The sequence below is a fragment of the Pseudomonas sp. H1_A03 genome (assembly GCF_054685145.1).
This window is the reverse complement of record NZ_CP162829.1, coordinates 1,427,671-1,658,356: the sequence shown is the minus strand read 5'-3', so window position 1 is coordinate 1,658,356 and position 230,686 is coordinate 1,427,671. Positions and strand designations below refer to the sequence as shown.

Sequence of the window (230,686 nt, the reverse complement as noted above, 5' to 3'; positions counted from 1 at the left end):
CCGGGTCCAGATCGCGGAGCACGGCACGGATGTTCTTGGCCAATTGACGGATGAAACGCATCCGTACCGGTCGGCTCTTGATGGTGATTTCGGGGAAGACTTTAACGATTAATTTCATGGAAACAGCGCGCGCCGGGCCTGCTGAAAAAGGGGGGCGCGGATTATAGCGGAAATCGCTCACGGTTTAACCAGTTAATATGCATAGCACACGCAACGCACTAAATGGGTGCGCTTTCGTTCCATTGCGCCACATTGCGGTGCGAAGATTTTACGCTTTTGTCGCAATGCACCTTTATAGGGGCGTTTTTGGATCAAAAAACCCATGTTGGCGCACTGGCATGCAATTTGCTCTCTTGTGAGGCAGGTTGCCATGGCGGAGTATCCGCGCCGGCATCACCCAAATTCTAAGGGCTACTCCACTACCCAGCCCGAAGCCACCCGGAGGACACTATGTCGAAGTCGGTTCAACTCATCAAAGATCATGACGTTAAATGGATTGATCTGCGCTTCACGGACACCAAAGGCACTCAGCACCACGTGACCATGCCGGCTCGCGATGCGCTGGATGATGCTTTCTTTGAAGAAGGCAAAATGTTCGACGGTTCCTCCATCGCTGGCTGGAAAGGCATCGAAGCCTCCGACATGATCCTGATGCCGGACGACAGCACTGCCGTGCTGGACCCGTTCACCGAAGAGCCAACCCTGATCCTGGTTTGCGACGTGATCGAGCCTTCGACCATGCAAGGCTACGACCGCGACCCACGTGCGATCGCCAAGCGTGCCGAGGAATACCTGAAGTCGACCGGCATCGGCGACACTGTATTCGTAGGCCCGGAGCCAGAATTCTTCATCTTCGACCAGGTCAAGTTCAAGTCCGACATCTCCGGTTCGATGTTCAAGATCTACTCCGAACAAGGCTCCTGGATGTCCGACCAGGACGTGGAAGGCGGCAACCATGGCCACCGTCCAGGTATCAAAGGTGGCTACTTCCCGGTTCCGCCGTTCGACCATGACCACGAAATCCGTACCTCCATGTGCAACGCCATGGAAGACATGGGCCTGGTCATCGAAGTGCACCACCACGAAGTGGCGACTGCCGGCCAGAACGAAATCGGTGTGAAGTTCAACACCCTGGTGGCCAAGGCTGACGAAGTTCAAACCCTGAAGTATTGCGTACACAACACTGCCGTTGCCTACGGCCGTACCGCTACCTTCATGCCTAAGCCGCTGTACGGCGATAACGGCTCGGGTATGCACGTTCACTTGTCCATCGCCAAAGATGGCAAGAACACCTTCGCTGGCGAAGGTTATGCCGGCCTGTCCGACACCGCCCTGTACTTCATCGGCGGTATCATCAAGCACGGTAAGGCCCTGAACGGCTTCACCAACCCGTCGACCAACTCCTACAAGCGTCTGGTCCCAGGTTTCGAAGCACCGGTAATGCTGGCTTACTCGGCACGTAACCGTTCCGCGTCGATCCGTATTCCTTACGTGTCCAGCCCTCGTGCTCGCCGTATCGAAGCGCGCTTCCCGGATCCAGCAGCCAACCCATACCTGGCCTTCGCTGCCCTGGTCATGGCCGGCCTGGACGGTATCCAGAACAAGATCCACCCTGGCGACGCCGCCGACAAAAACTTGTACGACCTGCCGCCTGAAGAGGCCAAAGAGATCCCACAAGTGTGTGGCAGCCTGAAAGAAGCCCTGGAAGAGCTGGACAAGGGCCGTGCGTTCCTGACCAAAGGCGGCGTGTTCAGCGACGACTTCATCGACGCTTACATCGAGCTGAAAAGCGCGGAAGAAATCAAGGTTCGCACCTTCGTACACCCGCTGGAATACGAGCTGTACTACAGCTGCTGATCCGGTAGCGCCGCTTAACGTGGCGTGCTGAAAAAAGACCTCCTTCAGGAGGTCTTTTTTTGCCCGCGATTTGTGAAGAATGCGGGAGCAGGCTGGCCCGCGATAGCGTACTGCCCGCCACCTGATGTATGACTGACCCACCGCCATCGCGGGCAAGCCCGCTCCCACAGGAGATCACCTTTGAAATACCGATTTGTGTTCGCTCTGTTATTTGTCAGTACCGGTGCGAGCGCCGCGCCACCTACCCTTGAGCCGCTGCTCAACAGCATCGCCGAGCGCCTGGAAATTGCCGACCAGGTAGCCCTGAGCAAATGGGACAGCAAAAAACCCGTAGAAGATAAGAAACGCGAACAAGAGGTGATCGCCAGCGTTGTCGCCCAGGCGCCAAGCTACAAGCTGGACCCTGCCGCCGCCGAGCAGTTTTTCTCGGCGCAGATCGAAGCGAACAAACTGGTGCAGTACACGCACCTGTCCGACTGGCAGTTCCAGGGAAAGGCGCCCGATGATCCGCGCCCGGACCTGGTCAAGCAGATTCGCCCGCAGCTGGATGAACTGCAAAAGCGCCTGCTGCAGCAACTGGCCGACTTCAGCCCGCAGCGCACCGACCCGCAGTGCCCGCAATGGCTCGCCACGGCCGTGCATGAGCCGCTGAACGATCCTTTGCGGCAACTGGCAATGATTCGCGCCACGGCCGAGCTGTGCATCCAGAAGAACTGAGGCTGTAACCCCGATCACAATGTGGGAGCTGGCTTGCCTGCGATAAGCGCGGTACATCCAAAACCGCTATCGCAGGCAAGCCAGCTCCCACACCCACCGCAACCTTCCAGGCGATTCACCGTAATTTCCTAGTTCCTGAACAACCTTCACAAAATCGCACTATATTGGTGCGACCCACTGCACCCTTCCCACCTGGCCAACCCATTTTGGTTCGAATCTTCCCGATGAAGCTGGCAGAACGCCACAGATTCGAGCCTTAAACGCCTATTTCAGGCGATTAACGCTTCTTTTCGGAGCCTTGGTTTGGTTTTTGCATTTTCCTTGTATCAGCGTGTGCCTCAAGCACGCGCCTTGCTCCAAAAGAGGTCCCGATGACCATCAGTGATGCACTGCACCGTTTGTTACTCGACAACCTGACCACCGCGACCATCCTGCTCAACGCCGATCTGCGTCTTGAGTACATGAACCCGGCAGCAGAGATGCTCCTGGCCATCAGCGGCCAGCGCAGCCATGGGCAGTTCATCAGCGAGCTGTTCACCGAGTCGGCCGAAGCCTTGAGCTCATTGCGCCAGGCGGTGGAGCAGGCACACCCGTTTACCAAACGCGAAGCGATGCTCACCGCCCTCACCGGCCAGACGCTGACGGTCGACTACGCCGTCACCCCGATCCTGAGCAATGGCGCGACCCTGCTGCTGCTCGAAGTGCACCCTCGCGACCGCCTGCTGCGCATTACCAAGGAAGAAGCGCAGCTGTCCAAGCAGGAAACCAGCAAGATGCTGGTGCGCGGCCTGGCCCATGAGATCAAGAACCCCCTCGGCGGGATTCGCGGCGCGGCGCAACTGCTGGCCCGCGAGCTGCCGGAGGAACACCTCAAGGACTACACCAACGTCATCATCGAAGAAGCCGACCGCCTGCGTAACCTGGTGGACCGCATGCTCGGCTCCAACAAACTGCCGTCGCTGGCGATGACCAACGTGCACGAAGTGCTGGAGCGCGTCTGCCACCTGGTCGAGGCCGAAAGCCAGGGCTGCATTACCTTGGTGCGCGACTATGATCCGAGCATTCCGGACGTATTGATCGACCGCGAACAGATGATCCAGGCAGTGCTCAATATCGTGCGCAACGCCATGCAAGCCATCAGCAGCCAGAACGAACTGCGCCTGGGCCGCATCAGCCTGCGCACCCGTGCCCTGCGCCAGTTCACCATCGGCCATGTGCGCCATCGCCTGGTGACCAAGGTCGAGATCATCGACAACGGCCCGGGCATTCCTGCGGAACTGCAGGAAACCATTTTCTTTCCCATGGTCAGCGGCCGCCCGGACGGTACCGGGCTGGGCCTGGCCATTACCCAGAACATCATCAGCCAGCACCAGGGTCTGATCGAATGTGAGAGCCATCCTGGCCACACCACGTTCTCGATCTTTCTGCCACTGGAACAAGGAGCCCCATCGACATGAGCCGTAGTGAAACTGTCTGGATCGTCGATGACGACCGTTCTATCCGCTGGGTCCTCGAGAAAGCCTTGCAACAGGAAGGCATGACCACCCAGAGCTTCGACAGCGCCGACGGGGTGATGAGCCGCCTGGCTCGCCAGCAGCCCGACGTGATCATTTCCGACATCCGCATGCCCGGCGCCAGTGGCCTGGACCTGTTGGCACGGATTCGCGAGCAGCATCCGCGTTTGCCGGTGATCATCATGACCGCGCACTCGGACCTGGACAGCGCTGTCGCGTCCTACCAGGGCGGCGCCTTTGAATACCTGCCCAAGCCATTCGACGTGGACGAGGCGGTGGCGCTGGTCAAACGCGCCAACCAGCACGCCCAGGAACAGCAGAACCAAGAAGCCCCACCCGCCCTGACCCGCACCCCGGAAATCATCGGCGAAGCGCCGGCGATGCAGGAAGTGTTTCGCGCCATCGGGCGTTTGAGCCACTCCAACATCACCGTACTGATCAATGGCGAATCGGGGACCGGTAAAGAACTGGTGGCCCACGCCCTGCACCGTCACAGCCCACGAGCGGCTTCGCCATTTATTGCGTTGAACATGGCGGCTATCCCGAAGGACTTGATGGAGTCCGAGTTGTTCGGCCATGAAAAAGGCGCGTTTACCGGCGCCGCCAACCTGCGTCGCGGGCGTTTTGAACAGGCGGACGGCGGCACGCTGTTCCTCGATGAAATCGGTGATATGCCGGCCGATACCCAGACCCGCCTGCTGCGCGTGCTGGCGGACGGCGAGTTCTACCGGGTTGGCGGGCACACGCCGGTCAAGGTCGACGTGCGTATCATCGCCGCGACCCACCAGAACCTGGAAACCCTGGTGCATGCGGGCAAATTCCGTGAGGACTTGTTCCACCGCCTCAATGTGATCCGTATCCACATTCCGCGGATGTCGGACCGTCGCGAAGACATCCCGACGCTCGCCCGCCACTTCCTTGCCCGCGCCGCGCAAGAGCTGGCGGTTGAGCCGAAGCTGCTCAAAAGCGAGACCGAGGAATACCTGAAGAACCTGCCGTGGCCAGGCAACGTGCGCCAGCTGGAGAACACTTGCCGCTGGATCACGGTGATGGCGTCCGGGCGCGAAGTGCATATCAGCGACCTGCCACCGGAACTGCTCAGCCTGCCGCAGGACTCTGCGCCGGTGACCAACTGGGAGCAGGCGCTGCGCCAATGGGCGGATCAGGCCCTGGCTCGCGGCCAGTCGAGCCTGCTGGACAGCGCCGTACCAGCGTTTGAGCGGATCATGATCGAAACCGCCCTGAAGCACACCGCAGGTCGCCGTCGCGATGCCGCCGTGCTGCTGGGCTGGGGCCGCAACACCCTGACGCGCAAGATCAAGGAGCTGGGGATGAAGGTCGATGGTGGTGACGACGATGAGGGCGACGACGCCTGACTTACAGGCTCACTGAAGATCTAATGTGGGAGCGGGCTTGCTCGCGAAGGCGGTGTCATTCAGCACATCAGTGACTGAAACACCGCCTTCGCGAGCAAGCCCGCTCCCACATTTGGATCTCCATAAGGGTCCAGGCGCGTGCACCGCTTCAATGCACCCTGTACCAGCATCGCGCACGCCTTCCAAGCCTCAAGCAAGCATCGTAGTAAGAACATAGAGAATCCCGAAAACAACGAAGCCCCGTATTCCGGGGCTTTGCGCTTTCTAGAAGTTTTTTTTGGCACACCTTGGCCACTCTGGCACGCGCCCTGCAATAACCCCTGTACTACCCAGTTTCGGGGACCTTGGTACAGGCAGGCCGAGACTCCCCTCTTTACACCCGGGGTGCTTGATGCGAACCGCATCGCGCTCCACACCGCTTTGGGGAACCTTGGTACAGGCAGGCCGGGGATTCCCTCTTTAACACCGAAGCCTCTGGCTTCACCCCGTTTTGGGAGCCCTGGTACAGGCAGGCCGGGAACTCCCTCTTTTATTGCTCTTGGAGATGGATCTCCAGCCGCCAGCGGCCATCAACTTCTTCCCCCTCCAATCCCCGCGCAACGGCCGAGCCGCCACCAGGTTCAGCAGCAAGCCGCCGTCGGTCTTGCGCACGCGCCAGTTCACGTCCTTTTCATTGATCTTGAGTTGCCCACTGGTGCCCTTGCCTTGGGCGTCAAACAACAGCGCCACGGTGCCGTCGATATGCTCGCCGTGCAGCTTGGGTTCGCTGTTGAACCACACCACCACGCCATCCGCCGCGGTCTCAACCTGCTGCAGTTCGACCGGGTCCGGGGTGGTCAGGCGGCCAATCATCAAGCCGATCATCAAGCCGACAATCGCCAACGAGCCCATGACCCTGGGCAATAGCTTCGGCCTTGGGTCCTCTTCGGGGGTAGAATGCAGCGCATCTTTGCCTTCGGAGCCGTGCATGTTTCACGTCATCCTTTTTCAACCAGAAATTCCGCCGAATACCGGCAACGTTATCAGGCTGTGCGCCAACAGTGGCTGCCACCTGCATTTGATCGAGCCCCTGGGCTTTGACATGGACGACAAGCGCCTGCGCCGCGCCGGGCTGGACTACCACGAGTACGCCACCCTCAAGCGCCATGCCGACCTGGCGAGTTGCCTGGAAAGCCTGGGGCACCCGCGACTGTTCGCGTTCACCACCAAGGGTTCGCGACCGTTCCACGATGCCAGCTTTGCCGAGGGCGACGCGTTCCTGTTCGGCCCGGAGAGCCGGGGCCTGCCGCCGGAGGTGCTGGACGCACTGCCAGACGGTCATCGTCTGCGTTTGCCGATGCGCGAGGGGTGCCGCAGCTTGAACCTGTCCAACACCGTGGCCGTCGCTGTCTACGAAGGCTGGCGCCAACTCGGCTTTAAATAACACCCCTAACGAATGTGGGAGCGGGCTTGCTCGCGAAAGCAGTGTGCCAGTCAATGAAGGTATCGACTGAAGTACCGCCTTCGCGAGCAAGCCCGCTCCCACATTTTTTACATCCGCAGCTTATTGAACGGTCGACGAACCTTCACTTTGCATGCGCTGCAGCTCTTGCGCATACAGGGCATCGAAGTTCACCGGTGCCAGCATCAGCGCCGGGAACGAGCCACGGGTGACCAGGCTGTCCAGGGTCTCGCGGGCATACGGGAACAGGATGTTCGGGCAGAACGCACCCAGGGTGTGGCTCATGGACGCTTCGTCCAGGCCTTGGATCAGGAAGATACCGGCCTGTTGCACTTCAGCGATGAAGGCCACTTCTTCGCCGTTCTTGACGGTGACCGACAGGGTCAGCACGACTTCATGGAAATCGCCTTCCAGTGCTTTTTGACGGGTATTCAGGTCCAGCGCAACGCTTGGGGTCCATTCCTGGCGGAAGATCGCCGGGCTTTTCGGCGCTTCGAACGACAGGTCACGCACGTAGATCCGCTGCAGCGAGAACTGTGGGCCTTGGGCTTCTGCTGCTTCGGTGTTCTGTTGATCAGTCATCGCAGATCCTTCTCTATCTTGGGGTCTTTTAGGGTTTAGAAGTCAGACGAGCAGCAGCGCATCGAGTTTACCGGCGCGCTCCAGGGCGAACAGGTCATCGCAGCCACCGATGTGCCTGGCGCCGATCCAGATTTGCGGCACGGACGTGCGCCCCGCCTTCTGGGCCATTTCGGCACGCACCTGGGGTTTGCCGTCGACCTTGATCTCTTCGAAGGCAACGCCCTTTTTCTCCAGCAAGGCCTTGGCCCGCATGCAGTAAGGGCACCAATCGCTGGAATACACGACAACCTGGCTCATATCACTTCACCAGTGGCAGGTTATCGGCCTTCCAGCTGCCAATACCGCCGGACAGTTTGGCGGCGGTGAAACCGGACTTGAGCATCTCACGGGCGTGGGTGCCGGAGTGCTGGCCTTGGGCGTCGACCAGGATGATGGTCTTGGCCTTGTGCTTTTCCAGCTCGGCCAGGCGCGCGATCAGCTTGTCCTGAGGAATGTTCAGGGCGCCGACGATATGGCCAGCGGCGAAATCCTTGGCCGGGCGGATATCCACGACAACGGCCTCATCCTTGTTGACCAGCGCGGTCAGCTCCGCCGTGCTCAGGCTGCGGCCACCGCGGCTCAATTCGTGAGCGATCAGCAGCGCCAGCAGGATGACGAAGGCACCCACAAGCAGGTAGTGGGCAGTGGCAAATGCAATCAGGTGATCAACCATCAAGGAGGTTCCAGGGCGTTAAAATGGCGGTAAGTATACACAGCCGTCAGGGGGGGCCAACCCCCGTAAAGCGGTGACGTGGTCGGAACTTCGCTTTAAACTGCCACTCCCTTTTCAATTGTCTTCCTTTATTACCGCCGCGAGAGGATCTATGACTACCACGCCTAAACCTTTGGTCCTGATAATTCTCGATGGCTTCGGACACAGTGAAAGCCACCACGACAACGCGGTGTACGCGGCCAAGAAGCCGGTACTCGATCGTTTGACCGCCACCGTGCCGAACGGCCTGATCTCCGGCTCGGGCATGGACGTGGGCCTGCCGGACGGCCAGATGGGCAACTCGGAAGTCGGCCATATGAATCTCGGCGCCGGACGAGTGGTCTATCAAGACTTCACACGTGTGACCAAAGCGATCCGCGATGGCGAGTTCTTCGAGAACCCGACCATCTGCGCGGCGGTCGATAAAGCAGTGGCTGCCGGTAAAGCTGTGCATTTCATGGGCTTGTTGTCGGATGGTGGCGTCCACAGCCACCAGGACCACTTGGTCGCCATGGCCGAACTGGCGTTCAAGCGCGGCGCTGACAAGATCTACCTGCACGCCTTCCTCGACGGCCGTGACACCCCGCCGAAAAGCGCGCAATCGTCGATCGAACTGCTCGACACCACCTTCGCCGCCTTGGGCAAAGGCCGTATCGCCAGCCTGGTCGGCCGTTACTTCGCCATGGACCGCGACAACCGCTGGGACCGCGTAGCCCAGGCCTACAACCTGATCGTCGACGGCCAGGCCGAATTCCACGCCGCCACCGCCCAGGAAGGCCTCGAAGCCGCCTACGCCCGTGGCGAGAGCGATGAATTTGTCAAAGCCACCACCATCGGTGAGCCGGTGAAAGTCGAAGACGGCGACGCCGTGGTGTTCATGAACTTCCGCGCCGACCGCGCCCGCGAGCTGAGCCGCGTGTTTGTCGAAGACGGCTTCAAAGAGTTCGAGCGCGCGCGCCAGCCGAAGGTGCAGTACGTGGGCCTGACCCAATACGCCGCGAGCATCCCGGCTCCCGCCGCTTTTGCAGCAGGCACCTTGGATAACGTGCTGGGCGACTACCTGGCAAAAAACGGCAAGACCCAGCTGCGCATCGCCGAAACCGAAAAATACGCCCACGTGACGTTTTTCTTCTCCGGTGGCCGTGAAGAGCCGTTCCCGGGCGAAGAGCGCATCCTGATCCCGTCGCCAAAAGTCGCCACTTACGACCTGCAGCCGGAAATGAGCGCGCCGGAAGTCACCGACAAGATCGTCGACGCCATCGAACACCAGCGTTACGACGTGATCGTGGTCAACTACGCCAACGGCGACATGGTCGGCCACAGCGGCAACCTGGAAGCCGCCACCAAAGCCGTGGAATGCCTGGACCTGTGCGTCGGCCGCATCGTCGATGCCCTGGAAAAAGTCGGCGGCGAAGCGCTGATCACTGCCGACCACGGCAACTGCGAGCAAATGTCCGACGAATCCACCGGCCAGGCCCACACCGCCCACACTACCGAGCCGGTACCGTTCATCTACGTCGGCAAGCGCGACTTCAAAGTGCGTGAAGGCGGCGTGCTGGCGGATGTGGCGCCGACTATGTTGATGTTGATGGGGCTGGAGAAGCCGCAAGAAATGACCGGGACCTCGATCCTGGTCTGATTCTCAGCCTCACCCAAAAACCCGTGTGGGAGCGGGCTTGCTCGCGAATGCGGCCGTTCAGTCGACATTTTCAACGACTGACGCACCGCATTCGCGAGCAAGCCCGCTCCCACATTGGTTTTGCGCTGTTTGGAAGATATCTTTTCGCCATACCTGTGCCACTCGGCACCTATCTTGCCTTCCAGCCCCAATTGGGCGTTTTTTTTGCCGCGCTTGGCGGGCATACTAGGCCGTCCATTTCCCTGGTGTCGCCCGCCTCTATGCTTCGCGCCTTGATTACCCTTGCTCTTGTCTGCCTGCTCCAACCGGCGTTTGCCGATGAGCGCGCACAAACCCAACAACAGTTGGACGCTACGCGTCAGGACATTACCGAGCTGAAAAAGCTGCTCGGCAAGCTCCAGGAAGAAAAGTCCGGGGTGCAGAAAGACCTACGCGGCACGGAAACCGAGATGGGCAAGCTGGAGAAGCAGGTCCAGGAGCTACAAAAAGAATTAAAGAAGAGCGAGTCGGAACTGGAGCGACTCGACGCTGAGAAAAAAAACTCCAGAGCGCACGCGTTGAACAGCAACGCCTGATCGCAATCCAGGCCCGCGCCGCCTACCAGAACGGCCGCCAGGAGTACCTCAAGCTGCTGCTCAACCAGCAGAACCCTGAGAAATTTGCGCGCACCCTCACCTACTACGACTACCTGAGCAAAGCCCGCATGGAGCAATTGAAAAGCTTCAACGAGACTCTGCGCCAGTTGGTCAATGTGGAACAGGAAATCGCCAACCAGCAATCGCAATTGCAGGACCAGAAAAGCGCCCTCGACACCCAGCGCAACGAGCTGGACAAGGTCCGCAAGGAGCGCCAGCTGGCCCTGGCCAAGCTCAATGACGACGTAAAGGCGCGCGACGCCAAGCTGCAAGCCCGCGAGCAGGACCAGGCCGACTTGGCCAAAGTGCTCAAGACCATCGAAGAAACCCTGGCTCGCCAGGCACGTGAGGCCGAAGAAGCGCGGCAGAAAGCGCTGATCGCCCAGCAGGAAGCCGAAAAAAAGCGCCAGCGTGAGGCCGAACTGGCTGCCACCTCGGACGCCCCGGCACCGCGCAAACCGGCGCATGCAGCCCCTGGCCCGCTGGTTTCCAGCGCCGGCGAGTCGTTCGGCGGCCCTTTTGCTTCAGCTCGCGGCAAACTTCCATGGCCGGTTGATGGTCGATTACTGGCACGCTTCGGTGAAACCCGTGGCGATGACACCCGCGCCAAGTGGGACGGGGTGATGATCAGCGCCTCTGCCGGCAGCCAGGTCCACGCTGTTCACGGTGGGCGCGTGGTATTTGCCGATTGGCTGCGCGGCGCCGGTTTGTTGGTGATTCTCGACCACGGTAATGGCTATTTGAGCCTTTACGGCCACAATCAGACTTTACTCAAGTCGGCAGGTGATGTTGTAAAAGCCGGTGAATCCATCTCCACTGTGGGTAACAGTGGTGGCCAGGACACTCCGGCGCTGTACTTCGCTATTCGTCAGCAGGGTCGCCCGAGCGATCCTGCACAATGGTGCAGAACCCAAGGATAAGGGTCGCATCTACATTAGGAGTTCGTTCGACATGCTGCATTTGTCCCGCCTCACTTCGCTGGCCCTGACGATCGCCCTGGTGATCGGCGCGCCCCTGGCTTTCGCCGACCAGGCCGCCCCGGCTGCACCTGCTGCCACCGCCGCGACCACCAAGGCGCCGTTGCCGCTGGACGAGCTGCGCACCTTTGCCGAGGTCATGGACCGGATCAAGGCAGCCTATGTCGAACCCGTAGATGACAAGACCCTGCTGGAGAATGCCATCAAGGGCATGCTCAGCAACCTCGACCCGCACTCCGCCTACCTGGGCCCGGAAGATTTTGCCGAGCTGCAGGAAAGCACCAGCGGTGAGTTCGGCGGCCTGGGCATTGAAGTTGGCGCCGAAGACGGCAACATCAAGGTGGTCTCGCCGATCGATGACACCCCCGCGTCGAAGGCCGGCATCCAGGCCGGCGACTTCATCGTCAAGATCAACGGCCAGCCGACCCGTGGCCAGACCATGACCGAAGCCGTCGACAAGATGCGCGGCAAGATCGGCCAGAAAATCACCCTGACCCTGGTACGCGACGGCGGCAACCCGTTCGATGTAACGCTGACCCGCGCGACCATTGTGGTCAAGAGCGTGAAGAGCCAGCTGCTGGAGTCGGGCTACGGTTACATCCGTATCACCCAGTTCCAGGTCAAGACCGGTGACGAAGTGGCCAAGGCCCTGGCCAAGCTGCGCAAGGACAACGGCAAGAAACTCAGCGGCATCGTGCTCGACCTGCGCAACAACCCAGGCGGCGTGCTGCAATCGGCGGTGGAAGTGGTTGATCACTTCATCACCAAGGGCCTGATCGTCTACACCAAGGGCCGTATTGCCAACTCCGAACTGCGCTTCTCGGCCACCGGCAACGACCTCAGCGAAAACGTGCCGCTGGCCGTGCTGATCAACGGAGGCAGCGCCTCGGCGTCGGAAATCGTCGCCGGCGCCCTGCAAGACCAGAAACGCGGCGTGCTGATGGGCACCACCAGCTTCGGCAAAGGCTCGGTACAAACCGTGTTGCCGCTGAACAACGAGCGTGCGCTGAAGATCACCACTGCTTTGTACTACACGCCGAACGGCCGCTCGATCCAGGCCCAGGGCATCGTGCCGGACATTGAGGTGCGCAAGGCCAAGATCACCAACGAGATCGACAGCGAGTACTACAAAGAAGCGGACCTGCAAGGTCATTTGGGCAATGGCAACGGCGGCGCCGACCAACCGACCGGCAGCGGCAAGAAAGCCAAGCCGATGCCGCAGGACGACGACTACCAGCTGGCTCAGGCACTCAGCCTGCTCAAAGGCCTGAGCATCACGCGCAGCCGTTGATATGCGTTTTGCCCTGATCATCGCGGTGCTGTGCAGCCTGGCAGGCGTCGCCCATGCGACGCCTGCCGGCGAGCCGCACAAAGCCTACCTGACCCTCATCATCGACGACCTCGGGCAGAACCTGCCCCGGGATCGTCGCGTGCTGGCCCTGCCTGGGCCGGTCACCACGGCGGTCATGCCCGACACACCCCACGCCGCCGAATTTGCCCGCGAGGCACACAAAGCCGGCAAGATCGTGATCCTGCATATGCCCATGGACCCGGCGACCGGCCCCTTCGCCTGGCACCCTGAGCTGCCCATCGAAGAACTCGCCAAGCGCCTGGACGCTGCGTTCAAGGCGGTGCCCTACACCGCAGGCATCAACAACCACATGGGCAGCCGCATGACCGCGCAACCGGTCGCCATGGCCTGGTTGATGGCCGAGCTGCAACGGCGCAACAAGTTCTTCGTCGACAGCCGCACCAGCGCGCAGACCGTCGCGGCAGCCGAGGCGCAGAAGATTGGATTGGCCCATGTCTCGCGGGATGTATTCCTCGATGACGAGCGCACTGAAGCAGCGATCACCACGCAATTGCAGACCGCAATCAAGCTGGCCCACAAGCAGGGTTCGGTCGTGATGATCGGTCACCCTTACCCGCAAACCCTGGCGGTGCTGGAGCGCGAGCTGCCCAAACTTAAGGCTCAGGGCGTCGATTGGATCGATATCAAGTTGATGATCAGCGTGCGCAGTAACCAAGCGATGGCGGGTCACGGCAAAAACGGCACCTACCTTCCTGCGCGTAGATAGATACAGCCCGGCAATGCGCTGACTGCTCGATAGTTGATGCTCCCATCAACTGGAGAGCCCATCATGAAGCCTCTGCAATTCAACGACCTGCTCATCAGCTTTACCAGCGAATTCCTGCCCCTGTGGAACGACAAGGGGTCCAGCGCGCACGAAGCCGTCGGCCTCTGGCGGCCCAGCATGACATCCGATGCGCTGAACCCGTTTTACGCCCTGGGTGATATTGCGGTGGGTCACTATCGCAATATCAACCACAGCAAGATCGTCGCCGTCGTGAGCGACGCGAATAAGGTCGACGGCACGGCCCTGCGTGCGCCCGTTGACTATCAATTGGTGTGGCACGATGAAGGGACTGGCGCTCACGCCAATTTTTCAATCTGGCGCCCGCTGCCCCCGGAGGGTTACGTCACGATGGGACTGGTGTGCGGTGTCGGCTACGACAAGCCTTCGCGCCATGCCGTACGCTGTGTACGAGCAGACCTGGTCGTCACGGCTCAAGTGGGCGAACTGATCTGGAATGATAAAGGCAGCGGCTCCGCCAACGATTTCAGCGCCTGGTCGGTCATCCCTCCCGGTGCATCTCCCGGCGAAGCCTACCTGGCACCTGGCACCTTCCTTGGCAGTGACAGTTATGCCAGGCCAAGCGTAGAGACCTACGCGCTGCGGCTGGCGCTGACCGCGCAACTCAGCGACCTGCCGGCACCTCCCGCCCTCATCGGGCATGAAAGCCCTGCTGCGGATGACACCACCTCAACGCTTCAGGTGTGCGAGCTGCCGTGGTTCTGTGTAAAAGACCCGGAGCTGACTGCAGTCGAACAGTCTCAGTCGTCGCCCACCTATCGCCTGGAGCGCACGGACCGCCACCTTATCGCCGGCTTCGGGCACAACACTGAGGCGACCAGTCAGCCGTTCATGTGGACGGCCACCAAGGGCGAACTGGGAGGAAATGCCAAGGCCCTGGCAGCCAACACCAGCATCGACCTGAGCAACGAGTGGCCCGTGTACCCACATGCCTTTGAGTTGAATTTTTCGGCGCATCTGGACCGAGACTTCACGCACACCCAACGCTCGGCGAAAGGCTGGAGCCACGCCTCGCCGCTGGAAATCATCACTTACGTCCCGCCAAACAAAGCCGTCGCGGCTTACCTTGTGCGCAGTGAGTATTGCCTGCTGCGTCAGGACGGCAGCCAGGTTTCAGGTACCGTCAGCTACACCAATGGTGATCACATTTATATGAGCGAGTCTTCCGAGGCCGCGCCATTGCCGGATGAAGCGCCTCCAGCATCAGAAGCCCCTCAAGCAGAGCCGAACCTAGAGGTAACGGGCCATGATTTGATCGATAACGCCCTCATCCCTTAACTGATCAAGCGCCGCCTGCAGCTTGCTCACCACTTCATCCGGCACGTCTTTATTCAACGCCAGGTAAAGCTGGGCACTGTTGAAGCGCAAGACGGTTTTAAGCTGGGTCACCCCGACCTGGCGGGCTAGGTAACGACCCGCCGGGTCACCGGTCGCCCACAGATCAATCTGGCCTTCCACCAGCTTTTGCGCATTGTCTTGGTCACGCAGTGCAACGACCGGGTTAAGGCCCTGCTTTTCCAGCGTTTCAGCAATGGCGTCGCCCTTGTAGGCGCCGATCTTGTAGCGGCGCGCGTGCTCAAGGTCGGTCAGTTGGATCTTGCTGTCGGCCTTGGCCAGTAGCACCCAATCGTCCGGACCGATAGGGCCGACCCATTTGAATAACGCCTCGCGATCCGGCAAACGGGCCATCACGAATACGCCATAGCCAGGTTTTTCCAGGGCGAGCTTGTAGATGCGCTCCCAAGGAAAACGCAGGGTGAGGTTGTAGGAAATGCCGGCACGCTTGAAGGTCTCGCGCACGATGTCCACGGCGATGCCTTCGATGTTCTCGTCCTTGGCGAAGTTCTTGCCGTTTTTCGCCATGTTGTAGGGCGGGAAGTTTTCCGTCAGCAACACCAGGGAGGCGTCAGACGGTTCTTCGGCGTTGGCCGAACCTGCCAGCAGGAGGGAAGTACTGGCGAGGGCGAGCAGCAGGGTCTTGAACATGAAGGCTACCGGAATCCATGGCAAGCGCAGAGAGTGCCGCGCACTTGCCATGGTGTCCAGCAGCGTTTAGCGAACGACGATACCGCGCGCCGCCATGTAGGCCTTGGCCTCGGGAACGGTGTACTCGCCAAAGTGGAAAATACTCGCCGCCAGCACCGCGCTGGCGTGGCCTTCGATCACACCATCGGCTAAATGCTGCAGGTTGCCGACGCCGCCGGAAGCGATCACTGGAATGCCCAGCGCATCGCTGATGGCGCGGGTCACGCCCAGGTCGAAGCCGTTTTTCATGCCGTCCTGGTCCATGCTGGTCAGCAGGATTTCACCGGCGCCGAGGGCTTCCATCTTCATTGCCCACTCCACCGCGTCCAGGCCGGTCGGCTTGCGACCGCCGTGGGTGAAGATCTCCCAGCGCGGGGTTTCGCCCGGGCCGGAGACTTTTTTGGCGTCGATGGCAACGACGATGCATTGCGAGCCGAAGTGCTGCGCTGCTTCGCCGACGAACTCCGGGTTGAACACCGCTGCCGTGTTGATCGACACCTTGTCCGCGCCGGCATTGAGCAAGTTGCGGATGTCCTGCACGGTGCGCACACCACCGCCCACGGTCAGCGGGATGAATACCTGGCTGGCCATGCGTTCGACGGTATGCAATGTGGTGTCGCGGCCGTCGACGCTGGCAGTGATGTCGAGAAAGGTAATCTCGTCGGCACCTTGCTCATCATAGCGACGCGCGATTTCCACCGGGTCGCCGGCATCACGGATGTTCTCGAACTTGACGCCCTTGACCACGCGACCGTTGTCGACGTCCAGGCAAGGGATGATGCGTTTGGCCAGCGCCATGGTCAGTCCTCAGCCGTTGTAGGCGTCGCAGTAAGCCTGGGCTTCGGCGACGTCCAGGGTACCTTCGTAGATCGCGCGGCCGGTGATGGCGCCGATGATGCCGGGGGCCTTGGCGTCCAGCAGCGACTTGATGTCGCCCAGGTTGTGAATGCCGCCGGAGGCGATCACCGGAATCTTTGTCGCAGCGGCCAGCGCAGCGGTGAACGGCACGTTGCAGCCCTGCATCATGCCGTCTTTGGCGATGTCGGTATAAACGATGGCGGACACGCCGTCGGCTTCGAACTGCTTGGCCAGGTCAATCACTTGGATGGTGCTGATTTCAGCCCAGCCGTCGGTGGCGACGAAACCATCCTTGGCGTCCAGGCCCACGATGACTTTGCCTGGGAATGCGCGGCAGGCTTCGGCGACGAAGGCTGGGTCTTTCACGGCCTTGGTGCCAATGATCACGTAGCTCACGCCAGCCTTGACGTAGTGCTCGATGGTTTCCAGGGAGCGGATACCGCCGCCGATCTGAATCGGCAGGTTCGGGTAGCGTTTGGCGATCGCAGTGACCACCTCGCCGTTGACCGGTTGGCCTTCGAAGGCGCCGTTCAGGTCCACCAGATGCAGACGACGGCAGCCCCCTTCCACCCATTTGGCAGCCATGCTCACCGGGTCATCGGAGAATACGGTGGAGTCTTCCATGCGGCCTTGGCGCAGACGGACGCAGGCGCCGTCCTTGAGATCGATAGCGGGGATAATCAGCATCTGGCAAACCTTATTCGATATTCAGCAATGCTTGGGAAATCAGGGTTTCTCAAGCGACCACAGGTCGCTTTCGATGCTTTCGAACCTTTCTTTAAGGAGCGTCTGCGTATCGAAAATCGCTCTGTTGTAATAATGCGGAGCCACTTCGGTGGTGAACAGCTCAAGAATCTCGGCGACCTCGAACGAGCCCAGCTTGAGCTCGAAGCGGTCTTCCATGAAGCGCTTGATCTTGAGGGTAGCCTCACTTTCCTGCTCGGGCGTGAGGTTCAAGATCGGCTGCTTCGGCTTCCTGGCCATTACCAGCGCCCATCCCAGGCGGCGAAGTTCTGCAGCAATTGCAGGCCATGGGTATGGCTCTTCTCCGGGTGGAACTGCACGGCAAAGCGCGAACCTTCAGCCAGCGCGGCGGCGAAGTCGACGCCGTAGTGCCCGCCACCCACCACCTGGCCCGGTTGACCGGCGGCGATGTAGTAGCTGTGCACGAAGTAGAAGCGCGCCATGTCCGGCACTTCGTGCCACAGCGGGTGATCCACGGTCTGGCGGACTTCGTTCCAGCCCATGTGCGGGACTTTCAGGTGTTCGCCGTCTTCATGCAGGTCTTTGCCGAAGAACTTAACCTGGCCTGGGAACAAACCGATGCAGTCGACGCCATCGTTCTCTTCACTGCTGTCGAGCAAGGCTTGCATGCCCACGCAGATGCCAAGGAACGGACGGTCCTGGCTGACTTCGCGCACCAGGCTGTCAAAGCCCAGGCGGCGGATCTCGGCCATGCAATCGCGAATCGCGCCAACACCCGGGAACACCACGCGGTCGGCTTCGCGAATCACATTGGCATCGCTGGTGATCAGCACCTTGCCGGCACCGACGTGCTCGAGGGCCTTGGCCACCGAGTGCAGGTTACCCATGCCGTAATCGATAACCGCGACCGTCTGCATTACAGGACGCCCTTGGTCGAAGGCATCTGCCCGGCCATGCGCTCATCCAGCTCGACGGCCATGCGCAGCGCGCGGCCGAATGCCTTGAACACGGTTTCGATCTGGTGGTGGGTGTTGGTGCCGCGCAGGTTGTCGATGTGCAGGCTGACAAGTGCGTGGTTGACGAAACCCTGGAAGAATTCCTGGAACAGGTCGACGTCAAAGCCGCCCACGGTGGCGCGGGTGTAGGGCACGTGCATCTGCAGGCCTGGGCGGCCGGAGAAGTCGATGACCACACGCGACAGCGCTTCGTCCAGCGGGACATAGGCGTGACCGTAGCGACGGATGCCTTTTTTGTCGCCGATAGCCTTGGCAAACGCCTGGCCGAGGGTGATGCCAACGTCTTCCACCGTGTGGTGGTCGTCGATATGCAGGTCGCCCTTGCTGACGATATCCAGGTCGATCAGCCCGTGACGGGCGATCTGGTCCAGCATGTGCTCAAGAAAAGGGACACCGATATCAAATCGGGCCTTTCCGGTGCCATCCAGGTTGATCGAGGCTTTGATCTGGGTTTCCAGAGTGTCGCGCTCGACGGACGCCTTACGTTCGGCCATCACCAGCTCCGCAAAATCATTGGGCGAAAAAGGCAGCCATTATAGGGGCGCGGGCGCTAAACAGAAACATCGGAGGGGATAAGACTGACGAGTTGAAGCGAGAGATGTCGGGGATAGACATGTGCATACATGTGAGAGCCAGTCGTGTAGTGAGCGGGCTTGCCCCGCGCTGGGTGGCGCAGCCGCCCCAACCCAGGCACCGAATTCTCCAGTTAAAACGCGGTGTCCGGTTTTGGGGGCGGCTGCGCCACCCAGCGCGGGGCAAGCCCGCTCACTACAGGTTTGGTGCTAGCGGAACAGTACCGCCGTCTTCTGCAGGGTCACCCACACACCCCACGCCAACGGAATACCCACCACCAGCCAGGCGGCAATCGCCAATGGCACAGTGCCGGAAGCCGCTTTCCACTCCAGGGAAGTGGTCGCATCCGCGCCTTTGTCATGGCCAAGCGCCTGTTCGGCGGCCAATTCGGCATCGGTCATGAAGTACTTGTCGGCCACCGGACGCACCAGCAGGTTGCAGATGAAACCCAGCACCAGCAGGCCGGCGAGGATGTACAAGGTGATGTCGTAGGCCGCCGCGCGTTCAACGCCAATGCTCAGCTGATACTCACGCAGGTAGTTCACCAACACCGGGCCCAATACGCCCGCAGCGGCCCAGGCAGTCAGCAGGCGACCGTGGATCGCGCCGACCATTTGCGTGCCGAACAGGTCAGCCAGGTAGGCCGGAACGGTCGCAAAACCACCGCCGTACATCGACAGGATGATGCAGAACGCCGCCACAAACAGCGCCACGTTGCCCAAATGCCCCAGGTTCGGGATCAACGCGTACAGGGCAAAGCCCAGGGCGAAGAACACGAAGTAGGTATTTTTACGCCCCAGGTAGTCGGAGAACGACGCCCAGAAGAACCGGCCACCGATGTTGAACAGGCTCAACAGCCCCGTAAAACCTGCGGCGATGGCTGCGATGGAAGCCAGTTGACCGGCATCCAGCTGACCAAACGGTACATCCACACCCAGCAGCTTGCCGCCGAACACTTCCTGCAGCAGTGGCGACGCCATGCCGAGGATGCCGATACCGGCGGATACGTTCAGGCACAGCACCAGCCAGACCAGGCGGAATTGCGGGGTTTTCCACGCCACGTTCACGTGCACGTGACGGTGAGTGATCATCGCGTTGCTAGCTTTTTTCGCCGGCGCGGTCCAGCCCTCAGGTTTCCAGCCGGTTGGCGGAACGCGGTAGGACAAGGCGCCACCGATCATGAACACGAAATAGATCGCGGCCATCACCAGGAAGCTCTGCCATACGCCCACGCTGTCTGGCGTTGCGAAGTGACCCATCAATGCGGCTGCCAACGGGGCGCCAACCATCGCACCACCGCCGAAGCCCATGATCGCCATACCAGTGGCCATGCCACGCTTGTCCGGGAACCACTTGATCAGGGTCGATACGGGCGAGATATAGCCCAGGCCCAGGCCGATACCGCCGATGACCCCGGAGCCGATCCACATCAGCCAGATCTGGTGGGTATAGATACCCAACGCCGAGATCAGCAGGCCACCACACCAGCACAACGCCGACACAACACCGGCCTTGCGTGGCCCGGCATGTTCCAGCCAGCCGCCCCAGATGGCTGCCGAGCAGCCCAGGAAGATGAAGAACAGGGTGTAGATCCAGCCCAGCATGGAGATGGGCCAGTCGCATTGGGACGAGAAGACTTGGGCGATGAAGCTCATGTCCGGCGCACAAGCAACCGGCTTGGTGATACCCAGCGCCTTGGACAATGGCAGCCAGAACACCGAGAACCCGTAGGCCATGCCGATGCAAAGGTGGATAGCCAGGGCGGCCGGTGGAACCAGCCAGCGGTTGAAGCCGGGCTTGGCGATGATGCGTTCCTTGGACAGGAACGCTGGCTTTGCAGCAGATGAACCTGCCGCAGTGCTAGTGCTCATTGGTGTTTCCCCCAGTTGTTAGTATGTGTCCGTCAGGCGCTCTCTCCCTCGGCCTTGCACGCAAAGCGTGGCCGTTTTGTTGAGTGAAGCTCCATTTTAGGCGCGACCTTAGGTCGCAGAAGGCGGACGAACGTGCAGAGATTAGCACCTGTCGATGACAGAAAAACCAAAGTGACATCACCTTTTTCAGGAAATTTGTTTATTTGACGCCAAAAACCCGTTCCCCCACCGCTGGATACAATGTAACGATCGGAGCACTGACGCAGGCCGTCGGGCGTTATACTCTGCGGCTAAATTTTGAAATCGACATACAAGGACTCGCCCATGAAAGCGTTCGGCAAAATCCTGGGTCTGGTACTTCTCGGGCTGTTGCTGATCATTGTGGCTCTAGGCTTTGCCCTGACCCATCTCTTCGATCCCAACGACTATAAAGACGAGATTCGCCAGATTGCCCGCGACAAGGCCCACATCGAGCTGACGCTCAATGGCGACATCGGCTGGAGCCTGTTCCCCTGGCTTGGCCTGGAACTGCACGAAGCCAGCGTGGCAACCCTGACCGCACCGACCCAGCCCTTCGCCGACCTGCAGATGCTCGGCCTGTCGGTACGCGTGCTGCCGCTGCTGCGCCGCGAAGTGCAGATGAGTGACGTGCGTGTCGAAGGTCTCAACCTGCGCCTCAACCGCAACAAGGAAGGGCACGGCAACTGGGAAGACATCGGCAAGAACGTGACAGAGACGAGCGTCGGCAGCCCTGGCTCGGTTGAACAACCGGCCGAACCCGAATCGGACAAGCCGGCAAAACCCATCCGCCTGGATATCGACAGCCTGACGGTCAACAACGCCCGCATCGAATACAACGATGAGCAGACCGGCAAGCAGTTCAGCGCCGAAAGCATCCAATTGAGCGCTGGCGCCGTGCATGAAGGCGCCAGCATCCCGGTGAAACTCACCGCCTTCTTCGGCAGCAATCAGCCGGTGATGCGCGTCAAGACCGAACTCAACGGCAACCTGCGCATCCAGCGTGCGCTCAAGCGCTACCAGCTTGAAGACATGAAGATCACCGGCGAAGCCACGGGCGAGCCACTGCAAGGCAAGACCGTGACCTTCTCGACCCAGGGCCAACTGTTGGTGGACCAGGCGGCGAATATCGCCGAATGGACCAACATGAAGCTCTCGGCCAACCAACTGCGCGCGTTGGGCGAGCTGAAGGTCAACGACCTCGACAAGACCCCGCAGCTCAGCGGCGCCCTGTCCATCGCCCAATTCGACCTGGCCAAGTTCCTCGACAGCGTCGGCCACCCGCTGCCGCCAATGGCCGAGGGCAGCCTGAGCAAGGTCGAACTGGTCAGCCGCCTCAAGGGCACGCCAAGCAGCATCGCCCTGGAAGACCTGAACCTGAAACTCGACGGCAGCACCTTCACCGGTCGCGTCGCCGTGGAGGATTTCGCCAAGCAATCCCTGCGCGTTCAGCTCAAGGCCGACACGTTCAATGCCGACAACTATCTGCCGGCCAAGTCCGAATCCGCCAAGGGCGCAGCCGCTGCCCGCCAGGCCGAAGTGCAGAACAGCGAAGCCGGTGCCATGGCTGCCGGCGGCACCACACCGCTGCCCGAAGCGCCGACCAAAGGCGCCTGGAGCACCGACAAACTGTTGCCATTGACCCGCCTGCGCACGCTGGATGTGGACGCCGACCTCGCGTTTGGCCAACTGACCCTGAGCAAGTTGCCGATCCAGAATGCCGTGCTCAAAGCGTCCGGCATCGATGGCCAACTCAAGCTCGACACCCTGAGCGGCGGTCTCTACAACGGCACCTTCCAGGCCAACGGCAACCTCGATGTGCGCCAGGATATCCCGGTGCTCGCGCTGCAAAGCCGGATCAAGCAGGTACCGGTCGAACGCATCCTGCAAGCCCAGGGGCAAACCCCGCCGGTGAAGGGCCAGATCACCCTCGACAGCAACCTCACTGGCCGCGGCAATAGCCAGAAAGCGCTGATCGACAGCCTCAACGGCACCGCCAGTTTCGTGATCAACAACGGCGTGCTGCTCAACGCCAACCTTGAACAGCAACTGTGCACCGGCATCGCCCTGCTCAACCGCAAAACCTTGAGCAGCACACCGCAAGGCAAGGACACGCCGTTCCAGGAACTGAAGGGCAACCTGACCTTCCGTAACGGTGTCGCCAGCAACCCGGACCTGAAAGTGCGCATCCCGGGCCTGACGGTCAACGGTAATGGCGATGTCGATCTGCGCGTCCTGGGCATGGACTACCGCGTCGGCATCATTGTCGAAGGTGATCAGCGCGAAACGCCGGACCCGGCCTGCCAGGTGGGCTCCAACTTCCAGGGCATCGAAGTGCCGCTGCGCTGCCGTGGCCCGCTGGAGCTGGGCGCCAAGGCGTGCCGCCTGGACAAGGACGGCCTTGGCCAAGTCGCGATCAAGGCGGCGGGCAACCGCCTCAACGAGAAGCTTGAAGAGAAGCTCGACAAGGTTAACCCGAAGCTCAAAGACGCACTGAAAGGCCTGTTCAATCGATGAGAAACGAGCAATTTTCAGAGGCGGTGCTGAACTGGTACGACCGCCACGGTCGCCACGACCTGCCCTGGCAACAGGGCATAACGCCTTATCGGGTGTGGGTCTCGGAGATCATGCTGCAGCAGACCCAGGTGAGCACCGTGCTCAATTATTTCGACCGCTTCATGGCGTCGCTGCCAACGGTCGAGGCCCTGGCGGCTGCGCCGGAAGATGAAGTGCTGCACTTGTGGACCGGGCTGGGGTACTACACCCGGGCGCGCAACCTGCAAAAGACGGCGAAGATTATCGTGGCCGAATACGGCGGCGAATTTCCCAAGGATGTCGAGAAGCTCACCGAGTTGCCCGGCATAGGCTTGTCCACCGCCGGAGCGATCGCCAGCCTGAGCATGGGCCTGCGTGCGCCGATCCTCGACGGCAACGTCAAACGCGTGCTGGCACGTTTCACCGCGCAGGAGGGCTACCCGGGCGAACCCAAGGTGGCCAAGCAACTGTGGGCCACCGCAGAACGCTTCACGCCGCATGATCGCGTCAACGCCTACACCCAGGCGATGATGGATATGGGCGCCACCCTCTGCACCCGCAGCAAACCCAGCTGCCTGTTGTGCCCGCTGGAAAAAGGCTGCGAAGCGCACATGCTCGGCCTGGAGACGCGCTACCCGATCCCCAAGCCGCGCAAGACCATCCCGCAGAAGCGCACGCTGATGCCGCTGCTGGCAAATGCCGAAGGCGCGATCCTGCTTTACCGTCGCCCCTCGACGGGTCTGTGGGGCGGCCTGTGGAGCTTGCCGGAGCTGGATGACCTGCAAGACCTGGAGCACCTGGCCAACCAGCACGCGCTGGCACTGGGCAAGCAACAGGAACTGCCGAGCCTGATTCACACCTTCAGCCACTTTCAGTTGGCTATCGAACCCTGGCTGGTCCAGGTCGAGGAATCCGCCCATCACGTGGCCGAGGCCGACTGGCTCTGGTATAACCTCGCCACCCCGCCGCGCCTGGGCCTTGCCGCCCCGGTGAAAAAACTGCTGAAGCGCGCGGCCGACGTATTGAATGCAGGAGTTTCGTCATGACCCGCACCATCATGTGCCGCAAGTACAAAGAAGAATTGCCAGGCCTCGAACGCCCTCCGTACCCAGGTGCCAAGGGCCAGGACATTTTCGAGCACGTCTCCGCCAAAGCCTGGGCCGACTGGCTGAAACACCAGACTCTACTGATCAACGAAAAACGCCTGAACATGATGAACGCCGAAGACCGTAAATACCTGGCGGGCGAGATGGACAAGTTCTTTTCCGGCGAGGAATACGCCAAGGCCGACGGCTACGTGCCGCCTGCTCAATAATTGATCAAAAACCGGGGTCGGCACGTAAGCGACGGTAATAATTAAATATTTTTTGAAAACTTGCTTGACGACCCCCTGAAAAACCCGTTTAATGCGCCCCGTTGCCCAGATAGCTCAGTCGGTAGAGCAGGGGATTGAAAATCCCCGTGTCGGCGGTTCGATTCCGTCTCTGGGCACCACTAATTAGTTTCAGGTGGTGCTAACGTCATCTGAAACACACAAGAAACCCGCCTAGTGCGGGTTTTTTGTTGCCTGGAATTTGACTTAACCCAGTGGCGATTTTGATTGGGTGCTTCGCTCACTTCAGCAAAAACACCATCAGCGGATTATCGTTCAACCGCCCTTCAAAACTTGGAGCGACGTCCTCCAGGGATGTCCCTTGCAGCAACGCCACTTCGTTGCGCGCCACAATCACCCACGCCGGCCGTGGCAAAGTACCTAATCGGTCAAGCTCATGAGCCCCCACAAACACCGGCCGCTCATCGTGATCCAGGTTCATCATGTAGCGCACTGCCCAGGTATCCCGGCCAAGGTTGATAAACACCAAAGGCCCCGGCTGCGTAACGCGCAGTGCTTCCACCTGGCCGACAAACTGCCGCGTATCGAACTGCAGGTCCTTGGCCGGTTCTACCACCATCACCAACAACAACCATTGCGCCAACAAAGCGATCAGGCTGAGCCACACCAACCGCCCCACCCGCCGCCAGGCGATCAACGTCGCCACCTGTAGCAGCGCCAACGCGCTGATCAGCAGCGGCAGCGAAACATCTGGCCAGTCACCATGCTTCTGCCAGCCATGCCGACAGACAAACACTGCCACCACGCACAACGCCGGTAGCGCCGCGACAAGCCCTTCGTAACATCGGCGCACGCCAGCGAGCCAACCTTGCGACTGAAGCAGCCCATAGGCCGCGACAGCCGCAAACATCGGCACCATGGGCAGGATGTAGTAAGCGCGCTTGAAGTGCGGCACCGATAGCCCGAGCAAGATCATCATGCCGCAGGCACCGAGCCGCACCACCAATTGCATATCGCCCTCGAACCGCTCGGCCCAGCGATGACGCAGCGCAATCATGGTGGCCAGCGCCAACGGCACCACCGGGAAGTAGCGATACAAGCTCAGCTGGAAGTAAAAATAGAACGGCTCACCGGTTTCATCGAGGCGTCCGCCCACCTGCATTTTGAACACTTCATCGGCAAATGCGTCACCACCGCTGAGGCGCGCCAGTTTCACCAACAGCCACCAACAGGCTGCCAACAACACCAGGCCGACGAGGCCATGCATGAGCACTTGCTTCACGCGCTCGCCAGGCTTGCCCAGCGCCCAATACACGCACACCACGCCACAGACTTCGATCAACCCCAGCGGCCCGCGCATGGCAAAGCCCAGAATGAACAACGCAAACACCGCCAGCCGCCTCCAGCGCCCACCACTGTGAAGCAGGTAAAAACTGCCTACACAGAGCAACGCTACCATCTGGTCCAGGCAGACCGAGCGGGATTTTTCGAGCAGTTGGGTGGTGAGCAACGTCAGCAGCACGGTGAGCAGCGCCCACTGGCGATTCGCCGGGACGAGCAAGCGATAGATCAAGGCAACCACCCCAGCGGACGCCAGGGCGGTGGGCAGCACATTCGCCAGATGGTTGGGCGCACCAAACAGCCGTGCGAACACGAAGCTGAAAAAGGTCGCGGTGCCGGGGTAATCCGCGTAGGGCTGGCCATAGGTAGTCGGGAAAAGGCTCGCGCCATGGCGAAACATTTCTTGTAGGAACAGCGCCCAGCGTCCGTCAAACCCTTGGGGTTGCTGATCCCATATACCCAAGGTGAACAGCAACAGGGCAAACAGGAAAATGCCCAGGGATTCCAGGCGAAAACGGTTGCGGTGATCCATCGGTTGACCTGTCAGGTAAGGGGCGCCGACTTATGGTGCCGACTGCCCTGCTGAATAACGCCTGAACAGACCTGAACATTCCCGCGCTTACCGACCTGCGGGCCACGCCCACTTAGGGATCAACCGAACGTAAATCAACTCGCCCACCAGCTCGATCAGGGTTTGCAGGATCACCGCCGTCGCCGCCAACCCGCGCACATCCTCGGGCAAGGCCAGCGCCAGAGGCAATACCACCAGCGAGTTGCGTGTCGACGCGCTGAATGTCACCGCCCTGGCCGTCGCCGCCGGGAGTGCAAACAACCGCGAGGCCAACACGCCCATCAGCGGCGCCAGCACCAGAAAACCGACATACACCGGGATCACCGGCAGCAACAGGTTGATATCCCGTACCACCGATGTGATTTGCGAGCCGATCACCACAAACAACACCACCGCCATCGCCGGCACCGGCAACCACGCCCAGCCACTGTTCCAAACACTGACGACCGACGATCGCCGTGCCAGGGAAGTCGTCACCACCGCCAGAATCATCGGCACCACGATCAACAAGAGAAACGCCTCGAAAAACGGCCTTGCCTCCACCACCACCTCGGATTGGGCGCCGAGCATCACACTCAGATAGATCGGTAACAGCACCAATTGCAGCAGCAACAGCACCGGCGTAGCCGCCAGCATCAACCGCGAATCGCCCTTGCCGATATGGGTAAACACCACCACGTAGTCGATGCACGGGGTCAGCAACACCAGCAACGCCCCTATCAGCAATGCCGGACGCCCGACCAGACTCTGGGTCAATGCCCACACCAGCAGGGGCACCAGGATGAAGTTGGCGAGCAGTAGTGCCGACAGGAAACGCTTGTTACTCAAGCTCTGGCGCAGATCCAAAAAAGGAATTTGGAGGAACATTGCGTACATCAGCACCGCAATGGCGGGCGTGACCAGCGCGCTGAGGCAGTGGGCAAGTGAGGGTGCGAGCAGGCCAAAAGCGGCGGCCAGCAGCACAGCTACAAAGTAGACCGGGATCTGGTTGTGTTCGAGGGTGTCGCGGGTCATGGCCTGACTCAGATCGATCGAAAGTTCGTCAGCCTATGCACCCAAACGGATCACGTCGAGCATCGCGACAGTCTCCGCGCCCAGGGGAGCGAAATTTGTTAGTTTCAATTCTTTATAAAAAGCGCGTGAGCTACCAAGCCCTCATAGAAAAGCGCAAGGAAAGAGTCGCCCTATGCACCTGCCAACCCGTCCCGCCCCCGAAGCGTTCCGTGAGCCCGCCGCTGACGGCTACCCCATCGGCGGCTTCACCTGGCGCCACCTGCGCACCGCCCTCAAACGCCCCGTCGTCGTCATCAACGCCGCCACCTCCGTACGCTGCCGCCACTACGCCCGCTTCGCCGACTACCTGTTCACCAACGGCCTTGACGTCATCACCTACGACTACCGTGGCATCGGCGAATCCCGCAGCGGCTCACTGCGTGGCTTCAAAGCCTCATGGTCGGATTGGGGCGTGCTGGATTTCGAGGCGATGCTGCAGCGAGCGCAACGGGAATTTCCAGGGCAGCCGATTGATGTCGTCGGCCACAGCTTCGGTGGCTGTGCAGCCGGGCTCGGGGCGTCGGGCGCGATCATCCGGCGGGTCGTGACCGTAGGGGCGCAGTTTGCGTACTGGCGCGATTACGCAGCAAATGAGCGTTGGCGGATGTTTGCCAAATGGCATGTAGTGATGCCGCTGGCGACGGCGCTATGCGGGTACTTCCCCGGCAAACGCTTGGGCTGGCTGGAGGACACGCCAGCGGGCGTGGTGCGGGACTGGAGCACGCTAACGCCCAGGTTTGAAACGCGACCCAGCGGGCGAACCTTGGGTGAGTTGCCATTCAGTCGCGTGAAGGCGCAGATACTGGCCATCAGCATCACCGATGATCCATTCGGGACCGTCGCAGCCATCGAGCGACTACTGGGTTACTTCGACGGCAGTGAGCGCACTCATCTGCGGATCGCGCCTGCAGATATTGGCGAAAAGGCAGTCGGACATTTCGCATTTTTTCGCAGCGAGCATCAGGAGAGGCTGTGGCCGATTGCATTGGTGTGGCTGCAAAACGGCCAATTAGCTTCGGACCCCCTTGGGATTTCCCCCAACCTGCGCTTCAATACTCCCCCAGTTTCAGAACCCTAGGACGCTAAGCCCATGGCCTCGCCAGACAAGCAGCAAAAACGTGCCCAACGGGCAAAGGCCAAGGCCAAGCAAAACCGTACCCAGCGCGCTGTCGCGACCAAGCCGGATGCGTTTGCCGGTGATGACAGCCGCATTGACCTTGAGTCAGTGGATTTGACCGAGCTGTTCGTAGAAATGCGCGCTGCAGGCGAAACCAGCCAGCAAGCCCTCTGCGCCGTGTTCCTGGCCCACCCGTTGCTGGCGCTGGTGCTTGAGCAGGAAGGCGAAGAAGAAGCCACCGACTTTATCCTGGCGGCGCTGATCGAGTATCGGCAGTGGGCCACGGACACTGATGATGAAGCAGCAGCACTGGCGTGGATTGAGTCGCCAGAGTTCCAGGCGGATTACGTGGCGGCGTCCCAGGCGCTGACCAGCTCGCAAGACTGACACCGGACAAAATGTGGGAGCCGGGCTTGCCCGCGATGGCGGTGTGTCAGCCGACGAAGATATCGACTATCAGTCCGTCATCGCGGGCAAGCCCGACTCCCACAATGTTTAGTTCAGCACCGCAGCACCCGCTCTCTGCGCCTTGCGCCGGCTGGATACAAACAGCCCTGCAGCCACCACCAGCAAACTCAGCACCCCAGTCGCGATAATCTCGACCCGATGCGCTTCCTGGAACAGCATGATGGTCAGCGTGCCCACGATGAACACCATCACCGCGTAGGTCAGGCCCGGGAACAGCCACATCTTGAAGACGATCTTCTCACCCGCCGCGGCGCGTTTCTGGCGCATGCGCAGTTGCGACACCGCGATCACCAGATAGACCAGCAATGCAATGGCGCCCGAGCTGGCGAGCAGGAATTCGAACACTGCCGCCGGGGCCACGTAGTTGGCGAACACTGCCAGGAACGCTGCGCCAGTAGACAGCAGAACAGCCCAGTAAGGCGTGCCACTCTTGTTGGTGCGCTTGGCCACGGCCGGTGCATCACCGCGACGGCCCAGGGAGAACAGCATGCGTGAGGCGGTGTAAAGCGCCGAGTTCAGGCAGCTGGTCACGGCGACCAGTACCACCAGGTCGACAATCAGCTTGGCATTCGGGATGCCCATGCGTTCCAGCACGGTCTGATACGAACCCACCGCTGCCAGGGTCGGATCGTTCCATGGCACCAGGGACACCACGATGAAGATCGACAGCAGGTAGAACAGACCAATCCGCCAGATCACCGAGTTGGTGGCCTTGGTGATTTGCTGGCCTGGGTTCTTCGATTCAGCCGCCGCGATGGTGACGATCTCGGTGCCCATGAAGGAGAACATGGTGGTCAAGATCGCCGCCAATACCGCGCCCATGCCGTTCGGCATGAAGCCTTGGGTGTCGAACAAGTGCGAAACGCCGCTGACCTGGCTGGTTGGCAGGAAACCGAAAATCGCCGCCAGGCCGAGGATCACGAAGCCCACAATCGCCACGACCTTGATCAGCGCAAACCAGAACTCGAACTCGCCGTAGTTCTTCACGCTGAACAGGTTGGTCGCGGTCAGCAGCAAGGTGATGATCAGCGTAAAGGCCCAGATGGCCACATCCGGGAACCAGGCATGCAGGATGGTCGCGGCGGCGTTGGCCTCCAACGGAATCACTAGCACCCAGAACCACCAGTAGAGCCAGCCGATGGTAAAACCGGCCCAGTGGCCGATCGCCCGGTCGGCATAGGTGGAGAACGAACCGGTGTCCGGCGACGCGACGGCCATTTCGGCCAGCATGCGCATCACCAACACCACCAGCGTACCCGCAGCGGCGTAAGCCAACAGTACGGCCGGGCCAGCGGCAGCAATCGCGTGGCCGGAGCCAACAAACAAACCGGCACCGATGACGCCGGCAATCGACAGCATGGTGACGTGACGCGGTTTGAGCCCCTGTTCGAGGTCATTGGAGCTTTGCGTACTACTCATTGACACACCTTTACGAGGAATTGCGAAAACGGTCCGCCCGGCCTGCGATCTTTCTCGTGAAAAGAAACCAACAGGGCGTTCTTTATTTTTTACGCAAGATTTGCGCCAAAATGTTACGGCGTCGCGATTGACGCGGGTTGTAGGAAGATTGAGCAGTCATCGCAAGTCATTGAGAACAATGGCATTCCGCTATACCGTTACCGTGCGACTCACTTTCAAGACGAATAAACGCACCATAAACACACACAAAAAGTACGTGACGCCCTACAAAAGGGCTGATAAGCACCGTTTGCCCGGTTAACCCTTCCAACCCCCGGCCAAAGCTGGCACCATCGCGCCCTTTTTTACGCGAAGCCTGCGGCTTTTCGGGTTCAAACGGTTGTTCGGTTGTTGATGGCGCGACACGCTGCTGTGCCGATGCGACACCCTGCCGCACACCACCTGTTTACCGCCGGCCGCGCTGTTGGCTGCCATCAAGACGCTATGCTAGCTTGGCGCCTCGCCAGGAAGGCGGACCAACAGCGAAGATCGCAACGAACACAACGAGGACCGCACATGGCCGAGGCCACGCCCGCGCTTGAAATCCGCAACTTGCATAAACGCTATGGTGAGCTGGAGGTACTTAAAGGTATTTCGCTGACCGCTCGCGACGGCGATGTGATCTCGATCCTGGGTTCCTCCGGTTCCGGCAAGTCCACCTTCCTGCGCTGCATCAACCTGCTGGAAAACCCGCACCAGGGCCAGATCCTGGTGGCCGGCGAAGAACTCAAGCTCAAGGCCGCGAAAAACGGCGAGCTGATGGCCGCCGACGGCAAGCAGATCAACCGCCTGCGCAGCGAAATCGGTTTTGTGTTTCAAAACTTTAACCTGTGGCCGCACATGAGCATCCTCGACAACATCATCGAGGCCCCCCGCCGTGTGCTCGGCCAAAGTAAAGCCGAAGCCATTGAAGTGGCTGAAGCCCTGCTGGCCAAGGTCGGGATTGCCGACAAGCGCCACGCCTACCCCGCGCAATTGTCCGGCGGCCAGCAACAACGGGCGGCCATCGCGCGCACCCTGGCGATGCAACCCAAGGTCATCCTGTTCGACGAGCCCACTTCGGCGCTTGACCCGGAAATGGTTCAGGAAGTACTTAATGTGATCCGCGCGCTGGCCGAAGAAGGCCGCACCATGCTGCTGGTCACCCATGAAATGGGCTTCGCCCGCCAAGTGTCCAGTGAAGTGGTGTTCCTCCACCAGGGCCTGGTCGAAGAGCAAGGATCGCCACAGCAGGTGTTTGAAAACCCGCTTTCGGCGCGCTGCAAACAATTCATGTCCAGCAACCGCTAACGGAGCAACATGCATGCAGAACTATAAAAAATTCCTTCTGGCCGCGGCCGTCTCGATGGCGTTCAGCGCCACGGCCATGGCAGAAACCTTGAAAATGGGGATCGAAGCGGCCTATCCGCCGTTCAACAACAAGGACGCCAGCGGCAACGTCGTCGGCTTCGACAAAGACATCGGTGACGCCCTGTGCGCCAAGATGAAAGTCGAGAAGTGCGAAGTGTATGTGTCCGACTGGGACGGCATCATCCCGGCCCTGAACGCCAAGAAGTTCGACTTCCTGGTGTCCTCGCTGTCCATCACCGATGAACGCAAGCAGGCCGTCGACTTCACCGACCCGTACTACTCCAACAAATTGCAGTTCATCGCACCTAAAGCCACCGCCGACTTCAAGACCGACGCCGCTTACCTGAAAGGAAAAGTCATCGGTGCACAACGCGCGACGTTGGCCGGTACTTACCTGGAAGACAAGCTGCCTGATACCGAAGCCAAGCTCTACGACACCCAGGAAAACGCCTACCTCGACCTGACGTCCGGTCGCCTGGACGGCATCCTGGCCGACAAGTACGTGCAGTACGAATGGCTCAAGAGCAAAGACGGTTCCGCCTACGAGTTCAAAGGCGACCCGGTGGTAGAAAGCGACAAGATCGGTATCGCCGTACGTAAAGGCGACCCGCTGCGCGAACGCCTGAACAAAGCCCTGGCGGAGATCAAGGCAGACGGCACCTACAAGAAGATCAACGACAAGTACTTCCCTTTCAGCATCGAATGATCTGAACGGTATGCCCGACGCGCTCATGTGAGCGCGTCGGCTTTTTGCAATGCCTGCCGCGATATGAAAACACCATGAATTTCGATCTCTACGGATTCGGCCCGGCGCTTGCCGCTGGCGCGCTGATGACCGTCAAACTGGCGCTCACGGCTTTGTGCCTGGGGCTGGTGCTCGGCCTTGCCGGGGCCTTGGCCAAGACTTCACCGTACAAGCCGCTGCAATGGGTGGGTGGCGCGTATTCGACCATCGTGCGCGGCGTGCCGGAACTGTTGTGGGTGCTGCTCATTTACTTCGGCACGATCAATCTGATGCGTGAACTGGGCGAGGTGTTCGGCATTCCCGACCTGTCACTCAGTGCCTTCGCCGCCGGGGTCATCGCCTTGGGCTTGTGCTATGGCGCCTACGCCACGGAAGTCCTGCGCGGCGCAATCATCGCCATCCCCAAGGGCCACCGCGAAGCCGGTTTGGCGCTGGGGCTGTCGAAAACCCGCATCTTCACGCGCCTGATCATGCCGCAGATGTGGCGCATCGCCCTACCGGGCCTGGGCAACCTGTTCATGATCCTGATGAAGGATACCGCGCTGGTCACCGTCATCGGCCTTGAAGAAATCATGCGTCACGCGCAGATCGCGGTCACCGTCACCCGGCAGCCCTTCACCTTTTATCTGGTGGCGGCCTTCATCTATCTGGGCCTTACTTCGCTGTCGATGATCGGCATGCACTTGCTGGAACAACGCGCCGCGCGCGGCTTCGTGAGGACGACGTAATGGAATGGGAAGTCATCCTCAAGTGGCTGCCGAAATTTATCCAGGGCGCCATCCTGACCCTGGAGCTGGTGGGCATTGCCGTGATTCTCGGGTTGCTACTCGCGATTCCCCTAGGCGTCGCCCGGGCGTCCAAGCGTTGGTATGTGCGCTCGCTGCCCTACGCCTACATCTTCTTTTTCCGTGGCACACCGCTGCTGGTGCAATTGTTCCTGGTGTACTACGGCCTGGCTCAATTCGATGCGGTGAAAACCAGCTTCATGTGGCCGTATTTGCGTGATCCGTTCTGGTGCGCCACGGCCACCATGACCCTGCACACCGCCGCCTACATCGCCGAGATCCTGCGCGGCGCGATCCAGGCGATTCCACCGGGTGAAATCGAAGCGGCCCGGGCACTGGGCATGTCCAGGCCCAAGACGTTGTTCTACATCATCCTGCCCCGTGCCGCGCGCATCGGCCTGCCCGCCTACAGCAACGAAGTGATCCTGATGCTCAAGGCCAGTTCGCTGGCGAGCACGGTGACACTGCTGGAGCTGACCGGCATGGCCAGGACGATCATCGCGCGCAACTATCTGACGGTGGATATGTTCTTCACCGCCGGCGTGTTCTACCTGCTGATGTCGTACCTGCTGGTACGCGGCTTCAAACTGCTGGAACGCTGGCTGCGCGTCGATGAATGCCAGGGACGTTGAGGCACGCTTCCAGGCGCTGGATGCGTTTCTGATCGAGCACCAAGGGCTGTGGAAACCACGGCCCTTTACGCATCGGCATCTACCCTGGGAAACCGAACATCCCGACCTCGCCGCCTGGCTGCGTCAACGTTCGTTGGCCGATGCGGAAACCAGTCACAACCAGCCGCATGATCTGGCGGCACCTGCTCCGTTTCCACAACTTGCCGCGCAAGCCCGACACCTCAGCGCTGTGGATCAATTACCAACGCAGCCGCTGGCACCCGCTCGCCATCGCCTGAACGTCGACGTCCCCGGCCGCAAATGGCAGCAAATCGAAGCGTTCGGCGCTGCCCTGCAGTTTGCGCAAACACCCACGCACTGGCTCGACTGGTGTGCGGGCAAGGGCTACCTTGGCCGTCGCCTGTTGCAAGCCGATCAAGCGCTGACCTGCCTGGAATATGATCCGGCGTTGATCGCCGCAGGCCAGGCGTTGAGCGATCACCATGGCCTGCCCGTTATCCATCGCCTGCAAGATGTGATGGCCGATGTGGCGCTCAGCCGTGAACACACGCCCGTCGCCCTGCACGCCTGTGGCGACCTGCACGTGCGCCTGCTAAAACTGGCCAGCGCGGTCGGTTGCCAACAGCTCGCGCTGGCGCCCTGCTGCTATAACCGCATCACCGCCGACACCTACCAGGCACTGTCCAACGCAGGCCGCGCCTCAACCTTGCAACTGTCGATCGATGACCTTGGCCTGCCCCTGAGCGAAACCGTCACCGCCGGCAAGCGGGTGCGCTTGCAGCGCGACACATCCATGGCGCGGCGCCTGGGTTTCGATCAACTGCAACGCGAGCTGCGTGGCTGCGACGAATACCTGCCCGCGCCTTCGCTGCCCACAAGTTGGCTGGACAAGCCTTTCGCCGACTACTGCCGGGAACTGGCACGCCTTAAAGGGTTATCCACAGGTGAACAGGAGTGGGCGACATTAGAGGCGTACGGCTGGAGCCGCTTGGCCGAGGTCAGAAACCTGGAATTGGTGCGTGGCCTATTTCGGCGCCCGCTGGAGTTATGGCTGGTACTGGATCGGGCATTGTTTCTAAGCGAAACCGGCTACAAGGTCGAAGTGGGCAGCTTCTGCGAACCCGCATTGACGCCGCGCAACTTGATGGTGCTTGCCGAGCGCGATTAAGGGGCAGAATTGTCGCACCACAGCCTGTGGATAACTCTGTTGATGGATTCTTTACAGAGCCTGTAGCCATCTGCGCTACAGGTCAAAAACCAAGCTGATCATTTTTTGTTCACAAAATAAAACACCCGCAAAACAGGCAGTTGCGGCGGGATGAGAACCGCTCCACAAAATGGCTGTTACGTGACCCCCTCAACCAACCGATTGTGCATAAGCATCTGGCGTTAAGCGTATAAACCGCGACTTATAGCGATTTTTTGCGCGCAATCAATAACCGGCAAAGCTCGTCGATATCGTCTCCGGCCAAGGTCAATGCCTGGCTGTCCAAGGGGTCGATACCAAACGCCAGCGCTTCACTGATTGCCTTGTCGCGGTGCACCTCCAACGGCGGCATTCCACCCAGGCGCTGCTTGAACGCCTCAAGCATGTCCAGGGTGAAGGCATCATCCTCATCCAGTTGGTTAAGCACATAGCGAACCTGCGGCGGGCCCTCGCGCGCAAGATGTGGCGCCAGCAGCCTATCGAGTTGGTCCAGGGTGCCCAAGGACGCGGCGTCAGCCTTGGCAATCACCAACACCACATCGGCCACGCTCAAGGCTTGATGAAAGTAGACATTATTACCGGCGGGGGTATCGATGATCACCGTTTGCCGCGCGCTCAGGTGCAACCCCGACAACTGCTGCGCCAGCCAACCCGGTTCGCGCTTGAGCCAACCGTGAAGGTTTTCCTGCTGCTGGGCATCGATATCGCCAAAGGGGATGACCCGGCACCCGGCGAAGCCCGGTTGCTGGATCTGAACCCAGGGCGTATTCAACAAGCTGGTGCGACCGATGCCAGGCAAGCTCGCGCTGACGCCGAAGTGATGACGCAATGCGTTCTGCGGGTCCAAGTCCAAGGCCACCACCGACTCACCCAACCGCTGCATGCCGCTGCTCAAGGCAGTGACCAGCGTGCTGCGGCCCACGCCTCCATTGGCCGATACCAACGCGACTACAGTTGGCCGTGCCACGGCAACATCTTCCTGTTGAGGTGGTTCATTGGCGCTCGGGCCTGAAGAAGGAAAGGGGGCGCCATCGTCGACCGGAACACTGCCGAAGAAATGCAACCGCGCGCTCAGCCCGCGCACATCTCGAGTGACATGTTTGCCGAGCAACACAAAAATCTCGTCAGTAAGGCTCATGACCAAACTCCCACACGACGCTGCCTAAAGACGTGAAGGGTCGGCAAGAAGAAGGCTTACCGCAGGTCTTTTTATATAGGCGGCTCTGCTACCGCATTCTCTGACACCGACAACAAAGTGTCATTATTTTGATGAAGTTAACGCTGAATTTTTAGACCGGCGGCAAGTAGTCAAATTAATGACCACGCCAGCATTGGCCCCAAAGTATTTGTACACATGAACGAACCGGGCACCCGACTGCCCGGTTCTGGCACACCAATCGACTTAAGGGCGAATGCGGCGCTCGGTGAACTCGTAATCACCCTGGCAATCACTGGAAGGATCCGCCGCCACACTTACGTAATGCACGGTATCCGGGCCCACCAGTTTATACGTGTAGATATCCGGCGAAGGCACGCCATCCGTGCGCAATTCATTCTTGCCATTGGCCGCTGCCCACGTGCCCTGCTCGGTCTGAATCACCTGAGTCTGCTGCGCATCACGGAAGAAGGTAATAGTGAAACGGCCGTCCGGCTTGAGGTTATTGGTCCACGACAGGAACTGGCACTTGCTGGTCTCCGTGCGCAAACCCTTCCAGGTGCCGACCAAAGCTGGATCGTTGCCAGGCTTATGGGTGGAACACGCGCTGAGGGCCGTGACGAGAAGGATGAGGGACAGTGAAAGAGTCCGTTTCATGTAGGGCTTCCTTTGGTAGAAATGGTGCGGAGGCTGCCTCGATCAAGGCCGAGTAGACCGCTAGATGACGAGGGATGAATCCTACCTCGTTGCGAGGAAAAAGGGATCATTGCGAGAAAACCTTGGCTTCTGCAAAAATAGTCAGAATTCAGGGGTTTACAGAAGCTTGGCAATCGCTATAATCGTCGCCCTAACACGCCGGTATAGCTCAGTTGGTAGAGCAACTGACTTGTAATCAGTAGGTCCCGGGTTCGACTCCTGGTGCCGGCACCAAACAAAACGAAGGCTCGCAGAAATGCGGGCCTTTGTTGTTTCTACACTTTGGTGTTATTGCGAGTTGCCTCGCCCCGTTTGAGCTTGCGCCGCGGCTTCTCAAAGTCCTCGCGAAATGAGCCTCCCTCCCCCTCGCGGCGTAAGTTAGACGCATAAAAAGCTTCTGCTCTACAAACAAACAGCGACTTGATTCTCCCGCTCGAGCAAAAAACTACGACTGACCTACACTCAGCGCGGCAGTATCCTTTTGCCGTCATTCAGGGATAGGGATCATGTTAAGAGCGTACGTAAAAACAGTCCTGAAGGTGCTGGAGTCTCCTTGAAACACCGGGCAATAACCCGCCGTCAGCAACAAAAAAGGCACTTGCCGCTAACCGACAAGTGCCTTTTTTATTCGCCAGCCACCGCGATCAGCGCGACAACATAAACGTCTCGTACTCCAGATCCTCCAGCGCCGACGACAACCGCGCCAGCCCCAGCAGTACACACGCCAGCAGCGACAGGGTAAACCCATACCCGAAGAAGCTCGGGCCCAGGTGCATGCTGAGCAGTGTCAGGCCGGCGTTTAGGACGGCGAACAGGACGCACAGTTCCAGCACCACGCGGCGTTTGTCGAGGTAGAAGAATACGTTGAGCAGCGCCATGAAGACGACCTGGATGCTCACGCCGATCAGGTCGATGTAGAACAGTGGCAGGTAGTAACTGGAGATGCCCAGCCAGTCCAGCAGGCGTGGTGCGAAGAGGAACAGCAGCACCACGGTGAGGCCTTGGACTTTGCAGATTTCGAGCAGACCCTGGCGGATGGACAGGGTCATTTCGGTCTTCAGGGAGCCGATATGCTGCAGGGTTTCGCCGTCGCGGATGGCCCGGAACAGGCGGTCGTACCATTCGGCAAAGTCGGTTTCGATGCGCACTAGGAACACGGCCATGCCGGGGATGATCGCGAGGTAGGCGATGAAGATCGGCATGTCGTAGAGGATCGAGGCGCGCAGCGGGCCGATGACGGTGTTGGAGGTGGCCGGGTTGAACCAGAACATGATCTTGTCCACCCAGATGCCGAAGTTGTAGAAGAACCCGGTCACCAGCAGGCTGAGGAACACGTTGCGGCGATCGAGGAAGTCGAAGGCGATGAGCTTCTCAGCCCGGTATTCGCGCAGGATGTCGTAGAGGTACAGGAACAGCAACGTGCTGTGCCCGATCAACAGCGCCAGCAGCAAGCCTGGCATCTGCAGGAAGCTCAGCAGGTAGGCGCTCGCAACCATCAGCGAGTAGCCCACCAGCATCACCAGCAGGATGCGGTTATATTTTTTCATCCCCGACAGGAAAATGATCACCAGCCACAGGTTGCACAGCACCACGAAGTTCGAGAGCACCAGCACGCGGTAGATCAGCGGCTGATCGAACAGCACCGCCAGCAGGATGATGCCGAGTACGCCAGCGCCCACGGTAACTATCAGCAATATGCCCAGCAGGTTGGGCAGGATTTGCTCGTAGTTGCGCTGGAACAGTTGGTCGGACACAAACCGGGTAAAGAACAGTTGCAGGCCGCCCGTCAGGATCAACGAGCTGGCCATCAGGTACGTCACCGTCACCAGAAACTGCCCGACCAGCGAGTTGGGCAACATCAAGCCCAGGCTAATGATGCCCACCAGCATCACGCTGATGATCGACAACACCCACGGCCCGGAGCTGATCAGCCCGGCATAGACGTAGGCATGCAGGGTGGCGGTGTAAGAGTCGCGCGAGAGGATCTTGCGCAGTTCAAAGCCAATACCGGCCATTTAGCTGTTCTCCATGGCTGCCTGGTACAGGTCGCGGTAGCGCTGCAACATCAAGGCTTCGGTGTAATAACGGTTGACCCGCGCCAGGCCGCTGGCCTGTGCGGCTTGCCAGCGTTCCGGGCTGCGCAGCAGTTCCAGGATGGCGACGGAGGTGGCCTGTGGGTCGGCGATCGCGACAACCTTGCCCGCAATGCCAAGGTCACGGTCTTCGGCGCTGCCGCCTTCGATCAGTTCGCGGCACGAGCCCACGTCGCTGCTGACCACCGGCGTGCCGGCGGCCCAGGCTTCGAGGATCACCAGGGGTTGCGCCTCACTGATCGAGGTCAACACCATCAGGCCGAGCTGCGGCAGGATGTCCTGGATGCGCTGGAAGCCGAGGAAGTGCACCTTGCCCTCCAGGCCCAAGCTGGCCATCAGGCTGCGGCATTCGCTGACGTACTCCGGGTCTTCCTCTTCCGGCCCGACGATCCAGCCTTCAACCTCAGGCATGGCACTGATCACACCGCGCATGGCCCGCAGGAAGGTTTTCACGTCCTTGATCGGCACCACACGCCCGATCAGGCCCACCCGCGGGGCAATGCCCGGCGCGCGTGTTTCAAGCACACGATTCCACTGCGACAGGTCGATGCCGTTGGCAATCAATTGCGTGCGCGCAGGCTCGGCGCCGTCCTTGATCTGGCGCTGACGGTTACCGTCATACAAGGCGATGATGTTGTCGGCGCTGTTGTAGGCCAATTGGCCGATCCGCTCGAAGTAGCGCACCCACAGTGTACGGATGTAACCCGAGCCGCCGTCGAGGCTGCGGTTCAGCGCCTGGCCGGAGGTCTCGGCGATCCACGAGGCCTGGGCCAGGTCGATCTTGCGTTCTTTGGTGTAAATGCCGTGCTCGCTGAGCAAGTAGGCGCAGTTCCAGCGTTGCTTGAGAATGCAGCCCAAAAGCCCGGCGTAACCGGTGGAAATCGAATGCAGCATGCGCGCCCGCGGCATTTTGCGCGAGGCTTCGGCCAGCATCAGCAAAGGCGACTGCAGCGAGCGCAGGGTCCAGAAATAATTCACGAAGGACGGGTCGGCGCAATGCAGGCGATAACCTTCGCTGAGCGTCTCCCAACTGGCGCGGCTGCGCAGGACGTCGTCGAGGGTCATGTCGCCGTTGGCGATGCAGTCGAGCAGCTTCTCACCCAGCTCACGTTCAGGCTGATCCGGGTGATGCAAAAAGCGATACAGGTCGGCTAGGTGCTGTGGGTCGGCTTCGCGCGGTGTGCCGCGCAGATGGGTGGGATGGGTCGCGTCCTCGAGAAACATCTCTTCGATGTGCAGCACGTTGGCCGGCACTTCGTAACGGCGTTTCTCATACGCTGAGCGCTGGCCGCCGATGAACATCACCGAAAAGGTCAACTCCGGCAGGCCGAGGATCATCTGGTGAATCCAGCTCGACACGCCGCCGCGCACGTAAGGCCAGGTGCCTTCGAGCAGCAGGCAGATGTCTGCAATCGGTGCCTCTTGCTTGTTACTCATTCCAGCTCCTCACCAACTCAGCGAACGGTGGCCGCTGGCGGGTTTTCTCGGGAAGGCTGGCGAGCAACCCGGGAATTTCGTGATAACGACCGGCCTCGAACGCCAGCTCTGCGCGAAACGGCAAGACCTGGGCCGAACCCATGCCGTTTTCTTCCGCCAGGCGCAGCAGGACTTCGGCGCGCTCGTTCTCGCCGCGCTCAAGGGCGATACGGCCAGCCAGCAGGAACAGCTCACCGCCCTCGCCCGCCGCCAAGCCCTGCTCGGCATGCTCGCTGGCCTGGTTGAGTACGTGCTCCAGCACGCTGCCTTGCGCCAGGCCGAGGTAGGCCAGTTCCCAGTACCAGCGCGCCAGCATGCTGTGGACCGGGCCTGCGGTGCGCGTACTGACATCCACCAGTTGCTCGAGGGCCATCTGGATATGCAGGTTGATATCGCTTTCCTGCTTGTCGAGCATCGAGTAGGCGAGCAGGCGCACGTCGTCGCTGGGGTCTGCCAGCGCCAACTTGAGAATGGGCACCGCTTCCTTGCCGGGCATCCGTCGCGTGGCCAACAAGGCCGACAAACGCTGGTCCGGATCGGGCGCGTGACGCAGCACATCTTGTAAGCCGCCATCGGCGAAAACCGGCTTGTGCAATTGCGCCTGCGCGCGGTACGGCAAGCTTGGAATACCAACGGCCTGCCAGGCTTGTTTGTCGCGTTTGCGCGGCAAGTACAGCGCCGGGAAGATCGCAGCCACCACACCCAAGGTGCCGATGACCGGCACAAAGAACGCCAGGCTGAAGATGAACAGCGGGCTCCACGGCAACGGCTTGCGGTAGCGCGCCGGCAGCAACAGCCACACGGCCGCGCACAGCATCAGGCAGGCGAGCCCGTGGCTGAAGGAGAAGACCAGCAATTGGTGCAATTGAGGCGCATCGAGCCACAAACTGGCCCAACTGCCCGCCTCTAACAACAAGGCTCCGCTAAACAGCCACTTGCTGATCATTCAAGCCACACTCGTTGTAAAGGAAGTTACGCAGCCCGTTGCGATCACAGCCAGGCTCCAGGTTGAAAGGCATCACCCGTACGCCCAGGCTTTCGAAGTCGCTGTCGATACCAAAGTGCTCATGCAACAGCAGACTGATACGGGCCAGGTAGCCCTCGGTGCCTTGCGGGCTGGTCAACGGCAACAACACCAACAGCAGCGCGTGGTCGCGGTTGTTGCGCACCGGCAAGTGCAGGTCCAGGCCGCGCTGGCTGCGCTCCATCAGGCGCGTCAGCTCGTCGTTGGGGCGCGTCATCTCAAACGCGAACAACCCGGCCGGCAAGGTGTGCTGCTCGATGTCCACCAGCGAGCGCTTGAGTTGCAACGTGAACTGCTGGGCGTCGGCGTCCGGCAGTTGCAGCACTTGCGGGTCGCGACGCAGCAGGTCGGCGATGTGACCGGCCAGCAGCGACAACAGGCTCAAGGTGCGGTCCTGGAACGCAAAGAACGGCATTTGCCGAACCGCCAGGATGGCCATCAGGTTGCCTTCGGCGTCGATCAGCGGGATGCACGCTTGCAGCGACGAAAACTGCGAGGAGTTGCCGGAATCAATCAATTCCTGGCGCACGCTGACCAGTTCACCGCGCTCAAGGCACAGCTTGATCAGGTCATCACCCGCGTCCAACGGGCCCATCACACCGATCATCGCCAGGGCTTGCGGCAGTATGTTTTTTTCGCTGTCGTCGACGCGGTACAACCCAGCCACGCGCAAGGCGCCGTACTGGCCGAGCATCGCTACGATGGGCTCAGCCAGCGCGATCAGGGCATCGCCTTCGACCGGCATGCCGCGCAGCTTTTCCCGCAAGCCCAGCAAGGAACTGCGCAGGCTCTGGTCGCTGCCCGCCACACGCTGCTCGAGCAGGTCATGGGAGACCCGCAGAATCTGGTGGGCGCGGGTGAATTCGTCGAGACGGTACTGACGGTATTCGTTGGCCATCTGCAGACGCTCAAGGCGACGCACCCACAGGTCCCGCACTTCACCGACGAGCATCCCGCACACCAGCACGCCGACGATAAACGACGGATCAAGCTGGGTGTAACCTTCGTGCCCGCTGCTGCGCAGCGCAAACAGCGCCGCCACCACCAGAACCGCGCTGAACAAGCCGCGCACGAAGCCATAACGTACACCTAACAGCAGCGGTGCCAGGATCGGCCAGGGGAAACCGGCATGCATCTGCAACGGGTCTTCAGGCGTGAGCCAGAAGCCGAGGCCGATCGCCAGGCCCGTCACCAGTATCGTTTCCAGCCAAGACACCGGCCCGCTGGCGCGAGGCGCCAGGCTGTAATCCATGTGTGGAGAATTCATTGCGTTCACTCGAACCGAAGGGCGCCAACAAGTTTGTCGATGACTGTTTGAGCATTGCCCGCCAGGCTTTCACGGGACCAGCCGGCGCGGGCGCCACTTTTGCTCCACAGCACACGGCCGCTGCTGGCTTCCAGCACGCGCAGGCTGATGCCGACCGCCGGCTCGCCGTCCAGGCCGTTCTTGTACTGCCACTCTTCCACGCTGCCCGCGACCACGTAATCGAGTTTCTGCTCACGGGCCCAATCGAGGGCACCGGCCAGACGCTCATTGTCGTCCATCAAGGCTTGTTCGCCCTGGGTGGTGACAGGGTAAACCCGTGGTTGCAGACCATGGCTGCTGAGCACACTGAGCAGGATCTGCTCGCTGCGCTCACCGGCTTGCGGGGTCTGCGAATAGTTGACCATCGGCACGATGCCCCACTGCGCATTGCGCGGCAGGTTCGGGCTGGTCTCACTGGTGAAGCTTGAGCAGCCGGCAACGAACAGGACTGTCAGCGCCAGGCTCAGTTTACGAATTACTTGCATAGGTTTTCTCCCGTAGAGATTCTGTAATCAGCGCCCGAAACGCACGCCGTAGCTCATGCCCAGTGTTCCGCCGGATTTACCATCCCCGCCTTGTGGCGCAGATTGGTAACCGACGGTCAGGGCCAGTTCGTCGTCACCCAGCACTTCAAAGCCGATGCCGGTGTTCATGCCGTAGTTGAAGGTTTGGTCTGTCCACTGCCAGCCTGCCGTCACGTCCACCAACCAGGTGTATTGCGGCTTGGTGCGCACCAGCGCGCCAGGGATGCCGCGACGCCAGGTGGTACCGACGTAGAGTTGGCCGTAGCGGCTTTGCAGCAGGTTGTCGGCGGTGACCGGGTCTACATCGAGAGGATCAGGCAGACCCGTGTCGGTATCTATCGACTGAGGCGTCACCTTGACGGCGCCGCCGTTGCGGCTCGACAGGTAGTCAAGCTCCCGGTCCTTCACGCTGTTCTTCTGATAATCCGCACCGCCGCGCACCGTCCAGTTAGGCCCGGCAAATTCCAGCGTGTGGTTAAGCTCAACCTTCAGCGCATGCCCGGTACCCAGCGAGTCGCCGGCACGGGTAGAGAACGAACGCTGCGCCACTTCCCAGCTCAACTGGTCCCGGGCGGTCAGGCCATGACGCCCACCGACCCAGGCTCGGTCCTGCTGGCCGAAGGCGCGCATCAAGCCGCTGTCGTCACTCTTGCGATGCCAGTCCAGGCCGGTCTCGAGTTGGTGGCTGGAACCCAGCTGCCACATGCGCGACAGGCCCAGGCCGTTGCGATCGTCGTCCTTGCGCTGGCTGGTGTCAGCGAACACCTTCCAGCTGCCGTTTTCCACCGAACGAATCAAGGTCAGGGCCGCGTTGCTTTCGTCACCGATCCTCGATGAGATGATGTCGTCGCCCTTGTAGTTGCCGTGCTCCATCTCGAGGTCGGCGTACCAGTTGTCACCCAGGTTGTGGGCGATTTCCAGGCGCGGCGCATCAAACGAGAGGCCACCGAAGTCTTGCTTCTGGTAGGACAGTAGCGCGCCTTGCGGGGTGCTTTCGTGGATCTCCACGGCTTGACGGCGCAGTTGCTCGCGCACCGACTCCGGCTGGTCGTCACCCAGTGCGGTCAAGCTGACGTCCAGCGCTTCGTTGGTGCGACCCAGGCGGCTGAGTGCCTGCGCACGTTGCGCCGGGTTCAGGTCGCTGCTGGCCAACAGGGTTTCAACCTGGGCCTTGTTGCGACTGCGCAGCGCTTCCTGAATCTGCTCGTAACGGTCGACCTTGAGGCCTTGGCTACGTGCCCATTCCAGCCATTGGTCTTTCTGCGACTCCTGATTGGTCGCATCCAGCCGTGCCAGCAAGCGCTCGAACCACATCTGCTTCATCGACGGCGAACCGTCTTTCCACTTCAACAGTTCCTGCTGCGCCTTGCGTGGCGAGTAGCTGCTGGACATCAGCCGCAACCAGATTGCGTAGCGCTGGGACGAAGGTTGCAGCCCTTCAGCCTCGGGATTGCGCAGCAGTTTCAAACGCAGCCGCTGCGCCGCATCCTGGTAGCCGGCGGTGTCCAGTGCGTCGGCGTATGCCGCCTGCACCAGCCAGTCGTTCGGGGTGAGCTTGAGGTACATGCGGTACCAGGCCAAGGCGTCGGTATCACGATTCAACAACTGACTGGCGCTGGCAAATGGCAGCCAGAGCAGACGGTCTTCACGCGCATAGGCACGCCATTTGGCCAGCAATGGCTTGAGTTTCTCGGTGTTGCCCTGGTCGACATACATCCAGATCATGCGTTCGCGGAACAGGTTGTCGTTGGGATAACGTGACAGGCCCAGCAGGTACAAACGCTCGGCTTCGGCGCTGTCGCCCTGCTCAATCGCCAATGCACCCCGCACGGCCAGGACCTGGGCTTGCTCGTAGGCCTCCGGGTACTGTTTAGCGTCTTCGAGCAACGCGACCACTTGGTCCCACTCCTGCAATTCCTGGGCGAGCTGCAAGGCCTCGACCAAGCGTTGCGGGTCTTGGGCGCGTTTCCAACTGGCGACCATCAGGGCCAGGGCGCGCTGTGGGTCTCGGGTGCGATAAAGGGTGATGAGCTGGCTCTCGTCGCCGCTGACCAGCTTGCCGTTGATCGCCAGCAGGCGTTCCAACGAAACGCGCAGGTCTTCATCACGCTCCAGATCCCACGCCAGGCTAGCGCGGGCGTGCCAATACTCAGGATCCTCGATCGAAGGGTCATCCAACTTCACGACGTCCCATGCAGCCTGCTCGTCAAACAGCTTCATCTCGGTGCCGACCCAGTCCACTCGCTCGGCCGGGGTCAGCGTGAAACGTTTGGCGTAGTCGTTGTAGACCTTGCTGCGCGCGGCGAACTGCCCTGTGTTGTCCAGGTTTTGCAGCAAGCGTGTCCACGCCAGGCGGTGCCCTGGGTATTTGCGCAGATAGGTGCGCAACCAGGCTTCGGCCTCGGCGGGCGTGCCGCGCGATTCGTGGCCGTAGACCAAGGCGTCCAGCTCGATATCGGTGAGCGCGCGCTGCTGCATGATTTCGGCGAGCAATGGGATCGAACGGTCGAAATCGAACAGTTGGCTCGCTAGGCGCCAAGCGTGCTCGCGGGTTTTCGGGTCTTCCTTGAGTTTGAGCAAGCGAATCCAATAACCCACGGCCGCTGCGTTATCGCCGCGCCATTCGCCCAGGAGCGCCATTTGCTCGAGCAATACGGGGTCATCAGGGTAGTCGACCGTCAATTGTTGGCCGGTTTCCCACGCACCGGCCAGGTCGTTGATGGCCAGGCGCACGTGGAATTCTTTCAGGGCAATTTTCGGGTTGTCCGGCTGCACCTCGCGCCACTGCTTGAGCACGCGCTGCGCCAGGTCAAAGCGCTTGGTCGCCACGGCCACATCGACGCCCTGCTCCAACCACGCCACATCGGCCGAGGACTGGGTGAGCTGGGGCAATTCGTCGGACAGCACCTGCGCGGCCTGTTCGTCGTGGCCCGCCGACAGCAAGCTGTTGAACGCCAACTGCGCATAATCACGGCGCTCGGCCGGTAGCTGGGCGTCGCGACGCAGTTGCAAGTAGATGTCCGCGGCATGCTGCGGTTGGCCGGCGGCCATGTACCACTGCGCGGCGGCTTTGAGCGAGTCGGCACGTTGCGCCGGATCGCGCGCGGCGATTTCTTCATACACGTTGGCCGCGAACTCCGGCGCCTGCAACGTCAACGCGCGCTTGGCCAGGTTTTGCAACTGCGGCATCGGCAACTTGCGGTAGTCGAAGCTACCCAGGCGCTCGGCCAGGGCCCGTTGCGCGATCAGGTCGTTGCTGCTGTCGGCGACCAGGGCATCCAGTTCCAGGCGGTAATAAGCCTGGGTTTCCGGCTGTGGCTTGGGCCACGCTTCCAGGTGCTGGCGCGCTTTGGTGTAGTCACCGAGGCGAATCAACAAATCGACCAGTTGCAGACGCAGGTGATCGTCGTCCGGGTGCGCCGTCAGCAGCAGCTCGGCATAGTTGGCCGAGACCGCATCCGGCTGGCGACCGTCAGGCTGGAACACTTCTTCACGCTGGAAGGTCGCCCACAACAGGCCACCTACGGCAACCGCCACCACCGCCAATGCCCAAGGATTGAGCAGGCGGCTGTTTTTAGTTGCAGAGGAGCTGACCATTACTCACCTGCTTCATAGGTAATTGAAAAGTCCACAGGCCGGCGGAAGCCTTGCCCGCAAATCGTTGACCATCCACTTCCACGCGGCAGGCAGTAGCCGAACGTACGGAGAAGGTCAGGTCGAATTGGCCGGCGAACGCAAAGCTCACGCGGCGCTCATCCAGGTAACGCCAGTCCAGCAGAGGCAAATTGGCTTCTTCCAGCGCCGGTCTCGGGTCTCGATCCGGGCGCAGCACCAGCAACGCCTTGTCGCTGCTCAGGGCCACGTAGCGCCCTTGCGGCAAATCGCGCACGCCGGCGATGCCCTGCGATTGCAACAGGTCCGGCCAGCCCATTTGCGCGTCCAGGCGCACGGTACGCAGTGCGTCCATCCCGCGAATCTGCCAGGCGCCATCCGCGGTGCGTGCCAGGCTCGCCTGATACAAACCGTGCAGACGGTCGAGGTAGTCGCTCATCCACAACGACATCGGCTGCTGCTCGCGCATGTAGCCATAGATCTCGTGCATGGCCTTGATCGACGCCTGCTTGGTGCTGGAATAGAAGTGGTAATAGAGGTGCAGGCCACGCAGACGGCGTGGGCTGTCGGTGAGCTGGAAGGTCTCGATCAACTCGCGGAAACCGTAATACGGGCCCTTCCACAAGTTGGTGTAGAGGTTCTCGTTGATGATCGGCGCGTAGTACTGCAAGCCGCCTGCGGTAGGGCGCAGCAGCGGGTTAAGGCCGGTCAGCGACGGATTGGCCTTGGTCATGATGGTTTCGGCACCGTTGACGTTTTTCAGGCCAGCGTCATACGCCAATTGGATGGTGCTCGCCGATGGCAGTGCATCACCTGGCCAGAACACCAATTTCACCGGCTTCTGCGGGGTGGTCAGGTTCTGGTTGATGTAGTCGCGCGAGCCAAAGATTTCGCGGCGAAAATCAATTTTGTCGTAGCCAGGCACCTTCATGTTCATGCCGTATTCCGGATTGAAGTTCTCGCGTTTCTTGGCTTTATCCGGCTGCATGAAAAATGGGTGGCTGTAGGTATGCGTGGCCACTTCAACTTTAGGGTTGGCAAAGATCTCGCGTGCAATCGGCTCCAGCTCACGGGCCAGGAAGGGGAACGCGCCGCGCGGCGAAATCTCGGCTTCGATGATCGACACCGACGTCAGGAACGGGTTGGGCTTGATGTAGTCGTCCAGCGTGTGGCGACCCGCGTAAGGCGTGCCACGCACTTCGGCGCGGGAAGGGAAGCCATCGCCATCGATGTGCACGGTCGCAATGCGCCGGCCATTTTCGGTAGTGCTGTCCGGGCGCGGCTGGCTTGGCAGGTGCAGGCTGGCCTGGAGAAACGCAAAGGGATCGAGGATCCAGCGGCTGCGCTCGTTGTTGGTTTCAAGCAGATAGGGCGCAAGTGCCAAGCCACCCCATTTGCCGACCACCACCGGCGTGAACACGTCACCGCCGGGCCCCTTCAACGACAGCGCCGCTGTCGGGCCATTGGGCATCACGGAAACGGCGGCGAGGTCACGCGAGCGCGGCACCACCGGCGCTTCAAATGCGCCCACCAGGGCTTTGTCCTGGTGAGTAACGGTCAGCACCTGCGTGGCGGGCGGCGCATCACGCTTGAGGCCAAGGCGCTTGAGCAGCAGCTTGTCTTCAATCGGCAAACCACTGAAAAACGCCACAGGCACCTGTTCGTCCAGGCGCGCATTGATGAAGCGATTAAACGCAGCCGGGTCCTGGGGCGGGCCGCTGGTCATCCATGTGACAACGCCGGCGTACAGGCCACTGAAGCTGTACAGCGGAAGCTTGCTGTCGGCCGGAAAATAATCGACGCGATAGCCCAGGTACTCCAGCAAGCCGCCGAGGTCGCTATGACCGGCAGCATCTTCCAGCGCACCTTCGCGCGGGTCGAAGATCAGCGCGATACGGCGTGGCTGAACCTCGATGCTGCTGATGCCCAGGGTGTTGAGGTCAGGCGTGCTGATATACGGGATGTAGCCTTCTTCGCGCAGGCGCTTTGCGAGCTTGCGCGCTTCTTCACGGCGCTCAGGCGGCAAGTAATCGATCGCTACCAGCGGGATGCCTTTGGCACGCAGCGGTTTCAAATGCGTTTCAAGCCATTCGCGGTCGGACTCCGAGACCGGGCGATAACGCTTGGCGGAGGCGTCCCAGCCCGCGTGAATCGACTCGACTGCCACGGCGGCGGCAACGCCATCCAGCTCGGGCAATACTTCGAAACCGCGATTGAAGAACAACTTCAATGTTGGCTGACGCTTGTGCATTTCACGCAGCAGGTTGGCTAGGCCCACGCGCTGAGCTTCACGCTGGGCTTGAGGCAGCAACTGGAAACTGTCGAGGGTGTCCAGAAATACACCGCCATAACCTTGGGCTTGCAAGGCTTTGGCGCGAGCAAATAAATGCTCACGCCAGGCTTGCGAAGTGAGGTCCATGACCTGGCTGTCCCAGGCATCGTTACGCACCGGGGAAACCGCTTTGCTCAAGCCGGCTTTGTCGAGCTCCGCCTTATTACCGTCGAATTCGCCCACGGACAAATAAGCAAAGGGTTCGCTGCCCAGCGTGCGCAAGGTTTTGACGTCGGCGGGCGTCATGTGGCCGGGCTCGACCACAGCCCAGTCGAACTGCGCCAACTCCGCCAGGGGCGGCTGATCGGCATACCAAAAGGCCACGCTGGCCGGCTGCGGCACAGTAGCGGCCTGCACAGGGGCCCCGCCAACGAACAACGCAAACGCGGCCAGCAGCCGCTCGGCTATTGCGCGGACACGCGTCCTGCGAAAAACGATTTCCATAATGCACTCTTGAAATGATTGAAACTGGGACGGCGCTAAGGTCAAACAGGTGACCGGAGGGTTACAAACTGCGAAGCAGCTGTGCCAACCCCTGGCCCACGGACGTCGGTTCCGAGAGCACGTAGCGTTGCAGCAAGCGCGTGTTATCCGCGCGGGAATGACGAATATCGCCTTGGCGTTGCGCCTGATGCGTCACCGTCAGCGCCGTACCGGTCGCACCACCCAGCTCGCTGATCAGGTCGTTCAAACTGGTCGCGCGGCTGAACCCGACATTGACCGCACCAGAGGCTGCCTCGCGGGCCTCCACGGCCTGCACGAGAATGCTCACCAGATCTTGCACGTAGACAAAATCGCGCGTTTGCCCACCGTCACCGAATACGGTAATCGGCTGCTTGGCGATTGCCCGCTGGCTGAAGATACTGATCACACCCGAGTACGGAGAGGACGGGTCCTGGCGTGGGCCAAAGATATTGAAGAAGCGAAAGATCACCGGCTCCAGGCCATGTTCACGACGATAGAAGTCCAGGTAATACTCACTGGCCAGCTTGTCGCACGCGTAAGGCGTCAGGGGAGACTTGGGGGTGTCTTCTTCAATGGCCGTGCCTTCGCCGTTGTTGCCATAGACTGCAGCGCTGGAAGCGAATACCACACGCTTCACACCCGCCTTCAGCATGGCTTGGCACACATTGAGCGTGCCGACGAAATTGCTCTGGTGGGTAGCGACAGGATCGTCCACCGACGCCTGCACCGATGCCACTGCTGCCAGGTGAACCACAGCATGGCATCCCTGCATGGCTTGCTCGACCACCGCCGTGTCTGCAACGTCACCCACGACGACATCCAAATGCGGATTCCCGATAGGCAAATTGCTCGTCTTGCCGGTCGACAGGTTATCCAGCACACGAATGCTGTAACCCTTGCCCAGCAAGGCCTCTACCAAATGCGAGCCAATAAAGCCTGCACCACCGGTAATCAAAACTCGCTTAACATCCATGGAGGTTCTTCCTGACGACTCAAGCGGAGATTTCATATAGGCAGTCCGCTAACGGTGGCACGATTAAGGCCCAGCACAGACTGACAAATCCCTCAGCCCGCTTGGTGCAATGATGTCAGTTTAATGGCTTGAAGCCATCAAAACGCCGCCGATCATGTTAGATCCGGGAGAAACTGTCAACATATCGTCTTTTATGCCGCCAGACGGTAGGCGACTTTAAATCACCGTCATTTAATTGACTCATATTCGGGTGTTTAAACGCGGTTAACGTCGATTGGGTTAGGCGAAATTTTTGCCACTTACCTGCTATCCGTTTTTTCAGACGTCCCGCCTTGTCAGTGCTTTTAAAAAATGGTGTACAGCGCTCCTGAAAAGGGATCTGCGCAACGTTTGTGGGCATAAAGCTTGTGCCTGAGGCGCAAAAGGACTGCCGGGCGCACATAAAAAAACCCCGAACAGGTCGGGGCTTTTTATCGCCTGGCATCAGGCGCGACGCCGGATCAATTAGAAAACGTTGATCGGGTAGTCGGCGAACAGACGGATTTCGTTACCGCCTACGTTGTACTGGTCAACGTTGTTGGAAACGCGCAGCCACGAGGCGCGAGCACGCAGGCTCAGGTCTTTGGCTGGACCGCTCTGGACCACGTACTTGAACTGGTTCCAGATTTCGCGCTCAGTGCCATCGCCACGGTTGGTGCCGTCGTCGATATTGGTACCGCGCACGTAGGCCACGTTGTAGGTCAGGCCCGGTACGCCGAAGGTGGCGAAGTCGATGCCGTAGCCAAGTTGCCACGAACGCTCATCCTTGCCATTGAAGTCAGACCAGTAGGAGTTGGCCAGCAGGATGGTGTTGCCACCGTCGCCGATGCCGCCAGCGTTGCGGTAGCCGCCATACAGGTAGCCGGTGTCGCCGGTGCTGCGCTGGTGAGCGACGGTGAAGCTGTGCGGGCCAACAGCCCACGTGGCGCCCAGGCTCCAGATTTTGTTGTCGCGGGCGTCAGCATCTTTCTGGTTTTCCAGGGCGAAGCTGCGGTCCAGCTTGGTTTTGTAGCCGTTGAAGTCAAATGTCAGCGACTGCTTCTCTGGCAGGGCCAGCACGTAGTTGACGTTGACGTATTGCTTCTTCAGCACGTCCTGCATGTCGGAGGCATACAGCGCGGCCGACAGGCTTTCGGTGAATTTGTAGCTACCACCGATATAGTCGATGCTTTTCAGGCGACCGCTGTCGGTGCCTTCCATGCTCTTGCGCGCTTCTTTGGTGAAGTGACCCGCGTCCAGTTGCAGACCGGCGATCTCTTTGGAGACGATCGAAGTACCGGTGTAGGTTTCCGACAACAGACGGGAGTTGTCGTACTGAAGCACAGGCACAGCCGGGAACTGATCACCGTACTTGAGCACCGTGTTGGAAACGCGGAACTTCACGGCAGCGCCGCCCTTGGCCAGGTCGTGGGGTGCCGAGCCAGGGTTGTTCGAGCCATCAGGGTTGGTAGTGCCGTTGCCCTGTTTGAAGAAGTCGATGCCGCCCGCGCCAGCGCGACCTTGACCACCGTCCAGACGGATAGCGTATTGGCCGATCACGTCCACACCCACACCCACGGTGCCTTGGGTGAAACCGGACTCGAACTTACCGATGAAGCCTTGGCCCCATTCGGCTTTGTCTTGCTTGCCGTTTTTGTAGTCACGGCTGATGTAGGCATTACGTGCGGCGATATTCAGGTGGCTGTCTTCAACAAAACCCTTGGATTGGTCCTGGTCGTTGGCCATTGCTGTCGATGCGCTCAAAATCCCCAGAGCGATCAGACTCATCCGTTGCTTCAACATTTTTTTGTATTCCTTATTTCTGGTTGAGTACGCGCTATGACACCAGGCCCCATGTCGCTTTCTGGTATCGACTGCGTCCTGAAAAAAGAAGGCCCGCGGACGCCTTAACAGGCCGCGAGCCTTTTTTTATTGGATGAGTCATGGCGGTGAGCCACAGGCGTTGGGCGCAATCCTAGTCGCGCGTTGAACTATGTGTCAATTTCGTGAATCGTCTGTATTTAGGCGAAATAATTCTAAGCAAAGGCCTATTGCTGTTCTGAAAACGACAAAAAAACACCTTCAAATGCCCTTGAAACACATCTCGTAACATATTTAGAAGTCGATACGTTTGGTAATAGATAACGCGCGCAAATGCAAAGCATTACCATTAACGTGCAGTTTTCCTCCCAAACAATTCGGATACATGCCTTCATGCCTGCCCTTCGCCTGACGCCCATCACCCTTGGGCTTTCCGTTCTGCTGTCTGCCGGTTTTGCCTGTGCGGCCACCACCTTGCCTGAAACCTCGATCAGTGCCGAAGCTGACGAAGACGACCCCCGGGTCAAGGAAACCAGCACGGCCACCCGCACCGCCACACCCGTGCGTTACGTGCCTCAGGCGATCGATTCAGTGAAGACCGAAAGCTTGCGCGCCTACGGCACCAACGACCTGGGCCAGGCGTTGAGCGGCATCCCGAACGTCAGCAGCGGCGCCGACACGCGTTTCGACAGCCTGCGCATCCGCGGTTTCGACGCGAGCAATGACTTCTACCTGGATGGCATTCGTGACGACAGCCAATACATTCGCGACCTGCATAACATCGAGCGCATCGAAGTGCTCAAGGGGCCGGCGGCAGTACTTTACGGGCGAGGCGGTCAGGGAGGGATCGTCAACCGCGTGAGCAAGCTGCCGGTTGCCGGACACAAGTCGAGCATTGAGGCCCAAGGCGGCAGCAATGATTTGCGCAGCTTGTACGCCGACCTCAGCACCGACCCCACCGATAACATCAGCCTGCGCCTGAACATGGGTAACCAGGACAACAACAGCTTTCGCGACGGTGTGAGCGGCAACCGCCAGCTCTTCGCGCCGTCCATGAGCTGGCAACTGACGCCAGACCTGAACTGGCTGGTGCAATACGAATACAGTCGCTACAACCGCACGCCCGACCGTGGCATTCCCGGAGTCAACGGGCGCCCGGCTGACGTGAGCCGCAGCACCACCTACGGCGACAGCCGCGACTACATCGACGACAAAACCCAGTCGCTGCGCTCCAAGCTGGCCTATGAGCTCAACGACAACTGGCAACTGCGCCAGACCCTGGGTGTGTTCAAGCTCGACAGCGATTTCGACAACACCTACCTCACCGCCTATACCCCGTCGACCAACCGTGTCACGCGCCAGCGCTGGCAGCAGGACCTGACCACCCTCAACATCTTCAACAACGTCGAGCTGGAAGGCGGCTTCAGCACCTTCGGCCTGGAGCACCGCTTGCTCACCGGCCTTGAACTGGGCAGCCAGCGCCGCGACCCGAAGCTGTATACCGCCACGGCCGTCGCACAAGGCGGCCGCGTCGTGCCGCCCCTGGATCTCAACCAGCCCAACCGCAACCTCAGCCACACCGGACGGATGAGCCTGCAAAGCAACAACCACACCGAAGTCGACAGTCGCGCCATTTATGTACAGGATCAACTGCGCCTGAATGACCAGTGGCAAATCCTGGCCGGCCTGCGTTATGACCGCTTCGAGGTAGACACCAAGAACAAGCTGCTCAACACCCAGCAGGCCGTCAAAAGCCACAGCACCAGCCCGCGTTTTGGCCTGGTGTGGACGCCGTTGGAACATCACTCGTTCTATGCCTCATGGAGCAAGACGTTCTCCCCTGCGGGCGGCGGCTTGATCGGCATCACCCCGAACGCCGCCGGCAGCGTCAACGACCTGAGCCCTGAGCTGACCAAGCAGAAGGAAATCGGGGTCAAGAGCGACTGGCTCGACGACCGCCTGAGCACCACCCTCGCCGTGTACGAGCTGGAACTCTACAACCGCCGCACCAGCGACCCGCTGGACCGCACCATCACCCTGCTCAGCGGCTTGCAGCGCTCTCGCGGCGTGGAGTTGACCGCCACCGGCAAGATCGTCGGAAACTGGTATGTACGCGGTGGTGTGGGCTTGCAGAATGCCACGGTCGAGAAGGACAACAACGGCTTCGAAGGCAAGCGCGTCAGCGATGTGGCCAAGCGTAACGGCAGCCTGTTCATTACCTGGAAACCGGAGATGGGCTGGTACGCGGAAACCGGCCTGACGCTGGTCGGCGACCGTTATGCCGACAGCCTCAACACCGTGGTGCTACCGGGTTATGGCCGCTGGGATGCGTTGGCGGGGTTCCGTCAGAAGGAGTGGGATGTAAGGGCGGCGCTGAACAACATCGCGGATAAAACCTACTATGCGTCGGCGACCAGTGTGGCGCAGATCCAGCCAGGGGAGCCGCGTAGCGTGGTGGTTACAGGCACCTACAGTTTCTGAGGAAAACGCGGTCAGTGTGGGAGCTGGCTTGCCTGCGAAAGCGGTGGGCCAGCCAGCGAATAGTTGGCTGATACACCGCTATCGCAGGCAAGCCAGCTACCACATTTGATTTCGGTGGTGCTTCAGCTATTCAACACGTCACACAACGCATGCACTTCGTCCTCACTGAACAACCCCGCCGGGTAGCGTTCACGCATCACACTGTGCAAGTCAGGCTGTTGCCTGATCTGTCGCGAACCGTTTTCCTTCAACCAGAGCCCCAGCGCATGGATCGCGTCACCATTGACCCTCAAGGGGTGGAACGTGCGCGTGTACATCGAGTTGATATCGGCGTTCATTTCAGCGCTCTCTCCTACTGCGTGAGCGGCTAACTTACTCAAGGTTTATGACAGAACTGCGCAGTCATCACCTTGGGCCACTGTGACAACAGCGATACAAGACCTATGCCAATGTTTCGTGTTTATAGGTATGCCGATACAAAAAAGCCCGCGACCTTGCGGGGCCGCGGGCTTGCTGTTAGCGCTGAAACCGGGAAGCACCCGGCTAGCGCCAAGACACTGTTACAAGTGCACTCAATTTTTGTGCGGGGCTGGCTGTTGTTGGGTCAGGCAATGGATATTACCGCCACCCAGTAACAGTTCGCGGCCCGGCACCATCACCACTTCGTGATGCGGGAACAGGTCCTGCAGGATTGTCTTGGCCACGCTGTCCAGCGGGTCATCGAAGCTCGGCGCAATGATGCCGCCATTGACGATCAGGAAGTTGACGTAGGAACCGGCCAACCGCACGGTCGGATTACGCTCCTGGGTCCCGTCAACCGGATCAACACCGGCGCATTCTTCCTCGGTCGCGTAAAGCGGTCCAGGGATCGGCATTTTATGCACTGTGAACGAGCGACCCTGGGCATCGGTGCTGCTTTGCAGCACGTCCATGGCGGCATGGCAGCGTGCGTAGTTCGGGTCTTGCGGGTCATCGGTCCAGGCCAGCAGCACTTCGCCCGGGCGCACGTAGCAGCAGAAGTTATCCACATGGCCGTCGGTTTCGTCGTTGAACAGGCCGTCTGGCAACCAGATAATTTTATCCACAGCCAGGTTGGCACTCAGCACCGCTTCAATCTCGGCACGGCCCAAGTGCGGGTTGCGATTGCGGTTGAGCAGGCATTCTTCGGTAGTGATCAGGGTGCCTTCGCCGTCAACATGGATCGAACCGCCCTCCAGCACAAAGCCTTCGGTGCGATAGCGCGGGGCCCGTTCGATCTCGAGGATCTTGCCGCCGACCTGCGAATCGCGGTTCCACGGCGAATACAGGCCGCCATCAAAACCGCCCCAGGCGTTGAAGTCCCAGTTCACACCGCGCACTTCGCCGCTGTTGTTGATCACGAAGGTCGGCCCGGTGTCGCGCACCCAGGCGTCATCGCTGGACATCTCCAGCACCCGGATATTCGGCACATCCAGGCGCGCGCGAGCATTTTCGTACTGGCCGGCGGAAACCGCTACGGTCACCGGCTCAAAACGTGCGATGGCCTTGGCCACCGCCACGTGAGCGGCCTGCGCTGGCTTGCCGCCCAGGCGCCAGTTGTCCGGGCGCTCTGGCCAGATCATCCAGGTTTGAGTCTGTGGCGCCCATTCGGCAGGCATGTGGAAGCCATCGGCGCGAGGGGTGCTGTGCAGGGTGGTCATGGCGATCAGGACTCCGAATGGGGGTAAAGGCCGACTTTATAACGGATATAAATCGGCTTTAAAAGCAACATAAGTTCATAGCAGATGAAGATGACAGAAAATAACCGATAACAATCGATTATTACGCGTGTTCGTCCAGCACCTTCGACAGCATGTCGACAAAGAAATCCACGCTGCGTTTGGACGTGACCATCGGCGGCTTGATCTTGAGGATGTTCAAATAATCCCCCGTGGGTTGCATAAAGATCCCCAGCTCCCGCAGGCGGTCGCATAGCAAGGCGGTCTCCTCAGTGGCCGGCTCCAGGGTGTGCCGGTCGCGCACCAATTCCAGGCCGAGATAAAACCCGGAGCCGTGGACAGCCCCCACTAATGGATGACGATCGATCAATTCTTCCAGCCGCGCCTTGAAATGCCCACCAACCACTTGGGCGTTTTCCCACAGCTTTTCTTCCTCCATCACATCCAAGACGGCCATGCCGATCCGGCAACTGACCGGGCTACCCCCCGACGATGAGAAGAAGTACCCCTCAGCCTCCAGCGCCTCGGCGATTTCGCGACGGGTGATCACCGCCCCCAACGGCTGGCCGTTGCCCATTCCCTTGGCCATGGTGATGATATCGGGCACTACGCCCTGCTCTTCAAACCCCCAGAAGAAATGCCCCATACGGCCGTAACCCACTTGCACTTCATCGGCGATGCACACGCCGCCCCTGGCGCGGATAAGTGCATACACCTGCTGCAAATAGCCCGGCGGCAGGGAGATGCCGCCGGCATTGCCGTACACCGGCTCGCAGATGAACCCTGCCAGTTGGCGTTTGCTCGCGGCGATTTTCGCCAGGTTGTGTTCCACGCTTCGTACGTAATCAGGCGCACTGTCCTGCCCGCGGAACTCACCTCGATAAGTATTGGGCGCGGTCACCGGGTGCACCCAGTCCGGGCGACTGCTCAGCGCCTGGGGGTTGTCGGCAATCGAGGTGGACACCGCATCTGCCGCCACCGACCAGCCGTGGTACGCCTCGAGCACGCTGAGCATGTCGCGGCCACCACTGTAGGCCCAGGCGAGGCGGATCGCCAGGTCATTGGCCTCGGTGCCGCTGTTGACCAGGAACACGCGGTCCATGCCTTCCGGCGCCAGCGCCAGCAAGCGCTCGGAGAACTCGGCAATCGCCGCATAGTGAAAACGTGAGTTGGTATTGAGCAGCGACCACTGGCGCGCCGCCACCGCCGCCATGCGCGGGTGGCCATGGCCCAGCACTGCCACGTTGTTGAGCATGTCGAGGTACGAACGGCCCTGCATGTCGATCAGGTGGTTGCGCCAGCCGCGTTCGATGCGCGGCGGGTCGACGTAATAGTGCTTTTGCGAACGGGCGAAACTGGCGTCGCGGCGAGCGAGCAAGGCCTCGGAGTCCAACTCGGGCTCTGCGTCGCAAGCCAGGCCCAGCAGCGCCGCCGGCGAGGGACACAGCGCCTGCCACGCCTGCGCCCGGGACGGCGTGCAGAACAGCGGCGCCGGCAAGCCAGTACGGCACAGTTGCACGGTCAGCGGGCCTTCGACCTCACCGATCACCTGCCCCTTGAGTACAGCGGCGCCAGGCTGCAACAGCGCTTTGGCACCCCACAACCGCACATTGGCTTCGCTGCTGTGCACACGCAGTTCGCCATTCACGCCGGGGCGGACGATGCCCGCAAACGGAGCCTCGATGGAGGTGCCCCGGGGCACGTGCAGCTCGACGTGCAGCGCGAACGTCTCAGGTTCATAAGCACTGTCGGGCTGCGTACGCGACAAGCGGTACTGCCCGTAGCGACTGGCCGCCAGGCCGTGCACGGCAGCTGCATCCTGCAACAAGCGCTGATCGATACCCGCCTGCTCCCAGTTGCCTGCCTCGAAATGCGGGCTGAGCACGCCCAGGTCGATCAACGCAAACTCACGTCCCACCAGGCCCGGTAGCAAGGGCGCGAAGCCTTGGCCGGCAATCGGTGCCAACGCCTGCCCGACACAGCCCAGGATCGCCGCCTCCATCAACTCAAACGGCACTGACGTCGCCACGTGGAAAATTTCCCACTCATGTGCGGCGTTTTTCAGAAGGTAGCTGTTATCCGGATCCAGGCGTTGCTGCTGCTCGCTGCTCAACACCAGCACCGCCGCCCGTGCAACGATCAGCGACCACAGCGCCTGCAATTCTTCGTGTTGCAACGGTGTCACCGCATGACAGGCCTGTATCGCCGGCAAGATGGCAAAGGGATCACCTTCGGCATGGTGCAGCAACGCGGCGCAGGTCACTGACAGATCGGCGATGCGCCAGGTGTGCACCAGATCGCCGAAATCGATCACGCCCTGAAGTTGCCAGTGACGTTGCGCATCACGCTGCCACACCACGTTGTCATCGGTGATGTCCATGTGCACTGCTTGCCACGGTAGATGATCAGCCAAGGGACGGAGGTGGTCTTCGACCTGCCCGATCACGTGCTCCAGTGCTTCGCGGTGGGGCAGGTTTTCCAGGGTTGCCAGCAGATGGGTGATCAGCTCCCGGGCATGGCGCGGGTCCCATTGCAGCGTGCGCTCCAGGCCCGGGTGTTCGAACGGCGCCAGCGCTTGGCTCATCCGCCCACACAGATCACCAAAACCTGCAATTACCTCGCGGCCCAGATGAGGCTGATGGGTCAACAGCTGGCCATCGATATAGTCCAGCACCCGCACGTGCAGGGTTTGGCTGTCGAGGGTCAGGGTCAGCAACTCTTCACCGCTCACGGCCTTGATGACCTTGGGCACGTGCACATCGGCTTGGGCCTGCAGGGCATTGAGCGCCGCGTGCTGGGCCTGCAGCTCAACGGCAGCGTAGTCACCGCGGCAGATTTTCAGAACAAACCGGCCGCGGGGGCTGTCGACTCTGTAGTTGAGGTCCTGCTGGCTCCCCAACGAGTGCAGCGTGCCCATCAGGCCGTAATGCTCCTCGAGCAGCCGAGCCGCCTGATCGGGGCCAACTTGCGGGCAGGGTAGACTGGCGCGATGGATCAGGGTGGCGAGCAACATGGAGGGTAGCCTCGGTTTTTTAGGGGTGTATATCGCCATTGTTCAGGGGGGTTAGGCAACCCCCGAAGCATGCCGCGCTTGCACCACCCCACCGCACAACTCAAGCTATGCTCCATTCGTTTACTGTCTGTCTAAGGAAAAGGCCCTCCGACATGCGCATTCTCATCACCGGTGGTGCTGGTTTTATCGGCTCCGCCCTGATTCGCCACCTGATTCAACACACCGAGCACGAAGTGCTCAATCTGGACAAGCTCACTTATGCAGGCAACCTGGAATCGCTGAGCAGCATCGCGGGCAATAGCCGTTATGAGTTTGTTCAGGCCGACATTATCGACCAGGCCACCGTCAGCGCCGTACTGACGCGTTTCGAGCCCCAAGCTATCATGCACCTGGCGGCCGAATCCCATGTTGACCGTTCGATTGACGGGCCCTCGGACTTTATCCAGACCAATATCGTCGGCACCTACAGCCTGTTGGAAGCTGCTCGTGCTTATTGGCACACGTTGGCAGAACCCGCCAAGGGCGCCTTCCGCTTCCATCACATATCTACTGACGAAGTGTATGGCGACTTGCATGGCGTAGACGATCTGTTCACCGAGACTACGCCGTACGCGCCCAGCTCACCCTATTCGGCCAGCAAAGCTGCGTCCGACCACTTGGTGCGCGCATGGCAGCGCACCTACGGCCTGCCAGTATTGCTGACCAACTGTTCAAACAACTACGGGCCATTCCACTTCCCCGAGAAGCTGATTCCACTGGTGATACTGAATGCACTCGCGGGCAAGCCGCTACCGGTCTATGGTAATGGTTTACAGGTACGCGACTGGCTGTTCGTCGAAGACCACGCCCGCGCCCTGCTCAAAGTGGTGACAGAGGGCATGGTAGGCGAGACCTACAATATCGGCGGCCATAACGAGCAGAAGAACATTGATGTGGTGCGTGGTATCTGCGACCTGCTGGAAGAGCTGGCACCGCAACGCCCGACAGGTGTAGGGAAATTTACCGACCTGATCACCTTCGTGAAGGATCGACCGGGTCACGATCAGCGTTACGCAATTGACGCCAGCAAGATCGAACGTGAGCTAGGCTGGGTTCCTGAGGAAACCTTTGAGAGCGGCTTGCGCAAGACTGTGCAGTGGTACCTCGAAAATCTGGAGTGGTGCCGCAGGGTCCAAGACGGCAGTTATCAGGGTGAACGATTGGGCAATACCGACATGAAGGATCTGATTGCATGATGAAGGGAATCGTATTGGCGGGGGGCTCAGGTACCCGTTTGCACCCCATTACCTTGGGCGTGTCCAAACAACTGCTGCCGGTGTATGACAAACCGATGATCTATTACCCGATCTCGGTGCTGATGCTGGCGGGAATCAAGGACATCCTGGTGATTTCCACCCCGGCGGATTTGCCGCAGTACCGCAATCTGCTCGGGGATGGCAGTCAGTTTGGCGTACGGTTCAGCTATGCAGAACAGCCATCTCCCGATGGCCTGGCGCAGGCCTTTATTATTGGCGAAGAGTTCATCGGGGATGATCCGGTTTGCCTGATCTTGGGCGACAACATTTTCCATGGTTCGTATTTCGGCGACCAACTACGTGCAGCAGCTAAAAGGCCCTCCGGTGCCACGGTATTCGGTTACTGGGTCAAGGACCCGGAGCGTTTTGGCGTGATTGATTTCGACAAGGAAGGCCGGGCCCTCTCCATCGAAGAAAAGCCTCTCAAGCCAAAGTCACCCTATGCCGTGACCGGTCTTTACTTCTACGACAACGACGTGATCGAAATCGCCAAAGCGGTCAAACCCTCACACCGGGGTGAGCTTGAGATTACGGATGTTAATAACGCCTACCTCAAGCGCGGCGACCTTCATGTGGAACGATTCGGCCGAGGCTTCGCCTGGCTCGATACAGGAACTCACGACAGCCTTCTAGAGGCCTCACTTTATGTACAGACGATTGAACATCGTCAGGGCCTGAAAGTGGCATGCCTGGAAGAAATCGCTTATCAGAATCGCTGGATTAATCGTGAGTATTTGCTGGAGCGGGCCAAATATTTTGGCAAGACCGGCTATGGTAAATACTTGCTCACCCTTGCAGGGGATAATCCATATGAATGTATCCGCCACTGAGTTGCCCGGTGTATTAATCATCGAGCCGAAGGTATTTGGCGATGAACGCGGTTTTTTCTATGAAAGTTTCAATGCCCGGGACTTCGCGAAAGCTACCGGGTTACAACAGCAGTTCGTGCAGGACAACCACTCACGCTCGCAGCAAGGAGTCCTGCGCGGACTCCATTACCAAGTGGAGCATCCCCAAGGCAAATTGGTGCGCGTGACCGCAGGTGAAGTGTTGGACGTGGCGGTGGACATACGTCAAAGCTCACCAGCTTTTGGCAAATGGGCAGGCGTGCGGTTGTCGGCCAATAATAGCCGCCAGCTATGGATTCCACCGGGATTTGCTCATGGTTTTGTAGTGCTCAGCGATTACGCTGAATTCCTCTACAAGACGACTGATTACTATACCCCCTCTTCAGAGCGATGCATTCGCTGGGACGATGCTGATCTCAACATTGATTGGCAACTCAACGGCCCGCCGATCTTGTCCGTCAAGGATCAAAACGGCAAAAGCCTGAGAGATGCGGACCTGTTCGCATGACCTCCGCTCTAAAGATCCTGATCACCGGCCAACACGGCCAAGTCTCCCGCGAACTGCAACTTCGGCTCCAGGACCTCGGCGATCTCATCGTTCTCGGCCGCGACCAACTCGACCTGGCCAACCCCGACCAGATCCGCCAGCAAATCCGCGCCCATCGCCCTGACCTGATCATCAACGCCGCCGCCCACACCGCTGTCGATCAAGCTGAAAGCGAGCCGGACGTAGCGTTCGCGATCAACGCCATCGCCCCCGGCGTTCTCGCGGAGGAAGCCAAAGCCCTGGGCATCCCGTTGATCCACTACTCCACCGACTACGTGTTCGACGGCAGCAAATCCGACCCCTACACCGAAGCCGACACGCCGAACCCGCTGGGCGTCTATGGCCAGAGCAAACTGGCGGGCGAGCAGGCGATTACGGCCGTTGGCGGCAAATACTTGATCCTGCGCACCAGCTGGGTCTACTCCAGCCACGGCAAGAACTTCCTGCTGACCATGCAGCGCCTGTTAAAGGAAAAGCCGCAGATGCGCATCGTCGCCGACCAAATCGGCGCGCCAACCTGGGCCGGCAGCATCGCCCACAGCACGCGTGGGTTGATCGAGCGCTGGCAGGCGGGCGAGCCGGGGGAATGGGGTGTCTATCACTTGACCGCCAGAGGCGAAACGTCGTGGTTCGGGTTTGCCGAGGCGATTGGCGAGCATCTGCGCAAGCAAGGCAACGCCTGCGCTGAACTGGAGCCGATCCCTGCCAGCGCCTACCCGACGCCAGCCAGGCGCCCATTGAACTCGCGTCTCGATTGCAGTCGCCTGCAGCAGCAATGGCACATCAGCCAACCGCCGTGGCAAGACGCATTGCGCGAGTGTCTTGCAGAGCAGCACTAGGCATAATGCGCCTGTACCCACAGGCGCACGAATCCCATGACTCCACCCCTCCCGCGTAGACCCCGCTGGCGCAGCCTCGCCCTGTTGGCGTTGTGCCTGGCACCGCTGCTGTGGCCGCTGGAGCACCTGGCCGAGCGTTATTACCGCAGTGAGCTGGCCGGCCAGAATCGCCAGACCCTCGACCTGTACGTGGCCAACCTGCTGGGCACCCTGCACCGCTACGAAGTACTGCCACAAATTCTTGGCGACCTGCCGGCGTTGCGCACGGCACTTGGCGCGCCCCAGGTCAGCACCAACCTGGTCAACGCCAACCTGCTGCTCAAGGACGTCGCCGCCCAGGCCGGGGTGGAGGTGATGTACCTGATGGACACCTCCGGCAAGACCCTCGCCGCCTCCAATTGGGATAAACAAGACAGCTTTGTCGGGCGCAATTTTTCGTTCCGCCCCTACTTCAGCGAAGCCATGGCCGGGCGCCTGGGGCGGTTTTTCGGGTTGGGCACCACGTCGGCCAAGCGCGGCTATTTCTTCGCCGCCGCCGTGCGCGATGGCGATAAAATCATCGGCGTGCTGGTGGTCAAGGTCGACCTGGACCACACCGAAAGCCTGTGGGGCAACACCCCGGAACAACTGCTGGTCACCGACCATAACGGCGTGGTAATTCTCACGTCGCGGCCACAGTGGCGATTCCGTGCCACCCGGCCGCTGACGGCTGAAGAACGCCAGGCCATCATCGCCATCCAGCCCTACCCCACCCGCGATCCCCAGCCGCTGAGCCTGAGCAGCACCGCCTGGCTTCGCCAATCTACGGCCATCGCCGAGACCGGCTGGAACGTGGAAATCCTCGCGCCACGTTCGTTGATCAACCGCCCGGTACGCACGGTCGTTGCCGTGGGTGGCGCCACGCTGTTGGTGTTGATGCTGTTACTGGGCTTGATGATGCAACGCCGCCGCCATTACTTGGAACGCATCGCCTTTGAAGCCAAGGCCCGGCGCGAGCTGGAAGCGCGAGTGGTCGAACGGACCAGTGACCTTGAAGGCCTCAACCGGCGCCTGAAACAGGAAGTGCTGGAACGCGAGCACGCTCAGCAGGAGCTGGTGCGTGCCCAGGACGACCTGGTACAGGCCGGCAAACTGTCGGCGCTGGGCACCATGTCGGCGAGCATCAGCCACGAACTCAACCAGCCTTTGGCAGCGATTCGCAGCTATGCGGAAAACGCCGAAATCCTGCTCGACCACGAGCGCACCAGCGACGCGCGGGGCAACCTCAAGCTGATCAGCGAACTGACCGGGCGCATGGCCTCGATCATTGCCCACTTGCGCGCCTTTGCCCGTCGCGACCGGCATGCGCCCGAAAGCGTAGCCCTGCAACCGGCACTGGACGATGCGCTGGCCTTGCTGGCCAAGCGGCGTCGGTCGATGGAAGTGGAGCTGATCCGCGATCTGCCGGAGGCAACATTGTGGGTACAGGCCGGCGAAACCCGGTTACGCCAGGTGCTCGGCAACCTGCTGGCCAACGCCCTCGACGCCCTCACCGAAAAAGGCCCGCCGCGCAAACTCTGGCTGAGTGCCGAAACCACCGAGCAGGGCGTCAACCTGTACATTCGCGACAACGGACCGGGCTTTTGCATGGAGGCCCTGGGCCGCGCCAGCGAGCCGTTCTATACCACCAAGACCCGCACCCAGGGCCTGGGGTTGGGGCTGGCGATCTGTGAAACCCTGATGCGCGCCTTTGGCGGTGAACTGCTGTTTGCCAACCACAAGGAAGGCGGCGCGCTGTTAACCTTGAAATTGCGTGCCGGCTCGCCGGGCGTCAGTCTGCAACCGTCCGAGGACCGCAGTGTATGAGTATCGATAACCAGATTCAGGTGGTGTTGATCGACGACGATCCACACCTGCGTCAGGCCCTGTGCCAGACCCTGGACCTGGCCGGGCTGAAAGTCCTGACCCTGGGCGAAGCCACCGGCCTTACCGCGCGCCTGTCGCGGGATTGGCCGGGCGTGGTGGTCAGCGACATCCGCATGCCCGGCATGGACGGCCTGGAGCTGCTCGCCGAACTGCACGGCCAGGACCCGGACCTGCCGGTGCTGCTGATCACCGGCCACGGCGATGTACCGCTGGCGGTGCAAGCCATGCGCGCCGGGGCGTATGACTTCCTCGAAAAGCCCTTCGCCAGCGATGCCTTGCTCGACAGCGTGCGCCGCGCCCTGGCCTTGCGCCGCCTGGTGCTGGACAACCGCAGCCTGCGCCTGGCCCTCAGCGACCGCCAGCAATTGAGCACACGCCTGGTGGGGCACTCGCCACAAATGCTGCGCCTGCGCGAACAGATCGGTGCACTGGCGGCGACCAGAGCCGATGTGCTGATCCTCGGCGAAACCGGCGCCGGCAAAGAAGTGGTGGCGCGCGCGCTGCATGACCTGTCGAGCCGCCGCAGCGGTCCGTTTGTGGCGATCAACGCAGGCGCTTTGGCCGAATCCGTGGTGGAAAGCGAGCTGTTCGGCCATGAACCCGGCGCGTTTACCGGCGCACAGAAACGCCGGATCGGTAAATTCGAATTTGCCAACGGCGGTACTTTATTCCTCGATGAAATCGAAAGCATGAGCCTGGATGTACAGGTCAAACTCTTGCGCCTGTTGCAGGAGCGCGTCGTCGAGCGCTTGGGCGGCAATCAGCTGATACCGCTGGATATCCGCATCATCGCCGCGACCAAGGAAGACCTGCGCCAGTCCGCCGACCAGGGCCGTTTCCGTGCCGACTTGTATTACCGCCTCAACGTCGCGCCGCTGCGTATTCCACCGCTGCGTGAGCGCGGTGAAGATGCGCTGATGCTGTTCCAGCATTTTGCCGATGAAGCCAGCAGCCGCCACGGCCTGCCGCTGCACGAGCTGCAACCGGGCCAGCGCGCGCTGCTGCTGCGTCATAGCTGGCCGGGCAACGTGCGCGAGCTACAAAACGCTGCCGAACGCTTCGCCCTGGGCCTGGAACTGGCGCTGGATAACACACCGGACAATCCATCGGCCGGTGTCCTGACCTCCACGCCAGGCGGCCTCAGCGAGCAAGTCGAGCAGTTCGAAAAAAGCCTGATCGCCGCCGAACTGACCCGCCCGCACAGCTCTATGCGTAGCCTGGCCGAAGCCTTGGGCGTACCGCGCAAAACCTTGCACGACAAACTGCGCAAGCACGGCCTGAACTTCGCCAACCAAAGTGGCGACGACGAATGACCGCTCCCACCCGCCAAGAGGCCCCCATGAGCCGCGACAGCCGTTACCTGGAATCCATCCTTCACCACGACATCCCCCTCACCCGGGAAATGGGTCTCAAGGTGCTCGATTGGCAGCACGGGCAGCTGGAATTGCACCTGCCCTTGCAAGCCAATATCAACCATAAGAGCACCATGTTCGGCGGCAGCCTGTATTGCGGCGCAGTCCTGGCGGGCTGGGGTTGGCTGCACTTGCAGCTGCGTGAAGAAGGGATTGAAGACGGGCATATCGTGATTCAGGAGGGGCAGATCAGCTATCCGCTGCCGGTCACGCGGGATGCGACGGCTGTTTGCGCGGCGCCGGAGGAGAAGGTGTGGAAACGCTTTGTGGCGACGTATAAGCGTCATGGCCGTGCGCGGTTGGCGTTGGAGACGTGGATTGTGAATGAAGGCAGTGAGGAAAGAGCGGTGGCTTTCACCGGTCAATACGTCCTGCACCGCTAAAAGCAATCATGCAAAACCAACTGTGGGAGCTGGCTTGCCTGCGATAGCGGTCTGACAGTCACCGTTTCAGTGACTGAACCACCGCCATCGCAGGCAATCCAGCTCCCACATTGAATGTATGGTGGCCTTAGGACCGGGCCAGGGTCAGCAACCGCTCACGCCAGGCCGCCTTCGCCGGCAACGCCAAAAAGAACGGGTTCAGCAACGATGCCCGCGCCGGATAACTGAACGGCGCGCCGTTCAACTCCAACACCTCGCCCCCAGCCCCTTCCAGCACGCCCTGAGCCGCCGCAGTGTCCCACTGTGAAGTGGGTGCCAAACGCGGATAACAGTCGGCGCTGCCTTCGGCCAACAGGCAAAACTTCAACGAACTGCCGATATTCGCCAGTTTCAGCTCACCCAAGCCTTCGCTCAAACCGTCCAGCAAACGTTCCTGCTCAGGGCTTGTATGGCGACGGCTGGCGACCACAGTAAATGACTCACCCGCCGCCGGCGCGGCGCGCACCTGAATCTGTTTGGGCGCTTCATTGACGTCCGAACGCCAAGCGCCCAGGCCCGCGCCACCGAAGTAACAACGCCCGTTGGTGGGCATCGACACCACGCCAAACACCACGCGGCCTCGTTCAATCAGGGCGATATTGACGGTGAACTCTTCGGTGCCGGCGATAAACTCCTTGGTGCCGTCCAACGGGTCAACCAACCACCAGCGCTGCCAGCCGGCACGCACGCTCTGGTCGATGTCGGCGTCTTCCTCGGACAGCACCGGAATGCTCGGGTCCAGCGCGGTCAGGCCTGCCAGGATCAGATGATGCGCGGCCAGGTCCGCCGCCGTCACCGGCGATTCGTCGGCCTTGGAAGTCACCGCCACATCGGCGCGCCAGTACGGCATTATCACTTCACCCGCCTGGCGTGCCAGTTCGATCACAGGGGCAATAAACGCGTGGCCTAAAAACAGTTCGCTCATGCAGTAAACGCTCCACGCTGGGTCAACAGGTCTCGTACCAGGTACAGCGCGGCCAGGGCACGGCCTTCGCTGAATTGCTCGTTTTGCGCAAGCATCGACAGCTCGCGCAGGTTCACCCGGTCCACACGCATCGGCTCAGGTTCATCGCCTTCAAGGCGTTCTTCGTAGAGGTCGGTGGCCAGCACCACCTGGATTTTCTGACTCATGTAACCGGGCGACAATGACAACTCGGTAATGTGTTCCAACTGCCGCGCGCCGTAGCCGGCTTCCTCCTTGAGTTCGCGATCGGCTGCCGCCAGCACATCTTCACCGGGTTCGATCAAGCCCTTGGGCAAGGACAGCTCATACTCGTCGGTGCCACCGCAGTATTCTTCAATCAGCAATGCATGATCCTCATCGATCATCGCCACGATCATCACCGCGCCGTAGCCGGCACCGCGGCCCACAAGGCGTTCGTAGGTCCGTTCAACGCCATTGGAAAAGCGCAATTGCACTTCCTCCACGCGGAACAAACGGCTACTGGCGACTATTTCGCGGGCGAGGACGGTGGGTTTCTGGCGCATAAACGGCTCCTTGGCGTGATCGGGTTACTATACCGTGGCTTTTCCGATTGTCTGTGTCGGATATCTTTACTTACATGAGAACGCCCCATGCCCGCTTTGCCCTGGCACGCCATCGACACCGTCCTGCTGGACATGGACGGCACCCTGCTCGACCTGCATTACGACAACCATTTCTGGATGGACCACCTGCCCCAGCGGTACGCCGAGCTGCACGGGGTGAGCCGCGCCATGGCCGAGATGGAGTTGCAGCCCCTGTTCGAGCGTAACGCTGGACAGTTGCAATGGTATTGCCTGGATTTCTGGAGCGCGGAGCTGAAGATCCCGGTGCGCGAACTCAAGCTGGAGACCGCCCACTTGATCGCCCTGCGCCCCGATGCCGACACGTTCCTGGCGGCCATCAAAAGGGCCGGCAAGCGTGTGATCCTGATCACCAACGCGCATCGTGATTCACTGTCATTGAAGCTGGAACGCATTGAACTGGCGCCGTATTTCGAACGGTTGATCAGCTCCCACGATTACGGTTTCGCCAAGGAAAACCCGCAATTCTGGGATGCCCTGCAAGCCGACATCAACTTCGACCCCGCCCGCAGCCTGTTTATCGACGACACGTTGCCGATCCTGCGCAGCGCCCAGGCGTTTGGCGTGGGGCATTTGCTGGCAGTGAAAGAGCCGGACAGTAAGAAGGGGCCCAAGGACACAGCTGAATTCGCAGCGGTGGGTGATTACCGAGATCTCATTGTCGGACTCTGACCCCCAAGTGGGAGAAGATCCATGTGGGAGCCGGGCTTGCCCGCGATGCAGGCACCGCGGTGTTTAGCTCAAACCGAGGCGATGCTATCGCGGGCAAGCCCGGCTCCCACACAAGCCCGCTCCCACATTTAGGCCTTCGTATTACTTGGGAATACGCAGTGTCTGGCCTGGATAGATCTTGTCCGGATGGGACAACAGCGGCTTGTTCGCCTCGAAAATCTTGTTATACAGATTGGCGTTACCGTACACCGAGAGAGAAATAGCACTCAGCGTGTCGCCCTTTTTCACGACTACAAAAGTGGCAGCCTCGACAGCCGGCCCCGTTACAGTGATCTGGTCATCCACACTGGCCACACCGGCAATATTGCCCAGCGCCAGCAGAATCTTCTCTTTCTCTTCCTGGGTGGCGACTTCACCGGTCACCGTCACCTTGTCGCCATCTACCGTGGTCTGCACGTTCGGATTACCCAGACCCACTTTGGACACGTGGTCCTTCAACTGCTCACTGGCGTTTGCATTGCCCGGCGTCAACAGGTCGACAATCTTTTCGCCAGCTTCCTTGATAAAGCTAAAAATGCTCATAGTGCGCTCTCCTTGGTTTTTGATTTCCAGATGCCCAAGACTAGACCAGTCCTGTGGATTTGGGTTCCAGCCCGACCCAAGACCCAAACGCGCTAGAATCCCCCCGCCATTGGAATAAGCCCTGGAGCGAAGATGGACATCAAACAGCTGAAATTCCTCATCGCCCTCGACGAAACCCGTCACTTCGGCCAGGCGGCGGCGCGCTGCCACATCACCCAACCGACTCTGTCGATGCGCTTGCGCAACCTGGAAGAAGAGCTTGATCTATCGCTGGTCAACCGTGGCCAGCGCTTCGAAGGTTTTACCGCCCCCGGTGAACGGGTGTTGGCATGGGCTCGCACGGTGCTGGCGGCATATGACGGCTTGCAGGCCGAAGCGGCAGCCTGTCGCGGTAACCTGGTGGGTACGTTGCGCCTGGGCGTGGTGCCGTTGTCGAGCTTCGATCCCTTGGCGTTGATGCAGCAACTGCATAAAGAACACCCGAGCCTGCGCTTCGAGCTGTCGGCGCTCAGCTCTGAACAGATCCTTGAACAATTGGCGAGCAATCGGCTGGACCTGGGTGTGTCTTACCTCGAACGCCTGGACAACGAACGCTTCGACTCGCTGGCGTTGGGCGAAACCCGTATGGGCCTGCTTTACGACCAGCGCTTCTTCAGCTTTGGAGATACGCCGTTGAGCTGGGAAGCGCTGATCGAACTGCCCCTGGGCATGCTGACCAGTGGCATGCACTTTCGCCAGTCCATCGACCACAACTTCCACAGCCGTGGGCTCAACCCGCAGCCGTTGCTGCAAACCGATGCCGTCCATCAGTTGTTACAAGCTGTGCATGGCGGCCTCTGCTGTGCGGTGATGCCGCTGGATGGGGGCTTGGACGCGCTCACCGAACATCTGCGCCTGCAGCCGATCGAAGACGCCCATACACTGGCCCGCCTGGGGTTGATCATGCGCCGCAGCGCGCCGCGTTCAGCGTTGGCGGAGGCGTGTTTCGCGCTGTATCAGAAATCGCAAATCGAATCTTGATCGACGTCATCTATCAGCGGATCAGTACTGGCAATTAGACGTGACGCTTTGTCGCGCCTAGTCTGAGCACTGATCAATCCGTCGGTGGTACTGCCCCATGAACGCCAAGCGTCCAGTCTGCGCGGCGCCCGCTGTTGAAGCGCCTGCGCCCGCCGCCAGCCAGAGCTACCAGTTTTGCAACCTCGAACACACAGAAGTCGCCAGTACTGCATTGGCGGAAGAAGTGGCGTTGGCGATTGCCTATAACGACATCAGCCAGGCGGTCATGCTGGTAACGCCCACCGACCTGGAAGACTTCATCGTCGGCTTCAGCCTCGGAAGCGGCATTATCGACGACGTTAGCGACATATATGATCTTAAACTCAGCGGTTCGGGCTCGGCCCAATACGCTCAGGTGCAGATCTCCAGCCGTGCCTTCTGGAACCTCAAGCAGCAGCGCCGCCAGTTGGCCGGCACCAGCGGCTGTGGCCTGTGCGGCGTGGAAGCGGTGGAGCAAGCCTTGCCAGACCTGCAAGTGCTGCCCGGCGCACCCTTGCCGCCTGCCGAATGGCTCGACGGCCTGCGCCAGCGCATCAGCGCGTTCCAGCCCTTGGGCCAATACAGTGGCGCGGTGCATGCGGCGGTGTTTATGAACGGCCAGGGCGAATTGCTGCTGGGCCGTGAAGACATCGGCCGGCATAACGCCCTGGACAAGTTGATTGGCGCACTCATCCGTCAAAAGATCCCGACTGACGGCGGTCTGGCGATTGTCACCAGCCGTTGCAGCCTCGAATTGATACAGAAAGTCCTGCGCGCGGGCATCCAGACCCTGGTAAGCCTGTCGTCACCCACCGGCCTGGCCCTGCAATGGGCGCGCCGACACAACCTCAATCTCATCCACCTGCCGCAGAAAAGCGCGCCGCGGGTCTACAGCCCTGCGATGGAGTACCAGCCATGAGCAATCATCACCAAGCCGACCAAACCCCGACCCCACGCTACAAGCCCTATAAAGGCCCGGCGGGCGGCTGGGGCGCACTGATCAGCGTGGCCCAGGCGTGGCTGACCAGCGACAACGCGCTGAAAAACCTGCGCATGATGCTCAAGACCAACCAGAACGGCGGTTTCGACTGCCCGGGCTGCGCCTGGGGCGACTCGCCGGAAAGCGGCATGGTCAAGTTCTGCGAAAACGGCGCCAAGGCGGTGAACTGGGAAGCCACCAAACGTCGCGTGGATGCAGCGTTCTTCGCTAAGCACAGCGTCAGTGCCTTGATTGAACAGAGCGACTATTGGCTGGAATACCAGGGCCGCCTGACCGAGCCGATGCGCTATGACGCCGAAACCGACCGCTACCTGCCCATCAGTTGGGAAGCGGCCTTCGACTTGGTCGGCAAACACCTCAACGCCCTGCCTAGCCCGGACATGGCCGAGTTTTACACCTCGGGCCGCGCCAGCAATGAAGCCGCGTACCTGTACCAGTTGTTTGTACGCGCCTACGGCACCAACAATTTCCCGGATTGCTCGAACATGTGCCACGAGGCCAGCGGCGTGGCCCTGGCGCAGAGCGTGGGCGTGGGCAAAGGCACCGTGACCTTTGATGACTTCGAACATGCCGACGCGATTTTTGTCTGGGGCCAGAACCCCGGCACCAACCACCCGCGCATGCTCGAGCCGCTGCGCGAAGCGGTTAAACGCGGCGCCCAAGTGGTGTGCATCAACCCGCTGAAAGAGCGCGGCCTGGAACGCTTCCAACACCCGCAACACCCGCTGGAAATGCTCACCAACGGCGACAAACCGACTAATACCGCGTACTTCCGCCCGGCGCTGGGTGGCGACATGGCAATTCTGCGCGGCATGGCCAAGTTCCTGCTGCTGTGGGAACGCCAGGCCCAGGCCGAAGGCAAGGAAGCGGTGTTCGACCACGACTTCCTCAACGAACACACCGCTAATGTGCTGGATTACCTGGGCAAGATCGACGACACCTCTTGGGATGAAATCGTCGAGCAGTCCGGCCTGACCCTGGTCGAGATCGAGCAAGCGGCGCGCATGTACGCCAAAGGCAAGAACGTGATCATGTGCTGGGCGATGGGCATCACCCAGCACCGCCACTCGGTGCCGACCATCCAGGAAATCGCCAACCTGATGCTGCTGCGCGGCAACATTGGCCGCCCTGGCGCCGGCCTGTGCCCGGTGCGCGGTCACAGTAACGTGCAAGGCGACCGCACCATGGGCATCAACGAGCGCCCACCGGTGGCGTTTCTCGATTCTCTGGAGCGACGTTTCCAGTTCCAGGTGCCGCGTGACAACGGCCACAACGTGGTCGAGGCGATTCACGCCATGCTCGAAGGCCGCTCCAAGGTGTTTATCGGCCTGGGCGGCAACTTCGCCCAAGCTACACCGGACAGCCCACGCACCTTCGAAGCCTTGCGCAATTGCGACCTGACCGTACAGATCAGCACCAAGCTCAACCGCAGCCATCTGATGCACGGCAAAGACGCACTGATCCTGCCGTGCTTGGGCCGTACCGACATTGATATGCAGGCCGATGGCCCGCAAGCGGTAACGGTAGAGGACTCGTTCAGCATGGTGCACGGCTCCAACGGCCAACTGCAGCCGCTGTCGAAGCTGATGAAATCGGAGCCGGCAATCCTCGCGGGCATTGCGGCCGCCACCCTGGGTAGCAAACCCGTTGATTGGAATTGGCTTGTGGCGGACTACGGGCGTATCCGCGACCTGATCGCCGACACCATTCCTGGCTTCAAGGACTTCAACGAGAAGATCAAAAATCCGGGCGGTTTCTACTTGGGTAATTCCGCAGGTGCGCGCCGCTGGAACACGCCGTCGGGCCGCGCCAACTTCCGCCCGAACATCCTGCCCAAAGACCTGATCCACGAGCGCACCCACGCCACCGGCCGGATACCGGACCTGATCATGCAGTCGATGCGCTCCCACGATCAGTACAACACCACTATTTATGGCCTGGACGATCGCTACCGTGGGGTCAAAGGCCAGCGCGACGTGCTGTTCGTCAACGAAGCCGACATCATCCGCCTGGGCTTTAAGCCGGGGCAGAAGGCTGACATCGTATCGCTGTGGGAAGATGGGCGTGAACGCCGCGTGAAAGGCTTTACCTTGCTGGCGTTTGATATTCCGGCGGGCCAGGCTGCGGCTTACTACCCGGAAGTTAATCCACTGGTGCCGCTGGAAAGCACCGGGGATGGCAGCCATACGCCGACGTCGAAGTTCGTGGCGATCCGCTTGGAATCGGCAAGTGACAATGGCTTGATCATGGCCCGCTCGGCGTAATGCCCGCTCATTACAACCATGAATTCCGGGCACAAAAAAGGCCGCTTTTGCATAAAAGCGGCCATTCCCAAGTAGCTAAAGACTCACTAATTCGACTTAAGTTCCCCAGCTAAAACAGTAACTTAGCGAATTGTGTACAACTCGTGTTACTGGTCGGATTTCTATTGTCACAATGTCGACACAGCCTCAGGATCGCGCCGTCATCCTCTTGAGGTCTCTCTATGAAGTTCTCCTCGATTCTCTTGTTGTCCCTTGGCCTGGTCAGTGGCGCAGCCATGGCTGGTGGCACCACCGAAGCCGGTGTGGGCGGCGCATTGGGCGGGGTACTCGGTTCGGTTGTTGGCCAGTCGATCGGCGGCAACACGGGCTCGGCCATCGGCGCAGCCCTGGGCGGCGCGGGCGGCAGTGCGGTGGGTGCCGACAAACGCAGCCGTGGCGAAGCAGCCATCGGTGGCGCCTTGGGCGCAGCGGGCGGCAACGTGGTTGGCCGCAGCATGGGCGGCAACACCGGTAGCCTGATCGGCGCAGCCGCCGGCGGCGGTGCGGGTGGCGCACTGGGTAACTACATGGGTAACAAGAGCGATGACGACGACCGTCGTTCGCGTAGCCGTGATAACCGTCGGTATGACCGCGACGATCACCGTGGACGCGGGCATGCCTATGGGCATCGCAAGAACAAGCATCACTACCGTCACCGGTAAGTCAGCGGTCTGAACACCACTGCAAAAACCATGTGGGAGCGGGCTTGCCCGCGATAGCGTAGTGTCAGGCGACACTTTTTAACCTGAACTACCGCTGTCGCAGGCAAGCCAGCTCCCACAGTTGGCCTTCATTGTTTGCATGATCGTGGGTCAGGCCACCAACCGCTGCAACGCCTCGCGCAGCGAACCCGGAATCGTCACCGGCTGGTTCGACCCGCGATCCACAAACACATGCACAAAGCGCCCCGCCGCACAGGCTTCTTCCTCGCCTGCCTTGAACACCGCCAATTCGTACTGGACTGAGCTGTTACCCAACTTGCCCACCCGCAGGCCGATTTCGATGCGCTCGGGAAAAGCGATCGACGCAAAATAATCACACGCCGAACTCACCACAAACCCCACTACTTCACCGTCATGAATATCCAGGCCACCTTGTTCGATCAGGTAGGTATTCACCGCTGTGTCGAAGAAGCTGTAGTAAGTCACGTTGTTCACATGGCCATACACATCGTTGTCGTGCCAGCGCGTGATGATCGGCTGGAAGTGAGGATAATCGGCACGTCGTGGCACTGAGTCAGGCATCGGTAAGTCTCGCGGAGGTGGGTTTACAGGTCATTCAAATGGGCCTGCGCCCACTCGCGTACTTCAGCGTAAGGGTAATCTTCCAACGCAGCGAAACCGGGAATACCCCGCGCCTTCAACTTGGTAAACAACGGCACACTGATCCCGCCGAGGAAACGTGTCAGTCGTTCCGCGCCCGGCAGTTCTCCGGTGTGCTCATGATGCCTGTGGATAAAATCACCGCACAGCCCCATGAAGTTTTTATCCACAAGCGGCGGCAAGCCTGGCGGTGGCGGCAGGTGCGCGACGTGACCGTGGCACACCGAGCAATGCCCACAACGCTGCGGTGCATTTTCATCGCCGAAATACTGCGCCAGGCGCTGCCCCAGGCAGCGCTCGGTGGCGAACAGATCGAGCATCGCATGAATTCGTGCGACCTCGCCCACCTCATGCTGCTTGAAGCCTGTGTACAACTCAGTGCTCAAGACCTGTGGATCAAAATCGGTATCCAGCAGGCTGTAGACCTCCGTCATCTGCTTGCTTTCCAGCTCGATCAGGCCCTGCTCCTGGAAGTAATCCAGCGCCTTCACCACCCGGCTGCGTTCGGCATTGTGCTGTTGATAAAGTGCGTCGAAATCCACCGTCGCCCAGGTTTTCGCTCGTTTACATACCTGGATGATCGCCGCCACGAACTGCTGCCGCTCGCCGGAGAATCGCGCCAGCAAAGCCTCTGGCTCGATCAGGTACTTGAAGCGGTACTCGGCATAAAACGCGTAGCGCGGCGCAACCACGCCCTTTAGCTCCAGCTGCACCAGCAGGGTCTTCAACGGCAGTTCGCGGATATTGCTGTGGTCCGACAAAGACCGGAGCAAAAACTCCCACTGCCCATCGCCGCGCGCGGCCTGCAATTCTTCCAGCACCCGATGGATACCGTCCTGCTCCGGCGTATCGCCGTAGACGAAGTTTTCCAGCACATTGAGACTGTCGCGGTTGGCCAACACCAGGCAGTCAGACGGCTGCCCATCACGCCCCGCGCGACCGATTTCCTGGCTGTAGTTCTCGATGGACTTGGGCAGGTCAAAGTGCACCACGTTGCGGATGTCACTCTTGTCGATGCCCATGCCAAACGCGATGGTGGCGACGATGCAATTGGAGCGCCCGTCCATGAAGCGCTGCTGGATGCCCTCGCGCTTATCGTGGGGCAGACCGGCGTGATAGGCCTCGGCCTGGATACCGTTGCGGTTCAGATGCTCGGCAATCTGCTCGGCGGTTTTCTGCAGTGTGACGTAGACGATGCTGGGTTGATTGGCGCGCTCACTCATCCACTGGACCAAACGACGACGCTTGTCCGCACCGCTGACGGGTTCCACCAACAGATTGAGGTTGGGCCGGTAGAAGCCCGTGGTGACTACATCGTCCGGTGCAATGGCGAACTTCGCCTGCATGTCGGCAATCACCTTGGGCGTCGCTGTAGCTGTCAGCAACAGCGCTTGTGGGATATTGAACTGGCGCTGGTAGTCCGGCAGCTTCAGATAGTCCGGGCGGAAGTTGTGGCCCCACTCGGAAATACAGTGCGCCTCGTCCACCACCAGCAGCGAGATTTGCACGCTTTGCAGGAAGTTACGGAAGCGCTCGTTCTTCAAGCGCTCCACCGAAACCATCAGGATTTTCAACTCACCCGAGCGCGCACGGGCCATCACGTCATTGGCCTCATCGCGGCTCTGGGCCGAATCAATACTGCCTGCCGAAATACCGTGACGCTGCAAAAAACCAAGCTGGTCCTGCATCAACGCCAACAGCGGCGACACCACCAGCGTCAGGTGCGGCAGCAACACCGCCGACAGCTGGTAACACAAGGACTTGCCCGACCCGGTAGGAAAAATTGCCGCTGCAGAACGACCGGCCAGTACGGCGTTGACCGTTTGCTCCTGGCCCAAACGAAACTGTGGATAACCAAAGACCTGCTGGAGGGTGTCGTGCATAGGCTGTCACTCCATTGACCGCTGAGTTGGCTTAAAAACATAGCCTGGGAATCTCAGCGAATCGAGAAAGGTCGCAAGGAAAAAAGAGACAGGATGATACACAGGGTGCGGCGATGGCCTTGGGCCAAATCAGACAGATTCGATAGCGATTGTAGGAACACCTCAAACCAAATGTGGGAGCGTTTTCTGTTAAATCACTTTCAAGCTACAAATGCCGGAAACCGCTGTAAGAAACCTCTAACCCTCGCGCCGTACTTTTCCCAAACTGCTTCAAACAGTCGCTCGCCCCTCTGTAGATGTTACCCACCGCTGACGGAAAATAGCGTCCTCTCAACCGTTTCGGCTAAGACCCGTGAATATGGAAAGGACTCAACCCATAGTTCACTGCGGCGTCATCTTGACGGTGATTCGCCTTGTCCTCTTGGCTGCCAATCGCCAGGGTGGCTAATACAATGACCGACTACCTCGACTGGATCAGCCTGACCCTACTCTTTGCCGTTGCCGCCTTAGTTGAAAAAACACTCAAGCGCCCTGCCCTTAGAAAATGGTGTGGGCTGATCCTTGTGGTAATCGGTCCTACACTTCTATTCTGCGCGACCTCTTGGATAAGGGCGTCACAGATCGAGAGCCTGCTTGTCATCGCTTTTGTTACGGGCATTGCTTTGCTGATCCGCCAAACTAAATACCGCCACCCACACAACCATCCCCCTCACCCACTCCTGCGTGCCCCCACCATGAACCTGGCCCCTGACCTCCCCGAAGACCCCGTGATGCAGCAACTCCTGCAACTGCTGCACGAAGAAATCGGCCTGCCGAAACACAAGACGATCCGCCTGCAAACCTCACTCAACTTCGACCTGGGCTGTGACGGCAGTGAGGCCAAGCAACTCATGGAAGCACTGGAGCAGGAATTCGCGCTCGACCTCGGCGACTACGACACTTATCGTTACTTCAACCCACCGGTGTTTGATGTGTTTCTCAAGCGCCGGGCCAAAGGGCGAGGCGAAAAGGTGCCGTTGACCATCGGCATGCTCTACCTGGCTATCAAGACCCATAGCTGGGATACGCAGACGCTGGAGAATCTGAGCTGAGAGAATACAGATTTCGAACACACTGAAAGTCAAATGTGGGAGCGGGCTTGCTCGCGAAAGCGGAGGGTCAGTCGCCGAATATGTTGACTGATACATCGCTTTCGCGAGCAAGCCCGCTCCCACACTGGATCTGCACTAATCTGCTCAACCGCGCACTGAACAACAAGGACCTTACATGGACGTAATAATGGGCCTGCTGGCCGCCGTGCTCTGGGGTGGCACGGACTTTCTCGTGGGCCTCAACGCCAGAGCCGTGGGCGTTAAACGCGCGGTCTATTTCGGCCAAGCGCTCGGTTTCCTGATCATGACGCTGCTGCTGGTCATCTTCCCCACCTTCCTGTTCAAATCTCTCGATGCGCCGCTGAGCGTCTGGCTGCTGGGCATCGCTGCTGCACTGCTTACCGTCTTCGGCGCCCTTGCGCTGTCCAAGGCTTTTGCCCTGGGTAAAGCGGCCATCGTCGCGCCACTGGTGACGTCCTACGGCGTGGTCACCACATTGCTGTCCTGGGCCAGCGGTGAGCACATCAGCCTGATCCAGCTGGGCTGCATCGCCCTGTGCGTGATCGGCGTGATCCTCTCCAGCATCCACAAGGACAACGGTGTACCCCACAACAACCCACGCCTGTCCATTGCCTACGCCATGCTTGCCGCGTTGCTGTACGGCACCAGTTTCTGGCTGCAAGGCCGGTACACCTTACCGGCGCTGGGGCCGGTCTCGATGTTGTGGCTGGGTTACCTGGTAGGCCTGTGCGTGCTGGTGGTGATGGTGCTGAAGATCAAGGACGGCCTGAAAATCCCGCCGCTGAAAAACTGCGTGACCTTGACCGGGGCTAGCCTGATGAACCTCGGTGGGTTCTCGGCGTTTTCGTGGGGGGCGATGGCGGGGTCGGTTTCGGTGGTGACGGTGATCAGTACGTTGTCGGGCGGGATTGCGGCGATGCTTGGGTTTGTGTTTTTCAAGGAGCGGTTGTCGGCGGTGCAGGTGCTGGGGGTTGTGCTGGTACTGGTCGGCGCTGTGGTTCTGCACATCGCCGATTAAACTCTCGCACACAAAAAAGCCGCCTACGAGAGGCGGCTTTTTCACACCGATCGAATCTTACAACTTAGGACCCGCAGCCTTGATCGCATCGCTCACTTCAAACTTCTTGAAGTTCTCGATGAACAACGCAGCCAGCGCCTTCGCCGCGTCGTCATAAGCAGCCTTGTCAGCCCAGGTGTTACGTGGGTTCAACAGGCCAGTCTCAACGCCCGGTACGGCCAATGGCACGTCGAGGTTGATGGTGTCCAGGTGTTCGGTTTCAGCACCGATCAACGCGCCGCTCTGGATCGCTGCGATGACGCCGCGAGTAGTCGGGATGTTGAAGCGGTTGCCGACGCCGTAGCCGCCGCCGGTCCAGCCGGTGTTGACCAGGTAGACCTTGGAGCCGAAGCCACGGATGCGTTTGATCAGCAGCTCAGCATATTCGCCGGCCGGACGCGGGAAGAACGGCGCGCCGAAGCAGGTGGAGAAGGTCGACTTGATGCCGCTGCCGGAACCCATTTCGGTCGAGCCCACCAGTGCGGTGTAGCCGGACAGGAAGTGGTAAGCCGCTTGTTCTTCGCTGAGAATCGACACGGGCGGCAGCACGCCGGTCAGGTCGCAGGTCAGGAAGATCACCGCGTTTGGCTCGCCGCCCAGGTTCTTTTCGGAACGCTTGGCAACGTGCTCCAGCGGGTAAGCGGCGCGGCTGTTCTGGGTCAGGCTGACGTTGGTGTAGTCGGCGTGCTTGGCATCGTCGATAACCACGTTTTCCAGCACGGCGCCGTGCTTGATGGCTTTCCAGATGACCGGCTCGTTCTTCTCGGACAGGTCGATGCACTTGGCATAGCAACCGCCTTCGATGTTGAAGACCACACCTTCGCCCCAACCGTGTTCGTCGTCACCGATCAGGTAACGGCTTTCGTCGGCCGACAAGGTGGTTTTGCCGGTGCCCGACAGGCCGAAGAACAGGGTCACGTCGCCTGCTTCGCCAATGTTGGCGGCGCAGTGCATCGGCAGGACGTCGGAAGCCGGCAGCAGGAAGTTCTGTACCGAGAACATGGCTTTCTTCATTTCACCGGCGTAACGCATGCCGGCGATCAGCACTTTCTTCTGGGCGAAGTTGAGGATCACGCAACCGTCGGAGTTCGTGCCGTCACGCTCAGGCACGCATTCAAAGTTGGCCACGTTGAGCACTTGCCACTCTTCACGACCGGCCGGGTTGTACTGGGCCGGGTTGATGAACAGGCAGCGACCGAACAGGTTCTGCCAGGCAGTCTGGGTGGTCATCTTCACGGCCAGGTAGTGGTCTTCGGAAGCACCTACATGGACGTGGGAAACGAAATGCTCTTGCGCGTTGTTGAACGCCTCGACGCGAGCCCACAGGGCATCGAACTTGTCGGCCGGGAACTTGCGGTTGATTGGGCCCCAGGCAATGGCGTCCTGGGTGGAAGGCTCTTCAACGATGAAACGGTCGACCGGCGAACGACCGGTACGGTGACCCGTTTCTACGACCAGTGCGCCAGTATCGGCAAGCACGCCTTCACCGCGCTGCAGGGCTTCTTTAACCAGATCATCAACACTCAGATCGGTGTATACGGCGTTGTTGGCTTGCGTCATGAGGTTCCCCGTCGGCCTATGGCCGAGTGCTCCAAACGTTTTGTAGTAGAAAGTTGCGCACTACTACCGCGAAAAAAGTGGGCCGGATTATGCCAGAAAAGCCCAAAAAAAGTAGGGCCCTCCCGTCAGAACAGCGCTAAACCGGCAATTGTCAGGTGATTCACCTGTGCTTAAACGTTTTAGTGGCGGGTGTCGGAAGGGGTATCGATGCCTGCGCCGGCGAACAATTGGGCGACATCGGCCGCATCGAACAGGTAGCGCTGGTTGCAGAACTGGCAGTCGATCTCGATATTGCCGCCGTGCTCGACCACCAGATCCTGTGCATCTTCCAGGCCCAGGCTGACCAAGGCATTGGCTGAGCGCTCACGAGAGCAGCTGCAACGGAAGCGCAGGCCTTGTGCGTCAAACAAGCGCACGGCTTCTTCGTGGTACAGGCGATGCAGGATGGTTTCGTTGTCCAGGCCCAGCAGCTCTTCCGCCGTCAGCGTACCGGCAAGGGCGGTCAGCTTGCGCCAGCTATCGGTGCGCTCATCGTCGTCCTTGATGCGGTCAGCCGGCAATTGTTGCAACAACAGGCCGCGGGCACGCTTGCCGTCGGCGTTGAGCCAGAACTTGGTGCCGACTTGTTGGGACATCACGAAGTAGTTGGTGAAGCAGTCCGACAGCGTTTCGCCGTCGAGGTCGACGATGCCTTGGTAGCGTTGGCCTTCGGTCGGGTCGACGGTGATCGCCAGCACGCCGTTGGCCATCAGGTCGGACAAGGTGGCGTCCGGGGCAATCTGGCCGGCGTCGTAACGGGCCAGGCCACGGATTTCGCGTTCGCTGGAACACTCGATCATCAGCATCGGGACCGGACCTTCAGACCGCGCCTGCAAAATAAGCAGACCGTCGAATTTCATCGTGCCCACCAGCAACGAGGCGGCCGCCATCAGCTCGCCGAGCAGTTGCGCAACCGGCTCCGGATAGGGGTGCTTGGCAAGGACTTCGGCATAGCTGCGCTCCAGCGAGACCAGTTCGCCGCGGGCGTCGTTCTCGTCGAAGATGAAGCGTTGGGTGAAGTCGGTATCCGGTAGATCAGTCATAGGTCTGGGTATCTGAATTGATGACAAATTGATTACAAGGTTTATAGAATTAAACGCTTTAGCACCGTTTTGGTGCGGTTTTCTAGAGCCGTGGGGGACAGTTTATGAACAATCCGGGTTTGTTCCAAGCCAAGTGGAACCTCGGGGGATGGGCCTGGTGCAATCTACTCGCGACCGGGCTGCTGTGTTTTTGGCTGTGGCCCACGGGCCAGATGCTGTGTGTGGTTTTCGACGAGTGGCTGTTTCATCTGCTCAATGATCCGCTGGCGAGCAACTCCACATGGCTGCACGTGTGGGCCGTGGCCAGTTTGCGACCGTTTGATGCAGTGGTCGGCGTAATTCTGCTGCTGCTGTTGATTCGCGGTGATTGGGTATTCAAGGCCGTGCAGGTGCGCCAGGCATTGTTAGGTTTTGTCGGAATTCTGCTGCTGTTGCTGTTTATCCGCATGCTGTTTTCCAAAATCGCGGCACACATGGGCTGGCAACACAGTAGCCCGTCGATGGTAATCAGCGGGGCGATCCAGATGAGCGACTACTTCCCGGGGCTGGAAAAGACGTGGGAACTGAAGGACCGTTCGAGCCAGAGTTTCCCGGGGGATCACGCGTCGGTGCTGTTGATCTGGGGGATGTTCATGACGGTGTTCGCCAAGCGCATCGGCCAGGTGCTGGTGATTTGGGGCCTGGCAATGTTGTTCATGATGCCGCGCCTGGTGGCGGGAGCACATTGGGGGCAGGACGACTACATCGGTGGTGTGTTGCTGGCACTGTTGGCGCTGGGGTGGGGGTATTACACACCGTTTGCGGCGAAGGTGTCGGGTGGGTTGTTGCGGGTGACAGCGCCCGTCTTCCGGCTGTTTCAACGCGTGCCACTGATTAGTCGGCTAAGCGTCATACGCTTGTAGTGAGCGGGCTTGCCCCGCGCTGGGTCGCGAAGCGGCCCTAAAACCTGTCAATGCGTTCTGATGGTGAATCCACGGTGGCTGTATTCGATTGGGGCCGCTTCGCAGCCCAGCGCGGGGCAAGCCCGCTCACTACAGAAACGCGCTCGGTCAGTCGTCATTGCCACTGCCGCGAAACTTGAACAAGTCGCGGCGCTGCTTCTTGCTCGGCTTGCCATCGGTGGTCATGCCGATACCGCCGGCCTTACGCATCGCCGCCGCATTTTCACGCTTGGCAATACTGGCTTCGGTCTCGGTATACAGCGCCTGCGCTTCAGGCGCCCCACGGCGCACGATTGAAAGCGCCTGGACCACGACCGTTTTTTCATCAAACCCGGTACGAATCTGAAATTCATCCCCGACGCGAGGTTCCTTGCCCGGCTTGCAGCGCTCGCCACGATGATGCACCTTGCCGCTCTCGATGGCAGCCTTCGCCAGGGCACGGGTTTTATAGAAGCGCGCAGCCCACAGCCACTTGTCCAGACGGACTTTTTCTTCCTCTTCCTGCTTTTGAGCCACTTGAATTCCTCGCTCTGAAAAATGTCGCAACTTTAACGTTGAAACCCTTCGACGCATAAACCTCAAGGCTCACCTAAGATACGCCAGGTAGCACCCTGTTTTCGCGAGGATACGCTGTGACCGACTTTCCCACTTCACTCACCTCGCCTGACCAGCGCTGCGTGGGCTGCCAGCAAAGCGAGCCCTTGGGCTTCGATTTTGCGTTTGCCTACCAGCCTATCGTAGACCTTCGGGACCATTCGATCTTCGCCCACGAAGCCCTGGTGCGCGGTACGCAAGGCGAAGGGGCGCAGTTTGTGCTGGACCAGGTCGACGAAAGCAACCGCTACCGTTTCGACCAACGCTGCCGAACCCAAGCGATCGCCGGGGCGGCGGCCCTGGGTATGCAAACCCATCTTTCCATCAATTTCATGCCCAACGCCGTGTACCGTCCGGAGCTGTGCATCCGCAGCACCCTGGAGGCGGCTCGCGCGAACAATTTCCCGCTGAACCAACTGATTTTCGAGACACTCGAAAGCGAGCACGTAGATAACAATCGCCATTTGACGAATATTCTGCGTGAATACCGCGAATTCGGCTTCAAGACCGCCATCGACGATTTCGGTGCGGGTTATTCAGGGCTGGGTTTGCTGGCCGATTTTCAACCTGACTTGATCAAACTCGACATGGCACTGATTCGCGATGTCGATCAGGATCGTGTCCGACAGATCATCGTCCGGGGGATTGTCACAATCTGTGAGCAGTTAGGGGTTACTGTCATCGCCGAAGGCATCGAAAGTGCTGGTGAGCGTGACTTCCTTTCCGACTGCGGAATATTTCTGATGCAAGGTTATTGGTTCGCCAAGCCTGCATTCAAAGCCCTGGCTGAGGTTTCACCCCAGGCCTGGGCGAATCGATCGGTTACCCATATTGAAGACATTTGACCATTTGACCGTTGTGGGTCTGCGTGAGTGGGTGGCACTTCCCGACCTGGGAGTGGCAGGCCTGCGCGCGAAGATCGACACCGGTGCCAGTACCTCCAGCCTGCACGCTACCGATATCGAGCCTTTTGAGCGCGACGGCGAGAAATGGGTGCGCTTTACCGCGCACCTGGGCAGCATTGTGCAACTGCGCCACCGCCGCTGCGAGGCGCCGCTGGTGACGATGAAAACCATCAAAAGCTCCAACGGCCACGCGCAGGTGCGCTACGTGATCAGCACCACCCTGGCGCTGGGTGATCGGGTATGGCGGGTGGAATTCACCCTCGCGTGCCGCAAGGCCATGCGTTATCGCCTGTTACTGGGTTCCAAGGCGCTGATTGACGGCCAATTGGTGGTCAGTCCAGGCGTCAAGTACGTTCAAGACAAGCCGGTGTTCCCGGTCTCTACTATTTCTGCCCCAGGTGCTGCATGAAGATTGCTGTGCTGTCGCGAAACCCGCGTCTGTATTCCACCCGTCGCCTGGTTGAGGCCGGCACTGAACGTGGCCACGAAATGGTGGTGATCGACACGTTGCGTGCCTACATGAACATTGCCAGCCATAAACCGCAGATCCATTACCGGGGTAAACCGCTGGAGGGATTTGATGCAGTGATCCCTCGCATCGGAGCTTCGGTGACGTTTTATGGCTGCGCGGTATTGCGCCAGTTTGAAATGATGGGCGTATCGCCCCTCAACGAATCAGTCGCCATTGCCCGCTCTCGGGACAAGTTGCGCTCGCTGCAGCTGCTTTCACGCCGGGGCATCGGCCTGCCAGTGACCGGTTTTGCCCACTCCCCCGACGATATTCCCGACCTGATCGAGATGGTCAATGGCGCGCCGCTGGTGATCAAGGTACTGGAAGGCACCCAGGGCATAGGTGTGGTGCTGTGTGAAACCGCGACGGCGGCGGAATCCGTGATCGAGGCATTCATGGGTCTCAAGCAGAACATCATGGTGCAGGAATACATCAAGGAAGCCGGCGGCGCCGATATCCGCTGCTTCGTGGTGGGTGACAAGGTGATTGCGGCGATGAAGCGTCAGGCCAAGCCGGGGGAGTTCCGCTCCAACTTGCACCGCGGTGGTAGTGCCAGCCTGATCAAGATCACCCCCGAGGAACGCATGACCGCGCTGCGGGCGGCGAAGGTGATGGGTTTGAGCGTGGCGGGTGTGGACATCTTGCGCTCCAACCATGGGCCACTGGTGATGGAGGTGAATTCATCGCCGGGGCTGGAAGGGATCGAGACCACCACAGGCAAGGATGTGGCGGGGATCATCATTCAGCATTTGGAAAAGAGTGGCGGGGCGAATATGACTCGGACCAAGGGCAAGGGCTGACAAACCCCAACCCTCCACCTCCAGACTCTCACAACGACTGTGGGAGCTGGCTTGCCCGCGATAGCGGAGGCTCAGTCAACAATGACGTTGAATGCGCCGCCCTCATCGCAGGCAAGCCAGCTCCCACATTTGGATCGCTGCTGTTTGTTAGACCGCGTCTCTCGGCAACATCAGCCCGAGCGGCAAACGCACTCGCGCCTCTAACCCTCCCTCCTCGCGGTTACGCAACTCAACATTGCCGCCATGCATCGAGGCAATCCGCCGCACAATTGCCAACCCCAGACCAGTACCCTTACCACCTCGGGCACGGTCGCCGCGGGTGAAAGGGTTGAAGATCCCCTCCAGCTCGTCCGGGTCGATGCCCGCGCCCCGGTCCATGACGCTCAGCACCACATAGGGCGCAGCACTGTCGCCGGATACATACGCCGCCACTTCAACATCGGAACCGGCGTGATGCAAAGCGTTGCCGATCAGGTTGTTCAACAGGCGCTTCATCGAGACCCGCCGCAACGCAAAAGGCTGGATCGGCTCAAGGCGCATGCGCACCTGCTCACCGTTCTGGTTGTAGGGCGCGACCACCTCACGCACCAAGTCAGTCAGGTCGACCTCTTCCACCACCTCATCCCGGCCATCACGGATGAACGCGAGGAACTGGTCGAGAATAGCGTCCATGTCCTCAATGTCGCGGACCATGTCATCGGTGAGATCGCTATGGTTGCCCATCAACTCCAGAGACAAGCGCAGCCGCGTCAAGGGTGTGCGCAAGTCGTGGGAAACTCCCGCCAGCATCAACTCGCGTTCGCGCCCGGCCTGCTCGACGTCTTCCGCCATCTGGTTGAACGCGCCGTACACCTCGGTCATCTCGCTGGGCGTATCGCTGACCGGCAAGCGCACGCTGCGCCCTTGGCCCAATTGGCGGGCGGCAAACACCAGGCGTTTGAGTGGTTGGTTGAGCTGCCGGACAAAGATCCACGCCGACGCCGTTGAAAGCAGCCCGATCGCCAGGAACCAGCCCAGCACGTTCCAGATCTTCTGCCCACGCAGCGGATGCGGGTACAGCGGCACTTTCAGCCAATCCTCACCCAGGCTTGGCGCGCGCACCCACAACGCTGGCGATACATGCATACGCAGCCGCACCTCAGTGTCTTCACCGAGTTCAGACTGCATCTGGCGCTGGTAGATTTCACTGTAGGGCCAATGTTGCTCACCCTCGGGCACCCCCGCGCCCGCCACACGGACCAGCGTGGCGGCCTTGGCGATTTTCTCGCGGTTCTCGGGGTCAGCCGCCCAATAGGCGCGCAGCGTCAAGGCAACACCGTGGCTGTATTGTCGATCCACCAGCACGTCCTCGTTCATCAACAGATAAACCAGCGTGAGTGCTTTGGAAAACAGAACGACGATCAGCACCAGCCAAAGGGTGCGAGAGAAGAAGCTTTGGGGGAACCACAGCGGGGTTTTCATAGAAGACAGCTAGATACCTTGCAGAAACGAGCAGCGCTCGCAGAATTGCAGACGCCGGGCCTCCCGTCGATTCTCATGGAATCAAACGCCGGGAGGCCCGCCCTGCAAATCATCGGTCAACTGGTTTTATTGCCATCCGGCACAAACACATAACCCACACCCCACACGGTCTGGATATACCGAGGCTTGGATGGGTCCGGCTCGATCATCCGGCGCAGACGGGAAATCTGCACGTCAATGGAGCGCTCCAGGGCGTCCCATTCCCGGCCACGGGCCAGGTTCATCAGTTTGTCGCGGGTCAGCGGCTGGCGAGCGTTCATCACCAGGGCCTTGAGCACGGCGAATTCGCCAGTGGTCAGCATGTGCACTTCATCGCCACGCTTGAGCTCACGGGTCGCCAGCGACAGTTCGTAGTCGCCAAAGGTGACGCTTTCGTCTTCGCTGCCGGGTGCGCCCGGTACCGGGGCCGCCTGGCGACGCAACACGGCCTTTACCCGCGCCATCAGCTCATCGGGGTTGAACGGCTTGGCCAAATAGTCATCAGCGCCCAGCTCCAGGCCCTTGATGCGGCTAAGCTCATCGCCCTTGGCGGTGAGCATGATGATTGGAATCTGGTTGTTCGCGCCGCGCAGGCGTTTGCAGGCGGTGAGGCCATCTTCGCCGGGCAGCATCAGGTCGAGTACGACCAGGTTGAACACTTCACGCCCCAACAGGCGGTCCATCTGCTCAGTGTTCGGCACCGCGCGGGCGCGGTAGCCCTTGGAGTTGAAGAAACGCTCCAGCAGGCTGCTCAGCCCCGGATCGTCGTCAACGATGAGAATTTTTTCGCCTTCAGCAGTTTGTGCAGTGCTGCTCATTAGATGCTCCTCTTATCTCGGCGCGCATTATGGCCTAGCTGCCGTTATACGCACCGTGTGCATTGTTAGCAGATTTTTCCTCTACTGCCAGCGAACCCGCGCCCTACAACCGTTGGCGCAATCCCCCCCAAGGGCAGAACGCTGGTTATAATGCGGCGCCGTCGTGCAGGGCAACGTCAGATCGTTACCGTTTGATGCCGAGGCTTTTTTCACCGCTTGTCGTGATTTTTTCGATTTCGAGGGTCAATAGGCTGCCTCTTGACCCAGGCAGCGGCGCCAGTCGGGCCGCTCAACCAGCCTCCCAACGCCTTGTTTTCCGGGCTTGCGAGCTGCTTTTAAGAATTTCAGGTGGTTTTATGGACAGCATCAACAGCCGCATCGCCGAGGAACTCGGTGTACGCCCACAACAGGTCGAAGCGGCCGTCGCTCTACTGGATGAAGGCTCCACGGTGCCCTTCATCGCCCGTTACCGTAAAGAAGTGACCGGCAGCCTCGACGACATCCAACTGCGTCACCTGGAAGAGCGCCTGCGCTACCTGCGAGAACTCGACGAACGGCGCATCAGCATCCTCGCCAGCATCGAGGAACAAGGCAAGTTGACCCCACAACTCGAGCGCGACATCAAGCTCGCCGACACCAAGACCCGTCTCGAAGACCTGTACCTGCCCTACAAGCAAAAACGCCGCACCAAGGGCCAGATCGCCTTGGAAGCTGGCCTGGGCGAGCTGGCCGACGGGTTGTTCAACGACCCGTCGCTGACCCCGGAAACCGAAGCCGCACGCTTCATCGACGCCGAAAAAGGCGTCGCCGATGTCAAGGCCGCCCTCGAAGGCGCCAAGTACATCCTCATGGAGCGCTTCGCCGAAGACGCCAGCCTGCTGGAAAAACTGCGTACCTACCTTAAGCAGGAAGCCATCCTCAGTGCCCGCGTCATCGCCGGCAAGGAGGAAGAAGGCGCCAAGTTCCGCGATTATTTCGAACACGACGAACCGCTCAAGAGCATGCCGTCCCACCGCGCACTCGCTATTTTCCGTGGCCGCAACGAAGGCATTCTCAGCTCCGCGCTGAAGGTCGGCGACGAGTTGCCGGGCACCATGCACCCGTGCGAAGGCATGATCGGTCAACAATTCGGCATCCAGAATCAGAACCGTCCTGCGGACAAGTGGCTCGGTGAAGTGGTGCGCTGGACCTGGAAGGTCAAGCTCTACACCCACTTGGAAACCGACCTGCTGGGCGAACTTCGCGACGGCGCCGAAACCGAGGCGATCAACGTGTTCGCCCACAACCTGCACGACCTGCTGCTGGCTGCCCCGGCCGGGCCACGTGCCACTCTGGGCCTCGACCCAGGCCTGCGCACTGGTTGCAAAGTGGCCGTGGTCGATTCCACCGGCAAGCTGCTGGACCACGCGACTGTCTACCCGCATGTGCCGCACAACAAATGGGACCAGACCCTCGCGATCTTGGCCGCCTTGTGCGCCAAACACTCGGTCGACCTGATCGCTATCGGCAACGGCACCGCCAGCCGTGAGACCGACAAGCTGGCCGCCGAACTGATCAAGAAATACCCAGCCATGAAGATGACCAAAGTCATGGTCTCCGAGGCTGGTGCTTCGGTGTATTCGGCGTCGGAGTTGGCATCCAAGGAATTCCCGGACCTCGACGTGTCGATCCGTGGCGCGGTGTCGATTGCTCGTCGCCTGCAGGATCCACTGGCCGAACTGGTGAAAATCGACCCTAAATCCATCGGCGTGGGCCAGTACCAGCATGACGTGTCGCAGCTGAAACTGGCGCGCGGCCTGGATGCAGTGGTGGAAGACTGCGTAAACGCCGTGGGCGTAGACGTGAACACCGCTTCCGTCGCGTTGCTGGCACGTATTTCCGGCCTCAACGCCACGCTGGCGCAAAACATCGTGACTCACCGTGACGAAAACGGCGCGTTCAAAACCCGTGCAGCGCTGAAAAAAGTCGCACGCCTGGGTGAAAAAACCTTCGAACAGGCCGCCGGTTTCCTACGCGTGATGAACGGCGATAACCCGTTGGATTCTTCCGCGGTTCACCCGGAAGCCTACCCGCTGGTGCAACGCATCGCCGCCGAAACCGACCGCGACATCCGTTCGCTGATCGGTGACGCTGCATTCCTCAAGCGTCTGGATCCAAAGAAGTACACCGATGAAACCTTCGGTGTACCGACCATCACCGACATCCTGCAAGAGCTGGAAAAGCCGGGCCGCGACCCCCGCCCCGAGTTCAAGACCGCCGAGTTCCAGGACGGTGTCGAAGACCTCAAGGACCTGCAACTGGGCATGATCCTCGAAGGCGTCGTCACCAACGTGACCAACTTCGGCGCCTTTGTGGATATCGGCGTGCATCAGGACGGTTTGGTACATATCTCCGCGCTTTCGGAGAAATTCATCAAGGACCCGCGCGAAGCGGTGAAAGCCGGTGACGTGGTCAAGGTCAAGGTCATGGAAATCGACATCCCGCGCAAACGCGTCGGCCTGTCGATGCGCATGAGCGACACCCCCGGCGAGAAAATCGACGGTGCCCGTGGCGCACGCCCAGGCTCCGCACCGCGCCAGTCGCAAAACAGCGCGCCACGCAAGGAAACCGCCACCGCAGCGCCGAGCAACAACGCCATGGCCTCGCTGTTCGCCAACGCTAAACAGCTGAAGAAGCGTTGATGGAAATTCCGGCCGGCTTGACCCAGAGCGCGTTCAGCGAACTGATCGGCTGCCGTCTGCAACGCCTGGAGGAAGGCGTTGCCGAGGTGGCCCTGACCCTCGAGCCGCACCTGCGCAACCGCGCGGGCAAGCTCCATGGCGGGGCGATTTTCAGCCTGGTGGACATTACGATGGGGCTGGCCTGTTCCAGCTCACATGGTTTCGACCAGCAGAGCGCGACCATCGAGTGCAAAATCAACTATATCCGAGCGGTGGAAGGCGGTGACGTGCTGTGCTCCAGCCGGGTGATTCATGCCGGGCGCCGCACGCTGGTGGTCGAGGCGGATGTGTACCAAGACGAAAGACTTGTCGCAAAAGCGCAGGGCACCTTCGCTGTCCTATAGCTCCCTACCCCCGATTTGAGTTAATTTCGGCGCTGCAATCACAGCGTCGGAATTTTCTTGCCGCGCTGTAGCCAAATTCATGGAGTGAAGTAGGCTTTTTCACAGCGGGTCAAATCGACTCTAAACCAGGCGATCACGCCAGTTTTAACTTCACCCTTGTAGACCGTCCTGCCCACCCCCATATTGGGGCGACTGACGCGTGAAGGAATCCAACTTGAGCGAACTTCTCAACCGCCGCCTGGCTTTGCTCGGCAAGCGCGAACACCTCTCCCTGCTAGAGCAGTGCTTGCACGGCATCGAGCGCGAATGCCTGCGCGTTACGGGTGAGGGCCGCCTGGCACAAACGCCGCACCCCGAAGCCCTGGGCGCCGCGTTGACCAACGAATTGATCACCACTGACTACTCGGAATCGCTGCTGGAGTTCATCACTCCCGCCCTGCCCAACCCGGCCGATACCCTGAGCAGCCTGGACAAGATCCACCGCTTTGCCTACACCAAGCTCGGCAGCGAATACCTGTGGAGCCCCTCGATGCCGTGCCCGTTGCCGGCCGAGGAAGACATTCCGATTGCCTACTACGGCACGTCCAATATTGGACAGCTCAAGTACGTGTACCGCAAGGGCCTGGCCCTGCGTTACGGCAAGACCATGCAATGCATCGCGGGCATCCACTACAACTTTTCCCTGCCGGAACAGCTGTGGCCGTTGCTCAAGGAAACTGAAGGATTTGTCGGTACTGACCGCGACTATCAGTCCAACGCCTATATCGCGCTGATCCGCAATTTCCGTCGCTACAGCTGGCTGCTGATGTACCTGTTCGGGGCCTCGCCAGCGCTGGACGCGGGCTTCCTGCGCGGTCGCTCGCACCAGTTGGAAGTGCTCGACGCTGACACCCTGTACCTGCCCTACGCCACCAGCCTGCGCATGAGCGACCTGGGTTACCAGAGCAACGCCCAGGCCGGCCTCACGCCGTGCTACAACGACCTGGCCAGCTACACCGACAGCCTGCGTGAAGCGGTGGCAACGCCCTACGCGCCGTACGTAGAAGTCGGCACGCACAAGGACGGTGAATGGGTACAGCTCAACACCAACATCCTGCAAATCGAAAACGAGTACTACTCCAACATCCGCCCCAAGCGTGTGACCTACACCGGCGAGCGGCCGATCCAGGCGCTGATGGCGCGTGGCATCCAGTACATCGAAGTGCGCTGCCTGGACATCAACCCATTCCTGCCGATGGGCATCGATCTGCCGGAATCGCGTTTCCTCGACGCTTTCCTGCTGTATTGCGCGCTGAACGACAGCCCGCTGTTCGCCAACAACGAATGTGGCAACGCAACCTCCAACTTCCTCAGCGTGGTCAAGGAAGGTCGCCGTCCGGGCCTGCAATTGCAACGTCAGGGGCAACCGGTGGACATGAAGGAATGGGCTGCCGAGCTGCTGGAGCAGATTGCACCGTTGGCCGCGTTGTTGGATGAGAGCCACGGCATCACCGAGCACAGCCAGGCGCTGGACGCTCAGTTGGCCAAGGTCAAGGACCCGTCCCTGACGCCGTCGGCCCAGGTGCTGGCGGCGATGGCCGAGCGTAAAGAGAGTTTTGCGCAGTTCTCCCTGCACCAGAGCCAGGTGCACGCTGAGCACTTTCGCAAGGAGCCGTTGCCGGCGGACGAGCAGGCGCGCTTTGAACAGCTGGCACGTACATCGCTGGCGCAACAGGCAGAGCTGGAGCAGAACGAAGTGGGCGACTTTGATGTGTTTGTCGGGTCGTACCAGGCGAGCATTCTGGCCATCAGCAACTAAATCCTTACGCGGTCCCCTGTGGGAGCTGGCTTTCCTGCGATAGCATCAACTCGGTCTATCTGGAATACCGAGTTGTCTGCATCGCAGGCAAGCCAGCTCCCACATTTGCGCCTCAGCCTGAAGACCGAGTCGCACTTTTCTGCTCATAAGCTAATTCGAAAACGTTATTTATTTTCGGATTCTTAGATCATTTAGTCTCCTCACACGCCGACCCTCGGCCGCCTGATTGAGGAGCTTCCCCTTGAAACTGTTAACCCCTCTGCGCTTCCTGGCCGCATTGTCCCTGGCCGGTGCCAGCCTGTTTGCCCAGGCGGCGGATGTGACCATCGCTTACCAGACCACCGTGGACCCGGCCAAAGTCGCCCAGGCCGACGGCGCGTACGAAAAAGCCACCAACGCCAAGATCGACTGGCGCAAATTCGACAATGGCGCCGACATCATCGCGGCCATCGCTTCCGGCGACGTACAGATTGGCTACCTCGGCTCAAGCCCGCTGACCGCTGCGATCACCCGCAAAGTACCGGTGGAAACCTTCCTTGTCGCGACCCAGATCGGCGGCGCCGAAGCCCTGGTGGCGCGCAACGGTTCCGGGATCAACAGCCCGCAGGACCTGATCGGTAAAAAGATCGCCGTGCCCTTCGTGTCCACGGGGCACTACAGCCTGCTCGCCGCGTTGAAACACTGGAACATCGACCCGTCCAAAGTGACCATCCTCAACCTCGCCCCACCGGCGATCATCGCCGCCTGGAAGCGCGGTGACATCGACGCTACTTACGTGTGGGACCCCGCCCTGGGCGTGGCCAAGGAAAACGGCAAGGTGCTGATCACCTCCGGCGAGCTGGCCAAGTTCGGCGCGCCGACCTTCGACGCATGGATCGTGCGTAAGGACTTCGCCGAGAAGCACCCGGAAATCGTCACGGCGTTCGCCAAAGTCACCCTGGATGCCTACGCCGCCTACCGCAAAGACCCACAAGCCTGGCTCGCCGACAAAACCAACGTCGACAAACTGGTGAAGCTCTCCGGCGCCAAGGCCAGCGACATCCCATTGCTGCTGCAAGGCAACGTCTACCCGCTGGCCGCTGATCAGGTGACCCTGTTGGGTGCACCGACCACCAAGGCTGTGACCGACACCGCTGCGTTCCTCAAGGAACAAGGCAAGGTCGAAGCGGTGCTGCCGGACTACGCACCTTTCGTCAGCGCCAAATTCATTACCCACTGATCAGGAGTTCATTGCGATGGCCTTGCTTCAGCTGGAGCGCATCAGCGCACAGTACCCAGGCGCCACAGAACCGGTACTGTCCGACATTTCACTCGACCTTGGGCCCCAGCAATTGCTGGTGGCGCTCGGCCCGTCCGGCAGTGGCAAGACTTCGCTGTTGAACCTGATCGCCGGCTTTGTCGAACCGTCTGCCGGGCGCATCACCCTGGACGGCGTGCCGGTCAAAGGCCCCAGCGCCGAGCGTGGCGTGGTGTTCCAGGACGACGCCCTGCTGCCCTGGCAGGACGTGCTGGCTAATGTGGGCTTCGGCCTTGAACTGGCCGGTGTACCTAAGGCGCAACGTGAAGTGCGCGCCCGGGAAATGCTCGCGTTGGTGGACTTGGCGGGTTTCGACAGCCGTCGCATCTGGCAGCTTTCCGGCGGCCAGAAGCAACGCGTTGGCCTGGCTCGCGCCCTGGCTGCCGACCCTCGCGTGTTGCTGATGGACGAACCCTTCGGCGCCCTCGATGCGTTTACCCGCGAACAGATGCAGGAGCTTTTGCTGCAAGTCTGGCGGCGTACAGCCAAGCCGGTGTTCCTGATTACCCACGACATCGAAGAAGCCGTGTTTCTTGCCACCGACCTGATTCTGCTGGCGCCCAACCCGGGCCAGATCGTCGAGCGTCTGCATTTGGATTTCGGCCAACGCTATGCAGCGGGTGAATCGGCACGGGCAATCAAGTCTGACCCGCGCTTTATCGAAACCCGCGAGCACGTGCTGGGCAAAGTGTTCTCCCAACGGCAGGTGTCCGCATGAGCAGCTACGAACTCCCCGCCACCGCCGCACAACCGGTGGCGCACGCGGTTATTCCGGCACGTCGCAGCTTGAGCACGCGCTGGATCAGCCTGCTGACCCTGGTCGCGTTGCTGGCCATCTGGTGGGCCGTGACCGCCACCGGCTTGATCGAACCACTGTTCCTGCCACCACCCTCCGCCGTGCTGCAAAAAGGCTGGCTGTTGGCAACCACGGGCTACATGGACTCCACGTTGTGGCAGCACCTGGGTGCGAGCCTCAGCCGCATCGGCCTGGGCCTGGGCTTTGCCATACTGACCGCCGTGCCGGTAGGGATTGCCATCGGCTCCAACCGAATTGCGCGGGGCATTCTGGACCCGCTGATCGAGTTCTACCGGCCGATCCCGCCCCTGGCTTATCTGCCGCTGATCGTGATCTGGTGCGGCATTGGCGAGCTGTCCAAAGTGCTGCTGATTTATCTGGCGATCTTTGCACCGATTGCCATCGCCACCGCCACCGGCGTGCGCACTGTTGACCCCGCCAAATTGCGGGCGGCGCAGTCGCTGGGCGCTACCCGTGCCCAGCTGATTCGGCACGTAATCCTGCCGAGTGCCCTGCCCGACATCCTTACCGGCGTGCGCATCGGCCTGGGTGTGGGCTGGTCCACTTTGGTCGCCGCCGAGCTGATCGCGGCCACCAGCGGCCTGGGCTTCATGGTGCAGTCGGCGGCGCAGTTCCTGGTCACTGACGTGGTGGTGCTGGGCATCCTGGTGATCGCCCTGATCGCCTTCGCCATGGAAATGGGCCTGCGTGCCCTGCAGCGAAAACTGGTGCCGTGGCATGGCCAGGCACATTGAGTGAGAACAGCATGAGCAGCCTGACCGTTACCCCACTAAGCACCGCCTTGGGCGCCCAGATCAATGGCGTCGATATCACCCAGCCGCTGACCCTCGAACAGCGTGACGCCATCGAACAGGCGTTGCTCACGCATTCGGTGCTGTTCTTTCGCGACCAGCCGATCACCCCACAGCAGCAAGCACGGTTCGCGGCGAATTTCGGTGATCTGCATATTCACCCGATCTACCCCAACGTGCCGGAACAGCCCGAAGTATTGATCCTGGACACCGCCGTCACCGACGTGCGCGACAATGCCGTTTGGCACACCGACGTGACCTTCCTGCCCACTCCGGCGTTGGGTGCGGTGCTGAGTGCCAAGCTGCTGCCGGCATTTGGCGGCGATACGCTGTGGGCCAGTGGGATTGCGGCGTATGAAGCACTGTCCGAGCCATTGAAACGATTGCTCGATGGACTCACCGCCACCCACGACTTCACTAAATCCTTCCCGCTGGAGCGCTTTGGCAACACCGCCGAAGACCTGGCGCGGTGGGAAGAAGCACGCAAGAAGAACCCACCGCTGTCACACCCGGTGGTGCGCACGCATCCGGTGAGTGGGCGTAAATCGTTGTTTGTGAGTGAGGGCTTCACCACCAGGATCAACGAGCTGGAACCGGCGGAAAGCGAGGCGATTCTGAAGCTGTTGTTCGCCCATGCCACCCGCCCGGAGTTCACCATCCGTTGGCGCTGGCAGGAGCACGACGTGGCGTTCTGGGATAACCGTGTGACCCAGCACTACGCAGTGGATGACTACCGGCCGCAGCGGCGGGTGATGCATCGAGCCACAATCTTGGGCGACGTACCGTTCTAGAGCCTGGCTAAGCTCAAATGTGGGAGCTTGGTGGACCTGCCAACAGATTCATCGACTGACACTCCGCCTTCGCGAGCAAGCCCGCTCCCACAAATTTACCCAGGTGTGTCCGGTTATTCAGCGGTGGATGGCTTTTCCCACAAGTTGATCCCGCCTTCCTGCGCAAACCGATCAATCTCCGCCAATTCCTCTGCACTGAAGCTCAAATTCTTCAACGCCCCGACGTTCTCGATAATCTGCTCCGGCCGGCTCGCACCGATCAACGCGCTGGTCACCCGTGGATCACGCAACGTCCAAGCCAACGCCAATTGCGCAAGGCTCTGACCACGACGCTGGGCGATTTCATTAAGCGCCCGCACATGAGCGATGTTTTCTTCGGACAGGTGCTTGGCCTGCAACGAACCACCGCCCGGGCGATTGACCCGCGCATCCGCCGGTACACCGTTGAGGTACTTGTCAGTCAGCAAACCCTGGGCCAGTGGTGTGAAGGCAATCACCCCGGCACCGAGCGCCTCGGTGGTGTCCAGCAGGTCTTTTTCGACCCAACGGTTGAGCAAGTTGTAGGCCGGCTGGTGGATGAGCAGCGGCACTTTCCACTCTTTGAGCAAGGCCGCCATTTCGCGGGTTTTTACCCCGGAGTAGGAGGAAATACCGATGTACAACGCCTTGCCTTGTTGCACGGCGGTGGCGAGGGCGCTGGCGGTTTCTTCCAATGGGGTGTCGGCGTCAAAACGGTGGGAGTAGAAGATATCCACGTAGTCGACGCCCAGGCGTTGCAGGCTCTGGTCGAGGCTGGCCAGCACGTATTTGCGCGAACCGCCGCCTTGGCCGTAGGGGCCAGGCCACATGTCCCAGCCGGCTTTGCTGGAAATGATCAGTTCATCACGGTAGTGCTTGAAGTCTTCGCGCAGCAAACGGCCGAAGTTGATCTCGGCGCTGCCGTAGGGCGGGCCGTAGTTGTTGGCCAGGTCGAAGTGGTTGATCCCCAGGTCGAACGCGGTGCGCAGCAGGGCGCGCTGGGTGTCGATCGGAGTGCTGTCGCCAAAGTTGTGCCACAGCCCCAGGGACAGTGCAGGCAGCACCAATCCACTGCGGCCTACGCGGCGGTACGGAATAGATTCATAGCGGTTTTCGGCAGCAATGTAAGTCATCGAATCCTCTCTTGGACGTAGGCAAATAAGGCCTGGGAATAACGATATTCCCAGGCCTTTTAACCAGCTGAATCGCTTAACTCTGCCCTTTCTTTTTACAGCAAAGTCTTGTCAGAGTGGTACGGTCCAATGACGTAAATGCGCGGTCCTTCGCCTCAGCGCACCAAATGCAGGAACTGCAGGTGCCGCTCGTACTGGTCGAGAATGTCGTTGATGATCTGCTCCTTGGTGTAGCCGACCAGATCGTAGTCCTGGCTGCCCTCGCTCAAGTGCACTTCCGCCCGGTAGTAGCGACGGTTGTTGAGCTGCTTGGAACCCATTCCACCGCGTGCAAATGACGGCGTGAAATAGCCACGCATCTGCACCTGATAAACGAACGGATGTTCCTCGCCGTGGCCGATTTCCAGGCTGACGCTGTCGTTGGACGGATCGGGCTGGGTGACAACCCTGAGGCCTTTTTCGACGAACACCGCCGTCACCTCTTCAATCGCCGGGCGCACCGTGGTCTCAAGGAACCGGTACACCTCATCCCGTGACGGGAAATGCACGGCCTGACTCAAGCGCTGGCGCCAGCCGCCTGTGCCCTTGCGTGAACCCGACACCGGCGCCAGCGAATGCAGTTGAGCGATCTGCTTCTGCGATTCGAGGTAGAACGCCTTGTGCAGCCCCCACATCATCAGCAGCAGGATCATCGAGAACGGCAACGAGGTCAGCACCACCGCAGATTTAAGCGAGTCGATGCTGCCGGCAAACAGCAAGGCACTGGTGACCAGCCCGGTCATCGCGCCCCAGAACACCCGCAGCCATTTCGGCCCATCTTCGTCGGCGTTGCCGCCCTTGGACGACAGGGTTGAGAGCACCACGGTGCCGGAGTCGGCCGACGTGACGAAGAACACGAAGCTGATAAACACCGTGACCGCGATGACGGTTTTGCTCCACGGGTAGGTTTCCAGCAGCAGGTAGAGGCTCATCGACGGGTCATTGATGGCCGACTGACCGAGTGCGGTCAGCCCGTGGTTGAGCACCTGGTCGATGGCGCTGTTGCCGAAGATCGACATCCACGCCAGGGTGAAGCCCAGCGGGATCAGCAGCACGCCGAACACGAATTCGCGGATGGTCCGGCCACGGGAAATGCGTGCGATGAACAGGCCCACGAACGGCGACCATGCAATCCACCAGGCCCAGTAGAACACCGTCCAACCGCCCAGCCAGTCGCTGGGTTTGTCGTAGGCATACACGTCGAAACTCTTGGTCGGCAAGGCGCCCAAGTAGTCACCGATGTTCTGGATCAGGGTGTTGAGCAAATGCTGGGTGGGCCCGGCGAACAGTACGAACAGCAGCAGCGCACAGGCCAGCAGCATGTTGATGTCGGACATCACCCGCACGCCCTTGTCGACGCCGGAGACGGCGACCAGGATCGCGGCGCCCATCATCAGCGTGATCAGGCCGACCTGAATCCATTGGGTATGAGCAATGCCGAACAGGTAATCGAGACCGGAGTTGAGGTGCAACACCCCAAAGCCCATGTCGGCGCCGAGGCCGAACACCGTGGCGATAATGCCGAAGCCATCCACCGCGTAACCGATGGGGCCATTGATGCGCTTGCCGATCAGCGGGTACAGCGCCGAACGCAACGCCAGCGGCAGGTTATGCCGGTAGGCGAAATACGCCAAGGCCATACCGACAAAGGCGAACACGCCCCAGCCGTGCAGGCCCCAGTGCAGAAACAGCACCTGCATGGCCTGGCGCGCGGCATCGGCGTTCATCGGCGCGCCCTGAGGCGGTTGCACCAAGTGCGTCAGCGGCTCGGACACGCAGAAGAAGAACAGCGTGATGCTGATCCCGGCGGCGAAGAGCATGCCGGCCCAGGACAGGTAACTGAATTCGGGCTCGTCGTGGTCGGCACCGAGTTTTATCTTGCCGTAGCCCGATAGCGCGGTGACCACCACGAAGACCAGATACAGGGTCATCGCCAGCATGTAGTACCAGCCGACCGTATTGGCCGCCCAGTTTTGCGCCGCCAGCAGCCAGGCGCCGGCCTGTTGCGGAATAGCGATGACCGTGATGCCGAACAGCAGGATGAAGCTGGCGGCAAAGTAGAAGACCGGCGCATTCATGCGCACCAGGCCGCTTGCGGGGGTGGACGATGCACTCATGAACGATGCACCCCGACGATGAGGGATGTGGCTGTAAATAACGGACTCAGCAAAGGTAAGCCTCCTGTTGTGAGCGGGCAGCGAACCACCGGGTTTAACTTGAACGAGCATTCAAGTTAAACATGGATAGGCGGTCTGGGACTAATCGCAGGGCCGAGCGGTAGACAATTCCTACACTAGCTCAGGGAAAGGTATGACGGGCGGAGATGACAAAACGTTCAGCACATAACCCGAGGAAAGATCAGAAAACGCCAAGCAATATGTGCCGCTCTACGACCGGGTCTATAACGACCTGGCCGCGCGGCGCAACGAATGGTTGCGCGAGCAAACCCGCCTGTCACTGAGTCGGCTTGACGGCTGACGCGTTTACTTTTGCGTGCCGTCATCGTGCTGCAGGTTCGCCTGCGTCAGGTTCGCCCCCGCCGGCACACTGCGAGTCAACCACACGTTGCCGCCGATGGTTGAGCCTTTGCCAATGGTGATGCGTCCCAGGATGGTCGCCCCGGCGTAAATCACCACGTCGTCCTCGACAATCGGATGGCGTGGGTGGCCCTTCTGCAACTGCCCATCTTCATCGGCCGGGAAGCGCTTGGCGCCCAGGGTCACGGCCTGGTAGATGCGCACGCGCTCGCCGATGATCGCGGTTTCGCCGATCACCACACCGGTGCCGTGGTCAATAAAGAAACTCGGGCCGATCTGCGCGCCGGGGTGGATATCAATACCGGTGGCCGAGTGGGCAATTTCCGCGCTGATCCGCGCCAACAGCGGTAGGCCGGCGCGGTACAGGTGGTGGGCCAGGCGATGGTGAATCACCGCCAGGATCCCCGGATAGCACAGCAGCACTTCATCAACACTGCGCGCGGCCGGGTCGCCGTGATAGGCGGCGAGAACGTCGGTGTCCAACAGGCTGCGCAGGGACGGCAGGGCCAGGGCGAAATCCTGGATCAGCCGGATGGCGTGAGCATCGACAGTGCTGTCGTCCTGGGCGCCCTGGCGCGCAGCGTAGCGCAACTCCAGGCGCGCTTGACCAAGCAGAGCATTGAGTGCCACATCGAGGGTATGGCCGACGTAAAAATCTTCACTCTCTTCACGCAGGTCCACCGGACCCAGGCGCATGGGGAAAAGCGCGCCACACAGTGCTTCGAGAATCTGCGCCACCGCCTCGCGTGACGGCAACTCACGGCCGCCATGCTCGCCACTCAAGCGCCCATTGCGCGTTCGCCACTGGTCCCGGGCGCCGCGCAGTTGGCTGACGATGGTCTGTAGTTGCCAATGACTGGAACGCTCACTCACGGTATTCACTCCTGACGAAATGGCCATCACTTTACGGTATGCGCCCGGGCCACTCTTAAGAACCAATGGTGTGATACTAAGAACTGTCCGGAATAAGCGATTGTCGGTTGCCCGATGAAAAGTGCCTGCCTATAGTCGCCCCATACTCATCAACCGTGCGTAGCCATGATCAAACAACAGCTCGACCGTTTTAACCGCCTGGAATTGCTGGGCGGCGCCACTGCCCTGGAAAAACTCGAGCGGCTGTCGGCCTGGCTGGGCAGGGATGTGTACGTCAAGCGCGACGACACCACGCCGCTGGCCATGGGCGGCAATAAGCTGCGCAAACTTGAATACCTGGCCGCCGATGCCATCGCCCAAGGCGCCGACACCCTGGTGACCGCCGGCGCTATCCAGTCCAATCACGTACGCCAGACCGCTGCGCTGGCCGCCAAGCTGGGCCTGGGCTGCGTTGCCTTGCTGGAAAACCCTACCGGTACCGACGACCCCAACTACCTGGGCAATGGCAACCGCCTGCTGCTTGACCTGTTCGACGCCAAAGTAGAGTTGGTGGAAAACCTCGACAACGTCGACGACCAGCTCAATGCCCTCGCCGACCGCCTGCGCAGCAGCGGCAAGAAGCCGTACCTGGTGCCTATCGGCGGCTCCAATGCCCTGGGCGCCCTGGGTTATGTACGCGCCGGGCTTGAGCTGGCCGCGCAGATCGAAGACAGCGGCATCGAATTTGCCGCCGTGGTGTTGGCCTCCGGCAGTGCGGGGACCCACAGCGGCCTCGCCCTGGCCTTGAGTGAAGTGCTGCCAGACCTGCCCGTAATTGGCGTCACCGTGTCGCGTACCGACGAAGCCCAGCGCCCGAAAGTGCAGGACTTGGCCGAACGTACCGCGCAGTTGCTGGGTGTGGATATCCCGCAAGCGTTCAAGGTGATCCTGTGGGACGAATACTTCGGGCCGCGCTATGGCGAACCGAACGCCGGCACCCTTTCTGCGGTCAAGCTATTGGCGAGTCAGGAAGGCCTGCTGCTGGACCCGGTCTACACTGGCAAGGCCATGGCCGGCTTGCTGGACGGTATCGGCCGTAACCGGTTTGAAGACGGGCCGATTATTTTCCTGCATACCGGCGGGGCGCCGGCGTTGTTTGCCTATGACTCAGTGTTCAGCTGAATAAACGCTCCCACATTAGATCTTTTATATATTCCAAAAAAGAATATCAATTTATATTTATATTATTTTCAAGTCTTAAAAACCAGCTTTATAGTCGCGCCGTAGGCGAAGACGCGCTACGCGCTTTAAGGCAGGATACGACTACCGCGTCACCTGCTTCGCTCAACATAAAAACACAGGGGCTCTTCATGACTATTTCTGTATTCCGTCGCACGTTGCTGGTCGGCACTTTGGGCCTGGCACTCGGGGCTGGCCTGATGGGCCAGGCAATTGCCGGCGAGCAGCTGAACAACATCAAGAAAGCCGGCGTCATCAACGTCGGTCTGGAAGGCACTTACCCACCCTTCAGCTTTGTAGGGGAAGACGGCAAGCTCGCGGGTTTTGAAGTGGAGTTTTCCGAAGCGCTGGCCAAGGAGCTGGGCGTGAAGGTCAAACTGCAGGCCACCAAGTGGGACGGCATCCTGGCCGCACTGGAATCCAAGCGACTGGACGCGGTGATCAACCAAGTCACCATTTCCGAAGAGCGCAAAAAGAAGTACGACTTTTCTGAGCCCTACACCGTTTCCGGGATTCAGGCGTTGGTACTGAAGAAGAACGAAGACAAACTCAATATCAAATCTGCTGCCGACCTGGCCGGTAAAAAGGTCGGGGTGGGCCTGGGCACCAATTACGAGGAGTGGGTGAAAGCCAACGTCAAGAACGCTGATATCCGCACCTACGAAGATGACCCAACCAAGTTCCAGGACCTGCGCATCGGCCGTATCGACGCCATCCTGATCGACCGCCTGGCGGCACTGGAATACGCCAAAAAAGCCCCGGACACCGCCGCTGCCGGTGACGCGTTTTCTCGTCAAGAAGCAGGCGTAGCCCTGCGTAAAGGCGAGCCTGAGTTGCTGGCTGCGGTCAACAAGGCCATCGAAAAACTGCGCGCAGACGGCACGTTGAAAAAACTCTCCGAGAAGTACTTCAACGCTGACGTCACCCAATAATGGAAGAAAAGTTTCAATTGATCCTGAATTCCACGCCCTTCTTGATGCAGGGCGTGTACTTCACCGTGATCTTGAGCCTGGGCGGTTTGTTTTTCGGCTTTGTGCTGGGCTTCGGCCTGGCCTTGATGCGTTTGTCGCGCTTCAAGACGCTGAGTTGGATCGCCCGCGTCTACGTGTCGTTCTTTCGCGGTACGCCGTTGCTGGTGCAGCTGTTCATGATGTATTACGGCTTGCCGCAAGTGGGTATCGAACTCGACCCGATTCCCGCCGCGTTGATCGGCCTCTCATTGAACATGGCAGCGTATATCTGTGAAACCTTGCGCGCCGCCATCAGCTCTATCGAGCGTGGCCAGTGGGAAGCCGCTGCCAGTATCGGCATGACCCGTGTGCAGACCCTGCGTCGGGCGATCCTGCCGCAGGCGATGCGTACTGCATTGCCACCGCTGGGTAACAGCTTTACATCGCTGGTGAAGGACACCTCGCTGGCAGCGACCATCCAAGTGCCCGAGCTGCTGCGCCAGGCGCAGTTGGTGTCCGCGCGCACGTTCGAGATTTTCGCGATGTACCTGTCGGCCGCCCTGATCTACTGGGTGCTGGTCAGCATCCTGGCGTATTTCCAAAATCGTCTGGAAGCCCGGGTCAACCGGCATGACCTGGAGTCCTGAAGCATGATCGTGGTTGAAAAACTGACCAAACAATTCAACGGTCAGGTGGTGCTCAACGGCATCGACCTTGAGGTCAAGGAAGGCGAAGTCATCGCCATTATCGGCCCCAGCGGTTCCGGCAAGACCACCTTCCTGCGCTGCCTGAACTTCCTCGAACAGCCCACCAGTGGCCGCATCAAGGTAGGCGACATCGAAATCGACACCAGCAGGCCGATCAACCAGCAACAAAGCCTGGTGCGGCGCCTGCGCCAGCACGTGGGGTTTGTATTCCAGAGCTTCAACCTGTTCCCGCACCGCACTGCGCTGGAAAACGTCATCGAAGGCCCCACCGTGGTCAAGAAGATGCCACGCGAAGCCGCTGACACCCTGGGGCGCAAACTGCTGGCCAAGGTGGGCCTGGCAGGTAAGGAAGATGTCTACCCACGGCGCTTGTCCGGTGGCCAGCAACAGCGCGTGGCGATTGCGCGTGCACTGGCCATGGAGCCGGAGGTGATTCTGTTTGACGAACCCACCTCGGCGCTGGACCCGGAGCTGGTGGGCGAAGTGCTGGCGACCATTCGCAGCCTTGCCGAAGAAAACCGCACCATGGTCATCGTCACCCACGAGATGAGCTTTGCCCGTGACGTGGCCAACCGCGTGATCTTCTTCGACAAGGGCGTGATCGTTGAACAAGGCGAAGCCAAGACGCTGTTTGCCAACCCCAAGGAAGAACGCACCCGGCAGTTTTTGAGCAAGTTTCTGGCGCACTGAACCCCTGTGTGGGAGCTGGCTTGCCTGCGATGCAGACACCTCGGTAGAGCAGTCACACCTGGGTGATGCTATCGCAGGCAAGCCAGCTCCCACACAAGGGTGTTCCTACAGGAAGTCCTCATTCCAACCTGTAAAACATCCCCCCGTATCCGCCTGAATATCCCCGCCCCAGTCAGACCCTTCTGAATATCGCCAAACCCGCCGTTTAGCCTTTTGCCGCCATTGACGCCCCTTGGCCAACCCTCTTATCTAGCGTTCAGAGGATTGGATCCTATCCCAGCTGTTTTCTGAATCGTTCATTTCGGTCACCCCGCGCACCCGCGCCAAAGGTCCGGGACGATTGCTGCTGGCTGTATCAAGGAGATTATTTATGACGCCCCCCCTGCTCACTGCCCCGACACTGCCCCAGGCCATCGGCAATGGCATCAATGCCCTGGCCGCCACACACCTGCAGGTCGACATCGCGCCGTATCCCGGCATGGATGAAGGCGACCTGATCGAGCTGTTCTGGAACAACTGCTTTGCCGCTTCACGGCGGGTGACCGCGTGCAAGGTCGGCGCATTCACCCACCTGCGGGTGCCGGAAAGTTTCGTGCTGGATGGACCGGCTCAGGTCCATTACCAGGTCATGCAGATCGGCCATGGCCCTGCGCGCTCCGCCGAAACGCGGGTGCGCGTAAAGACCCACTACCCTGGCGGCCAACCCTCGCCCCTGTACCGCGACGAAAACCACAACCTCGCCCCCGTGGGCCTGCCCGAGACCATCCGCCGCTGCGGCGTCAACGCCAGCCAGGTACGGCGTGGTATTCCCCTGACCATCGAGCCGTACCTGAACATGACCACCGGCGATGCCATCACCCTGCGCTGGGGCGATGTGCGCCTGGATCTGCCGAAGATCCAGGCCAGGGAAATCGGCCAGGCGGTGCAGGTGTGGGTGCCTTCGACGGTGATTGTCGAAGCCGGCGACGACTGCCGGCTGGAGGTGACCTATTGCATTCTGGATCGCGTCGGCAACAACTCACGCTGGGCACCCGCCCGCACTTTACGCATTGCCGCCGAGGTGCCAACCCACCCGGCCGGGACTGCGCTGATCTATCGTCCCCGCCCTCTCGGGTCGCCCTGCGAACCTGGGTGACAGACCTTCTATGCATATTCCCAAAAGTTAGTTTATTTAAATATTTAACACGCTTAGGGTATATGCACCGGACCACCGGACATCTCTGATTTTTCTGTTTTTATTTCATTGAATGCGAGGTCGGTATGGTCAGAATTACCCCGGTGCGCAACGCCAGGGCATTACGTGCAGCCAAGGAGCGGCGCTGATGTCTAACTTGGCTCTAACAACTCCCCAGCGTGATCTGGATGTAGCCCCCCTGCTGTTGCCGGCCGCTGTGCTGCGCAACGATGCAGAGGCGTTGAACGCTGCCCGTGAGCTGGCTCAGGCTGCGCGCCTGCAAGCCGCCAAGCGCGACAGGCAACGCCGGCTGCCGTGGGCGCAGATTGAACAGTTCACCCGCAGTGGGCTGGGCAGTATTTCCATTCCCCGTGAATACGGCGGCCCGCAGGTGTCTTTTGTAACCCTGGCCGACGTGTTCGCGATCATCAGCGCGGCAGACCCGGCCCTCGGGCAGATCCCGCAGAACCATTTCGGCATCCTGCACCTGTTACAGGGTGCGGCCACCGAGCGCCAGAAAAAGCAGCTGTTCCAGAGCGTCCTCGACGGTTGGCGCATCGGCAATGGCGGCCCGGAACGCGGGACCAAGAACACCCTGGAGCTCAAGGCGCGCATCACCGCCAAGGGTGACGGTTACCTAATCAGCGGCCAGAAGTTCTATTCCACCGGCGCGCTGTTTGCGCATTGGGTTGCGGTAAAAGCCCTGAACGATGACGGCAAGCAGGTCATGGCGTTCGTGCGCCGTGGCACCGAAGGGCTGCGCATTGTTGATGACTGGTCGGGCTTCGGCCAACGCACTACTGCCAGTGGCACGGTGCTGCTGGACCAGGTGCCGGTGGACGCCGAACGGGTCGTGGAAAACTGGCGCATCGGCGAAACCCCGAACATCCAGGGCGCCGTTTCCCAACTGATTCAGGCCGCCATCGACGCCGGCATTGCGCGCGGCGCGCTTGAGGACACCATCGCCTTCGTTCGTGAACGCTCGCGTCCCTGGATCGATGCCAAGGTCGAACGCGCCAGTGATGACCTGTATGTGATCGCCGATATCGGCAAGCTCAAGATCGAACTGCACGCCGCCGAAGCCCTGCTGCGCAAGGCCGGTCAGGTGCTGGACCAGGTCAGCGCCGCGCCGATCACCGCTCAGTCAGCCGCGCGTGCGTCGATTGCCGTGGCCGAGGCGAAAGTGCTGACCACCGAAGTGTCGCTGCTGGTCAGCGAAAAGCTCTTCGAACTGGCCGGCAGCCGCGCCACCCTCGCCGAGTTCAACCTCGACCGTCACTGGCGCAACGCGCGGGTGCACACCCTGCACGACCCGGTGCGCTGGAAGTATCACGCGGTGGGCGCTTATCGACTGAACGGCACGTTGCCGGCTCGACATTCCTGGATCTGACTGACCAGACATCTGGAGAACATCATGACTTTCTCTAACCCCGTCGCGGTCATTACCAGCGACGAACACGCCCTTATTGTCGCCAGCGACCTGGCCGAAGACTTCCGCCGCGACAGCGCCCAGCGCGACCGCGAGCGCCGCCTGCCCTTGCCCGAGCTGGACGTGTTTTCGCGCTCCGGCCTGTGGGGCATCAGCGTGCCCAAGGAGTACGGCGGCGCAGGCGTGTCCAACGTCACCCTGGCCAAGGTCATTGCGCTGATCGCCCAGGCTGACGCCTCGCTGGGCCAGATCCCGCAGAACCATTTCTACGCACTGGAAGTGCTGCGCGTAAACGGCAGCCCGGCGCAGCAAAAACGCCTGTACGCCGAAGTCCTAGCCGGCCAACGCTTCGGCAACGCCCTGGCGGAACTGGGCACCAAGACCGCCCATGACCGCGTTACGTCCATCACCCGCGACGGCGATGGTTTTCGCATCAGTGGCCGCAAGTTCTATTCCACCGGCGCGATCTACGCCCAACGCATTCCCACCTCGGTGGTGGATGAACAGGGCGTGCAGCAACTCGCCTTTGTACCGCGCGACAGCGAAGGCCTGACGGTCATCGACGACTGGAGCGGCTTCGGCCAGCGCACCACCGGCAGCGGTTCGGTGGTGTTCGACAACGTGTGGGTCGCCGCGCATGACGTGATCCCGTTCCAAAGCGCCTTCGAACGCCCGACCACCGTTGGCCCGCTGGCGCAGATCCTCCATGCGGCCATCGACACCGGCATTGCCCGCGCCGCCTTTGAAGATGCGTTGCACTTCGTTCGCACCAAGACCCGTCCGTGGATCGATTCCGGCAGCGACAAGGCCACCGAAGACCCGCTGACCCTGAAAAGCTTCGGTCACCTGAGCATCCGCCTGCACGCCACCGAGGCGCTGTTGGAACGCGCAGGAGAATTTCTCGACCGCGCCCAGGCCGACAGCAACGCCGAGACCGTGGCTGCCGCCTCGATTGCCATCGCCGAAGTCCGCGCCTTGAGCACCGAAATCTCCCTGGCCGCCGGCAGCACGCTGTTTGAACTGACCGGCAGCCAGGCCACCCTGGCCGAGCACGGCCTTGACCGTCACTGGCGCAACGCTCGCGTGCACACCCTGCACGACCCGGTGCGCTGGAAGTACCACGCGGTGGGCAATTACTACCTCAACAATGAAAACCCGCCACTGCGGGGGACCATTTGATGGCGAAGAAAAAAATCCTGCTCAATGCCTTCAACATGAACTGCATCGGGCACATCAACCACGGCCTGTGGACCCACCCACGGGACACGTCCACCCAATACAAAACCATCGAGTACTGGACCGACCTGGCGCAAACCCTGGAGCGTGGGCTGTTCGACGGCCTGTTCATCGCCGATATCGTCGGTGTGTACGACGTGTACCAGCACTCGATTGATGTGCCGCTCAAGGAGTCGATCCAACTGCCGGTGAATGACCCGTTGCTGCTGGTCTCGGCCATGGCCGCCGTCACAAAAAACCTCGGCTTCGGCCTCACCGCCAATCTCACCTATGAGCCGCCGTATCTGTTTGCCCGGCGCATGTCCACGCTCGACCACCTGAGCCGTGGCAGGGTCGGTTGGAACATCGTCACCGGCTACCTCGACAGCGCCGCCAAGGCCATGGGGCTTACCGAGCAAGTCGAGCACGACCGCCGTTATGACCAGGCCGATGAATACCTGGAGGTGCTCTACAAACTCTGGGAAGGCAGTTGGGAAGACGACGCAGTGATCAACGATCCACAAGCGCGGGTGTATGCGCAGCCGGGCAAGGTGCACAAGGTCGAGCATCACGGTGAGTTCTATCAGGTGGAGGGTTATCACCTGTGCGAACCCTCGCCGCAACGTACGCCGGTGCTGTTTCAGGCGGGCAGTTCGGACCGGGGCTTGCTGTTCGCCGGGCGTCATGCCGAATGCGTGTTCATCAGCGGACAGAACAAGACCGCGACCAAGCTCCAGGTGGACAAGGTGCGCGCCAGCGCCGTGGAAGCCGGGCGCAACCCGGATGACATCAAGGTGTTCATGGGCCTCAACGTGATCGTTGGCGCCACTGAAGCGCTGGCCTGGGCCAAGCACGCCGAATACCTGAGCTACGCCAGCGCGGAGGCCGGCGTGGCGCATTTCTCGGCGTCCACCGCGATCGACTTCGCTCAGTACGAACTGGACGAGCCGATCCAATACGTGAAGAGCAACGCGATCCAATCGGCCACCAAGAACCTGCAGAACAACGACTGGACCCGGCGCAAATTGCTCGAGCAACACGCCCTGGGCGGGCGCTATATCACGTTGGTGGGATCGCCTGAGCAGGTTGCTGATGAGTTGGAGTCGTGGATCAGTGAGACCGGCCTGGATGGCTTCAACCTGACGCGCATTGTCACGCCGGAAAGTTACGTGGATTTCATTGATCTGGTGGTGCCGGAGTTGCAGCGCCGCGGCTCGTACAAGACTGCTTATGACACCGGAACGCTGCGCGAAAAGGTCTTCGGTGGCAGCGCCCGCTTACCCGAACAACACACCGGCTCGACCTACCGACACTGAACCAAAACTGTGGGAGCTGGCTTGCCTGCGATAGCGGTAGGTCAGCGAATACACATGTGGCTGAAAGACCGCCATCGCAGGCAAGCCAGCTCCCACAGTTGACCGAGTTGTTAATGAATACACCTTATGACTGGAAATCGACCATGAAAAAAACACTGCTCTCTCACCCAGTCAAAGCACTGGCCCTGGCCTTCGGTTTGTTCAGCTCTGCGGCGTTCGCCGCCGATGCGCCGTTGAAAATCGGCACCACCGCCGCCTTCGCCATTCCCCTGGAAGCCGCGGTAGCCGAAGCCGACAAACAAGGCCTGAAGGTCGAGCTGGTGGAGTTCACCGACTGGATCGCGCCCAACGTCAGCCTGGCCGCCGGTGATATCGACGTGAACTACTTCCAGCACATCCCATTCCTGGAAAACGCCAAGGCCGCCGCCGGTTTTGACCTGGTGCCGTACGCGCCGGGCATCATCAACAACGTCGGGCTGTATTCGAAAAAATATAAAAGCATCAACGACTTGCCCCAGGGCGCCAGCGTGGCGATTGCCAACGACCCGATCAACAGCGGTCGCGGCCTCCAATTGCTGGCCAAGGCTGGCCTGATCACCCTCAAGCCGGGCGTGGGCTACAAGGCCACCGAAGAAGACATTGTGACCAACCCGAAAAAGATCAAGATCCTGCAAGTCGAGGCCGTACAACTGGTGCGCGCTTATGACGATGCAGACCTGGTGCAGGGCTACCCGGCCTATATCCGCCTGTCCAAAACCTTCGATGCTGAGTCGGCGCTGCTGTTCGACGGCCTCGACCACCCGGAGTACGTGATCCAGTTCGTGATCCAGCCGAAAAGCAAAACCGACCCGCGGGTGATCAAGTTCGTCGATATCTACCAGCACTCGCCCGTGGTACGCGCTGCGTTGGATAAGTCCCTCGGCAAGCTCTACCAAGTCGGCTGGGAAGATAAAAAATGACCGCCGCCAATGCCCAATTGCGCGACCTGGGCTCAGCGCCCAGGGACGCCGAGCAGACAGAACTGCATCCGGACCTGAACCGCGCCCATGTGCGTTTTATCAACCTGGGCAAGACCTATGACGGCACCGTGCACGCCTTGCAAGGCATAGACCTGGCGATACAGCGCGGTGAAGTGTTCGGCATTATCGGCCGCAGCGGCGCCGGCAAGTCGTCGCTGATCCGCACCATCAACCGCCTGGAGCAGCCCAGCAGCGGACGGGTGCTGATCGATCAGGTGGACATTGGCGAATTTGACGAAGACCGCCTGGTGGCGCTGCGTCGGCGTATTGGCATGATCTTCCAGCACTTCAATTTGATGTCGGCCAAGACCGTGTGGCAAAACGTCGAATTACCACTGAAAGTGGCCGGAGTGCCCAAGCCCCAACGTGAGCAAAAGGTGCGCGAACTGCTGGAATTGGTGGGTTTGCAGGACAAGCACACGTCCTACCCGGCGCAGCTTTCCGGCGGGCAAAAACAGCGCGTGGGCATCGCTCGTTCGTTGGTACACGACCCAGAGATTTTGCTCTGCGACGAAGCCACCTCGGCCCTTGATCCAGAGACCACCCAGTCGATCCTCGGCCTGCTGCGTGAGATCAATCGGCGCCTGGGCCTGACCATCGTATTGATCACCCATGAGATGGCAGTGATCCGCGAAATCTGCGACCGCGTGGTGGTGTTGGAACACGGGCGCATCGTTGAACAGGGCCCGGTATGGCAAGTGTTTGGAAACCCGCAACATGACGTCAGCAAAACCCTGCTGGCACCGCTGCAACATGGGCTGCCGGACGAGTTGCAAAGCCGTTTGCAGGCCACACCGCAATCCACCGATGCCGCTGTGGTGCTGCGTTTGCAGTTTACCGGCAGCGATACCGACGAGCCGGACCTGGCCGCGTTGTTCAGCGCGCTCGGCGGGCGTGTACGCCTGCTGCAAGGCGGCGTGGAACGTATCCAGGGGCACGCCCTGGGGCAACTGCTGCTGGCGGTGAGTGGCTCGCCCCACGACGCCTGCGAGCTGCGTAAACGCGCCGGGAATTGGGCACAACAGGTGGAGGTGCTGGGCTATGTGGTTTGATCGTTTAGTACAGGGCGCCATCGACACCTTGTTGATGGTCGGCGTGTCGTCGCTGATCGCGTTGCTGGTGGGAATTCCACTGGCGGTGTTCCTGGTCACCAGCGACAAGGGCGGCATTTACCAAGCCCCGGCGCTGAACCGCGTGCTGGGGGCGTTCGTCAATCTGTTCCGCTCGATTCCGTTCTTGATCCTGATGGTGGCATTGATCCCGTTCACCCGATTGATCGTCGGCACCACCTACGGCGTGTGGGCGGCGGTCGTGCCATTGACCATCGCCGCCACGCCATTTTTTGCACGGATTGCCGAGGTGAGCCTGCGTGAGGTTGACCACGGCCTGATCGAAGCCGCGCAAGCCATGGGCTGCCGACGCTGGCACATCATCTGGCACGTGCTGCTGCCGGAAGCGTTGCCGGGAATTGTCGGCGGGTTCACCATCACCCTGGTGACCATGATCAACTCGTCCGCCATGGCCGGGGCGATTGGCGCGGGCGGTTTGGGTGACATCGCCTACCGCTACGGTTATCAGCGCTTCGATACGCAGATCATGCTGACGGTGATCGTGCTGCTGGTGATTCTGGTGGCGGTGATTCAGTTGGGTGGGGATCGGTTGGCGCGGGTGTTGAACAAGCGGTGAGGTATAGTCGGACCATCTCAGCGCCCGGTATTGCTCTCCATGACTCTCAAGCCCGACGACCTCGACCAGATCACCGCCACCACCCTTGGCCACTACAACACAGTGGCTGAGGATTTCCGCGAAGGCACCCGCGATCACGATGTGAGCCAGAACATCGACGCGCTGTTGCGGCATATCCAGGGCTCCGCGCCGTTTACCGTGCTGGATTTCGGCTGCGGGCCGGGGCGCGATTTGCAGACGTTTACGCGCATGGGGCATATCGCCGTGGGGCTTGATGGTTCGGAGCGGTTTGCGCAGATGGCGCGCGAAGACAGTGGCTGTGAAGTGTTGCAGCAGGATTTCCTCAAACTGGATCTGCCGGCCCGGCGCTTCGATGGAATCTTTGCCAATGCGGTGCTGTTTCACATTCCCAAGCAGGAATTACCGCGTGTGCTGGAGCAGCTTCACGGGTCGTTGAAATCAGGCGGAGTCTTGTTCAGCTCCAATCCACGCGGCGAAAACCGGGAAGGCTGGAACGGGCCACGGTATGGGTCTTATCACGACCTGGAGGCGTGGCAGTCACTGCTGACAGCGGCTGGGTTTGATGAGTTGGAGCATTACTACCGTCCCGCTGGGTTGCCTCGGGAGCAGCAACCGTGGCTGGCGAGTGTCTGGCGCAAACGCTGAAAGCAGCCTGGCAATGCATTCCGACTGTGGGAGCGGGCTTGCTCGCGAATGCGGGGTGTCAGTCAGTACATCTGTAACTGAGCTACCGCATTCGCGAGCAAGTCGAATCGTCGCACCGCCGCTCCCACATTTTTAACTGCGTTTTTCCTGGGTTTCCTGTTTGGGTTCGCGGATTTTGTACCAAGCCACATACAGCGCCGGCAGGAATAACAGCGTCAGCAACGTGGCGATGATAATCCCGCCAATCATCGCGTACGCCATCGGCCCCCAGAACACTTCCCGCGCAATCGGGATCATGCCCAGGCTCGCCGCCGCCGCCGTGAGCAGGATCGGCCGACGCCGGTGCTCGGTAGCTTCCACCACCGCATCCCACGGCGTATAACCGGCCACCTCGTATTCATGGATTTGCGTCACGAGGATCACCGAGTTGCGGATGATGATGCCGATCAGCGCCAAAATACCCAGGATTGCCACAAAGCCCATGGGCGTGCCGGTGGGAATCAGCGCCAGCACCACGCCGATCAGCCCCAGCGGCGCAACACTCGCCACCAGAAACATCTTCTGCACACTGTGCAGCTGGATCATCAGGAAGGTTGCCATGAGGAACAGCATCAATGGCACCACGCTGGCAATCGGGCCCTGGGCCTTGCCGCTTTCCTCCACGGTACCGCCGGTGGCGACCTTGTAGCCCACCGGCAAACCGGCGCTGAACTTGTCGATTTCCGGCTTGAGCTGCTTCACCAGATCCGTCGGCTGCATCTCATCGCGCACCGAGGCCTTGATGGTGATAGTCGGCTTGCGATCGCGGCGCCACACCAGCGGCTGCTCCAACTCATAGCGTACGGTGGCGAAGGCCAGCAGCGGAATCGAGGTGCCGTTGGGCGTGACGATCTGCAGGTTCTGCAAGGTTTCCGGCGTGCCGCGCTCGGCGTCTTCGGCGCGGCCGACCACGTTGATCAGGTAGATATCATCGTGTACTTGGGTCACCGAAGCGCCGCTGACCACGCTGTTCATCAACTGCGCCACGTCTTCCGACGACAGCCCCAGTTGCCGCGCCTTGTCCTGGGCAATGTCGATGCGCAGCACTTTGCCCGGCTCGTTCCAGTCGTAGATGATCTCGCCCAGGTGGGTGTTCTTATCCAACAACGTCGCCAGTTCGATGGCGTGTTTGCGCACCTGGTCGGTGTCTTTGCCCGACACGCGATACTGAATCGGGCGCCCCACCGGCGGGCCCATTTCCAGCGGCTGCACAAAGCTGCCGATGCCGACAAAGTCATCACGCAGGCGCTTTTGCAGACGCTGGATCAACTCGCCGCGCTCCTCCAGGCCCTTACTCACGATGACCAACTGCGCGTAGTAGGGGTTTTCCAGTTGCTGGTCGAGCGGCAGGTAGAACCGGATCGCGCCCTGGCCGATGTAGGTGCTCCAGCGCGAAATGTCCGGATCATCCTTGATGATCGCTTCCAGACGGTCGACGGCTTTACGGGTCTCGTTGATCGAGGCGTTCTGCGGCAGGTTGAGGTCGACGAGGATTTCCGGGCGGTCCGACGAGGGGAAGAACTGGTTCTGCACAAACTGCATGGAGAACACCGACGCCACAAACAGCGCCACGGTGATGCCGATCGCCCACCAGCGGTTACGCATGGCCCACAGCATGCCGCCATTGAAAGCGCGGCCAATTCGCCCCGGCTCGCCATCGTGCGGCTTCACGTTGGCGCTGAGAATATGCACGCCGATCACCGGCGCAAACAGCACCGCCACCACCCACGACACCAGCATCGCCACGGCAATGACCGCGAACAGGGTGAAGGTGTACTCGCCCGCCGAGCTGGCGTTAAGGCCAATCGGCACGAAGCCGGCGACCGTCACCAAAGTACCGGTGAGCATCGGAAACGCCGTCGAGGTGTAGGCGTAGGTCGCCGCCTGCTCCTTGGTTTCGCCTTTTTCCAGGCGCGTGATCATCATCTCGACGGTGATCATCGCGTCATCCACCAACAGGCCTAAGGCGATAATCAAGGCGCCCAGCGATACCCGCTGCATGGTGATGCCGCTGTACTCCATGAACACGAACACCAGCGCCAGCACCAACGGAATCGAGCACGCCACCACCAGCCCGGCGCGCATGCCCAGGCTGATAAAACTCACCACCAGCACGATAATCACCGCTTCGAACAGCGCACTGGTAAAGCCGCCGACGGCTTCTTCCACCACTTCCGCCTGGTCGGAGACCTTGTGCACGCCGACGCCCACCGGCAGGTCGGCGGTCAACTCGTCCATGCGTTCATGCAGGGCCTTGCCGAACGACTGGATATTGCCGCCCTTCTGCATCGCGATGGCCAAGCCTAACGCCGGCTTACCGTTGAAGCGGAACATCGGCCGCGCCGGGTCGACGTAGCCACGCGTGATCTCTGCGATATCTGCCAGGCGATAGAAGCGGTCATTGAGCCGCAGGTTGACGTTGGCCAGGTCTTTCTCCGAGGCAAATTGCCCCGACGTGCGCACGGAAATCCGCTCCGGCCCGGCCTCGATCACCCCGGCCGGGGTCACCGCATTTTGCGACTGCAGGCTCTGCACGACCTGGCGCTGATCAATCCCCAGGGCCGCCAGCTTGCGCGTGGAAAAATTCAGGTAAATCACTTCGTCCTGCTGGCCGATCATCTCGACCTTGCCCAACCCCGGCACCGAACGAATCTCAGCGCGCACCTGTTCCACGTAGTCGCGCAACTGGCGCATCGAAAGGCCGTCGCCGGTAAAGGCGTACACCGAGCCGAACACATCACCGAACTCATCGTTGAATGACGGCCCCTGCAAACCTTGAGGGAAGTTGCCGCGAATATCGTCGATCTTCTTACGGACCTGGTACCAGATGCCCGGGATGTCCTTGGCGCTGGTGGTGTCCTTGAGGAACACGAACACCGTGGACTCGCCCGGCCGCGTGTAGCTTTTTACGTAGTCGAGGGAGTCCAGCTCTTCGAGTTTTTTCTCGATGCGGTCAGTGACCTGCTTGAGGGTTTCTTCCTGGGTCGCGCCCGGCCAGCGGGTTTGGATCACCATGGTCTTGATGGTGAACGAGGGGTCTTCCTCGCGGCCCAGGTTCATGTAGGAGAACACGCCCATCAGCAGCGCGACGAACATCAAGTACCAGACGAAAGACTGATGCTTGAGGGCCCAGTCGGATAAGTTGAAACTCCCTTTCATCGCGGGCTGTCCTCGTCGATTTTGACCTTCTGCCCAGGCTTCAGGCTGTTCACGCCAGCGGTGACAATGCGCTCGCCGGGTTTGACGCCGCCATTGAGCAAGGCGCTGTTGGCATCACGGCTGATCACGCTGATGTCGCGCGGTTGCACGGTCTGGCTTTGGGTGTCGAGCAGCCAGATGCGGGTCTTGCCGTCGACGTCCTGCAGGGCGCTCAGGGGCACTTCGATGCGCGGGGCGATGGCGGTGCTCAGAGTGACGCTGATCGCCGTGCCGAGGCGGAATGCCGGTGGTGTTTCGGCCAGCGTTAGCCGCGCGCGACGGGTGCGTGTGGCGCTTTGCGCCTGGGGCTCAATCTCGCGCACGATGGCTGTGGTGTTGACGCTCGGGTCGAGTTGCCCGGCGACTAGGAACACCACGTCATGCGGCAGGCGCTCGGCAAGGCCGGCAGGCAAATCAATCACCGCTTCCTTGATATCCGGACGGGCCAGGGTCACCACTTGCTGTCCAGCGCTGACCACCTGGCCGGCCTCGGCATTCCAGGCGGTGACGATGCCAGCATGGTCGGTGCGCAGTTCGGCGTAGTTGAGTTGGTCTTTGGCTTGATTGACTGAGGCTTGTGCCTGCTCGAGGGTGGCCTGGGTGGTTTTCAGGTCAGTCTGGGCAATATCCAACTGGGCCTGGGCGCCGACGCCACGGTTGAACAGCTCCTGCTGACGGCGGGCGTTGGCCTGGGCATTGATGAATTGCGCCTGTACGCGCGCCAGATCGCCCTGGGCGGAACGCAATTGGTTCTGTTGGTCAGTGGGATCGAGTACGGCGAGCAAGGCACCCTTCTCCACTTCGGCCCCCACATCCACGGCGCGCCGCGCAATACGCCCAGGCACGCGAAAGCCCAGGTTACTTTCGTAGCGGGCCTGGATGGTGCCGGCAAAACGACCGAGGTTTTCCTGATCTTCCGATGTTACTTCCATGGACAGCACCGGGCGCAGGGGCTCCGGCGGCGGCTCTTCCTTCGAACAGGCAACCAGCAACAGGCTGGCGGCGAGTACCCCCGTCAGGCGCTTCATGGCTGCGCTCCTTGCTGGGCGATCTCGACCAGCATGCCGGGGTGCAGCAATTGCCCACCGGCCACCACCACTTTTTCGCCGCCTTTGAGGCCATCGCCAATGATGACCTTGCCGGTGAGGTAACGCGCCACGGTAACTTTATGCAATTGCGCCTTGCCGTCGCCGTCGATCAACCAAACGGCGGGCTCGCTGAGATCTTTGGTCAGCGCGGCCCAGGGTAATTCGATACTGGCCTTGGCCGGACCATTGGCGGTAGCGCTCACCACCGAGCCCAGCTCCATGCCCTTGGGCAGGGCTTGCAGGGCGATTTTCACCTGCACGGTGCCGGTATTCGCGGCCACGGCTGGCGTGACCTCACGGACCTTGCCCACGGCCTTGATGCTCGGGTTATCCAACAGGCTGACGGTGATCGGCGCATCCGGCGGCGGCTCTACCAGCAGCGACTCGTACACGTTGAATACGGCATCACGCTCGCCATCGCGGGCCAGGCTGAAAATCGGCACAGTGGCCTGTACCACCTGGCCGACCTCGGCCTGACGCGCCGTAATCACACCCGGCGCTTCGGCGATCAGCGCGGTATAACCGAGTTGTTCGCGGGCATTGGCCAACTGGGCTTGGGCGGCCGCCAGTGCACTTTGACTGCTGCGCAGCGCGGCCTGGGCGGAATCGTATTCGCTGCGACTGGTGTAGCCCTTGGGCAGGAGCTTTTCCTGGCGGACAAAGGCGGCGGCGGTTTGCTTGACGCGCGCCTGCTCGGCCACGACCTGGGCCTGGGCGGAATCAACGTTGGTTTGCAAATCCTTCGGGTCGAGCTTGGCCAGCACTTGCTTGGCGGTTACGCGGTCACCCACATCCACCATGCGCTGGATAATCTTACCGCCGACGCGAAACGACAGATCGGTTTGCACCCTGGCCTGGATATCACCGGTGAGCGTGACTGCCGCCGCAAAATCCGCCGACTGCACGGTCTGCACAAACACCCGTGAATGCGCCTTGGGTTCGGCCTTTTCCTCGCCACAGCCGCTCAGTAGCGTCAGTAAGCCAAGACCAAAAATACAGGTGGAAATGCGAGCGCCCATGCAGGCTCCTTTTGCGTGATGCCGACTTGCCAGTGTTTATGCGACTGTGAGCTTAGTTCAGGGTTCCACAGGTGGGCGCTTTCTGTAGTGAGCGGGCTTGCCCCGCGCTGGACTGCGAAGCGGTCCCCCGCCAGGTGCAGAAGTTCTTTCCGATAGAATGCGGTGATTCCTTTTGGGGCTGCTACGCACCCCAGCGCGGGGCAAGCCCGCTCACTACAGGTATGTGACCGATGCTCAAGACCCTCGCGGTGGCCAATTACCGCTCGATCAACACATTAGTGGTGCCCCTGGACCGGCTGAACCTGGTCACCGGGCCCAATGGCAGCGGCAAGTCCAACTTGTACCGCGCGCTGCGCCTGCTGGCGGAAACCGCCCAGGGCGGGGTGATCAATGCGCTGGCCCGTGAAGGCGGATTGGACTCCACCTTCTGGGCCGGGCCGGAAACCATCAGCCGGCGCATGCGCAGCGGTGAGGTGCCGGTTGAGGCCACCGTGCGCCAGGGCGTCAAACGCTTGCGCCTGGGCTTTGCCGGGGACGACTTCAGCTACGCGATTTCCCTTGGGCTGCCGGAAAAGACTCTGTCGTACTTCTCCCTGGACCCGGAAGTAAAGAAGGAATGCATCTGGGCCGGCCACCTCTACCGTCCGGCGAGCCTGCTGGTGCAACGGTCCGGGCCCATGGTGCGCGCACGCGACGGTCGAAACTGGGATGTCCTCGCCCAGCACACGCCCAACTATCACAGCCTATTTGACCAGGTCGGCAGCCTGCGCGGCTCGCCGGAGGTGTTGCTGCTGCGGGAAAGCATCCGTGGCTGGCGCTTTTATGATCACTTTCGCAGCGATGTGGATGCACCGGTACGCCAGCCGCAATTGGGTACGCGCACACCGGTTTTGCACCACGATGGGCGCGATCTGGCGGCAGCGTTGCAGACGATCCGCGAGATCGGCGACCCCGAGGCTTTGCAGCGGGCGGTGAGCGATGCGTTCCCCGGCGCGCGCCTGAATATCGAGCCGCTACAGGGCGGGCGTTTTGCGATTGAGTTTTATCAGGAAGGTTTGCTGCGGCCACTGTCGGCGGCAGAGTTATCCGACGGCACCTTGCGATACTTGCTACTGATCGCGGCGCTGCTGACGCCGAGGCCACCGACCATGATGGTGCTGAACGAGCCGGAGACCAGCCTGCACCCGGATTTGTTACCGGCGTTGGCGCGCTTGATTATCCAGGCTTCGCAGCATTGCCAAGTGTGGGTGGTGTCCCATGCCAGCCGCTTGATTGCGGCGTTGCAGCAGGATGAGGGGTGTAATTCGATTGTGCTGGAGAAGGTGTTGGGGGAGACACGGATCGTCGGGCAGGGGATTCTGGATGCGCCGGCTTGGCATTGGCCAGAATAGGCGTCGCCTGTACTGGCCTCATCGCGGGCAAGCCCGCTCCCACATTTTGATGTGTGAATACTTTCAAATGTGGGAGCGGGCTTGCCTGCGATAGCGGTAGGTCAGTCACTCAATAATTAACTGATCAGCCCTGCCACTTCCCACCCTCAACAATCACACTCTCAGGCTTGGTGTCATCGCTCAGTTCTTTACGCACGTATTGGTCGTAGAGCTTGAGCAGGAATTTCTCCTCACCCAACTTCGCCAACTCGGCATTCACCCAGTCACGCAGTTCGATGTTGCCCTTCTTCACCGCTGGCGCAATCGGCGCTTCATCACCGAGTTTTTCTTCCAGCACGCGGTAACCCGGGTTCTGCTTGGCCCAACTGAACAGCACCAGGTTGTCTTGGGCGTAGGCATCACCCCGGCCAGCGGACAGCGCTTGCAGCGACTCGGAGTTTTTCTCGAACTTGAGCAGTTTCCAGTCCGGGTGGTTCTTGGTCAGCCAGATATCAGCCGTGGTACCGGTGGTGACGATGGTCGTACGGGTGGCCAGGTCATCCAGGCTTTTCACGGCGCTATTGTTTGGCACCAGGGCCTGTACCGCGACTTTCAGGTTGGGGTTGGTGAAGTCCACCGCTTCCTTGCGCTCCGGGGTCACAGTCATGTTGGCAAGGATCAGATCGACCTTGTCGCTTTGCAGAAACGGAATACGGCTGGCCGGCTCGACCGCCACGAATTCGACTTTGTTTTCGTCGCCCAGCAGGTCCTTGGCGAATTGACGGCCAATGTCGGTATCGAACCCCACATAGCGACCGGTTTCGTTGACAAAACCGAACGGCGGCTTGTCGGTGAAGACGCCGACGATCAGTTTGTCGCGCGCCTTGATCTTGTCGATGGAGCTTACGGTGGCAGCCGGCTTTACAGGCTCTTCGGCCTTTTTATCGCACCCGGCCAGTAAGGCGACGGCAAACAGTGGCAGCAGTAACTTTTTCATATCAGCGCAAGTTCCTTAGGTTTTTTGGGCAGTGTTGACACAAAGGAGAACTTCTCCAGGAACTGCTGCGCGCGTGCGGTTTGCGGGTTCGTAAAGAATTCTTCGGGGGTGTTGTGTTCAAGGATGCGACCGGCCTCCATAAACACCACGCGGTCGGCGACGGCGCGGGCGAAGGCCATTTCGTGGGTGACGATCAGCAGGGTCATGCCATCGCGGGCCAGGCCCTGGATCACTTCCAGCACTTCCTTGACCATTTCCGGGTCGAGGGCGGCGGTGACTTCGTCAAACAGCATCACTTTGGGGTTCATGCACAACGAGCGGACGATGGCGATGCGTTGCTGCTGGCCGCCAGAGAGCTGGCGTGGGAAGGCGTCGCGCTTGTCGGCCAGGCCCACGCGGTCCAGCAGCTTTTCGGCCTGCTCACGGGCTTCACGAGGGTCGCGTTTTTGCACCTTCAACGGGCCGAGCAGGATGTTGTCGAGCACGCTCATGTGCGGGAACAGGTGGTAACTCTGGAACACCATGCCAATGTCCTGGCGCACCTGGCGCCAGTCGGTTTTCTTGTCCAGTAGCTCATTGCCGGCAAAGCGCAGGCTACCGCTATGCGCGACTTCCAGACCATTAAGGCAACGCAGCAAGGTGCTTTTGCCGCAGCCACTGGGGCCGAGGATCACCACCACTTCACCGCTTTGCACACTCAGGTCGATGCCCTTGAGCACCTGCGCCTCGCCAAAGAACTTGTTGAAACCCTGAAACTCGATCAATGCGCTCATGCTTGGGCCCAGCGCCGTTCCAGCACCTTGGAGGCGGCCGACAACGGGTAGCAGATAAAGAAGAAAAACAGGAACAGCACGCCATAGATCAGAACCGACTCATAGGTGCGTTCGATGATTTGCTGGCCGACCTTGATCACATCCACCACGCCGATCAGCACCGCCAGGGAGCTGGTCTTGATGATGCGCGTGTAGACGTTGATGGTCGGTGGCGTCATGCGCTTTAGCGCCTGTGGCAGCAGCACGTAGCCGTAGAGCTGCGGATCAGACAGGCCTATCGACAACCCCGCCTCGCGCTGGCCGCGAGGCAACGAATGCAAGGCGCCACGCACCACTTCGCCGACTTCACTGGCGCCCCACAACGACAGCACCAGCACCGCGCACCAGAAACTCGGGATGCTCAGGCCAAAGAAAATCGGCAGACCGAAAAACAGCAGGTACAACCACACCAGCACCGGGATTGCGCGAAACAGCTCCAGATAAACCCGCAGCGCCGCGTTGATCAGCGTGTTATTCAAGGTGCGCAGCACGCCATACAACACGCCACCGACGGTGCTGAAGGCGATGCTCAAGAATGAAATCGACAGGGTTTGCGCAGCGCCCTTGCCCAGTTGCGGCAACGACACCCACAACAACTCAAGACCCGAACTGGCCATGTTGGAGCCTCCTTTCCAAGCGGCTGAGCAGCAGCGACAGCGGCAAGAACAGCAGTACGCAAATCAGCGTCAGCACGGCGAGCATCTCGTAAGTCTTGTAGTACAGCGCGATGTAGCTCTTGGTGGTGTAGAGAATCTCCGGCACCGCCACGGCCGAGACCACGGTGGTTTCCTTGAGCAGGAAGATGAAATTGGCGAACAGCGCCGGCAGGCTGAGAATGCCGGCCTGCGGCAGGATCACATGCCGCAGCAGTTGCCAATCGGACAGGCCGATGGACTTGCCCGACTCGATCTGCGCCAGCGGCACGGCTTCCACACCGGCGCGCAGCACTTCAGTGAGGTACGCGCCGCCAAGGAACGTCATGGTGATGATCGCCGCCCAGAACCCGGAAATATTGAAGCCCAGGGCCGGCAGCGCGAAGTACACGAAAAACAGTTGGATCAGCAGCGGCGTGTTGCGGGCCAGCTCCACGTACAGCGCCACCAGGCGCGACAGGTACGGCGTGCGAAACACCAGCAGCGCCGCGTTGATCAGCGCCACCAGCAGCGAGGTGGCAATGGCGATCAAGCCTACTTGCAGGGTCACCCCCACGGCTTTCAAAAACGCCGGCAGGGTGCTGAGGATAAAAGCGAAATCGAAGGTCATTTCCAGTCCATGACGCCGCAAGGGTAATGCAGCGAGCGCAATCCGATCCGACATGGGTAACGCCGGGTAGCGCGAACTTTAAAGGCATAAAAAGCAAAATTTAAATACCAAAATAGCATATTGATATCACCCAAAAAGATAACCGGCGGATTCGCGGGTTTGCCGGGTGACGGCTATGGTTGTGGGGTCTGAGATTCGAGGGATTGAACAATGAACGAAGGGAAACCGATTGATCCGCAGGAGTTGGTGAAATGGTTGATGGCGTTGCGCAGGGCAATCAATAGCCAGGCACTGTGACAAAAAAACAGCCTCACCACGGTGAGGCTGTTTTCACGCTTTCAACCTTGCGCCGATGGCCGCCGATCAGCGCCCCCCGCCATGGCTTTGGTGGCACTTTTCTGCTGCTCTTCCGTTTCAAAATTGACGTAGTTGTCCGGGAACTTGAAGTGCGAATCCACCAGGCTCCAGTACTCTTTGTTCTCTGGCTTCGCCATGTCCCATATACGTTCGGCGGAGGATGCGGCGTCGTTACGTATTTGGTCCGGTTGCCCTTTGGCTTCTTGTATCACCCGGTCGACATGCCCGCGTAATGCGTTGGGCCCGGTGGTTTCGATCGTGCTTTTGTTCGGGCGGCTGAAATAACGGTCGCCGGCGTACTCATTACCTTTCATCGAGCGATATTTATCCCCTATGTCATCAATCATGGTCGTCAGCATCGCGCTCTGGGGATGGCTGGCGAACAACGCGTTGGCAAAATAAGGTGTGGCGTTGCCACTCGCTTCACTCTTGCCTGCCGCCATGCCGACCAGCATCAGGTCCGGATGGGCATTCAACGCGCCATCGAGCGGGCGTACGCTTTCCAGATCGATGTCTGTGTAGGTGCCGCCATGTCGATTGACGATTTCATACCGGGCGACGTCAGAGGCTGCGGCATAACCGCCATTGCGTCCGATGATTTCATGTTGATAAACGTCCTGGTTTTTCAAACGTATATCGGCCGGATTGCTCAAATCACGTATCTGTACGTTTTTCAGGTCTGCGAATCGCTCTTGCAAAGCAGTTAGCGCCGTCGTATCACGGGGCGGGTTGCTGACATAGCGGTCCCAGGACTTAGTGGTCTGGTCGAGAATGGTGGCTTCTGCTTGATTAAACTTATCATCGGTACGCGAAGCATGACGCGCAAATGCACTTAGCACTTGCGAAGCATTTTCCGCAGTCACTTTCCCACCCTCAGGCAGCAGAGAAGCCCTCAATGCTTTGTTACCTGGGGACGACAGTTCTTTATTAAGCTCTGAGATCACTTGTTTTTGCTCAATCTTATTACGCGGCTCGTTCCCCGGGCTGCTCATCACCGTTTTAAGTTGACTGAACAAACCACGAACAGGCCTTTCCGACTGATAGTTTGGATAGATACTTTCAGCTTTGGCCTGTGCAGTTTTATTAGTTGCATAAGTATCAAATTGAGTAGAGTCCACCCACAACATAATTTTATGGTTGGGGTTCATCTTGGCCCACTGGCGTAAGTAGGTGTCCTGGTTTGAGCCGGGCTTGGAGCCGACCCAGACCATGTGGATATTATTGGCCACCGGCTTGAACTGGTCTTTGGGGTATTGGGTTTCGAAGCTTGCAGCACTTTCCGGCGGGTGAGCTCCAATGGCAGGAGCTGCCATAAAGGTCGGCACATGATCGGGGAAAATGGATTTCAACATAATAACGGCTCCAAAAGCTTATATAACTCACTGGCGCCTCCATGCGATGACTCCTACAACCTGTGCAAGCTTGCTCTCACACATTCAATCGGGCAAAACTAAAACTGTAAGATAATTTATAAATACACTCAGAAATAATTATTCAAACTGATAAATGAACCAAACCATTTGCCAAGGCCAATAAAGCAGTTAACGCGCCTATATTTTCCAACCCTGTTTTTTTCAAAAAGACCGCATAAAAAAACGCCGACGCTGTAGTAGCCGTCGGCGTTGAAACCTTGAAGGGGGTTTTGGCTTACATCAGAACGCCGGCACTACCGCGCCGTTGTACTTCTTCTCGATGAAGGCTTTGACTTCCGGGCTGGTCAGGGCCTTGGACAGTTTCTGGATAGCGTCGCTGTCCTTGTTGTCCGGGCGTGCCACCAGGAAGTTCACGTAGGGCGACTTGGCGTCTTCAATGATCAGTGCGTCTTTCGCCGGGTTGAGGCCAGCTTCCAGGGCGTAGTTGGTGTTGATGACGTCGAGGTCAACCTGATCCAGTACGCGTGGCAGCAGGGCCGATTCCAGCTCCTTGAATTTCAGGTGCTTGGGGTTGTCCTTAATGTCTTTCGGCGTGGACAGGGCATTAGTCGGGTCTTTCAGCGTGATCAAACCGTTCTTTTGCAGCAGCAACAGGGCACGGCCGCTGTTGGAGCCTTCGTTCGGGATGGCAACGGTGGCGCCATCTTTGAGCTCAGAAATATTCTTGATTTTTTTCGAGTAACCGCCGATTGGCTCAACGTGTACGCCAATTACAGTGACCAGGTTGGTGCCCTTGCCCTTGTTGAAGTTTTCCAGGTACGGCAGGGTCTGGAAGTAGTTGGCATCCAGGCGTTTCTCGGCAACCTGCGTGTTGGGTTGCACGTAGTCGGTGAAGACTTTGATTTCCAGGTCCACGCCTTCTTTGGCCAGGGTCGGCTTGATCAGCTCGAGGATCTCAGCGTGCGGGATCGGAGTGGCAGCAACCACCAGTTTCTCGTTGGCCTGGGCCAAGCTCGCAGTCAGGGCAGCCGCCAGTGCGGTAAACAACAGAACCTTTTTCATGCAGTGTCCTTATCGAAATTCCGGGGCGTCTCTGACGACCGTTCTTGTGTGGTGTGCCAGCGAAGTGCTATCGCGGCATGGGAGGGACAATACCTAGATTTTTTATTCCCGAACAATATCTTTTATTCACGTTGATATTCCATTTTGCTCATACAGGAATTTACGCAGGGTTTCCTGCTCGGCAGGGCTGGCACTGTTGAAAATTCGCTGTACTTGCTCCAGCGGCGAGCCCGCCACTGGCAGGTTCAAATGCTCGGGCAAAATCTCGTCGCCGCTGCTGACCAGCAACGCAAAGTGAATAACGTTTTCCAGCTCACGGGTGTTTCCCGGCCAGCTGTGGTGTTCCAGCACACGCTGCGCGTCATCACTGATCAGCGGCACCGGCAGGTCCAGGCGCTGACTGTAGATCCCGAGGAAGTACTCGGCCAGGGACAGGATATCGCCGACGCGCTCGCGCAGCGCCGGCAAGTCCAACCGGCCTTCGCTCAAGTAATGGAACAAGCGCTCATGGAACTTGCCGGCAGCCACGGCCTGGGCCAGGTCGATGCTGGTGGCGGCGACCAGGCGCACATCCACCGGGCTAGGCTGATGGGCACCGACGCGGGTGACTTCGTGGTTTTCCAGAGCGGCCAGCAGTTTCACCTGGATCGGCAGCGGCAGGTCGCCGATTTCATCCAAATACAACGTGCCGCCATTCGCCGATCCGAACCAACCGGCCCGGCTGCTGGCCGCGCCACTGTGGGCGCCAGCGGCATAGCCGAACAATTCGGCATCGGCGTAAGTCGGGCTGATGGCGCCGCAGTTGACCGAGACAAACAACCCGGTGCGGTCGCTGCCACGGTGGATATGCCGCGCGAGCAGCTCTTTACCGCTACCGGTCTCGCCACGGATCAACACGGGCAAGGCGCGGGGTGCGAGGCTTTCCAGCTCTTCGCGCAGTTGCCGCGAACGGGGATCGACAAACACCAACGCCTTGGCGCGGATACTCAGTGGGCTTTTCTCGGCGTCGGGAAAGGTCAGCAAGGGCTGGCCGTAGGTTTCATGCAGACTCATGGCAGGCTCCCGCCCCCAATCCACTCAGGGACGGGGCGTTGAAAAATGTTCAGGCAGTACGCCGGGCGTGGTGCTCTAGGCGGCTTTGCAGGCGATAGAGGTAAGCGAAACCCTGCTCCCAGCGCTGGTGGCCGGATTTCACATTGATATGCCCGGCACCGGACAAGATGCCGGCTTCGGCACCCCAGTTACGCGCGAGCTCCAAGGCGCGTGGAGCACTGACGGCACTGTCGTTATCGGAACTGACCACCTGGCTGGGAAACGGCAGCAGGTCGGTGGGGATCGGCGCAAAGTTGCGCAAGGCAGGCGAGCAGGCAGGACGTTCGACATCGGCGGGGGCCACCAGCAAGGCGCCGCGCACTTGCCGCAGAAACTGCACGGGGGCCGTGGCCGCCCAATGCGCTACGGTGATGCAGCCCAGGCTATGCGCGATCAGGATCACCGGCGTGCTGTCGGCGGCGATGGCTTCGGCCAGCGCGGCCACCCAATCTTCGCGACGCGGGGTGAGCCAATCGGCCTGCTCCACCCGTGCACTGTTGGGCAGGTTGTTCTGCCAGTGACTTTGCCAATGATCTTCTGGCGATCCTTGCCAGCCCGGCACGATCAGATAACGAATCGATTCGCTGTGCATGGGTGTGCCCTCCTGCAGCGTTTAACGTTGCTGAACAGTATAGGGACGGGGATTATATTCGTTAAGGAATAAGAAGCTATTTATTAATAACCAAAAACTCAACCCCACAGAAGATCAAAATGTGGGAGCGGGCTTGCTCGCGAATGCGGTGGGTCAGTGTCGTGGCAGGAATCGCGCGCAAAAAAAAGGCCGCACCCTGCCAAGGAGACGGCCCAAAAACTGTCGAGATGTTTGAAATTAGCGCGCTGTAATCACCGACAGCGTGGTAATCCCCGCGCGCTCGATAGACGCCATGGCGCGTGCCACTTCGCCGTAATTCACGCCATCGTCAGCCTGCAATTGCACCCGCACATCGGGGTCCTTGGCCTTGGCCGCCTGCAAGTTGAATTCCAGCAGGTTCGGCTGGATTTCATCCTTGTTGATAAACAGTTTTCTGTGTTCGCAGTTGCCCCAACGGCGCGCGGTGCGGCCGGCCAAGGTCGACCAACTCACCAACCGGGGCCTGGCGCCATGGCGCCTTCCTACGGTTTGAAACAAAAAACCGACAGGCCTGCGTGGAAGGCCGTCCTAGGCTGAATCATCGGGCCTAGACGCTTATCTCTTAAAGTAACCTTTAAATTTATACCTAGATCAAAACCGAATAAACGAAACATCGAAAAACCTGAAAGCCACGGCCTGCGAGGGCTGGCTTTGACACGTGACTGTTCCAATGCTTTTCAGGCATACAAAATATTCATGAAAGGCATCATTTAGCAGGCGTTGCGAGCGCAGTTGATCCGTTGCGGGGCATGGAACTCGACGCGTGGCCCCTGTCACTGAACGACACCAAGCTAACCAAAAGGTGTATTGACATGTTCATCCATCAGATCTCCTCCTCTTCAATACCTCAATTCAACGGCACTGCCGCGGTCACCCAACTTGCTGCACCGTCGCAGACAAATGCGTTTGTTGACCCCGCCAGTCGGTCCGTGGAGGGAAGCCGTACACGCGAACTGGCATTGCAACAAACCGTGGCGGCCAGGGACCTGCTCTATCATCCCGGTCAAACGTTACGCACCTAGATAGGGTTAGCGGCGGGCCGAGCGCACGAAATGATCAGTTACTTGGGTATTCTGCAAGGCCCATTGGGGGGGCATCTTTTTGGAGCTGAAGGGCTCATGCCTGGCGAAAAGCCGCAGGCCTTGCTCAATACCCTGCAACGGTTGGTCAACGACATACCGGCGGGCAGTCACAGCGCGACGGCTAAAGATCGGTCGGTACTGATAGCACTCATGGGTGATATCGGAGCGATTCTGAGCGATACAACGACCGGCATCGAGCGTACGAAAGAGCAGAATCAGCAACTGCGCAAATGGATTCCTCGCCTACTGGGACTTGCGCATCCGGCGGCGGAATCCATGGCCGCCACTACCGAACTGGGGGGCTCGGGCACCATCGGCCCGACTAAAAAACAGGAACGAATCAAACCGCCAAATGAGCAACCTCCACGCACAGGCATTCACAACCTGGGGAGACAAGCGGATGACCTGCTGGGTATTGCGCAATCACAGCGGTTGCTTCCTAGCCGATGGGACGTGGCGCAGCTGAAAACCGAACGGGTGAACACCACCGACGAACCGTTGGTGGCACACATGTCTGGCACACAGGCGGAAACCCTGGCCGTCTGGGACATGCTTCGCGGTGAGCAAAAGCCCTTCACTCAAGTGATGGACACGTTCAGAGAACAATCAAGCAACACGAACGATCCCATGGCTTACTTACCACCCAGAGAACGGGACGCTCGCTACGCACGCGCGGCTGGCACCGCCGCGTTTTTGATCAGCAACGGGTACCACAGTGCCGTTGAAGTGCTGGGGGGAACGCTGGCCTATACGGGCCAGGATGGGCAATCCGCGGTGGGCTCACGACAAGACATCGCCACCTCTGCGGACAAGGTGCAGCAACGGCGCTTGTGTGCGAGCTGCTCAACTCACAGAGCAGCTCTCGATTAAGCGCGAGTGCCACAGTGAATAGAACCCACCGACCTATGCCATTTGCCCGGCGCACAACTTCAAGATTTGCTGCTGCAATGCATGCCCTGCTGCTCCCAGGCCTGTACGGGCGTAAAGCGCCAAACGTACGCCTTGTACCGCGGGCAAACCGCTGTCAGCACCTAACACCCTATGGCCGGGCTGCACCACGCGCAGGGGCAACAGGCTGATTCCCAACCCCGCCGCTACCGCTGAACACACACTGGCCAGGCTGGCGCTGGAGTAGCCGATACGCCAACGCCAGCCGCCCACTTCCAGGTGTTGCAGCATTTCATTGCGGTACAGGCCGCCCACTGGGAATGCCACCAACGGCAGGGGATCGCGGCCCAATGACGGCGTGTGACGGCTGTCTACCCAGCACAAAGGCTCTGGCCATGAGGCCAGGCAGTCGTCGCTGTCGCCCATCTGCTTGACCAGCAACACATCGAATTCACCGCCGCGGTACTGGCGCTGCAATTCGGGCCCGAGGCCACTGGTGACCTCCAGACGCACTCGGGGATAGGTCTGCACAAAGGCCGAGAGCAAAGGCATCAGGCGTTCGGCGGCAAAGTCTTCCGGCACGCCCAGGCGCAACACCGCGTCACTTTGCTGGTTGATCAGCACGTCAGCGGCCTCTTCATGCAGCGCGAGGATGCGCCGCGCATAAGCGAGCAGGCGTTCCCCCTCCGCCGTCGCCACAACACGGCGTTGGTCACGGTCCAGCAACTGGCACGCCACCCCTTCTTCTAGACGGCGGATCTGCTGGCTCACAGTCGATTGGGTCAGGTGCAGGCGCTCAGCGGCACGGGTGAAATTGCCGCAATCCACTACGGCGACAAAGCTGCGCAATAACACGGGGTCGAACATGGCAGTCACCATTCCATTTGCCACTGGTTGGCATGGTTATATTTAATTTCAGAATACCCGTGGCGCTGCCCATACTCACCCCTCATTTTTAACCCTTCGGAAGCCTGCTGCATGACGTTCAACCCTTCATCTGCCGGCAAATTCGCCGGCTGGGGCCTGTTGGTCGTCCTGGGTCTCAATCTGCGGCCCATCCTCAGCTCCATCAGTCCGCTGCTCGGTGAGATTCGCCTGGCCACCGGCTTGAGTTTCCAGAGCAGTGCCCTGCTCACCAGCCTGCCCGTGGTGTGCATGGGCCTGGTGGCGCTGGTGGGTGTACGCGTTGAAGCGCAGCTCGGTGAACGGCGTGGCATCGCCCTCGGCCTGGTGATGATCCTGCTGGCGTGCCTGGCCCGCTGGCTGATGGGCCAAGGTTCTACGCTGCTGGTGACCGCGTTGCTGGGCGGTGCCGGTGTCGCGCTGATCCAGGCGTTGGTGCCGGCGATGATCAAGCGCGAGTTTCATCACCGTGTGCCAGTGGCGATGGGCGTTTATTCCGCATCGTTGATGGCCGGCGGTGGGCTGGCGGCGCTGCTCAGCCCGGTGGCCGCCACGCATTTCCAGCAATGGCAGGCGGGGCTCGGTATATGGCTGTTGCCCGCATTCGCGGCCTTGTTGCTGTGGATCCGGCTGCCACTGGGAGCGGCAAAAAGCGCGAAAGTCATCCCCGCCTTCAAGGGCCTGCGCAATCGCCGCGCCTGGCTGCTGGCGTTGTATTTCGGCTTGGTGAACTGCGGCTACATGAGCCTGGTCGCGTGGCTGCCGGCCTATTATCAGCAACTGGGCTGGGGCGTGCTGCCGAGTGGTTCGCTGCTGGCGTTCATGACCATCTTCCAGGTAATCGCCGCGCTGTTGATGCCGGTGCTGGCACAACGCGGGATTGATCGTCGGCCGCTGCTGTGGATCAGCCTGCTGGCCCAGACCATTGGTTATCTCGGCCTGTTAATGGCGCCGTTGCAGTTTCCCCATCTGTGGGTGGCGCTGTGTGGTTTCGGCCTGGGCGCGTGTTTCGCCCTAAGTCTGCTACTGACGCTCGACCATCACCGCGACCCGCGCCAAGCCGGGCAACTGGCGGCGTTCGTGCAAGGCGTGGGCTTTTTGATCAATGCGATTTCGCCATGGTTGACCGGCTGGTTGCGCGAACTCACCGGCAGCTTTGCCAGCGCCTGGGTCGTGCTGACAGTGACGGCAGTGGCGATGCTGGTGGTGACCCGCGTGTTCAGCCCCGCCACCTATCGAACGGCACCCGCTCTATAGATATGCCTTTAAGATCCAGACAAAACAAAAACGCTTCATTGACGGAATAAGGCGTCCCCTTAAAATTCCGGTTCTCCTACAGGATGCCGGACCCACCATGGACCTTCGCCAACTGCCCGCGGGCGCCGAAGAAGCGTTCGTCGACGCTTTCGCCAGTGGCCAATTGCAGAGGCTGCACTGGCGCAACCTGCCCCGTGCCCTGGACAGCCTGAACAACCATAGCGGGTGATCAGCCGCGCTGGGGCTCGCTTGTCGCCTGCGGCGAAGGCGCTGATCGAAACCCTGCAGGCGGTGGAAATCCAAGCCGATTGGCCCGCGCAAACGTCCCGAAATCATTGAAGCGCACACCCATTTGCGCCATGACCTTGTGCGCCACCTTCGCGGTCATCTGACGGATGTAAAACGGCTCTTTCACCACAAAATGGTGGATGCCGTGGGTGCTGCCGAAGTTGAAGCAGAACGCCTGCAACGGCCACATCCACCAAGGGTTCAATACCTGGGTTTGCTGGATCACATTGCCCAGTTCCACATCACCGTAATAGTGCATGTTGGAGCTGACAAAGTGCAGGCAAAAGGTACGCAGTACGTTGGGGCCAATGATCACCACGGCGGCGATGTCGATCACCTGCATCGTCTGCAACGTGCCGGCAGACCACTCGATGGGCGCACCCAACAGGCTGGCAATGCCATTGGCGGCATGGAAACCCAGGAACACATACCACGCGCCCCAATGCAGCAGCGCCAGCGGTGCGTATACCAGCAGCGAGCGCTTGAGGATCGACAGTTTGTGCTTCCAGGTCTTGGCCCGCAGCATGCGAATAAACGCCGACATGACGTTATCGCCGACCATCAGCAACCGCGCAAAACCCCAAGGCTCGCCGTTGGTGATGGCGCGTTCTTCCATATCGGTCTCAGTGCCGGAGACCTTGTGATGGTTGAGGTGCAAGTGGCGGCGTATCCACGGGTTGATCGTGCTCGGGCGCGCCAGCCACACCAGGCCCATCATCAGGTTGTGGGGCAGGCGCTGCTTGCGAAAATACATGCTGTGGATCAGGTCGTGTTCCAGCTCATGGGTCAATGAAGCGAGGAAGGCGTTGAGCAGCAGGCACACCCACCAGGCCATATACCCGGTGATGTAGAGCGCTGCCGAACCAATCATGCCGACCAGCGCAAACGCCAGAATGCCCGCGCCCAATGCGTCTTGATGCAGCAACCAGGGGTGCTGCCGGCGCAAGCGCACGCCTTCGGCCAGCACCACGTCACGGATATGCGCCGAGCGCTGTTGTGCGTTCATCTGCTGGGGGCTTGCAGAAGTACCGTCCATGATCACATCCTCTGGTTATCGATGCGTTCATCCTGCCCCACGCGATCTGGCAGGACGCTAGCCCTGGACGCCAACCTGTTGACCGCAAGCGCCAATCGTCATGACCGAACCCACTTCCCTCGCCAGCTGGACCCGCGCCCTGCGCAAGCAGCTCGACGCCTTGGGCCTGGACAGCGCCGCGCTGTGCACGCAGGCCGGGCTCGACCCGCAGCAGATGGACGATCCCAATGCGCGTTATCCGCTGTCGGCCACGACGCGGTTATGGGAATTGGCAGTGCACGCCAGCGGTGATCCGGCGATTGGCTTGCGGGTGTCGCGGTTTGTCAGCCCCACCACCTTTCATGCGCTGGGGTATGCGCTGGTGGCCAGCGGCAGCCTGCGGGAGGTGTTCGAGCGCATCGTGCGTTATCACCAGGTGGTCAGTGATGCGCTGACGCTGGAGCTCAGCGGGGACGGCGAGCGCTACCGCTTTCGCCTGCTGCAACCCCCGGGCAGCCCGGCGCCGGCATTCGAAGCCATCGATGCGTTTGCGGCGATTTATGTGCGCACCTGCCGCAATCGCCTGGGCCGTGAGTACGCACCGCTGGCGGTGCACCTGCGACGGCCAGAGCCTGCCGATCCCAATCCGTGGCACACCGTGTTTCGTGCGCCCGTGTTCTTCGGTGCCGAAGAAGACTGCCTGGAGTTTGCCGCCCACGATTTCGACAGCCACTTGGACGACGCCAACCCCGAACTGGCCGAGCACAACGAAACCGTGCTCAAGCGCACCCTCGCCCAACTGCAGCCACTGACCTGGGAGCGTAAGGTGCGTGCGGCTATTGAAGCGCAATTGCCGGACGGCGAGCCAAGTGCTGAGCGCATTGCCCAGGCCCTGCACCTGAGCTTGCGCAGTTTGCAGCGGCACCTGGCGGACGAAGGGTGTCGGTTTGATGCGTTGCTCAATGAATGCCGGGAGAATTTGGCGTTGCTGCATCTACGGGATCCGCAGTGCCCATTGGCAGAGATCAGCCACTTGTTGGGGTTTGCGGATACCAGCAGCTTTAACCGGGCGTTCAAGCGCTGGACGGGGATGACGCCGGGGCAGTTTCGGGATGGGTTGCGGTAGGGAAATGTAGGGTGGTCATGAGGGCCCCATCGCGGGCAAGCCCGGCTCCCACAGGGGGAATGCATTCCAAATGTGGGAGCTGGCTTGCCTGCGATGGCGGTGGCCCAGGCACTGAAGATGCCGGATCAGTCAGCGCCCACGATCCCGCCGCAACAGCTTCTTCACCCGCGCCACCAACGCCTTGGCCTCAAACGGCTTGAGCAAGTAATCATCCTCATGCAGTTCCAACCCACGCAGGCGGTCTTCGATCCCTTCCGGGGTCGTCAAGAACAACACCGGCGTCTCACCCTTCTTGCGTATCGCCTGCTGCAACTTCCAGGCATTCAAACCCGGCAACATCACATCCAGGATCACCAAGTCATATTCAGTGCTTTCCACAAACCGCTGAGCCGCCATGCCATTGGCTGCGACTTCCACTGCGAAGCCGGCCTCACTCAAGCCCTGGGCCATGAGTTGCGCTAATTTCGGCTGGTCTTCCACTAACAACACCTGCATGCCTACCTCTTGGTTCATTACAAACCTGTAATCGAATTGTTCGGCTTTTGACCGAGATCGCTGGCTAAGGTAGCGGCCTGCTTTTTGGAGCCGTTCCCATGTACCGCAATGCCTTGTTCTTGAGCTTCGCCATCAGCGCCAGCGTCCTGGCGGCACCCACGCTGCCGCGCCACGCCGACCTCGATTTGCACACCGCACGCCAACTGGCAGACGCCGGCCTGGCGCAATGCACGGCGGCACTTACCGTACTCGACCGGGGCGGCAATCTATTGCTGAGCCTGCGGGCCGACGGCGTAGGCCCGCACAACAGCATCGCCAGCCAACGCAAAGCGTACACGGCGTTGTCGACAAAAACCCCTACCCGGCTGTTTGCCGAACGCGCGCGCAACAACCCGGAGGCCGCCAACCTTAACAGCTTGCCCGAGTTGCTGTTGCTCGGCGGCGGCGTGCCGCTGTTCGCCGGCACTGAACTGGTGGGCGCGCTGGGCATTGCCGGTGCCGGCGGTGCCGAGCAGGACGAAGCGTGCGCGGTAAAGGCGGCCAATCAACTTGGCCTGACAATCACCCCTTGAGGAAACCTCGATGAAAACCCTGACTAAGACCCTTGCCGCCCTCAGCCTGAGCGGCCTGAGCGGCCTGAGCGGCCTGGCCCTGGCGGCCGGCAACCCCCTGAGCGTGCATGTCCTGAACCTGGAAGACGGCCTGCCGTCTGCCGGTGTCAGCGTCACCCTGGAGCAGCACGTAGGCGATCACTGGCAATCACTGTCCGAAGGAGTCACCAACCAGCAGGGACGCATCGCCGAACTGTTCCCGGCCAACCAAGCCATGAAACCGGGCGAGTATCGCGTGGTATTCAAGACCGGCGACTACTACAAGAAAGCCCATCGCGAGACGTTTTTCCCGGAAGTCCCGGTGATATTCGAGGTCAAGCAGGCCGACCAGCACTACCACATCCCGCTGCTGCTGAGCCCTTACGGCTTTTCGACGTATCGCGGTTCCTAGCCGGCCCCCGCGGCCTGCCGCAAGCGCGGCAGGTCGAGCACTTCAATCGCGCCGTAACTCAGCTTGATGATCGCCTGCTGCTCTAACGCCTTGAGCAAACTGTTGGTGGTCTGGCGCGACAGGCTCAGCATCGCGGCCAAATCTTCCTGGGGCAGGTGCAAGACGCGACGGGAGTGCTCTATCTCGCCGTACCCGCCGGCAATCATCAGCAGCCGGTGGGCGATACGCGTCGACGCCGGCATCAGGCTCATCTGTTCGATATTGATCAGCGACAGGCGCAACTTCTGGCTCATCAGCAACGCCATGTCGCGCCAATACACAGGGTTTTGGTCAAGAATCTCGAGCATCGCCGACTGCGGCACCTGCAACAGCGTGCACGGCCCAACCGACAAGGCGTCGTGGGTACGCGGCAAACCGTCGAACAGGCAGATCTCGCCGAACCAGAACGGTGTTTCAACCAGGCTCAACACCGCTTCCTTGCCCTGCGCATTGACCGCACTGACACGCACGGCCCCCTCCAATACCGCATACACCCCACAGGGCGGATCACCGCGCCTGAACAGGTATTGCCCCGCCGTCAGCTGCCGCAGCCGAGCCGCCGCCAGCAAACTATCCTGTAGCGGTACAGGCAGGTGGCTGAACCACTGACCGGTAGCCAATCGGGCATGCCATGTTGCCGCAATCATGAGAACTCCAGAGATTGTCGCCCAGTTGACAGTCAGTCGCCGGCTGACGGGAGATGATCAAACATCCTACAGGAGGAATAACAATGAAAAGCCTCGTCGACCACCTCAGTCAATACGCTGCCTACCACCGCGACCCGCGCAATATCGCCAGCCACTTTATCGGCATTCCACTGATTGTCGTCGCGGTAGCCGTGCTGCTGTCACGCCCCGAATGGGTGATTGGCGGGGTGTGGATTTCACCGGCGGTGATCGTCGCACTGCTGTCGGCGTGGTTTTACCTGCGCCTGGAACTGGCGCTGGGTGTGTTGATGACGCTGCTGATGGGCTTGTCGGTGTGGGCCGGGCATGTGCTGGCGGCACAGAGCACGATGGTGTGGCTCAGCGGCGGCATTGGGATGTTTGTGGTGGGCTGGGTGATTCAGTTCGTCGGGCATTACTACGAAGGCAAGAAGCCGGCGTTTGTGGATGATGTGTCGGGGCTGATCGTGGGGCCGTTGTTTGTGGTGGCGGAGTTGGCGTTTTTGCTGGGGTTGCGGAATGACCTCAAGCAACAGATAGAGCAGCGCTCGGGGCCGGTGGCCGTCAGAGAAAAACGCGCCACGGTCTGAAGCCGAGAGAGGTCTAAATGTGGGAGCGGGCTTGCTCGCGAATGCGGTCTGTCAGCTGATGAATGCATTGACTGACACTCCGCATTCGCGAGCAAGCCCGCTCCCACATTGGGTTTTGCACCGGCTTTAGGCTTTTTGCCAGACCTTGGGTTTGAAGAACAGCGTCTCACCCCGCGCCAGCCCGGTCAGGCTGTCGTGGTCTTTCACCACTTCAGCCTCGATCAGTTCGCTCTGGCCTTCGACCTTCAGGGTTACCCGCGTGGTGGCGCCCAATGGACGAATGTCGCGCACTTCAGCCGCATGGTGATCTTCCAGCTCATGCCGCGACAGCGACACTTCGTGAGGGCGGAACAGCACGTGCTGGTCTTCACCCAGGTGCAGGCGGTTGGAATCCCCGAGGAAGTGATAGACGAAATCGCTGGCCGGGTTTTCGTAGACTTCGCCCGGTGAACCGATCTGCTCGATCACGCCCTTGTTCATCACCACGATGCGGTCGGCGACTTCCATGGCCTCTTCCTGGTCGTGGGTCACAAACACCGAGGTCAAGTTGATGTCTTCGTGCAGGCGCGCCAGCCAGCGGCGCAGCTCTTTACGCACTTTGGCGTCGAGGGCGCCGAAGGGTTCGTCGAGCAACAGCACTTTGGGTTCTACCGCCAGGGCGCGGGCCAGGGCGATACGCTGGCGTTGGCCGCCGGAGAGCTGTTCCGGGTAGCGATCCGATAGCCAATCCAGCTGCACCATGTTCAGCAGTTCATGCACCTTGACCGCGATCTGGCTTTCATTCGGGCGCTGGTTCTTTGGCTTCATGCGCAGGCCGAACGCCACGTTGTCGAACACCGTCATGTGGCGGAACAGCGCGTAGTGCTGGAACACAAAGCCGACGTTGCGATCGCGTACATCGTGGCCGGACACGTCTTCACCGTGGAACACGATACTGCCGTCATCCGGGGTTTCGAGCCCTGCGATGATGCGCAGCAAGGTGGTCTTGCCGCAGCCGGACGGGCCAAGCAACGCCACCAGCTCGCCACTCTGGATGTCCAGATTGATGCTGTTCAGGGCCTTGAAGGCGTTGAAATTCTTGCTGACATTACGGACTTCGATCGACATGACTTATTCCTCACCGGCGCTGTTGCGCAGGCGGTTGATACGGTTCTCGCTCCACTGCTTGAGCAGCAGGATGAGGAGCGCCAGGATCAGCAACAGGCTGGCCACCGCAAACGCGGCGACATGGTTGTATTCGTTGTAGAGGATCTCGACATGCAGCGGCAGGGTGTTGGTCACGCCGCGAATGTGGCCGGACACCACCGACACCGCGCCGAACTCACCCATGGCCCGTGCGGTACACAGCACCACGCCGTAGATCAGGCCCCATTTGATATTCGGCACGGTCACGTGCCAGAACATCTGCCAGCCATTGGCGCCCAGCAGGCGCGCGGCCTCTTCTTCCTGGGTGCCCTGTTCCTGCATCAGCGGGATCAATTCACGGGCCACGAAGGGCACGGTGACGAAGATGGTCGCCAGCACGATGCCGGGCAAGGCGAACACGATCTGGATGTCATGCTCTTGCAGCCACGGACCAAAGAAGCCCTGCGCGCCGAACATCAGCACATAGACCAGACCCGCGATCACCGGCGACACCGAGAACGGCAGGTCGATCAGCGTGACCAGGATGCTCTTGCCACGGAACGAGTATTTGCTCACGCACCACGCGGCGCTGACGCCGAACACCAGGTTAAGCGGCACCGAAATCGCCACGGCGATCACCGTGAGCTTCAGTGCCGACAGTGCGTCGGGCTCAAGGATCGCGGTGAAAAACGCACCGAGGCCGTTCTTCAAGCCCTGGGTTACCACGATCAACAGCGGCAACAACAGGAATAACACGAACACCAGCCAGCCAAGGCCGATCAGGATACGTCGCGACGTTGCACTGCCACGGCGGGCCGCATTGGCCGAGGACGCGGCGGAAATAGACGATTGGGACATGTTCCGCGCCTCCTTATGGACGTTCGATGCGCCGCTGCAACAAGTTGATCAGCAGCAGCAGTACAAAGGAAACCACCAGCATCAGCACGCCGATGGACGTGGCGCCGCGGTAGTCGTATTGGTCGAGCTTGACCATGATCAGCAGCGGCAGGATCTCGGTTTTCATCGGCATGTTGCCGGCGATGAAAATCACCGAACCGTACTCGCCAACGCCCCGCGCGAACGCCAGGGCGAAACCGGTCAACCAGGCCGGCAGCAACGCCGGCACCAGGATGTGGCGGAACACCTGCAACGGCTTGGCGCCCAGGCAGGCGGCGGCCTCTTCGACTTCCCGGGGGATATCGGCCAGTACTGGCTGCACCGTGCGCACCACGAACGGCAACGTGACGAAGGTCAGCGCCAGGGTGATGCCCAAGGGGGTGTAGGCGATCTTGAAGCCCAAGTCAGCCGCGAACTGCCCAACGAAGCCGTTCGGCGTGTACAACGCGGTCAACGCGATACCGGCTACAGCGGTGGGCAAGGCGAACGGCAGGTCGATCATCGCATCGATGATCTTGCGGCCCGGGAAGGTGTAGCGCACCAGCACCCAGGCCAGCAGCGTGCCGATCACGCCATTGATCAGCGCCGCGTAGAGCGCGGTACTGAAGCTCAGCTGCAACGCCGCCAGCACGCGCGGTGCGGAGATGATGGCCCAGAACTGATCCCAGGTGAGTTGTGCGGCGTGTACAAACATCGCCGCGAGGGGGATGAGTACGATCAGGCTGAGGTACACCACGGTGTAGCCCAGCGTCAGCCCGAAGCCGGGTATGACGGGGGAGATACGACGCGACATAAGAGTCCTTGGTTAAAGGGGTAAATGCCACTGTAGGAGCGCGCTTTCTGTGGGAGCTGGCTTGCCTGCGATAGCCCCACCGCGATGTGACTGACACACCGCGGTGAGGCTATCGCGGGCAAGCCCGGCTCCCACACAAGCCAGCTCCCACAGAAAAGCGAGGCTCCTACAGGTATTTTGGTTTACTGCGCCGTGTAGATCTGGTCGAACACGCCACCGTCGTTAAAGAATTTCGGTTGGGCAGTTTTCCAGCCGCCGAAGTCTTTGTCGATAGTCACCAGGTCCAGTTTCGGGAACTGCTGGGCGTATTTGGCGGCCACTTTTGCATCGCGCGGGCGGTAAAAGTTCTTGGCCGCAATCTCCTGGCCAGCCGGGCTGTACAGGTGTTTCAGGTATTCAGTGGCGATTTCGGTGTTGCCTTTTTTCTCGGCGTTCTTGTCGACCACGGCCACTGGCGGCTCCGCGAGAATCGACAGCGAAGGCACGACGATATCGAACTTGTCAGCGCCGCCGTCTTCTTTCAGGGCCAGGAACGCCTCGTTTTCCCAGGCCAGCAACACGTCACCCTGACCGTTGTTGACGAAGGTGATGGTCGAACCACGCGCGCCGGTGTCCAGCACAGGCACGTGTTTGAACAGCTCTTTCACGTACTCCTGGGCCTTGGCTTCGCTGCCGCCGGTTTTGAGGCCGTAGGCCCAGGCGGCGAGGAAGTTCCAGCGTGCGCCGCCGGAGGTTTTCGGGTTTGGGGTGATCACGGACACATCTTTCTTGATCAGGTCGCCCCAATCCTTGATGCCTTTAGGGTTGCCCTTGCGCACCAGGAACACGATGGTCGAGGTGTACGGGGTGCTGGCGTCCGGCAGGCGGGTCTGCCAGTTTTCCGGGAGGGTCTTGCCCAGTTTTGCGATTTCGTCGATGTCACCGGCCAGGGCCAGGGTCACTACGTCGGCGCGCAGGCCGTCGATCACGGCGCGGCCTTGTTTGCCCGAACCACCGTGGGATTGCTGGATCTTGACGTTGTCGCCGGGGTGGGACTGTTTCCAGAAACTGGTGAACTCAGCGTTGTAGTCCTGGTACAGCTCACGGGTAGGGTCGTACGAGACGTTGAGCAACTCGTAGTCCTTGGCAACCGCGGAACCTGCAAACACGGCGCTGGCCAGGGCGGCCAGGGCGTAACGGCGAATCGACGACATAGAAGCTCCTGAAATTCTGGGGTGTTGGCTTTTTCTTATAATTGCGGGTCTATCGCCGTTCTTGCTTAGCTCGGTTTGTTACCCGGGTTCTGCAGACGGAATTTTTCTTTGCGTTCGATCTGTACCACTTGCGCGTTGTGCACCGTGATTTCCACCGCGCCAAACCGCAGATCGCGCAGGGCGCTCTGGATCTCACGCAAAATGGCTGCTTCGTCCTGGCCGTCGACGCTACGTAGAGATGCGCTCATGGTCTCGCTCCTGAAATGAATAGTGCCTCGCAGTGGCGGCACTGCTTGCGGCGTGAGGGCGATAGTAGATAAGCGCGGATATTCTTAAAAATACTATTTAAGAATGTTTATATAACCAGAAAGAATTTTCTGGTGGGGCGTGAGGTTGCGCGCGGTTTATGTGCCCGAGCGCCAAAATAAAGCCTTGAGCAGATTCAAATGTGGGAGCTGGCTCCCACATTTTTAAAGCATTTCAATTTCGGATGGCGGGTGCTCTCGACCAATCAATCTCCTGCGCCGGCATCGGCCGCCCAAACCAATACCCCTGCCCCAGATCGCATTCCTGTTCCAACAAAAACCGCGCCTGCTCCACCTGCTCGATCCCTTCGGCCTGCACCTGCATGCCCATGCTTTTCGCCAGCGCAATCACCACCCGCACAATCGCTGCATCGTCCTCATCCCACGGCAACCCAGCAACAAACCCTTGGTCGATCTTGAGTTTCTGCACAGGCAGGCGCTTGAGCCGTAGAAGCGACGAGTAACCGGTCCCAAAATCATCGATGGCCAGGCGCAAGCCCAGTTCGCGCAGGCGGTGCAGTTGCTCCAGGGCGACTTCGGGGTCGTCCATCACCGCGCTCTCGGTCACTTCAAGTTCAAGGAAGCCGGGGTCGAGGCCCGTGTCGTGCAGCACTTGGGCGACCTGCTCGTACAATTCGCGCCGCGCAAACAAACGGCTGGACACGTTGACGGCCATAAAGCTCAACGGCACCCCATCGGCCAGCCATTGGCACATCTGCCGGCAAGCCTGATCCATGACCCAAGCGTCGATATCGGCAATCAACCCCGTGCGCTCGGCAATCGGGATAAATTCTCCCGGCGGCACCAGGCCACGCTCCGGGTGCTGCCAGCGCACCAGCGCTTCGACGCCAATCAGGCGACTGCCGTGCAGCTCATGCACCGGTTGGTAATAAACGCGCAGCTCTTGCAGCTCAAGGGCACGGCGCAGCTCGTTGGCAATTTCCACGCGGTTCTGCGCATGGGCGGTGAGTTCTTCGGTGTACAACGCGTAGCCTTCACGGCCGGCGCTCTTGGCCTTGAACAGTGCGGAGTCCGCATTGCGCAGCAACTGTTCAGCACTCAGGGCGTCGCTGGGAAAGAGGCTGATACCGATACTGGCGCTGATAAACAGCTGGTGGCTGTCGAAGCTGAACGGCTGCTTCATCGCATCGAGGATGCGTTGCGCCAAGGCGGCAGCCTGAACCACCTGTGGACAACTTTCCGCGAGCACGGCGAACTCATCTCCACCCAGGCGCGCCAGGGTCACGCCGGGGCCGAACAACCCCTGCAGCCGTTCGCCCACCAGCTTGAGCAACTGGTCTCCCACATTATGGCCCAGGCTGTCGTTGATGATTTTGAAGTGATCCAGGTCCAGCAACAGCAGGGCGCAACCGCGCTTGTGGACTTGCGCCGAGGCCAGCGCCTGCTCGGCGCGGTCGGTGAACAGCAAGCGGTTGGGCAGGTCGGTCAGGGGGTCGTGGTGCGCGAGGTGGGCCAGTTCGTGCTCGGAGTCCTTGATGGCACTGATATCGGAGAACACTGCGACGTAATGGCTGACGTGGCCCTGGTCATCGTGAATCACACGAATGGTTTGCCACTGTGGATAAATTTCACCGCTCTTGCGCCGGTTCCAGATTTCTCCGCTCCATTCGCCGGTGCTCTGCAGGCTCTGGAACATCTGCCGATAGAAATTCGACGAGTGGCGACCGGACTTGAACAGGCTGGGAAGCTGGCCCATGACGTCCTCGCCTTGATAACCGGTAATCGCCATAAAGGCGCGATTGACGTGGACGATCAGCCCATGGGCGTCGGTGACCAGCACGCCTTCACGGGTACAATCGAACACGGCGGCCGCCTGGCGCAGGCGCTCGCGGTTTTCCTTCAGGGGTTGTTGCAACTGGTGGGCACGGGCAAACCGGGCGTACATCAGGTAAATCACCAAGGCGCTGAGGGCCACCCACACATAGCCACGCACTTGCAACCAGTGGTTCAGCTCGCTGGGGTCATCGAGAAACTCGATCAATACCTGCCGAGTAAGGCCTATCCACAGAATGGAAACCAGCAGGTATACCAGCCCCGCACGCAGGGCACCTCGGCATGAAAACAGCATATGCTCAGTAATCCTTACCCAAAAAAACAGAATCGTCCTACAAAGGCTGGGGATTATAGAATAAGAAACATCCAGTCACTCCTATCTGAAAGAGCGGCTGGTTTTCTGTGTAGGCTTAGTGATAATGCGTGAGCTGTTCTTTTCTTTATCTGAGGGCCATACAGCCTATGTGGTACAACGGTTTTCTTGACTTGTCAGCCTGGCAACTGGTTGCAGTCACCCTGTTGATGACCCACGTGACCATCGTTGGGGTCACGGTCTATCTGCATCGCTATTCAGCCCATCGCTCCCTGGAGCTCAATGCCGGCCTGAAACACTTCTTCCGCTTCTGGCTGTGGCTCACCACGGCGCAGAACACCCGCGAGTGGACAGCCATCCACCGCAAGCACCACGCCAAGTGCGAAACCGTCGATGACCCGCACAGCCCGGTCATCAAGGGTTTGTCCACCGTTATGCGCAAAGGCGCCGAGCTGTACCGCGCCGAGGCCGAAAACCCTGAGACCCTGCGCATCTACGGCAAGAACTGCCCGGACGACTGGATCGAACGCAAGGTCTACACCCCCTACCCATTGTTGGGCGTGGCGATCATGGGCGTGATCGACCTGCTGTTGTTTGGCACGATCGGTATCACCATCTGGGCGATCCAGATGATGTGGATCCCGTTCTGGGCCGCCGGCGTGATCAACGGCCTGGGCCATGCCGTGGGCTATCGCAATTTCGAATGCCGTGACGCGGCGACCAACCTGGTGCCGTGGGGCATCATCGTCGGTGGTGAAGAGCTGCATAACAACCACCACACCTACCCCAATTCCGCCAAGTTGTCGGTGAAGAAGTGGGAATTCGACATGGGCTGGGCCTGGATCAAAGTGTTCAGTTTCCTGCGCCTGGCGAAGGTGCAACGCGTTGCGCCCATCGCCCACCGCGTCGAAGGCAAGGGCCACCTGGACATGGACACCGCCATGGCGATCCTCAACAACCGTTTCCAGATCATGGCCCAGTACCGCAAGTTGGTGATCGCCCCGCTCGTCAAGCAGGAGCTGGAAAAAGTCGATCACTCGGTTCGCCACCAATTCCACCGCGCCAAGCGCCTGCTGTCGCGAGAAACCAGCTTGCTGGATGATCGCCACCACCTGCGTATCCAGAGCATGCTGGAACACAGCCAGGCACTTAAAGTGATCTACGAAAAGCGCCTGGCACTGCAGCAGATCTGGCTGAAGACCAGTTCAAATGGCCACGATATGCTGGCAGCCATCAAGGAATGGGTGCATGAAGCCGAGGCCAGCGGCATCCAGTCCCTGCGGGATTTCGCCCACCAATTGAAGACCTATTCGCTGCGTCCTGCGGCGGTCTGACCGCACGGTGGGAGGGCTTGCCCTCCCACCCATCGGCTTTTTGGCGTCATTTCTCGGTCACCGGCAATCGGTCCTGTTGACGGAACTTCACTGCAATTCGCCTCTCTCAATGAACACTTCGCCATCATGGTGGCCCCTTGTAGTGACCGCTGTTTCAATGTGCGGCGCGCCCAGAGAGAGTTGTGCCGATGGTTCACGAAAAACCCTACTTGTCCGATCCGCCCACCGCTGAACATCCGCGTCCGGCGGCGGCGGCGACCCTGTTGGCACTGGTGCACGCCCAGGGTGAAGTCGAGCGGCTGAGTGAGCGCGAGCAGTTGCTCAGCTCAATGCTGGTGAGCGTGAACGCCGTGCTGTGGGCCATCGACTGGGAAACGCGCCGCGTACTGTATGTGAGCCCGGCCTATGAGCGGGTGTTCGGGCGCTCCGCCGGCCTGCTGCTGGCCGACCATCGGGAGTGGCGCAACAGCATTCACCCCGAAGACCTCGACTACGCCGAACACAGCCTGGCCCGCGTGCTGGAACAAGGCGCCGTGGAAGAACGCGAGTACCGCATCATCACCGCCGACGGGCAAATCCGCTGGTTGAGCGACAAGTGTTACATCAACCAGCAGATCGAACCTGGTGAACCCTTGATCGTGGTAGGCATAGCCGAAGACATCACCGAAAAGAAACAGATGGCGCTGGAGCTGCACCGTCTCGCCACCACCGACGTGCTGACTCAAAGCAGCAACCGTCGGCACTTCTTCGAATGCGCCAATCAAGCCTTCGACAGTGCCTGCGCGCAAGGCGCGCCGCTGGCGTTCCTGCTGCTGGACATCGATGACTTCAAGGACGTCAACGACACCTACGGGCATCTGGAGGGCGACCAGGTACTGCGGCGCATCGCTGAGAGCGGTCGAGGGGTGTTGCGCCGTGGCGATCTGTTCGGACGCATTGGTGGTGAAGAGTTCGCCGCCGTGCTGCCGGGCTGTGCGCCGGAGATGGCGCTGCAAGTGGCTGAACGCCTGGGCAAGGAGATTCAAGCGCTGAGTTTCAGCTATGAAGGCCAGGCGTTCAACGTGACCATCAGCCAGGGCCTGGCCAGCCTCACCGAGACAGACTCGACCCTGGACAGCCTGTTCGCCCGCGCTGATGCGGCGATGTACGAGGCCAAGCGCTTGGGCAAGAACCGCGTAATAGCGGGTTGAGCAATCACATCTCCCTGTGGGAGCTGGCTTGCCTGCGATAGCATCACTTCGGACTGCCTGAAACACCACGCCGCCCGCATCGCAGGCAAGCCAGCTTCCACCTTGATACGTGTCGCCCGCTAGGCCTTGCGCACGCGCATGAGCTCCGACAAGCCAACTTTGAGCAACCGTGCCGTCTTGCCCTTGGCCAGCGCTTCCAGCCCTTCATGCTCGGTCAATCGCGCCACAATGAACACGGCCTGAATGTGCAGCAGTGGGCACAAAAAAACCCGCCGAAGCGGGTTTTTTCTGTCGATCAGCTCAGCGTCCGCTTACAGCTCGGAGAAGCACTCTTCAATGATCGCCAAGCCTTTGTCCAACTGCTCGTCCGGCGAGGTCAGCGGGACCAGTACGCGCAACACGTTGCCGTAGGTGCCGCAGGACAGCAGGATCAAGCCCTTGTCACGCGCCTTGGCCACCACGGAGGCAACGGCAGCGGCGTTTGGCTTGTGGCTGTCGCCACCTTCGAACAGCTCGACCGCGATCATCGCGCCCAGGGCCCGCACTTCACCGATCACCGGGTACTTGGCCTGGATGGCCTTGAGGCCCGTGACCAAGCGCTCGCCAACCGCTTTGCAGCGGTCCAGCAGGTGTTCTTCCTCAAACACTTCCATCACCGCCAACGCAGCCGCGCAAGCGATCGGGCTACCGGCGTAGGTGCCGCCCAGGCCGCCTGGTGCGATGGCGTCCATGTACTCGGCCTTGCCGCACACACCCGCCAGCGGGAAGCCGCCGGCGATGGATTTGGCGAAGGTGGTCAGGTCGGCAGCAACGCCCATCTGTTCCATGGCAAAGAAGGTACCGGTACGACCGGCGCCGGTTTGCACTTCGTCGGCGATCAGCAGGATGCCGTGCTTGTCGCACAGTTCGCGCAGGCGCTTCATGAAGGACTTTGGCGCGACGTAGAAACCGCCTTCGCCCTGCACCGGCTCGATGATGATGGCAGCGATATCACGCGGCTCGGCATCGTTCTTGAAAATGCGTTCGATGCTGGCGATGGAATCGTCGTCGCTCACACCGTGCAGTTCATTCGGGAACAGCGCGCGGAACACGCCGCCTGGCATCAGGCCCATGCCGGCCGAGTAAGGCACGACTTTACCGGTGAGGCCCAGGGTCATCATGGTGCGACCGTGGTAAGCGCCGGTGAAAGCAATCACGCCAGCACGGCCAGTGGCGGCGCGGGCGATTTTCACGGCGTTCTCGACAGCTTCGGAACCGGTGGTGACCAGCAGGGTTTTCTTGGCGAAATCACCTGGGACCTTGGCGTTGATTTTTTCGCACAGTTCCACGTAAGGCTCGTAGGCCAGCACCTGGAAGCAGGTGTGCGTCAGCTTGTTCAGTTGCGCGGTCACGGCGGCGATGATTTTCGGGTGCACGTGGCCGGTGTTCAGTACGGCGATGCCGCCGGCGAAGTCGATGAACTCGCGACCTTCAACGTCGGTCACGGTGGCATTCTTCGCGGATTCGGCGAAGATCGGGTGAATCTGGCCAACACCGCGGGGTACAGCGGCTTCGCGGCGTTTCATCAGGGATGCGTTGGTCTTGCTCATAAAGTCCTCATTCGCCACTCATCGGGTGGCGTGGTCCAAGGAATACGTGGCGGGGAGGCAACTACGGCAGCATGCGATGATCGACTGCCACAGCTTTCCCGACCACTACGAAGTACGGTGTGAAACACGCAAAGGGTCAGCGCTCTCGTGCCCTTTGCGTTTACTGCAATCTCTTGCCGGTTAGATGCCCAGGCAGAGGTATTTGATTTCCAGGTAATCCTCGATCCCGTACTTGGAACCTTCACGGCCCAGGCCCGAAGCCTTGATGCCGCCGAACGGCGCCACTTCGTTGGAGATCAACCCAGTGTTGACGCCGACCATGCCATATTCCAGGGCTTCAGCCACACGGAACACACGGCCCAGGTCACGGGCATAGAAGTAGGAAGCCAGGCCGAACTCGGTGTCGTTGGACATCGCGATCACTTCGGCTTCGTCTTTGAAACGGAACAGCGGCGCCAGTGGGCCGAAGGTTTCTTCCTTCGCGACCGCAGCGTTTTTCGGCACGTTGGTAAGGATAGTCGGCTCGAAGAAGTTGCCTTCCATCACCTTGCCGCCAGCCAGCAATGTAGCGCCTTTGCTCAAGGCATCCGCAATGTGTTCCTGAACCTTGGCCACGGCCTTTTCGTCGATCAGCGGACCGGTGGTGGTGCCTTCTTCCAGACCGTTGCCGATCTTCAACTTGGCGACGGCCACTTTCAGCTTCTCGGCGAACGCGTCGTACACCGAATCCTGGATGTACAGGCGGTTGGCACAAACGCAGGTCTGGCCGTTGTTGCGGTACTTGGAGATGATCGCGCCTTCGACGGCCTTATCCAGGTCCGCATCGTCGAACACGATGAAAGGCGCGTTGCCGCCCAACTCCAGGGACACCTTCTTGATGTCCTTGGCGCACTCAGCCATCAGCTGGCGACCGATTTCGGTCGAGCCGGTGAAGGACAATTTACGCACGATCGGGTTGCTGGTCAGCTCGCTGCCGATGTCACCCGCACTGCCCGACACCACGCTGAAAACACCCTTTGGGATACCGGCACGCTGCGCCAGCTCAGCCAGGGCGAATGCGGAAAACGGGGTTTGCGACGCCGGCTTGAGGACCATTGTGCAACCGGCGGCCAGCGCCGGGCCGGCTTTGCGGGTGATCATCGCGGCCGGGAAGTTCCACGGAGTGATGGCGGCGGTCACGCCGATCGGCTGCTTGATAACGATCAGGCGCTTATCGGGCTGGTGGCCAGGAATCACGTCACCGTAGACGCGCTTGGCTTCTTCGGCGAACCACTCGATAAACGAGGCGGCGTAGACGATTTCGCCCTTGGCTTCGGCCAGTGGCTTGCCTTGCTCCAGGGTCATCAGGCGTGCCAGGTCGTCCTGGTTCTCGATGATCAGTTCGAACCAGCGACGCAGCTTGTTCGCGCGGTCCTTGGCGGTGAGAGCACGCCAGGCCGGCAGCGCCTTGTCGGCGGCCTCGATGGCGCGGCGGGTTTCAGCGGCGCCCATCTTTGGCACGGTACCGAGAATCTCGCCCGTGGCAGGGTTGTTGACCTTGATGGTTTGACCGTTGTCCGCATCGACCCAAGCGCCATCGATAAAGGCTTGCTGGCGGAACAACTGGGTATCTTTAAGCTGCATGTCGGCTTTCCTTAACAGCACCGCGCGCACGCGGAGCGAATTAGAGTTGTTGAAAGGCGCCTTGTGGGCTGCCGTCAGGGAAATCAGCCCCAGCGCGCGGATGAAATGAAAGAGCGCACGGGAGACAGAGCGTTTGAAATCTCAAACGAATCCTAGGATCAATGGGGGTACAGGGCAATAGGATGTTCGAAAAAAAGAACGAAAACGGCGCATTTGCCGGGTTTATCTGATCAGCGTAGCTGGGCCAGATTTCATTGCATCGTTCGTCGGCACCCAGCGCAGGGCCTCTATACGGCAAATTCCTACACTCAAACGCCCAAAGACCAGCATGGACGCCCAAGGTCGACATGGGTATGATGTCGCCCGCACAAGCATCCGTAGCTCAGCTGGATAGAGTACTGCCCTCCGAAGGCAGGGGTCGTGGGTTCGAATCCCGCCGGGTGCACCAGATATGAAATGAAAAAGCCCCAGGTCGAGAGACCTGGGGCTTTTTTGTGGGTGATTTTTTGTAAGCCTTAGGGCGCAACTGTCTGGAATTTCCGGATAGTTGCATCTCATATGGGCTCTTGTGATCTCAGGCCGGCAGTTGGCACTGCTCCTAGCCTGCAATCCTGCGTTAGGTGTGTTGTCACGCAATGAATGGGGCTCGTTCAAAAGCAATCATGTACAAACGAGCCGAGCTATTCAGAAGCAATGCTGCTGAATTGGTGACAGCAGCAAAGCGGTATCAAGAGATCGTACAGGTCCTGGGAATTCCCAGTTGCTTGGCAAGTATTGGGATTCCATTACCTGCCACCCATATGCAGGGCCGAATTGACTACATCAGCCCTTACACAATCAGCCCTGGCGCGACGAATGCGACGATTGAGGAACTGCTCGCAGCCTGATGCAACAGACCATCAACGTGGAACACCTTTTTCCCATGGAACACGTGGTGGGCCAACTCAAATAAAAAGGTGTTCCAGCCTGAAAGCCACGTACTCCGTGGCTTTCAGCTTTAGTGGAACACCTGGAACACCGTTTTTTGAGGGGTATCAGTTTTTAACCCCCATCACCCCGTCACATTGGGCGCCTTCAGCGAGCAGCGGAGGGGGTCGCCACACGCATTCCTACACCTCTCCCAGATGCTCAGCAGCCTGAGAAGTTGCGCTCCACTTGACGACCCGTTTGCATTCGTTGTGACCAGCAATTGCATCGGATGTGGTCAACACGCGTTGAAACCAAGATCGGTAGAGAACGGCCAGAAGCGGCCTAACTCAAGTGACTCGCCCACCTCTAAGTGCCTTAAGGTCAGTCACCTTTTTTGTGTTTGTGTACTTCCAAATCAGGATGTTTGGGTTTGTTTTCTTCAGTAACACGACGGCGCTGGTCCTTTTTGCCGGTGGATTCAGCGATCGGTTTAGGGCCGGGTTTAATACTCATGTGTACAACTCCTTCGATTGATGACGTGTCTGTAAGTAAAGCCGCAACATTTGTCAAGATCCAGCGAAGAGACGTTTTCGCTAATAACTTACTTTCCAAGGCTGCAACCTGCCATAAGCGGCCAAGCTAAAATGCGCAAATTCGGGCAGGGCACGTAATTGGAATAGGGAGCAAAACTCAGAGTATTCTATCAGCATATCCCGTTGCCGGAAGCAAGTCAGAGCTAACTTAGACCTTGGTCACGAATAATTGAAGGATTAAAAATGTTTAGCCAAAAAGACATTGACTCTATAGCAGGGCGAGAAGCGACCATAGAATGCTTCAATATCACCCTCACTCAAAATACACCTAACTCCCCAATAGTTTTCAATGGGCCAGGCTGCTTATTTTTTGATAACAATAATAATTTAAAAGTAAAAATTTATTCTACATTGACGACATCAGGATCAACTGAAATGATGAATTTCTTTTGGAACAGCCCGCCTGGCTTAGTTCCAGAAGATAGGTACTTTACTCTAGAGGCTGAGGATGCATCTGGAAAAGTTTGGAAAAATACCCGAACACTAGCGCAGAAAGGAGTAGATACATATCCATCAGGTGCAGTATTGGTGCTTGCTTTGAATAATGCAAGGTCAGTCTCCCAACTTAATAATTCAGTAGTCGGCGGCACTGCACTGATAACTGTAAATGGTATTTATCGACTACCATTTAATAAGTTCATTGACAATGGAAAAGGTTCCAGCGAGTTGGCAAAGCTGACCCTTTCACGAGGAACTATAACTATAAACATAACCCAAGAGAAAAGCAGGCTAAGTATTGAAATAAAAGACAGTAATGAATCCGTAGAGCTATCTTCGATATTCTATTTACTAGAGGGAATAAGTATTGCTACCGGACAACTCCTAGAAGCGTCGCTCATAATTACGAGAAACGGAAATTCCTACGAGGCTTACATCCAGGGGCGCACGGCTAAAAGTACTTATACCTTGGCAGATCCTATCGTTGAACTGTTTCCACGGAAAGAGGCCGGACTGCATAACTTCTTGCAGATGTACATGAAAGCTAGGCCAAAAGGACTAAACCATTTAGCGAATTACTGGCATCGACTCAAAGATATATCCAAAGCAAATACTGAAGCTGCAGCGTTAGTACTCTGTGTAAACATCGAGGGAATGGTAAAAAATTACTTCTCAAGAAATATAGATTTGGACGACAAAATCCTGATGGAGATTTGTGATACACAAAAATTTATTAAAGCATCAAAAGCAAAGATCCCTGAGTCGGGAGTAAATGCGATTCTAAGTTTTTTGGGAGGACTGAAAACCAAAACAATTTCAGCTATTCTCACGGACATGGGCGCGTCCGGAGAGATTGACAAGGCACAAGTTAAAAGCTGGAAAGACCTTAGACATACTCTGGCTCACGCAGACAATGCAGTGATTTCGTCGGAAAATTTTGAAAAATTTGTTTTTGATCTTCAGAACTGCTTAGCCCTATTCGGCAAGCTTATTGAGCTCTGCGTAACTCACTTAAGTGAGGAAAGCGCTATGACAGTACTACCACTAGAAGATCTGGATGCACATGAATAGATGCGAGTTTTAATCCTTCACCCCGCCAAATACAAAAAACCAGCGTCGCAAACAAGCCACAAGCCTCCAGCCCTCTATGTGAGAGCCGGTTTTTTACACAATATGGCGGTGAAGGAGAGACTCTGAACCCTCAGAACCCTAAATACTGAGTGCCCTCCTTGTCCTTCACTAGTAACTTATTTTGCTAATTGTTGGAATAGTAGCCTCTCCTTTATCAGCATATAACCAACCGCAGTACCATAGGTCTCACTGCATCATTCTTATGGACATTAGCCCTTCGGTGCCTTTTCAAGTGGCTCAACGTCACTGGCATCATGCGGCGACGTTGATTCGCCTTGAGTATCTAAAACCTCTTCAACTTTCTTTTTCTCTGAGCTGAAGATTTCTCTGAAAGCGCTCTTGAAATCAGATTTTCTAGCGAAGGCTCGGTAAAGCTTAGGAGCAATCTTTTTCAAGCTAGCGACTGATACAGCCATTGCCCCAAGAAGCTCCTTAGAGTATTTATATCCCGCAATTTGACGCGCACGACTATCCAGATAGTCAAGAACGTCAGTAGACTCATCAGAATGCGTACTTAAATATTCCAAAACCCCCATCAACTTTCCAACCTCTGAGGTATTGGCGGGTTGGATATCAACGATAACGCTGCCAAAATTTTTGAAAAGCCAAACGACGGGTTCAGGAAGCGATTTTTCAGAGTAGGCCAGATTTCGGAGTTCAGCACCGAGTAGGTTTTTTTGCTCTTGACCGCAGGATCGTAAAAGAATTTCAATGTTGTTAACTCCATTCGATCGAGCATTTTCTTTTAAATCACCAGTTACGATTTTTTTTACGACGCTGACAATGGCAGATCGATAGGCGGAACCCAGGTGAAAACCTTCTTGCTTACTTAAATAATCAATTAAAACTCTATGATTCGGGCTACCACTAAGCAAAATCGTTTCCCAACTATCTTCACCGCTTTCATCAGAGCTATAGTGCTGCAAAACGCCTGCCTTTATTGTAGGGAAATACTCCTCCGAACTAGAAACCAAAGCTTCTAAAAAACCAGGATCTAGACTTTCAATCGACTCGATGTTTACCTTGAAGTGGCGCTGCCAATCATTCAGCCATTCGAATATTTTTTGTGAGTCTACGCCATAAGGCTCAAGTGCATTGGCTATCCTGGTGAAGTCATTAGGGATCCAGCTATGGTTCAGCCTCCAAATAGCATCATCAGTAATCGCCCAAGCCAGAATTTTTGCTATAACACCCCCTACAACCGGTTCTTCAAAACCACTTATTAGTGCATCACTGCAAGAAGCTGAACTATTAAAAAGTAATTTAAACGCTCTGCTCTCTACTATCGACTCTAACTTCTCTACTTTTGCTAGACTCTTAAAATCCTTAGCGATAAATAACAATATCGCTACAGCAGAGTCTTGACTAACAGCTCTGCCTTCAAAAGACTGAGCGACCACTTGAGCAATCATTGCTGCATTAGAACTCTGACTTAAAGCTAACCCGAACAGAGCTGCCTCATTATTAGGGTAAGTACTCAAGGAATTAGAAAGAGATGAAACCTCCTCATCAGTCATTGCAACTACAGGGTCATATCCGGATTTCCGAGACGAACTAATAGTTTCCAGCAATAACTCACGCTGAAACTCTGTAATTGGAACAATTTCCGTTGAGTTTGGTAAGCTGATGATGTGCTGGTGAACGCTCTTTATTCCAGCCTTAGTAAATTTAAAATCGTCTACACCAACAACCTTAAGATCTTCTAGCGTTGCGAACACATGAATAAAGTAGGATGCATTATCTACAGTGAACTCCTCAGAGTTTAAACCTAGCGAGTCTAGTAGAGAATCATATTGCCTTAGCTGATCTTGATTTTCTTCAACAGCTTCTGAATCAATCGGACTATTGGCAGCCTGCTTAACTTTTTTGAATATTTCCTGCTTAAGCATATTCAAGCCGCCCGGATACAACCCGGCTAAGCGACAAGTTTTCAGTGCGCTGTAGAATTCTTGTTTATTGTCTTGAATATCGCCTTGGAATATTTTTCCCATCCCGTTCAATGTCGAAATGACAAGCTTGAACTCATCACTGCTCAGAGTTGAAGAGGCTGCTCCAAGAACTTGGACCAACTCTGAATTATATCCATCTTTTGAAAGATAGCGTTTGAAAGCGTCCTTAAATCCAAATGCAGTCACAAGGGATGAAAATCGCTTAGAATCCATCTCTGTAATCGACATTGCCAAAGGCTCATCAATGAGCTCAGCCATCGCAATTTTACTATTTGTTAAGAAGTGAATCTGAAGAAATTGTATTTGCCAACCTCCCTCTAGATCTGATCCGATATGCGCCTGGAGAACCTGTTGGGTAGCGGCTATATCCTTATAGTCTAGATTGGGATGCAGCGTTTTATAAGCGTCTGAAAACCCACCAACTCTGATGACTTCTTCCACAGGCAGATCGTTATACTTGCAAAGAAGTAAATAAGCGCCAATACAGAAAAGGTCAATATCAGAGCCTAATGTGAGCGATGTGGTAGCAATGTCATTAATAAATCGTTTTTGGAGGCGCGGCGTTACAAGTTTTCCTGCCATTGGACTATGCCGCTGTAGGAGTGTTGCGCATTTTTCAGAAATTTCCCGCTGATCTTCTGGGTAGGTACTGTCCCAAAGCGTGTAGAAGCCGTCTTTCCACCCGGCGGTAATAATTGGGGGCGTTCTAAATACAACGGGGAATTTTTTTGCAATGAAGTCACGTGAGTCGTAAGTGCGCTCATGGTCTGCCGATAAATATTTTGCGACCTTATTAGAACAGAATGGGACAATCACTGTAAGGTTGTTATCTTCCGAAACCCATGTGAAAATTTCGAGATCACTCCATACTGCCCTGAGGCTATCTTTGGGCAACCGGTCAAGGTTATCCAAAATCACTACATAATGAATACCCTTAAGTAGTTTTAGATCTGCATCAAGGGTTCGCTTAAGATCAAGCGGAGTTACGTCTTTGGCTACTTTAATCTTTTCTGTTACAGTATCATCCGAACCGCCCTTAAAGAGGTGAAAAATACTCCATGGCTGATCACCAACCGTAGTTCCCTTTAGCTTGCAACGAGCAACAACCAAAACAATCAATGGACTCAATAAAGAAAATATATGTACAAAGTAAAGCCAAGGTTCAATAGCATCCTTCATCTTACTTATAGCAAATAACTCTTTAAAAGAACTTGTGGAGAAAAATAGCGTTACTACCAAGAGCAGTGCCCAAGAGCTGACCCTACTGACGGTATTTTTTGTGTACGTAAAGTGGCGCCCTAACGCTTTATCTCGATTGTCACGCAGCGATTCTTTGATTCTCTCATCAGACCCTACAGCCTTTATTAGCTCATCGGTGAAGAGTTCAATAAAATTACTTTTTATGGAACCCTGATAATTTTGCTCACAGTCAAAAAACCATACTTTGTACTTGGCGTCCCTTTTAACTAATTTATTTTGGAGCATGGTAAGTATGGAGCTCTTGCCCGATCCGAACTCACCATCAAGTCCAATGACTCTAGAGTTTTTTTCATCGGCGATATATTCACACATCGCTAAAGCGACTTTATCGTGACTCCCCCCGGAAAAACGTCCAACCCAGAAGGATGCTCGTTCTGGAAAGAAATCTTTGACATGGAAAATCCTTTTTAGAGTCAGTGGCTTCAATCAAGACATCATAATGACATCAGGTCAAGCCCGTTTGGGATGTTGAAAATGTTCAGTTCCAGCATCCTGCTTGAAAATCTCATTCAGCGTTACTCTATAACGCTTGAGCTTGAATCCTATACCTGTATGCGATGGCTCGCGCTTTCCCACAATCGACGCTCGACCCATCCGTACTAATATGTATCGGAAGCTCTAGGCGAGTACTCAGCTCGCTTAACGCTGCTCCCACGGACAGCAGAAAAACGGCACAACTGGCTGCGTACACCGCACGCGCTATCTCATTAAAGCGTCAATGTCGGATTCAACAAGGCGTCGCGTGTATCCCCATGTGTATCCTCTCTCCTATAGAAATAGATAAAAACAATTAAAATCATATACTTGAAGATCTGGTTCAAATGACGCCGGGGCACCAGATGTGAATGAAAAAGCCCCAGGTCGAGAGACCTGGGGCTTTTTTGTGGGTAACTGAATAGAAAAACCATCGAACCCCACGAATGGAAACAAACCGACACTCAACCAGATATCGCATTCCCATGACAGCGAGAACTTGACTACAATCTCGCTAACCATGACATCAAAACACCATCACGGAAGATCCCTCATGCCTGTAAATCCTTCTGTCGTCCAGCCTTCGTCAACCCCCAGACCACCCCCCATTAAGCTAAGTAAATCTGGAAAATTTTATCGGCTAGCCAAACTCGTCGCTCAAAATAAGATTAATCAGTGTGTAGCGAAAATAAAAATAAGCCTTGAAGCACAAACCCCTCCAAAAAGCGACTTCAAATCCTCAGAAGAAGAATGGTCGGGTGTATTCACCCATACGATTAAAGAATTTGACGTCAGCGCAAAGACAAACATACTCATCAAAACACTAATGAGAAGAAGTCTTGCATATCCAGACCTATCCGAAATCAGAGTGGCGGTACTACTAATTAGTCAACTAAAGGTAGCGAATAAAAATACAGGGGAAGAAAGCATATATCTATACATACAACGCGAGTTAACTGAAGACCCTCTTGACTGTGGGATTACCGCTGACCCCATCGACACGCCGGCGTTTTTAGCTCAATTCTTAGAGACTCAAAATAATGAAACCCCACGCATTGAGCAATTAACAATGCAAATGATGGCTTCGTCGCGCGGGGAAATTCGTAGGAAAAGAATTGATGCTTATAATGTAGGCACAACAACTTCAAGCCTAGGCCTCCACCGAACAATAGCGGGGCCGATGATTCTTGCAGCTCCCCCTTCAAGCGGAAGTCGGACAGTATCCGTTTCGCCGCATAGGCAAAGCGTCAGATCAGGCTCATCACGTATGGCATTTTCAGATGTAATGCAGTGGGCATGTGAACGAAGTGCCGGTTTCGCGCGAACTCGAAACACAGTGATCATACCATCTGATTTTCTTTCCCAAATGGCTCAACCCCTCTTGGACCTTCATAAAAAAACGCCCTCAAGCGTTTGGATTGAAAAAAACGATCTTGCCGAACTAATTAAAAACTACAACAACTTAAACGGAACAACGTGGTCACAGCCAAAATCCACAAAACCTAGACATATCATTCCCGACATTGAGGAACTATTAGAGTACTTCAGCGAACCCATTGAACTGAGCCCCCAGGCTTACAAAACAAACGGAGATAAAATCCCTAGCGGTAACAATGAAGAAACTGTGATATTCAAATCTGTCACACCGGTATTCCCCTTCTCAGATGCACTATTGGAGCTCAGAGTAACAAGCAAAACATGTAAAATAAAGCTACCAACTTTCACTGGTTTTCTACACTTAGGTGAAGCAGACGAGCAACCAAAATCCGTTATGGACCTGCTAAACAAACATAAATCTTTCAGAGTAGTCTTTGACAAAGGACAGGCACTTTATTGCTCGGAGGGCGCCTATGCCAGCGCGAATACGACGCTAGCCGTCGCACAATTAATCCACATATTCAAACCTATTAAAGCACTTGAATCGATCACTTCTGAGAAAGGCGAAGTGCTACCTACGGCGACAAACTTCGAGACAACAAGTTCTTTCCACATAATTGAAACAGACCCCGACATAACTGACAAAGATTCAATCTTAATATGTGATGACGATACACGAGAGTGGTGCGATTACATTGAGATTTCTGAAAATCCCACTCGAATTCGCTGGCTGCATGCGAAGGTGCAACAGCTAGAAAAGGATAAAACAGCACGAATAAGTGCTACAAAAAGCAGCTCACATTCAGGGGCGCTTTCACCCCTCCCTAAAAAACTATTACCGATGAGTTCCAATGACACCTCCAGCGCTTCAAAACTTCAAGAAGTCGTCGGACAAGCACTCAAAAACCTATCCAGGCTCCGAGTGACAAAGCAAGATCATGAATTCGCGCCTCGTAGGGATAAATGGTTAACCCAATATTGCGTACTACCTACGAAGGGAGAGATAAACCGGCTACGCCGCCCCGTCAATTTAAACGCCGACAAGCTGAACGATATATTTGATGATGCCGCATCTAACCCAACCGCGTTGTATGAAGTTGGAATTGTCATCCCAAACTACTCATTGCGCTATTTAGAAGACGAAATGAAAAAGATATTGATCGGAAAAGCATCCCAACATGTTCTGCAAGCTTTTTGGCTGCTAAGTGGCTATATGCATGCATGCCTTGAGGTGGGAGCCCAGCCAATTGTATTTGTACGACCATGACTGCATAGCTGATCGCGCTCACAATGCGTTGCGTGAGGCCTCCGGTTCGCACTGACGCGACATCCGGAGGCTCACGGGCGATATTCTATTTAGGCGCCTGCAACGCCTCCAATCGTGCAGGCAAATCCTCCTGGGAAAATCGCTTGTACAAATCCAGCAACTTCTCGTCCGCCGCTCTGCTTTCTCCCACCTCACGCAGCCTCACAATCTCCCGCAACCCCTCCTCCAACGAAGGCAACACCACCGGTGCGCGCTTGCTGAGCTTGGCGCTCGACTCATCCGCCATCGAGCCCATGACTTGCGCGCTCTCGACCTGGGGCGCGACGGCCATTCGGGCCACTGGCGCAGGTGCGGACATTGCTGGCGGGGCCGGGCGTGGAGCTTCCTCATGAAGGGCGGAGAAGGTTGCCGTGGAAATTTCGGGTTGCGGTACGGGCGAGCGGGTCACTACGCCGATCATCAGCGCTAGCCCGGCCACGGTGGCAAACGCCATCTGCCAGCGCGGACGTTGGCACGCTCGTACCCAACGCTGCCACAGGCTTGGCTGCGGCGCCGGGGCTTCGCGGCGGGCGGTGGCGAGGATGAAGGCGTCGAGGGACGCCGGCGGTTCGCTGGTGCTGTGTTGACGGAAATGCTGGAGTAGCACGTCGTCAGGATCCGGGGTGTGTCGGGAGTCGGTCATGCGGGTATCTCCTCGGCCAGCAGGCGGCGCAGTTTCTGCTGGGCGTAACGCAGGCGGCTTTTTACGGTTTCCAGCGGGGCGCCGGTAAGGGCGGCGATTTGCGGCACTTCGAGGTCGCCGTGCAGGCGCAGCAGGAAGACCTCGCGCTGATCTTCGGGCAGGTCTTGCAGCGCGGCGTCAAGGCGCGCTTGGTCGCGGCTCAGGCTCAGTTGCTGCTCGGGGCCGGCGCTGTCGTCGGGCTGGGCGTGCAGTTGCTCATCGTAGCTGTCGTGCAGCGGGTTGTGGATGCCGTGCTTGCGCCAGTGGTCGATGAGCCGGTTGCGGGCAATCTGGAACAGCCATGTGCGAAAACTCGCCCGGCCTTGTGGCTGGGTGGCACTGCGGATCAGGCTGAGCCAGGTCTCCTGGTAGATTTCCTCGGCCAGTTCAGCCTTGTTGCTCAGGGACACGAGGAAACGGTACAGGCCTTGGCGGTGCCGCGCATACAAGGCTTCGAACGCGGCAGCGTCACCGGTTCGGTAGCGGGCCAGCAGCGATTCGTCGCTGGGTGAAGCATCTGGTACGGCCATGTAAGTGGCGAACTCCTTTCTGAAAGTCAAAGCCGATCTAAGTGTGGGAGCTGGCTTGCCTGCGATGGCATCAACTCGGTGTAACGGATGGACCGAGTCGCTTGCATCGCAGGCAAGCCAGCTCCCACATTGGGTCGTCGTTGCCTGTGCGATCAGTGCTTGAGGCCCTGCGCCAGCTCCACCAACTGCACAAACTCGCCGCGCAGCCCGAAGGGGTCATCGCCTCGGGCCGAGCGGGCCAGTGCGGCGGTGTCTTGCAGGCTCATGCTGCCAGTGTAGCGGCCATCGCCCTTGAGCTGTTGGGCGAACGCTGCCACGGCCGCCGCGAAGCGCAGGTCGTCGCTGGCCTTGGTGGATTCGTTGTTGATGGGCCGCTCGATCAACTGGCTTTCACCGCCCCCGGCGGGCTTATAGCGCACACGCAACATCGCCAGCTCACCGGACTTACCCTCGCCTGCAGGCGCAGCGGCATAACGCAAAGGCTCCAACCACCCCTTCTCGCCCTTCGGCACAATTTCGTACAGCGCAGTTACCGTGTGCCCTGCACCGATTTCACCGGCGTCGACTTTGTCGTTGTTAAAATCCTCACGCTTCAGGGCGCGGTTTTCATAGCCAAGCAGGCGATATTCGCTGACACGCGCCGGGTTGAACTCCACCTGCAACTTCACATCCCGCGCGACCACGGCCAGGGTCGAGCTGAGTTGGTCGACCAACACCTTGCGGGCTTCGCGCAGGTTGTCGATGTAGGCGTAGTTACCGTCGCCCGCGTCGGCCAGTTGCTCCATCAGGTGTTCGTTGTAGTTATCCACGCCAAAACCCAGGGTCGTGAGGGATACGCCGCTTTTGCGCTGCGACGCGGCCATCTGCTTAAGGCTGTCGAAGTCACTGATGCCCACGTTGAAGTCGCCGTCGGTGGCCAGCAGGATGCGGTTGATGCCCTTGTCGATAAAGCCTTCGCGGGCCATCTGGTAGGCCAGTTCGATGCCGGATGCACCGGCTGTGGAGCCACCCGCAGTCAGCTGGTCGATGGCATTGCGGATCTTCACCTTGTCGCGACCCGAGGTGGGCTTGAGCACCACGCGGGATTCACCGGCATAGACCACCAGCGAAACACGGTCCTGTTCACGCAACTGATCCACCAGCAATTTCAGGGTGCTTTTCACCAGCGGCAAACCTTCGCGGCGGTCCATGGAGCCAGACACGTCCACCAGGAACACCAGGTTGGCCGGCGCCAGTTGCGCTACCGCACGGTCAGAGGCTTTGATGCCGATACGCAGCAGTTGAGTGCGCGGGTTCCAGGGTGTGGCGGCTACTTCGGTGGTCACGCCAAAGGGTGAGCCATCGGTGGGCAGCGCATAACTGTAGGGGAAGTAATTGACCATTTCCTCCAGTCGCACAGCACCTTCGGGCGGCAGGCTGCCTTGGTTGAGGAATCGTCTTACGTTGGCGTAGCTGCCGGTGTCGACGTCAGCGCTGAAGGTGGACACGGGCGTTTCAGCCACACGATGCACTGGGTTATCCGGCAGGTTTTCGTACTGTTCGCGGGGCTCGCTGCGGTACTCCATCACAGCCGACTCCTGCATACGCATGGGTGCAGGCATCGCCATGCGCTTGACCATCGCGCCTTGAGCCGGCGCGCTTTGCAGCTCAGCGACGGGTGCGGGCTCGACAGGTGTCGACACATCACTGGACGTAGACAGCCCACAACCGGCCAGCGCCACCAGCAAGGTAACGGCAAAGCCCTGGGCAGCAGGACGCAGGAAGAGCAGAGGACGGGACATGGGCTGAACCTCGTGAATGAATGATCCGTTCACAAGGTCAGACGCAAGGTGTGGGGGGTTCGGGTTAAATCTCGAATAACGGCTCAATCATTGTGGGAGCGGGCTTGCCTGCGATGGCCATGGGAATCTACACCTCTTCAATGTGAGAGTGCGTAGCAGCTGTCGAGCCTTGGCGAGGCTGCGTCAGCGGTGTGTCAGACAGACCGCAAACGCAGCCTCGCCAAGGCTCGACAGCTGCTACGCCGGGGATCGCTCAAGATGTGTAGATACCTATGCTGCGATGGCGGCGATACATTCAGCGTTGGTATTGCCTGACAGTCCGCTATCGCGAGCAAGCCCGCTCCCACATGTTGATCCTCGGTGATTTCAGAACCAGGCTATTACCTCAGTCCGTACCGTACTTCGGGTTACGCGGACCGTACAGGATCCCCGCACGCTGCCCCGGCGACAGCAGGCGCGCGCTGGTGATACCGGCAATCGGGTGCGCCGCATCGGTGGAGCTGTTGATCACTTGCTTGACCGCCGCCGTGATCAGCATGCCGACCAGGCCACCGCCGTTGTTGTTGCCTTCCTCGCTGGACGCATGCGCCGAGCCGGTCCACAGGGTGGTGCCGGTGCGCAGGTCGACCAGTTTGGCCGAGGCCGTCACGGAGGTGTCGCTGGAGATCAGCATGTACTTGGTGCCGTAATTGGTAACGGTGATGTACAGCGCCGCGTCCGCACCAAAGATGTCATGCAGCTTGGCCGGTGCCACGCCTTGGATATCGTTGGCGGTGGTCAGGCCGTTCTGGCGGAAGGTTTCGTCCACCAGGGCGATCGGCAACACGTAGTAACCGGCTTCGGCCAGCGGGTAGGTCACTTGCGAAACCAGGCTGTAGGACGCCTGCACTTCCGGCGATTCATTGATCGGCGGCAGTACCAGGATCGACTTGGGTCGCGCCTGTTTGTACGCCGTGTAATCAATCGTCTTGGGTGCCGCGCAACCGCCGAGCAAAGCCAGGGCCAGCAGGGCGCCAGTGAGTTTTAACAGGCTCATTTAGTGGCAACTCCGGTCTTGGCGTTTTTCAGCAGGAAATCCATGTAGGCGGCGGACTCAGGGAACAGCGCCTTCTCGGTGCGGAACTCCTGCACCATCTGGTCATCCTTGCCCATGCTCAGGTACAGCATGCCCAAGTGGGCGTGGTAACCCGGCGGGGCCTTGCGGCCGCTGGCGTTGATCTTTTGCAGATCCCGCTCCAATGCCTCGACCTGCGCTTCCTTGGGCTCGCCCTTGAAGTACTCGTAAACCTGCGGCTGGTAGCTTTCCCATTGATACAGGGGCTGGGGCGCCGTCTGGCACCCAGCAACCGCTGCAACTGCTGTCAGCATCAGCGCCAACTTAACTGCCTTGCTCATCCTTGTACTGCTCCTTGAGGTGCTGCTGATCAGTTGCGTGGGTTCCAGGCGCCGGCGTTGATGCCGTCGACGAGGCGGTTGATGGCTTCGCGCATGGCCAGGTCGAGGACCTTGCCATTGAGGGTGGAGTCGTAGCTGGCGGTGCCGCCAAAGCCGATGACTTCACGGTTGGACAGCGCGTATTCACCGGCGCCCTGGGTGGAATACACCACTTCGGAGGTGCTGATGTTGACGATATTCAACGCGACTTTGGCGTAAGCCACTTGTGTCTTGCCACGGCCAAGAATGCCGAACAGCTGGCGGTCGCCGGTTTCCTTGCGGCCGAACTCGGTCACGTCGCCGGTCACCACGTAATCAGCGCCCTTGAGCTTCTGCGCGGTGCCTTTGATCGCGGCTTCCTGGGAGATTTCGCCCATGTTGTCGCGGTCCAGCACGCTGAAGCGGTTAGTCTGCTGCAGGTGGGTGATCAGGATGGTCTTGGCCTGGCCACCGAGGCGGTCGACACCGTCGGAGAAGATGCCGCGCATGTAGCTGGAGCGGTTGTCGAACTTGCCCACGGCAATCGGTACACGCACGCCGGAATAGGCGACGTTGGCGCTGGCGACTTGTTCCACCGGCAGCGCGCGGTTGCTCTCGGTGGCGCAACCGGCCACGGTCAGCAGCGCTGCGGCGGTGAGGCCGGACAGCAGGATTTTGGACAGTGAGTTCACAGGGTGCTCCTAAGTGGGGAAATCCAAAGCGATTAGCCGCTATCGAGAAGGGATATCTTGCAGGTCGTCGACAATGTATTGGCTCAGCCCACCAGTGAAATGTCGCTCGACACTGGCGTTACCGGTATTGGTGATGATGCCGCCGATGGTCTTCCATTGCTGCACCTGGCCAACCCAGTTGTTGGGCACCAGGCCTGGCCGGTCGTGGGCAAAGCGCAGCACTTGGGCGCCGGCTTTCTTGACCTTGACCTTGTAGCCGAAATCGATGCTTTGCAGGATGGTGCCGTCGTCGATGACTAAATTGGACAGCCCGCCGTTGGTGTCGATGATATGGCGCACGTAGACGATATCCACGTCCAGCAAATAATCGGCGGTTTCCTTGCTGGTGGCGTAGCGCTTGGCGTTGAGCAGGCGGTTGACCAAGTCGACGCCGAGCTCCTGGCGAACCTTGTCGTCTGGCATGAAATGTTTGCTTTTGCCTCCCACTTCAACGTCGAAGGTGTCGACCCAGTAGGTAGCCGTCTTGGGAATAGTGACCGGCGCCGGGGAGATGTAATACGCCGGCTTGGAGGCACAGCCCACCATAAGGCAGGCCGCGAGGAATACGGCAAACAGGCGCATGTCTGAATTCGTCCCTGAAAAGTATCGTGCTTTAAACAATCGCGGCATTTTACGGAGTTGAAAGCCGTTCTCAAGTTGTTTTGACGCCCAAGCTGCGCCGTTTTACTGGCGCTTACGCCCAAGTCCGCGGCGAAATGCCCTAAGGCATTGTCAGCAAAACAAAAACAATGATGGCTATTAGCCTGCACCGATCAAATAAAAAATGCATGCTCAAGTTATGCCCGTGAAGGACGAGACAGTGGCTTGGTTCGTTCATTTATAGGGATATTGCGTGTTGAAAATCCTCTTCCGGGCGGCGGCGCTCGTCGCCGCGTTATCCATGACCGGCTGTGTGTCGTACACCGTCACTGGCCCCATCGGCGCCCCGCTCCATCCGGCATCCAGCAGTAGCTCGCGCAGTGCGCAAGTCGCCGATGTGACGGTGAATGCTGCCGACGTCAACGAGGCCAACAAGACGGCCATCAGCCGCTCGCTGACGGCCCAGATCAACCAGTACGTGCGCACGGCGGGTTATTTCAAGCAGGTCACCGAGTATCCGGTACGCCTGGGCGAGCACGACGTCACGCTCAAATTCAACATGACCTCCCTCAAAGGCCATCGCGCGCCGCACCCTGCGTATGTGCCGGGCGCGCTGCTGACGCTGACGATCTGGATCTGGGTCAACGGCCCGATCTACGTGGACAGCTTTGACGTAGCGGGCGACCTGGTCATCGTCGACCGCAACGGCCATGAACTGGCTTCGGCGAAAGAGTCGATCAAGTTCGAACACAACGTCGGGCTTTACAGCGGCCAGTATTGGGCGCCCTCGATGGGTGGCCAGCAGCTGACCAAACTGGTCGCGCAATTGCTCGACACCGCTACCGCCAAACTGGCGAAACCGTAAATCTCAGGAGCAACACATGAAAGGATTGATCAAACACTGCCTGGTCCTCGCGGCGGTCTTGCTGACCGGTTGCGTTTCTTACTCGCAGCACGAACTGCCAGCAGTGCAAACCTGGCCACCAACCGCGAACGCACCGGCACAAAAGCCGACGGCGTACGTGCGCACCACGGCGCAAAACCACGTCAACGGTGGCCCGGGCAACGCGGCAGTAGGTGCCCCGGTGGTGCTGTGGGAAAAGGCTGTGGCCGACACCTTCCAGCAGTCCAACCGCTTTTCGCGAGTAAGCACCGACAAGGTTGACTCGGACCTCTATGTGGATGCCACCCTGCACAACAATGAAGAATACAGCCCGGTGTCAGCGTTTATTACCGGCTTCACGTTCTGCATCATCCCCACCACTGCGAAGAACATTTTTACCCTCGAAACGGTGTTCAAAGACAAGGACGGCAAAGAGTTGGGCCGGGTCAAAAAGAGTGAGTCGGTGCGCACATGGGTGCATCTGGTGCTGATCGTAGGCCTGCCTTTCCAGACCGACACACGGGAAGTGGTCGAGGCGTTGACGCGCAGTACGCTGGATGAGGCGGTGCAGCGCAAGTTACTGTAAGGCCTGTACGTCGGCGGATATCCAGCTGACGCACCTCAATAAAAATGTGGGAGCTGCGAACCGCCGCTCCCACATTGTTACAGCCATGCCGCCCTGCTCAAGTGTTGATCACAATCGTCTTGGCCAACATATCGCCCAATCGACGGCGCAACCCGAACAGCACAAAAAGCCCGTCCAGCATACTGAACAGCAGCTTCGGAAAATTACGCAGAAACGATTGAAACAGCGTGCAGTTCATTGGATACGGGTAACCCACCACCGCCGTGCGGCACACCCGCTTACCCAGGCTCTGGCCTTTGGGCAAGGCATCGCAAAACAGAAAGTACCCGAAGGCTAAAAACATCAGCACATAGCGGATGCCATCGAAAAACAGCGGGCCCACCACCGAGCGCAAAGACAGATACGCGTAGTCCAGGTTGCGGATCAAAAACAGCAGGAAAAACACCACGGCCATATCGATGACATAACCGAGCAGCCGCCTGAACGGGCTGGCGAGGTTCCAGATTTCTGCCGCCGATGCTGAATCGTTCATAACGCGCTTATCCCCTGCCTTTGTCATAAATATCCGCCAGGCTGCGAACGCTCGTCAGGTTACCGGTCTGGATCACGATGGTCTTGGCGAACATGTCGCCAAGGCGTGTCCTGGATTCCATGAGGATCCACACCCAATCGATGACCACCAGTGCACCGGAGTTACGCGTGAACGACTGGGAAACGCTGCAACCCTTGAGGGTCTTGCGGTCCACCGTGGCAATGCTCAGCAGGCGCTTGCCCAGGCTCTGGCCGTTGGGGAGTGCATCGGCCAGCAGGAAGTAGGCAAAGCCCGCAAAAAACGCGCAAAGGAAACCAGCCTTGGGCGTCACCCCTGGGACATAGGCAGACAACGCCCCGGCGACGAATTTGACGATGAAAAAGATCAGCACCGCGATGGCGCAGTCGATGATGCGTGCGGCCAGGCGACGGCCGATGCTGGCCAGGATTGTGGGGCGTTTAGGGGTGTTATTTGCGTCCATACAGGATTACTCCAACTTCAAAGTGATTGCGTCTATTCCGGGCGGGTGCAATTGCGCTCCCAGCCTTTTTCAATCGTGCCGCCGTACTTTTCACAGGACGCCCTTTCCAACAGAGCGTCCAGGGAATCGCGCCCAGGCTCAAGCCACAACAGGCCGAGCAAGTAGGCCGCCGCGGCCGCGAGCACCAGTATCGCAGCCATCCGAGTCAGCATGAATCGAAGCGTTGCTGCAGTTGTGCGCGACCGCTCAAACACGAACGCGAACAACAGCCCAATGCCGCACCACACGAAGCCTGCGACTGCCACGCCCAACGGCGCCGAACCAGGATCGAGGTAGGCCCAGGCCAGCATGAATACCGTGGCGCTGGCGAACATCACCAACAGGCACAGCCACTGGGCAACCCGACACCCGATGCTGAAAAAGCGCGCCAAGCGCATTTGAGCATTCACGGGAACGTCGTCCCGACGCGTGCCCGCTCTTTGGAAAACCAGATACCGGTGACCTTACCGACCACCTCGTCAACGGCCACCTGCCCCATAAAGCGGCTGTCATTGCTGTTGTTGCGGTTGTCACCCAGCAGGTAGACGTGCCCTGGCTCGACCTTGAGCGGAGCCAACTCCATCGACGCCGGCCCATTCACACGGTCTGCCGGCGCATGAAACAGGCCGAGGTTTTCACCGTTGCGGATCAGTTCGCCGTTGACGATGGCCAACGTATCTCCCCCAACACCCGCCACGCGCTTGATCGCCTCAGTGCCGTTCCAGCGATACACCACGATATCGCCGACCTTCGGCGCACCGGCCTTGAGGTCGGCCACAATGTAGTCGCCCACGGACACCGTCGGCGCCATCGAACCGGTCGGAATGTAGTAGTTCTTGAACCCCATCAGCGGCCCCCGCAGGACCTCCAACAGAATGAACGTGATCACGATCAACACGCCGACGTATAGCGCGTGGAACCGTTTGCGCGGCACGCCCGCCGGGCCCGTGTAACGGCGGGCCAACACGGCCGATACGATTGCCGAGCTGAGCTTGACCGCGATAATCCAGCCGAACAACACGTACAGCCCGATGGGCGAGGCGCTCAGACCGAACGCGCCGAGCAGCACCACACCGCCGTACAACAGCGCGGCAACCCAAATGGCCCACTTGATACGGCCCACGTAGACAAGCCCCCAGCCGGCCACCAGGCAGGACATCAGGAAAGCTTGTAGGGAGAGTTTTACGGGTTTCATTGATCATCCTTAATAATGCAAGTACGCGCGTTGCGCATATTACTGTGCGGCGCGCCAATCCACGTAACCCTTGACCGCCGCTAACTGGTTCAAAATGAAGCTGGAAAAATCTTCGAACAAAACTGTTGCCCCATCCAGTTCAGGATCAATTTCTACGATTGACCAATCGTTCTCTGCATCGAATGCATAAAGCACACGGCTCCCACTGCCAGTGGAAATAGGGGTCAGACCACTGGAAATAGGGGTCAGACCACCATTAACGTTAAATTTATATGGATTTCGCTAAAAACGTGGCCCGACCCCGATCCCTCCACATTAAATAAATCCGTCACGTTTACTTCCTAAATCACCCCCCTCACCGATTAATATTTATTACACCTGAATAATCACCAAATTTCGGTGCAACTTCGTAGTTCCCTGCCGGTTCAAAGGTTGATTGAGCATCTTCAACCGTATAGGGAATCATCCTCTCACGCCTAACGACAAGACCACCCTGCCGTCCAAATATATAAGTTGTTCCAAAAGCGACCTTGCCCCCCTCGAATTCACGGTGGGTGGCCATCGAGAGAAAAAGTTGGCTTTCGTCTAAGTAGTGAAATTGATAGGTCAGATACTCATGGCCTTTATCGTCAAGAAAACCGACGCCAACCATACCCTTATCTATCAACATTTCAACAAAACAAGAAGGCGTTGATTCCGACCCAATTAGAGCGGTATATGACTTACCTGCCTGATGCTCGGCCCGTGCCGTGGACTCATTCATTGGTTCTATCGCGCATTTTTTTGCACGGAACCAGGATTTGCTATAAAAGACTGGCATGACCATTAATAGGTATTCCCTTTGGTATATCTGATGGCAGCATTAAAGGGGCAGATTTATTAAACAGCTTGTAAATAAATCAGTCACCTTTATCCGATCCCTTAACCCCGATTCCCCTTCACTTTTAATATGCCCCAGCATTCAAATCCGCAATGGACAACCAGTAAGCAACAACCGCGTCAAACGCCTTATCATCGGCGCGCTCCTGCAACGCAACCAGTGCCTGCCGTGCATCGCCGATGGACCAGCCAGTGGAGTTCAGAGTCAGCCATGCGCAGTCAAGGCGTCCCGCTTGCATAAAATCCTCGAACAACGGCTTTTTCTCGCGCTCAGGATCAAACCAAGTGGGCAGTTCCACGCCGTTCGGCACTGGGATGTGCTGGTCGACAACTTCAAAATAGCAACTGCTTTCCCACCAATTAGGGATTGGGTCGAACGGGTTCGGAAAGTTTCCGGTATAACGCTTTGCACCGTCAGAAATACTGGCCAGTGGCGTCAACGTCTTGAACGGTTCAACGTTGGCGAAGCCTTTGGAGTCGTCGCCAGTTTTCAACGACTGCGCATCCAATGCTTCCAGGCAATCAAGCCCCACCGCCTTGGCGAACTGCTCAAGTTCGGGCGTGACACCCTCCTCAAGACTCATCGACATCATTGCGAGCACGCCCATCAGTTGCGCAGGCGTGCGGGCGATCTCTACGGTCATTCGGTCGATGCCAACATACATTTTTACGAAGGTGGGTTCACGATCAACAAACCAGTGCTTCCAGTACCCAATATAGGTAGGCCAAGATCCGTCACTCCATATCGGGATCAACGCAGGTGGAAACCCATACCACTCGGCAGGGGCTCGCAGTGTGCAGATGGGCGTGCCGATGCTTCCATCGGCGCATGCCACCAGCGCGTCGTGTAACCCCAGGGCTTCTAATGCCGTTTTAACGTTCATGCCTTCACCGTTTTGGCGCCAGAGGCGTCGACCACTCGGGGATGTCCAGAAATAGGGGCCAGACCACCAATATACATTGGGGGGAAATAGGGGTCAGAACACAATTGACATTTGAAAGTCATCTCTTTGGTCGGCCAGCGAATCCTCTAACGGTTCTCTTACCCAAAGCTTGTGCTATCTGCGACGCAAACTTTCCCGTTCCGAATACGTAATTTCCATTTGTAGCATCTCTGATTTGGTCGATTACTTCTTGCTGAAGCTCATCCTTGAAAAGACGACGATACGCCTCAGCCCTCTGATCGACATTACTACCCAATTCTTTATAACAATCATGAGGCGTTATAAGTGCTGAAGTTTCCAGCTCTGCATTTGCTCGGTAGCTCGTCCAACGATACTCAGCGGGATGATCCACCATTCCCGCTCTGACGGGATTCATTTCTATGTAACGATAACAGGCCATCAAATAGCTTTCGTGTTGCACCAAACAAGAACGATAACGACCTTCCCACAGAGTTCCTGTTCGTTGATAAGTACGATTTATATTTTGGACATAACGCTGACCAAGTCCTTTCATTAACGAACAAGCACTTAGAGCGGTAGTTGGAGTCAGTAACAAATGCACGTGATTCGTCATGAGACACCACGCGTGAATTTTGCAGCCATGCGTTTCCGACAAGAGCTTTAAGAGGTGGATATAAAAAATATAATCATCTTCTGAATAGAAGCAAACCGAACGATTATTTCCGCGCTGTATGATGTGCAGCGGAAGACCTGGTACCAACAACCGAGGACGACGAGCCATAACAAACCCCTGATTTCTGAAAGAGATCAGCTTAGTCGTCTGCAACAAAAACAAAGGAAGATAATGATTTCAAAAAATAAATCAAATTTTTAAAGAGCATAATTTTTAGGAAAATAGGGGTCAGACCACCAATATACGTTTTAGCAGTAATCGTGGTCTGACCCCTATTTTCCAGTGACTGGCGTATAGGCGGTTGTAAACTCCATCATTAATTCCCACCCTATTTTTCTCCTGAAACAAAATCCGGACATGGTACTTTTGGCATATTGTCGTAGGCCTTCAACACTGCCTGCAAAGGTATCAGAATTAAAGGGGACAGATTTATTAATAGCCTACCGATCAGCGTCACATTTAAATAAATCCGCCCCCTTTATCCCTGCGTAATGATTCCATACACCTGACCCACCTTCCCACATGCACCCCACATTACAGGGGAAAGATTTATTTAATAGCTTACCGCCAAACGAAAAACTTAAACAATCCTCCTTTATCTTTACACAAACTAACTCATACTATAATAACTATAAAGATCCGAATCCGGCCAAAACTCATCATATGCGGTCAATAGACTTCGAAGGGCCTCACTACGAGGATCTTCTGAAGGGTTCATTTTTGAAATTACAAATTCTTTTATTTCAGGCCACTGCAACTCACGCATGCAAAATGCCACAGCTTCAAATGGCGAGTTCCTAGATGTTAAAATCAGTTTAAATCTATCTATAAACCACTCTCTATAGTCCGGATGTTTTTTTACAAATTCTAAAATATTTAACAATGACATCTCATAGGAAATTTCCAGCTCTTCACTAAAAGCGGCCATAGCTACATCACAAAGAATATCAAACTGTTCAATAATGTCATTCATTTTGGCACCCAAGCACCTTTTCTTGGATTACCAGGATCTGGCACCCAGACTTTCTCTATGTATTTACCAGTCACATCAAGTCCTTTTTGAGAGAACGCATTTTCTGCTGCGATCTGTGCAGCGCGACCGGAAGGTTCATAATGCCCAGAAGTGTTATCTATATATTTAACTTCCCCGCGCACAATTTTCACCTCGCCAGCTGCAATAACGGGTTTACTATTCGCAAGGTCAATGTGACCTCCACCTACCTCATTAAACTTTCGCCCGATTACTAAGTTACCATCTTCAAGAACAACATAGTTATATGTTCCTATACCTTTAGTCAACTTTGTATCTGCGATAAGTGTTGGAACAGCTGTTGGATGATCTGGGAATTGATTTAGAAAATTAGGCGTCGCTTGACTTTCTACCGAACCTGCCGGCGTTTTCACTCCTTTGGCAAAATCTGGACCGCCTGGTAGAACATTCCTTTCAATCGGAATACCCATCTCCGAGTCCGCCTGCCCCCAAAACATTCCCTCGTTTTTAGCAACCGCACCTTTAGCAGAGCCTGCAACCGACTGCCCCTTAAACACGCTCGGCAACCCAGCAGCCGAAGCGTTCAAAAGCCCAAGGAAAATGTTTTGGGCGCCGTCGCCCGAATCACCCTTGTAGGTCTGCACCCCACCATAAGTAGCCTGCAATATGCCACTTTCAGCCGTCACCAACCGTATCGCCAAGCCCATGCCCCCGCCCAGCACATACAAAGCCGGCGTACCGATTGCAGCTTCTCCTTCGTAGTTCTGTCCGATGCGCAATGTCTTTTGCGCTTCGCGGTAAAGCTGTTCGTTTTCGCTAGGAGAGCGGTTCATCTGCGCCAACAAGTCGCCGGGATAGAGCCGTTCCAGCGAAGCGTCTTTATTGGAACTGCCAGCCGCGTATGCCACATCGTTGCTTTGCCGCAGAGGACCGGGCCGCATCAGCGCGTAGATGCGACGATCAGCCTCACCCTGACCATACGCCGCAACAAGTGCGTTTTCGTAATCCGCGAGGTAGGCCTGTGCTGCGACTTTATCGGCAGCCGACATCGAGTCTGGGTTGCGGCGCAGGCGCTCAACCAGGGCATTTGAAATCTGATCTCGCTGATCGAGCGCGATAAGCGTCTTTGCGTCCTCGAGGGTGTACTTGTTGCGCTTGAACGAGTCGCGGGCCTTTTGAAGCAAAGACTCGTTGGCTGGACTCAAAAGGTTATTTTCAACCGCGTTCTTACCGACTTGTGCCGCTGCGACCGCATCCAGCGCGCCCTTGCCGGTAAGCGACCCGGAAAGACCACCTGCCAAGGTTGCGAGGCTGGAGATTGTCTGCTTTTGCCCTTCGGACAGTTTTTCATTACTGACATCGCCATACAGGCTTTCCTTGATCAGACGCGCGGTTTCCTCCGCCGCAACAGCACCGGCTGCGCCAGCAAGTGCTGAGTTACCGCCAGCCTTGGCGAGCACAGCACCCAGTACCGCATGGGCCATCAGATTGGCTGTGGGGTCGCCCTTGGTCCTGTCCCTGATTGTTTCTGCCAGATACGGCGCCGCCGCTCCCGCCAACGCGCCCCCGACGCTACCGCCCATGGCCGCTTGCACCACAGCCGTCACCGCCTGGCTGGCTTTCTGGAAGCTGCTGCCGACGCCGTAATCCTGTTGGGCACGAAAGCTGATTTGCTCCGGTGTCGGGTTAGCGACACCGTCATCAATCAGCTTCTGCCGCGTGGCTTTGCTGACGTCGCTGTTGGGGTCGTTTGCTGCCTTGATTCTGGCCTCGGCAATCGCGTCGCCAATGCCCTTGGTCAGCTCCATCGAGCTTTTGACCAGGTCCATGCGCTCTTGCATGGCCTTTTCATCGGGCTTGTCGAGGCGTTGGTTGGCGTTGGCCGTGTCACGGTTCAAACCGACGAGATCGCTAGCGCCCGCAGGGTTGCGCACTATGATCGTGCCTTCGCTTACCGCACTGCGCGTGTAGCTGTGATCCGAGTCGTTTAGTGCCATGCCATACAAGGGACCTGGCTTGAGTGTTCCCACCTCTCCACCGTAAGAACCGGAGACGCTCACGCCCGCCGACTGGCTCTTGATATCGCTCTTGTTCTTGATATCGCTGACCAGCAAGCGATCCGTGCTGAGGCGGTTCTTGTCAGCGCTGGCTTCACTGGCAATCACCGCGCCTTGCAAGGTGGTGGTCTTGCCGACATTGATGTCGTAGCCGTCTTTACCGGCAAAGAAGCCGCTCTGGTCGGTCACCGCCTGGTAGTCGCTGTTCATTTTCGACGCCGCCAGGTTCGCGGACGCAGAAACGGTGGAGCCTAGGCAGAACGGAGGAATGCAAATGCTCGCGCCAAAACCGGCGCTGTTCTGCTTGCTCTTGGACGTTTCGGAGTCCTGGCGCGACAGGATGTTGAGGTTGCCGCCGATGTCGGCATCAATGCGATCAGCACGCACCTGGGCCCCGGCCAGTGTGGTGTCCTGCCCGCTGCGCAGTACCAGCGAGCCGGTATCCAGGGTGGTATTGACCTGGGTTACGGAGCTACCCGAACCCAGGTTTTTGGCGATTTGCGCACCGAGGTCGAGGGTGAAACCGGTTTGCTCGCCGATGTTGAAGCTGACGCCGATGGCGGTTCGATTGCGCGAGCCGTCATTTTTGCGGTCGGTGGTGTTCTGCGCGCTTTGCAGCAGGATGTTGTTTTTCGCCGACAGCAGGGTGTTGCCCGCTTTCAATGAACTGCCGGTGATCAACAGATCTCCTGCGGTACCCGGCGCATCGCCCGCCGCAACAATCGACAGGTTTTCACCGGCATTGAGGCTGCTCTGGTGGGCGGTCTGCGCCGCATACTCGTTGCTGCTTTTGGTGCGGGTGTTGGCCAGTTCGGTGCCAATCTTGATCATTGAGCCGGAGGAACTACCGCTGGTGTCGTCATTGCCGTTGATTTTATTAGCAAGGTCGCCCATCTGATTATTGAGGTTGTAGGCCGCCAACGCCGCCTGGGCGATCTTCACTGCCTTGAGGCGCGGGTCGTCGGCACTGCGCGACGCCTTGGCTGCATCGCGCATGCTGGTGGCGGTGTCGACGACCATGCCACCCACTACACGCCCAACCGCCAAACTTTTTGAACTGTCCTGACTGGTCTGACTCGCAGTCTCCATCCCCGAAGTAACGGTGACATCAGCCCCGCTCAACTCCATGTTCTTGGTGCTCACCAAATCACTGGCCACCACCTTCAACTCACGCCCCGCCGTCAGCGACACGTTGCCCGCGCTAGAGCCAATCGTGCTGCCGGTCAAGGTCATTTCATTGGCTGTGCCGTTGTGTTTGGAGCTGTTGATGTACAGCTTCTGGTTGCCGGTCATGTCGTCCAGACCGAGCTTGTTGCCGGTCAACACGCCGGTGAGGTCGCGGTTCTTCTCCTTGTGCATGTCGGTGCGGGCGAAGGTGTTTTGCGCCGCGTCGATGGTCAGGTCGCAGCCGGCTTGCACGGCGAGGTCGCCGGTGCTGACCAGGTTGGAACCGGTGACCGTGGCGTCGCGCTTGGCGGCGACGGTGACGGTTTCGCCGGAGACCATGCTGCCCAGGGCGGTGGTGCGTTTTTCGTCGACTTTGTCTTGGACTTTGCTCGACTTGAGGCCGCCCCAGCTGCTTTTGCTTTCCTTGCGTTCGTGGCGGGCGCTGTCTGAGTTGCTGACGGCGAGAATGCTCACATCCTGGCCCGCGACCAATTGCGTCGCACCTTTTTCGGCAGTGACTGAGCTGCCCGCCAGCAGCAAGTTTTCACCGGCCACGACGGTGCTGTTTTTGCCAGCGCTGACGAGGCTGCCGACGTTGTTCACGGCGTCGGTTTCATCGAGGCGGAATTTCTTGCCCTGGGAAGTTTTCTTGGTCTTGCTGTAGAAGCTGTAGTCCTGGTTTGCAGCAGCCTTGAGCTCGAGGTTTTTGCCGGAGACCAGGTACGCTTCGTTGCCGGCATTGACCTGGCTGGCGACCAATTGCAGGTTCTGCCCGGCGCTCAGGGTGGCGTCGCCGCCGGCCTTGATCACGCTGGAGACTTGCTGCACGTGGTCTTCGATGCTTTTGATCTTTTTCGAGTTGTAGGTCGAGTGCTGTTCGTTGGCTGCCGCGATGGCGTTGAGGGTGGCGATCACGTGCAGGTTGCAGCCGGCTTGCAGAATGACGTGTTGGCTTTTTGATGCCTTGCGCGTTTTTACGCTGAGGACTTATAGTCCGCCGGTCGCCCACATGGCGATTCAGGTTTGGCGACCTGACGGTAGAGAATGCGCAAGCTGGGAGCTTTTTTGCAGCCACTTGCGCGCCTGCAAAGTCGTCTTATGACGGCTGTGCGCGGGAGACCTTCGGGTCTGCCGGTTTTCTCTACTGCCGGTTCGCCAACCTGCGTACAGCTGTCACCCATTCGTTTGGCGACGGTTGAGTGATGGCATTCATCACTTAAGTAGAGAGTCCAAAAATGAATAGATACATGCCCCTGACAGGCCACGATTCAGCTATCCCGGCGCTGCTGATCGACACGCAAGCGCCCCTTGATGTTCTCTATGACGCCGCCACGTACCGCATTCGTGCGGTGACTCAGTTTTTGGAGAACCTTGCGTTTCGGGAGGAGATCAGCAGTGATGCGATTGTGCTGCACGACTTTGCACTGTTGTTGGCAATTCCGCTGAGAGATGGGTGTGATTTGCTCGATGTGATTGGGCGGAAGTTGAATTCACAAAATTCATAAATAAAAATGGGCGGTTATTTTCATAACCGCCTTATTTGAAGCATTTCACACAGATAAAAATAAAAACTCAATTTTTAAAGAACGCAATATTGCCAAGCAAGCTCCACTCACACTCACACAAAAAACGTTGCCTGACCCCGATTACCACTGAACAAATCCGTTTCCTTTATCTCAGTAATACCGTGTACTACCATCCCCCATTACCAGATATATAAGACTTGACATACTTCCATCTCGTGACGATCCAATACGCGGAAAATAAAAATGTAAGAGGAAATCCGATCCAGTTGTAAACCCACGGAGAGTCCGTACCCAAGACAAGAGTAATCACAGCCGCGATGAGCATTGCAAGTACCAAGCTAATAGCCAATATCATAAAAAAAAGGGAGATGGATAAAAAAAACCCATCTATCCATTTATTTTTTCTCATGCGAAACCCCCTCATAAAAAGTATACCCTTTATCAGCAACAGACTTCAGATACAGTGTCAGTGCTGAGCCATAGGGTACTGCTTTTCCAAAAACAAACTTATTATTATCAAAACTATGCACGGTAACTCCGAACATCGAGTTAGGCTTATTAAGTCCGTCCGCCAAGCCCATTTTAAGAGGAACCTTAACGAAGCCAGAGCCCAATGACAATGCTAAATCTGCACCACTATAAATAACAGGTCCATAACCGCCAGGAATCTCATTAAATACTTCTTTTACGGGGTTATAGCCACCCCGGCTATTGTTGAAATGATTATAAACTCCCGTAATACCTTCTGACACGTTGCCGAGCCCGAAGGTCCCCATCGGAATGCCGAAGCCGCACCCGACTAGCGAGACACATAATGCGTAACCCGCCGACACGCTAATCGCTCCCCCCTATCGCGGCAGCATCCTTTGTCACCGGAAGGGCATCGCGTGTGCTGAAGTCAAATACGGTATCGGTCATTGAGTAATTGAAGAGCCCTTTGTCTTTTTGCGCATTTACCCACTCAAGCTCCTTGCTCAAACCGACCATATCGGTCTCGCTCAGATATGCATCGTGATATTCCTTCGTACCCCTATCCAAATGAGCCCAGCACTTGATGATGTAGCACGTGGCCTTATCCAGATTGGCCTCCGTGAAGTCGCCTTTCTGCGCCTCAGCCTTAATCGCAGCTATCTCGGCCTCATGAGCAGCTCGGTTATAGACGTCTACCGACATCGCATTCCCCGCCGCAACAACAGCGCCAGAGGTACCGTTGCCAGAGCCGACTACAGTCCCGACGCCTGCTGCGATAAATGCGGCCATCGCATCTTGATCCACACCCTTGATACCATTTTTACCCAACGCATCCGCAATGCTCGGCATCAAGGCCGCAGAAGCCCCCGCGCCCAACGCACCGCTCTGCACACTGCCACTGGACAACCCCATAGCCGCGCCCGCCAGCGCATGCAACATCACACGCGCCGCGCCTCCTTCAGCCCAAGCCGCCCGAGTGGCCGCATCTGCCTTCGGATCAGTCGCACGTGAGTGGGCGTAATCGCCAATTTTATTGAAGATATCGCTGGAGGCCGTGTTAGCGACAATACCCACCGTCGTTCCCACAGGTGCACCACCCAGCCCTGCCGCAATCAACCCGGTCGCAATGTCTGCCATTAACTTCTTGTCGCCACCAACCTGCCAGCGCTTGGCTTCCGCATAAGCGGCATTTGCTGCGAGTACCGTTCCAGCGGCGTCCGGCGAACCGGCTTCGGTCTGGGTTTTGGCTTTATCGGCCAGTGCTTTCGCCTCGTCCGCCTTCGCCTTGCCCACCGCACTGATCACTCCACTGGCCAACTGCGCCGAGCTTTGGATCAGGTCGATACGTTCCTGCATGGCCTTTTCATCAGGCCGGTCGAGCTTCTGATTGGCATTGGCAGTGTCGCGGTTCAGCCCGACTAGGTCATTGGCGCCTTCGGCATTGCGAACCACAATCGTGCCTTCGCTGACCCCGCTGCGGGTGTAACTGTGGTCTTTATCCTTGAGTGCTATCGGGATGGCGCCGCCCGGCGAGGTGCCGCCGCCGCTGCTGGTGGAGACCGAGATGCTCGCCGACTGGCTCTCGATCTCACTCTTGTTCTTGATATCGCTGACGATCAGACGATCCGTGCTGAGGCGGTTGTTGTCAGCGCTGGCTTCGCTGGCAATCACCGCGCCTTGCAGGGTGGTGGTTTTGCCGACATTGATGTCGTAGCCGCCTGTGCCCGCATACAAGCCGCTCTGGTTGGTCACGCCCTTGTAGTCGCTGTTCATCTTGGCGGCGGCAAGGTTCGCCGAGGCGGCGACGGTGGAGCCGTAGCAGAACGGCGGCACGCAGATGCTCGCGCCGAAGCCTGCGCTGTTCTGTTTGCTGCGCGATGACTCGGTGTCCTGGAGAGAGATGATATTGAGGTTGCCGCCAATATCGGCCTTGATCCTGTCCGCGCGAACCTGGGCGCCTTTGAGGGTGGTATCGCCACCGCTTTGCAACAACAGGCTGCCGGTATCGAGGGTGCTGTTGACTTGAGTAACGGAGTTACCGTTGCCATTGTTCTTGGCACCCTGCGCACCGAGGTCGAGGGTGAAACCGTTTTGCTCGCCAATATTGAAGCTGGCGCCGATGGCGGTTTTGGTTTTCGACCCTTCGTTTTTGCGGTCGGTGGTGTTTTGTGCGCTTTGCATCAGCACATCGTTTTTGGCCAGCAACAGGGTGTTGGCGGCTTTCAAGCGGCTGCCGGTGATCTGGATATCACCCTGAGTCCCCGCCGCCGCGCCTGTGGCAACGATCGACAAGTCTTGCCCAGCGTTGAGCGTGCTCTGCTTGGCGGTGGCGCTGTTGAATTCGCTGCTGTTCTTGCTGCGGTTATTGGCCAGTTCAGTGCCGATCTTGATCAGCGAACCGTTGCCGGGCGTGCCGCCAGTTTTGTTTTTGAAGCCGGAGCTTTGTGCATTGGCGTCCGACGCCTGGCCGTTGAGGTTGTAGGCGGCGAGGGCTGCCTGAGCAATTTTGACTGCCTTGAGGCGTGGGTCATCAGCACTGCGCGCCGCTTTGACGGCATCGCGCATGCTGGTGGCGGTGTCCACCACCGAGCCCGCGATCACACGCCCAACCGCCAAACTTTTTGAACTGTCCTGACTGGTCTGACTGACCGTCTCCATTCCCGAAGTAACGGTGACATTCGCCCCGCTCAACTCCATGTTCTTGGTGCTCACCAAATCACTGGCCACCACCTTCAACTCACGCCCCGCCGTCAGCGACACGTTGCCCGCGCTAGAGCCAATCGTGCTGCCGGTCAAGGTCATTTCATTGGCTGTGCCGTTGTGTTTGGAGCTGTTGATGTACAGCTTCTGGTTGCCGGTCATGTCGTCCAGACCGAGCTTGTTGCCGGTCAACACGCCGGTGAGGTCGCGGTTCTTCTCCTTGTGCATGTCGGTGCGGGCGAAGGTGTTTTGCGCCGCGTCGATGGTCAGGTCGCGGCCGGCTTGCACGGCGAGGTCGCCGGTGCTGACCAGGTTGGAACCGGTGACCGTGGCGTCGCGCTTGGCGGCGACGGTGACGGTTTCGCCGGAGACCATGCTGCCCAGGGCGGTGGTGCGTTTTTCGTCGACTTTGTCTTGGACTTTGCTCGACTTGAGGCCGCCCCAGCTGCTTTTGCTTTCCTTGCGTTCGTGGCGGGCGCTGTCTGAGTTGCTGACGGCGAGAATGCTCACATCCTGGCCCGCGACCAATTGCGTCGCACCTTTTTCGGCAGTGACTGAGCTGCCCGCCAGCAGCAAGTTTTCACCGGCCACGACGGTGCTGTTTTTGCCAGCGCTGACGAGGCTGCCGACGTTGTTCACGGCGTCGGTTTCATCGAGGCGGAATTTCTTGCCCTGGGAAGTTTTCTTGGTCTTGCTGTAGAAGCTGTAGTCCTGGTTTGCAGCAGCCTTGAGCTCGAGGTTTTTGCCGGAGACCAGGTACGCTTCGTTGCCGGCATTGACCTGGCTGGCGACCAATTGCAGGTTCTGCCCGGCGCTCAGGGTGGCGTCGCCGCCGGCCTTGATCACGCTGGAGACTTGCTGCACGTGGTCTTCGATGCTTTTGATCTTTTTCGAGTTGTAGGTCGAGTGCTGTTCGTTGGCTGCCGCGATGGCGTTGAGGTCGCGGGTGGCAATCAGGTTGACGTCGCGTTTGGCCTCGACCTGGCTGGCCACGGCGCTGATGTCGCGCCCGGCGATCACGTGCAGGTCGCGGCCAGCCTCGACCACGGAGCCTTGCTGGGCGATGGTGGTGAAGTTGGAACGGGTGCCGATGGCGCCGCTGTCGAGGCTCTTCGAGGCGGTGATGTTGACGTCGCCTTTGGCCTGGACCGCCATGTCAGCGCCGCTCTTGAGCACGCCGCCGACGTTGTTGATGTTGCCACCGGCTTTCAAGGCCAGATCGTTGGCCGATTCGATGCGCGCGGCGCTGTCGACGAAGTCGCTGCGTTCGGTGCGGTAGCTGCTCGCGCTTTCGTGGGTGGTGACGCTGCGTTCGTTGAGCAGGTCGGCGCCGGCGGCGAGGTTGACGTTGCCCGCGCTGATCACACCGCCCGCACGGTTGCTTATGTTGTTGCCGGCCAGCACATCGAGACGGCCGCCCGCTTGCATCAAACCGCTGTTGGCGAGGTCGCCGCCGACGTTCGCCAGCAGGCTGCCGGTGGCGCGCAGGGTGCCGGCGTTATTGAGGTTGCGGCCAGTGATCAGGCTCACGTCACTGCCGGAAATCAGCGCGCCATTGGGCGCCAGGCGGTTGTTTGCCTGGGCCAGGTACAGCACCGGCACCAGCACTTGTTGGCCGGCGACGGTGGTGTTTTCCAGCCACACGATGTCGTGGGTCAGGGCCGCGACTTGTTCGGCGGTGAGGCTGACGCCCACTGACAGGTTGAGCGCAGTTTTGCTGCTGATGGCGTTGTCCATCAGGTGCTTGAACAGGTCGGCGTCGCTGGTCTGGCCGTCGATGAAACGCTGGCCGGTACGGGCGAGAACGGCTTGCTGGATCAGGCGCTGCTCGTAGAAACCATCGCCCAGTCGACGTTGTGCCGTCTCGGGGTCGTAGCCGAGCCGGGTCAGCATGTAGTCCGAGCCCAGGAACTGACGCATGTCGGTAAACAGCGGGTTGGTTTCGATCAGGTATTTGTGCGGGCTGGTCGCGAACTGGCTGGTGGGCAGGCCGTTGGCGCCTTTGCCATCGTTGAGGTGGAACAGGCTGTTCTGCCCGGTGGGCAGGTCGAAGCCCGGCAGGCTCAGTGGGTTGACCTGTTGCTGGGTGAGGTCCGGCGGCAATTGCGAGTTGAGTTTGACCTCGGTCGAGTAGCCGGGTGCATGGGTGTTGGCACCGCTGCCGACGTAGGTGTAGCCACGGTTCACGACACGGTTATCGATACCGTCCTGGGCCTTCACGTCCACGGCGCCACCGGCCTGGATCACGGCGGCGTAGCTTTGGTCGGGCGCCATCAGTTGGGTGGTTTTGCTCAGGGCGGTCTTTTCGTCTTGCATCTTGCCGATGAACGAAGCCAGGCCGGCTTCGACACCGTCCATGTTCTGGCCCGCCGCATAGCGCTGGGTGAAGGAGGCCGCTTCGCGGTACCAACCACCCGGCTTGCGCTCACGTTCGGAGGTAAAGACCCGGTCGTATTGGGTGTCGTGAGTCACAAGGCCGACGTTGCTCAGTTGATTGACGCGCACGGTCATGGCGCCGCCGGCGGCAATGCTACTGCTGCTGTTGAGCAGGTCGCCGCCGCTCAGCAGCATGTCGCCGCCGGAGGTGATGCTGGAACTTGCGGTCGCGTCGCTGACGATAAAGTGATCACGCACGGTGATCTGGAACGGTCGGTTCTGCTTGCCGCCGTCGCAGTCGCCACCGGTCACGCCAAAGATACAGGCAGTGGGTGTGATCGAAGCGCTGTAGATGCCCGATTGGGTGGTCAGCACGGTACGGATGTTATCGATCGTGCTGGCGGCCAGGATCAGGTTGCGCTCGCTTTCGATCGTCCCCGAACTGTTGATGATGCTGGTGGCCGCCGCGCCTTGCCCGTCGCGATCGACGCGCAGGTTGCCCATGGCGTAAATCGTGGCACCGAGGTTTTTCAGGCGGTCGGTGCGCAGGTTCATGTCGCCGCCGCTGAAGATCAAACCGTGGTCATTGAGCAGGTTGTCTACGGACAGGTCGAGGTTGCCTTGGCTGGCGACGGTACCGCCGACGGTCCAGTCCAGGCCTTTGCCGACCAGGCTGCGAGTGCCGAGCAATTGGCCGGTGGCGGTCTGTTTCAGGTTGTCGACGTTGACGGTCAGGCGCCCGGCCTGGATCGCCGTGCTGTTGGTCCAATCGGTTTTGTCGAGGGTCAGGTCGCCGTTGGTGACCAGGCTGCCGCCGACGTCATCCAGGCTGATGCCGCTCAGGTCGAGCACGCCGGTGCCCACGTGCAACACCTTGCCGCCGGTGTTCTGGAAGGTGTTTGCAGCGAGGCTCAACTGGTCGTTGGCGGTTTCCAGGCTGCCGCTGTTATTCAACAGGCCGCCGATGGCGTAGCGGGTTTTACCTGTGTTGCCCAGGGCGCGCATCTGGCCGCTGTTGTTCAGGCCGGCGCTCGCGACATCGAGGGTCGTGGCGCTTTCGATCAAGCTGCGGTTGGTCAGGGTACCGCGCAGGTTGACGTCGATCCGGTTGCCGGCGATCTCGCCGCCGTTGTCGACATTGACCCCGGTAAGGCTCACACCGCTGCCGGCGAACAGTGTGCCGTTGCCGTTATTGAAGTTGATCGCGTCAACCACTGCGTTACCGGCTTTGGCGGCGATGCGCCCACCGTTGTTATCGAGGGTACCGGCGGTGATGTTCAGGCCGCCCTGCTCGCTGTGGATCAAGCCGTCGGCGCCGTTTTGCAGCAGGCCCGTCGTGGTGATTGCCACCCCGCCGTTGGCGGCGAGGGTGCCTTTGTTCTGGTTATCGATGCTGTTGGCGAACAGCGTCAGCAGGCCCTGGCTGGCGAGCTTGCCGCCCTGGTTGTCGATGTGGGCAGCGCGTTGCACCAGCAACGGCCCGACACTCGCCAGCTTGCCGTTGCGGTTGATCAGGTCGCCGAGCAGATCCAGGGTGATCGCACCGCCACCGGTGAGGTTGCCGGCGCTGTTGTCGAGGCGGTTGCCATGCAGGGTAAACGCGCCCGTGCTGTCGATGATGCCGCCCTGGCTGTTGTCCAGCAGGCCATTGACGTTGAGGGTTTGTGTGCCGTCGCTGAGCAACTGGCCCTTGTTGCGGTTGTCGACGCTATCGGCGGTGACGTCCAGCGCCTGCCTGGCGCTCATCGTACCGCCCTGGTTATCCAGGTTTTGCGCGGCAGTGGCGGTGAGGGTGCGATTGGCGATCACCGTGCCAGTGTTGCTGATGTTCTGGCTGTCGAACGTGACGTCGCCAACGGCATTGCGGGTGTTGTCGGCGTTGACCCCGGCTTCAATGATGCCGGTGTTGGTCAGTTGGCCGTTACTGGCCAGGGTGATGCTGTCGCGAGCGGCGAGAGTCTTGCTGTTTTTCAGCGTGCCCTTGGTCTGCGCCTTGAGGCGGGTGCCCGCATAGACCGCGCCCTTGGTCTCCAGGCTCGCGGCCTTGATATCCACCGCGCCGCTGGCGGCCGCCTGGGCCATGCTCAAGTGGCCGTTGGCGTCGAGCTGAATATCGCCGCCACTGGCGGCCAACGTACCGTCGAGCTTCACGCCAACGCCGGCTTCAGTGCCCACCAGCTTGATGGCGCCGGCGTACATGCCGCCCAGGGCCGAGGAGTCAATCGCCAGTTCCGGTTTCGCGCTGCCGTCATCGGCGCGCACGGTGGTTTTCAGGCTTTGCGCGTCGACATCGTTGCGCCCGGCAATCACGGTGAGCTGGCGTGCGTTGATCTTTGCATTGATCTTGGCGGTGCGGGTGATGATCTCGAAACGGTCGACGTTGCTGGCGTTCAAGCCCTGGCCGTCGATGGTCACCGCACCGCCATCGACCTGGTAGTGATCCAAGCGGCCGACTTTATCGATGACGGGTTTGCCGGTGGTCAGGGTGACGTTGGGCGTGTTGATAAACCCGCAGCCGTTGCAGCTGACACCGTAGGGGTTGGCCACGATGACCTTGGCCGACTGGCCCGCCACTTCGGTGTAGCCACGCAACTGGCTGGGGCTGCCACCGTTGACTTCGTTGAGGATGACGTTCGCCGCGCCACCCTTGAGGTTGGGGTTGCCGACGATGATCCCGCCCAGTTGGGTGCTCTGCACCGCGCCCGTGGCATTGTTGAGAATCACGCCATTGGGGCCGACGTTATAGTCCTTGAACTGGTTATGGGACAGGCCGCTGCCATTGGGTGTGGCGATGTTCACCACCGGCACGCCATTCCCTGCCTGGCCAACCGTAGTGCCCGGGCCGCTGACCGCAATGCCGTCGGCCTGGGCCAGCAGCGGCTGCCAGAACAGCGCGTTGGCCAGGATCAGTGCCAGGCCGCGTTGGGTCAGGCTTTTCAGGGCGGTAGCAGGGCGAGCGTCCATATTCAAAATCTCAAGGCAGCGGTGTTGATTACAGGAAAAAATCCAGGCGGAAATAGATCGGCGCTTCGCGCTCGGTCACCACGCCAGGTCGCTCAAGGGAATGGGCAAAGGTCACGCTGGTGCTGACGTTTTTACCGCGGGCGAACAGCTCCAGGGAGTTACTCGACACGCGACCATGCTCGTCATCGTTGTAGCGATCGTTGCGAATCACGCCCTGGTCATAACCGACGCTGGCGCCGTACTCGGCAAAGGCCGGGCGCATCCAGTCGAGGGTGACCGGGCGCGCCCAGCGCACTTCGTTACGCCAGTAACCGCCGCTGTCGCCGTTCAGTTGCTGGTCCTTGAAGCCGCGCACCGAGTACGAACCACCCAGGCTCATGCGTTGCGCCGGGTACAGCACGTCTTCACTGCGCTGCCCGGTGGCGAGGCTGGAAAAACTCAGCGACTCGCCCCACAGCGTGAAGGGCTGCAGGTAGCTGACCGTGGCGGTGTACTTGCGATAGCGCGGGGTCGCCGTGAGGTTGCCGTTGGCATCCCGCTCTTGTTGATTGCTTTGCGCGTCGAAGGCGCCAATGCCGTTTTGCATGCCGACGTCCAGGTTGACGAAGGCATTGCCGATACGTCGGCCATGGGTGAGGCCGACTTGAAATTCGCTGAGGCGGTTGCTGCTGGTCGACAGGCGCGAGTCAAGCAGGTAGTTGTTGGTGCGCAGGTGCGACAGGCCGACGTTGACCGAGGTCTTGCTCACATCGTCGCGATGAATAACGCGTTCGGCACGCAGCTGATGGTTCTGGCTGTCGCCGTTCTGCTTGAGTTTGAGGTCATCCAGCATGAAGAAGGTGCGGTATTCGCTTTCGCTGTAGGTGTAACTGAAGTTCCACCAGCCCCACGGCAGGTTGTAGTAGAGCATGCTGCTTTTCGAGGTTTTCTGATGGTCGCTGATGGCGTCGTGGCCGCCGCGCAGGATCAGTTGATCGGCCAGGCCCAACGGGCTGTCCCATTCAAGTCCCGCGCCCCACTGCTGTTCGCCGGTGCTTTTCTGGCCGTCGTTGTTACGCGACAGGCTGGCGCGCCAGGGCTTTTGCGGCACGTTCTTGACCAGCACTTCACTGCCGCCTACTTGGCTGCCAGGGGTCAATTCCATCTGCGCCTGCTTGGACGGCAAGCGGCTGAGCTGGTCCACCAGCTGCTCGACTTCGCGCAGGTTGAGTGCTTCGCCGACCTTGCCGGGAAACGCCATGGCCAGCTCGCGGTCGGTCACGCTGCTGCCCTGTGCGCCCTTCAGCCCTTCGAGTTTGCCTTCCACCACCAGCACCTGGAGATGACCGCTGGAGAGGTCTTGTTGCGGCAAGTAGGCACGGCTGGTGACCCAGCCTTTGGCGATGTAGTAGTCGGTGATGACTTTGAGCAGTTCATTGAGCTGCGCCACCCCCAGGCATTGGCCGACATAGGGTTTGAGCAGCAGTGTGCGGTCGCCGCCGGACAGGCTGTCGGCGCCCTTGAGTTCGATGTCCTGGATGGGAAAGCAGCGGGTATCCGCCGGCAGTGCGGGGGCCTGGGGCTTGGTGTCTTTGCCGGGCAGGTCCTGGAGTTCTTCCAGGCGTCGGCGCTGCTCTTCGAGAAGGCGATTCTGGCGGTCGCGGATCAGGTCTTGATCCCCTGGCGTAGGGGCGGCCATGGCGCTGTTCAAGCTCAAATAAGCGAGCAGGAAAGTGCATAGCAGATACCGAGTCCGTGGCGTTAACAAAGACATGTTCGATCCATCGAAAATCAAGGGCGGCAAACTAACATCGAACTTCCGCTTACTCAAAGAACAGAGCAAGTTGAATAATTATTCAAGCTGTTCGCGCAACTCATTGATTATTAACAATTAAAAACTATCAAACAGACATACGACTTATTACTGGAAGTTATATTCCGACAAGCGGCAGCTGTATTGATGACGATTTCGCCGGAGAACTTAATAATTGCCACTAGTTGGCCATCAAGTTCTTGCCGAGATAAGTTAGTACCGAAAAAGTCAGAAAAGTTCGCGGAGGTTTTGTGAATTGGATCCCACTTATCGGTATTTACCAAAATCGTTCCCACGTTGCATGGGAACGATTTTCCAGCGTTCTTCTTAGCTGGCGTCTTTGTTCTGATCCTTGCCTGGCACCAGGGTCAACCCAGGTTTTTCTACATCACGGGAGACATGGGATTTCACCTCCGCGACACCGCCTTCCTCGTCGTTATGGATCACCAACACCCCAGGCCGACGCAGTTGCTCAAGGTCACCTTCGCCGAGGCTGAAGCTCTCGCTCAGGTTTTTGTCAGTAAGCGCCTTGGCCTCGGCCCGGCGCTGGGCGAACTTGCGACCTCGGCGTTGTTGGTAGCGCGCCCAACTGATCAGGATGACGGCGTTGAACAGGGCGATCCACAGGTAGATCTGCAGGGTATTGAGCGCGGCGAAAATCGGCGCCTCGAATCGAGGGCCACCATGCGTCTCCAGCATCGACGTAATCCCACGTGCCAACAACCAGATCAAGCCGGCCCAGGCCATCAGGGTCAACAGTACATCGATGACCCACATCACGGAGCGTTGGCGGGTTCTGACCAGTTTCATGATCACGCCTCCTCATTTTCGAGCGGTTTGATACCACGGTCCGGGCTGACCCAGCGCGCACGCTTCTGATGCTGGTTGAACAGCACTTTTGGAAAACTGACCAGGGTGGTAAACAGGCTGACCAGCCAGAACACCATCGGGTACCACACTGTCCAGAACAGGGTTTTCCACAGGTCTTTCTCGTAGCGGCGGTCAATCAGGATGCTCACCGCAAACTGCAGCAGGCACACCATCGCCAACACCAACCCGGTAAACGCCGGCGGCATCAACGACTCGACAGCAATCGCTTGTGGCAGCGGGATGAATTTGCCCACGCCCCAGAAGATCACCGACAGCAAAAAGGTGAAGGCCCAGCCGGTGGACAGGCAGTATTCGAACAGCAGTGGCCACAGGTAGCGGTGACGCCATTGCCAAATGCCGCGGATATTCTTGAACAGCACTTCGGCGCCGCCCTGGGCCCAGCGCAGACGCTGTTTCCACAGGCCACCGACGGTTTCGGGCATGAGGATCCAGCACAGGGCACGGGGCTCGTAGAAGATGCTCCAGTGATCGAGTTGCAGCTTCCAACTGACATCGATGTCTTCGGTGATCATGTCGGTGCTCCAGTAGTCGATGCGGTCCAGCGCCTTTTTACGGAACGCCACCACTACACCGGACACCGTGAAGATCCGACCGATTACCCGCTGCGTGCGCTTGATCAAGCCGATGATCGAAGAGAACTCGCCGACCTGCACGCGGCCGATCAGGGTCGAGCGTGTGCGGATGCGTGGGTTGCCGGTCACGGCGCCCAGGCGTGGGTTGTCGAGCATCGGCGCGACCAGGTAGGCGGCCGCGTTTTTATCCAACAGCGCATCACCGTCAATGCACACCAGGTATTCGCTGCGCGCGGCAACGGCGCCCATGCGCAAGGCCACCGCCTTGCCCTGGTTCTGCGCCAGGTGCAGCACGCGCAAGCGTGGATGCTGCAAGGCCAGGGCATCCAGTACCGCTGCGGTGTTATCCGAAGAACCGTCGTTGACGGCGATCACTTCAATGTTCGGGTACACCTGGGCCAGCGCGGCCTCCATGGTGTCGGCGACGTTCTCCCCTTCGTTGTAGCAAGGGATGATGATCGAGATCAGCGGGTCGCCGGCCAACGTTGGGGCCGGCGTGTCCTCTTGCCAGGGCCAGTGGCGCTCCCAGTGCAGCCAGAAATACAAACCGCCTGCAATCCACAACCCTGACATGAACAGCGGGTAGAAAAACACAAAGTCCATCAGGAACTGCCCGGTGACCAGGAAGATCAGGCCCAGGGGCACACCCAATACCAATGCCAGCACGAATAAAGCCAGGATTCTGTCGAACATGGTCAAGGGTTCCATTGGTTGGAAAGGGCCGGACGCACAGTCTTCAGGTCCGGGGAGTTTTCCAGGAAGTTGTCCGGGTAATAACCAAAACTCGTGACACCCTGGCGCTTGAGTACGCCCATCCATTCAGCCAACTGCGTGGCGCTGATATCCGGCGCGGCCTTGGTGCGCCAGTCTTTGGCTTGCAGTTCGAATACGGTCCGGTCGAGCGCACCGGGGCGAGCCTTGACCGTGGCCACCAGTTTTTCCAACCAGGCGTTGGAGTTCTTCAAGGTCTGGCCTTCCATCAGCGGCATGGCCATAGGCGCCGTCCAGTCGTAGGTCTGGAGGAAATCATCGAGGTTTTGCGCAAACCAGGCTTCGCTGCCGGGGTTGAGCATCGGCTCGGCGAAGATATTGCGCGCGGTCAACACCTGCGGACCACGGATGGCGCGGAACTTGGCGGTCAATTCGTTGGTGAAGTCGATCAGGTAGCGGCTCTTGAAGCGGGTCCAGCGTTGCATCACTGCCGGGTCGGCGCGCAGGGCGGCGATGGTGTTTGGCAGGCCGTTGGCGGCGTACACCTTTAGCGCTGCGGGGCTGGCGTCTTCAAAGTCGCTGAGCAGCGCATCATCGTGGTACAGCACGCCGTCGACGGCACTGTTGCCGGTGCTCGCCAGGTCCTGGTAGATCTCGCCGATCATCTGCCGCACCTTCGGATCGAACGGTGACAGGCGCTGGTATTGATCCGGATCGATGCTCACCTTGCCGGTTTCCGGGTCCCAACGCGTCACGCGCGGCAATTTGGAGTCGAGGGCGAAACTCAGTACCGGCATCCAGGCAAACACGCTGGCGCGGGCACGGGTGTGCAACTGCCAGGCGACACGGTTGAATAGATCGGCACGCATCGGCAGGTGGCGGTTGGGGAAGTACAGCGAATGCACCAGGCCGTCACCCTTGGGGTCGGCGTAGGCTTGCAGGAATACGGTCACGGAGCCCATATCCACCACACGCTGTACCAGCACATCGAGGTTGCGCGCCTGTTGCACAGGGTCGGGGTCGTAGACGTGGTCCAGGTCCACATGCAGGACGCGCAGCGGGGCCTTGGCCTGCACCGAGACGATACTGCTGGCAAAGTGCTCGCCGTCTGGATCGGAGTCCACCAGAAAGCGCGGGCTGTTCATCAACTTGTTCGAGTCGTCGAGACCGTCGTCCAGGGTCAGCGCCATCTCATAACCGTGCTCACCTACGACCGCGAGCGAGGTGCCGTCGGCTGCGCCATACGGCCATACCCACACCCGGGGCGCCTTGCCGGTGACTGCACGAATCTTGTCTGATATCGCGGCCACGTCAGCCCGCATCCGCGCCTGGAACTGCGCTTCGGTTTCATAGCGATTGGTCGCCGGATCAAAGCGCCGCGTCGTGGCGGCCGGCTCCAGGTTTCCCTGGGGGTTGGCCAGGATGCCCTTGTGATTGGCGTCGGTATGGGCAGCGATTTCCACCAGGCCGGAGCGGGACACTTCCCGAATCTGCTGCCAGGTCAGGAAGTCGCCCCGTGGCCGTGGCGTACCGGCGAAGTCCACCGGCTGGTTCAACGGCGTATCGATCCAGCTGCCTACCGGCGCGAGCAATGCCGGCCAGTTATAGGCACGCAAAATCGGCATCACGCGGGTGTAGAAGCTGGAATAGCCATCGTCGAAACTGAGCATCACGGCTTTGGTTGGCAGTGGCGGCCCACCCCGGCGAGCGGCAAGGACCTGATCCACGCTGACCGCCTGGTAGCCGTTCTCCCGCAGCCAAGCCAACTGCTCGATCAAACGCTCGGTGCGCACCGCCGCCACCGCCTGGTCGGGGTCGGTATCATTGACGTCGTGGTAGGCGATGCCCAGGAAATGGTTTTTCGGCCACGGCGCTTCATTGGCCAGTATCGGGCGCTCGGCGGGTGGCGTGAATGGCGCGGGTTGCTGGGCGCAGGCGCTGGCCAGCAATACGCCCAGGACCAACAAACAACGGCTGAGGAGGGTCATGATCAGGCTCTTCTAGAAACGGTAAGTGAGGTCGACGAGCAGGCGCAGATCGCGTTCGCGATCGCCGTCATACGTTCGGCTGACCAGGCTCAGGTTGGCGCCGGCTTCCAGTACGTCGTTCCAGCGAATACGCTGGCCGTAACCGATCAAACCGACACCGCCGGCGGAGTAATCCTGTTGGCGATAAGTACCCGCACCGATCTGGAACTGCTGACTCCACTGGGTCTCGTAGCGGTGATAAAGCACATGGTTGACGTTGACGGTGGGCATCACGCCGAAATCCGACTTCGGGTTGAAGTACAGCGTGTCTTCCTTGCTATTGCGGCTGGCACTGACTTCCAGGCCCAACTCCACTTGCACCTTGGGTGAGCTGTAAATGCCCTCGCGGCCAGTGAGCAAGGCTTCGATGCGGTCGTTGCCATCGCTGAAATGCGACGGGCTCACGGCCAGTTTCCACTCGCGGCTTTCGTTGGCACGCCAGCGGATAAAACCGCTGCCGCCGTTGGCCGTGACATCGGTATTCAGGGCGCGCAACGGAGTGGTCGCCGAGAGGTAGTCGAGGCTGCCGCCGTATTGCCAGTGGTCGTTGATGTCGCGGGCAATCGATACGCGCGCGCCTTGTTTGGAGCCAAAGCCGTAGGAGTGGTTGGACACCTCTGCTTCAAGGGTCATGTCACGGGTACGCCGCTCCACACCCACGCGCTGCCAACGGTGATGGCCGGTACCTTCGGTAAAGTCGGCGGTGCCGTAGCCCACACCGGCGAACAGGCGCCAGTCTTCGTCGATGGGCGGCGTGTAGACCACGCTTTCAATGCCCCAGTCACGGCTACCCGTTATCGCGCCGGCCTCCTCGTTATTGCTGCCACCGTAGCTTTTACCGGTGTAGGCCTCGACGCGGACTTCGGCCATGTCGTGCACATTGCGCAGGCGATTGAGGCGCTGTACCTGGCGGTTTTCCGGGGCACGGGCGACGACGTCGTCGGTGAGCATGTCGAGTTGGCGCCACTCCTGCAGGTCCAGCGCCGTGAAGCCTTGGGACATTTCCACGCCGATGTCACGCGGGCTCTGGTTTTCAGTTTCCTTGAGTGAATCTTCAGCGCGTCTTGGCCACTCACGGGCACGGTACATCTCCGCCTGCGCCAAACGCACACCGATGCTGCCTGGGGCTTTATTTCCCAAAGCCTCCAGGTTTGCTTCGCTGGCGTTCAGGTCATCGCCATAGGTACCGGCTTGGGCGGCCAATTGTTGGGCGTCCATCCACTCGTCGTTAGGGTTGCCGATGGGCAGGCCCTTGAGTTCAACCCGAGGTTTCTCGGTGCTGGCCAATTTATCGGCAACAACGCGTGCCTCTGCCACCTGGTCGTTTTCCAACAAGGCGTAGAACAAGGCAGAACTGTCTTTAACGTGATCACCGGGGTCGGCATCCGCAGCTGTCAACGCCTGGCGATACAGCGGTGCGGCCTTTTCCGGCAAGCGCTGGTCGAGGTAGGCGGCAGCGACCCAGCGCACGGCATAGGTCGGCAGTTGCACACCTTCGGCCTTGAGCGTTTCGTACTCACGAATCACCTCAGCGGTGCGCGCCCGCGCCTTGAGCGCGCCGAGGCGGTCGATGCGCCAGACCACCACGTCGCCCTTGGCGCTGGCGTCGGGGGTCCAGCGCGCGAGCAGTTTGTCGTAGGCCTCAAGTGCGCGGTCGGCGATCACAAAGCGTTCTTTCTCGGTACGCGTGGCGAACTCGGCCATACGCACGCGCTCGGCGGCCAGGTCGCCCTCGAGGCGGCGCTGCGTGACTGCATCGATCAGGCCCGGGCGCTTGGCCGACAGACGCAAGGCGGCTTCCGGCAGGCGAGCCTTTTGCAGGGCGACGATGTATTCGCGGGCGACTTCAGGTTTGTCCCCGGCGCGGATAAAGGCCTGGTCGAATTCAAACAGCGCGTCGTAGTTCAAATCGGCGCGGGTCAGCGCGTAGCCCAGGGCCATGCGCCGGTTGGGGTCATCGGGCTTGGCGGCTACCAGCGCGCGGGTGCGTTGCACGGCTTCGCTGGTTTTGCCGCCGTCAGCCTGGGTAAGGGCCAGGCCCAGTTGCAGGTCGACATTGTTCGGTTCACGCAACAGCGCTTTGCGATAGACCGCCTCGGCCTGCGCCCACTGCTTCTGGTTGCGATAGGTTCGCGCAACCGTGGCCAGCGCCTGGGCGGTCAAGTTGCGATTCTGACCCTGTGCCTCGTACACCTTCAGCACTTCGGCATCCTGGCCGGCCCAGCCAGCGATCACCACGTGGTCGCTGATCTGGCCTGGCGTCTGGCGCTCGGCAGGCAATTGGCGCAGTTGAGTCAGGGCGGGTGTGAAGTTGCCGTTGCGCGCCTGGATGATCAGGGCGTCGTAGGCCGGGTCGGCCATGGCAAAGGTGGGCATCAGCAACTGGCTGCACAAGGTTACCCCGATGAGCAGCCGTAACCGGCCTGAGGCACTGAGTGGGAGATTTCGCAGCATATCGTGAGCTTCCTTACACACGGAAAGCTGTAACGATGGGTGGTCCTGAGCGATTTGCATCAGGGTGTCGGCGTCTCGTGACCCGACCTAGCTTTCCTGTATGAACTATCCCCGACGCAGGTACGAAAAAGGACAATGCATAACAATTGTTCAGAATTGCCCTGTGAATCTGAAAATGAATGGGGGAGCAGACTTGCCTGCGATAACGGGTAACCCATCAGCACGAGTGCCGACCGTTTGACCCTTATCGCGGGCAACCCCACTCCCCCATTATTTATTTCTGGGCGATGACCCAGTTTTTACTGTGCGCCGCCGACCGCACCGACTTTTGACATAACGAAACCAATGAACTGCTCGACCGTCATTTTCTGGCCGTTGAAGGTCACTTCATTGTTAGCGTAATGCAGCTTGGAAACCACGTCGCTGCCCACCAGGGTCGCCAGTTGTGTGCCAACGGCCATGCCGCTGACCATTTCGCTGGCCATCTGGGATTGCTGCTCGATGGCTTTAGGATCGGTCACACCGCCAACCTGCGCTTGCAGGGCGGCAACGTCGGCGATCATTGGCTTGGACAGGGTCAGGTTGGCGTCCAGCAGCGCGACCATTTGCTTGCCCAACTCAACCGGCGGCAATTCCATGGAGGTCGGCTTGGCCAGGTCCAGCACCAGGTTGAACTTGCTTTCACCGTGGGTGGTTTTCAGCGACAGGTTTTCCAGCGCCACGTGTGGCTTGGCGGCCAGCAACTGGCCGACGTTGGCTTCAGCCAGGGCCTGCTCGGCTTCAGTCAGTTGCAGCTCCGGCACCGGTTGGCCGGCGGCGGCAGCAGCTTGCACCGGCTGCATCTTGTCCTGATACAGCTTGGTCAGCAGCAGGCCAGAGGGCACATCGATGTTCTTCACGCTCAGGGCCATGGCGGCAGAGCCCACGGGTTTGCCCTGATAGCCGATCTCGTCGATCTTGTAGTCGACGCGGCCAGACATGTTGTTGTCTTTGACTTCGCTGGTGTCTTTCTGCTCGAAGCCCTTGAGGGTCATCACGGCTTTCTGTGGGCCGAAGGTGAGCTTGGTGTCGGTCAGCTCTATCGTGTTCTGCCCGGTGTAGAAGCCGAAGGTGGATTTCTCCAGGTTGCTGGCCACGGTCAGGCCGGCGAATTCAGCGTCGAAGGGTGCGCCATTGGCATCGACCACAGCCAGTTTGAGGCTGTTCATGTAGCCGTCGACCTTGACCTTCTTGCCCTCGGCGGTGCTGTCGAAATCCAGGTTGAGGCCAGAGAAATTCACCGAAGCCGTCTCGTCCTTGAACTCCAGCGGCAGCAGTTCCAGATTACCGCTCACCGAACGGCTGTAGCCGATATTGGCCACGCCTTTGAGCGGTGACACGTCTTTGGCGGCGGCGAACCATTTCTCAGTGGTGGCGTTCTTTTCCAGCGCGTAGTGACTGGTCGCCATGACCGGCAGCCATTTCAGCGATACCAGGCGCGAGAACGGCAGCGGGCCGTGTTCGATATGGTCGACAATCAGCAGCTCGGGGTTCGGGTTCTGCTCGCCGAAGAACGAGCCCTGGCCCTTGAGGCGATAGTGCGCGGTGCTGCTGAACAGGCCACGGTCCAAGGACACCAGCTCCAGGGCAACAGTGCCGTCGACGCCGGCCATGGAACGTTGCAGTTCCTTGTTGGCGTCCTGCACCGCCGTTTGCAGCACGGGCTCCAGCTGCTTACCGGTGTACCAGGCACCGCCTGCACTGACGACGCCAACGGCGACAACGAAACCCAAAAGAACAACGGCTGGCTTATTCATGAAGTGACCTGATCAAATCCTGTGAGAAGTGGGCTGTCTTCCTTGAACCCCGAAGGGGATTGGCTCAAGCCCGCCGAAAACGGGGGAAGATTAGCACTGGCGGCCACAAACGGCCCAGCCTTTCAGAGGGATCAGTTCAGCACTAGTTCACGAATACTCCAGTTCTATTTCATCCAACTGGTGGTCGAAACTCTTCAGGCGTGCCGTCCAGGTGTACACCAGCACCTCAAACTCGCGGTGTATGACCGCATTGCCGGGGGTGTCCGACTTGGGGTCGCAGAAGTCCAGCTGGTAGCGCTCGCGGGCCATTTGCGTGGCGACGTCGGACAGTTCCCGCGCGTTGCTCAGCCAGTGCCTACCGTCAGCGACCTGCTGATCAAGTGCCACGCACTGTTTTTTCAGGACTTCGAGGCTTTTCTCCAGGGGCGTGCCGGTGAGGTCACCCATGACTTCCTGGAAGGTCCGCCCCGGCTGCCAATAGCTGCCCCAGAAATAGCGGTCGAACACGGTCTCGACCCGGCGCAGGGCGACCTTGGTGTCCCAGATCGCCACGCGGGTCTTGCCTTGTTCGAGGAGTTTTTTCTTCACCCGTTGATTCTGGTAAGAGGCCCACGCCACGACGCCGATGGACAGGGTGCCGATCACCAGGCAGGCACTGTCGAGAAACACCATCGCCTTGTCGAGCTGATGGGCGAGCATCACGCCGTAGAAATAGGTCGCCGATAACAACACCAGTGCGAAACACACGCACCAGAAAGCGGGAGCATAAGGGTTTTTCATTATTGGAATCCCCATGAGCAAACGCGAGCAGTGACAAGCGGATCGTCACGGCGGTCCGCCTGTCAAAGCATAGCTATTCGCTCAGGGTTTGCCGGGTTGTGACGCGTGCGTTCGTCCGCTTTCCCAACCGCCGCCCAGGGCCAGGAACAGATCGATCTGGCTCATGGCAACCTGGGTGTTGGCCGCCGCCAATTGCGCGCGCACATCGGTGTAGGTGCGGGTGGCTTGCAGGTCGGCCAGGAACGACGCGCGGCCGGCCTGGAAGAAGCGGTGGGTCTGCCCTGCTGCTTCCTTGGCCGATTCGCCGGCTTCGGCCAATGCATCGCGGCGTTGCAGTTGCGCAGTGTACTGCGCCAGGCCGGTCTGGGTTTCGCGGATGGCATTGAGCACCACGCCGTCAAAGTGCGCCAGAGCGCCCTGGGTGGCGGCTTCGGCTTCGTGAACGCGCGCGCGGGCGCCGTTGGTCGGCACTGTCCAACTGATCATTGGGCCAAAGCCCCAACGGTTGGTCGCAGGCTGGCCAAGGTTTTCGAGCAGGCCAACGGTGCCCACGGTGGCGCCAATGCTGATATCCGGGTAAAGCGCGCCAGTCGCCACGCCGATCCTCGCGGTGGCGGCGGCCAGTTGACGTTCGGCCTGACGCACATCGGGACGGCGCTTGAGCAACGCCGCGCCATCGCCCACCGGCAGCAGTTGGGCGATGAGCGGCAGCTCGGCGCAGGTGCCAGTGCCCGCCGGCAGTTGGTCCACCGGCTTGGCCAACAGCATCGACAGGCGGAACAGCCCGGCCTGGCGCAATGCTTGGTAGCGCGGCATGTCGGCGCGCAAGGATTTGTATTGGGTTTGCGAGCGCGTCACCTGGGTTTCATCGCCACGCCCGGCGTCACGCAGACGCTGGGTGAGCTTAGTGCTCTGGGCCTGCAGGTCGAGGGACTCATTGGCAATTGCCAGCTCTTCGTTCGCGGCACAGACCTGGGTATAGGAGCGCACGACATCGGCTACCAGGGTGATGCGCGCAATATCAGCAGCCGCCTGGGCCGCGTCGGCACTGGCCTGGGCGCTTTCGATGCCGCGTTGCAGCGTACCGAACAGGTCGAACTGGTAGGACGTGGTGATACCCACGCTGCCAATATTGCCCACCGGGACTTTTTCCGTCAGTAAAAACGCTTCGCCAGACTCTTGCAGACGCTGGGCTTCAGCCTTCGCGCCGAAGCTCCAGCCGCCTGCGGACTCCGCTTGCTGGGTCTGAAAGCGCGCACGCTGCAAGTTCGCAGCCGCCACGCGCAAGTCGGTGTTCGACGCCATCGCTTGGCGCACCAGCTCATCCAGGCGCGGGTCTTTGTACAGTTTCCACCAGTCGGCCGGCACCGGCGCCGACACCACGTTGTTACCCTCCCCAACAATTTGCCCTTGCAGATCGCCACGGTTGACGGCGGCTTTATCCGGCAGTGTGTAATCCGGGCCCACCACTTGGCAGGCCGACAGCAGCAAACCCAGCGCGGCGGTCGCCAACAGCTGCTTCATGGTTTGTCTCCGTCTTTAACCTTATCGCCGATGATCGAGACAGTCGCCGTACGCCCGGCGATCATGCGGAAGTCCGCTGGCACATCGTCAAACGCAATGCGCACCGGGATCCGCTGGGCCAGGCGCACCCAACTGAACGCCGGGTTGACGTTGGGCAACAGGTTGGAGCCGCTGCTGCGGTCGCGGTCTTCGATACCGGCGACGATGCTTTGCACATGGCCACGCAGACGAGCGTTGTCGCCAATCACGCGGATATCCACGCTCATGCCGACGTGGATGCCGTCGAGCTTGGTTTCTTCGAAGTAGCCATCGATATGGAAGGAATTGCTGTCCACCACCGACAGCACCGGGCGCCCGGCGGTGACGAACTCCTGGGTACGCGGCGCACGGTCGTTGACGTAACCGTCCACGGGGCTGCGGATCACCGAGCGGTCGAGGTTGAGCTGGGCAGAGTCCACCGTCACCTGGGCTTCAGCCAGGGCAGACTGGGCCCGGGCCACGCGCGATTGGCTTTCTTCCAGTTGCTCGCTGGGCACCAGGTTGCCGAGGCCACGGTTACGCTTGTACTCGCGCTGGGCCTGGGCCAAGGTTTCCTGGCGGTCGGCCACGGCGGCCTGGGCTTGGCGCAGGGCCAGCTTAAAACGGTCCTGATCGACGGCGAACAGCACCTGGCCCTTGGTTACCAACTGGTTATCGCGCACGTCGACGCGCTGGATCAGCCCGGACACGTCCGGGGCGATCTGCACAATGTCGGCACGGATGTGGCCGTCACGGGTCCAGGGGGCAAACATGTAGTACATAACCATGCGCCACACAACGACGACCGCAAACGTCACGATCAACAGCGTCAGGACGACACGGCCGATGGTCAAAAAAGGTTTTTTCATGTCATCAGGTATCGACTGAGTGAGTCCACCGCGCCCAGCAACAGCGCGTAGAGTCCCACGTTGAACAATGCCCGGTGCCAGACCAGGCGATAGAAGTGGACGCGGGTCAACAACCCGTGCACCACCAGAAACAACACATAAGTAATGCCCATCAGCACCAGCAACGTGGGCAGGAACACCCCGCTGATATCCAGATCACCGATCATAAAGGCGCTCCATCGGGTAGCGGCGCTTGCACCTCGGCGCCGCCAATGAATTCCACGCCCGGCAGCAGTGACAGGCGCAAACCAGCCAGCGCGTGCAGCAGATGCAGGCGGGTGTCATCTTCGTCTTGCAAACCCTGGCCGTTGAGGGCGCGACGCGTGCGGTCCAGCGTCATCAGCAGACCGCTGGGCGCCGGCAAGCGTTCACCGGCCTTGAGGCACGCCTTGAAGTAAGCGCCCACGCCTTCCACCACCTGATTGAGCAGCACCCGTGGCACACCGAGGATGCGCGGTGAGTAAGCCAGCAGGTCGAGCAGGTTCAGCGCCACGCGCAAATCGCGCAAGGCGGTGCCGGTGTCCTGGTTGATCAGGGCCAGGCGCGGCAGGTGTTGCATCAGGCGGTCGAGCATTTGCACGGCCATGTGCCGGTGCTCGGCCAGGGTCGCGGGCTCGGTGAGCGTGACGATGTCGCGCCAACTGAAACGCGTCAGGCGCTTGGCCGCCAGTTCAGCACCGAACGGCCGTGCAATCAGTGTCCACACGAAGGCAAACAGCAAGCCCACCGGCCCAGCCAGGTTGACGTTGGCGAAGTTGAGGAAGTCCGCGTCATAGGCGCCCTGGATGCTGATAAACGACGAGGTATTCACCAGCGTCAGCAGCATGCCCAGGTAAAATCGCGGCTGCACGGTGAGCGTGCCGATGCAGATAAACGGCACGGCAAACGCCAGCACCAGCATCGGGAAGTCATGCAGGTTGGGCAGCACCAAAAACAGATAGAGGCTGGCGAACAACACCGACATGGCGGTCCAGAAAAAGAACCGGTAGATCTGCGGTGCGGGGTCATCCATCGTTGCAAAGAAGCTGCAGGCGACAGCAGCCAGGATCACTGCGCTGCCGCCGTCGGTCCAACCCAGCAAAATCCACAGCACCGAAGCAACGATGATCGCGCTGACGGTGGAGAACGCCGAGTAGAACATCAGGCCACGGTCGAGGAAGGGCGTGAGGCGTCCCAGGCGCCAGTGGCGGTAGACGGCGCGCCAACTGTCCTGGCTTTCACATTGGATAGCGGCTTGCAGGCTACGGCAGTCTTGCCACAGGTCGATCCATTCGCCCAAACGGTAAAGGGCGTTGGAGAACAGCAGCGTGTGGCGGTCGTCCAGCGCTTCGCCGTGGGGTTGCAGGGCGTCGACCTGGTCACGCAGGGCGCGCCAGCTGTCCATCGGCGCGCTGTCCTGGGTGTTTTCCAGCCATTGGCGGGTCGCTTCCAGCAATGGCGTGATTTTATCCAGGAACTCCGGCGCGCGATGCTCGATGGCATACAGCGCATCGTCGAGTGCATCCACCACTGGCAGCAGGTGAATCATGCGCCCGCGCAGCTCTTTGGTATTACGCACCGTCTGTGGCCTTGCGCCTTCGTGGGGCAACTGGCCGATCATCAGTTCGAGGGTGTTGAAGGTGGCGACCATGCCGCCGCGCAGCGTGCTGATTTCTTCAGGCTCAACATTGCGGGCCAGAAAGCGCTGGCTATAAACCTGGGCGTCGGCAAACCACTTGGTCACCGAGCCATCGAACACCGGCATGAGACGGCGCGGCCAGAACATCGCGCCCACTACCGCCGCGACGACGATGCCGAGGAAGATTTCTTCGGTACGCGCTTCGGCCACATCCCACACAGCCAGGGGGTTATCCACCACCGGCAAGGCGATCAGCGGCAAGGTGTAGCCGGCCAGCATCAACGCGTAGTTGTTGGCGGTGCGCAGGTGCATGGACAGAAACAGCAACGTGCCCGTCCACAAGGCAATCACCACCACCAACATATAAGGCGACTGCACGAACATCGGCACGAAAATCACCGCCGCCGCCGCGCCCATGAAGGTGCCGATGGCGCGGTACAACGCCTTGGAACTGGTAGGGCCGACAAACGGGCTGGAGACGATATACACCGTGGCCATCGCCCAATACGGACGCGGCATCTGCATAAGCATGGCGATGTATAACGCGATCATCGACGCCGCGAAGGTACGCACCCCATAGAACCAGTCACGGGCGGGCGGGAAACCGGTAAAAAATCCGTTCAAAGCGTCGCCGCCTCGAAGGCGCGCAATACCCGCAGCGCGGCTTCCAGATCGTTGGGGGCGATATCCGCCAGTACGTCCTTACGCAGACGCACCAATTGCGCCTCCACCGCTTGCACCAGCTCACGGCCGCGCTCGGTGAGGCTCAAGGACTTGGCGCGACGGTCGTGGACGTCTTCTGTGCGGCACACGTAGCCGTCTGTGCACAGCCGGTCGAGCAGGCGCACCAGCGACGGGCTTTCCATGCCCGAGGCCTGGGCCACTTTGACCTGGTGCACGCCATCGCCCAAGCGGCCGATCATCAAGAGCGGCACGGCGCAGGCTTCGGAGATGCCGTAGCTCACCAGCGTGGTCTGGCAGATTTTGCGCCAGTGACGGGCGCCCACCACCATGCTGCTGCTCAGGTTCATCTGGAGTTGTTCGAGAGATTGAGGCACTGGATAGTTCGCATACAGTTAGTTTGCTAACTATCAATATGGTAGATGAAGCCACCATCGTCAAGTTTTGAAACAATTTAGCGGATGGGTGGTGGGCGCTGGGGATGGAGAAAGCGGGCTTGAGCGCGGGCGAGTCATTTGAGTCGCTGCAAAACACATGTGGGAGCTGGCTTGCCTGCGATGGCGTTGATCAAGTCGAGGTAGATGTCGACTGACACTCCGCTATCGCAGGCAAGCCAGCTCCCACGTTTAGACCGGGCTGGCTTCAAGCTTACTGTCTGGCTTAAACCCCTCGTCCACCCCGCAACATCAGATTCAACTCATCCACCACCACCGCCCAATCCGCATCCTCCAGAATCTCCTCGCGCAAAAACGCCCTTTGGCTGTCCGTCCAAAAGAACGCATCCGCCAATTTCAACTCCGGTTTGAGCGGCGAATGAACCGCCACGAACTGCTCAATACTCACCGGGTCATTCTCCAGACCCAGCTGTTTGAACAATGACGGCAAACTATGCACGGGCGATTCCATGACGGGCTCCTGAAAGAAAAGAATTAACCCAGTCTAGCGACAGCCCTCGGGTTGCGCCGACGGTACGTTGCACAACACAAACAACCGCGCCCTGGCACCGCCGCCATCCTGGCGACTGAGTTCGCGCCAGCCGACGGGCAGCGGCGCGAATTCATCCGGCGCTTCGTTGCTGCTGATCAGCCACACGCGCCGGGTCTCGGCGGGCAGTGCTGACAGGCGGTCGAGATAGATGCGCCCGCCGTCCTGGTCTACCAAGGTACCGAAGCCATACGCATTCGGCCGAGTGGGCGTGCCGTCCGGTTTGGGCGGGGTGTAGAGCTGCAATTGGGCGTCGGTCTGGTCGTAATACACGTAGCTGAGGTACCACATCATGTCGCTGAGGACGATGCGGTCGTCTTCCTGGTAGTTGCGGTTGACGAACTCCACCGGCACGTTGAACTGGTCGTGTTCATCCACGGCAAAGTTGTTCTTCAACCCCACCAGTTCGACGCCGACAAACAGCACAAACAGCGCCACCCCCAGCAGTGAAAACCGCGACGGCAGGCGGTCGATAGCCATCGCCACAAGAACCGGCAAGCCCAAGGCGTATACCGTCAGGTAGCGCTCGATAAACACCGGGGAAACAAATGACACGCCGTAGACCAGCAGCAGTGGCAACAGGAAAAACAGCGCCAGCAGGCTGGCCGGTCGGTAGCGTTCGCGATCTCGCCAAGCGGTGATCACAACAACAGTCACCAGCAGCAGCGGAAACAGCCAGAACAACGGCGGCCAGAAGCCAACGCCTTCATCCTGGAGCACGAACTGCCAGATCATCGAAGGCAGGGAGAACAGGCTGACCGGTTCTTCCCAGCCTATGTCGCCGCCCACCTTGAGCTGTTCGACGTGTTGCACCAGGTCCAACAGGTTAGGCAGCCAAGGCAGATACAACAGCACAATCGCGGCGTTAGCCGCCCACCATGCCGGGCGGGTGATCAGGCGCCGGTCTCGCGGCGCCGTACCCCAAAGCACACCCAGATAGGCCCAATGCACCAGCACACACAGCGCCGTGAAGTAATGGGTGTAGAAACTAGCACTCATCAACACGACATAGGCCGCCAGATAACGCGTGCGCTCGGGTTGACGCACCCAATACACCAGCGCCAGCGTGGCGCCCAGCAACCACACGCCCAGTAGCGAGTACATGCGCACTTCCTGGCTGTAGCGCACCGCCGTAGGTAATAGCGCCAGCAAAATGCCCGCCAGCACCGCCGCACGACGGCTGGACAATTGCTGCGTCAGCCAGACGCCCAGGCCCACGGCGACCACACCGGGGACGGCGCTCATGCTGCGAATCGACCAGATGCTGTCGCCGAACAGCTCAATCCAGCCGCGCAGCAGAAAAAAATACAGCGGCGGGTGCACATCATGCGCCGCGTGGAACCACAGGTCGGCCACGGCGTATTCGCTGAGCAACAGGCTGGAGCCTTCGTCGCCCCAGATCGCCGCCGCCGTCAGGTTGTAAAAACGCAGGGCCATGGCCAGCGCCAGAATCGGCACCCACCAGAGTCGGCTGATCCAACCGGCACCTTCCCAAGAGAGGCGGTTGAGTGCGGGTAACGTCCCGACCTTTTCGTTTTGCTCTACCACAGACCGACGCACCTCGATTCCCCTGCCCTTGATTGCCTGAGTGCAAACACCGCCACTCTAGGACAAAAGCCCCTGATTCGCTTCTATAACCCGATAAATCGGCAATTTGTGCAGGGCTTCTCCGAAGCGACCGTAGGAACACGCTATTATTGCCCTCCTCCAAGGACTCAGGATCAAGGACACGTCATGCGCATCGGTTTTCTGTCACCCCTGGCACTGGCACTGCTCGCGGGTATGACCCAACAGGCCCAGGCCAGCTCCGACGACTCGTGCTACCCCGATTGGCGGGTCTCGCGTGACAGTCTCGACGCGTGCAGCAACCAACCCTTCCTCAACCCGGGCAACGACAGCCGCGTCAACCTGCGCCTGCTGCTGGCGGACAAAAAGGCTGCGCCCCTGGCGCCCAATGCCTTGAGCGAAGACGACCTGGCCCAGGGCTTTGGCCCGGTGCCCTTCCCGGTCTATCGACTGGCGCCTATGCGCAGCACAAACGAAGAACCCGACAACAAGCCGGACGACTCGCGCACCGCCGAACTCGACACGCTGCTCCAAGCTCTGGGCATCAAGCGCGACGAGTACAAAACCGCCGGTGAAGCGTTCCTCAATGGCGAGGGCAGCCGCTGCCGCAGCAATGACGATGACAGCGCCACCGCATTTATCAGCCAGGTGATCAAGGCTGACATGCCGGCGGCCGAGCGCGAGGTGCTGGTGAAGGCGCGTTTGCAGTTGCTGACCGCCTGCTCCTGGGACGGCCAAGTGGCGGACGCCCAGCAGATCCAGTCCGCCGACGGCCAGCTGTTTCGCACTTACCTGCAGGCCGCCGCCGACTTCTACAGCGGTCGTTTCAGTGACGCCGAACGCGGTTTTGCCGCTGCCAGCAGTAGCAATGTGCCTTGGCTGCAGGAAACCGCGCTGTACATGACGGCGCGCACTTCTTTGAACCAGGCCCAGGCTGAAGCCTTCGACGAATACGGCATGCCGCGTCTTGAGCATGTGGATAAGTCCGCCCTGAGCGATGCCGAAGAAGGATTCCTCAACTACCTGAAAACTTATCCACAGGGCGATTACGTGGCCTCCGCCCGTGGCCTGTTGCGCCGCGTGTATTGGCTGGCGGGTGACAACACCAAGCTCGCCGAGGCCTACGCCTGGGCGATGACTCAGGCGACTGATACGCAGCGCAATGTGTCGGTGGACGAACTGGTGGAGGAAGCCGACCTCAAGCTGTTGATGGTTAATAGCGAGACCGTCACCACGCCGATGATCCAGCTTGTCAGCGACCTGATGGTGATGCGCGGTGGCAACCAGCCTGCCCTGTCCCGCGCCGACTTGGAGAAGCAAAAAGCCGCATTCGCCAGCGCGCCGGAGCTGTACGACTACTTGCTGGCGGTGTGTGCGTTGTACATCGAGCATCAACCGGACGCCGCCTTGAAGCAGTTGCCCCAGAGCGTGCCGTCGAGCCTGAACTACTTCGCCTTCAGCCAACAGACCCTGCGCGCACTGGCCCTGGAAGCCAAGCAAGACTGGAAAGGCGCCGAAGCACTATGGCTGCAACTGCTGCCCCTGGCGAAAATGCCGCTGCAACGCGACCAGCTTGAGCTGGCGTTGGCGATGAACTACGAGCGCAGCGGCCAGTTGGCCAAAGTGTTCGCCGCCGATTCGCCGATCAGCGCCAAGCAGGTGCGCTACATTCTGCTGCGCAACGTTGCAGGCCCTGAGCTGCTGCGCCAGCAGATCGCCCAGGCCAGCGACCCGCTGGAACGCCAGACCGCGCAATTCGTGCTGCTCTACAAAGACCTGCTGCGCGGCCAGTACGCGACATTCGCCGAGGACCTCAAGCAACTGCCGGTCGCTGCCCCTGAAGATAAGCTGGGTACCAGCTTGGGCTACGTCTACAGCGCCAGCCAGACCTTGAAGCTGTTCCAGTGGAATGGCGATAAAGCCGAATCCGGCTACGCCTGCCCAGCCATCACGCAAACCGCCGCCGTCCTGCAAAATGACGCGAAGAATCCACAGGGCCTGAACTGCCTGGGTGAATTCATCCTGCGTAACGGCCTGGACGGCATGCCATTGGAGCAGGCGCGCGCCGCCGGCAGCCTGGGCAGCACCGCATCGGACTTCAAGGGCGAAACCTTCTCGCGCCTGGACGGCTACAAACAGGTGATCGGCAATACCAAGGCGCCGAAGAATGACAGGGCCTACGCGCTGTTCCGCGCCATCAACTGCTATGGGCCGTCCGGCTACAACAGCTGCGGCGGGCAAGACGTTGAGCCCGCCGTGCGCAAAGCCTGGTTCCGCCAGTTGAAAAGCAGCTTTGCCGACACCCAGTGGGGCAAGTCGCTGCAGTACTACTGGTGAAACACCTGTGGCTAGGCTTGCTGTTACTGGCAAGCCCGGCCTTCGGCGCCGTCGACGCCCGCAACTATGACGCCTTTTGGCTGTGGAGCGGCGTCACCCCACAACCGGTGCTCAAGCAGGCCAAAACCCTGTACATCCTTCAGGGCCAGATCAACGCCACCCGCCGCGCGCCAGGGCGCGGCGTGCAGATGATCGCGCAGGGCATCAGCGTGCCGCGCATCACTCAGGGTGAAATCTGGATCGTCTACCGCGCCCACACCCTGCGCTGGCCAGAACAGGTCTACCGTCAACTGCTCGGCCAGGTGCAACGCTGGCGTGAAGCGGGCAACCCGGTCGTCGGGATCCAGATCGACTTCGACGCCCGCACCCAATACCTGCACGAATACGCCGACTTCCTGCGCGACCTGCGCCAACGCCTGCCGGCCGACCTGCGCTTGAGCATCACTGGCCTGATGGATTGGAGCAGCAACGCCGACCCGGCCGCCATTGCGCAGCTCAAAGGCGTGGTGGATGAAGTGGTAGTGCAGACCTATCAAGGGCGGCACAGCATTCCGGATTACGCGGCGTACCTGCCACGAATGAATAGGCTGGGGTTGCCGTTCAAGATCGGGCTGATTCAAGGCGGGACGTGGGAGGAACCTGGGTATTTGCAGCGGAGTGAGTGGTTTCGGGGGTATGTGGTATTTTTGCAGAACCCTTGAAACACTCCCCCTCAACCGGCGCCCCACACCACGCCTGTCACAACCCACCCCCATCCCAGCAGCCCAACCACTATTGCAACCCAATTGGCGCTCGTGAGATGCGTGTTTCTCGCCCCGTCGGGGTCATGCTCCAAATGATTAATCGCATCTTGCAACTGCAACGCCAGCGCGACCTGCAACATTGCGATGCAGGCAGCTACAGCGAGTGCGGCGAACGGTGAAAGCAGCCACAACACCGTGAAGGGCAAACACCCGCACACAAAAATCGCCACCGCCAGGCAACGTGGCCACCAGTGGTAGGCGGACTCGCCCTGCTCCAGTTCACGCATCACGCTGAGGATCAGCGAACAGAAATAGCACGCCGGAAATAGCACCCGAACCCAGGGCCATAGCCTCTTGCCCGTGGCCCGCTGATAAAACGTCCATTGTCGGTAGAGCCAGTAGACGAAGTAGCCGCCCAGCGTCAGCAGCATCATGACGAGGAATTTGCGCGGGGCCACGACCAGAAACATCGGTTCACGAACCGGCATCCAGCTCAGGCTGGAGCGCGGTGTGGCATAGGGATTTTCGGCGATGGACATGGGCAGTATCTCGCGAGGGTTGCCAGCCGAAGCTAACGCTCGCGAGACGTTCAAAGTTCACACCCCACTCAATCAGGAGGCCTCCTACAACCGATTACCTACCAGTCGTAGGTCAGGCTCGACACCACCGTGCGCCCTTCCCCGTAGTAGCAATCCAGATTACTGGTGCACTGCGACACGTAGGTTTTGTTAGTGAGGTTCTGCACGTTCATCGCCAGTTTCACGCCTTTGAGCTTGAGCGGCGAACGGCTCAGGTCGTAGCTCAGGCTGGCGTCGTAGACGCTGTAGGACGGCACGTTGAAGGCGCCTTCGTAGTAGTCGCCCAGGCTTTGGCGCGCGTAGCGTACGCCCAGGCCTGCGCCGAGGCCGGCCAGTGGAGTGTCGCCGAGCACGGTGTAATTGACCCACATCGATGCGGTGAGCGGCGAGATGCCGGCAGGGTGGCGGCCTTGGCGGCCGTCGTTGTCCTTGGTGTATTTGATGTCGTTGCGCGACGCCGATGCGACGATGTCCCAAGCGTCGCTAAGCGCAGCCTTGGCTTCCAGCTCCACTCCGCGTGAACGCATGGCGCCGCTTTGGGTGCTGAAGGTGGTGTCCACGGGATTGGTGGTGAGCACATTTTCCTGGTCCAGTTGGTAGACCGAAACCTGCACGAAACTCTTCTGGCCGGGCGGCTGGTACTTCACGCCGACTTCGTATTGGTTGCCGGTGGACGGCTCGAACGGCTTTTGGTTCGCATCGGTGCCCGCCAACGGCAGGAAGGATTCCGTATAACTGACGAAGGGTGCCAGGCCGTTATCGAACAGGTACACCAGTCCCGCACGCCCAGTGAACGCCTGGTCTTTGCTGGCGAAGCGGGTATCGGTCAGGGGTTCTTTATTGACCACGTTGGCCCAGTCGTAGCGACCGCCGAGGACCAACGCCCATTTGTCCCACTTGATCTGGTCCTGCACGTAGAGGCCGGTCTGAGTGATGGTGCGGTCCCAGCGATACGGCTGGCCAAAGTTCAAGCGCTGGCCATAGACCGGCTTGAACAGGTCGATGATCGGCGGGTTGCGATCGTACAAACCATGGAACTGCGAGTTGGAATGGTAGTAATCCAGGCCGAAGATCATGGTGTGGGAGAACGCACCCGTGTCGAATTCGGCCTGGGCGATGCTGTCCACGCCAAACACTTTGTTGTTCTGCGCCCAGTCCACACCGAAGCGTTGCAGGTAGCGTTGGTCCTGCACGCCGGTGACCGGGTTGGCGACAAAACGGTAGCCGTGCAACGGTGCGGTGTAGCGGTCGTCGACCTCGGCGTAGCGTGCGTTCTGCTTGAGGGTCCAGGTGTCGTTGAGGCGGTGGGAAACCTCGTAGCCCAGCACGTATTGCTCGCGGTTGTACTGGTTGACGCCCGGTTCGCCTATGAACAGGTCGCGCTTGATCTTGCCGTTGGGGTTGTCCCACAAGGTGCCGGACGCCGGCAAGCCTTGGGCTTCGGGCACGCCTTTGTCTTTCTGGTACTGCGCGAACAGCGTCACGTTGGTGTCATCGTTGGGCCGCCAGGTGAGGCTGGGCGCGATGAACTGGCGTTTGTTTTCGACGTAATTGACTTCGTCCTGCCCATCGTTGGCCAGGCCGGTGAGGCGATACAGAAATTGCCCCTGCTCATCCAGCGGGCCGCTCAGGTCGATAGCCGCGCTTTTATGCTCGTAGGTGCCGGCTTCCAGTACCACTTGGTGTATCGGGGTTGCGCTGGGTCGCTTGCTGACCATATTGACGATGCCGCCGGGCTGGTTCTGCCCATAAAGCACCGAGGCCGGGCCCTTGAGCACTTCGATGCGTTCCAGGGAATACGGCTCGATCTGCAACGCGCCCCCGGTACTGCCGCCGCCGTAGGGCAGGTGCAAACCATCGAGGTAAAGCGGCGTGGGCGAGAAGCCCCGGGAAGTCGGCTCATCGAACAACTTGACCCGGTCGGCGAAGCCGCCAGCGCTCATGCCAGGGGTGTAGAGCAACGCCTGGGTGACGCTCTGGGCCCCACGCGCCTTGATTTCGGCGGCGGTGATCACGTTGATCGTTTGGGGGATTTCCACCAGCGATGAGTCCGTCTTGCTGCCGGACGCACTGCGCGTTGCCACGATGCCGTCCACCGGGCCCCAGGCACTTTCCTGCGCTTGCTGGCCGCTGATCTGGGTGGCGCCAAGCTGCAAAGGCCCGCCATTGGGAATCGCCTGCAACGACCAACCACCCTGGGATTGCACCGCCAACAAACCGCTGCCCGCCAGCAGCCGTTCCAGGCCGGACCCGACCCCGAAGCGCCCCTGCAAACCGGCACTGCGCTTGCCTTCGGTGAGCGTGGCGTCCACCGACAGCAAGATGCCTGAGGCACTGGCAAAGCGATTCAGCGCCTGGTCGAGGCTGCCAGCCGGAATGTTGTAGCTGCGCAGCGTCTCGGCGCTTTCTTCGGCATGAGCGAAAGTCGGTACCATCGGCACCGTCGCCAACAGGCTGACAAACAAGCCACGGCGCAGGGCGCGGGCCAAGGGTTGGATTGGGTGGTGCGGCATTGCAGGACTCCCCGTGAGAACGCTTCTTGATTGGCTTTCAAGAGGTATCCCGAGCGGGACGCAAAAACCGACAAGCACGCCTGAAAAAATGTTCAGACCCGCGCCTTGATCGTCACCCAATAGCGCGTGACCGCCTGCACCTGTACCGGCAACGAACGCTCCAACGCGGCGAGAATGGCGTCGGTATCGTTCAGCGGAAACACGCCGGTGAGCAACAAGCCCGCCACCGCCTGATCACACCGTAATAACCCCGGACGATAACGGCTCAGTTGCGCGACAAACTCACCCAGCGGTTGGCGCTCGGCGATCAGGCGGTGTTCGGTCCAACTGCTGGCATTGGCGCTCACCGCCGCCAGCGCCGAGCTTTGGCGCTGGTTGAACCATAGGCTGTCGCCCGCATTCATCTGCACGGCTGCGCCATGCAACGGGGTGACGCGCACGCGACCTTCGAACAGGTCGACACGGCTGCCGTCGGGCAGCTCGCGCACGGCAAAGCGCGTGCCCAGCGCCTGCACATCACCCGCTGGGGTTTCGACGATTAAAGGTCGAACCGGGTCGTGCCCGCTGGTCAGCAAGATCTCACCCCGGATCAGGCGGATACGCCGCTCAGTGCTGCTGAAACGCAGGTCCACCGCACTGTCGCTGTTGAGGTCCAGGCGCGTGCCATCGCTCAGGGTGACGTGACGAATCTCACCGGTGTGGGTGCGATATTCGGCGAACGCGGCTTGCCAGGGTTCGCTGCGTTGCACCAAGTAACCACTGCCGCCGGCCATCAACAACACGCCCAGCAGCTTTAGCGCCGCGCGGCGCTGGGTGTCCGGTGTGTCGCGCAACACTGCGCGGGCGCTGTCGGCGGGTACGGTCCCAAGGGTGTGTTGCAAGTGCTGCAAACGCTGCCAGGCACGCCGGTGTTCCGGGTCGGCGGCCTGCCAGCGGGCAAAGGCCTGGCGTTGTTCGCCTTGCAGGTCGCCGCCCCATTGCAGCATCAGCCACTCGCTGGCTTGCTCGACAATGGCCTGGGCAATAGGCGCGTCATGTTTCATTCTTCGTAAGCTACTTGGTAGCAAGCCACAATCGCACGGGTCATGTATTTCTGCACCGAGCTGACGGTGACGCCCAAACGCTCGGCGATCTGTGCATAGCTCAAGCCTTCGAACTGCGACAGCAGGAATGCGCGGCGCACGTTGTCAGGCATGCGGTCGAGCATGGCGTCGATCCGCATCAGGGTTTCGAGGATCAGCGCGCGGGTTTCCAGGGACGGCGACTCCGGCTCGGGCAAGTGCGCGATGCTTTCCAAATAGGCGCGCTCAATGCGCAGGCGCCGCCATTGGTCGATCACCAGGTTGCGTGCGATCTGCGCCAGGTAGCTGCGGCTTTCCTTATCGCCGGGGAAGCGTCCCGACACCAGCAGGCGCAGGAAGGTGTCTTGCGCGATATCGGCGGCGTGTTCGCGATCGCCCAGGCGCTTGCGCAGCCAGCCTTGGAGCCAGCCGTGATGATCGCGGTACAAAAGATGAAGCTGTTGCTGGCCGTCAGTCGCGGTGTCCATGAAAAGCTCAGATACACTATTGAGAGCAATTATCATTACACCTTATTTCGCGACTGACAAAAACTCTTTGTAACTCAGCGCCCAGCGGCTTGCAGCGGGTACACCGATTCCCAGCCGCCACCCAAGGCTTTGTACAGGCCAACCATCGCCAGGGACACACCGGTGGAGCTTTCCACCCACTGCTCTTGCGTGGCCAGCAGCGCGCTTTGCACGGTCAGCACGTTGACGAAATCCACCACCCCTTCAACGTACTGATGCTGCGCGGTGGTCAGGGCGATCTGGTTCTGGCGCACGGCTTCAGCGAGGCTGTCGCGCCGCAGTTGGCTGGCGTTGTAGCGGGTCAGCTGGTCGTCGATCTCATGCCAGGCGCGCAGTACGGTTTGCTGGTAGGCAAGCGCCGCTTCCTGTTGCTGGGCTTCGCGCAGGTTCAGCATGCCTTGCAAACGCCCGCCATTGAACAGCGGCAGGCTGAACTGCGGGCCGAAGGCAAACGCGCGTGAGCCCCAGGAACCGAAATCCGAGAGTTGCATGGCCTGGGAACCGAGGCTGCCGGACAAGGTGATGCGCGGGTAAAAATCGCCCTTGGCTACGCCGATGCTCGCGGTGGCAGCGTGCAGCCGGGCCTCGGCCTGGCGGATATCCGGGCGACGCTCGGCCAACTCCGACGGCAAGCCAATTGCAACCTGGCGCTGGGTTTGCGGCACGGCGGCGTCCTTGGACAACTGCGCGTGCAAGGCTTGCGGCGGCTCGCCCATCAGCAGGCTGAGGGCGTTGATCAGTTGGTCCTGACGCTGTTGCAAATCTGGCAGGCGCGCTTCGATGGCGGCGACTTGGGCAGCGGCTTCGGCCACATCCAAATCTGTCGCCACGCCGTCAGCCAAGCGCAACTGCGAAAGCTTGAGGCTGTGGCGGGCGACGTCGAGGTTTTGCTCAGTGACGGCGCGGGTGTTCTGTACGCCGCGCAGTTGGATGTAGTCCTGGGCGGTCTCGGCCAACACTGACAGCAGCACAGCGCGACGGTCGTTTTCAGCCACTTGCAGGGTGGCGTCGGCGGCTTCGGTTTCACGTTTGACGCGGCCCCAGAAATCCAGCTCCCAGGATGCGGAGAAGCCCATGTCCCATTGATTGAAGGCCGAACGGCCGTTGTTGCCGGACGGGTCGCTCAGGCCTTTGCCACTGTTGCGTTGGCGTTGGTAGTCACCGGTGGCATTGACGTTGGGATAGCGCTCGGCAGTGGTCACTTGGCGTACGGCGCGGCTTTGTTGCAGGCGGCTGCTGGCCAGTTTCAAGTCGAGGTTATCGGTGAGCGCGCGACGCGTGAGGGCCGAGAGTTGCTCGTCGTGGAACACATCCCACCAGCGTTCCTGCAGCGGGTCGCTGACGGCGCGGCTGGCCGCCTTGCGGCCCTGGGGTTCGCTCCATTGCGCCACTTGCGGGCTCTGGGGTTTCTGAAAGTCCGGGCCGACGGTGCAGGCACTCAGGCTGATGATACTCAACATGAGCCAGGCAATTTGTTTCATTGCTGGGCCACCTCACGCTGCTGCGCGACCGGCTGAGTGTCGACGCTGGCTTCCACCGACATGCCGACCCGCAGGCGCTCGGTCAGCGCCTGACCCGGTTCGAGGACGATCTTCACGGGAATCCGCTGCACCACCTTGGTGAAGTTGCCAGTGGCGTTGTCGGGTTTGACCGAAGCGAACGTCACCCCAGTCGCAGGCGCCAGGCTTTCCAGATGCCCGTTGAGCAGTTCACCGTCGAGGCTGTCGACGCGCACCTGCACGGCTTGGCCGGCGTGCATATGGGAAAGCTGGGTTTCCTGGAAATTGGCCACCACGTAGGCCTGTTCCAGCGGCACGACCGCGAGGATCTTGCTGCCCGGCGTCACATAGGCGCCGACCCGCACCGCACGCTCGCCGACCATGCCATCCACTGGCGCGACGATGCGCGTGTACGACAGTTGGTAACTGGCCAATTCCAGCGCGGCCTGGGCGCGTTTGAGCCCACCTTCCGCGGCATCGCGCTGGGCCGTGAGGATTTCCACTTGCTTGCGTTCAGCCGCCAGCACCGCCGTAGCACTGGCCAGGCGCGCGGTGGCCTGGTCGATGCGGGTCTTGGCCTGCTGGGCGTTCTGTACGGTGCCGGCGCCCACACCGGCGAGGTGGTTGTAGCGGTTCAACTCGTGTTCGGCGAAGGCCACTTCGGCGCGATCCGCCGCGACAGTGGCCTGGGCCTGGGCGATGACTGAGCTTTGGCGTTCGAGGGTGGCGGTGGCGTTTTTCAGTTGGGCTTGGGCGACGAGCGTGTCGGCGTCAGCCGCCTGGGCGGCGGCGCGGAAATCGCGGTCGTCGATCAGCGCCAGCAGTTGCCCGGCCTTGACGCACTGGTTGTCTTCCACCAGCACCTCCTTGATAAAGCCCGCCACGCGCGGTGCCACCAAGGTGAAATCAGCGGCGACGAAGGCGTCGTTGGTGGTCTGGCGCTTGCTGCCCAGCAGGCCCGGCGCGGCCAGGTACACCAGCACACCAACGGCAAACACGGCGATAACGGAGACGGCAATTTTGTCTTTGCGTTTCATGAACAGTCCTTTCAATCAAGTCGGAGCGCGGGGCGGAAAGATCCGCGTGGGCATCCAGAAAATCAGCAGGATCAACGCCACCGCGACCGCGGCCATGACGTAATAGAGATCCGAAGAGGTCAGCACCACCGCCTGCTCGTGCAGGCGGTGCGCCAGGCCCGACGCGTCGCCATCGACCAGGCGCGAGTTGCCCAGGCGGTCCACCAACATCGTCGAGTGAAAGTGCAGGCGCTGGGTGGTCAGCGCATCGAGCACGCCCGTGGCAATCACGGCGGCCAAGCCCTTGACGGTGTTGAACCAGGCGGAGGCGAACGGCCCGTCCATTGGCTGGATGCTGCCGGTGGAAAGCATCAGCAGCGGCAACACGGCCATCGGTTGCCCGAAGATTTGCAGCAGGTACAGGCCGTAAAAATCGTCGCGAATCCATTCCGAGGTCAGGTGCGCGCTGCCTATGCAGCACAGCACCAACATGCCGAGGCCAATGCCCAGCACCCAGCGGCAATCGACCCACCGCAGGTTGCACAGCGCCGCCACCAACGGCAGTGCAATCAACTGCGGCAGCGCCATCAGCAACATCACCGGCGCAGTTTGCAGGGGCCGGTAACCCTGGACCTGGGCGAGGAAACTCGACGGGATGATGATCACCGAGGTCAGCACCATCAGCACGCCTGCCAGCACGATCAAGGCGAACGCCAGGTTGCGCAGGCCAAGCATCTGCAGCTTGAAAAACGGCATCGGGTGCGACCATTCATTGACCATGAACAGCACCAGCAACACGCCGCCGCCGCTCAGCAGGAACGTGATCAGCCCCGACTCGAACCAGTCCAAACGGTTGCCTTGCAGGATGCCGATCACCAGCATGCAGATCGCCGGGAAGCCCAGCAGCAAGCCGCGCCAGTTGAATTGCTTGAAGCGCTCCAGGCGCAGCGGGTCTTGCGGCAGGCCGTAGGCCACGGCGGCCATCGCCAACAGGCACGGCGCGACGATCTGCCAGAACGCCCACTGCCAGCCGACATATTCGGTCCACAGCGCCGCCAACGGTGTGCCCAGGCTTGGACCGAAGGTAGCGGTGAGCGCATAACCGGCCAGCCCGTACAACTTGACGTTGGCTGGCAGGAAGCGCAGCGCCACGGTCATCAACATCGGCGGTAATGCACCGCCCGCCAGGCCTTGCACGGTGCGCAGCACCAACAGGCTTTCGTAATTCGGCGCGAACGGACACAAAATGCCGAGCACGGTGAACAGGCCGATGGCGCACAGGGTGAAACGCCGCAGCGAAAAAGTCACCGAACACCAGGGCGCAAAGGCCATGGCCGACACGGAGGTGGCGGTGTAGGCCGCAACCAGCCAGGTGCCTTCGTCAAACCCGATGTATAGAGCGCCGCGAATATCTGCGAGGGCCACCTTGGTGACCATTTCGTTGAGACCGGAGACCAGCACCGCCAACAACACGCCGACCAGGCCGATGATGATGCGCGGGCCGAATACGGGCGGGGTGATGGCAGTGGGCTTGGCTGCGGCCGCAAGGGTGGGGGCGGCGAGGGAAGTCATGAACAGGTAACTCGGAATGGTCAATACCCGAGCAGTTTAATCAGGCACACATATGACAAAAAGTTACTTGTTGGCAGGTTATAAGTGCGCCAGACGCAATCCTAAAAATCTGCGCAAACTCCTGTGGGAGCTGGCTTGCCTGCGATGGCGGGCTGTCTGATACACACTGGTTAATTGACCCACCGCTATCGCAGGCAAGCCAGCTCCCACATGGACCGTGCTCGCTTTAGATTCAAGTGGGTTGGGCTTCGAGCCAAGTGGCGTGGCAGCTTTCGCGCATGGTTTCGCGCAGCCATTTATGGGCGGGGTCTTTGTCGAATCGCGGGTGCCAGGATTGCGCCAATACCAGCGTGGGCAGCGAGATCGGCAAGGCGAACGCGCGCAGTGGCAGTTTCAGGCGATTGGCGCTCAACAACGCTTCCTTGGGCACCGGCAGGATCAGGTCGGAATCCGGCAGCATGAACATCGCGCCGTGAAAGCCTGGAGCGATCATCGCCACCCGACGCTCAAGGCCCTGGGCGTTCAGCGCGGTGTCGATCGGCCCACGGGCAATGCCGCGCCGCGAGATGCTGATATGGGAATAGCTGGCGAAGCGTGCCGCGGTGATTTCCTCGTCGAACAACGGGTGGTCTTCCCGCGCCAGGCCGACGAAGGTCGTGGAAAACAGGTTTTGCACCTTCACTTCGGGGCTGGTCGGCGTGGTGTTGCTCACGCGCAAATCCAGCCGCCCTTCGCGCAGGGCCTCGTCGTCGGTGTCGCCTTCGGGCACAAAGCACAGCTCGCACAGCGGTGCCATGCGCTCCATGGTGTCGAACAGGCGACCGCCATACACGCCGATAAAAAAGTCATTGGCGCGCACGCTGAAGCGGCGGCGCAAGGTGCTCAGGTCAACCTGGTCCGCCGAGCGGAACAGCAGCGCCGCCTGCTCCACCACATTGCGCACCTGGCCCTGCAACTGAAGCGCCTTGGGCGTCGGCACCAGGCCGCGACCGGCGCGTACCAGAATCGGGTCGCCCACCGCTTCGCGAATCCGCGTGAGGGTGCGGCTCATCGCGGCCGGGCTGAGGTTCATCCGCCGTGCGGCGCCGACCACACTGCCCTCATCAAGCAAGGCGTCGAGGGCGACCAACAGGTTCATGTCCGGTAGCTGCATGCCAGGCACTCGTGATCAGTGGGGAGTGAACTTGGCGCAATCGTAGCGTATTCAGCGTTGCATGCCCCAGCGTTTCACCGTCAGCCGCTCAAACGTGTCAAACACCAGGTTTTCCACCAGCAACCCGATCAGGATCACCACCGCCAAGCCAGCAAACACCTTGTCGGTGTACAGCTCGTTGCGGTTCTGGAAGATGTACCAGCCCAGACCACCCTTGCCGCTTGTTGCACCGAATACCAGCTCGGCGGCGATCAGCGTGCGCCAGGCAAACGCCCAGCCGATCTTGAGGCCCGCGAGGATCGACGGCAGTGCCGCCGGGATCAGGATGAACAGCACAAAGCGCATGCCCTTGAGGCCATAGTTGCGGCCGGCCATGCGCAGGGTCTCGGACACGCCGAGGAACCCCGAGTACGTGTTGAGCGCCAACGCCCACAGCACCGAATGCACCAGCACGAAAATCAGGCTGTTCTGCCCCAGGCCAAACCACAGCAGCGCCAGCGGCAACAGCGCGATGGCCGGCAGCGGGTTGAACATCGAGGTCAGTGTACTTAGCAGGTCGCGGCCCAGTTGGGTCGACACCGCCAAGGTGGTCAGGGCAAACGCCAGCACGATGCCGATCAGGTAGCCCTTGATCAGCACCACCAGCGAGATGCTGACTTTGCTGAGCAATTCACCACTGAGCAGGCCGTCGTAAAGCGCATGAAAGGTCTGCAGGAAGCTCGGTAGCAGCAGGTCGTTGTTCTGGTAGCGCGCAACGGCTTCCCAGAGGATCGCGAGCACGATCAAGATCAACCCCTTGCGCAGCCAGCCTTGTTGCCACAGGCGTTGGCGCAGGGGCAGCTCGCGTTCCACGGGAATGCTGAGCAGCGGTTCTAGGGTAATTTCGTATTCCTGGCGCATTGAGCTGCCCCTTCAGTAAGCGATGCGAATATCGGCAAAACCCAACTCACGTTCGGCTTCGGGCGCTTCATCGAACAACAAACGATGAATCCGCCGCGCCGACGCCTGGAACGCCACGCCACCAAGGCTGTGCAGGTCGTATTGATGGCTGTGGATTTCCGCACGCACACGCCCAGGATGGGGCGACAACAGCAGGATGCGATTGCCCACCACCAGCGCTTCTTCGATGGAGTGGGTGACAAACAACAGGGTGAAGCGCACCTCCTCCCAGAGCAGCAGCAACTCTTCCTGCATCTTGCGCCGGGTCAGCGCGTCGAGGGCGGCGAAGGGCTCGTCCATCAGCAGGATTTTCGGCTGCATGGCCAAGGCACGGGCGATGGCGACACGGGCTTTCATGCCGCCGGACAGGGTGTGTGGGTAGGCATCGGCAAAGGCCGTGAGGCCGACTTTGTCGAGATAATGCAACGCACGTTCTTCGGCTTCAGGCCGCTTCAAGGTTTTCGACGCAAGCAGTGGAAACATCACGTTCTGTTTGACGGTTTTCCACGGCGGCAGTTGGTCGAATTCCTGGAACACCACGATGCGATCCGGACCAGGTTGTTCGACCTTTTGGCCCAACAGGCGGATCTCGCCTTCGCAAGGCTTGATAAACCCGGCGATGGACTTGAGCAAGGTGGATTTGCCGCAGCCCGAAGGCCCGAGCAGCACGTAGCGGTCGGCCGGGTCGATCTCGAAACTCACCTGGTGAGTAGCCCGCACCACGCGCTCAGGCGTGCGGTATTCCAGGCTGACGTTATCCACCGCCAGCAACGGGGCGGTGGTATGCAGGTTGCTGGCCGTGTGGCCTTGCAAGGGCGCGTTCATCTCAACTTCCTTGCAGGGGCTTGGCGTCCTGGAAGAAGTAGTCCTTCCACGATTCAGGCTTGTTCTTGATGGCGCCGACGCGGTAGAGGAATTCCGCCAGCGGATAGGTATTTTTCGGCGTGACGCTGAATTCGAACTGCGGGTTATCGATGATTTTCAACAACGCGGTGCGGTCGATCTTGGCCTTGGTCACACGGATGTAAGTGTCGGCCGCAGCGCCTTTATTGTTCTGGGCGAACTGCGCCGCTTCGGTCAATGCTTCGACGAACGCCCTGTAGGTTTTCGGGTTGTCATTGCGGAATTTCTCGGTGGCGAACAGCACCGTCGGCGAGTTCGGGCCGAGCAGGTCGTAGGTGTTGAGCACCACATGCACGTTCGGGTTAGCCAGGGCCTGGTCCTGAAACGGCGGGTTGGAGAAGTGCCCGGTTAGCTCGGTGCCGCCAGCAATCAGTGCCGCGGTGGCATCCGGGTGCGGGACAGCGACGGTGTACTTATCGAGGCGATTGAATGCTTTATCGCCCCATTGTTTGGCGGCGGCGTATTGCAGGAAGCGCGATTGCACCGACACGCCTACTGCCGGTACAGCGATGCGATCTTTTTCGGTGAAATCGGCAATGGTCTTGACCTGGGGATTGTTGCTCACTAGGTAGTACGGAAAGTTGCCCAGGGAAGCGACCGCCTTGACGTTCTGCTTGCCGTGGGTGCGGTCCCAGATGGTCAACAGCGGGCCGACACCGGCACCCGCGATATCGATGGAGCCGGAGAGCAATGCATCATTGACGGCTGCACCACCGGACAATTGGGTCCAGTCGACCTTGATGTCGATACCTTCCTGCTTACCGTATTTTTCGATCAGGTTCTGATCACGAACCACATTGAGCAACAGGTAAACGATGCCGAACTGCTCGGCGATGCGGATCTCGCCTTCAGCCTGCGCAGCCGCCGGTGCAACAAGGCCGCCAGCCAGCAGGCTGACGCCCAGACCGACGGTCGCGGCCAGCCGTGCAAATGGAAGTTTCCTGGACATGGTCATGCTCCGTATCAGAAAGGCGCGTCGCCCTGGATGGTGGTGCGAAACAGCTTGCGGCGCAGGTGGCTCGGGCACCCGGCGGCCAGGTGGATCAGCGAGCGGTTGTCCCAAAACACCAGGTCGTGGGGCTGCCATTGGTGGCGGTAGATGTTGTGGGGCAGCACGCTGTGGGCGTAGAGCTGGGCCAGCAGGTCGCGGCTTTCGTCTTCCGGCAGGCCGACGATACGGGTGGTGAAACCTTCACTGACGAACAGCGCCTTGCGGCCGTTTTCCGGGTGGGTGCGCACGATGGGGTGTACGACTTCCGCCACCTGGGCCAGCTGCTCAGGGGTCAACGTGGGGCGCCAGTTGCCTTCGAATTTGGTTTCGCTGTAACGCGCCGTGTAGGAATGGACGGCGCTGCGGCCTTCGACGGCTTTGCGCAGGTGTTCCGGCAATTGGTCCCAGGCTTTGTGCATGTCAGCAAACAAGGTGTCGCCGCCTTCTGAAGGCAACTCTTGGGCGTGAAGCATCGAGCCCAGGCTGGGCAGCTCCTTGTAGGACAGGTCTGAATGCCAGAACTTGCCCGCATCCCCCAGGCCGATGGATTGGCCGTTTTCGATAATGTTGGAGACGATCAGGATTTCCGGATGGTCAGCCAGCAAGAACTGTTTGAGCACATGGATTTGCAACACGCCAAAGCGACGGCTGAAGGCGATCTGTTGTTGGGGGGTGATGCGCTGATCGCGAAACACCACGACGTGATGGTCCAGGTGCGCACGGTGAATACGCGAGAAATCCTGATCGTTGACCGGGCGCGACAGGTCCAGGCCGATGATCTCGGCGCCAACGCTACCGGGAAATGGACGAATCTCGAACGTTTGGGCGGTTGCGGTCGCTGTTGGAACAGTAGAGGTGGCGGACATGAGGTCACTCCCGGTCAGACAGGAAAATGACTTTATAGATATAAGAACGGCATTTTAAATACCGTTAGTGAATATCGATATACGGGAATGTGGTGACCAAACCCCGCGCGCTTGGCGCCAAGGGAATAAACTGCAGTGTCGAAGTGACGAGCGCTTAGCTGCCTGTACTGCAATTTCCCGCTCGATAGCAGGCGAGTTGAACCTGAATGCGTAAGACCCGATAGAGGCTGGCTGTGGGTGCTCAGAGCGTTATGTTGAAGCGCTTACAAGCCGAAACTGTGCGCGTTTGACAAGCCTATGGTCAGTCTCTAGTGTGCATTGGATCCAATTAGCCATGCCCATTCTAATAAGGAGCATAACGTAACCGTGACGCAGAAGCCGACCCCTTTGAACAGCATCAAGATCAGCGGAACGATCCCCGCCCATCTCGCTCGCTCCGTGATTGAAGAAACCTTGCGCAACGCCATCTTGGACGGTCGGTTGCCCTGCGGTACCGCCATGCGCCAACAGGAATTGGCCAGCCTGTTCGGGGTCAGCCGCATGCCGGTGCGCGAAGCCTTGCGCCAGCTGGAAGCCCAGTCACTGCTGCATGTGGTGACCCACAAGGGTGCTGTCGTCGCACCCTTGATCGAGGATAATTCGGCCGAAACCTATGAACTGCGGATGCTGCTGGAGTCTGAAGCGCTGCGCTCGTCCATCCCTTTGCTCACCGAAACCGATATCGCCGAGGCGGACGCCATCATCGTCGCCTTGGAGCAGGAAAAAGACTACACCGAGATTGGTCGCCTCAACCGGCTGTTTCACATGGCCTTGTATGGCAAGGCCCCGAACCAGCGGCTGCTCAAATTGGTGGAGCACGGTTTGAACGAGGAAGAACGTTTCCTGCGTTACAACCTTGAGGCCATGGGGTTGGGCCAGACGTCCCAGGAGGATCACCGCGAACTGCTGAGCCTGGTGGCACAGAAAAAAATCGAAGAAAGCATCCTGACGCTGCGCAATCACTTGATGCGAGGCATGGAGGTAATCACGGCATACCTCAATGGCCTGGATGCCGGCGACAAAAAAGGCACGTAATAAGCCTTCCAGCTTTCCTGTCTCGATCTTGCAGTGTTGCGGGGTTCCCTAACTAACGGTTAGTACCCCGCCCCACGAAACTTCCCACTTTCAATAAAGACACTAACTTACAGCCCATATTATTTAGAAAAACTTCTAACACATTTGTATGCTCGCCAAATTGTTTAACCCGCTTATCATCTTTTATTACTAAACCAGACACTTCACTCGATGCTGCAGTCGCCTCATTAGAAGCGCCTTGCACGCGTACGGCTGGTCCATACCTATTCACTTCTTGCCAACTACAAGAACTCATCGCTGTTTTTTCACAGCAGACGCAATAACTTATAGGCACCAACCATGCATCAACCGTTACTTGAAACAGCAAAATTGCAGTTATGCAGCCATTCGTTATTTCCAGAAATAACTTCCCTGCGCAAGTTACAACTTTTTATGGAAAGCCACATATTTGCCGTCTGGGACTTCATGACCCTCGCCAAACGTCTGCAACGGGACCTGACCTGCACGCGTCTGCCCTGGCTGCCACCTGCCGACACGCAAGCCGCGCGCCTGATCAATGAGGTCGTGCTGAGTGAGGAGTCAGACGAGCATCCCGAGGGAGGCTATTGCAGCCACTTCGAACTCTATCTGGAGGCCATGGCCGAAGTGGGCGCCAGCACCTCGCCGATCAAACGCTTTGTTGCGCTGCAACGCCAAGGCATGGAAGCGACTGCCGCCTTGCGTGAGGTAGAGATTCTTCCCGGCGTGGCCCGCTTCGTCAGCGACACATTGCATCTCGCGCTGAACGCGCCTACCCATTGTGTGGCGGCAACATTCCTGCACGGTCGCGAGCATGTCATCCCGACGATATTCGAGCGCATCCTGCAATCTGATGAGCTTATCCATCGCCACGCGCCGACACTGTGCGCTTACCTCAAGCGTCACATCGAATTGGACGCCCAGGATCATGGCCCAGCAGCAGAGCAGTTGCTCCAACACCTTGTCAGTGCAGACCCGGCGTACCCGCAACAGGCCAACAATGCCGCCCTCGCGGCCGTGCAAAGCCGTATTGCATTCTGGGATGAGGTTCAGGCCTCGCTGCTGGAGGTGCACCCATGAGCGCAGCCGACTACCACGCCATTGCCGACGACTGGGAGCGCCGCGCAACCATCCGCACACGCCCTCGCCGTTTGCTGGAAGACGATGACAAGCTCATCTACCCGATGTGCCGCCAGCCCTTGGTGCTCTGTGCAACCTTCCTCGAACACTGCCCGCAATGGCGCGATTTCGTGCTGGTGCAAAGCTTCTACAAATTCATCAACGACGTGGTGATCTTCGAGACTGAGATCGTCGACAAGACTGCGCGCAGCATTGCCAAGAATCGCTTCTCGGTGCCCTTCCCGCTTGCCTGCCGCGTAGATGCGATGACCGTTGTCGTGGACGAGGACTACCACGCACTGGTTGCGTTGGATTTCCTGCAGCAAACCGTGGCCATGACCGGCATACAACCGTTGGACCCGCCCAGGGAAATTGAATTGAGCCGTGCGCTGCCTGCGGCCCAGGCCAAGGCGCCAGCCCACCTGCGCGATGCAATAGCGCTGATTGGCGTGGCCATTGCCGAAAACACCGTGACCCACGAGGTGGCTGCGTTCGCCAAGGACACCAGTGTCAAAGCCTCCATCCGTGGCTTGATGGCCGATCACCTGTTTGATGAGGGCCGCCATGCGCAATTCTGGACACGGCTCGTACGCCTGTATTGGCACACGGCGAGCGCGGAAGACCGCGACAGCATCGCTCAGGTGCTGCCGATATTCCTGGCTCAGTACCTGACGAACGACCTGCAAAAAAACTTCGACCTGCACTTGATCGAACACCTCGATGCCAGCGAAGGCCTGCGCAGCGCATTGCGCGATGAAGTGACGGCACTGGCGTTCCCGATCACCCGTCGGCACCCGCTGATGGACAACATTCTGGGCTTCCTGCAACACAGCGGTTTGCTGCAAACGCCGAGTGTGGCGCAAGCGTTGGACAATTACTTGCCGGTGTCCGGGAGGCTGACATGAGGCGCCTGACCATCGGGTTTGCTGGCACCAGCAGCGCCTTGGGCGCCATCAGGCAAGCGCTGGAACAGTATGGGCATGCCTTGAGTGATGAAGGCATCGACTTGTTGATCGATGACGGCAGTCAGTCGCTGCGGGCCCCAGCAGATCGACTCCTAGTGTTCAGCCTGCGCCTGGGTGTTGGCCCGATAACCGAATACGGGCTACCCGCGCTGCAACTGCGAGCCTATGGGCCCGACCGGCGATTATCGGCTGTGCTTGGCATCACCGGAGAACCCAGTGGCAACGGCCAACGGCTGCGCCAGCGGGTAACCCATGCCTTGGTGGAGTGGGTCGCGCTGCACGTGAGTGGATTCTCGCGGGACACTGGATATTTCTCTGTGCACGCGGCCGCCAATGAATGGCCCGAGCAAGGCTTGGACGCGCTTGACGCGCTGGCATTTGTCCATCGATTCAACCGCACAGAAGACCCTGTTGTCATGCGGGAAGCCCAGGTGCCCGTGATCGAACAGTTGCAGGCCAGCCTTCGCACCTTCGCCGATCGGCCGGCGCTGAACATCGCCGGCAACACAGTGATCTATCGTCAATTGCAGCTTCACGCCTTGGCGATCCAGCAACAACTACAGCCGTTGCTGGCGACTGGGCAGGCGCCAACGGTGGTCGGCGTGTGCCTGGAAAAATCCATCGAGTTGTACGCCAGCATTCTTGCGGTGATGGGCTGCGCAGCCGTGTATCTGCCGCTGGGTCCGGACCACCCGGTTCAACGCCATCAGGCCATGCTTGAGAGCGCGCAAGCCAGGGTATTGCTTGACGCGGGTCAGCATCCCTTGCGGGGACGCTTCACTGCACTGGATGTCAGCAAGGTCGACCCGCGGAGCGCCGACGTCATGCGTCCGTTGGTGCAGACTCGCCCGCGCCCCGACGGTCCTTGCATGACGCTCTTTACATCAGGCACCACCGGTCAACCCAAGGGTGTGCTGCTCAGCCAGACCAACCTGGCGCATTTCACGGCCTGGTTCAGGTCCTGTATGAGCCTGGATGAGCTGAGCCGCGTCCTGCAATTTTCGCCATTGAGCGTTGACGCTTCGCTGATCGATATTTTCCCCAGCTTGTTAGCAGGGGCCGAGTTGATTGTCCCCAGCGCAGAGCAACGACAGGACCCTCAGCAACTGCTGGATCTGCTTCAACGGCAGCGAGTCACCCACGCCTTCCTGCCGCCTGCGCTGCTGAGCATTCTGCCGCTCGATCAACCGCTGGGCCTGACACACCTGCTTACCGGCGGCGATGTGTGCGAGCCCCATGTGATCGAACGCCTCGCGGGGCACTGCCAGTTTCACAACCTCTATGGGCCCACGGAGGCCACGGTGCTGGTCACCCATCGCACGCTGCTCCCCGGTGATAGCAACCGCAACGTCGGAAGCCCCATCGCCAACAGCCAGGTGCTGATCCTTGACGAGAACCTGCAGCCGGTAGATGAACAGGTCATAGGCGAGGTCTATATCATCGGCCCTGGGGTGAGCCTGGGGTATGTGAACGCGCTGCAACAGCTTGCCAGCCCTTTCGTGGAACTGGCGGTGCCAGGGGGTCAGTCGCTGAGGGCTTACCGCAGCGGTGATCTGGCACAGTGGACCGCCGATGGGATTGTGCTGGGGGGGCGCCGTGATGATCAGGTGAAAATCCGCGGCTTTCGGGTCGAGCCCCAAGAGATAGAGCAGTGCTTGCGTAACAGCCGGCTGTATCGCCAGGTCGCAGTGGTGATCGACCATGACCGCAGGATCCGTAGCTTTGTCGCTCAACCCGAACCGGGGGCCACCTTGGCGGCCCTGCAGCAACACGCGCGACAGTGGCTGCCGGATTACATGCACCCCGGTTTCTGGAGCCTGTTGCCGCACATGCCATGTTCCAGCAACGGCAAGGTCGACCGGGCAGCATTGCTCGCATTACCGGCTCAATCCGTTTTGCAGACTCCCAGCAACGCGGCGCAAACCCCACTTCAGATTCGATTGACCCGCTTGTGGATCGAGCTGCTGGCGTTGCCCGTGGATGAATTGTCCATCGATGAGAGTTTCTTTGAACTCGGCGGCCATTCGATTTTGCTGTCGACACTCTTATTGCGTTTTCGCGAACAATTCGGCCGCAGCTTCTCGTTGAGCCACTTCATTGAGGCGCCGACTATTCGTACCCTCGCAACATGGGTGGAGGACGGGGAAGGGCCCGATGCGCCCTCTAGTCAGGCGGTTCGCGACGCACAACAGGAGTGGTCACTCAACCTCCTTCCCGAGAACCGCGCAGGCGACCCGCACAAAGTGATCGTGACAGGGGCCAACAGCTTTGTTGGTGTGCATATCGTCGAGGCGTTGCTGGCCGGTCATGCAACCCAGGTGGCATGCCTGGTGCGTGAGGAGCCGGGGCATTCGGCGATGATGCGGTTTACCCAAGCGTTGCGCGAGTACCGCCTGGATCATCTGGACCTGAGCCGGGTGCAGGTATTCGCCGCCGATATCAGCCTGCCTCGATTGGGGTTGGCCAACGACGCTTACGACACGCTCACTCGGGACTTCGGTGTGCTGGTGCACAACGCGGCACGGGTCAACCACGTGATGGACTACGCATCACTGGCCAGGGACAACGTTGACCCCATCTTCGAATGCTTGCGCCTGTGCGAGACGCACTGCAAGAAGGTCTTTAACTTTATCTCGACGCTGTCAGCCTCAAGCAGCTTGGACACCCAGGGCTATGTCCTTGAGGCACCCGCCGCGACCACGCTGCCGCTGTACATCAAGAATGGCTATAACCTGTCCAAATGGGTCGCCGAGCGGCAACTGGGACGTGCGGTGGAGCGCGGAGCCTGGGTGAACATCCATCGCCCCGGCAATATCAGTTTCCACAGCCGCACGGGGGCCTGCCAGCCGCAGAAAAATCGGCTGATGCTGATGCTCAAGGGCTCACTTCAACTTGGCCTGGTACCGCGGCTGGCGTTGAATTTCGACCTGATGCCGGTGGACTTCCTGGCTCGTTTCATTGCATTCCACTGCGCCGGCTTTCAAGCCTATCGCAGTGTGTTCAACCTGCACAACCCACAACCGTTGAGCTGGGCGCATTACCTGGATGCTTTCAGCCGAGCGGGTCACCGGTTCAGGCGGGTGAGCATTGCACATTGGCAACAGGAGATACGAACGGTCAGCCAGGACAACGCACTGTTTGGCGTGCTTGGTTTTTATCTCGAGCGCCTCGACGAAGACATCGGCGACACCTCAATGATCCGCCACGACAACGCGCGACAGGGCGTCCAGCAGATGGGGGCACACTACCCCGACAAAGATTCGGCGCTGTTGAGCAAAGGCTGCAATTACCTCAAGGCCATTGGCTTTCTTTGAACGCCTCAGGACAACCTCATGAAACCACTGCAACCCGATACGTTAATTCGCAACCCGGACGGCCTGCCGATAGTCGCGTCGGTCGTGGTCGACTGCCATGCCTCCCGTCTGTGGAACATGGTCGGGAATTTTTCAGGCTTCGATGTGTTCATTCCTGACCTGACGCATATCGAAATGACAGGCACAGGTGTAGGCGCCTTGCGTACAAAATTTTTCCGCGATGGTAACTGTGTGGTGGAGCAGCTCAATAGCCGGGACGAGCAGACCATGCATATGACCTGGACCACAATCTATAACACCTTGGGCGTGGCCAGGTTATGGGCGGCGATCGGCGTTGAAGCACTAGGAGTGGAGTGTTCCAGGGTGACATGGACGATTATTGCGCAGCCCATGGATGAGGCAAACGCAGGGTTTGAACAGTTTGTGCAGGACTTCGCCAACAGCGCCCTGGACAATGTCCGTCGGTTGCTTGGCTGAGCGGCAGGAGCGAGGCTACTCGCCCCTGCCCGATCAATCAGCAGGTCAGATCTTGAAACTATCGACCAGTTGCTTCAATCGATTGGCCTGCTGCGACAGTGCATCGCAATCCTTCAGGGTCTCATTGAGATTGGCCACGCCCTGCTGATTCAGCAGGTTGATCTGGTTGATGTCGACGTTGAGCGTTTCCACCACGGCTGTCTGCTCTTCGGTAGCGGCGGCGACGGACTGGTTCATGCCGTCGATCTCGACGATCCGCTGCGTCACGCTGACCAGGCGCTCACCCGCCTGGTTGGCGACCTCGACGCTTTCTTCACTGGAGGCCTGGCTGGCATTCATAGTGGTAACCGCTTCACGCGAGCCCACTTGCAGTGAGGTGATCATTTTGTGGATCTCTTCGGCGGACTCCTGGGTGCGGTGAGCCAGGTTGCGCACCTCGTCGGCGACCACCGCAAAACCTCGACCAGCCTCACCGGCACGTGCCGCTTCAATGGCGGCGTTGAGTGCGAGCAGGTTGGTTTGCTGAGAAATACCCTTGATCACATCAAGGATGTGACCAATGTTGTCAGTACTGGCGTTCAGGGTTTCGATCTGTGTGCAGGACAGGCTGATCTTCTGCGACAGTGCCGACATTGCAAGGATGGTTTGCTCCACCACTTTGCGCCCATCATCGGCCTGCTCACTGGCTCCGCTGGCGTGCTGCGAGGCATCGGCGGCGTTACGCGCGATTTCCTGGGTGGCGGCGCCCAGTTCGTTGATCGCAGCGGCCACGCTGTTGGTGCGCGCGCTTTGCTCGTCGGAACCGATGATAGAGGCATTGGACGAGGCCATCACACGCTGGGACAAGTCGTGCACCTGGCGCGTTGCCGAAGACACTTCCGAAATCGATGCGTGGATGCGTTCTACGAATTGATTGAACGCGCTGCCGACTTCGCCGAACTCGTCCTTGCTGGTGACAGCCAGGCGACGGGTCAGGTCACCTTCGCCCTGCGCAATGTCCTGCATCGCCACCCCCATGGTGGTCAGAGGCCGCAGCAGCACTTGGATGAGCACACTCAGGAGCACGGCAATCGCAACCACGGCGATCAACATGGCAATCAGCGCGGAAGTACGGAACTTACCCAATGCTGCGTAGGCTTTGTCTTTATCAATCGACAGACCGATATACCAATCTGCGCCGGGCAAGCCGCTGATCGGGGTAAATGACAGGATGCGGTCCTGGCCGTTGAGAACGACCTCCTGACTGACCTTCTCGATGCGTAACTGAGTGCCGGGGTAGATGTCTTTGAGGTTTTTCATCACCTGCCCTTGATCAGGACTGACGATGACTTGGCCGTCGCCGCTGACTAGGAACGCATGGCCGATGCCGCCGAAGTCTACCGAGTTGATGATTTTCACCAAGGTCTGCAGGCTCAGGTCACCGCCGACTACGCCGAGCAATTCACCGTTCTTTTTCACCGGCATCGCGATGGTCACGATCTGCCCACCCACTGCGGCCATATACGGTGGTGTAAGCATGGGCTTGTCCGCAGCCACTGCCTGTTTGTACCAAGGGCGCTGACGGGGGTCGTAGCCGTCGGGCATTTTCGCGTCCGGACGTTGCGTAAACACGCCGTTGGTTTGGCCAACATAGGTGAACTGGAAGTTTGAGGTGAACGCCGGTTGATCGACCAGACCAGGGAGGTCGGCAGCACCGCCTTGATGGGCGACGTTTTGCGTGAGGCTTTCGAGCACCAGTATTCGTCCGCTAAGCCAGTTCTGCACACTGCTTGCGGTGAGCTCACCTGATTGCTCGATGGACGACTCTAGGTTCTGCTTGATGGTACTGCGCTGCAGGTAGTCGTTGTAGAGGGTAAATAACGCGAAGGCCAGAACCACAACGCCTGACGCGGCCAACAGAATTTTATGACTGAACTTGAGATTCATTTCATCGACTTCTTTTGCCAAAGGGGGGTTAGCGTGCCGAGTGGAACATTCCATGTAACGTTATAGGCGGACTCTTGGGCCGCTCTATTTCGGTGCACGCATGGCTCGTCAGGCTTTCGGCCAAGCCGAGGCAAAACTTAGGAAAATGTAAGACGGATCGCCATTTTTCGTAGGAAACCGACCGGTGGTTGTCGTACGAGGATTGGATAACGAACGCTTTGAGCGCTTAGGCACCTTGGTCTAGGTCCTGCGATAGAAAATGAAACCAACCAATCATGTAGCGAGTTACGGGCTGGATGCCCGGTGATCAATCAGGTCTGTCAGCAATACAAAATTGCTGATCTAAACGACAAAACCCCTGTCTGCGTTAACAGACAGGGGTTTCGGAATTCAATCTTGACGATGACCTACTCTCACATGGGGAAACCCCACACTACCATCGGCGATGCATCGTTTCACTGCTGAGTTCGGGATGGGATCAGGTGGTTCCAATGCTCTATGGTCGTCAAGAAATTCTGTGTACCAGACCGTTGTGTTAGCAACGTACCAGTGAAATTCATGGACTTCTACATAAACAAAACCCCTGTTCGCGTTAGCAAACAGGGGGTTTGGAATTTAATCTTGACGATGACCTACTCTCACATGGGGAAACCCCACACTACCATCGGCGATGCATCGTTTCACTACTGAGTTCGGGATGGGATCAGGTGGTTCCAATGCTCTATGGTCGTCAAGAAATTCGGGTACTGAGTCGTGACCAGATGGCCTCGCTTCAGCAAATTGGGTATGTGACAGCTTTCGGTGTTTTCGTGAGATCGAACTTTCGGTTCTATCGTCTTCACACACCGCAATCTGATGCTCGTTAGAGTAGTCAAATTGCTTGGGTGTTATATGGTCAAGCCTCACGGGCAATTAGTATTGGTTAGCTCAACGCCTCACAGCGCTTACACACCCAACCTATCAACGTCGTAGTCTTCGACGGCCCTTCAGGGGACTCAAGGTCCCAGTGAGATCTCATCTTGAGGCTAGTTTCCCGCTTAGATGCTTTCAGCGGTTATCTATTCCGAACATAGCTACCCGGCAATGCCACTGGCGTGACAACCGGAACACCAGAGGTTCGTCCACTCCGGTCCTCTCGTACTAGGAGCAGCCCCTCTCAAATCTCAAACGTCCACGGCAGATAGGGACCGAACTGTCTCACGACGTTCTAAACCCAGCTCGCGTACCACTTTAAATGGCGAACAGCCATACCCTTGGGACCGGCTTCAGCCCCAGGATGTGATGAGCCGACATCGAGGTGCCAAACACCGCCGTCGATATGAACTCTTGGGCGGTATCAGCCTGTTATCCCCGGAGTACCTTTTATCCGTTGAGCGATGGCCCTTCCATACAGAACCACCGGATCACTAAGACCTACTTTCGTACCTGCTCGACGTGTCTGTCTCGCAGTCAAGCGCGCTTTTGCCTTTATACTCTACGACCGATTTCCGACCGGTCTGAGCGCACCTTCGTACTCCTCCGTTACTCTTTAGGAGGAGACCGCCCCAGTCAAACTACCCACCATACACTGTCCTCGATCCGGATAACGGACCTGAGTTAGAACCTCAAAGTTGCCAGGGTGGTATTTCAAGG

193 protein-coding genes, 3 tRNA genes, 3 rRNA genes and 4 pseudogenes (2 of these 203 running past the window's edge) are annotated in these 230,686 nt (G+C 59.4%); 84 read left to right on the top strand and 119 right to left on the bottom strand.

Annotation, left to right across the window (positions count from 1 at the left end):
* Positions 1-118 carry the 5' portion of a tRNA uracil 4-sulfurtransferase ThiI gene (thiI, locus tag AB4O35_RS07700; protein WP_065879802.1) on the bottom strand. It extends 1,337 nt beyond the left edge of the window, so the window shows 118 of its 1,455 coding nt (coding positions 1-118); its start codon is at positions 116-118; the stop codon falls past the left edge of the window.
* Positions 119-450: 332 nt separating this feature from the next.
* Here thiI and glnA point away from each other — a divergent pair, with 332 nt between their 5' ends.
* From glnA to ntrC, 4 genes are all read left to right on the top strand, one after another.
* A complete protein-coding gene (gene glnA / locus AB4O35_RS07695; protein ID WP_012721762.1) occupies positions 451-1,857 on the top strand; it encodes a type I glutamate--ammonia ligase in 1,407 nt (468 codons plus the stop codon).
* Between the two features lie 180 nt (positions 1,858-2,037).
* Positions 2,038-2,574 (top strand): chorismate mutase, encoded by a 537-nt coding sequence (locus AB4O35_RS07690; RefSeq protein WP_065889163.1) that lies wholly within the window; start codon positions 2,038-2,040, stop codon positions 2,572-2,574.
* A 371-nt stretch (positions 2,575-2,945) separates the two neighbouring features.
* Positions 2,946-4,031 carry a nitrogen regulation protein NR(II) gene (gene glnL / locus AB4O35_RS07685; protein WP_065875771.1) on the top strand — a complete coding sequence of 362 codons (1,086 nt, stop codon included), beginning with the start codon at positions 2,946-2,948 and terminating at the stop codon, positions 4,029-4,031.
* A complete protein-coding gene (gene ntrC, locus AB4O35_RS07680) occupies positions 4,028-5,464 on the top strand; it encodes a nitrogen regulation protein NR(I) (RefSeq protein WP_065875772.1) in 1,437 nt (478 codons plus the stop codon). The genes glnL and ntrC overlap by 4 nt, the downstream gene beginning before the upstream one ends.
* A gap of 529 nt (positions 5,465-5,993) precedes the next feature.
* Here the strand turns inward: ntrC and AB4O35_RS07675 are convergent.
* Positions 5,994-6,433: pseudogene (locus AB4O35_RS07675) on the bottom strand (hypothetical protein).
* On the opposite strand from AB4O35_RS07675, the gene AB4O35_RS07670 reads away from it, so the two are divergent.
* Positions 6,432-6,887: a tRNA (cytidine(34)-2'-O)-methyltransferase gene (locus tag AB4O35_RS07670; RefSeq protein WP_065875774.1), complete on the top strand. Its 456-nt coding sequence runs from the start codon at positions 6,432-6,434 to the stop codon at positions 6,885-6,887. The pseudogene AB4O35_RS07675 and the gene AB4O35_RS07670 overlap by 2 nt on opposite strands.
* Before the next feature lie 120 nt (positions 6,888-7,007).
* Here the strand turns inward: AB4O35_RS07670 and secB are convergent, their stop codons facing one another.
* The 3 genes from secB to AB4O35_RS07655 are packed head-to-tail and all read right to left on the bottom strand — an operon-like array spanning position 7,008 to position 8,199.
* A complete protein-coding gene (gene secB, locus AB4O35_RS07665; protein ID WP_003237490.1) occupies positions 7,008-7,487 on the bottom strand; it encodes a protein-export chaperone SecB in 480 nt (159 codons plus the stop codon).
* A gap of 42 nt (positions 7,488-7,529) precedes the next feature.
* Positions 7,530-7,784 carry a glutaredoxin 3 gene (grxC, locus tag AB4O35_RS07660; RefSeq protein WP_033896917.1) on the bottom strand — a complete coding sequence of 85 codons (255 nt, stop codon included), beginning with the start codon at positions 7,782-7,784 and terminating at the stop codon, positions 7,530-7,532.
* A gap of 1 nt (position 7,785) precedes the next feature.
* Complete coding sequence (locus AB4O35_RS07655) at positions 7,786-8,199, bottom strand: rhodanese-like domain-containing protein (protein WP_049710466.1); 414 nt, start codon at positions 8,197-8,199, stop codon at positions 7,786-7,788.
* Between the two features lie 151 nt (positions 8,200-8,350).
* Here AB4O35_RS07655 and gpmI point away from each other — a divergent pair, with 151 nt between their 5' ends.
* From gpmI to AB4O35_RS07630, 5 genes and pseudogenes are all read left to right on the top strand, one after another.
* Positions 8,351-9,877 (top strand): 2,3-bisphosphoglycerate-independent phosphoglycerate mutase, encoded by a 1,527-nt coding sequence (gene gpmI, locus AB4O35_RS07650; protein WP_065875775.1) that lies wholly within the window; start codon positions 8,351-8,353, stop codon positions 9,875-9,877.
* A gap of 260 nt (positions 9,878-10,137) precedes the next feature.
* Positions 10,138-11,432, top strand: a pseudogene (locus tag AB4O35_RS07645) (murein hydrolase activator EnvC family protein).
* 31 nt (positions 11,433-11,463) lie between these two features.
* Positions 11,464-12,780: a S41 family peptidase gene (locus AB4O35_RS07640; RefSeq protein ID WP_012721751.1), complete on the top strand. Its 1,317-nt coding sequence runs from the start codon at positions 11,464-11,466 to the stop codon at positions 12,778-12,780.
* Between the two features lies 1 nt (position 12,781).
* Positions 12,782-13,567: a divergent polysaccharide deacetylase family protein gene (locus tag AB4O35_RS07635; RefSeq protein WP_065875777.1), complete on the top strand. Its 786-nt coding sequence runs from the start codon at positions 12,782-12,784 to the stop codon at positions 13,565-13,567.
* Between the two features lie 63 nt (positions 13,568-13,630).
* Positions 13,631-14,923: a Vps62-related protein gene (locus AB4O35_RS07630; RefSeq protein ID WP_065945586.1), complete on the top strand. Its 1,293-nt coding sequence runs from the start codon at positions 13,631-13,633 to the stop codon at positions 14,921-14,923.
* Here the strand turns inward: AB4O35_RS07630 and AB4O35_RS07625 are convergent.
* From AB4O35_RS07625 to AB4O35_RS07595, 7 genes are all read right to left on the bottom strand, one after another.
* Positions 14,876-15,631, bottom strand: coding sequence for a substrate-binding periplasmic protein (locus tag AB4O35_RS07625; RefSeq protein ID WP_065875779.1), 756 nt, complete (start codon positions 15,629-15,631; stop codon positions 14,876-14,878). The genes AB4O35_RS07630 and AB4O35_RS07625 overlap by 48 nt on opposite strands.
* Positions 15,632-15,697: 66 nt before the next feature.
* Positions 15,698-16,468 (bottom strand): imidazole glycerol phosphate synthase subunit HisF, encoded by a 771-nt coding sequence (gene hisF, locus AB4O35_RS07620; RefSeq protein ID WP_017138643.1) that lies wholly within the window; start codon positions 16,466-16,468, stop codon positions 15,698-15,700.
* A 9-nt stretch (positions 16,469-16,477) separates the two neighbouring features.
* The gene (gene hisA / locus AB4O35_RS07615; RefSeq protein ID WP_029295899.1) at positions 16,478-17,215 is read right to left on the bottom strand and encodes a 1-(5-phosphoribosyl)-5-[(5-phosphoribosylamino)methylideneamino]imidazole-4-carboxamide isomerase; all 738 of its coding nucleotides are present in this window, start codon (positions 17,213-17,215) and stop codon (positions 16,478-16,480) included.
* Positions 17,216-17,254: 39 nt separating this feature from the next.
* A complete protein-coding gene (locus AB4O35_RS07610) occupies positions 17,255-17,512 on the bottom strand; it encodes a DUF2164 domain-containing protein (RefSeq protein ID WP_010213888.1) in 258 nt (85 codons plus the stop codon).
* The gene (gene hisH / locus AB4O35_RS07605; protein WP_065875780.1) at positions 17,512-18,150 is read right to left on the bottom strand and encodes an imidazole glycerol phosphate synthase subunit HisH; all 639 of its coding nucleotides are present in this window, start codon (positions 18,148-18,150) and stop codon (positions 17,512-17,514) included. The genes AB4O35_RS07610 and hisH overlap by 1 nt, the downstream gene beginning before the upstream one ends.
* The gene (gene hisB, locus AB4O35_RS07600; protein WP_017849940.1) at positions 18,150-18,743 is read right to left on the bottom strand and encodes an imidazoleglycerol-phosphate dehydratase HisB; all 594 of its coding nucleotides are present in this window, start codon (positions 18,741-18,743) and stop codon (positions 18,150-18,152) included. Before hisB ends, hisH begins: the two co-directional genes overlap by 1 nt.
* 288 nt (positions 18,744-19,031) lie before the next feature.
* Positions 19,032-20,693 carry an OFA family MFS transporter gene (locus AB4O35_RS07595; protein ID WP_065875781.1) on the bottom strand — a complete coding sequence of 554 codons (1,662 nt, stop codon included), beginning with the start codon at positions 20,691-20,693 and terminating at the stop codon, positions 19,032-19,034.
* Positions 20,694-21,017: 324 nt separating this feature from the next.
* Here AB4O35_RS07595 and AB4O35_RS07590 point away from each other — a divergent pair, with 324 nt between their 5' ends.
* The 4 genes from AB4O35_RS07590 to AB4O35_RS07575 all read left to right on the top strand — a co-directional run bounded on the left by AB4O35_RS07590 (position 21,018) and on the right by AB4O35_RS07575 (position 24,740).
* Positions 21,018-23,228, top strand: a complete 2,211-nt coding sequence (locus tag AB4O35_RS07590) for an AsmA family protein (protein ID WP_065890268.1) — start codon at positions 21,018-21,020, stop codon at positions 23,226-23,228.
* On the top strand, positions 23,225-24,292 hold the full coding sequence (gene mutY / locus AB4O35_RS07585) for an A/G-specific adenine glycosylase (protein WP_065890265.1): 1,068 nt from the start codon (positions 23,225-23,227) through the stop codon (positions 24,290-24,292). Before AB4O35_RS07590 ends, mutY begins: the two co-directional genes overlap by 4 nt.
* Positions 24,289-24,561 (top strand): oxidative damage protection protein, encoded by a 273-nt coding sequence (locus AB4O35_RS07580; protein ID WP_065875784.1) that lies wholly within the window; start codon positions 24,289-24,291, stop codon positions 24,559-24,561. Before mutY ends, AB4O35_RS07580 begins: the two co-directional genes overlap by 4 nt.
* Positions 24,562-24,664: 103 nt before the next feature.
* A tRNA-Phe gene (locus AB4O35_RS07575) sits at positions 24,665-24,740 on the top strand.
* Positions 24,741-24,859: 119 nt separating this feature from the next.
* Here the strand turns inward: AB4O35_RS07575 and AB4O35_RS07570 are convergent.
* Both AB4O35_RS07570 and AB4O35_RS07565 read right to left on the bottom strand, forming a co-directional pair.
* Positions 24,860-26,452 (bottom strand): ArnT family glycosyltransferase, encoded by a 1,593-nt coding sequence (locus AB4O35_RS07570; protein ID WP_065945587.1) that lies wholly within the window; start codon positions 26,450-26,452, stop codon positions 24,860-24,862.
* Between the two features lie 87 nt (positions 26,453-26,539).
* Positions 26,540-27,505, bottom strand: coding sequence for an arsenic resistance protein (locus AB4O35_RS07565; protein ID WP_065945588.1), 966 nt, complete (start codon positions 27,503-27,505; stop codon positions 26,540-26,542).
* A 172-nt stretch (positions 27,506-27,677) separates the two neighbouring features.
* Between AB4O35_RS07565 and AB4O35_RS07560 the strand changes: the two genes are divergently transcribed.
* Positions 27,678-28,622, top strand: a complete 945-nt coding sequence (locus tag AB4O35_RS07560; protein ID WP_065945589.1) for an alpha/beta hydrolase family protein — start codon at positions 27,678-27,680, stop codon at positions 28,620-28,622.
* A 12-nt stretch (positions 28,623-28,634) separates the two neighbouring features.
* Complete coding sequence (locus AB4O35_RS07555; protein WP_065910788.1) at positions 28,635-29,048, top strand: hypothetical protein; 414 nt, start codon at positions 28,635-28,637, stop codon at positions 29,046-29,048.
* 108 nt (positions 29,049-29,156) lie between these two features.
* Here AB4O35_RS07555 and gabP read toward each other — a convergent pair whose 3' ends face one another.
* Positions 29,157-30,548 (bottom strand): GABA permease, encoded by a 1,392-nt coding sequence (gene gabP / locus AB4O35_RS07550; protein WP_065910787.1) that lies wholly within the window; start codon positions 30,546-30,548, stop codon positions 29,157-29,159.
* A 555-nt stretch (positions 30,549-31,103) separates the two neighbouring features.
* Here gabP and AB4O35_RS07545 point away from each other — a divergent pair.
* From AB4O35_RS07545 to AB4O35_RS07525, 5 genes are all read left to right on the top strand, one after another.
* Positions 31,104-31,877: an ABC transporter ATP-binding protein gene (locus AB4O35_RS07545; RefSeq protein ID WP_010213906.1), complete on the top strand. Its 774-nt coding sequence runs from the start codon at positions 31,104-31,106 to the stop codon at positions 31,875-31,877.
* Between the two features lie 13 nt (positions 31,878-31,890).
* Complete coding sequence (locus tag AB4O35_RS07540; protein WP_003187758.1) at positions 31,891-32,643, top strand: ABC transporter substrate-binding protein; 753 nt, start codon at positions 31,891-31,893, stop codon at positions 32,641-32,643.
* A gap of 74 nt (positions 32,644-32,717) precedes the next feature.
* A complete protein-coding gene (locus AB4O35_RS07535) occupies positions 32,718-33,410 on the top strand; it encodes an ABC transporter permease (RefSeq protein ID WP_065875790.1) in 693 nt (230 codons plus the stop codon).
* A complete protein-coding gene (locus AB4O35_RS07530) occupies positions 33,410-34,099 on the top strand; it encodes an ABC transporter permease (protein ID WP_065875791.1) in 690 nt (229 codons plus the stop codon). The genes AB4O35_RS07535 and AB4O35_RS07530 overlap by 1 nt, the downstream gene beginning before the upstream one ends.
* The gene (locus tag AB4O35_RS07525; protein WP_065945590.1) at positions 34,080-35,267 is read left to right on the top strand and encodes a methyltransferase; all 1,188 of its coding nucleotides are present in this window, start codon (positions 34,080-34,082) and stop codon (positions 35,265-35,267) included. Before AB4O35_RS07530 ends, AB4O35_RS07525 begins: the two co-directional genes overlap by 20 nt.
* A gap of 241 nt (positions 35,268-35,508) precedes the next feature.
* Here AB4O35_RS07525 and bcsQ read toward each other — a convergent pair whose 3' ends face one another.
* Both bcsQ and AB4O35_RS07515 read right to left on the bottom strand, forming a co-directional pair.
* On the bottom strand, positions 35,509-36,444 hold the full coding sequence (bcsQ, locus tag AB4O35_RS07520) for a cellulose biosynthesis protein BcsQ (RefSeq protein ID WP_065945591.1): 936 nt from the start codon (positions 36,442-36,444) through the stop codon (positions 35,509-35,511).
* A 264-nt stretch (positions 36,445-36,708) separates the two neighbouring features.
* Positions 36,709-37,119, bottom strand: coding sequence for a hypothetical protein (locus tag AB4O35_RS07515; RefSeq protein WP_065945592.1), 411 nt, complete (start codon positions 37,117-37,119; stop codon positions 36,709-36,711).
* A 197-nt stretch (positions 37,120-37,316) separates the two neighbouring features.
* Between AB4O35_RS07515 and AB4O35_RS07510 the strand changes: the two genes are divergently transcribed.
* A tRNA-Thr gene (locus AB4O35_RS07510) sits at positions 37,317-37,392 on the top strand.
* A 410-nt stretch (positions 37,393-37,802) separates the two neighbouring features.
* Here the strand turns inward: AB4O35_RS07510 and pelG are convergent.
* The 9 genes from pelG to AB4O35_RS07465 form a co-directional block, all read right to left on the bottom strand.
* Positions 37,803-39,173 carry an exopolysaccharide Pel transporter PelG gene (gene pelG, locus AB4O35_RS07505; protein WP_065945598.1) on the bottom strand — a complete coding sequence of 457 codons (1,371 nt, stop codon included), beginning with the start codon at positions 39,171-39,173 and terminating at the stop codon, positions 37,803-37,805.
* Positions 39,174-40,688 carry a GT4 family glycosyltransferase PelF gene (pelF, locus tag AB4O35_RS07500; RefSeq protein ID WP_065875796.1) on the bottom strand — a complete coding sequence of 505 codons (1,515 nt, stop codon included), beginning with the start codon at positions 40,686-40,688 and terminating at the stop codon, positions 39,174-39,176.
* Positions 40,681-41,673 carry a transporter gene (locus tag AB4O35_RS07495; protein ID WP_065875797.1) on the bottom strand — a complete coding sequence of 331 codons (993 nt, stop codon included), beginning with the start codon at positions 41,671-41,673 and terminating at the stop codon, positions 40,681-40,683. Before AB4O35_RS07495 ends, pelF begins: the two co-directional genes overlap by 8 nt.
* On the bottom strand, positions 41,651-43,018 hold the full coding sequence (locus AB4O35_RS07490; RefSeq protein WP_065879782.1) for a PelD GGDEF domain-containing protein: 1,368 nt from the start codon (positions 43,016-43,018) through the stop codon (positions 41,651-41,653). Before AB4O35_RS07490 ends, AB4O35_RS07495 begins: the two co-directional genes overlap by 23 nt.
* 5 nt (positions 43,019-43,023) lie before the next feature.
* A complete protein-coding gene (locus AB4O35_RS07485) occupies positions 43,024-43,542 on the bottom strand; it encodes a penicillin-binding protein activator LpoB (protein WP_065875799.1) in 519 nt (172 codons plus the stop codon).
* 27 nt (positions 43,543-43,569) lie between these two features.
* A complete protein-coding gene (locus AB4O35_RS07480) occupies positions 43,570-47,178 on the bottom strand; it encodes a tetratricopeptide repeat protein (protein WP_065875800.1) in 3,609 nt (1,202 codons plus the stop codon).
* Positions 47,156-49,969: a bifunctional glycoside hydrolase 114/ polysaccharide deacetylase family protein gene (locus AB4O35_RS07475; protein ID WP_065875802.1), complete on the bottom strand. Its 2,814-nt coding sequence runs from the start codon at positions 49,967-49,969 to the stop codon at positions 47,156-47,158. The genes AB4O35_RS07480 and AB4O35_RS07475 overlap by 23 nt, the downstream gene beginning before the upstream one ends.
* 61 nt (positions 49,970-50,030) lie before the next feature.
* On the bottom strand, positions 50,031-50,963 hold the full coding sequence (locus AB4O35_RS07470; RefSeq protein WP_065875803.1) for an NAD-dependent epimerase/dehydratase family protein: 933 nt from the start codon (positions 50,961-50,963) through the stop codon (positions 50,031-50,033).
* Between the two features lie 504 nt (positions 50,964-51,467).
* Positions 51,468-52,784, bottom strand: coding sequence for an OprD family porin (locus tag AB4O35_RS07465; protein ID WP_065875805.1), 1,317 nt, complete (start codon positions 52,782-52,784; stop codon positions 51,468-51,470).
* Between the two features lie 411 nt (positions 52,785-53,195).
* Between AB4O35_RS07465 and AB4O35_RS07460 the strand changes: the two genes are divergently transcribed.
* A complete protein-coding gene (locus AB4O35_RS07460) occupies positions 53,196-55,283 on the top strand; it encodes a TonB-dependent receptor (RefSeq protein ID WP_065875914.1) in 2,088 nt (695 codons plus the stop codon).
* Positions 55,284-55,405: 122 nt separating this feature from the next.
* On the opposite strand, the gene AB4O35_RS07455 is transcribed toward AB4O35_RS07460, so the two are convergent.
* The 3 genes from AB4O35_RS07455 to AB4O35_RS07445 form a co-directional block, all read right to left on the bottom strand.
* Positions 55,406-55,621 (bottom strand): hypothetical protein, encoded by a 216-nt coding sequence (locus tag AB4O35_RS07455; RefSeq protein WP_065875806.1) that lies wholly within the window; start codon positions 55,619-55,621, stop codon positions 55,406-55,408.
* Between the two features lie 234 nt (positions 55,622-55,855).
* Complete coding sequence (aguA, locus tag AB4O35_RS07450) at positions 55,856-56,962, bottom strand: agmatine deiminase (RefSeq protein ID WP_065945601.1); 1,107 nt, start codon at positions 56,960-56,962, stop codon at positions 55,856-55,858.
* A gap of 121 nt (positions 56,963-57,083) precedes the next feature.
* A complete protein-coding gene (locus AB4O35_RS07445; protein ID WP_065875809.1) occupies positions 57,084-59,993 on the bottom strand; it encodes an aminotransferase in 2,910 nt (969 codons plus the stop codon).
* A 152-nt stretch (positions 59,994-60,145) separates the two neighbouring features.
* Between AB4O35_RS07445 and rfbB the strand changes: the two genes are divergently transcribed.
* The 7 genes from rfbB to AB4O35_RS07410 are packed head-to-tail and all read left to right on the top strand — an operon-like array spanning position 60,146 to position 67,222.
* Positions 60,146-61,228: a dTDP-glucose 4,6-dehydratase gene (gene rfbB / locus AB4O35_RS07440; RefSeq protein WP_065910777.1), complete on the top strand. Its 1,083-nt coding sequence runs from the start codon at positions 60,146-60,148 to the stop codon at positions 61,226-61,228.
* The gene (rfbA, locus tag AB4O35_RS07435) at positions 61,225-62,118 is read left to right on the top strand and encodes a glucose-1-phosphate thymidylyltransferase RfbA (RefSeq protein ID WP_065875811.1); all 894 of its coding nucleotides are present in this window, start codon (positions 61,225-61,227) and stop codon (positions 62,116-62,118) included. Before rfbB ends, rfbA begins: the two co-directional genes overlap by 4 nt.
* The gene (rfbC, locus tag AB4O35_RS07430) at positions 62,099-62,644 is read left to right on the top strand and encodes a dTDP-4-dehydrorhamnose 3,5-epimerase (RefSeq protein ID WP_065875813.1); all 546 of its coding nucleotides are present in this window, start codon (positions 62,099-62,101) and stop codon (positions 62,642-62,644) included. The genes rfbA and rfbC overlap by 20 nt, the downstream gene beginning before the upstream one ends.
* Positions 62,641-63,522 carry a dTDP-4-dehydrorhamnose reductase gene (rfbD, locus tag AB4O35_RS07425; protein WP_065945602.1) on the top strand — a complete coding sequence of 294 codons (882 nt, stop codon included), beginning with the start codon at positions 62,641-62,643 and terminating at the stop codon, positions 63,520-63,522. Before rfbC ends, rfbD begins: the two co-directional genes overlap by 4 nt.
* Before the next feature lie 36 nt (positions 63,523-63,558).
* A complete protein-coding gene (locus AB4O35_RS07420; protein WP_065879770.1) occupies positions 63,559-65,367 on the top strand; it encodes a sensor histidine kinase in 1,809 nt (602 codons plus the stop codon).
* Entirely contained in the window at positions 65,364-66,740 is a 1,377-nt protein-coding gene (locus tag AB4O35_RS07415) for a sigma-54-dependent transcriptional regulator (RefSeq protein WP_049710567.1), read from the top strand. The genes AB4O35_RS07420 and AB4O35_RS07415 overlap by 4 nt, the downstream gene beginning before the upstream one ends.
* Before the next feature lie 26 nt (positions 66,741-66,766).
* On the top strand, positions 66,767-67,222 hold the full coding sequence (locus AB4O35_RS07410) for a thioesterase domain-containing protein (protein WP_065875819.1): 456 nt from the start codon (positions 66,767-66,769) through the stop codon (positions 67,220-67,222).
* Positions 67,223-67,349: 127 nt separating this feature from the next.
* Here the strand turns inward: AB4O35_RS07410 and cysQ are convergent, their stop codons facing one another.
* Both cysQ and nudE read right to left on the bottom strand, forming a co-directional pair.
* Positions 67,350-68,186, bottom strand: a complete 837-nt coding sequence (gene cysQ / locus AB4O35_RS07405) for a 3'(2'),5'-bisphosphate nucleotidase CysQ (protein WP_065879769.1) — start codon at positions 68,184-68,186, stop codon at positions 67,350-67,352.
* A complete protein-coding gene (gene nudE, locus AB4O35_RS07400; RefSeq protein WP_065875823.1) occupies positions 68,183-68,749 on the bottom strand; it encodes an ADP compounds hydrolase NudE in 567 nt (188 codons plus the stop codon). Before nudE ends, cysQ begins: the two co-directional genes overlap by 4 nt.
* A gap of 87 nt (positions 68,750-68,836) precedes the next feature.
* Between nudE and yrfG the strand changes: the two genes are divergently transcribed.
* Complete coding sequence (yrfG, locus tag AB4O35_RS07395) at positions 68,837-69,499, top strand: GMP/IMP nucleotidase (protein ID WP_065879768.1); 663 nt, start codon at positions 68,837-68,839, stop codon at positions 69,497-69,499.
* A gap of 141 nt (positions 69,500-69,640) precedes the next feature.
* On the opposite strand, the gene lysM is transcribed toward yrfG, so the two are convergent.
* Positions 69,641-70,081, bottom strand: a complete 441-nt coding sequence (lysM, locus tag AB4O35_RS07390) for a peptidoglycan-binding protein LysM (protein WP_010214059.1) — start codon at positions 70,079-70,081, stop codon at positions 69,641-69,643.
* 132 nt (positions 70,082-70,213) lie between these two features.
* Here lysM and AB4O35_RS07385 point away from each other — a divergent pair, with 132 nt between their 5' ends.
* The 4 genes from AB4O35_RS07385 (at position 70,214) to AB4O35_RS07370 (ending at position 75,084) form a co-directional block, all read left to right on the top strand.
* Positions 70,214-71,101: a LysR family transcriptional regulator gene (locus tag AB4O35_RS07385; protein WP_049710572.1), complete on the top strand. Its 888-nt coding sequence runs from the start codon at positions 70,214-70,216 to the stop codon at positions 71,099-71,101.
* 97 nt (positions 71,102-71,198) lie between these two features.
* Positions 71,199-72,038 (top strand): formate dehydrogenase accessory sulfurtransferase FdhD, encoded by an 840-nt coding sequence (fdhD, locus tag AB4O35_RS07380; RefSeq protein WP_065875825.1) that lies wholly within the window; start codon positions 71,199-71,201, stop codon positions 72,036-72,038.
* Positions 72,035-74,383: an FdhF/YdeP family oxidoreductase gene (locus AB4O35_RS07375; RefSeq protein WP_065875826.1), complete on the top strand. Its 2,349-nt coding sequence runs from the start codon at positions 72,035-72,037 to the stop codon at positions 74,381-74,383. The genes fdhD and AB4O35_RS07375 overlap by 4 nt, the downstream gene beginning before the upstream one ends.
* Before the next feature lie 221 nt (positions 74,384-74,604).
* On the top strand, positions 74,605-75,084 hold the full coding sequence (locus AB4O35_RS07370) for a YMGG-like glycine zipper-containing protein (protein ID WP_049710575.1): 480 nt from the start codon (positions 74,605-74,607) through the stop codon (positions 75,082-75,084).
* A 150-nt stretch (positions 75,085-75,234) separates the two neighbouring features.
* Here AB4O35_RS07370 and AB4O35_RS07365 read toward each other — a convergent pair whose 3' ends face one another.
* Both AB4O35_RS07365 and AB4O35_RS07360 read right to left on the bottom strand, forming a co-directional pair.
* Complete coding sequence (locus AB4O35_RS07365; RefSeq protein ID WP_065875827.1) at positions 75,235-75,666, bottom strand: acyl-CoA thioesterase; 432 nt, start codon at positions 75,664-75,666, stop codon at positions 75,235-75,237.
* 23 nt (positions 75,667-75,689) lie between these two features.
* Positions 75,690-77,627: a RecQ family ATP-dependent DNA helicase gene (locus AB4O35_RS07360; RefSeq protein ID WP_065890237.1), complete on the bottom strand. Its 1,938-nt coding sequence runs from the start codon at positions 77,625-77,627 to the stop codon at positions 75,690-75,692.
* 452 nt (positions 77,628-78,079) lie between these two features.
* Between AB4O35_RS07360 and AB4O35_RS07355 the strand changes: the two genes are divergently transcribed.
* Positions 78,080-78,718 carry a DUF1493 family protein gene (locus tag AB4O35_RS07355; protein ID WP_256530438.1) on the top strand — a complete coding sequence of 213 codons (639 nt, stop codon included), beginning with the start codon at positions 78,080-78,082 and terminating at the stop codon, positions 78,716-78,718.
* A 175-nt stretch (positions 78,719-78,893) separates the two neighbouring features.
* Positions 78,894-79,757 (top strand): DMT family transporter, encoded by an 864-nt coding sequence (locus AB4O35_RS07350; RefSeq protein ID WP_256530439.1) that lies wholly within the window; start codon positions 78,894-78,896, stop codon positions 79,755-79,757.
* A gap of 57 nt (positions 79,758-79,814) precedes the next feature.
* On the opposite strand, the gene AB4O35_RS07345 is transcribed toward AB4O35_RS07350, so the two are convergent.
* Both AB4O35_RS07345 and hslO read right to left on the bottom strand, forming a co-directional pair.
* Positions 79,815-81,356, bottom strand: coding sequence for a phosphoenolpyruvate carboxykinase (locus AB4O35_RS07345; RefSeq protein WP_065945604.1), 1,542 nt, complete (start codon positions 81,354-81,356; stop codon positions 79,815-79,817).
* A 179-nt stretch (positions 81,357-81,535) separates the two neighbouring features.
* Positions 81,536-82,438 carry an Hsp33 family molecular chaperone HslO gene (gene hslO / locus AB4O35_RS07340; protein WP_065945605.1) on the bottom strand — a complete coding sequence of 301 codons (903 nt, stop codon included), beginning with the start codon at positions 82,436-82,438 and terminating at the stop codon, positions 81,536-81,538.
* 104 nt (positions 82,439-82,542) lie between these two features.
* On the opposite strand from hslO, the gene AB4O35_RS07335 reads away from it, so the two are divergent.
* Positions 82,543-83,340: a phosphatase PAP2 family protein gene (locus AB4O35_RS07335; protein ID WP_065945606.1), complete on the top strand. Its 798-nt coding sequence runs from the start codon at positions 82,543-82,545 to the stop codon at positions 83,338-83,340.
* A 147-nt stretch (positions 83,341-83,487) separates the two neighbouring features.
* Here AB4O35_RS07335 and AB4O35_RS07330 read toward each other — a convergent pair whose 3' ends face one another.
* Positions 83,488-83,895, bottom strand: a complete 408-nt coding sequence (locus tag AB4O35_RS07330) for an RNA-binding S4 domain-containing protein (protein ID WP_065875839.1) — start codon at positions 83,893-83,895, stop codon at positions 83,488-83,490.
* Between the two features lie 116 nt (positions 83,896-84,011).
* Between AB4O35_RS07330 and rimA the strand changes: the two genes are divergently transcribed.
* From rimA to rimK, 3 genes are read left to right on the top strand one after another with little or no spacing between them, the layout of a single operon-like run.
* Entirely contained in the window at positions 84,012-84,818 is an 807-nt protein-coding gene (rimA, locus tag AB4O35_RS07325) for a S6 modification regulatory phosphodiesterase RimA (protein WP_065875841.1), read from the top strand.
* Complete coding sequence (gene rimB, locus AB4O35_RS07320) at positions 84,805-85,287, top strand: retropepsin-like aspartic endopeptidase RimB (protein ID WP_065875844.1); 483 nt, start codon at positions 84,805-84,807, stop codon at positions 85,285-85,287. Before rimA ends, rimB begins: the two co-directional genes overlap by 14 nt.
* The gene (gene rimK, locus AB4O35_RS07315; protein ID WP_049710586.1) at positions 85,284-86,189 is read left to right on the top strand and encodes a 30S ribosomal protein S6--L-glutamate ligase; all 906 of its coding nucleotides are present in this window, start codon (positions 85,284-85,286) and stop codon (positions 86,187-86,189) included. Before rimB ends, rimK begins: the two co-directional genes overlap by 4 nt.
* A gap of 147 nt (positions 86,190-86,336) precedes the next feature.
* Here the strand turns inward: rimK and AB4O35_RS07310 are convergent, their stop codons facing one another.
* Together AB4O35_RS07310 and ompR are read right to left on the bottom strand one after the other, a co-directional pair.
* Positions 86,337-87,650, bottom strand: coding sequence for an ATP-binding protein (locus AB4O35_RS07310; protein WP_065875846.1), 1,314 nt, complete (start codon positions 87,648-87,650; stop codon positions 86,337-86,339).
* 116 nt (positions 87,651-87,766) lie between these two features.
* Positions 87,767-88,507 (bottom strand): osmolarity response regulator transcription factor OmpR, encoded by a 741-nt coding sequence (gene ompR, locus AB4O35_RS07305; RefSeq protein WP_010214095.1) that lies wholly within the window; start codon positions 88,505-88,507, stop codon positions 87,767-87,769.
* A 356-nt stretch (positions 88,508-88,863) separates the two neighbouring features.
* Between ompR and AB4O35_RS07300 the strand changes: the two genes are divergently transcribed.
* From AB4O35_RS07300 to tauD, 7 genes are all read left to right on the top strand, one after another.
* Positions 88,864-91,188 (top strand): Tex family protein, encoded by a 2,325-nt coding sequence (locus AB4O35_RS07300; RefSeq protein WP_065875847.1) that lies wholly within the window; start codon positions 88,864-88,866, stop codon positions 91,186-91,188.
* Positions 91,188-91,571, top strand: coding sequence for a PaaI family thioesterase (locus tag AB4O35_RS07295; RefSeq protein WP_065945608.1), 384 nt, complete (start codon positions 91,188-91,190; stop codon positions 91,569-91,571). Before AB4O35_RS07300 ends, AB4O35_RS07295 begins: the two co-directional genes overlap by 1 nt.
* Positions 91,572-91,785: 214 nt before the next feature.
* A complete protein-coding gene (gene gshA, locus AB4O35_RS07290) occupies positions 91,786-93,369 on the top strand; it encodes a glutamate--cysteine ligase (protein ID WP_065879762.1) in 1,584 nt (527 codons plus the stop codon).
* A 241-nt stretch (positions 93,370-93,610) separates the two neighbouring features.
* Positions 93,611-94,588 carry a taurine ABC transporter substrate-binding protein gene (gene tauA, locus AB4O35_RS07285; protein ID WP_065879758.1) on the top strand — a complete coding sequence of 326 codons (978 nt, stop codon included), beginning with the start codon at positions 93,611-93,613 and terminating at the stop codon, positions 94,586-94,588.
* Positions 94,589-94,604: 16 nt separating this feature from the next.
* Positions 94,605-95,384, top strand: coding sequence for a taurine ABC transporter ATP-binding subunit (tauB, locus tag AB4O35_RS07280; RefSeq protein ID WP_064450187.1), 780 nt, complete (start codon positions 94,605-94,607; stop codon positions 95,382-95,384).
* Positions 95,381-96,217 (top strand): taurine ABC transporter permease TauC, encoded by an 837-nt coding sequence (tauC, locus tag AB4O35_RS07275; RefSeq protein ID WP_065875857.1) that lies wholly within the window; start codon positions 95,381-95,383, stop codon positions 96,215-96,217. The genes tauB and tauC overlap by 4 nt, the downstream gene beginning before the upstream one ends.
* An 11-nt stretch (positions 96,218-96,228) precedes the next feature.
* Positions 96,229-97,065, top strand: coding sequence for a taurine dioxygenase (gene tauD, locus AB4O35_RS07270; protein ID WP_065879757.1), 837 nt, complete (start codon positions 96,229-96,231; stop codon positions 97,063-97,065).
* 113 nt (positions 97,066-97,178) lie between these two features.
* On the opposite strand, the gene mgrA is transcribed toward tauD, so the two are convergent.
* The 3 genes from mgrA to epsC all read right to left on the bottom strand — a co-directional run bounded on the left by mgrA (position 97,179) and on the right by epsC (position 101,665).
* Complete coding sequence (gene mgrA / locus AB4O35_RS07265; RefSeq protein ID WP_065875862.1) at positions 97,179-98,216, bottom strand: L-glyceraldehyde 3-phosphate reductase; 1,038 nt, start codon at positions 98,214-98,216, stop codon at positions 97,179-97,181.
* Positions 98,217-98,371: 155 nt separating this feature from the next.
* Positions 98,372-100,333: a choline transporter BetT gene (betT, locus tag AB4O35_RS07260; RefSeq protein WP_175403005.1), complete on the bottom strand. Its 1,962-nt coding sequence runs from the start codon at positions 100,331-100,333 to the stop codon at positions 98,372-98,374.
* Between the two features lie 405 nt (positions 100,334-100,738).
* Positions 100,739-101,665 (bottom strand): serine O-acetyltransferase EpsC, encoded by a 927-nt coding sequence (gene epsC / locus AB4O35_RS07255; protein ID WP_065875866.1) that lies wholly within the window; start codon positions 101,663-101,665, stop codon positions 100,739-100,741.
* A gap of 165 nt (positions 101,666-101,830) precedes the next feature.
* On the opposite strand from epsC, the gene AB4O35_RS07250 reads away from it, so the two are divergent.
* The 12 genes from AB4O35_RS07250 (at position 101,831) to AB4O35_RS07195 (ending at position 113,735) form a co-directional block, all read left to right on the top strand.
* Complete coding sequence (locus AB4O35_RS07250; RefSeq protein ID WP_065879753.1) at positions 101,831-102,826, top strand: D-cysteine desulfhydrase; 996 nt, start codon at positions 101,831-101,833, stop codon at positions 102,824-102,826.
* A 188-nt stretch (positions 102,827-103,014) separates the two neighbouring features.
* Positions 103,015-103,815 (top strand): cystine ABC transporter substrate-binding protein, encoded by an 801-nt coding sequence (tcyJ, locus tag AB4O35_RS07245; protein ID WP_065875870.1) that lies wholly within the window; start codon positions 103,015-103,017, stop codon positions 103,813-103,815.
* Positions 103,815-104,480 carry a cystine ABC transporter permease gene (gene tcyL / locus AB4O35_RS07240; RefSeq protein ID WP_049710605.1) on the top strand — a complete coding sequence of 222 codons (666 nt, stop codon included), beginning with the start codon at positions 103,815-103,817 and terminating at the stop codon, positions 104,478-104,480. Before tcyJ ends, tcyL begins: the two co-directional genes overlap by 1 nt.
* Before the next feature lie 3 nt (positions 104,481-104,483).
* Positions 104,484-105,230: an L-cystine ABC transporter ATP-binding protein TcyN gene (gene tcyN, locus AB4O35_RS07235; RefSeq protein WP_065875871.1), complete on the top strand. Its 747-nt coding sequence runs from the start codon at positions 104,484-104,486 to the stop codon at positions 105,228-105,230.
* Between the two features lie 370 nt (positions 105,231-105,600).
* Positions 105,601-106,365, top strand: a complete 765-nt coding sequence (locus AB4O35_RS07230) for a hypothetical protein (RefSeq protein WP_065875873.1) — start codon at positions 105,601-105,603, stop codon at positions 106,363-106,365.
* A 187-nt stretch (positions 106,366-106,552) separates the two neighbouring features.
* Positions 106,553-107,794 carry an SfnB family sulfur acquisition oxidoreductase gene (locus AB4O35_RS07225; RefSeq protein WP_065945609.1) on the top strand — a complete coding sequence of 414 codons (1,242 nt, stop codon included), beginning with the start codon at positions 106,553-106,555 and terminating at the stop codon, positions 107,792-107,794.
* Positions 107,795-107,818: 24 nt separating this feature from the next.
* The gene (locus AB4O35_RS07220; RefSeq protein ID WP_065875877.1) at positions 107,819-109,012 is read left to right on the top strand and encodes an SfnB family sulfur acquisition oxidoreductase; all 1,194 of its coding nucleotides are present in this window, start codon (positions 107,819-107,821) and stop codon (positions 109,010-109,012) included.
* Complete coding sequence (locus AB4O35_RS07215) at positions 109,012-110,364, top strand: LLM class flavin-dependent oxidoreductase (protein ID WP_065875880.1); 1,353 nt, start codon at positions 109,012-109,014, stop codon at positions 110,362-110,364. The genes AB4O35_RS07220 and AB4O35_RS07215 overlap by 1 nt, the downstream gene beginning before the upstream one ends.
* 143 nt (positions 110,365-110,507) lie before the next feature.
* On the top strand, positions 110,508-111,323 hold the full coding sequence (locus tag AB4O35_RS07210) for a MetQ/NlpA family ABC transporter substrate-binding protein (RefSeq protein ID WP_065879750.1): 816 nt from the start codon (positions 110,508-110,510) through the stop codon (positions 111,321-111,323).
* Positions 111,320-112,435 (top strand): methionine ABC transporter ATP-binding protein, encoded by a 1,116-nt coding sequence (locus AB4O35_RS07205; RefSeq protein ID WP_065879749.1) that lies wholly within the window; start codon positions 111,320-111,322, stop codon positions 112,433-112,435. The genes AB4O35_RS07210 and AB4O35_RS07205 overlap by 4 nt, the downstream gene beginning before the upstream one ends.
* A complete protein-coding gene (locus tag AB4O35_RS07200) occupies positions 112,425-113,069 on the top strand; it encodes a methionine ABC transporter permease (RefSeq protein WP_016974994.1) in 645 nt (214 codons plus the stop codon). The genes AB4O35_RS07205 and AB4O35_RS07200 overlap by 11 nt, the downstream gene beginning before the upstream one ends.
* A gap of 39 nt (positions 113,070-113,108) precedes the next feature.
* Positions 113,109-113,735, top strand: a complete 627-nt coding sequence (locus AB4O35_RS07195) for a class I SAM-dependent methyltransferase (RefSeq protein WP_065875886.1) — start codon at positions 113,109-113,111, stop codon at positions 113,733-113,735.
* A gap of 132 nt (positions 113,736-113,867) precedes the next feature.
* Here AB4O35_RS07195 and AB4O35_RS07190 read toward each other — a convergent pair whose 3' ends face one another.
* The 3 genes from AB4O35_RS07190 to AB4O35_RS07180 are packed head-to-tail and all read right to left on the bottom strand — an operon-like array spanning position 113,868 to position 119,079.
* Positions 113,868-116,933, bottom strand: a complete 3,066-nt coding sequence (locus AB4O35_RS07190; protein ID WP_065875888.1) for an efflux RND transporter permease subunit — start codon at positions 116,931-116,933, stop codon at positions 113,868-113,870.
* On the bottom strand, positions 116,930-118,000 hold the full coding sequence (locus tag AB4O35_RS07185; RefSeq protein ID WP_065875890.1) for an efflux RND transporter periplasmic adaptor subunit: 1,071 nt from the start codon (positions 117,998-118,000) through the stop codon (positions 116,930-116,932). Before AB4O35_RS07185 ends, AB4O35_RS07190 begins: the two co-directional genes overlap by 4 nt.
* Positions 117,997-119,079 carry an efflux RND transporter periplasmic adaptor subunit gene (locus tag AB4O35_RS07180; RefSeq protein WP_065879744.1) on the bottom strand — a complete coding sequence of 361 codons (1,083 nt, stop codon included), beginning with the start codon at positions 119,077-119,079 and terminating at the stop codon, positions 117,997-117,999. The genes AB4O35_RS07185 and AB4O35_RS07180 overlap by 4 nt, the downstream gene beginning before the upstream one ends.
* A gap of 230 nt (positions 119,080-119,309) precedes the next feature.
* On the opposite strand from AB4O35_RS07180, the gene AB4O35_RS07175 reads away from it, so the two are divergent.
* A complete protein-coding gene (locus AB4O35_RS07175; RefSeq protein ID WP_065910766.1) occupies positions 119,310-120,470 on the top strand; it encodes an AAA family ATPase in 1,161 nt (386 codons plus the stop codon).
* Positions 120,471-120,594: 124 nt separating this feature from the next.
* Here the strand turns inward: AB4O35_RS07175 and AB4O35_RS07170 are convergent, their stop codons facing one another.
* The 10 genes and pseudogenes from AB4O35_RS07170 to AB4O35_RS07125 all read right to left on the bottom strand — a co-directional run.
* Complete coding sequence (locus AB4O35_RS07170; RefSeq protein WP_065890223.1) at positions 120,595-121,446, bottom strand: transporter substrate-binding domain-containing protein; 852 nt, start codon at positions 121,444-121,446, stop codon at positions 120,595-120,597.
* Positions 121,443-122,219 carry an amino acid ABC transporter ATP-binding protein gene (locus AB4O35_RS07165; RefSeq protein WP_065890221.1) on the bottom strand — a complete coding sequence of 259 codons (777 nt, stop codon included), beginning with the start codon at positions 122,217-122,219 and terminating at the stop codon, positions 121,443-121,445. The genes AB4O35_RS07170 and AB4O35_RS07165 overlap by 4 nt, the downstream gene beginning before the upstream one ends.
* Positions 122,216-122,875 (bottom strand): amino acid ABC transporter permease, encoded by a 660-nt coding sequence (locus AB4O35_RS07160; RefSeq protein ID WP_065875899.1) that lies wholly within the window; start codon positions 122,873-122,875, stop codon positions 122,216-122,218. The genes AB4O35_RS07165 and AB4O35_RS07160 overlap by 4 nt, the downstream gene beginning before the upstream one ends.
* Positions 122,856-123,521 carry an amino acid ABC transporter permease gene (locus AB4O35_RS07155; RefSeq protein WP_003187615.1) on the bottom strand — a complete coding sequence of 222 codons (666 nt, stop codon included), beginning with the start codon at positions 123,519-123,521 and terminating at the stop codon, positions 122,856-122,858. Before AB4O35_RS07155 ends, AB4O35_RS07160 begins: the two co-directional genes overlap by 20 nt.
* A 338-nt stretch (positions 123,522-123,859) precedes the next feature.
* Positions 123,860-125,230, bottom strand: coding sequence for a TcdA/TcdB catalytic glycosyltransferase domain-containing protein (locus tag AB4O35_RS07150; RefSeq protein WP_065875901.1), 1,371 nt, complete (start codon positions 125,228-125,230; stop codon positions 123,860-123,862).
* A 300-nt stretch (positions 125,231-125,530) separates the two neighbouring features.
* Complete coding sequence (locus AB4O35_RS07145) at positions 125,531-126,313, bottom strand: MetQ/NlpA family ABC transporter substrate-binding protein (RefSeq protein WP_049710620.1); 783 nt, start codon at positions 126,311-126,313, stop codon at positions 125,531-125,533.
* Between the two features lie 126 nt (positions 126,314-126,439).
* Entirely contained in the window at positions 126,440-127,366 is a 927-nt protein-coding gene (locus AB4O35_RS07140; protein ID WP_065890217.1) for a sigma 54-interacting transcriptional regulator, read from the bottom strand.
* A 49-nt stretch (positions 127,367-127,415) separates the two neighbouring features.
* Entirely contained in the window at positions 127,416-127,997 is a 582-nt protein-coding gene (locus tag AB4O35_RS07135; RefSeq protein ID WP_065910763.1) for an alpha/beta hydrolase, read from the bottom strand.
* A gap of 237 nt (positions 127,998-128,234) precedes the next feature.
* A pseudogene (locus AB4O35_RS07130) lies at positions 128,235-128,429 on the bottom strand (ExbD/TolR family protein); the annotation flags it as partial.
* Positions 128,425-128,517: pseudogene (locus tag AB4O35_RS07125) on the bottom strand (energy transducer TonB); the annotation flags it as partial. The pseudogenes AB4O35_RS07125 and AB4O35_RS07130, both read right to left, overlap by 5 nt.
* 331 nt (positions 128,518-128,848) lie before the next feature.
* On the opposite strand from AB4O35_RS07125, the gene AB4O35_RS07120 reads away from it, so the two are divergent.
* Together AB4O35_RS07120 and AB4O35_RS07115 are read left to right on the top strand one after the other, a co-directional pair.
* Positions 128,849-129,058, top strand: a complete 210-nt coding sequence (locus AB4O35_RS07120; protein WP_139113190.1) for a hypothetical protein — start codon at positions 128,849-128,851, stop codon at positions 129,056-129,058.
* Positions 129,059-129,088: 30 nt separating this feature from the next.
* On the top strand, positions 129,089-129,988 hold the full coding sequence (locus AB4O35_RS07115) for a hypothetical protein (RefSeq protein WP_065879732.1): 900 nt from the start codon (positions 129,089-129,091) through the stop codon (positions 129,986-129,988).
* A gap of 33 nt (positions 129,989-130,021) precedes the next feature.
* On the opposite strand, the gene AB4O35_RS07110 is transcribed toward AB4O35_RS07115, so the two are convergent.
* A complete protein-coding gene (locus tag AB4O35_RS07110; RefSeq protein ID WP_065872803.1) occupies positions 130,022-130,873 on the bottom strand; it encodes a LysR family transcriptional regulator in 852 nt (283 codons plus the stop codon).
* A gap of 111 nt (positions 130,874-130,984) precedes the next feature.
* On the opposite strand from AB4O35_RS07110, the gene AB4O35_RS07105 reads away from it, so the two are divergent.
* Complete coding sequence (locus AB4O35_RS07105) at positions 130,985-132,166, top strand: CynX/NimT family MFS transporter (protein WP_065879730.1); 1,182 nt, start codon at positions 130,985-130,987, stop codon at positions 132,164-132,166.
* A 97-nt stretch (positions 132,167-132,263) separates the two neighbouring features.
* Complete coding sequence (locus AB4O35_RS07100) at positions 132,264-132,395, top strand: hypothetical protein (protein ID WP_256530440.1); 132 nt, start codon at positions 132,264-132,266, stop codon at positions 132,393-132,395.
* Here the strand turns inward: AB4O35_RS07100 and AB4O35_RS07095 are convergent, their stop codons facing one another.
* On the bottom strand, positions 132,396-133,490 hold the full coding sequence (locus tag AB4O35_RS07095; protein WP_065879725.1) for a fatty acid desaturase: 1,095 nt from the start codon (positions 133,488-133,490) through the stop codon (positions 132,396-132,398).
* A 100-nt stretch (positions 133,491-133,590) separates the two neighbouring features.
* Here AB4O35_RS07095 and AB4O35_RS07090 point away from each other — a divergent pair, with 100 nt between their 5' ends.
* On the top strand, positions 133,591-134,595 hold the full coding sequence (locus tag AB4O35_RS07090; RefSeq protein WP_065879723.1) for an AraC family transcriptional regulator: 1,005 nt from the start codon (positions 133,591-133,593) through the stop codon (positions 134,593-134,595).
* A gap of 129 nt (positions 134,596-134,724) precedes the next feature.
* Here the strand turns inward: AB4O35_RS07090 and AB4O35_RS07085 are convergent, their stop codons facing one another.
* Positions 134,725-135,090 carry a response regulator gene (locus AB4O35_RS07085; RefSeq protein ID WP_049710631.1) on the bottom strand — a complete coding sequence of 122 codons (366 nt, stop codon included), beginning with the start codon at positions 135,088-135,090 and terminating at the stop codon, positions 134,725-134,727.
* 98 nt (positions 135,091-135,188) lie between these two features.
* On the opposite strand from AB4O35_RS07085, the gene AB4O35_RS07080 reads away from it, so the two are divergent.
* Positions 135,189-135,662 (top strand): GlcG/HbpS family heme-binding protein, encoded by a 474-nt coding sequence (locus AB4O35_RS07080; protein WP_065879722.1) that lies wholly within the window; start codon positions 135,189-135,191, stop codon positions 135,660-135,662.
* Positions 135,663-135,672: 10 nt separating this feature from the next.
* Positions 135,673-136,092 carry a hydroxyisourate hydrolase gene (uraH, locus tag AB4O35_RS07075; RefSeq protein ID WP_065945611.1) on the top strand — a complete coding sequence of 140 codons (420 nt, stop codon included), beginning with the start codon at positions 135,673-135,675 and terminating at the stop codon, positions 136,090-136,092.
* Here the strand turns inward: uraH and AB4O35_RS07070 are convergent.
* The gene (locus tag AB4O35_RS07070; protein ID WP_065879720.1) at positions 136,089-136,778 is read right to left on the bottom strand and encodes a Crp/Fnr family transcriptional regulator; all 690 of its coding nucleotides are present in this window, start codon (positions 136,776-136,778) and stop codon (positions 136,089-136,091) included. The genes uraH and AB4O35_RS07070 overlap by 4 nt on opposite strands.
* An 83-nt stretch (positions 136,779-136,861) precedes the next feature.
* On the opposite strand from AB4O35_RS07070, the gene AB4O35_RS07065 reads away from it, so the two are divergent.
* Positions 136,862-137,386 carry an Mpo1 family 2-hydroxy fatty acid dioxygenase gene (locus tag AB4O35_RS07065; RefSeq protein WP_065879719.1) on the top strand — a complete coding sequence of 175 codons (525 nt, stop codon included), beginning with the start codon at positions 136,862-136,864 and terminating at the stop codon, positions 137,384-137,386.
* A 126-nt stretch (positions 137,387-137,512) separates the two neighbouring features.
* Here the strand turns inward: AB4O35_RS07065 and AB4O35_RS07060 are convergent, their stop codons facing one another.
* The 6 genes from AB4O35_RS07060 to dibA all read right to left on the bottom strand — a co-directional run bounded on the left by AB4O35_RS07060 (position 137,513) and on the right by dibA (position 143,788).
* On the bottom strand, positions 137,513-138,493 hold the full coding sequence (locus tag AB4O35_RS07060) for a sulfate/molybdate ABC transporter ATP-binding protein (protein WP_065872795.1): 981 nt from the start codon (positions 138,491-138,493) through the stop codon (positions 137,513-137,515).
* A gap of 3 nt (positions 138,494-138,496) precedes the next feature.
* Positions 138,497-139,369 carry a sulfate ABC transporter permease subunit CysW gene (gene cysW / locus AB4O35_RS07055; RefSeq protein WP_065879717.1) on the bottom strand — a complete coding sequence of 291 codons (873 nt, stop codon included), beginning with the start codon at positions 139,367-139,369 and terminating at the stop codon, positions 138,497-138,499.
* 13 nt (positions 139,370-139,382) lie between these two features.
* The gene (cysT, locus tag AB4O35_RS07050; protein ID WP_065879716.1) at positions 139,383-140,201 is read right to left on the bottom strand and encodes a sulfate ABC transporter permease subunit CysT; all 819 of its coding nucleotides are present in this window, start codon (positions 140,199-140,201) and stop codon (positions 139,383-139,385) included.
* A 182-nt stretch (positions 140,202-140,383) separates the two neighbouring features.
* Entirely contained in the window at positions 140,384-141,394 is a 1,011-nt protein-coding gene (locus AB4O35_RS07045) for a sulfate ABC transporter substrate-binding protein (protein WP_012721624.1), read from the bottom strand.
* A 65-nt stretch (positions 141,395-141,459) separates the two neighbouring features.
* Positions 141,460-141,642 carry a sulfur starvation response protein OscA gene (oscA, locus tag AB4O35_RS07040; RefSeq protein ID WP_003170956.1) on the bottom strand — a complete coding sequence of 61 codons (183 nt, stop codon included), beginning with the start codon at positions 141,640-141,642 and terminating at the stop codon, positions 141,460-141,462.
* A 232-nt stretch (positions 141,643-141,874) separates the two neighbouring features.
* A complete protein-coding gene (gene dibA / locus AB4O35_RS07035; RefSeq protein ID WP_065879715.1) occupies positions 141,875-143,788 on the bottom strand; it encodes a phosphodiesterase DibA in 1,914 nt (637 codons plus the stop codon).
* A gap of 167 nt (positions 143,789-143,955) precedes the next feature.
* On the opposite strand from dibA, the gene desA reads away from it, so the two are divergent.
* On the top strand, positions 143,956-145,140 hold the full coding sequence (gene desA / locus AB4O35_RS07030) for a delta-9 fatty acid desaturase DesA (RefSeq protein WP_065872791.1): 1,185 nt from the start codon (positions 143,956-143,958) through the stop codon (positions 145,138-145,140).
* 188 nt (positions 145,141-145,328) lie between these two features.
* Entirely contained in the window at positions 145,329-146,330 is a 1,002-nt protein-coding gene (locus tag AB4O35_RS07025) for a sensor domain-containing diguanylate cyclase (RefSeq protein WP_065879714.1), read from the top strand.
* A gap of 119 nt (positions 146,331-146,449) precedes the next feature.
* Here the strand turns inward: AB4O35_RS07025 and AB4O35_RS07020 are convergent, their stop codons facing one another.
* From AB4O35_RS07020 to gabD, 3 genes are all read right to left on the bottom strand, one after another.
* Positions 146,450-146,593, bottom strand: a complete 144-nt coding sequence (locus tag AB4O35_RS07020; RefSeq protein WP_175402996.1) for a hypothetical protein — start codon at positions 146,591-146,593, stop codon at positions 146,450-146,452.
* A 48-nt stretch (positions 146,594-146,641) separates the two neighbouring features.
* The gene (gene gabT / locus AB4O35_RS07015; RefSeq protein ID WP_049710644.1) at positions 146,642-147,919 is read right to left on the bottom strand and encodes a 4-aminobutyrate--2-oxoglutarate transaminase; all 1,278 of its coding nucleotides are present in this window, start codon (positions 147,917-147,919) and stop codon (positions 146,642-146,644) included.
* Positions 147,920-148,099: 180 nt separating this feature from the next.
* Positions 148,100-149,542, bottom strand: a complete 1,443-nt coding sequence (gene gabD, locus AB4O35_RS07010; RefSeq protein ID WP_065879712.1) for an NADP-dependent succinate-semialdehyde dehydrogenase — start codon at positions 149,540-149,542, stop codon at positions 148,100-148,102.
* Positions 149,543-149,913: 371 nt separating this feature from the next.
* Here gabD and AB4O35_RS07005 point away from each other — a divergent pair.
* Positions 149,914-149,990: transfer RNA gene (locus tag AB4O35_RS07005), tRNA-Arg, on the top strand.
* Positions 149,991-150,832: 842 nt separating this feature from the next.
* On the opposite strand, the gene AB4O35_RS07000 is transcribed toward AB4O35_RS07005, so the two are convergent.
* A complete protein-coding gene (locus AB4O35_RS07000) occupies positions 150,833-150,964 on the bottom strand; it encodes a hypothetical protein (RefSeq protein WP_017337405.1) in 132 nt (43 codons plus the stop codon).
* A 263-nt stretch (positions 150,965-151,227) separates the two neighbouring features.
* On the opposite strand from AB4O35_RS07000, the gene AB4O35_RS06995 reads away from it, so the two are divergent.
* A complete protein-coding gene (locus AB4O35_RS06995) occupies positions 151,228-152,553 on the top strand; it encodes a hypothetical protein (RefSeq protein ID WP_139114605.1) in 1,326 nt (441 codons plus the stop codon).
* A gap of 269 nt (positions 152,554-152,822) precedes the next feature.
* Here AB4O35_RS06995 and AB4O35_RS06990 read toward each other — a convergent pair whose 3' ends face one another.
* Positions 152,823-156,248: a P-loop NTPase fold protein gene (locus tag AB4O35_RS06990; RefSeq protein WP_460149579.1), complete on the bottom strand. Its 3,426-nt coding sequence runs from the start codon at positions 156,246-156,248 to the stop codon at positions 152,823-152,825.
* Positions 156,249-156,849: 601 nt separating this feature from the next.
* Here AB4O35_RS06990 and AB4O35_RS06985 point away from each other — a divergent pair.
* A complete protein-coding gene (locus tag AB4O35_RS06985) occupies positions 156,850-158,940 on the top strand; it encodes a hypothetical protein (RefSeq protein WP_139114604.1) in 2,091 nt (696 codons plus the stop codon).
* 85 nt (positions 158,941-159,025) lie between these two features.
* On the opposite strand, the gene AB4O35_RS06980 is transcribed toward AB4O35_RS06985, so the two are convergent.
* From AB4O35_RS06980 to AB4O35_RS06950, 7 genes are all read right to left on the bottom strand, one after another.
* Complete coding sequence (locus tag AB4O35_RS06980) at positions 159,026-159,622, bottom strand: hypothetical protein (protein ID WP_065879709.1); 597 nt, start codon at positions 159,620-159,622, stop codon at positions 159,026-159,028.
* Entirely contained in the window at positions 159,619-160,191 is a 573-nt protein-coding gene (locus AB4O35_RS06975; RefSeq protein WP_049710661.1) for an RNA polymerase sigma factor, read from the bottom strand. The genes AB4O35_RS06980 and AB4O35_RS06975 overlap by 4 nt, the downstream gene beginning before the upstream one ends.
* 152 nt (positions 160,192-160,343) lie before the next feature.
* Positions 160,344-161,972 (bottom strand): vWA domain-containing protein, encoded by a 1,629-nt coding sequence (locus tag AB4O35_RS06970; RefSeq protein ID WP_065879708.1) that lies wholly within the window; start codon positions 161,970-161,972, stop codon positions 160,344-160,346.
* 385 nt (positions 161,973-162,357) lie between these two features.
* Entirely contained in the window at positions 162,358-163,008 is a 651-nt protein-coding gene (locus tag AB4O35_RS06965; RefSeq protein WP_049710663.1) for a DUF799 domain-containing protein, read from the bottom strand.
* Complete coding sequence (locus tag AB4O35_RS06960; protein WP_065872772.1) at positions 163,005-163,367, bottom strand: DUF4810 domain-containing protein; 363 nt, start codon at positions 163,365-163,367, stop codon at positions 163,005-163,007. The genes AB4O35_RS06965 and AB4O35_RS06960 overlap by 4 nt, the downstream gene beginning before the upstream one ends.
* Before the next feature lie 29 nt (positions 163,368-163,396).
* Entirely contained in the window at positions 163,397-164,077 is a 681-nt protein-coding gene (locus AB4O35_RS06955) for a CsgG/HfaB family protein (RefSeq protein WP_065879707.1), read from the bottom strand.
* 39 nt (positions 164,078-164,116) lie between these two features.
* A complete protein-coding gene (locus AB4O35_RS06950) occupies positions 164,117-164,698 on the bottom strand; it encodes a hypothetical protein (RefSeq protein ID WP_065872770.1) in 582 nt (193 codons plus the stop codon).
* Positions 164,699-164,969: 271 nt separating this feature from the next.
* Here AB4O35_RS06950 and AB4O35_RS06945 point away from each other — a divergent pair, with 271 nt between their 5' ends.
* Positions 164,970-165,581 (top strand): hypothetical protein, encoded by a 612-nt coding sequence (locus AB4O35_RS06945; protein ID WP_065879705.1) that lies wholly within the window; start codon positions 164,970-164,972, stop codon positions 165,579-165,581.
* 16 nt (positions 165,582-165,597) lie between these two features.
* The gene (locus AB4O35_RS06940) at positions 165,598-166,185 is read left to right on the top strand and encodes a hypothetical protein (RefSeq protein WP_012721599.1); all 588 of its coding nucleotides are present in this window, start codon (positions 165,598-165,600) and stop codon (positions 166,183-166,185) included.
* A gap of 97 nt (positions 166,186-166,282) precedes the next feature.
* Here AB4O35_RS06940 and AB4O35_RS06935 read toward each other — a convergent pair whose 3' ends face one another.
* From AB4O35_RS06935 to AB4O35_RS06890, 10 genes are all read right to left on the bottom strand, one after another.
* A complete protein-coding gene (locus AB4O35_RS06935; RefSeq protein ID WP_065910748.1) occupies positions 166,283-166,717 on the bottom strand; it encodes an RDD family protein in 435 nt (144 codons plus the stop codon).
* 7 nt (positions 166,718-166,724) lie between these two features.
* Positions 166,725-167,198, bottom strand: coding sequence for an RDD family protein (locus tag AB4O35_RS06930; RefSeq protein WP_049710670.1), 474 nt, complete (start codon positions 167,196-167,198; stop codon positions 166,725-166,727).
* A 32-nt stretch (positions 167,199-167,230) separates the two neighbouring features.
* A complete protein-coding gene (locus AB4O35_RS06925) occupies positions 167,231-167,647 on the bottom strand; it encodes a hypothetical protein (RefSeq protein ID WP_083207085.1) in 417 nt (138 codons plus the stop codon).
* Entirely contained in the window at positions 167,644-168,432 is a 789-nt protein-coding gene (gene lepB / locus AB4O35_RS06920) for a signal peptidase I (RefSeq protein WP_065945625.1), read from the bottom strand. Before lepB ends, AB4O35_RS06925 begins: the two co-directional genes overlap by 4 nt.
* Before the next feature lie 39 nt (positions 168,433-168,471).
* On the bottom strand, positions 168,472-168,627 hold the full coding sequence (locus AB4O35_RS06915; RefSeq protein ID WP_256530442.1) for a hypothetical protein: 156 nt from the start codon (positions 168,625-168,627) through the stop codon (positions 168,472-168,474).
* Between the two features lie 160 nt (positions 168,628-168,787).
* Positions 168,788-169,258: a lytic transglycosylase gene (locus AB4O35_RS06910; RefSeq protein WP_065872764.1), complete on the bottom strand. Its 471-nt coding sequence runs from the start codon at positions 169,256-169,258 to the stop codon at positions 168,788-168,790.
* Positions 169,259-169,376: 118 nt separating this feature from the next.
* Positions 169,377-170,195 (bottom strand): hypothetical protein, encoded by an 819-nt coding sequence (locus tag AB4O35_RS06905; RefSeq protein WP_460149578.1) that lies wholly within the window; start codon positions 170,193-170,195, stop codon positions 169,377-169,379.
* Between the two features lie 118 nt (positions 170,196-170,313).
* Complete coding sequence (locus AB4O35_RS06900) at positions 170,314-170,997, bottom strand: transposase (protein ID WP_083207086.1); 684 nt, start codon at positions 170,995-170,997, stop codon at positions 170,314-170,316.
* A 502-nt stretch (positions 170,998-171,499) separates the two neighbouring features.
* Positions 171,500-171,862 carry a hypothetical protein gene (locus tag AB4O35_RS06895; RefSeq protein ID WP_083207087.1) on the bottom strand — a complete coding sequence of 121 codons (363 nt, stop codon included), beginning with the start codon at positions 171,860-171,862 and terminating at the stop codon, positions 171,500-171,502.
* On the bottom strand, positions 171,859-176,019 hold the full coding sequence (locus AB4O35_RS06890) for a hemagglutinin repeat-containing protein (RefSeq protein WP_460149577.1): 4,161 nt from the start codon (positions 176,017-176,019) through the stop codon (positions 171,859-171,861). Before AB4O35_RS06890 ends, AB4O35_RS06895 begins: the two co-directional genes overlap by 4 nt.
* A gap of 332 nt (positions 176,020-176,351) precedes the next feature.
* Here AB4O35_RS06890 and AB4O35_RS06885 point away from each other — a divergent pair, with 332 nt between their 5' ends.
* Positions 176,352-176,609 (top strand): hypothetical protein, encoded by a 258-nt coding sequence (locus AB4O35_RS06885; RefSeq protein ID WP_065872837.1) that lies wholly within the window; start codon positions 176,352-176,354, stop codon positions 176,607-176,609.
* Between the two features lie 416 nt (positions 176,610-177,025).
* On the opposite strand, the gene AB4O35_RS06880 is transcribed toward AB4O35_RS06885, so the two are convergent.
* From AB4O35_RS06880 to AB4O35_RS06805, 16 genes are all read right to left on the bottom strand, one after another.
* Positions 177,026-177,382, bottom strand: a complete 357-nt coding sequence (locus tag AB4O35_RS06880) for a hypothetical protein (RefSeq protein ID WP_460149576.1) — start codon at positions 177,380-177,382, stop codon at positions 177,026-177,028.
* A gap of 82 nt (positions 177,383-177,464) precedes the next feature.
* Positions 177,465-185,141: a two-partner secretion domain-containing protein gene (locus AB4O35_RS06875; protein WP_460149575.1), complete on the bottom strand. Its 7,677-nt coding sequence runs from the start codon at positions 185,139-185,141 to the stop codon at positions 177,465-177,467.
* A gap of 28 nt (positions 185,142-185,169) precedes the next feature.
* Complete coding sequence (locus AB4O35_RS06870) at positions 185,170-186,894, bottom strand: ShlB/FhaC/HecB family hemolysin secretion/activation protein (RefSeq protein WP_065945765.1); 1,725 nt, start codon at positions 186,892-186,894, stop codon at positions 185,170-185,172.
* Positions 186,895-187,260: 366 nt separating this feature from the next.
* Positions 187,261-187,743 (bottom strand): poly-beta-1,6-N-acetyl-D-glucosamine biosynthesis protein PgaD, encoded by a 483-nt coding sequence (gene pgaD, locus AB4O35_RS06865; protein WP_065872807.1) that lies wholly within the window; start codon positions 187,741-187,743, stop codon positions 187,261-187,263.
* 2 nt (positions 187,744-187,745) lie between these two features.
* On the bottom strand, positions 187,746-189,089 hold the full coding sequence (pgaC, locus tag AB4O35_RS06860; RefSeq protein WP_065872808.1) for a poly-beta-1,6-N-acetyl-D-glucosamine synthase: 1,344 nt from the start codon (positions 189,087-189,089) through the stop codon (positions 187,746-187,748).
* Between the two features lie 2 nt (positions 189,090-189,091).
* Positions 189,092-191,095 carry a poly-beta-1,6-N-acetyl-D-glucosamine N-deacetylase PgaB gene (gene pgaB, locus AB4O35_RS06855; RefSeq protein WP_460149574.1) on the bottom strand — a complete coding sequence of 668 codons (2,004 nt, stop codon included), beginning with the start codon at positions 191,093-191,095 and terminating at the stop codon, positions 189,092-189,094.
* 12 nt (positions 191,096-191,107) lie between these two features.
* Positions 191,108-193,588, bottom strand: a complete 2,481-nt coding sequence (pgaA, locus tag AB4O35_RS06850) for a poly-beta-1,6 N-acetyl-D-glucosamine export porin PgaA (RefSeq protein ID WP_065910827.1) — start codon at positions 193,586-193,588, stop codon at positions 191,108-191,110.
* A gap of 299 nt (positions 193,589-193,887) precedes the next feature.
* Positions 193,888-195,384 (bottom strand): YdgA family protein, encoded by a 1,497-nt coding sequence (locus tag AB4O35_RS06845; RefSeq protein ID WP_065872811.1) that lies wholly within the window; start codon positions 195,382-195,384, stop codon positions 193,888-193,890.
* Between the two features lie 147 nt (positions 195,385-195,531).
* Complete coding sequence (locus AB4O35_RS06840; RefSeq protein WP_065872812.1) at positions 195,532-196,164, bottom strand: NADH:ubiquinone oxidoreductase subunit N; 633 nt, start codon at positions 196,162-196,164, stop codon at positions 195,532-195,534.
* 81 nt (positions 196,165-196,245) lie between these two features.
* Positions 196,246-197,688 carry an efflux transporter outer membrane subunit gene (locus AB4O35_RS06835; protein ID WP_065879698.1) on the bottom strand — a complete coding sequence of 481 codons (1,443 nt, stop codon included), beginning with the start codon at positions 197,686-197,688 and terminating at the stop codon, positions 196,246-196,248.
* Positions 197,685-198,575, bottom strand: a complete 891-nt coding sequence (locus AB4O35_RS06830; RefSeq protein WP_049710689.1) for an efflux RND transporter periplasmic adaptor subunit — start codon at positions 198,573-198,575, stop codon at positions 197,685-197,687. Before AB4O35_RS06830 ends, AB4O35_RS06835 begins: the two co-directional genes overlap by 4 nt.
* The gene (locus AB4O35_RS06825) at positions 198,572-198,781 is read right to left on the bottom strand and encodes a DUF1656 domain-containing protein (protein ID WP_012721577.1); all 210 of its coding nucleotides are present in this window, start codon (positions 198,779-198,781) and stop codon (positions 198,572-198,574) included. Before AB4O35_RS06825 ends, AB4O35_RS06830 begins: the two co-directional genes overlap by 4 nt.
* The gene (locus AB4O35_RS06820; protein WP_065889327.1) at positions 198,778-200,856 is read right to left on the bottom strand and encodes an FUSC family protein; all 2,079 of its coding nucleotides are present in this window, start codon (positions 200,854-200,856) and stop codon (positions 198,778-198,780) included. The genes AB4O35_RS06825 and AB4O35_RS06820 overlap by 4 nt, the downstream gene beginning before the upstream one ends.
* Positions 200,853-201,263 (bottom strand): MarR family winged helix-turn-helix transcriptional regulator, encoded by a 411-nt coding sequence (locus AB4O35_RS06815; RefSeq protein ID WP_065872815.1) that lies wholly within the window; start codon positions 201,261-201,263, stop codon positions 200,853-200,855. The genes AB4O35_RS06820 and AB4O35_RS06815 overlap by 4 nt, the downstream gene beginning before the upstream one ends.
* A 310-nt stretch (positions 201,264-201,573) precedes the next feature.
* Positions 201,574-201,819 (bottom strand): DUF2789 domain-containing protein, encoded by a 246-nt coding sequence (locus AB4O35_RS06810; protein WP_065945764.1) that lies wholly within the window; start codon positions 201,817-201,819, stop codon positions 201,574-201,576.
* A gap of 33 nt (positions 201,820-201,852) precedes the next feature.
* Positions 201,853-203,457, bottom strand: a complete 1,605-nt coding sequence (locus tag AB4O35_RS06805; protein WP_065945763.1) for a glycosyltransferase family 39 protein — start codon at positions 203,455-203,457, stop codon at positions 201,853-201,855.
* 174 nt (positions 203,458-203,631) lie between these two features.
* On the opposite strand from AB4O35_RS06805, the gene AB4O35_RS06800 reads away from it, so the two are divergent.
* Entirely contained in the window at positions 203,632-205,800 is a 2,169-nt protein-coding gene (locus tag AB4O35_RS06800; RefSeq protein ID WP_065945762.1) for an outer membrane assembly lipoprotein YfiO, read from the top strand.
* Positions 205,797-206,501, top strand: coding sequence for a DUF3142 domain-containing protein (locus AB4O35_RS06795; RefSeq protein WP_065872818.1), 705 nt, complete (start codon positions 205,797-205,799; stop codon positions 206,499-206,501). The genes AB4O35_RS06800 and AB4O35_RS06795 overlap by 4 nt, the downstream gene beginning before the upstream one ends.
* A gap of 11 nt (positions 206,502-206,512) precedes the next feature.
* Here the strand turns inward: AB4O35_RS06795 and AB4O35_RS06790 are convergent, their stop codons facing one another.
* From AB4O35_RS06790 to AB4O35_RS06735, 12 genes are all read right to left on the bottom strand, one after another.
* Positions 206,513-207,082 carry a hypothetical protein gene (locus AB4O35_RS06790; RefSeq protein WP_065872819.1) on the bottom strand — a complete coding sequence of 190 codons (570 nt, stop codon included), beginning with the start codon at positions 207,080-207,082 and terminating at the stop codon, positions 206,513-206,515.
* 98 nt (positions 207,083-207,180) lie between these two features.
* A complete protein-coding gene (locus AB4O35_RS06785; RefSeq protein ID WP_065889319.1) occupies positions 207,181-209,634 on the bottom strand; it encodes a TonB-dependent siderophore receptor in 2,454 nt (817 codons plus the stop codon).
* 92 nt (positions 209,635-209,726) lie between these two features.
* A complete protein-coding gene (locus AB4O35_RS06780; RefSeq protein WP_065872821.1) occupies positions 209,727-210,677 on the bottom strand; it encodes a FecR domain-containing protein in 951 nt (316 codons plus the stop codon).
* Entirely contained in the window at positions 210,674-211,183 is a 510-nt protein-coding gene (locus AB4O35_RS06775; protein WP_065872822.1) for a sigma-70 family RNA polymerase sigma factor, read from the bottom strand. Before AB4O35_RS06775 ends, AB4O35_RS06780 begins: the two co-directional genes overlap by 4 nt.
* 74 nt (positions 211,184-211,257) lie before the next feature.
* Entirely contained in the window at positions 211,258-212,703 is a 1,446-nt protein-coding gene (locus tag AB4O35_RS06770) for an efflux transporter outer membrane subunit (RefSeq protein ID WP_065872823.1), read from the bottom strand.
* The gene (locus tag AB4O35_RS06765; RefSeq protein ID WP_460149573.1) at positions 212,700-213,758 is read right to left on the bottom strand and encodes an HlyD family secretion protein; all 1,059 of its coding nucleotides are present in this window, start codon (positions 213,756-213,758) and stop codon (positions 212,700-212,702) included. The genes AB4O35_RS06770 and AB4O35_RS06765 overlap by 4 nt, the downstream gene beginning before the upstream one ends.
* Positions 213,759-213,773: 15 nt before the next feature.
* Positions 213,774-215,309, bottom strand: coding sequence for an MFS transporter (locus AB4O35_RS06760; RefSeq protein ID WP_065872825.1), 1,536 nt, complete (start codon positions 215,307-215,309; stop codon positions 213,774-213,776).
* Positions 215,310-215,541: 232 nt separating this feature from the next.
* Complete coding sequence (locus AB4O35_RS06755; protein WP_065872826.1) at positions 215,542-216,462, bottom strand: LysR family transcriptional regulator; 921 nt, start codon at positions 216,460-216,462, stop codon at positions 215,542-215,544.
* 51 nt (positions 216,463-216,513) lie between these two features.
* Positions 216,514-217,362 carry an ABC transporter permease gene (locus tag AB4O35_RS06750; RefSeq protein WP_065872827.1) on the bottom strand — a complete coding sequence of 283 codons (849 nt, stop codon included), beginning with the start codon at positions 217,360-217,362 and terminating at the stop codon, positions 216,514-216,516.
* Between the two features lie 12 nt (positions 217,363-217,374).
* Complete coding sequence (locus AB4O35_RS06745; protein ID WP_065872828.1) at positions 217,375-218,226, bottom strand: ABC transporter ATP-binding protein; 852 nt, start codon at positions 218,224-218,226, stop codon at positions 217,375-217,377.
* Position 218,227: 1 nt separating this feature from the next.
* Entirely contained in the window at positions 218,228-219,253 is a 1,026-nt protein-coding gene (locus AB4O35_RS06740; protein ID WP_065872829.1) for an ABC transporter substrate-binding protein, read from the bottom strand.
* A 14-nt stretch (positions 219,254-219,267) separates the two neighbouring features.
* Positions 219,268-220,161 carry a TauD/TfdA dioxygenase family protein gene (locus tag AB4O35_RS06735; protein ID WP_065872830.1) on the bottom strand — a complete coding sequence of 298 codons (894 nt, stop codon included), beginning with the start codon at positions 220,159-220,161 and terminating at the stop codon, positions 219,268-219,270.
* Positions 220,162-220,527: 366 nt separating this feature from the next.
* Here AB4O35_RS06735 and AB4O35_RS06730 point away from each other — a divergent pair, with 366 nt between their 5' ends.
* From AB4O35_RS06730 to AB4O35_RS06710, 5 genes are all read left to right on the top strand, one after another.
* The gene (locus AB4O35_RS06730) at positions 220,528-221,235 is read left to right on the top strand and encodes a GntR family transcriptional regulator (RefSeq protein WP_065872831.1); all 708 of its coding nucleotides are present in this window, start codon (positions 220,528-220,530) and stop codon (positions 221,233-221,235) included.
* Between the two features lie 339 nt (positions 221,236-221,574).
* Positions 221,575-222,333, top strand: a complete 759-nt coding sequence (locus AB4O35_RS06725; RefSeq protein ID WP_065872832.1) for a DUF3050 domain-containing protein — start codon at positions 221,575-221,577, stop codon at positions 222,331-222,333.
* Entirely contained in the window at positions 222,330-223,277 is a 948-nt protein-coding gene (locus AB4O35_RS06720; RefSeq protein WP_065945761.1) for a diiron oxygenase, read from the top strand. Before AB4O35_RS06725 ends, AB4O35_RS06720 begins: the two co-directional genes overlap by 4 nt.
* Positions 223,274-226,651 carry an amino acid adenylation domain-containing protein gene (locus AB4O35_RS06715; RefSeq protein WP_065945760.1) on the top strand — a complete coding sequence of 1,126 codons (3,378 nt, stop codon included), beginning with the start codon at positions 223,274-223,276 and terminating at the stop codon, positions 226,649-226,651. The genes AB4O35_RS06720 and AB4O35_RS06715 overlap by 4 nt, the downstream gene beginning before the upstream one ends.
* A gap of 18 nt (positions 226,652-226,669) precedes the next feature.
* The gene (locus tag AB4O35_RS06710; protein ID WP_065872835.1) at positions 226,670-227,128 is read left to right on the top strand and encodes an SRPBCC family protein; all 459 of its coding nucleotides are present in this window, start codon (positions 226,670-226,672) and stop codon (positions 227,126-227,128) included.
* A gap of 45 nt (positions 227,129-227,173) precedes the next feature.
* Here AB4O35_RS06710 and AB4O35_RS06705 read toward each other — a convergent pair whose 3' ends face one another.
* The 4 genes from AB4O35_RS06705 to AB4O35_RS06690 all read right to left on the bottom strand — a co-directional run.
* Positions 227,174-229,054, bottom strand: coding sequence for a methyl-accepting chemotaxis protein (locus tag AB4O35_RS06705; protein WP_065872836.1), 1,881 nt, complete (start codon positions 229,052-229,054; stop codon positions 227,174-227,176).
* A 394-nt stretch (positions 229,055-229,448) separates the two neighbouring features.
* Positions 229,449-229,564: ribosomal RNA gene (gene rrf, locus AB4O35_RS06700) — 5S ribosomal RNA — on the bottom strand.
* A 109-nt stretch (positions 229,565-229,673) separates the two neighbouring features.
* A 5S ribosomal RNA gene (rrf, locus tag AB4O35_RS06695) occupies positions 229,674-229,789 on the bottom strand.
* Positions 229,790-229,945: 156 nt separating this feature from the next.
* Positions 229,946-230,686 (bottom strand): 23S ribosomal RNA (locus tag AB4O35_RS06690) (it continues 2,151 nt past the right edge of the window).

Coding starts and splice junctions, on each gene's coding strand:
- glnA (WP_012721762.1), top strand. CDS start 451: ATGTCGAAGTCGGTTCAACTCATCAAAGATCATGACGTTAAATGGATT.
- glnL (WP_065875771.1), top strand. CDS start 2,946: ATGACCATCAGTGATGCACTGCACCGTTTGTTACTCGACAACCTGACC.
- ntrC (WP_065875772.1), top strand. CDS start 4,028: ATGAGCCGTAGTGAAACTGTCTGGATCGTCGATGACGACCGTTCTATC.
- AB4O35_RS07670 (WP_065875774.1), top strand. CDS start 6,432: ATGTTTCACGTCATCCTTTTTCAACCAGAAATTCCGCCGAATACCGGC.
- secB (WP_003237490.1), bottom strand. CDS start 7,487: ATGACTGATCAACAGAACACCGAAGCAGCAGAAGCCCAAGGCCCACAG.
- grxC (WP_033896917.1), bottom strand. CDS start 7,784: ATGAGCCAGGTTGTCGTGTATTCCAGCGATTGGTGCCCTTACTGCATG.
- AB4O35_RS07655 (WP_049710466.1), bottom strand. CDS start 8,199: ATGGTTGATCACCTGATTGCATTTGCCACTGCCCACTACCTGCTTGTG.
- gpmI (WP_065875775.1), top strand. CDS start 8,351: ATGACTACCACGCCTAAACCTTTGGTCCTGATAATTCTCGATGGCTTC.
- AB4O35_RS07640 (WP_012721751.1), top strand. CDS start 11,464: ATGCTGCATTTGTCCCGCCTCACTTCGCTGGCCCTGACGATCGCCCTG.
- AB4O35_RS07635 (WP_065875777.1), top strand. CDS start 12,782: ATGCGTTTTGCCCTGATCATCGCGGTGCTGTGCAGCCTGGCAGGCGTC.
- AB4O35_RS07630 (WP_065945586.1), top strand. CDS start 13,631: ATGAAGCCTCTGCAATTCAACGACCTGCTCATCAGCTTTACCAGCGAA.
- AB4O35_RS07625 (WP_065875779.1), bottom strand. CDS start 15,631: ATGTTCAAGACCCTGCTGCTCGCCCTCGCCAGTACTTCCCTCCTGCTG.
- hisF (WP_017138643.1), bottom strand. CDS start 16,468: ATGGCGCTGGCCAAACGCATCATCCCTTGCCTGGACGTCGACAACGGT.
- hisA (WP_029295899.1), bottom strand. CDS start 17,215: ATGCTGATTATCCCCGCTATCGATCTCAAGGACGGCGCCTGCGTCCGT.
- AB4O35_RS07610 (WP_010213888.1), bottom strand. CDS start 17,512: ATGGCCAGGAAGCCGAAGCAGCCGATCTTGAACCTCACGCCCGAGCAG.
- hisH (WP_065875780.1), bottom strand. CDS start 18,150: ATGCAGACGGTCGCGGTTATCGATTACGGCATGGGTAACCTGCACTCG.
- hisB (WP_017849940.1), bottom strand. CDS start 18,743: ATGGCCGAACGTAAGGCGTCCGTCGAGCGCGACACTCTGGAAACCCAG.
- AB4O35_RS07595 (WP_065875781.1), bottom strand. CDS start 20,693: ATGAGCACTAGCACTGCGGCAGGTTCATCTGCTGCAAAGCCAGCGTTC.
- AB4O35_RS07590 (WP_065890268.1), top strand. CDS start 21,018: ATGAAAGCGTTCGGCAAAATCCTGGGTCTGGTACTTCTCGGGCTGTTG.
- mutY (WP_065890265.1), top strand. CDS start 23,225: ATGAGAAACGAGCAATTTTCAGAGGCGGTGCTGAACTGGTACGACCGC.
- AB4O35_RS07580 (WP_065875784.1), top strand. CDS start 24,289: ATGACCCGCACCATCATGTGCCGCAAGTACAAAGAAGAATTGCCAGGC.
- AB4O35_RS07570 (WP_065945587.1), bottom strand. CDS start 26,452: ATGGATCACCGCAACCGTTTTCGCCTGGAATCCCTGGGCATTTTCCTG.
- AB4O35_RS07565 (WP_065945588.1), bottom strand. CDS start 27,505: ATGACCCGCGACACCCTCGAACACAACCAGATCCCGGTCTACTTTGTA.
- AB4O35_RS07560 (WP_065945589.1), top strand. CDS start 27,678: ATGCACCTGCCAACCCGTCCCGCCCCCGAAGCGTTCCGTGAGCCCGCC.
- AB4O35_RS07555 (WP_065910788.1), top strand. CDS start 28,635: ATGGCCTCGCCAGACAAGCAGCAAAAACGTGCCCAACGGGCAAAGGCC.
- gabP (WP_065910787.1), bottom strand. CDS start 30,548: ATGAGTAGTACGCAAAGCTCCAATGACCTCGAACAGGGGCTCAAACCG.
- AB4O35_RS07545 (WP_010213906.1), top strand. CDS start 31,104: ATGGCCGAGGCCACGCCCGCGCTTGAAATCCGCAACTTGCATAAACGC.
- AB4O35_RS07540 (WP_003187758.1), top strand. CDS start 31,891: ATGCAGAACTATAAAAAATTCCTTCTGGCCGCGGCCGTCTCGATGGCG.
- AB4O35_RS07535 (WP_065875790.1), top strand. CDS start 32,718: ATGAATTTCGATCTCTACGGATTCGGCCCGGCGCTTGCCGCTGGCGCG.
- AB4O35_RS07530 (WP_065875791.1), top strand. CDS start 33,410: ATGGAATGGGAAGTCATCCTCAAGTGGCTGCCGAAATTTATCCAGGGC.
- AB4O35_RS07525 (WP_065945590.1), top strand. CDS start 34,080: ATGAATGCCAGGGACGTTGAGGCACGCTTCCAGGCGCTGGATGCGTTT.
- bcsQ (WP_065945591.1), bottom strand. CDS start 36,444: ATGAGCCTTACTGACGAGATTTTTGTGTTGCTCGGCAAACATGTCACT.
- AB4O35_RS07515 (WP_065945592.1), bottom strand. CDS start 37,119: ATGAAACGGACTCTTTCACTGTCCCTCATCCTTCTCGTCACGGCCCTC.
- pelG (WP_065945598.1), bottom strand. CDS start 39,173: ATGGCCGGTATTGGCTTTGAACTGCGCAAGATCCTCTCGCGCGACTCT.
- pelF (WP_065875796.1), bottom strand. CDS start 40,688: ATGAGTAACAAGCAAGAGGCACCGATTGCAGACATCTGCCTGCTGCTC.
- AB4O35_RS07495 (WP_065875797.1), bottom strand. CDS start 41,673: ATGATCAGCAAGTGGCTGTTTAGCGGAGCCTTGTTGTTAGAGGCGGGC.
- AB4O35_RS07490 (WP_065879782.1), bottom strand. CDS start 43,018: ATGAATTCTCCACACATGGATTACAGCCTGGCGCCTCGCGCCAGCGGG.
- AB4O35_RS07485 (WP_065875799.1), bottom strand. CDS start 43,542: ATGCAAGTAATTCGTAAACTGAGCCTGGCGCTGACAGTCCTGTTCGTT.
- AB4O35_RS07480 (WP_065875800.1), bottom strand. CDS start 47,178: ATGGTCAGCTCCTCTGCAACTAAAAACAGCCGCCTGCTCAATCCTTGG.
- AB4O35_RS07475 (WP_065875802.1), bottom strand. CDS start 49,969: ATGGAAATCGTTTTTCGCAGGACGCGTGTCCGCGCAATAGCCGAGCGG.
- AB4O35_RS07470 (WP_065875803.1), bottom strand. CDS start 50,963: ATGGATGTTAAGCGAGTTTTGATTACCGGTGGTGCAGGCTTTATTGGC.
- AB4O35_RS07465 (WP_065875805.1), bottom strand. CDS start 52,784: ATGTTGAAGCAACGGATGAGTCTGATCGCTCTGGGGATTTTGAGCGCA.
- AB4O35_RS07460 (WP_065875914.1), top strand. CDS start 53,196: ATGCCTGCCCTTCGCCTGACGCCCATCACCCTTGGGCTTTCCGTTCTG.
- AB4O35_RS07455 (WP_065875806.1), bottom strand. CDS start 55,621: ATGAACGCCGATATCAACTCGATGTACACGCGCACGTTCCACCCCTTG.
- aguA (WP_065945601.1), bottom strand. CDS start 56,962: ATGACCACCCTGCACAGCACCCCTCGCGCCGATGGCTTCCACATGCCT.
- AB4O35_RS07445 (WP_065875809.1), bottom strand. CDS start 59,993: ATGTTGCTCGCCACCCTGATCCATCGCGCCAGTCTACCCTGCCCGCAA.
- rfbB (WP_065910777.1), top strand. CDS start 60,146: ATGCGCATTCTCATCACCGGTGGTGCTGGTTTTATCGGCTCCGCCCTG.
- rfbA (WP_065875811.1), top strand. CDS start 61,225: ATGATGAAGGGAATCGTATTGGCGGGGGGCTCAGGTACCCGTTTGCAC.
- rfbC (WP_065875813.1), top strand. CDS start 62,099: ATGAATGTATCCGCCACTGAGTTGCCCGGTGTATTAATCATCGAGCCG.
- rfbD (WP_065945602.1), top strand. CDS start 62,641: ATGACCTCCGCTCTAAAGATCCTGATCACCGGCCAACACGGCCAAGTC.
- AB4O35_RS07420 (WP_065879770.1), top strand. CDS start 63,559: ATGACTCCACCCCTCCCGCGTAGACCCCGCTGGCGCAGCCTCGCCCTG.
- AB4O35_RS07415 (WP_049710567.1), top strand. CDS start 65,364: ATGAGTATCGATAACCAGATTCAGGTGGTGTTGATCGACGACGATCCA.
- AB4O35_RS07410 (WP_065875819.1), top strand. CDS start 66,767: ATGAGCCGCGACAGCCGTTACCTGGAATCCATCCTTCACCACGACATC.
- cysQ (WP_065879769.1), bottom strand. CDS start 68,186: ATGAGCGAACTGTTTTTAGGCCACGCGTTTATTGCCCCTGTGATCGAA.
- nudE (WP_065875823.1), bottom strand. CDS start 68,749: ATGCGCCAGAAACCCACCGTCCTCGCCCGCGAAATAGTCGCCAGTAGC.
- yrfG (WP_065879768.1), top strand. CDS start 68,837: ATGCCCGCTTTGCCCTGGCACGCCATCGACACCGTCCTGCTGGACATG.
- lysM (WP_010214059.1), bottom strand. CDS start 70,081: ATGAGCATTTTTAGCTTTATCAAGGAAGCTGGCGAAAAGATTGTCGAC.
- AB4O35_RS07385 (WP_049710572.1), top strand. CDS start 70,214: ATGGACATCAAACAGCTGAAATTCCTCATCGCCCTCGACGAAACCCGT.
- fdhD (WP_065875825.1), top strand. CDS start 71,199: ATGAACGCCAAGCGTCCAGTCTGCGCGGCGCCCGCTGTTGAAGCGCCT.
- AB4O35_RS07375 (WP_065875826.1), top strand. CDS start 72,035: ATGAGCAATCATCACCAAGCCGACCAAACCCCGACCCCACGCTACAAG.
- AB4O35_RS07370 (WP_049710575.1), top strand. CDS start 74,605: ATGAAGTTCTCCTCGATTCTCTTGTTGTCCCTTGGCCTGGTCAGTGGC.
- AB4O35_RS07365 (WP_065875827.1), bottom strand. CDS start 75,666: ATGCCTGACTCAGTGCCACGACGTGCCGATTATCCTCACTTCCAGCCG.
- AB4O35_RS07360 (WP_065890237.1), bottom strand. CDS start 77,627: ATGCACGACACCCTCCAGCAGGTCTTTGGTTATCCACAGTTTCGTTTG.
- AB4O35_RS07355 (WP_256530438.1), top strand. CDS start 78,080: ATGACCGACTACCTCGACTGGATCAGCCTGACCCTACTCTTTGCCGTT.
- AB4O35_RS07350 (WP_256530439.1), top strand. CDS start 78,894: ATGGACGTAATAATGGGCCTGCTGGCCGCCGTGCTCTGGGGTGGCACG.
- AB4O35_RS07345 (WP_065945604.1), bottom strand. CDS start 81,356: ATGACGCAAGCCAACAACGCCGTATACACCGATCTGAGTGTTGATGAT.
- hslO (WP_065945605.1), bottom strand. CDS start 82,438: ATGACTGATCTACCGGATACCGACTTCACCCAACGCTTCATCTTCGAC.
- AB4O35_RS07335 (WP_065945606.1), top strand. CDS start 82,543: ATGAACAATCCGGGTTTGTTCCAAGCCAAGTGGAACCTCGGGGGATGG.
- rimK (WP_049710586.1), top strand. CDS start 85,284: ATGAAGATTGCTGTGCTGTCGCGAAACCCGCGTCTGTATTCCACCCGT.
- AB4O35_RS07310 (WP_065875846.1), bottom strand. CDS start 87,650: ATGAAAACCCCGCTGTGGTTCCCCCAAAGCTTCTTCTCTCGCACCCTT.
- ompR (WP_010214095.1), bottom strand. CDS start 88,507: ATGAGCAGCACTGCACAAACTGCTGAAGGCGAAAAAATTCTCATCGTT.
- AB4O35_RS07300 (WP_065875847.1), top strand. CDS start 88,864: ATGGACAGCATCAACAGCCGCATCGCCGAGGAACTCGGTGTACGCCCA.
- AB4O35_RS07295 (WP_065945608.1), top strand. CDS start 91,188: ATGGAAATTCCGGCCGGCTTGACCCAGAGCGCGTTCAGCGAACTGATC.
- tauB (WP_064450187.1), top strand. CDS start 94,605: ATGGCCTTGCTTCAGCTGGAGCGCATCAGCGCACAGTACCCAGGCGCC.
- tauC (WP_065875857.1), top strand. CDS start 95,381: ATGAGCAGCTACGAACTCCCCGCCACCGCCGCACAACCGGTGGCGCAC.
- tauD (WP_065879757.1), top strand. CDS start 96,229: ATGAGCAGCCTGACCGTTACCCCACTAAGCACCGCCTTGGGCGCCCAG.
- mgrA (WP_065875862.1), bottom strand. CDS start 98,216: ATGACTTACATTGCTGCCGAAAACCGCTATGAATCTATTCCGTACCGC.
- betT (WP_175403005.1), bottom strand. CDS start 100,333: ATGAATGCGCCGGTCTTCTACTTTGCCGCCAGCTTCATCCTGCTGTTC.
- AB4O35_RS07250 (WP_065879753.1), top strand. CDS start 101,831: ATGATCAAACAACAGCTCGACCGTTTTAACCGCCTGGAATTGCTGGGC.
- tcyJ (WP_065875870.1), top strand. CDS start 103,015: ATGACTATTTCTGTATTCCGTCGCACGTTGCTGGTCGGCACTTTGGGC.
- tcyL (WP_049710605.1), top strand. CDS start 103,815: ATGGAAGAAAAGTTTCAATTGATCCTGAATTCCACGCCCTTCTTGATG.
- tcyN (WP_065875871.1), top strand. CDS start 104,484: ATGATCGTGGTTGAAAAACTGACCAAACAATTCAACGGTCAGGTGGTG.
- AB4O35_RS07230 (WP_065875873.1), top strand. CDS start 105,601: ATGACGCCCCCCCTGCTCACTGCCCCGACACTGCCCCAGGCCATCGGC.
- AB4O35_RS07225 (WP_065945609.1), top strand. CDS start 106,553: ATGTCTAACTTGGCTCTAACAACTCCCCAGCGTGATCTGGATGTAGCC.
- AB4O35_RS07220 (WP_065875877.1), top strand. CDS start 107,819: ATGACTTTCTCTAACCCCGTCGCGGTCATTACCAGCGACGAACACGCC.
- AB4O35_RS07215 (WP_065875880.1), top strand. CDS start 109,012: ATGGCGAAGAAAAAAATCCTGCTCAATGCCTTCAACATGAACTGCATC.
- AB4O35_RS07210 (WP_065879750.1), top strand. CDS start 110,508: ATGAAAAAAACACTGCTCTCTCACCCAGTCAAAGCACTGGCCCTGGCC.
- AB4O35_RS07205 (WP_065879749.1), top strand. CDS start 111,320: ATGACCGCCGCCAATGCCCAATTGCGCGACCTGGGCTCAGCGCCCAGG.
- AB4O35_RS07200 (WP_016974994.1), top strand. CDS start 112,425: ATGTGGTTTGATCGTTTAGTACAGGGCGCCATCGACACCTTGTTGATG.
- AB4O35_RS07195 (WP_065875886.1), top strand. CDS start 113,109: ATGACTCTCAAGCCCGACGACCTCGACCAGATCACCGCCACCACCCTT.
- AB4O35_RS07190 (WP_065875888.1), bottom strand. CDS start 116,933: ATGAAAGGGAGTTTCAACTTATCCGACTGGGCCCTCAAGCATCAGTCT.
- AB4O35_RS07185 (WP_065875890.1), bottom strand. CDS start 118,000: ATGAAGCGCCTGACGGGGGTACTCGCCGCCAGCCTGTTGCTGGTTGCC.
- AB4O35_RS07180 (WP_065879744.1), bottom strand. CDS start 119,079: ATGGGCGCTCGCATTTCCACCTGTATTTTTGGTCTTGGCTTACTGACG.
- AB4O35_RS07175 (WP_065910766.1), top strand. CDS start 119,310: ATGCTCAAGACCCTCGCGGTGGCCAATTACCGCTCGATCAACACATTA.
- AB4O35_RS07170 (WP_065890223.1), bottom strand. CDS start 121,446: ATGAAAAAGTTACTGCTGCCACTGTTTGCCGTCGCCTTACTGGCCGGG.
- AB4O35_RS07165 (WP_065890221.1), bottom strand. CDS start 122,219: ATGAGCGCATTGATCGAGTTTCAGGGTTTCAACAAGTTCTTTGGCGAG.
- AB4O35_RS07160 (WP_065875899.1), bottom strand. CDS start 122,875: ATGGCCAGTTCGGGTCTTGAGTTGTTGTGGGTGTCGTTGCCGCAACTG.
- AB4O35_RS07155 (WP_003187615.1), bottom strand. CDS start 123,521: ATGACCTTCGATTTCGCTTTTATCCTCAGCACCCTGCCGGCGTTTTTG.
- AB4O35_RS07150 (WP_065875901.1), bottom strand. CDS start 125,230: ATGTTGAAATCCATTTTCCCCGATCATGTGCCGACCTTTATGGCAGCT.
- AB4O35_RS07145 (WP_049710620.1), bottom strand. CDS start 126,313: ATGAAAAAGGTTCTGTTGTTTACCGCACTGGCGGCTGCCCTGACTGCG.
- AB4O35_RS07140 (WP_065890217.1), bottom strand. CDS start 127,366: ATGAGTCTGCATGAAACCTACGGCCAGCCCTTGCTGACCTTTCCCGAC.
- AB4O35_RS07135 (WP_065910763.1), bottom strand. CDS start 127,997: ATGCACAGCGAATCGATTCGTTATCTGATCGTGCCGGGCTGGCAAGGA.
- AB4O35_RS07120 (WP_139113190.1), top strand. CDS start 128,849: ATGTTCATCCATCAGATCTCCTCCTCTTCAATACCTCAATTCAACGGC.
- AB4O35_RS07115 (WP_065879732.1), top strand. CDS start 129,089: ATGATCAGTTACTTGGGTATTCTGCAAGGCCCATTGGGGGGGCATCTT.
- AB4O35_RS07110 (WP_065872803.1), bottom strand. CDS start 130,873: ATGTTCGACCCCGTGTTATTGCGCAGCTTTGTCGCCGTAGTGGATTGC.
- AB4O35_RS07105 (WP_065879730.1), top strand. CDS start 130,985: ATGACGTTCAACCCTTCATCTGCCGGCAAATTCGCCGGCTGGGGCCTG.
- AB4O35_RS07100 (WP_256530440.1), top strand. CDS start 132,264: ATGGACCTTCGCCAACTGCCCGCGGGCGCCGAAGAAGCGTTCGTCGAC.
- AB4O35_RS07095 (WP_065879725.1), bottom strand. CDS start 133,490: ATGGACGGTACTTCTGCAAGCCCCCAGCAGATGAACGCACAACAGCGC.
- AB4O35_RS07090 (WP_065879723.1), top strand. CDS start 133,591: ATGACCGAACCCACTTCCCTCGCCAGCTGGACCCGCGCCCTGCGCAAG.
- AB4O35_RS07085 (WP_049710631.1), bottom strand. CDS start 135,090: ATGCAGGTGTTGTTAGTGGAAGACCAGCCGAAATTAGCGCAACTCATG.
- AB4O35_RS07080 (WP_065879722.1), top strand. CDS start 135,189: ATGTACCGCAATGCCTTGTTCTTGAGCTTCGCCATCAGCGCCAGCGTC.
- uraH (WP_065945611.1), top strand. CDS start 135,673: ATGAAAACCCTGACTAAGACCCTTGCCGCCCTCAGCCTGAGCGGCCTG.
- AB4O35_RS07070 (WP_065879720.1), bottom strand. CDS start 136,778: ATGATTGCGGCAACATGGCATGCCCGATTGGCTACCGGTCAGTGGTTC.
- AB4O35_RS07065 (WP_065879719.1), top strand. CDS start 136,862: ATGAAAAGCCTCGTCGACCACCTCAGTCAATACGCTGCCTACCACCGC.
- AB4O35_RS07060 (WP_065872795.1), bottom strand. CDS start 138,493: ATGTCGATCGAAGTCCGTAATGTCAGCAAGAATTTCAACGCCTTCAAG.
- cysW (WP_065879717.1), bottom strand. CDS start 139,369: ATGTCCCAATCGTCTATTTCCGCCGCGTCCTCGGCCAATGCGGCCCGC.
- cysT (WP_065879716.1), bottom strand. CDS start 140,201: ATGTCGCGTCGTATCTCCCCCGTCATACCCGGCTTCGGGCTGACGCTG.
- AB4O35_RS07045 (WP_012721624.1), bottom strand. CDS start 141,394: ATGTCGTCGATTCGCCGTTACGCCCTGGCCGCCCTGGCCAGCGCCGTG.
- oscA (WP_003170956.1), bottom strand. CDS start 141,642: ATGAGCGCATCTCTACGTAGCGTCGACGGCCAGGACGAAGCAGCCATT.
- dibA (WP_065879715.1), bottom strand. CDS start 143,788: ATGCTGTTTTCATGCCGAGGTGCCCTGCGTGCGGGGCTGGTATACCTG.
- desA (WP_065872791.1), top strand. CDS start 143,956: ATGTGGTACAACGGTTTTCTTGACTTGTCAGCCTGGCAACTGGTTGCA.
- AB4O35_RS07025 (WP_065879714.1), top strand. CDS start 145,329: ATGGTTCACGAAAAACCCTACTTGTCCGATCCGCCCACCGCTGAACAT.
- gabT (WP_049710644.1), bottom strand. CDS start 147,919: ATGAGCAAGACCAACGCATCCCTGATGAAACGCCGCGAAGCCGCTGTA.
- gabD (WP_065879712.1), bottom strand. CDS start 149,542: ATGCAGCTTAAAGATACCCAGTTGTTCCGCCAGCAAGCCTTTATCGAT.
- AB4O35_RS07000 (WP_017337405.1), bottom strand. CDS start 150,964: ATGAGTATTAAACCCGGCCCTAAACCGATCGCTGAATCCACCGGCAAA.
- AB4O35_RS06995 (WP_139114605.1), top strand. CDS start 151,228: ATGTTTAGCCAAAAAGACATTGACTCTATAGCAGGGCGAGAAGCGACC.
- AB4O35_RS06985 (WP_139114604.1), top strand. CDS start 156,850: ATGCCTGTAAATCCTTCTGTCGTCCAGCCTTCGTCAACCCCCAGACCA.
- AB4O35_RS06980 (WP_065879709.1), bottom strand. CDS start 159,622: ATGACCGACTCCCGACACACCCCGGATCCTGACGACGTGCTACTCCAG.
- AB4O35_RS06975 (WP_049710661.1), bottom strand. CDS start 160,191: ATGGCCGTACCAGATGCTTCACCCAGCGACGAATCGCTGCTGGCCCGC.
- AB4O35_RS06970 (WP_065879708.1), bottom strand. CDS start 161,972: ATGTCCCGTCCTCTGCTCTTCCTGCGTCCTGCTGCCCAGGGCTTTGCC.
- AB4O35_RS06965 (WP_049710663.1), bottom strand. CDS start 163,008: ATGAGCCTGTTAAAACTCACTGGCGCCCTGCTGGCCCTGGCTTTGCTC.
- AB4O35_RS06960 (WP_065872772.1), bottom strand. CDS start 163,367: ATGAGCAAGGCAGTTAAGTTGGCGCTGATGCTGACAGCAGTTGCAGCG.
- AB4O35_RS06950 (WP_065872770.1), bottom strand. CDS start 164,698: ATGCGCCTGTTTGCCGTATTCCTCGCGGCCTGCCTTATGGTGGGCTGT.
- AB4O35_RS06940 (WP_012721599.1), top strand. CDS start 165,598: ATGAAAGGATTGATCAAACACTGCCTGGTCCTCGCGGCGGTCTTGCTG.
- AB4O35_RS06935 (WP_065910748.1), bottom strand. CDS start 166,717: ATGAACGATTCAGCATCGGCGGCAGAAATCTGGAACCTCGCCAGCCCG.
- AB4O35_RS06930 (WP_049710670.1), bottom strand. CDS start 167,198: ATGGACGCAAATAACACCCCTAAACGCCCCACAATCCTGGCCAGCATC.
- lepB (WP_065945625.1), bottom strand. CDS start 168,432: ATGAAACCCGTAAAACTCTCCCTACAAGCTTTCCTGATGTCCTGCCTG.
- AB4O35_RS06910 (WP_065872764.1), bottom strand. CDS start 169,258: ATGGTCATGCCAGTCTTTTATAGCAAATCCTGGTTCCGTGCAAAAAAA.
- AB4O35_RS06905 (WP_460149578.1), bottom strand. CDS start 170,195: ATGAACGTTAAAACGGCATTAGAAGCCCTGGGGTTACACGACGCGCTG.
- AB4O35_RS06900 (WP_083207086.1), bottom strand. CDS start 170,997: ATGGCTCGTCGTCCTCGGTTGTTGGTACCAGGTCTTCCGCTGCACATC.
- AB4O35_RS06895 (WP_083207087.1), bottom strand. CDS start 171,862: ATGAATGACATTATTGAACAGTTTGATATTCTTTGTGATGTAGCTATG.
- AB4O35_RS06885 (WP_065872837.1), top strand. CDS start 176,352: ATGCCCCTGACAGGCCACGATTCAGCTATCCCGGCGCTGCTGATCGAC.
- AB4O35_RS06875 (WP_460149575.1), bottom strand. CDS start 185,141: ATGGACGCTCGCCCTGCTACCGCCCTGAAAAGCCTGACCCAACGCGGC.
- AB4O35_RS06870 (WP_065945765.1), bottom strand. CDS start 186,894: ATGTCTTTGTTAACGCCACGGACTCGGTATCTGCTATGCACTTTCCTG.
- pgaD (WP_065872807.1), bottom strand. CDS start 187,743: ATGAAACTGGTCAGAACCCGCCAACGCTCCGTGATGTGGGTCATCGAT.
- pgaC (WP_065872808.1), bottom strand. CDS start 189,089: ATGTTCGACAGAATCCTGGCTTTATTCGTGCTGGCATTGGTATTGGGT.
- pgaB (WP_460149574.1), bottom strand. CDS start 191,095: ATGACCCTCCTCAGCCGTTGTTTGTTGGTCCTGGGCGTATTGCTGGCC.
- pgaA (WP_065910827.1), bottom strand. CDS start 193,588: ATGCTGCGAAATCTCCCACTCAGTGCCTCAGGCCGGTTACGGCTGCTC.
- AB4O35_RS06845 (WP_065872811.1), bottom strand. CDS start 195,384: ATGAATAAGCCAGCCGTTGTTCTTTTGGGTTTCGTTGTCGCCGTTGGC.
- AB4O35_RS06840 (WP_065872812.1), bottom strand. CDS start 196,164: ATGAAAAACCCTTATGCTCCCGCTTTCTGGTGCGTGTGTTTCGCACTG.
- AB4O35_RS06835 (WP_065879698.1), bottom strand. CDS start 197,688: ATGAAGCAGCTGTTGGCGACCGCCGCGCTGGGTTTGCTGCTGTCGGCC.
- AB4O35_RS06830 (WP_049710689.1), bottom strand. CDS start 198,575: ATGAAAAAACCTTTTTTGACCATCGGCCGTGTCGTCCTGACGCTGTTG.
- AB4O35_RS06825 (WP_012721577.1), bottom strand. CDS start 198,781: ATGATCGGTGATCTGGATATCAGCGGGGTGTTCCTGCCCACGTTGCTG.
- AB4O35_RS06815 (WP_065872815.1), bottom strand. CDS start 201,263: ATGAACCTGAGCAGCAGCATGGTGGTGGGCGCCCGTCACTGGCGCAAA.
- AB4O35_RS06810 (WP_065945764.1), bottom strand. CDS start 201,819: ATGGAATCGCCCGTGCATAGTTTGCCGTCATTGTTCAAACAGCTGGGT.
- AB4O35_RS06800 (WP_065945762.1), top strand. CDS start 203,632: ATGCGCATCGGTTTTCTGTCACCCCTGGCACTGGCACTGCTCGCGGGT.
- AB4O35_RS06790 (WP_065872819.1), bottom strand. CDS start 207,082: ATGTCCATCGCCGAAAATCCCTATGCCACACCGCGCTCCAGCCTGAGC.
- AB4O35_RS06785 (WP_065889319.1), bottom strand. CDS start 209,634: ATGCCGCACCACCCAATCCAACCCTTGGCCCGCGCCCTGCGCCGTGGC.
- AB4O35_RS06780 (WP_065872821.1), bottom strand. CDS start 210,677: ATGAAACATGACGCGCCTATTGCCCAGGCCATTGTCGAGCAAGCCAGC.
- AB4O35_RS06775 (WP_065872822.1), bottom strand. CDS start 211,183: ATGGACACCGCGACTGACGGCCAGCAACAGCTTCATCTTTTGTACCGC.
- AB4O35_RS06770 (WP_065872823.1), bottom strand. CDS start 212,703: ATGAAACAAATTGCCTGGCTCATGTTGAGTATCATCAGCCTGAGTGCC.
- AB4O35_RS06765 (WP_460149573.1), bottom strand. CDS start 213,758: ATGAAACGCAAAGACAAAATTGCCGTCTCCGTTATCGCCGTGTTTGCC.
- AB4O35_RS06760 (WP_065872825.1), bottom strand. CDS start 215,309: ATGACTTCCCTCGCCGCCCCCACCCTTGCGGCCGCAGCCAAGCCCACT.
- AB4O35_RS06755 (WP_065872826.1), bottom strand. CDS start 216,462: ATGCAGCTACCGGACATGAACCTGTTGGTCGCCCTCGACGCCTTGCTT.
- AB4O35_RS06750 (WP_065872827.1), bottom strand. CDS start 217,362: ATGCGCCAGGAATACGAAATTACCCTAGAACCGCTGCTCAGCATTCCC.
- AB4O35_RS06745 (WP_065872828.1), bottom strand. CDS start 218,226: ATGAACGCGCCCTTGCAAGGCCACACGGCCAGCAACCTGCATACCACC.
- AB4O35_RS06740 (WP_065872829.1), bottom strand. CDS start 219,253: ATGTCCAGGAAACTTCCATTTGCACGGCTGGCCGCGACCGTCGGTCTG.
- AB4O35_RS06735 (WP_065872830.1), bottom strand. CDS start 220,161: ATGTCCGCCACCTCTACTGTTCCAACAGCGACCGCAACCGCCCAAACG.
- AB4O35_RS06725 (WP_065872832.1), top strand. CDS start 221,575: ATGCATCAACCGTTACTTGAAACAGCAAAATTGCAGTTATGCAGCCAT.
- AB4O35_RS06720 (WP_065945761.1), top strand. CDS start 222,330: ATGAGCGCAGCCGACTACCACGCCATTGCCGACGACTGGGAGCGCCGC.
- AB4O35_RS06715 (WP_065945760.1), top strand. CDS start 223,274: ATGAGGCGCCTGACCATCGGGTTTGCTGGCACCAGCAGCGCCTTGGGC.
- AB4O35_RS06710 (WP_065872835.1), top strand. CDS start 226,670: ATGAAACCACTGCAACCCGATACGTTAATTCGCAACCCGGACGGCCTG.
- AB4O35_RS06705 (WP_065872836.1), bottom strand. CDS start 229,054: ATGAATCTCAAGTTCAGTCATAAAATTCTGTTGGCCGCGTCAGGCGTT.